The 230,686-nt window shown below is 52.6% G+C and carries 192 protein-coding genes and 5 tRNA genes; 87 read left to right on the top strand and 110 right to left on the bottom strand.

What is annotated here, in order from left to right:
• Positions 1-271: 271 nt before the first annotated feature.
• The 6 genes from B0B12_RS15735 to B0B12_RS15705 all read right to left on the bottom strand — a co-directional run bounded on the left by B0B12_RS15735 (position 272) and on the right by B0B12_RS15705 (position 12,256).
• Positions 272-3,595 carry a T9SS type A sorting domain-containing protein gene (locus tag B0B12_RS15735; protein ID WP_076670825.1) on the bottom strand — a complete coding sequence of 1,108 codons (3,324 nt, stop codon included), beginning with the start codon at positions 3,593-3,595 and terminating at the stop codon, positions 272-274.
• A gap of 834 nt (positions 3,596-4,429) precedes the next feature.
• Entirely contained in the window at positions 4,430-5,125 is a 696-nt protein-coding gene (locus B0B12_RS15725) for an outer membrane beta-barrel protein (protein WP_076670821.1), read from the bottom strand.
• Between the two features lie 47 nt (positions 5,126-5,172).
• Positions 5,173-6,408 (bottom strand): outer membrane beta-barrel protein, encoded by a 1,236-nt coding sequence (locus B0B12_RS15720; protein WP_076670819.1) that lies wholly within the window; start codon positions 6,406-6,408, stop codon positions 5,173-5,175.
• A gap of 74 nt (positions 6,409-6,482) precedes the next feature.
• Positions 6,483-7,130 (bottom strand): outer membrane beta-barrel protein, encoded by a 648-nt coding sequence (locus B0B12_RS15715; protein WP_076670817.1) that lies wholly within the window; start codon positions 7,128-7,130, stop codon positions 6,483-6,485.
• 170 nt (positions 7,131-7,300) lie between these two features.
• A complete protein-coding gene (gene dnaK / locus B0B12_RS15710; protein WP_076670815.1) occupies positions 7,301-9,232 on the bottom strand; it encodes a molecular chaperone DnaK in 1,932 nt (643 codons plus the stop codon).
• Between the two features lie 303 nt (positions 9,233-9,535).
• Positions 9,536-12,256 (bottom strand): S8 family serine peptidase, encoded by a 2,721-nt coding sequence (locus tag B0B12_RS15705; protein WP_076670813.1) that lies wholly within the window; start codon positions 12,254-12,256, stop codon positions 9,536-9,538.
• 528 nt (positions 12,257-12,784) lie between these two features.
• On the opposite strand from B0B12_RS15705, the gene B0B12_RS15700 reads away from it, so the two are divergent.
• The gene (locus B0B12_RS15700) at positions 12,785-15,970 is read left to right on the top strand and encodes a VPS10 domain-containing protein (RefSeq protein WP_076670811.1); all 3,186 of its coding nucleotides are present in this window, start codon (positions 12,785-12,787) and stop codon (positions 15,968-15,970) included.
• Between the two features lie 86 nt (positions 15,971-16,056).
• Here the strand turns inward: B0B12_RS15700 and B0B12_RS15695 are convergent, their stop codons facing one another.
• The gene (locus tag B0B12_RS15695; protein WP_076670809.1) at positions 16,057-16,527 is read right to left on the bottom strand and encodes a hypothetical protein; all 471 of its coding nucleotides are present in this window, start codon (positions 16,525-16,527) and stop codon (positions 16,057-16,059) included.
• A gap of 150 nt (positions 16,528-16,677) precedes the next feature.
• Here B0B12_RS15695 and B0B12_RS15690 point away from each other — a divergent pair, with 150 nt between their 5' ends.
• Complete coding sequence (locus tag B0B12_RS15690; RefSeq protein ID WP_076670807.1) at positions 16,678-17,244, top strand: PepSY-associated TM helix domain-containing protein; 567 nt, start codon at positions 16,678-16,680, stop codon at positions 17,242-17,244.
• Positions 17,245-17,252: 8 nt separating this feature from the next.
• The gene (locus B0B12_RS15685; RefSeq protein ID WP_076670805.1) at positions 17,253-19,664 is read left to right on the top strand and encodes a TonB-dependent receptor; all 2,412 of its coding nucleotides are present in this window, start codon (positions 17,253-17,255) and stop codon (positions 19,662-19,664) included.
• A 14-nt stretch (positions 19,665-19,678) separates the two neighbouring features.
• On the opposite strand, the gene B0B12_RS15680 is transcribed toward B0B12_RS15685, so the two are convergent.
• Together B0B12_RS15680 and B0B12_RS15675 are read right to left on the bottom strand one after the other, a co-directional pair.
• Positions 19,679-20,260 carry a hypothetical protein gene (locus B0B12_RS15680; RefSeq protein ID WP_244554736.1) on the bottom strand — a complete coding sequence of 194 codons (582 nt, stop codon included), beginning with the start codon at positions 20,258-20,260 and terminating at the stop codon, positions 19,679-19,681.
• A 183-nt stretch (positions 20,261-20,443) separates the two neighbouring features.
• On the bottom strand, positions 20,444-23,380 hold the full coding sequence (locus B0B12_RS15675; RefSeq protein ID WP_076670801.1) for a VPS10 domain-containing protein: 2,937 nt from the start codon (positions 23,378-23,380) through the stop codon (positions 20,444-20,446).
• Between the two features lie 377 nt (positions 23,381-23,757).
• On the opposite strand from B0B12_RS15675, the gene B0B12_RS15670 reads away from it, so the two are divergent.
• Together B0B12_RS15670 and B0B12_RS15665 are read left to right on the top strand one after the other, a co-directional pair.
• A complete protein-coding gene (locus B0B12_RS15670) occupies positions 23,758-24,519 on the top strand; it encodes a ThuA domain-containing protein (RefSeq protein ID WP_076670799.1) in 762 nt (253 codons plus the stop codon).
• Between the two features lie 72 nt (positions 24,520-24,591).
• Entirely contained in the window at positions 24,592-25,569 is a 978-nt protein-coding gene (locus B0B12_RS15665) for a YpdA family putative bacillithiol disulfide reductase (RefSeq protein ID WP_076670797.1), read from the top strand.
• Here the strand turns inward: B0B12_RS15665 and B0B12_RS15660 are convergent.
• From B0B12_RS15660 to fabG, 7 genes are all read right to left on the bottom strand, one after another.
• The gene (locus tag B0B12_RS15660) at positions 25,559-26,116 is read right to left on the bottom strand and encodes a hypothetical protein (protein WP_076670795.1); all 558 of its coding nucleotides are present in this window, start codon (positions 26,114-26,116) and stop codon (positions 25,559-25,561) included. The genes B0B12_RS15665 and B0B12_RS15660 overlap by 11 nt on opposite strands.
• 28 nt (positions 26,117-26,144) lie before the next feature.
• Positions 26,145-27,428, bottom strand: a complete 1,284-nt coding sequence (locus tag B0B12_RS15655) for an LVIVD repeat-containing protein (protein WP_076670793.1) — start codon at positions 27,426-27,428, stop codon at positions 26,145-26,147.
• A 113-nt stretch (positions 27,429-27,541) separates the two neighbouring features.
• Entirely contained in the window at positions 27,542-28,249 is a 708-nt protein-coding gene (locus B0B12_RS15650; RefSeq protein WP_076670791.1) for a pseudouridine synthase, read from the bottom strand.
• Positions 28,250-28,569: 320 nt separating this feature from the next.
• The gene (locus B0B12_RS15645) at positions 28,570-29,181 is read right to left on the bottom strand and encodes a GNAT family N-acetyltransferase (protein ID WP_076670789.1); all 612 of its coding nucleotides are present in this window, start codon (positions 29,179-29,181) and stop codon (positions 28,570-28,572) included.
• A 15-nt stretch (positions 29,182-29,196) separates the two neighbouring features.
• Positions 29,197-31,278, bottom strand: coding sequence for a vWA domain-containing protein (locus B0B12_RS15640; RefSeq protein ID WP_076670787.1), 2,082 nt, complete (start codon positions 31,276-31,278; stop codon positions 29,197-29,199).
• A 108-nt stretch (positions 31,279-31,386) separates the two neighbouring features.
• Complete coding sequence (locus B0B12_RS15635) at positions 31,387-31,821, bottom strand: hypothetical protein (protein WP_139337820.1); 435 nt, start codon at positions 31,819-31,821, stop codon at positions 31,387-31,389.
• Between the two features lie 282 nt (positions 31,822-32,103).
• Positions 32,104-32,850, bottom strand: coding sequence for a 3-oxoacyl-[acyl-carrier-protein] reductase (gene fabG / locus B0B12_RS15630; RefSeq protein WP_076670783.1), 747 nt, complete (start codon positions 32,848-32,850; stop codon positions 32,104-32,106).
• A 277-nt stretch (positions 32,851-33,127) separates the two neighbouring features.
• On the opposite strand from fabG, the gene B0B12_RS15625 reads away from it, so the two are divergent.
• Positions 33,128-34,465 (top strand): M23 family metallopeptidase, encoded by a 1,338-nt coding sequence (locus tag B0B12_RS15625; RefSeq protein ID WP_076670781.1) that lies wholly within the window; start codon positions 33,128-33,130, stop codon positions 34,463-34,465.
• Between the two features lie 783 nt (positions 34,466-35,248).
• Here the strand turns inward: B0B12_RS15625 and B0B12_RS15620 are convergent.
• Positions 35,249-35,914 (bottom strand): tetratricopeptide repeat protein, encoded by a 666-nt coding sequence (locus tag B0B12_RS15620; protein WP_076670779.1) that lies wholly within the window; start codon positions 35,912-35,914, stop codon positions 35,249-35,251.
• Between the two features lie 212 nt (positions 35,915-36,126).
• Between B0B12_RS15620 and lpdA the strand changes: the two genes are divergently transcribed.
• From lpdA to B0B12_RS15600, 4 genes are all read left to right on the top strand, one after another.
• Entirely contained in the window at positions 36,127-37,521 is a 1,395-nt protein-coding gene (gene lpdA, locus B0B12_RS15615; RefSeq protein ID WP_076670777.1) for a dihydrolipoyl dehydrogenase, read from the top strand.
• Between the two features lie 454 nt (positions 37,522-37,975).
• Positions 37,976-39,088 carry a fatty acid desaturase family protein gene (locus B0B12_RS15610; protein ID WP_076670775.1) on the top strand — a complete coding sequence of 371 codons (1,113 nt, stop codon included), beginning with the start codon at positions 37,976-37,978 and terminating at the stop codon, positions 39,086-39,088.
• Between the two features lie 213 nt (positions 39,089-39,301).
• The gene (locus tag B0B12_RS15605; RefSeq protein ID WP_076670774.1) at positions 39,302-40,420 is read left to right on the top strand and encodes a fatty acid desaturase family protein; all 1,119 of its coding nucleotides are present in this window, start codon (positions 39,302-39,304) and stop codon (positions 40,418-40,420) included.
• 347 nt (positions 40,421-40,767) lie between these two features.
• Complete coding sequence (locus B0B12_RS15600; RefSeq protein WP_076670773.1) at positions 40,768-41,991, top strand: DEAD/DEAH box helicase; 1,224 nt, start codon at positions 40,768-40,770, stop codon at positions 41,989-41,991.
• Between the two features lie 214 nt (positions 41,992-42,205).
• Here the strand turns inward: B0B12_RS15600 and B0B12_RS15595 are convergent, their stop codons facing one another.
• A complete protein-coding gene (locus B0B12_RS15595) occupies positions 42,206-42,484 on the bottom strand; it encodes a glycine zipper domain-containing protein (RefSeq protein WP_076670771.1) in 279 nt (92 codons plus the stop codon).
• Between the two features lie 216 nt (positions 42,485-42,700).
• On the opposite strand from B0B12_RS15595, the gene B0B12_RS15590 reads away from it, so the two are divergent.
• On the top strand, positions 42,701-43,225 hold the full coding sequence (locus B0B12_RS15590) for a GNAT family N-acetyltransferase (protein WP_076670769.1): 525 nt from the start codon (positions 42,701-42,703) through the stop codon (positions 43,223-43,225).
• A gap of 51 nt (positions 43,226-43,276) precedes the next feature.
• Positions 43,277-43,756: a hypothetical protein gene (locus tag B0B12_RS15585; RefSeq protein ID WP_076670768.1), complete on the top strand. Its 480-nt coding sequence runs from the start codon at positions 43,277-43,279 to the stop codon at positions 43,754-43,756.
• Here B0B12_RS15585 and B0B12_RS15580 read toward each other — a convergent pair.
• Positions 43,753-44,655, bottom strand: coding sequence for a DMT family transporter (locus tag B0B12_RS15580; RefSeq protein ID WP_076670766.1), 903 nt, complete (start codon positions 44,653-44,655; stop codon positions 43,753-43,755). The genes B0B12_RS15585 and B0B12_RS15580 overlap by 4 nt on opposite strands.
• A gap of 72 nt (positions 44,656-44,727) precedes the next feature.
• Between B0B12_RS15580 and B0B12_RS15575 the strand changes: the two genes are divergently transcribed.
• The 5 genes from B0B12_RS15575 (at position 44,728) to B0B12_RS15560 (ending at position 51,240) form a co-directional block, all read left to right on the top strand.
• Positions 44,728-45,894 carry an AI-2E family transporter gene (locus B0B12_RS15575; protein ID WP_076670764.1) on the top strand — a complete coding sequence of 389 codons (1,167 nt, stop codon included), beginning with the start codon at positions 44,728-44,730 and terminating at the stop codon, positions 45,892-45,894.
• A gap of 84 nt (positions 45,895-45,978) precedes the next feature.
• On the top strand, positions 45,979-47,247 hold the full coding sequence (locus B0B12_RS15570) for a replication-associated recombination protein A (protein WP_076670762.1): 1,269 nt from the start codon (positions 45,979-45,981) through the stop codon (positions 47,245-47,247).
• Positions 47,248-47,299: 52 nt separating this feature from the next.
• Positions 47,300-47,503: a hypothetical protein gene (locus B0B12_RS20140; protein ID WP_139337819.1), complete on the top strand. Its 204-nt coding sequence runs from the start codon at positions 47,300-47,302 to the stop codon at positions 47,501-47,503.
• A 254-nt stretch (positions 47,504-47,757) separates the two neighbouring features.
• Positions 47,758-49,521 (top strand): signal peptide peptidase SppA, encoded by a 1,764-nt coding sequence (gene sppA, locus B0B12_RS15565; protein ID WP_076670760.1) that lies wholly within the window; start codon positions 47,758-47,760, stop codon positions 49,519-49,521.
• 891 nt (positions 49,522-50,412) lie between these two features.
• Positions 50,413-51,240, top strand: a complete 828-nt coding sequence (locus B0B12_RS15560) for a purine-nucleoside phosphorylase (RefSeq protein ID WP_244554735.1) — start codon at positions 50,413-50,415, stop codon at positions 51,238-51,240.
• Between the two features lie 69 nt (positions 51,241-51,309).
• Here B0B12_RS15560 and B0B12_RS15555 read toward each other — a convergent pair whose 3' ends face one another.
• The 9 genes from B0B12_RS15555 to trxA form a co-directional block, all read right to left on the bottom strand.
• On the bottom strand, positions 51,310-52,077 hold the full coding sequence (locus B0B12_RS15555; RefSeq protein ID WP_076670758.1) for a CPBP family glutamic-type intramembrane protease: 768 nt from the start codon (positions 52,075-52,077) through the stop codon (positions 51,310-51,312).
• A gap of 10 nt (positions 52,078-52,087) precedes the next feature.
• Positions 52,088-52,903, bottom strand: a complete 816-nt coding sequence (locus B0B12_RS15550) for a DUF4249 domain-containing protein (protein ID WP_076670756.1) — start codon at positions 52,901-52,903, stop codon at positions 52,088-52,090.
• Positions 52,903-55,212 (bottom strand): TonB-dependent receptor, encoded by a 2,310-nt coding sequence (locus tag B0B12_RS15545; protein WP_076670754.1) that lies wholly within the window; start codon positions 55,210-55,212, stop codon positions 52,903-52,905. The genes B0B12_RS15550 and B0B12_RS15545 overlap by 1 nt, the downstream gene beginning before the upstream one ends.
• Positions 55,213-55,370: 158 nt before the next feature.
• Complete coding sequence (locus B0B12_RS15540) at positions 55,371-57,242, bottom strand: M61 family metallopeptidase (RefSeq protein ID WP_076670752.1); 1,872 nt, start codon at positions 57,240-57,242, stop codon at positions 55,371-55,373.
• 23 nt (positions 57,243-57,265) lie between these two features.
• Complete coding sequence (locus B0B12_RS15535; RefSeq protein ID WP_076670750.1) at positions 57,266-57,718, bottom strand: DoxX family protein; 453 nt, start codon at positions 57,716-57,718, stop codon at positions 57,266-57,268.
• Between the two features lie 3 nt (positions 57,719-57,721).
• On the bottom strand, positions 57,722-58,948 hold the full coding sequence (locus B0B12_RS15530; RefSeq protein WP_076671314.1) for a hypothetical protein: 1,227 nt from the start codon (positions 58,946-58,948) through the stop codon (positions 57,722-57,724).
• Between the two features lie 155 nt (positions 58,949-59,103).
• Complete coding sequence (locus tag B0B12_RS15525) at positions 59,104-59,823, bottom strand: ABC transporter ATP-binding protein (RefSeq protein WP_076670748.1); 720 nt, start codon at positions 59,821-59,823, stop codon at positions 59,104-59,106.
• A 121-nt stretch (positions 59,824-59,944) separates the two neighbouring features.
• Positions 59,945-61,198, bottom strand: a complete 1,254-nt coding sequence (locus tag B0B12_RS15520) for an efflux RND transporter periplasmic adaptor subunit (RefSeq protein ID WP_076670745.1) — start codon at positions 61,196-61,198, stop codon at positions 59,945-59,947.
• Positions 61,199-61,720: 522 nt separating this feature from the next.
• A complete protein-coding gene (gene trxA / locus B0B12_RS15515) occupies positions 61,721-62,026 on the bottom strand; it encodes a thioredoxin (protein ID WP_076670744.1) in 306 nt (101 codons plus the stop codon).
• A gap of 233 nt (positions 62,027-62,259) precedes the next feature.
• Here trxA and B0B12_RS15510 point away from each other — a divergent pair, with 233 nt between their 5' ends.
• Positions 62,260-63,495: a lipase family protein gene (locus B0B12_RS15510; protein WP_076670743.1), complete on the top strand. Its 1,236-nt coding sequence runs from the start codon at positions 62,260-62,262 to the stop codon at positions 63,493-63,495.
• An 861-nt stretch (positions 63,496-64,356) separates the two neighbouring features.
• On the opposite strand, the gene B0B12_RS15505 is transcribed toward B0B12_RS15510, so the two are convergent.
• Positions 64,357-65,154: a class I SAM-dependent methyltransferase gene (locus B0B12_RS15505; protein WP_076670741.1), complete on the bottom strand. Its 798-nt coding sequence runs from the start codon at positions 65,152-65,154 to the stop codon at positions 64,357-64,359.
• Between the two features lie 112 nt (positions 65,155-65,266).
• On the opposite strand from B0B12_RS15505, the gene B0B12_RS15500 reads away from it, so the two are divergent.
• The 4 genes from B0B12_RS15500 to B0B12_RS15485 are packed head-to-tail and all read left to right on the top strand — an operon-like array spanning position 65,267 to position 67,501.
• On the top strand, positions 65,267-65,581 hold the full coding sequence (locus tag B0B12_RS15500) for a hypothetical protein (RefSeq protein ID WP_076670739.1): 315 nt from the start codon (positions 65,267-65,269) through the stop codon (positions 65,579-65,581).
• The gene (locus B0B12_RS15495) at positions 65,581-66,240 is read left to right on the top strand and encodes a hypothetical protein (protein WP_076670738.1); all 660 of its coding nucleotides are present in this window, start codon (positions 65,581-65,583) and stop codon (positions 66,238-66,240) included. Before B0B12_RS15500 ends, B0B12_RS15495 begins: the two co-directional genes overlap by 1 nt.
• Positions 66,237-67,067 (top strand): sensor histidine kinase, encoded by an 831-nt coding sequence (locus B0B12_RS15490; RefSeq protein WP_076670736.1) that lies wholly within the window; start codon positions 66,237-66,239, stop codon positions 67,065-67,067. The genes B0B12_RS15495 and B0B12_RS15490 overlap by 4 nt, the downstream gene beginning before the upstream one ends.
• A gap of 11 nt (positions 67,068-67,078) precedes the next feature.
• Positions 67,079-67,501 carry a response regulator gene (locus B0B12_RS15485; protein WP_076670734.1) on the top strand — a complete coding sequence of 141 codons (423 nt, stop codon included), beginning with the start codon at positions 67,079-67,081 and terminating at the stop codon, positions 67,499-67,501.
• Between the two features lie 42 nt (positions 67,502-67,543).
• Here the strand turns inward: B0B12_RS15485 and B0B12_RS15480 are convergent, their stop codons facing one another.
• Complete coding sequence (locus B0B12_RS15480) at positions 67,544-68,800, bottom strand: MFS transporter (protein WP_076670732.1); 1,257 nt, start codon at positions 68,798-68,800, stop codon at positions 67,544-67,546.
• A gap of 561 nt (positions 68,801-69,361) precedes the next feature.
• Here B0B12_RS15480 and B0B12_RS15475 point away from each other — a divergent pair.
• Positions 69,362-69,652, top strand: coding sequence for a restriction endonuclease (locus B0B12_RS15475; RefSeq protein WP_076670730.1), 291 nt, complete (start codon positions 69,362-69,364; stop codon positions 69,650-69,652).
• 12 nt (positions 69,653-69,664) lie between these two features.
• On the opposite strand, the gene B0B12_RS20690 is transcribed toward B0B12_RS15475, so the two are convergent.
• Positions 69,665-69,787: a hypothetical protein gene (locus tag B0B12_RS20690; RefSeq protein WP_280173753.1), complete on the bottom strand. Its 123-nt coding sequence runs from the start codon at positions 69,785-69,787 to the stop codon at positions 69,665-69,667.
• A 270-nt stretch (positions 69,788-70,057) separates the two neighbouring features.
• Here B0B12_RS20690 and B0B12_RS15470 point away from each other — a divergent pair, with 270 nt between their 5' ends.
• The 7 genes from B0B12_RS15470 (at position 70,058) to B0B12_RS15445 (ending at position 76,934) form a co-directional block, all read left to right on the top strand.
• On the top strand, positions 70,058-70,540 hold the full coding sequence (locus tag B0B12_RS15470) for a CsgE family curli-type amyloid fiber assembly protein (RefSeq protein ID WP_170871887.1): 483 nt from the start codon (positions 70,058-70,060) through the stop codon (positions 70,538-70,540).
• Between the two features lie 36 nt (positions 70,541-70,576).
• Positions 70,577-71,005, top strand: coding sequence for a curli production assembly/transport component CsgF (locus B0B12_RS15465; RefSeq protein WP_076670726.1), 429 nt, complete (start codon positions 70,577-70,579; stop codon positions 71,003-71,005).
• Positions 71,006-71,060: 55 nt separating this feature from the next.
• Entirely contained in the window at positions 71,061-72,458 is a 1,398-nt protein-coding gene (locus B0B12_RS15460; RefSeq protein WP_083704251.1) for a CsgG/HfaB family protein, read from the top strand.
• Between the two features lie 348 nt (positions 72,459-72,806).
• On the top strand, positions 72,807-74,189 hold the full coding sequence (locus B0B12_RS15455; protein ID WP_076670724.1) for a hypothetical protein: 1,383 nt from the start codon (positions 72,807-72,809) through the stop codon (positions 74,187-74,189).
• Positions 74,190-74,267: 78 nt separating this feature from the next.
• Positions 74,268-74,852 carry a hypothetical protein gene (locus B0B12_RS15450; protein ID WP_076670722.1) on the top strand — a complete coding sequence of 195 codons (585 nt, stop codon included), beginning with the start codon at positions 74,268-74,270 and terminating at the stop codon, positions 74,850-74,852.
• Positions 74,853-74,882: 30 nt separating this feature from the next.
• On the top strand, positions 74,883-75,227 hold the full coding sequence (gene csgH, locus B0B12_RS20790) for a curli-like amyloid fiber formation chaperone CsgH (protein ID WP_425298501.1): 345 nt from the start codon (positions 74,883-74,885) through the stop codon (positions 75,225-75,227).
• A 207-nt stretch (positions 75,228-75,434) separates the two neighbouring features.
• Positions 75,435-76,934 (top strand): carboxypeptidase-like regulatory domain-containing protein, encoded by a 1,500-nt coding sequence (locus B0B12_RS15445; RefSeq protein ID WP_076670720.1) that lies wholly within the window; start codon positions 75,435-75,437, stop codon positions 76,932-76,934.
• Between the two features lie 71 nt (positions 76,935-77,005).
• On the opposite strand, the gene B0B12_RS15440 is transcribed toward B0B12_RS15445, so the two are convergent.
• Complete coding sequence (locus tag B0B12_RS15440) at positions 77,006-78,505, bottom strand: nicotinate phosphoribosyltransferase (protein WP_076670718.1); 1,500 nt, start codon at positions 78,503-78,505, stop codon at positions 77,006-77,008.
• Between the two features lie 137 nt (positions 78,506-78,642).
• Between B0B12_RS15440 and B0B12_RS15435 the strand changes: the two genes are divergently transcribed.
• Both B0B12_RS15435 and B0B12_RS15430 read left to right on the top strand, forming a co-directional pair.
• The gene (locus B0B12_RS15435; RefSeq protein ID WP_076670716.1) at positions 78,643-79,710 is read left to right on the top strand and encodes a DUF6687 family protein; all 1,068 of its coding nucleotides are present in this window, start codon (positions 78,643-78,645) and stop codon (positions 79,708-79,710) included.
• A gap of 287 nt (positions 79,711-79,997) precedes the next feature.
• Positions 79,998-80,843, top strand: coding sequence for a universal stress protein (locus B0B12_RS15430; protein WP_076670714.1), 846 nt, complete (start codon positions 79,998-80,000; stop codon positions 80,841-80,843).
• Between the two features lie 175 nt (positions 80,844-81,018).
• Here B0B12_RS15430 and B0B12_RS15425 read toward each other — a convergent pair whose 3' ends face one another.
• From B0B12_RS15425 to B0B12_RS15360, 14 genes are all read right to left on the bottom strand, one after another.
• Positions 81,019-81,393 (bottom strand): hypothetical protein, encoded by a 375-nt coding sequence (locus B0B12_RS15425; protein ID WP_076670712.1) that lies wholly within the window; start codon positions 81,391-81,393, stop codon positions 81,019-81,021.
• A 45-nt stretch (positions 81,394-81,438) separates the two neighbouring features.
• A complete protein-coding gene (locus B0B12_RS15420) occupies positions 81,439-82,272 on the bottom strand; it encodes a thermonuclease family protein (protein ID WP_076670710.1) in 834 nt (277 codons plus the stop codon).
• 124 nt (positions 82,273-82,396) lie between these two features.
• On the bottom strand, positions 82,397-84,436 hold the full coding sequence (locus B0B12_RS15415) for a sensor histidine kinase (protein WP_076670708.1): 2,040 nt from the start codon (positions 84,434-84,436) through the stop codon (positions 82,397-82,399).
• Between the two features lie 225 nt (positions 84,437-84,661).
• Positions 84,662-88,312, bottom strand: coding sequence for an AAA family ATPase (locus tag B0B12_RS15410; RefSeq protein ID WP_076670706.1), 3,651 nt, complete (start codon positions 88,310-88,312; stop codon positions 84,662-84,664).
• Positions 88,313-88,336: 24 nt separating this feature from the next.
• Complete coding sequence (locus B0B12_RS15405) at positions 88,337-88,807, bottom strand: YcxB family protein (protein ID WP_083704250.1); 471 nt, start codon at positions 88,805-88,807, stop codon at positions 88,337-88,339.
• A gap of 68 nt (positions 88,808-88,875) precedes the next feature.
• Complete coding sequence (locus B0B12_RS15400; protein WP_076670702.1) at positions 88,876-90,105, bottom strand: exonuclease SbcCD subunit D C-terminal domain-containing protein; 1,230 nt, start codon at positions 90,103-90,105, stop codon at positions 88,876-88,878.
• Between the two features lie 292 nt (positions 90,106-90,397).
• A complete protein-coding gene (locus tag B0B12_RS15395) occupies positions 90,398-90,799 on the bottom strand; it encodes a hypothetical protein (RefSeq protein ID WP_244554734.1) in 402 nt (133 codons plus the stop codon).
• 90 nt (positions 90,800-90,889) lie between these two features.
• Complete coding sequence (locus B0B12_RS15390) at positions 90,890-91,288, bottom strand: rhodanese-like domain-containing protein (RefSeq protein ID WP_244554733.1); 399 nt, start codon at positions 91,286-91,288, stop codon at positions 90,890-90,892.
• A 107-nt stretch (positions 91,289-91,395) separates the two neighbouring features.
• Positions 91,396-91,713: an ArsR/SmtB family transcription factor gene (locus tag B0B12_RS15385; protein ID WP_076670698.1), complete on the bottom strand. Its 318-nt coding sequence runs from the start codon at positions 91,711-91,713 to the stop codon at positions 91,396-91,398.
• A 146-nt stretch (positions 91,714-91,859) separates the two neighbouring features.
• On the bottom strand, positions 91,860-93,365 hold the full coding sequence (locus tag B0B12_RS15380; protein WP_076670696.1) for a catalase: 1,506 nt from the start codon (positions 93,363-93,365) through the stop codon (positions 91,860-91,862).
• Between the two features lie 119 nt (positions 93,366-93,484).
• The gene (locus B0B12_RS15375) at positions 93,485-94,435 is read right to left on the bottom strand and encodes a YeiH family protein (RefSeq protein ID WP_076670694.1); all 951 of its coding nucleotides are present in this window, start codon (positions 94,433-94,435) and stop codon (positions 93,485-93,487) included.
• A gap of 123 nt (positions 94,436-94,558) precedes the next feature.
• Complete coding sequence (locus B0B12_RS15370) at positions 94,559-95,707, bottom strand: BamA/TamA family outer membrane protein (RefSeq protein WP_244554732.1); 1,149 nt, start codon at positions 95,705-95,707, stop codon at positions 94,559-94,561.
• Positions 95,708-95,868: 161 nt separating this feature from the next.
• Positions 95,869-96,006 (bottom strand): hypothetical protein, encoded by a 138-nt coding sequence (locus tag B0B12_RS20395; protein WP_170871886.1) that lies wholly within the window; start codon positions 96,004-96,006, stop codon positions 95,869-95,871.
• 523 nt (positions 96,007-96,529) lie between these two features.
• Complete coding sequence (locus B0B12_RS15360; protein WP_076670690.1) at positions 96,530-97,663, bottom strand: BamA/TamA family outer membrane protein; 1,134 nt, start codon at positions 97,661-97,663, stop codon at positions 96,530-96,532.
• Positions 97,664-97,896: 233 nt separating this feature from the next.
• Between B0B12_RS15360 and B0B12_RS15355 the strand changes: the two genes are divergently transcribed.
• Both B0B12_RS15355 and B0B12_RS15350 read left to right on the top strand, forming a co-directional pair.
• Positions 97,897-100,923, top strand: a complete 3,027-nt coding sequence (locus B0B12_RS15355; protein WP_076670687.1) for an amidohydrolase family protein — start codon at positions 97,897-97,899, stop codon at positions 100,921-100,923.
• A gap of 98 nt (positions 100,924-101,021) precedes the next feature.
• Entirely contained in the window at positions 101,022-102,356 is a 1,335-nt protein-coding gene (locus B0B12_RS15350; RefSeq protein WP_076670685.1) for an amidohydrolase family protein, read from the top strand.
• A 103-nt stretch (positions 102,357-102,459) separates the two neighbouring features.
• Here the strand turns inward: B0B12_RS15350 and B0B12_RS20390 are convergent, their stop codons facing one another.
• The 4 genes from B0B12_RS20390 to B0B12_RS15335 all read right to left on the bottom strand — a co-directional run bounded on the left by B0B12_RS20390 (position 102,460) and on the right by B0B12_RS15335 (position 106,908).
• A complete protein-coding gene (locus B0B12_RS20390) occupies positions 102,460-102,624 on the bottom strand; it encodes a hypothetical protein (protein ID WP_170871879.1) in 165 nt (54 codons plus the stop codon).
• Between the two features lie 682 nt (positions 102,625-103,306).
• Positions 103,307-105,430 (bottom strand): ComEC/Rec2 family competence protein, encoded by a 2,124-nt coding sequence (locus tag B0B12_RS15345; RefSeq protein ID WP_170871885.1) that lies wholly within the window; start codon positions 105,428-105,430, stop codon positions 103,307-103,309.
• Complete coding sequence (locus B0B12_RS15340; RefSeq protein WP_076670681.1) at positions 105,430-105,858, bottom strand: GNAT family N-acetyltransferase; 429 nt, start codon at positions 105,856-105,858, stop codon at positions 105,430-105,432. Before B0B12_RS15340 ends, B0B12_RS15345 begins: the two co-directional genes overlap by 1 nt.
• Positions 105,859-105,879: 21 nt before the next feature.
• A complete protein-coding gene (locus tag B0B12_RS15335; protein ID WP_076670679.1) occupies positions 105,880-106,908 on the bottom strand; it encodes a PhoH family protein in 1,029 nt (342 codons plus the stop codon).
• Between the two features lie 98 nt (positions 106,909-107,006).
• On the opposite strand from B0B12_RS15335, the gene B0B12_RS15330 reads away from it, so the two are divergent.
• From B0B12_RS15330 to B0B12_RS15315, 4 genes are all read left to right on the top strand, one after another.
• The gene (locus B0B12_RS15330; protein WP_076670678.1) at positions 107,007-107,783 is read left to right on the top strand and encodes an SAM hydrolase/SAM-dependent halogenase family protein; all 777 of its coding nucleotides are present in this window, start codon (positions 107,007-107,009) and stop codon (positions 107,781-107,783) included.
• Between the two features lie 151 nt (positions 107,784-107,934).
• Positions 107,935-108,225, top strand: coding sequence for a putative quinol monooxygenase (locus tag B0B12_RS15325; RefSeq protein ID WP_076670676.1), 291 nt, complete (start codon positions 107,935-107,937; stop codon positions 108,223-108,225).
• Between the two features lie 162 nt (positions 108,226-108,387).
• On the top strand, positions 108,388-108,921 hold the full coding sequence (locus B0B12_RS15320) for an iron-sulfur cluster co-chaperone HscB C-terminal domain-containing protein (RefSeq protein WP_076670674.1): 534 nt from the start codon (positions 108,388-108,390) through the stop codon (positions 108,919-108,921).
• A 67-nt stretch (positions 108,922-108,988) separates the two neighbouring features.
• Positions 108,989-109,072 (top strand) — tRNA-Leu (locus B0B12_RS15315).
• Positions 109,073-109,125: 53 nt separating this feature from the next.
• Here the strand turns inward: B0B12_RS15315 and B0B12_RS15310 are convergent.
• Complete coding sequence (locus B0B12_RS15310; protein ID WP_076670672.1) at positions 109,126-110,223, bottom strand: type I restriction endonuclease; 1,098 nt, start codon at positions 110,221-110,223, stop codon at positions 109,126-109,128.
• Between the two features lie 595 nt (positions 110,224-110,818).
• Positions 110,819-111,232 (bottom strand): STAS/SEC14 domain-containing protein, encoded by a 414-nt coding sequence (locus tag B0B12_RS15305; RefSeq protein ID WP_076670670.1) that lies wholly within the window; start codon positions 111,230-111,232, stop codon positions 110,819-110,821.
• Positions 111,233-111,579: 347 nt separating this feature from the next.
• Here B0B12_RS15305 and B0B12_RS15300 point away from each other — a divergent pair, with 347 nt between their 5' ends.
• The 6 genes from B0B12_RS15300 to B0B12_RS15275 all read left to right on the top strand — a co-directional run bounded on the left by B0B12_RS15300 (position 111,580) and on the right by B0B12_RS15275 (position 128,600).
• A complete protein-coding gene (locus tag B0B12_RS15300) occupies positions 111,580-112,713 on the top strand; it encodes a sensor histidine kinase (protein ID WP_076670668.1) in 1,134 nt (377 codons plus the stop codon).
• A gap of 914 nt (positions 112,714-113,627) precedes the next feature.
• On the top strand, positions 113,628-121,976 hold the full coding sequence (locus B0B12_RS15295; RefSeq protein WP_170871884.1) for an Ig-like domain-containing protein: 8,349 nt from the start codon (positions 113,628-113,630) through the stop codon (positions 121,974-121,976).
• Between the two features lie 4 nt (positions 121,977-121,980).
• Positions 121,981-122,976, top strand: a complete 996-nt coding sequence (locus B0B12_RS15290) for a PorP/SprF family type IX secretion system membrane protein (protein WP_076670664.1) — start codon at positions 121,981-121,983, stop codon at positions 122,974-122,976.
• 12 nt (positions 122,977-122,988) lie between these two features.
• Positions 122,989-124,230, top strand: a complete 1,242-nt coding sequence (locus B0B12_RS15285) for an OmpA family protein (protein WP_076670662.1) — start codon at positions 122,989-122,991, stop codon at positions 124,228-124,230.
• Between the two features lie 379 nt (positions 124,231-124,609).
• Positions 124,610-127,396, top strand: a complete 2,787-nt coding sequence (locus B0B12_RS15280; protein WP_076670660.1) for an outer membrane beta-barrel protein — start codon at positions 124,610-124,612, stop codon at positions 127,394-127,396.
• Between the two features lie 271 nt (positions 127,397-127,667).
• Positions 127,668-128,600: a DUF808 domain-containing protein gene (locus B0B12_RS15275; protein WP_076670658.1), complete on the top strand. Its 933-nt coding sequence runs from the start codon at positions 127,668-127,670 to the stop codon at positions 128,598-128,600.
• 81 nt (positions 128,601-128,681) lie between these two features.
• Here B0B12_RS15275 and B0B12_RS15270 read toward each other — a convergent pair whose 3' ends face one another.
• The 4 genes from B0B12_RS15270 to B0B12_RS15255 all read right to left on the bottom strand — a co-directional run bounded on the left by B0B12_RS15270 (position 128,682) and on the right by B0B12_RS15255 (position 134,643).
• Positions 128,682-129,890, bottom strand: a complete 1,209-nt coding sequence (locus B0B12_RS15270) for a PepSY-associated TM helix domain-containing protein (RefSeq protein WP_076670656.1) — start codon at positions 129,888-129,890, stop codon at positions 128,682-128,684.
• Between the two features lie 73 nt (positions 129,891-129,963).
• On the bottom strand, positions 129,964-131,184 hold the full coding sequence (locus B0B12_RS15265; RefSeq protein WP_076670654.1) for a DUF4374 domain-containing protein: 1,221 nt from the start codon (positions 131,182-131,184) through the stop codon (positions 129,964-129,966).
• Between the two features lie 22 nt (positions 131,185-131,206).
• Positions 131,207-133,612 carry a TonB-dependent receptor gene (locus B0B12_RS15260; RefSeq protein WP_076670652.1) on the bottom strand — a complete coding sequence of 802 codons (2,406 nt, stop codon included), beginning with the start codon at positions 133,610-133,612 and terminating at the stop codon, positions 131,207-131,209.
• Positions 133,613-133,758: 146 nt separating this feature from the next.
• Positions 133,759-134,643, bottom strand: coding sequence for a LysR family transcriptional regulator (locus B0B12_RS15255; RefSeq protein ID WP_076671303.1), 885 nt, complete (start codon positions 134,641-134,643; stop codon positions 133,759-133,761).
• Positions 134,644-134,733: 90 nt separating this feature from the next.
• Between B0B12_RS15255 and B0B12_RS15250 the strand changes: the two genes are divergently transcribed.
• From B0B12_RS15250 to B0B12_RS15230, 5 genes are all read left to right on the top strand, one after another.
• Positions 134,734-134,997, top strand: a complete 264-nt coding sequence (locus B0B12_RS15250; RefSeq protein ID WP_244554731.1) for a CBU_0592 family membrane protein — start codon at positions 134,734-134,736, stop codon at positions 134,995-134,997.
• A gap of 258 nt (positions 134,998-135,255) precedes the next feature.
• Positions 135,256-135,822: an RNA polymerase sigma factor gene (locus B0B12_RS15245; RefSeq protein ID WP_076670650.1), complete on the top strand. Its 567-nt coding sequence runs from the start codon at positions 135,256-135,258 to the stop codon at positions 135,820-135,822.
• Positions 135,800-137,107 (top strand): hypothetical protein, encoded by a 1,308-nt coding sequence (locus B0B12_RS15240; RefSeq protein WP_139337818.1) that lies wholly within the window; start codon positions 135,800-135,802, stop codon positions 137,105-137,107. Before B0B12_RS15245 ends, B0B12_RS15240 begins: the two co-directional genes overlap by 23 nt.
• A 116-nt stretch (positions 137,108-137,223) precedes the next feature.
• A complete protein-coding gene (locus B0B12_RS15235; protein WP_170871883.1) occupies positions 137,224-137,727 on the top strand; it encodes a CHRD domain-containing protein in 504 nt (167 codons plus the stop codon).
• A gap of 196 nt (positions 137,728-137,923) precedes the next feature.
• Positions 137,924-139,138, top strand: coding sequence for a sensor histidine kinase (locus B0B12_RS15230; protein WP_076670644.1), 1,215 nt, complete (start codon positions 137,924-137,926; stop codon positions 139,136-139,138).
• A gap of 106 nt (positions 139,139-139,244) precedes the next feature.
• Here the strand turns inward: B0B12_RS15230 and B0B12_RS15225 are convergent, their stop codons facing one another.
• The 6 genes from B0B12_RS15225 to B0B12_RS15200 all read right to left on the bottom strand — a co-directional run bounded on the left by B0B12_RS15225 (position 139,245) and on the right by B0B12_RS15200 (position 142,632).
• Positions 139,245-140,255 carry a fasciclin domain-containing protein gene (locus B0B12_RS15225; RefSeq protein WP_076670642.1) on the bottom strand — a complete coding sequence of 337 codons (1,011 nt, stop codon included), beginning with the start codon at positions 140,253-140,255 and terminating at the stop codon, positions 139,245-139,247.
• Between the two features lie 230 nt (positions 140,256-140,485).
• Entirely contained in the window at positions 140,486-140,788 is a 303-nt protein-coding gene (locus tag B0B12_RS15220; protein ID WP_076670639.1) for a hypothetical protein, read from the bottom strand.
• Positions 140,789-140,811: 23 nt separating this feature from the next.
• Positions 140,812-141,105: a hypothetical protein gene (locus B0B12_RS15215; RefSeq protein ID WP_076670636.1), complete on the bottom strand. Its 294-nt coding sequence runs from the start codon at positions 141,103-141,105 to the stop codon at positions 140,812-140,814.
• Positions 141,098-141,337, bottom strand: coding sequence for a hypothetical protein (locus B0B12_RS15210; protein WP_076670634.1), 240 nt, complete (start codon positions 141,335-141,337; stop codon positions 141,098-141,100). The genes B0B12_RS15215 and B0B12_RS15210 overlap by 8 nt, the downstream gene beginning before the upstream one ends.
• An 81-nt stretch (positions 141,338-141,418) precedes the next feature.
• Complete coding sequence (locus B0B12_RS15205) at positions 141,419-142,177, bottom strand: class I SAM-dependent methyltransferase (RefSeq protein ID WP_076670631.1); 759 nt, start codon at positions 142,175-142,177, stop codon at positions 141,419-141,421.
• On the bottom strand, positions 142,174-142,632 hold the full coding sequence (locus B0B12_RS15200) for a hypothetical protein (protein WP_076670629.1): 459 nt from the start codon (positions 142,630-142,632) through the stop codon (positions 142,174-142,176). Before B0B12_RS15200 ends, B0B12_RS15205 begins: the two co-directional genes overlap by 4 nt.
• A gap of 189 nt (positions 142,633-142,821) precedes the next feature.
• On the opposite strand from B0B12_RS15200, the gene B0B12_RS15195 reads away from it, so the two are divergent.
• The 4 genes from B0B12_RS15195 to B0B12_RS15180 all read left to right on the top strand — a co-directional run bounded on the left by B0B12_RS15195 (position 142,822) and on the right by B0B12_RS15180 (position 148,952).
• A complete protein-coding gene (locus B0B12_RS15195; RefSeq protein WP_076670626.1) occupies positions 142,822-145,056 on the top strand; it encodes a M3 family metallopeptidase in 2,235 nt (744 codons plus the stop codon).
• A 171-nt stretch (positions 145,057-145,227) separates the two neighbouring features.
• Positions 145,228-146,394, top strand: a complete 1,167-nt coding sequence (locus B0B12_RS15190; protein ID WP_244554730.1) for a hypothetical protein — start codon at positions 145,228-145,230, stop codon at positions 146,392-146,394.
• A gap of 18 nt (positions 146,395-146,412) precedes the next feature.
• Positions 146,413-148,077, top strand: coding sequence for a BCCT family transporter (locus B0B12_RS15185; RefSeq protein WP_076670623.1), 1,665 nt, complete (start codon positions 146,413-146,415; stop codon positions 148,075-148,077).
• Entirely contained in the window at positions 148,074-148,952 is an 879-nt protein-coding gene (locus B0B12_RS15180) for a universal stress protein (protein ID WP_076670620.1), read from the top strand. The genes B0B12_RS15185 and B0B12_RS15180 overlap by 4 nt, the downstream gene beginning before the upstream one ends.
• Before the next feature lie 36 nt (positions 148,953-148,988).
• Here B0B12_RS15180 and B0B12_RS15175 read toward each other — a convergent pair whose 3' ends face one another.
• From B0B12_RS15175 to B0B12_RS20385, 3 genes are all read right to left on the bottom strand, one after another.
• Positions 148,989-149,666 carry a site-2 protease family protein gene (locus B0B12_RS15175; protein ID WP_076670617.1) on the bottom strand — a complete coding sequence of 226 codons (678 nt, stop codon included), beginning with the start codon at positions 149,664-149,666 and terminating at the stop codon, positions 148,989-148,991.
• Positions 149,667-149,852: 186 nt separating this feature from the next.
• On the bottom strand, positions 149,853-150,185 hold the full coding sequence (locus B0B12_RS15170) for a hypothetical protein (RefSeq protein ID WP_076670614.1): 333 nt from the start codon (positions 150,183-150,185) through the stop codon (positions 149,853-149,855).
• Positions 150,172-150,336 (bottom strand): hypothetical protein, encoded by a 165-nt coding sequence (locus tag B0B12_RS20385; protein ID WP_170871882.1) that lies wholly within the window; start codon positions 150,334-150,336, stop codon positions 150,172-150,174. The genes B0B12_RS15170 and B0B12_RS20385 overlap by 14 nt, the downstream gene beginning before the upstream one ends.
• A gap of 333 nt (positions 150,337-150,669) precedes the next feature.
• Here B0B12_RS20385 and B0B12_RS15165 point away from each other — a divergent pair, with 333 nt between their 5' ends.
• Positions 150,670-150,951 carry a hypothetical protein gene (locus B0B12_RS15165; RefSeq protein ID WP_076670611.1) on the top strand — a complete coding sequence of 94 codons (282 nt, stop codon included), beginning with the start codon at positions 150,670-150,672 and terminating at the stop codon, positions 150,949-150,951.
• A gap of 372 nt (positions 150,952-151,323) precedes the next feature.
• Here the strand turns inward: B0B12_RS15165 and B0B12_RS15155 are convergent, their stop codons facing one another.
• Complete coding sequence (locus B0B12_RS15155; protein WP_076670605.1) at positions 151,324-151,617, bottom strand: hypothetical protein; 294 nt, start codon at positions 151,615-151,617, stop codon at positions 151,324-151,326.
• 212 nt (positions 151,618-151,829) lie between these two features.
• Here B0B12_RS15155 and nuoL point away from each other — a divergent pair, with 212 nt between their 5' ends.
• From nuoL to B0B12_RS15130, 5 genes are all read left to right on the top strand, one after another.
• Complete coding sequence (gene nuoL, locus B0B12_RS15150) at positions 151,830-154,013, top strand: NADH-quinone oxidoreductase subunit L (RefSeq protein WP_076670602.1); 2,184 nt, start codon at positions 151,830-151,832, stop codon at positions 154,011-154,013.
• Between the two features lie 379 nt (positions 154,014-154,392).
• Positions 154,393-156,138, top strand: a complete 1,746-nt coding sequence (locus B0B12_RS15145; RefSeq protein WP_076670599.1) for a complex I subunit 4 family protein — start codon at positions 154,393-154,395, stop codon at positions 156,136-156,138.
• Between the two features lie 54 nt (positions 156,139-156,192).
• Positions 156,193-157,701 (top strand): NADH-quinone oxidoreductase subunit N, encoded by a 1,509-nt coding sequence (locus B0B12_RS15140; RefSeq protein WP_076670596.1) that lies wholly within the window; start codon positions 156,193-156,195, stop codon positions 157,699-157,701.
• Positions 157,702-157,717: 16 nt separating this feature from the next.
• On the top strand, positions 157,718-159,610 hold the full coding sequence (locus tag B0B12_RS15135; RefSeq protein ID WP_076670593.1) for an amidophosphoribosyltransferase: 1,893 nt from the start codon (positions 157,718-157,720) through the stop codon (positions 159,608-159,610).
• Positions 159,611-159,799: 189 nt separating this feature from the next.
• Complete coding sequence (locus B0B12_RS15130; protein ID WP_076670590.1) at positions 159,800-160,714, top strand: YihY/virulence factor BrkB family protein; 915 nt, start codon at positions 159,800-159,802, stop codon at positions 160,712-160,714.
• A 9-nt stretch (positions 160,715-160,723) separates the two neighbouring features.
• Here B0B12_RS15130 and B0B12_RS15125 read toward each other — a convergent pair whose 3' ends face one another.
• On the bottom strand, positions 160,724-160,924 hold the full coding sequence (locus tag B0B12_RS15125) for a hypothetical protein (RefSeq protein WP_076670587.1): 201 nt from the start codon (positions 160,922-160,924) through the stop codon (positions 160,724-160,726).
• A gap of 103 nt (positions 160,925-161,027) precedes the next feature.
• Between B0B12_RS15125 and B0B12_RS15120 the strand changes: the two genes are divergently transcribed.
• From B0B12_RS15120 to B0B12_RS15110, 3 genes are read left to right on the top strand one after another with little or no spacing between them, the layout of a single operon-like run.
• Positions 161,028-161,483, top strand: coding sequence for a GNAT family N-acetyltransferase (locus B0B12_RS15120; RefSeq protein ID WP_076670584.1), 456 nt, complete (start codon positions 161,028-161,030; stop codon positions 161,481-161,483).
• Between the two features lie 56 nt (positions 161,484-161,539).
• Positions 161,540-161,974, top strand: coding sequence for a carboxypeptidase-like regulatory domain-containing protein (locus B0B12_RS15115; protein ID WP_076670581.1), 435 nt, complete (start codon positions 161,540-161,542; stop codon positions 161,972-161,974).
• Positions 161,975-162,019: 45 nt separating this feature from the next.
• Positions 162,020-162,688 carry a hypothetical protein gene (locus tag B0B12_RS15110; RefSeq protein ID WP_076670578.1) on the top strand — a complete coding sequence of 223 codons (669 nt, stop codon included), beginning with the start codon at positions 162,020-162,022 and terminating at the stop codon, positions 162,686-162,688.
• Positions 162,689-162,756: 68 nt separating this feature from the next.
• Here B0B12_RS15110 and B0B12_RS20135 read toward each other — a convergent pair whose 3' ends face one another.
• The 7 genes from B0B12_RS20135 to B0B12_RS15080 form a co-directional block, all read right to left on the bottom strand.
• Positions 162,757-163,038: a hypothetical protein gene (locus tag B0B12_RS20135; RefSeq protein WP_170871881.1), complete on the bottom strand. Its 282-nt coding sequence runs from the start codon at positions 163,036-163,038 to the stop codon at positions 162,757-162,759.
• 10 nt (positions 163,039-163,048) lie between these two features.
• Positions 163,049-163,792: a hypothetical protein gene (locus B0B12_RS15105; RefSeq protein WP_076670575.1), complete on the bottom strand. Its 744-nt coding sequence runs from the start codon at positions 163,790-163,792 to the stop codon at positions 163,049-163,051.
• Positions 163,789-164,181: a GntR family transcriptional regulator gene (locus tag B0B12_RS15100; protein WP_076670572.1), complete on the bottom strand. Its 393-nt coding sequence runs from the start codon at positions 164,179-164,181 to the stop codon at positions 163,789-163,791. The genes B0B12_RS15105 and B0B12_RS15100 overlap by 4 nt, the downstream gene beginning before the upstream one ends.
• A 14-nt stretch (positions 164,182-164,195) precedes the next feature.
• Positions 164,196-164,972 (bottom strand): hypothetical protein, encoded by a 777-nt coding sequence (locus B0B12_RS15095; protein ID WP_076670569.1) that lies wholly within the window; start codon positions 164,970-164,972, stop codon positions 164,196-164,198.
• On the bottom strand, positions 164,956-165,810 hold the full coding sequence (locus B0B12_RS15090; RefSeq protein WP_076670566.1) for an ABC transporter ATP-binding protein: 855 nt from the start codon (positions 165,808-165,810) through the stop codon (positions 164,956-164,958). The genes B0B12_RS15095 and B0B12_RS15090 overlap by 17 nt, the downstream gene beginning before the upstream one ends.
• A gap of 415 nt (positions 165,811-166,225) precedes the next feature.
• Positions 166,226-166,453: a hypothetical protein gene (locus B0B12_RS15085; protein ID WP_076670564.1), complete on the bottom strand. Its 228-nt coding sequence runs from the start codon at positions 166,451-166,453 to the stop codon at positions 166,226-166,228.
• Between the two features lie 30 nt (positions 166,454-166,483).
• Positions 166,484-167,440, bottom strand: coding sequence for a CvpA family protein (locus tag B0B12_RS15080; protein WP_076671295.1), 957 nt, complete (start codon positions 167,438-167,440; stop codon positions 166,484-166,486).
• A gap of 179 nt (positions 167,441-167,619) precedes the next feature.
• Between B0B12_RS15080 and glgX the strand changes: the two genes are divergently transcribed.
• The gene (gene glgX / locus B0B12_RS15075) at positions 167,620-169,767 is read left to right on the top strand and encodes a glycogen debranching protein GlgX (RefSeq protein WP_076670561.1); all 2,148 of its coding nucleotides are present in this window, start codon (positions 167,620-167,622) and stop codon (positions 169,765-169,767) included.
• An 18-nt stretch (positions 169,768-169,785) separates the two neighbouring features.
• The gene (locus B0B12_RS15070; RefSeq protein ID WP_076670558.1) at positions 169,786-170,067 is read left to right on the top strand and encodes a GNAT family N-acetyltransferase; all 282 of its coding nucleotides are present in this window, start codon (positions 169,786-169,788) and stop codon (positions 170,065-170,067) included.
• A gap of 69 nt (positions 170,068-170,136) precedes the next feature.
• Here the strand turns inward: B0B12_RS15070 and B0B12_RS15065 are convergent, their stop codons facing one another.
• From B0B12_RS15065 to B0B12_RS15045, 5 genes are all read right to left on the bottom strand, one after another.
• Positions 170,137-170,418: a hypothetical protein gene (locus B0B12_RS15065; RefSeq protein ID WP_076670555.1), complete on the bottom strand. Its 282-nt coding sequence runs from the start codon at positions 170,416-170,418 to the stop codon at positions 170,137-170,139.
• Between the two features lie 215 nt (positions 170,419-170,633).
• Positions 170,634-171,167, bottom strand: coding sequence for a YceI family protein (locus B0B12_RS15060; RefSeq protein WP_076670553.1), 534 nt, complete (start codon positions 171,165-171,167; stop codon positions 170,634-170,636).
• Positions 171,168-171,265: 98 nt separating this feature from the next.
• Complete coding sequence (locus tag B0B12_RS15055; protein WP_076670550.1) at positions 171,266-171,730, bottom strand: META domain-containing protein; 465 nt, start codon at positions 171,728-171,730, stop codon at positions 171,266-171,268.
• Between the two features lie 133 nt (positions 171,731-171,863).
• Complete coding sequence (locus B0B12_RS15050; protein WP_244554729.1) at positions 171,864-172,730, bottom strand: hypothetical protein; 867 nt, start codon at positions 172,728-172,730, stop codon at positions 171,864-171,866.
• Positions 172,731-172,865: 135 nt separating this feature from the next.
• Entirely contained in the window at positions 172,866-173,552 is a 687-nt protein-coding gene (locus B0B12_RS15045) for a VOC family protein (protein ID WP_076670547.1), read from the bottom strand.
• 190 nt (positions 173,553-173,742) lie between these two features.
• Here B0B12_RS15045 and B0B12_RS15040 point away from each other — a divergent pair, with 190 nt between their 5' ends.
• The 3 genes from B0B12_RS15040 to B0B12_RS15030 all read left to right on the top strand — a co-directional run bounded on the left by B0B12_RS15040 (position 173,743) and on the right by B0B12_RS15030 (position 177,904).
• The gene (locus B0B12_RS15040) at positions 173,743-175,389 is read left to right on the top strand and encodes a catalase (RefSeq protein ID WP_076670545.1); all 1,647 of its coding nucleotides are present in this window, start codon (positions 173,743-173,745) and stop codon (positions 175,387-175,389) included.
• Between the two features lie 548 nt (positions 175,390-175,937).
• The gene (gene rlmD / locus B0B12_RS15035) at positions 175,938-177,356 is read left to right on the top strand and encodes a 23S rRNA (uracil(1939)-C(5))-methyltransferase RlmD (protein WP_076670542.1); all 1,419 of its coding nucleotides are present in this window, start codon (positions 175,938-175,940) and stop codon (positions 177,354-177,356) included.
• Positions 177,357-177,532: 176 nt separating this feature from the next.
• Positions 177,533-177,904: a hypothetical protein gene (locus B0B12_RS15030; RefSeq protein ID WP_076670539.1), complete on the top strand. Its 372-nt coding sequence runs from the start codon at positions 177,533-177,535 to the stop codon at positions 177,902-177,904.
• A gap of 125 nt (positions 177,905-178,029) precedes the next feature.
• Here the strand turns inward: B0B12_RS15030 and thiL are convergent, their stop codons facing one another.
• Complete coding sequence (thiL, locus tag B0B12_RS15025; protein WP_076670536.1) at positions 178,030-179,055, bottom strand: thiamine-phosphate kinase; 1,026 nt, start codon at positions 179,053-179,055, stop codon at positions 178,030-178,032.
• A gap of 190 nt (positions 179,056-179,245) precedes the next feature.
• Here thiL and B0B12_RS15020 point away from each other — a divergent pair, with 190 nt between their 5' ends.
• Positions 179,246-180,055 (top strand): SDR family oxidoreductase, encoded by an 810-nt coding sequence (locus tag B0B12_RS15020; RefSeq protein ID WP_076670533.1) that lies wholly within the window; start codon positions 179,246-179,248, stop codon positions 180,053-180,055.
• A 137-nt stretch (positions 180,056-180,192) separates the two neighbouring features.
• Here B0B12_RS15020 and B0B12_RS15015 read toward each other — a convergent pair whose 3' ends face one another.
• Positions 180,193-180,930 carry an SH3 domain-containing protein gene (locus tag B0B12_RS15015; protein WP_076670530.1) on the bottom strand — a complete coding sequence of 246 codons (738 nt, stop codon included), beginning with the start codon at positions 180,928-180,930 and terminating at the stop codon, positions 180,193-180,195.
• Between the two features lie 70 nt (positions 180,931-181,000).
• On the opposite strand from B0B12_RS15015, the gene B0B12_RS15010 reads away from it, so the two are divergent.
• Together B0B12_RS15010 and B0B12_RS15005 are read left to right on the top strand one after the other, a co-directional pair.
• Positions 181,001-181,073 (top strand) — tRNA-Lys (locus B0B12_RS15010).
• Between the two features lie 58 nt (positions 181,074-181,131).
• Positions 181,132-181,204, top strand: a tRNA-Lys gene (locus tag B0B12_RS15005).
• A gap of 274 nt (positions 181,205-181,478) precedes the next feature.
• Here B0B12_RS15005 and B0B12_RS15000 read toward each other — a convergent pair.
• The 4 genes from B0B12_RS15000 to B0B12_RS14985 form a co-directional block, all read right to left on the bottom strand.
• Complete coding sequence (locus B0B12_RS15000) at positions 181,479-181,823, bottom strand: hypothetical protein (protein ID WP_076670527.1); 345 nt, start codon at positions 181,821-181,823, stop codon at positions 181,479-181,481.
• Between the two features lie 12 nt (positions 181,824-181,835).
• Positions 181,836-183,431 carry an FAD-dependent oxidoreductase gene (locus B0B12_RS14995; RefSeq protein ID WP_076670524.1) on the bottom strand — a complete coding sequence of 532 codons (1,596 nt, stop codon included), beginning with the start codon at positions 183,429-183,431 and terminating at the stop codon, positions 181,836-181,838.
• A 95-nt stretch (positions 183,432-183,526) separates the two neighbouring features.
• Entirely contained in the window at positions 183,527-184,186 is a 660-nt protein-coding gene (locus tag B0B12_RS14990; RefSeq protein WP_076671290.1) for a sigma-70 family RNA polymerase sigma factor, read from the bottom strand.
• Positions 184,187-184,362: 176 nt separating this feature from the next.
• Positions 184,363-185,214, bottom strand: coding sequence for a cyanophycinase (locus tag B0B12_RS14985; RefSeq protein ID WP_076670521.1), 852 nt, complete (start codon positions 185,212-185,214; stop codon positions 184,363-184,365).
• A gap of 170 nt (positions 185,215-185,384) precedes the next feature.
• Here B0B12_RS14985 and B0B12_RS14980 point away from each other — a divergent pair, with 170 nt between their 5' ends.
• The 4 genes from B0B12_RS14980 to B0B12_RS14965 all read left to right on the top strand — a co-directional run bounded on the left by B0B12_RS14980 (position 185,385) and on the right by B0B12_RS14965 (position 187,498).
• Positions 185,385-185,933: a DUF4142 domain-containing protein gene (locus B0B12_RS14980; RefSeq protein ID WP_076670518.1), complete on the top strand. Its 549-nt coding sequence runs from the start codon at positions 185,385-185,387 to the stop codon at positions 185,931-185,933.
• Complete coding sequence (locus tag B0B12_RS14975; protein ID WP_212564617.1) at positions 185,930-186,274, top strand: plastocyanin/azurin family copper-binding protein; 345 nt, start codon at positions 185,930-185,932, stop codon at positions 186,272-186,274. The genes B0B12_RS14980 and B0B12_RS14975 overlap by 4 nt, the downstream gene beginning before the upstream one ends.
• Before the next feature lie 301 nt (positions 186,275-186,575).
• Positions 186,576-187,190 (top strand): DUF4403 family protein, encoded by a 615-nt coding sequence (locus tag B0B12_RS14970; RefSeq protein WP_076670515.1) that lies wholly within the window; start codon positions 186,576-186,578, stop codon positions 187,188-187,190.
• A gap of 235 nt (positions 187,191-187,425) precedes the next feature.
• Positions 187,426-187,498: transfer RNA gene (locus B0B12_RS14965), tRNA-Lys, on the top strand.
• 197 nt (positions 187,499-187,695) lie between these two features.
• Here the strand turns inward: B0B12_RS14965 and B0B12_RS14960 are convergent.
• Positions 187,696-189,054, bottom strand: coding sequence for a hypothetical protein (locus B0B12_RS14960; protein ID WP_076670512.1), 1,359 nt, complete (start codon positions 189,052-189,054; stop codon positions 187,696-187,698).
• An 83-nt stretch (positions 189,055-189,137) separates the two neighbouring features.
• Positions 189,138-189,899, bottom strand: a complete 762-nt coding sequence (locus B0B12_RS14955) for an ABC transporter ATP-binding protein (protein ID WP_076670510.1) — start codon at positions 189,897-189,899, stop codon at positions 189,138-189,140.
• Between the two features lie 373 nt (positions 189,900-190,272).
• Between B0B12_RS14955 and B0B12_RS14950 the strand changes: the two genes are divergently transcribed.
• Positions 190,273-192,525 (top strand): TonB-dependent receptor, encoded by a 2,253-nt coding sequence (locus B0B12_RS14950; RefSeq protein WP_076670508.1) that lies wholly within the window; start codon positions 190,273-190,275, stop codon positions 192,523-192,525.
• A 137-nt stretch (positions 192,526-192,662) separates the two neighbouring features.
• Positions 192,663-192,744: transfer RNA gene (locus B0B12_RS14945), tRNA-Leu, on the top strand.
• Between the two features lie 810 nt (positions 192,745-193,554).
• On the opposite strand, the gene B0B12_RS14940 is transcribed toward B0B12_RS14945, so the two are convergent.
• From B0B12_RS14940 to B0B12_RS14920, 5 genes are all read right to left on the bottom strand, one after another.
• Positions 193,555-195,126: an NFACT RNA binding domain-containing protein gene (locus B0B12_RS14940; protein ID WP_076670505.1), complete on the bottom strand. Its 1,572-nt coding sequence runs from the start codon at positions 195,124-195,126 to the stop codon at positions 193,555-193,557.
• Between the two features lie 193 nt (positions 195,127-195,319).
• Entirely contained in the window at positions 195,320-196,081 is a 762-nt protein-coding gene (locus B0B12_RS14935; RefSeq protein ID WP_076670502.1) for an MBL fold metallo-hydrolase, read from the bottom strand.
• Positions 196,078-196,353 carry a hypothetical protein gene (locus B0B12_RS14930; protein WP_076670499.1) on the bottom strand — a complete coding sequence of 92 codons (276 nt, stop codon included), beginning with the start codon at positions 196,351-196,353 and terminating at the stop codon, positions 196,078-196,080. The genes B0B12_RS14935 and B0B12_RS14930 overlap by 4 nt, the downstream gene beginning before the upstream one ends.
• Positions 196,354-196,737, bottom strand: coding sequence for a response regulator (locus B0B12_RS14925; RefSeq protein WP_076670495.1), 384 nt, complete (start codon positions 196,735-196,737; stop codon positions 196,354-196,356). It lies immediately after the preceding gene.
• A 12-nt stretch (positions 196,738-196,749) separates the two neighbouring features.
• On the bottom strand, positions 196,750-201,957 hold the full coding sequence (locus B0B12_RS14920) for a PAS domain S-box protein (protein WP_076670492.1): 5,208 nt from the start codon (positions 201,955-201,957) through the stop codon (positions 196,750-196,752).
• Between the two features lie 133 nt (positions 201,958-202,090).
• On the opposite strand from B0B12_RS14920, the gene miaA reads away from it, so the two are divergent.
• The gene (miaA, locus tag B0B12_RS14915; protein WP_076670489.1) at positions 202,091-203,023 is read left to right on the top strand and encodes a tRNA (adenosine(37)-N6)-dimethylallyltransferase MiaA; all 933 of its coding nucleotides are present in this window, start codon (positions 202,091-202,093) and stop codon (positions 203,021-203,023) included.
• 147 nt (positions 203,024-203,170) lie between these two features.
• Here the strand turns inward: miaA and pfkA are convergent, their stop codons facing one another.
• A complete protein-coding gene (pfkA, locus tag B0B12_RS14910) occupies positions 203,171-204,142 on the bottom strand; it encodes a 6-phosphofructokinase (protein ID WP_076670486.1) in 972 nt (323 codons plus the stop codon).
• A 315-nt stretch (positions 204,143-204,457) separates the two neighbouring features.
• Here pfkA and B0B12_RS14905 point away from each other — a divergent pair, with 315 nt between their 5' ends.
• Together B0B12_RS14905 and B0B12_RS14900 are read left to right on the top strand one after the other, a co-directional pair.
• Positions 204,458-204,886 (top strand): tellurite resistance TerB family protein, encoded by a 429-nt coding sequence (locus tag B0B12_RS14905; RefSeq protein WP_076670483.1) that lies wholly within the window; start codon positions 204,458-204,460, stop codon positions 204,884-204,886.
• Between the two features lie 9 nt (positions 204,887-204,895).
• Complete coding sequence (locus B0B12_RS14900) at positions 204,896-205,231, top strand: hypothetical protein (RefSeq protein ID WP_076670480.1); 336 nt, start codon at positions 204,896-204,898, stop codon at positions 205,229-205,231.
• Here B0B12_RS14900 and B0B12_RS14895 read toward each other — a convergent pair.
• Positions 205,228-206,997 (bottom strand): SLC13 family permease, encoded by a 1,770-nt coding sequence (locus tag B0B12_RS14895; protein ID WP_076670477.1) that lies wholly within the window; start codon positions 206,995-206,997, stop codon positions 205,228-205,230. The genes B0B12_RS14900 and B0B12_RS14895 overlap by 4 nt on opposite strands.
• A 157-nt stretch (positions 206,998-207,154) precedes the next feature.
• Complete coding sequence (locus B0B12_RS14890) at positions 207,155-208,345, bottom strand: aspartate aminotransferase family protein (RefSeq protein ID WP_076670474.1); 1,191 nt, start codon at positions 208,343-208,345, stop codon at positions 207,155-207,157.
• A gap of 141 nt (positions 208,346-208,486) precedes the next feature.
• Between B0B12_RS14890 and B0B12_RS20380 the strand changes: the two genes are divergently transcribed.
• Positions 208,487-208,663, top strand: coding sequence for a hypothetical protein (locus B0B12_RS20380; protein ID WP_170871880.1), 177 nt, complete (start codon positions 208,487-208,489; stop codon positions 208,661-208,663).
• Positions 208,664-208,730: 67 nt separating this feature from the next.
• On the opposite strand, the gene B0B12_RS14885 is transcribed toward B0B12_RS20380, so the two are convergent.
• On the bottom strand, positions 208,731-209,819 hold the full coding sequence (locus B0B12_RS14885; RefSeq protein ID WP_076670470.1) for an MBL fold metallo-hydrolase: 1,089 nt from the start codon (positions 209,817-209,819) through the stop codon (positions 208,731-208,733).
• 333 nt (positions 209,820-210,152) lie between these two features.
• Here B0B12_RS14885 and B0B12_RS14880 point away from each other — a divergent pair, with 333 nt between their 5' ends.
• The 3 genes from B0B12_RS14880 to pepE all read left to right on the top strand — a co-directional run bounded on the left by B0B12_RS14880 (position 210,153) and on the right by pepE (position 211,633).
• Positions 210,153-210,383, top strand: coding sequence for a hypothetical protein (locus tag B0B12_RS14880; protein ID WP_244554728.1), 231 nt, complete (start codon positions 210,153-210,155; stop codon positions 210,381-210,383).
• An 83-nt stretch (positions 210,384-210,466) separates the two neighbouring features.
• The gene (locus B0B12_RS14875) at positions 210,467-210,715 is read left to right on the top strand and encodes a hypothetical protein (protein ID WP_076670464.1); all 249 of its coding nucleotides are present in this window, start codon (positions 210,467-210,469) and stop codon (positions 210,713-210,715) included.
• Positions 210,716-210,898: 183 nt separating this feature from the next.
• Positions 210,899-211,633: a dipeptidase PepE gene (gene pepE / locus B0B12_RS14870; RefSeq protein ID WP_076670461.1), complete on the top strand. Its 735-nt coding sequence runs from the start codon at positions 210,899-210,901 to the stop codon at positions 211,631-211,633.
• A gap of 123 nt (positions 211,634-211,756) precedes the next feature.
• Here the strand turns inward: pepE and B0B12_RS14865 are convergent, their stop codons facing one another.
• From B0B12_RS14865 to B0B12_RS14830, 8 genes are all read right to left on the bottom strand, one after another.
• Entirely contained in the window at positions 211,757-212,203 is a 447-nt protein-coding gene (locus tag B0B12_RS14865; RefSeq protein ID WP_244554727.1) for a hypothetical protein, read from the bottom strand.
• Between the two features lie 7 nt (positions 212,204-212,210).
• Entirely contained in the window at positions 212,211-212,645 is a 435-nt protein-coding gene (locus B0B12_RS14860) for a hypothetical protein (protein ID WP_076670458.1), read from the bottom strand.
• A 36-nt stretch (positions 212,646-212,681) separates the two neighbouring features.
• Positions 212,682-213,221 carry an RNA polymerase sigma factor gene (locus tag B0B12_RS14855; RefSeq protein ID WP_076670455.1) on the bottom strand — a complete coding sequence of 180 codons (540 nt, stop codon included), beginning with the start codon at positions 213,219-213,221 and terminating at the stop codon, positions 212,682-212,684.
• Between the two features lie 133 nt (positions 213,222-213,354).
• Positions 213,355-214,308 (bottom strand): transketolase family protein, encoded by a 954-nt coding sequence (locus B0B12_RS14850; protein WP_076670452.1) that lies wholly within the window; start codon positions 214,306-214,308, stop codon positions 213,355-213,357.
• A 14-nt stretch (positions 214,309-214,322) separates the two neighbouring features.
• Complete coding sequence (locus tag B0B12_RS14845; protein ID WP_076671282.1) at positions 214,323-215,153, bottom strand: transketolase; 831 nt, start codon at positions 215,151-215,153, stop codon at positions 214,323-214,325.
• A 357-nt stretch (positions 215,154-215,510) separates the two neighbouring features.
• Positions 215,511-215,960 (bottom strand): thioredoxin-dependent thiol peroxidase, encoded by a 450-nt coding sequence (gene bcp, locus B0B12_RS14840; RefSeq protein ID WP_076670449.1) that lies wholly within the window; start codon positions 215,958-215,960, stop codon positions 215,511-215,513.
• 94 nt (positions 215,961-216,054) lie between these two features.
• Entirely contained in the window at positions 216,055-217,947 is a 1,893-nt protein-coding gene (locus tag B0B12_RS14835) for a M23 family metallopeptidase (RefSeq protein WP_076670447.1), read from the bottom strand.
• On the bottom strand, positions 217,934-218,545 hold the full coding sequence (locus tag B0B12_RS14830) for a fumarylacetoacetate hydrolase family protein (protein ID WP_076670444.1): 612 nt from the start codon (positions 218,543-218,545) through the stop codon (positions 217,934-217,936). Before B0B12_RS14830 ends, B0B12_RS14835 begins: the two co-directional genes overlap by 14 nt.
• A gap of 389 nt (positions 218,546-218,934) precedes the next feature.
• Between B0B12_RS14830 and B0B12_RS14825 the strand changes: the two genes are divergently transcribed.
• Positions 218,935-219,729, top strand: a complete 795-nt coding sequence (locus B0B12_RS14825) for a M48 family metallopeptidase (RefSeq protein ID WP_076670441.1) — start codon at positions 218,935-218,937, stop codon at positions 219,727-219,729.
• A gap of 18 nt (positions 219,730-219,747) precedes the next feature.
• Positions 219,748-220,356 (top strand): hypothetical protein, encoded by a 609-nt coding sequence (locus B0B12_RS14820; protein WP_076670438.1) that lies wholly within the window; start codon positions 219,748-219,750, stop codon positions 220,354-220,356.
• A gap of 161 nt (positions 220,357-220,517) precedes the next feature.
• Here B0B12_RS14820 and B0B12_RS14815 read toward each other — a convergent pair whose 3' ends face one another.
• Positions 220,518-221,330, bottom strand: a complete 813-nt coding sequence (locus B0B12_RS14815) for a 3'-5' exonuclease (RefSeq protein ID WP_076670435.1) — start codon at positions 221,328-221,330, stop codon at positions 220,518-220,520.
• Between the two features lie 11 nt (positions 221,331-221,341).
• Complete coding sequence (locus B0B12_RS14810; RefSeq protein ID WP_076670432.1) at positions 221,342-222,721, bottom strand: UDP-N-acetylmuramate--L-alanine ligase; 1,380 nt, start codon at positions 222,719-222,721, stop codon at positions 221,342-221,344.
• A gap of 134 nt (positions 222,722-222,855) precedes the next feature.
• Here B0B12_RS14810 and dnaB point away from each other — a divergent pair, with 134 nt between their 5' ends.
• On the top strand, positions 222,856-224,427 hold the full coding sequence (gene dnaB / locus B0B12_RS14805) for a replicative DNA helicase (protein ID WP_076670429.1): 1,572 nt from the start codon (positions 222,856-222,858) through the stop codon (positions 224,425-224,427).
• A 172-nt stretch (positions 224,428-224,599) separates the two neighbouring features.
• Here dnaB and B0B12_RS14800 read toward each other — a convergent pair whose 3' ends face one another.
• The 4 genes from B0B12_RS14800 to hppD form a co-directional block, all read right to left on the bottom strand.
• Entirely contained in the window at positions 224,600-225,184 is a 585-nt protein-coding gene (locus tag B0B12_RS14800) for a nitroreductase family protein (RefSeq protein ID WP_076670425.1), read from the bottom strand.
• A gap of 28 nt (positions 225,185-225,212) precedes the next feature.
• Positions 225,213-225,626 (bottom strand): hypothetical protein, encoded by a 414-nt coding sequence (locus B0B12_RS14795; protein WP_076670422.1) that lies wholly within the window; start codon positions 225,624-225,626, stop codon positions 225,213-225,215.
• A gap of 336 nt (positions 225,627-225,962) precedes the next feature.
• Entirely contained in the window at positions 225,963-227,696 is a 1,734-nt protein-coding gene (locus B0B12_RS14785) for a phospho-sugar mutase (protein ID WP_076670417.1), read from the bottom strand.
• A gap of 844 nt (positions 227,697-228,540) precedes the next feature.
• Positions 228,541-229,635 carry a 4-hydroxyphenylpyruvate dioxygenase gene (hppD, locus tag B0B12_RS14780; RefSeq protein ID WP_076670414.1) on the bottom strand — a complete coding sequence of 365 codons (1,095 nt, stop codon included), beginning with the start codon at positions 229,633-229,635 and terminating at the stop codon, positions 228,541-228,543.
• A gap of 149 nt (positions 229,636-229,784) precedes the next feature.
• On the opposite strand from hppD, the gene B0B12_RS14775 reads away from it, so the two are divergent.
• A complete protein-coding gene (locus B0B12_RS14775) occupies positions 229,785-230,183 on the top strand; it encodes a hypothetical protein (RefSeq protein WP_076670411.1) in 399 nt (132 codons plus the stop codon).
• The last annotated feature ends 503 nt before the right edge of the window (positions 230,184-230,686 follow it).

Genomic DNA, 230,686 nt, shown 5'->3' with positions numbered 1-230,686 from the left:
AGTATAGCTCTTGGTTATTTTATAAAATAATTTTCATAATTAATGGTACATTATACGAGTGTTTTTCGATTAGGTAAATGATAGATGTATTTTACCGTAAAAATTTTGATTAAATCGGTCTTCTGGCAAGTAAAAAATAGGAGTAGAACCCCAGCCGCTAAATGCAAAAAGCCACCAGTACTTAGTTGGTATGCTAAGTGCTGATGGCTTAAAATAGTGGGGTACTGCTCTATCCGGCCAGCGAAGATGAATGCTGCAGGTATGGCACGTGCTATTTCCGCATTAGTTTGAGGTAATGCGGCTTGTTGTTATAGTAAACCGTCAGGAAATAAACCGACGAAGCGGACAGTGTGCTCAAGTCCAGATGCATTTTTACAAACCCTTTCTCCAACCGCACTTTTCTTTCATAGAGCCTCTTGCCCTGACTGTCGGTTATTGTGAGCAGAAGATCCTGCGCTTTCAACGCCTCTAACTCTAGGGTAACAACATCGGCAAACGGATTCGGGTAGGCCGAGAGTTTTACATTGGGTTTGTTGAACGAGACGGCTTTACTATCTGAATAAGTGCTGGTACCGTCCAGGTCCAGCTGCCTCAGTCTGTAGTAGCGTGTACCTGCCTCGTTTATACCTGTATCGCGGAAGCGATAGTATTGTTTTAACTGGGTGTTTACCGCCTTGCTTTCTACAAAACCAATTTTTCTGAAATTCCTGGCGTCTTCAGACACTTCTACTTCAAAACCGTGGTTGTTATCCTCGGAGGCAGTTGCCCATTCCAGCAATACATCAAACTCGCGCTGAACCGCCGTGAATGCTACGAGCGTGACCGGCAAAGGTACAGGAGACCTGCTTGGACTAGCCACGCTGAAAGGAGAGAAAGTGCTTACCCCTGCCAACTGGATGGAGTAGGTGTTGGGTAAAGCCCCGTAGGAAATCTTCCCAATGCTGTTTTCCATCAGTTCCCATTCCCCGCCATCGTAGTGGCTCACATAACTCTCCTCCCTGTTAAAGTAAGGGAGCTCATCAGCGGAATTCCACTGCAGGTTCATGGTCACGTTCGATCCTCCTTCCACATCTTCTGAAATATGCCAGGTCTTGTTTATTGGGACCTCGTCGGCGATGTCCTCTGATACGCCTAAAGCCTTGATCCTTTCCTCTACACGTACACTGAAGTTATCCGGAACTCCTTCATTCCTGAGCCGAACAGGTGCATAGCTGACCTCGGTGCCCACCGGAAAAATCCCTGTTTTTCCGGGCCCTAATTGCTGCAGGTTCAGTGAGCCGTCGCCGTTGGTAACGATGTAGCTACTCGGACTATAATTTGAAATGCTTCCTGTGTTTTTTATCGAGAGGTCATGCTCGCCCAACAAAAGTAGCGTTTGGCCTAATTCTAACTGATTGCTCACCGTAACAGACCCAGTCAATTGCTTCTTGCCGGTTCCAGCTAAATGTAGCCTTCCAAATGATGCAGCAGCTATTTGCTGAAGTGACTCGCTGTGTAGTTTAATCTGGGAAAGTGGATCTGTGGACAGATTACCAGCCAGAAGATCATGCCTGATTTCCAGCACACCGGATTGATCGATCATCAGCATACCTTCTGCGGCCAAATCGCGCGTAATGGCATGTTCATTGGCTCTGATGACAGGCCATTGACTTCCTTCGGCGAGGGCAGATGGGATTTGCACATCGACACCCGTGCCCGGCACGCAGGTGCTCCAGTTGTCGGCAGTAAACCAATCAGACGTTCCGGTGCCTCCTGTCCATACAGACTTGGTGGTATCCAGCACGGTCACGGTATGGTGTACCACTTGTGATAGACCTGCTGCGTCCTGGTAGGTATAGCGCAAAGCGTGGTTTCCAACTCCGGCCAGTGTAGGGTCGAACAATCTTTGATTGATAACACCACGGCCAGAATATAGGCCACCGTCAGCTAATCCAAAGGCCAGCGGAACCACGCCTCCCTGTTCGCAAGCAGTGCTGTTGTCTGTTAACTGATGTGCTCCGATACAAAGGTCCTGGCGCTGTGTAATGCTGTTTCCCCAGAAGTCGGTTTCGCCGGAATCAAGAGCAAAGCTCTTTTTCAAATCCAGTCCTTTGCCAACTAGAGGGGAGTCGTGCTGGAGTTCGTAGCCTTTGAGCGTGTACAGTTTTCGCGGGTTGGAAATGGTGACATCTTTGCCTGGGTCCTTAAGCTTTGGGTCCTGGAAGTAGCCTGCTGACACCGCGTTGATCATCTCTTGTCCTGTCGCAGTTTGCCAGGAAGAGAGCGAAGCGTGGTTGACCTTATTCCAACGGAATACAGGGGCGCTGCCCGAAGTCCAATAGTTATTACCTTCAAAACGGACATTAGAAGGCACCTCTACGTTCATTAGGTGGACACCACCGGTCGTTACAAACAGGTTGTTGCGGAACATAACCTGCGAAGCGCCTCCGGCCTGCACCCAAACCGCCTTCGGGCTCCCGCTGCTAGCCGGGGTCAGGTATACGGTGTTGTTGTAGATCTGTGCATTCTGGATGGGTGTTGTGTTCCTGGCTGAGGATGACCACACATGGATAGCCCCATACCCATTCTTCCTGCCATCGTTTTCGCTTATGTTGTAGCGTACGGTGATGTTTTTCATGGGAGGGGCATAGTCGAACTGCGCCAGCAAAAAGCCTGCTCCCTCGTTATTATGGGAGTAATTGTACTGCATGATCGAGTTGGTGCTTCCCCCGTCAATATCAAAACCCCCGCCGTCTTTTGAGGTACCTGTTTTGTTGTGGTGGGATTCGTTATACTGGATGATCAGGTTGTTGCACATGTACCCCCAGATGCCAACAGGCCCTCCTGAGGCCCAGCCATTGAGCCAGCCATTGTTATAGGCTTCGCAGTACTCGATCATACCGCCATCTACGCCCCCCATTACGATGCCATTGCCGCTGTGCAGCCAATCCCTATCAAGTATACCCGCATTGTTGTAGGCTTTGGAGTGCGCGATGTATACATTCCTGTGGCCTATTTTATAATCAAAAGCATAAGTGCCAATGCCTTTGTCGCCATTATCGTGCGCAGAGCAGTAGGTAATGGAAACATCGTCGAAACCACTTGTGCCATTGTAGCTGCCGACAGTGATGCCCACCTCACCGTAGCCAAAAGCTTCCACATTATCTATGGCGATGTAGGCAAGTCTCGTATTAGGGAGATCCATGTAGAAATCCACTCCGCAGCCCTTGTTGGTTTCCCGTCCGGAACCTTTAAAAATCAGGTTCTGTACCTTAAAGCCGGCCGAGTTATAAACAAACAGCCCGGATACATCCCCACTGCTGATAGTGGCTCTGCCTGCTCCATAAGATCCAATATAGATAGGAGCATCGGGAGTGCCCTTTACATTTGAGTTAAATTCAATAGCACCTGAAAAGGTGGTACCTCCTTCAAAAAGGATAGAATCGCCTGGTTGAAAGGCGGTGGAGTTCACTTTTGCAATAGTAGCCCAGGCTGTATTTTTTTCAAGGCCAGAGTTACTGTCGGCTCCTGCAGGGCTGATGTAGTAGCTGGTAGCTTGTGCATAAAAACTGAGAAGAAGCAAAAGCAGCGTAGCAGCTTTTGTAATAGCTTTCATATACCTCTGCGTCTAAAGAAGGATGGAAGACCTATGTAGTGCAGCTGTTGTTACAGGTAGGGTAATAGACAAGGCCCAGTCCTTATGTTGGTCAGGGTTTGAGATGCCGATGGAGTGTGTTGCATGTCCTGTTATGGCGATGTGCCGGATAACAGAACGCAGTATGGCTCTAAAAAAAGCTATGCTTGAAAAGGGGGGATACAGAAATAAGTTTGGTTCAACGCCCCGGGAGGAGTAAATTTTTGACATAAGCAGGCTGGTATTGGTGAAATATAAAAAAAATGTGCTGTGCTATCTGTTTTTTGTAGGTGTGTTTTTCAATAATGGCAATGGTTTATTATTAGTGTATCTAATCTTAATGTCTTAAAAATGCAAAGATGCTCAGTTCGTTAATGAGTGATTGAAATAATTTGAATTCGGTAGCAATTATATGGTTATTAGTGATGTAAAGCAAATGGTGTAGGTTGGGTTGAATATCAAATAGAAGGTCTTATTGTATCTGAATTATTGGTATAATTATGTTTTATAAAATTTAATATCAAATAATTGTATTAACTATATGTTAATTTTATACAAATTGTAATTTCAGTTTGTATTTTTCTGTTTTTGAACAATTTTGTGTTAACTACCCAGTTTGCTAATTATTTGACCAATTTTTTTGCTGAGTAGTTCTTGTGGGTGATAGTCATACTGGGAACTTTCGGAGAAGCTATACACATGGCCTTGATAGCTGAGGTTCCGCAGGTGCAAGCTTCCCTAAACAAAGAAGGCCCACAGTTTCACAACTGCGGGCCTTCTACATTAAAAAGGTATAACTTCAGCCAGCTATACCGACTAGAAGTAATAACCTACCCCGATACTTGTCGAAGCCAGGCTGAAGTTAACATTCAGGTTCTTCTGGGTGTTCTGGTCAAACATAAACGTAAGAGGATCCTGGTTTGGTCCATTGCCGATGCCGTGGGTATAGCTAATCACGTTTGCCTTCAGCTCTATACCTAGCTTCGGTTTTGGGAAGAACACAATGCCCGGCGCAAAACCTGCGTACAGGTGTTGGGTTCTGACACTTCTCAGGTCATACGACTCGAGCGTGGGTGTTCCGTTGGCGTCGGTGGAGTGTATCGTATACTCTTGCTTGGTATCCTTTTTGGCATAGCCGGCTGTTCCTTCCGCGAAAAATGCCAGCTTCGGACCCACTTCCTGGTAGTAGCGCGCAACGGGGCCTATACCTACACTTCGCTCACGGGTAAACTTAAGCGCCATGTGGTATGTGTTTTCACCTATGGTATAGACTGTGTGGCTGTTACTGCTCCTGTAATTTGATTGATAAGAAGCGCTTATACCTATTAGCCAGTTGTCGGTCACAAACCGGCCCACTATAGGCTTTATATGGAAAGAGCTGACTTTAAGTGAATTGGGCTCGCTGTAGCTGCCGCCGAGCGTACCGCCCACGTAGCTTGTGCTGGATTGCATTTGCGCCTGAGCCAGGTTAAATGCCAGGCTGCAGATAAAGAGAAGTAGGAGTTGTTTCATAAGGGGGCCTTTTGCGGGCTGAATTTGTTTTGATCAGTTTACTGACACTAGAATCTATACCCTGCCAGGACACTTAATCCGGCAATGCTACTGGAAAGGGTTCTGACGTTCGAAACTCCTTCTGTCGTCTCATACCTGGTCTCAATGTGAAGCGTCCGTTCACCTATTGGGTATAGGAGCCCAATGCCTGCCTGCACACCGAACATGTACTGCTTGAAAGCACTGCCTGGCAAGGCTTCCGTTACCTCGGTGTAGCTGGTGTTGTGAAACGTGCTGTTTTTGGTTTCCACGCGGTCGGTGCTGAAGGCATAAGAGTAGGAGGCACCGGCGTTCACAAATGGCCTGACCCTGCCTTTGGGGAAGGTATAGCGCAGTTGAGCGGGCACTTTCAGGTAATGCAGGTCAAGCAGCAGGTCGTAGTCCGTGGTTCTGCCCAAGTTATTTACCTTGATTTCGCCTTCGTATCGATACGGAGCATAGAGCAGTTCCAGCACCAGCGACAGCTTTTCGCTGATGGCCGGATTGGCAACCTCCAGGGCCAACCCGCCGCCCAAACCCAGGCCGGTATTGCGGAACGGTACTTCTGAATAAGGATGCTCACCCGACGTTTCCAGCGTAGGCTTCGAGAAAACAATCACCGGGGACACCTTCACACTAGTTTTCTTGGATGGCTGCACATACTGGCTACCACCCATGCATTCGTTGTAATCGTTGGCTGCTTTGGCCAGGGAGTTGTGACGGAGCGCTACGTTTCTGAGTCGCTCGTCTGTCATAGCCGGACAGTCGTAGAAAGAGGACCTCAGCACGCTCAGGTATAGATCGTCCACCATCCGGAAGGTTTTGCCGGTCTTAGGGTCTTTCTTATTGTAAACTTTCTGTTTGAGTTCTATCAGCTCTCCTCCTTCCTTTGACAGGTAAAAGTGATCCTGATCCGAACCATCCCGATACGCATAAACAGAGGCCTTGCCCTTTGCCAGCACCTGCACAAATAAGCGTTGCGCGGGTTGTGCCGTATCGGCAGGTATAGCCTGCGCCTCGTATACCTTGTTCTCTTTCACAAAACCGTAAGCCGCCAGCTGCGAAGGGTCAAACTCCTGCTCCGGAGCGCCCAGGTTCGCCTTAAAGGTGGTTATTTTAGAGCTGCGGACGGCACCCCGGTAATCGACGTAGCCGCGCAGTGTGTCGGTGTTCTGAACGATGAAGCCCGACCGGAAATCTTTTTGGGCGGAGGCTGTTGTAATGACTAAAAAGGTGAGCAGGAAAGTAATGTAAAGCTGTTTCATCAAGCTGTTTTCAGAGAATTGATACTATATAGACAAACAAATATAAAGCCTATACCTGGAAGAAGTAAAAGGATTTAAAAATAAAGGCCTATACCCAGATTCGCCCTGCTGAGGCTGAAGTCTACATTGGTATGGCTGCCCCTTCCTAAATCATGCTGGTAGCGCAGTAGATTCACCTTCAGGTCTATACCTATATGGGTGCTCGGGAAGAAAACCAGGCCAGGTGAGACACCGGCGTACAGCGAAACCTGTTTCGATTCGGATTTTGAAGCATAATCCCCGCCCGGATCTCCCGGATACCTGGCCCCTGAGAAATAACTTTCTGATTTGACTTTTGCGGCCTGTACACCCGCTGCACCTTCCGCAAAAAGTGCGAACCGGTTGCCCAGGGGGAGGTGATAGCGGGCCATAGGGCCCAGGTTGTAAACCCGGGTAATTGTTTCGCTTTCAGCGCGGTAGTAGTTGTTGTCTGGTAAGGATTCTGTCTTTCTTTGCGTGTGTATGGAATAGTAGTAGCCGGTACTCAGACCAAGCATCAGGTTGTCTGTTGTGAAGATTCCGGCTGCTGGCCTCACCTCGTAAGAGAAAGTCTTGTTGCCCTCGGCGGGCTTTTTGAATCCGATACCTGCGCTGATGCCGGAGAATCGGGTACCTGTTTGAAGTTGAGCAAAGGCGCTGCCGGCTACCAGCATGGCCAGGAGGAAGAGGTAGATTGTTTTCATGGGTAGTAGATTGTCCATGAAATATAGAAATAAATAAATATTTTCAAGCAGTCCGCCAGCCAAATCTTTTTAAAGATGATTGGGGCTCCCTGTTGGTTATCAGCCTGGTACAAAAAAAATCCCCTGCCAGGAGTCCTGACAGGGGATTTCAGTATAGTTTGAGTTAAATCTTATTTCTTACCGTCTACTTCTTCGTAGTCTACGTCGGTTACACCACCGTCGTCGGTAGCTGCGCCTTGAGGGCCTGCACCCGGGCCACCGGCCTGGCCATTGGCTTCAGCACCTGGGGCACCTTGTGTAGCGGCGTACATTTCCTGGGAGGCTGCCTGCCAGGCATTGTTCAGGCTTTCGATCGCTGCGTCAATACCAGCGATGTCCTTCGCGCCGTGTGCTGTTTTCAGCTGACCCAGCGCGCTTTCGATGTTAGACTTGTTGCCTTCCGACAATTTCTCGCCATACTCTTTCAGCTGCTTCTCGGTCTGGAAGATCATGGAGTCGGCTGCGTTCAGCTTCTCGATCTCTTCCTTCGCCTTCTTGTCAGCTTCGGCATTGGCTTCCGCTTCCTGACGCATTTTCTCGATTTCCTGCTCGCTCAGACCAGAAGAAGCTTCAATGCGGATCTTTTGCTCTTTGCCAGTGGCTTTATCCTTCGCCGTTACGTGCAGGATACCGTTGGCGTCGATGTCGAAGATTACTTCGATTTGAGGAACACCGCGTGGTGCTGGTGGAATACCGTCGAGGTGGAAGCGACCGATCGTGCGGTTGTCTTTCGCCATAGGGCGCTCACCCTGCAGTACGTGAATCTCTACCGACGGCTGGTTGTCCGATGCAGTCGAGAAAGTCTCGGACTTCTTCGTAGGTATAGTCGTGTTAGACTCAATCAGCTTGGTCATCACACCACCCATGGTCTCGATACCCAGTGAAAGCGGCGTTACGTCCAGCAGAAGCACGTCTTTTACTTCACCTGTCAGTACACCACCCTGAATCGCAGCACCGATGGCCACTACCTCATCCGGGTTCACGCCTTTAGAAGGCTTCTTGCCGAAGAACTTCTCCACTTCTTCCTGCACTCTCGGGATACGGGTAGAACCACCTACCAGAATCACTTCGTCGATGTCAGAAGTAGACAGACCGGCATCCTGAAGGGCCTTGCGGCATGGCTCCATCGAGCGACGGATCAGGTCGTCTGTCAGCTGCTCGAACTTAGCTCTTGTCAGTTTGCGCACTAAGTGCTTCGGCACGCCGTCCACTGGCATGATGTAGGGTAGGTTGATCTCAGTTTCATTCGAAGAAGAGAGCTCCACTTTTGCTTTCTCAGCCGCTTCCTTCAGACGCTGCAGGGCCATAGGGTCCTTGCGCAGATCCACACCTTCGTCGTTCTTGAACTCGTCTGCCAGCCAGTTGATGATTTTAGCGTCGAAGTCGTCACCACCTAGGTGTGTGTCACCGTTGGTAGAGAGCACTTCGAACACGCCGTCACCCAGCTCCAAGATCGAGATATCGAAGGTACCGCCACCAAGGTCGAATACCGCGATTTTCTGGTCTTTGTGTTTCTTGTCTAGGCCGTAGGCAAGCGCTGCGGCTGTTGGCTCGTTGATGATACGCTTCACTTCAAGACCTGCAATCTGACCAGCCTCTTTCGTAGCCTGGCGCTGCGCGTCGTTGAAGTATGCAGGTACGGTAATAACCGCTTCTGTTACTGTAGTGCCCAGGTAATCTTCGGCAGTAGCCTTCATTTTCTGAAGCACCATCGCTGAGATTTCCTGTGGTGTGTACTGGCGATCGCCGATCTCCACGCGGATGGTGTTGTTGCCACCCTGCACCACTTTGTAGGACACCTGCTTGGCCTCTTCGCTCACCTCGTTGTAGCTGTGGCCCATGAAGCGCTTGATAGAGGCGATCGTGTTCTGAGGGTTTGTGATAGCCTGACGCTTGGCAGGGTCACCTACTTTACGCTCGCCCTTACCGCCGTCCAGGAACGCAACGATAGACGGAGTGGTTCTACGGCCTTCGCTGTTAGGAATAACCACTGGCTCGTTACCTTCCATTACGGCAACGCAAGAGTTGGTTGTACCTAAGTCAATACCAATTATCTTTCCCATTCTATAGTTTTATTATTTATGATTCGATTATAATTTCTTTTCTACTGTTGCTAGCATTCTATCAAGGTATGTGCCAAGGCGTTTTGCAGCTGTTTTGCCTGTCATTCTGTCACAAGTGGCGCTGGTAAAATTCTTTTTGTCATTTTTAGCTGAACAGCCTTTATGAAATCAGGACACATTTGCCTGCAACTGAACAGGTATAGCCGCATACGTGGTTACTGTATACCTGTTTGATTGATGCGGCGGATGCATAAAAAAAGCCCTCGCATCGGAGGGCTTTTTTTATGAACCGATTAGAGGATACTAGCGTGCGATCACCATTTTCATAGTGGCTGTTTTCCCGTTTGTGTTGATGCGGTACAGGTATGTTCCGCTCGGTAGCGTGCTGCCATCGAACTGCACTTCGTGGTTGCCGGATCGCTTCGTCTCAGAGACAAGCGTTCTGATTTTCTTACCCATGATGTCCAGTACCTCGACTGTCACAAGACCTTCATTTTCCAGACTGTACTGGATGGTCGTGGTCTCAGCGAAAGGATTTGGATAGGCAATGGCCTTTGTACTGGCTGCCTCTGCCATTTGCACGGCTGAAGTACTTGCGGCGGCCAGTTCGTTCCAGCCGTTGAAGGTGCGCGTCACGATAACGGCAAACTCGGCGCGGGTTACGTTTGCTTTTGGCTTAAAGGTAGCATGCACCACAGGCTGCAGGTCATATGGTCCCTGCGTCACGTTATAGAAGGCATTGATCAGGTTCAGTTCCAACGCCACACTCACGTAGCCCTCCAGCCCGGCAGGTATATCTTTGGCGTCTTCAATCGGGTAGGTGGTGCCGTTGAGGGTGACAGTCGGGGCGGTGCCATTGCGTTTCAGTGCCTCGGCTTCCTGGCCCAGCGCCTGCACCAGCGAGTAGGCGAGGCTTGCCCGGCTTACAGTGCCAGTCGGGCTGAACTTGCCTGCCGATGCTGGCGTCATCAGGCCATTGGCAGCATGGAATCCGTCGCGCAGGGCGGCACCTTTCGCGGTAACCGATTCCGCCAGTAGCTTCTGTCCTGCTGACACGTCTGAGAAAGAAACCGCCCCGTTTGTAGGTATATGCTGACGAACACCCTGGCCCATCATCAGGTAATCGGCCAGCTCTATGCGCTTCAGCGGAGCATCGGGCTTATAGGTGCCGTCGCTGAATCCATCCACTAAGCGCTCGCCAACTGCCAGTTCTATCGCTGTTCTGGCCGGGTGGCTGGCAATGTCGTTCAATCCCGAGGTGCCCAGGATCTGCGTTTGCGTCACTTTCACGTCAATCGCCTCCGGGAAGCCTGCCCCCTGCAAGCCATACACAACGGCTTTCCACTGGCCTGCCATGGGGTTGGCAACAGCAACGGTACGATCAGTATACAAAGTAAACAAGGCAGAAATCCCCGAACTGTAGGTCGTTCCGTCCGGGGCCACCAGGCGTAGGCCAACCGGGTTGCCTGTTTCGCCGAGAAGGCCGGACGCAAACATCTTCGCCTCTATACCTGTCACGCCGGCCGCCACGTTAAATGTGCTCTCGTTTGTGGCGGCGGTAGCCGGATTGTAGTTGATGGGCAGAACTTGCTCCGTGGCAGAAGAGTTGATGCTGCTGTTGAACTTCCGGGTAATGTTGAGCTGAGAACCGAATGTCGTGTTGCGGAAGATATGGTCGATGGCGGCGTAGGCATTCACATAGCCTGCACCCACTTCCCAGGGCTCGCGGCCTGGTATGTTGGTGGCGGTCTGCTGCAGGATCGATTTTACCTGGTCGGGTGTCAGGGCTGGGTTCGCTTCCAGCATCAGGGCAACGATGCCCGCCACATGTGGGGTAGCCATGGAAGTACCGTTCATGTGGGTATAGAAAGGCACCTCGGCAGGTTCCAGCGTCTCGATGTCCTGTTGCGCTGCAAGAGAAGCGACAGGGCCGATCACCCTCGTAGACACCACATCCACACCAGGGCCTACAACGGTCGGTCTGTTTTCCACAGTCCAGGTTTTGCCATCAAAGCTCAGCGTCTCTTTGTGGTTTCTGACACCTCTGGAAGAAAAGTCGGCGAGTCTGCCATAGCGGTCGCCCGCGCCTACTGAAATAACCCAGGGAGCAATGGCGTACGGATTGTGCGTGTCAGAGCCAGGCCCTTCGTTGCCGGCCGCGAATACGGAGATGATGTTCCTTTTATAAGCTGCCAACGAAGCAACGTTCACGGGGTGGTTCGGGTCGAAGGCCCCTGAGGTGCCCCAGGAATTACTGATAACGCGGATACCATAGCGGGCCTGGTTCAGCATCACCCAGTCGTATGCTCCGATCGCGTCCAAAATAAACAGGGCAGCGCCCGAGCCATAGCCAATCAAATCGGCTCCTGGGGCCACACCGGCGTATTTGCCATTCGACATCGTGCCCAGGCCACCTACTGTGCCCGCGCAATGTGTGCCGTGGCCTGAATTGTTGTCGGTATTCGGTACATTCTCTAACCAGATAGGCGGCAGAAAGGATAAAAGTCCATTCAGATTAAGCGTGCCCAGCACGTTCTGCTTCAGGTTTTTGCCCAGTTTCAGGTCTTCGTGTGTGCCATCCACGCCACTGTCATTGATCACTACCGTCACGCCTTTGCCAGATACAGGAAGCCCGCCGTTACGGGAGGTCATCTCCATGTCGTTGCGGAGCCGCTGCACACCTGTCAGGTGGGTGTCGTGGTGGTTAAAGTAAGTCAGTTTTTTGTTGAGGTAGATGGAGCGCACCTGTGTGTTTCGGGCCAGGGCATCAACCTGTGCGCTCGTTGCCAGCGCCCCCACAATCGGCAGCGACTGCAGCGAAATCCCGTTCGTAATACCCAGTAGCCTAAGCGATAAGATGTTAGAAGAGCTCGGCGCCTTGTCTCCATGGAAAGTGACAATCACTTGCTGTGGCAGGAGGGAGGACCGCAAGGCCTGTCGCAACTCAGGGTCGACGGTGGCCTGTGCAAACGCACTACTCGCAAGGAAAAATAGCGCGGCAACCAATGTAAAAAATCTGTTCATAGGTGAGATGTTTTTGGTTAGAAATAGTACTGAATTAGGGCAGGTATAAAGGGAGTACTTGCCTGTTGCAATTATTTTGCTCTATACTCTATTTGAACTATATTGGTTTTATTGAAAAGAGCTTGGATAGGGATTTACGTATTTCGCGCTTATCAATGGTTAAACACCTTGTTTTCAGGTATTTTTAAATTACATGCTAGTTTTAGGATTTGTACAAAAATTATATAATAGAAAGTTGTAATATTTAATTTAGGTGTGATTAAACTGGATAATTTATTTAATAAAATTGAGATTAGCTTCTAGGCGCAGGCTGTGTTATCAAAGTCATCACATTGAAGTTTACCCGGGTTTATACTGAGTAATTTTTCGATTTTACAGAGTACAAACCTGCGCTCTTAGGTCGATCCAAGGTATAAGCAGGTCCATACGACATGGATGACCAAATTATGCCATTTGCTTTTTAGGCTAAACTTTTCTAAATCATTTGTTCAAGTAAACGAATCGCTAAACCTATCGCTCACCTTATACATGAAAAGAACCTTCTACAAAGCAGGATCAGCGGCTTGTCTGTTGCTGGCGCTGGCGCTGGCCTCCCCGGAGGCAGTGGCCCAGAAGCAAAAGCCGCGCAGCAGCAAGCATAAAGAAACAACTGCGACTTTTGACCCGAAACTTTATAACGGCCTGACCTGGCGCTCCATTGGTCCGTTCCGTGGAGGCCGCTCTGCCACGGTAACGGGCGTGCCGGGTAAACCTAACCTCTATTACATGGGCACCGTGGGCGGCGGCGTATGGCGCACCACTGACGGCGGCGCTACCTGGGAGAATATCTCCGATGGCTTCTTTGGCGGCTCCATCGGGGCAGTGGCGGTGAGCGAGGCCGACCCGAACGTAATCTATGTAGGAGAAGGAGAGAAGACGGTGCGCGGCAACGTGTCCTCGGGCTTTGGCATGTGGAAATCAGTAGACGCGGGCAAGACCTGGCAGCACATCGGCCTGAAGTATTCGAAGCACATCGGCCGTATCCGCATCCATCCGACTAACCCGGACATCGTGTACGTAGCCGTAATGGGCGATCTGTACAAATCGCACGAGGAGCGCGGGGTATACAAAAGCACCGACGGCGGCAAGACCTGGAAGAAAACGCTCTTTGCCAACAAGGATGCCGGCGCTGTGGACCTAACTTTTGATCCGAATAACCCGCGTCACCTATATGCCACGACCTGGAATGTGCGCCGCACTCCGTACAGCCTGTCCTCAGGCGGGCCGGGCTCCGGCATCTGGAAGAGCACCGATGGCGGTGATACCTGGAAAGACATCTCGAAGAGCGAAGGCCTGCCAAAAGGGACGCTGGGCATCATTGGCGTAGCCGTGTCGCCGGTGAACTCTAGCAGGGTGTACGCCATGGTGGAGGCGGACGAGGGCGGGCTTTTCCGCTCCGACGACAGCGGCGTGACCTGGAAGAAGATGAACGACGACCGCAACCTGCGCCAACGGGCCTGGTACTATACCCGCGTGTATGCCGATCCGAAAGACGAGGACGTGGTCTACGTGCTGAACGTGGCCTATCACCGCAGCAAGGACGGCGGCAAGACCTTTACCTCGGCCTACGCCGGTCACAGCGACCACCACGACCTCTGGATTGCACCGGAGAATCCATCTCGCATGGTGATTGCCGACGACGGTGGCGCACAAGTGACAACCGATGGCGGCATGAACTGGAGCACCATGGACAACCAGCCCACTGGCCAATTCTACCGCGTGGTGACGGATAACCATTTCCCATACCGCATTTACGGCGCGCAGCAGGACAACTCGACCGTGCGCATCAGCCACCGCTCCACGGGGTATAGCATCACCGAAAATGACTGGGAGGAAACGGCCGGATCGGAGAGTGCGCACTTGGCCGTGAACCCGGAAAACCCGGAGATTGTGTATGGCGGCAACTACGGTGGCTTTCTTTCGCGCGTGGACCACAGCAACGGGCAGGAGCGCGTGATCAACGTATGGCCGGATAATCCGATGGGCCACGGCGCAGAAGGGATGAAGTACCGCTTCCAGTGGAATTTTCCGATCATGTTCTCACCCAACGATCCGAAGAAACTCTACACTACCTCCAACCACGTGCACGTCACCTACAACGAGGGCCAGACCTGGGAGCTGCTCAGCCCGGACCTGACCCGCAACGACTCCACGAAACTGGGACCATCGGGCGGACCGATCACCAAGGACAATACCAGTGTGGAGTACTACGGCACCATCTTCGCCATTAGTGAGTCTCCAGTGGAGCCAGGCGTGATTTGGACAGGATCAGACGATGGCCTGATCCACGTGACGCGCGACAATGGCAAGAACTGGACTAAAGTACAGCCGAAACGTATGCCGGAGTGGATCCAGATCAACAGCCTGGAGGCACACCCGACGCAAAAAGGCGCTGCTTACGTGGCAGCCACCATGTATAAGTCGGGCGACTTCAGCCCATACCTCTACAAAACGACCGACTATGGCAAGACCTGGACGAAGATCACCAAGGGTATAGAAGGCCATCACTTCACCCGCGTGGTGCGCGCCGATCCGAAGCGCCAGGGCCTTTTGTATGCCGGTACGGAGTATGGCATGTATGTGTCCTTCAACGACGGGGAGAGCTGGCAACCGTTCCAGATGAACCTACCCATCGTTTCTATTACCGATCTGACTATTAAAAACGACAACCTGATCGCTGCCACACAGGGCCGCAGCTTCTGGATCATCGACGACCTGACGCCGCTGCACCAACTGAACGCAGGTATAGCGGGCAGCAAATTCCACCTCTACAAGCCGCTCGACAGCTACAAAATGGATGGCGGCAACCGGGGGCTTTCCAAAACAGCCGGCGAGAACCACCCGGGCGGCGTGATGGTGCACTTTTACCTGCCGCAGAAACCGGACTCGGCTACCGTGGTACAGTTGGAGATCCTGGACCAGAACGGCAAGCTGATCCGCAGCTACGCCAGCAATGCCAAAGAAAACAAGGATAAGCTGACCGCGAAGGAAGGCCTGAACCGCTTCGTGTGGGACATGCGCTACCCGGAGGCCAGCAAGTTTGACGGACTGATCCTGTGGGGCGGCGGCACGCAGGGACCAAAAGCTATACCTGGCAGGTATAAGGCGAAGCTAACCGTGAACAAAGAAAGTCAGGAAACCGAATTCACCATTCTGCCGGATCCGCGTACCAAGGCGACAACGCAAGACCGCGCGGCGCAGTTTACTTTCCTAATGGAGGTGCGCGACAAACTGACCGAGACCCATGATGTGATCAAAGACATCCGCACCATGCGTGCACAGCTCAACACGCTCAAGGGCAACCTGAAGGGGCAGGAGAGCTATAAGGATGTGGTAGAGTCTGCCACCGCCATCGACAAGAAGATCACCGCCATTGAAGAGTCCCTGTACCAGACAAAGAACCGCAGTGGCCAGGACCCGCTCAACTACCCGATCCGCCTCAACAACAAACTGGCGAACCTGGTCGGGCAGGTGAGCACCGGCGACTTCCGTCCAACCGATCAGGCCTATGCCTTCAAAAAGGAAATCACCGCCCAGATCGACGAGCAGTTGAACCTGTTCCGGCAGGTGCAGTCGCAGGATGTGCCGGCGCTGAACCGATTGGTGAAGGAAAAAGGAGTAGATGCTATCACGGTGAAGAAAGCAGAGGCTGCCCCGGCCACGGGATCTTTGTAGGAATCGCTTGAGCATTCAAAAAACAAAAAGCCCTGCTATCGTTGGCAGGGCTTTCTGTTTTTTGGCTGTTAGCTAAGACACGATGATCAGATTTTTTCCACTATTAGCCGTGCCTTTTGCTCTTCGCCGTCATGCTCCAGTCCAGGGTATGGCCCAACTTGTTTCAGCGTGAAACGGTAATTGACATCGCCTACTTCGGCTGTCACGGCGTCAGTCTCCTGGGGAACACCGGTTTCACAGTCGCCGAGGCAAAGTTCGATGTTCTCGTTGCTACCCTGGCTATTAGAGGCTCTTACTACTACTGTTGCATTGCCGGCGGTGATGCAGTTGGTGTTCTCCGGGCAGCGCGAATCCTGGATGTTCTTCACGGCAACGATCAGCCTGCGGGGAACGTCGCCGCCCGCGAGCGTCACTTGTTCCAGGTATTTAACCGGCACTTCCTGCCCGAATTTCAGTTCATTTGATTCTTTTGCTACCGTTGTTGGCACTTCCGTCTCTTCCGGCTGGCACTGGGTGAAGAGGGCCAGGCCGAGTAATGGATAAATCAATTTAAGCATAATCTGTAAGCGTTAATTCAATCGTAAGAGCCTCTATAACGTGCGTTGGTTGCATCTGGTATTTAAATTTTAGCAGACCAATGGCTACACATTGTTTATCTGCCGCTTTTATAGGATATTGTGCTTTCATCCCTATACCAACCCAAATTAGTGAGTACCAGTACGACAACCCTCGTCAAACAAAAAGTCAGAACCCTTACCGACCGGCTGCGAAATTTTCGGGTGTACCACCGCTACCTGGGGCTGGTGATAGGGGCTTTTGTGCTGATCAGCAGCGTGACGGGCATACTATTGGGCTGGAAAAAAGATGTGGACCTATTGCAGCCGCCTACCCAGAAAGGAGTCTCTACGGACCTGCAGCAGTGGCTGCCGCTCGCTGATCTGGCAACGCTTTCCATTGCCGGGCTGGACTCAGCAGCTGCTGTGCAAAATAACCCGATCGACCGCATTGAGGCCCGCCTGGACAAAGGCATCGTCAAGACCATTTTCAAAGAAGGCAGCTGGGAAGTACAGCTCGACGCCAGCACCGGCCAGGTGCTCTCCGTCGCCCGGCGCCACTCCGACTGGATCGAGAAAATCCACGACGGCTCCATCATCAGCGACCTGTTCAAGCTGATTTCCATGAACGTGCTGGGTTTTGGCTTGCTGGTGCTAACCGTTACGGGCTTCTTCCTGTGGTTTTACCCCAGAAAGATCCGCCAGATCAAGAGTGAGTAGCCCCTGCGATGCATAAACTCTTAGGCTTTGTGGCGTTAATTATCCTGACCGCGCAAACAGCGGTTGGGCAGGTGTTGACCGTGCGGGACCAGGTAACGCAGCAGCCCCTGGAGATGGTGCAGCTATACTCCGGTAGGCTGGCGCAGGTTCTCACAACCAACCAAAGAGGGCAGGTTGATATTACTTCACTCCAGGGGATGGATAGCATTGTGGTGCGCCTGGTGGGATACGAGCCGGTGGTGCAGAGCTATGAGCAGCTGCAGCAGCGGAAGTTCAGGCTATACCTGCAGGAAAGCACTGTGTCGCTGCAGGCTGTGGTGGTGTCGGTTACGCGCTGGCAGCAGGACGCGAAAGAGGTGCCTCAGAAAGTGAGCACCATCCGGCCCAACGATGTGCTGCTACAACAGCCGCAGACAGCTGCTGACATGCTGGGCCAGTCGGGGGAGGTGTTTATCCAGAAGAGCCAGGGTGGCGGCGGCAGCCCCATGATCCGGGGTTTTGCCACGAACCGGGTGCTGATCGCGGTGGACGGCGTACGGATGAACACGACCATTTTCCGGAGCGGCAACCTGCAGAACGTCATTTCTCTTGATCCCTTTGCCACTGAACGGACAGAAGTGCTTTTTGGACCCGGCTCGGTGATGTATGGCAGCGACGCCATCGGGGGCGTGATGAGCTTTTATACCCTCTTGCCTAAGTTTGCCGCTGGCGATGCGCCACTCGTTCGGGGAAGCGCCGCCGCCCGCTGGTCGTCTGCCAACCAGGAGAAGACGGGTCATGTGGATGTGAGCGTGGGGCTGAAAAAGTGGGCTTTCCTGACCAGCGCCACCTTCAGCGACTACGGCGACTTGAAAATGGGCACGCGCGGACCGGACGATTACCTACGGCACGAGTATGTGCAGCACTTAAGCGGCCATGACGAGGTAGTGCCTAACTCAGACCCGGAGCGACAGGTATACACCGGCTACGACCAGCTGAACCTGATGCAGAAGATCCGGTATAGCCCCAACGAAAAATGGGACCTGAATTACGGCTTCCATTACTCCACTACCAACGACGTGCCCCGCTACGACCGCCTGATCAACTACCGCAACGACAAATTACGCTCGGCGGAGTGGTATTATGGTCCGCAGGTATGGGCGATGAACAACCTGCAGGCGACGCACCAGGCAGGCAACAGGCTTTTCGATCAGCTCAACATTGGGCTGGCGCATCAGTTGTTCGAAGAGAGCCGCCACAACCGCGACCTGGGCAAGCCGATCCGGTATAACCGCTACGAAAAGGTAAACGCCTACTCTGCCAACCTTGATTTTGAAAAGGCGCTGGACCCGCGGCACCACCTGTTCTATGGTCTGGAGGCGATTTACAATCAGGTCGGCTCAACAGGCACCGATGAGAACATTAGCACCGGCCTTACAGTGGCAGGATCGTCCCGCTACCCCGATGGCGCCGACTGGAGCTCCTATGCCGCTTTACTGACTTACCGCTTCAAACCCTCCGAAAAGTTCACTGTGCTGACTGGGGCCAGGTATAACCACATCCTGCTTAACGCCAGCTTCGATGATCGCTTTTTTGACTTCCCTTTCGCCTCAGCCGACATCAATACTGGCGCTTTGACCGGGAGTGCAGGTATAGTCTACAGCCCGGAGGCCAGCTGGCAACTGAGCACCAACTTGTCCACAGGCTTCCGCTCCCCGAATGTGGATGACATCGGTAAGATCTTCGACTCGGCACCGGGACTGGTGGTAGTACCCAATCCCGATCTCAAGCCGGAGTATGCTTACAATGCTGACTTGGGTGCCGCCAAAACTTTTGGGGAGATCATAAAACTCGACGCTACAGCTTTCTATACTCACCTGCAGGATGCGTTGGTGCGGCGTAGCTATACCTTGAACGGCCAGAGCAGCATCGAATACGAAGGGGAACTGAGCCAGGTGCAGGCGATCCAGAACGCGGCCTACGCGACTGTTTGGGGTGTGCAGGCAGGTATAGAAGTAAAACTTCCTGCTGGTTTCGGGCTAGCCTCCCGGTATAACCTGCAGCGCGGCCGGGAAGAACTGGACAATGGCTCGGAGGCTCCTTTGCGTCATGCCGCTCCGGCCTATGGTACCACCCGCCTGACGTATACCCGGAGCCGTTTTAAAGCCGATCTTTATGCCATATATAACGGGGAGGTGAAGCACGAAAACCTGGCGCCGGAAGAGCAGGACAAAGCCTATCTCTATGCGAGTGATTCAAACGGGAAACCTTACAGCCCTGCCTGGGTGACGCTTAACCTAAAGGCGCTTTACCAACTGAGCCAGCACCTGAGCCTGAGTGCAGGTATAGAGAATATCACCGATCAGCGTTACCGTCCTTACTCATCAGGTATAGCCGCACCGGGACGTAACTTTGTGCTGTCAGTGAGAGGCAATTTCTAGGTTAGGGCTATACCTTACCACCTTGCATTTTTCAGGGTGATGCCCAGGCCAGCCAGGCGCTGCCCGTCATGGAAGCTCTGCACAGATCCTCTTAACCCGAAAGTCAGGTGTTGCTTAACCTTCACGTCCAGGTTCAGCGCCAACACATAGCCGGCCTGCAAGCCATTCCGGGACCGCACTTCAGGTCTGAACTCCGTAATACCGCCCTGCCCATCATATTGAATTGAAAGTCCGTAAAGGTCGCGCTCACTGGCATACCGCAAAACCGGGCCCACAGCCGGATAGAGTTGCACAGGCCCGGCATTGACGAACAGGTTATAAGTTCCTTCAAGCGCCACGCCGTTCGATTTTTGAAATATCTCATATCCCTGTCCGTAGCGGCGGGTTTCCTCGATGTAGGTGCCGGTTGCCAGGATCTCGAATCCGGATCGTTTCGAGATCTGCGTCTGTATGCCTCCTATGAACCAGTGGCCGGGTATGTCTCCGTTGCCAGAGTAAACAGTGCCGTAGCCAACTTTTGGATTCCACTTATCCTGTGCCATGGCAGTGAAGGAAAGGCTTAAGAATAGAGCGAGCAGTAGAATTTTTGTTCTCATAAGCTTTGGTTTAGGTAAGCGTTAAAAGATGATAATAATGGGAGTATGCCTATCTAATATATGAAATATTTTATAACAATATGTGTGCCATTATCTTGTCTATTTTTAAGGTATAGGTATAAAATAAAAAAGGCAGCCCGGTTGGGACTGCCTTTTTTGTTACAGGTATGGCCGAAGCCGCGATTAGCTTCTGGTTCTTCTTTCCGGCGCCTTCAGGGTAAACTCAGAAGTAGCCTTGCCGCCATCGGCGGTTTCAACTTCTACTGTGTACTTGCCTGGCTGCAGGTAGATCACCTTGTTATCGGCGGCTGTTACTTTTACCGCTTCCTCACCATCTTTCTTGCCGCTGTTCAGTGCAGCTTCGTAGGCTTTGGTATTCGCCTCGTCCACCGAGAAGTTGTAGCGCACGAAGTTCAGGCCGCGCTCGTTCTCGTCTTTGAGCTCTTTCAGCACCTGCCCTTTGTCGGTCTTGATGCGGATGGTCGTGGTGCCGGCCTGAGCGGTATAGAACGGAATATCCAGTGTGGACTCCATCGGCTCGCCCCAGGCGCCCCACTTCTGTCCCCAACGTGGGCTGTACTGCACTGGATTGAAAGCGAACAGGTGCAGTTTCTGGTTCTGAATCTCCGGCGTGAGCTGCTGCAGCTGCTCCACATTGGCGATGTAGATGGAGCGGCCATGCGTGCCTACCACCAGGTCATTTTCGCGCGGATGTACCACCAGGTCGTGCACGGCTACGGCCGGCATGCCGTTGCGCATCTGCATGAAGGACTTGCCTTTGTCGAGCGAGATATACAGACCATGATCCGTGCCCACGTAGAGCAGGTTCGGGTTCTTCGGATCTTCTTTCACCACGTTGATGGCTTCGGCAGGCAGGTTGGTGCCCAGGCGCTCCCATTTCTTGCCGTTGTCTTCCGACACGTACAGGTATGGCGTGAAGTCATCCCAGCGGTAACCGTTCAGGGAGGTATAGATGCGGTTCTCGCTGTGGTTAGAGGCCACTACCGTTGATACCCACATGTTTTGTGGCAGCTTCTTAGAGATGTTTTCCCAGTTATACCCGCCGTCTTTCGACACGTGGATCGTGCCATCGTCGGAGCCGGTGTAGAGCAGGCCAAACTTCAGCGGCGACTCGTCAATGGAGGTCAGGGTTCCGAAGCCCACGTCGCCTCTCAGGCCGCCGTTGGTCAGGTCGCCGGAGAGGGTCTGCATCTCCTCGCCACGCTTCATGGAGCGGTGAAACTTGTTGGAGCCGAAGTACAGGATATCCTGGTTGTGGCGGCTCAGGTGAATCGGGCTTTCCCAGTTGAAACGCAGCGGACGCTCACCCAACTCGTGTGTTGGTTTGATCGAAGTACGTTCCCCGGTGCGCTTGTTCAGGCGGGTGTAGTTGCCGTATTGCGAACCCAGGTATACCGTGTTGTTGTCGCGAGTATCGATCTGCACCATCATGCCGTCGCCACCGCCAATGCGCTGGTACGGATAGCGGCCGTTCTGCGTCCAGGCGGCGCTGGCCTTGTAGTTGCTCGGGCCATACCAGGTACCGTTGTCCTGCAGACCACCATAGATGTTATAAGGCTTCTCCATGTCCACGGCAATGGCGTAGAACTGGCCCACAGAAGGCGAGTTGGCAATTGCCCAGGTCTTGCCATCGTCGTAGGTGATGTTCAGACCACCGTCGTTGCCGTTGATGACATAGCCGGGTTTGTCGGGACTCACCCACAGGGCCTGGTGGTCGGAGTGCACGTTCTCGCCCTCGATGTTGCGGAAAGTCTTGCCCCCGTCATCGGAAGTCAGGAGCGGCACGCCCAGCAGGTATACCTTGTCCGGGTTGTGCGGCGCCACGCGCACTACGCCAAAGTAGTAGCCGTAGCTCGAGTACATGTCGTCGATCGGCTGCTCGTGCGTTTTCTTCCAGGATTTGCCGCCGTCGTCGGAACGGTACAGTTCAGCGCCTTTCACCGGAGCTTCGGTGGTCACCGCCAGCGGGTCCTCAAGGTACTCGGCCAGGGCAGCAGGTTTGAGCTTGCCGCTCTTCACATCTGCCTTCACCGATTTGGCAGAGTATTTAGAAGGAAAACGATTGTTGTCGAGGAATTCATTCAGCGCCTTATCGTTGAGGGCCAGGAAAGCCTCTGTGCTCATGCCTTTGAACTGGTCTTTCTGCAGCTCGCCGGCTTTTGGTGCCTTCTTCTCTATCGGACGCAGTTCCTGGTTGTCCAGGAAAGCGTAGAGGATGTTCGGGTTGCCCGGGTGAATGTCGAGACCGATACGGCCTACGCCTTCTGAAGTTGGGAAGCCGCTGCCTTCAGTGGTCACGCGGGTCCAGGTGTTGCCGCCGTCCGTTGACTTATGGACGCCGGAGGTCTTGCCGCCCTCCACAAAGTCCCAGGCACGGCGCTCGCGGTGCCACATGGCCGCGTACACGTTGTTCGGGTTCTTCGGGTCGATCACCAGGTCAATGGCGCCGGTATTATCATCGATGAAGAGGGTTTTCTTCCAGGTCTTGCCGCCATCGGTCGTTTTGTACACGCCGCGATCTTTGTTGGGCGAGTACAGGTGCCCCACCGCCGCTACCCAAAGCGTGTTCGGGTCGGTCGGGTGGAGGACGATGCGACCGATGTGGTGCGTGTCGTCGAGGCCCATGTGCTGCCAGGTCTTGCCTCCGTCGGTGCTCTTGTACACGCCCACGCCGGAGTAAGAAGAGCGGCTGGAGTTGCTCTCGCCGGTGCCGATCCAGATGGTCTCGCCGTTGTTCCAGTCCACGGCAATGTCGCCGATCGTCATCACCGCCTCGTTATCGAAGAGTGGCTCAAAGGAAATGCCGTTGTTGGCGGTTCTCCAAAGACCGCCTGAGGCATAGGCTGCGTAGAAAACAGTCGGGTCCTTCGGGTTTACATCCAGGTCGGTGATGCGACCGCTTTGCACAGTAGGGCCTACGTTTCGGAAGGCCACGTTTCTGACAAGGGAGTTCTGGTCGAGTTGCTGGCGCTTCTCGAATGCCTGCAGCCTTTCTTTGGCGGGTGTGTAGGCCGGCTGCTTGGGTGCTTTCTTCTGTGCCTGCACAGCGCCCCCGCTCAGGGCCACCAGCAGCGCGACAGAAAGTATACGTTTTTGCATTTTGTAGATGTAGGTATAAGTAGATTAGTTTGGTTTAAGCTTCTAAAGCTAAGGAATTGTACCGGATTTTGGAAGGAGCCGAAGAGATGTAAAACATTTGTTATATTGGATCCTGGATATTATTGACCCAGGACATGTAGGATTGTAGTTGTTTCCACAGGCATAACAGGACCTCATTTTTCGACACCAATAGCAGATTCCCCTCGTTGAAAGAAGGACTGTGATTACGCCTGACAACAGTGTGTTGGTTTGGAAAGACTTAAAAAAAGAAAGGTTAACTTGAAGCAGGGCTTGGTCCTGAGAAAGTCGATCAATCAGATTTTCCTGAATTCGGGAAAGCTATACCTGAAAAAGGAGCGCTATAAATTGCATATAAAATGAAAATCAATCTGCTGGTATATGGTCTACTGCTGCTGACAGGCACTTTTCAAGCCTGCGACCAAACAATCAATCCATTGTCCCCACATGCCGATGAAGCAACACACCGCATCCTCGTCTTCTCCAAAACAGCAGGGTTCCGGCACGCGTCTATACCTCACGGCAAGGCGGCGCTCCTGAAGCTGGGGCGTGAGCATCAGGTGAAGGTGGATACGACAGAAAATGCAGCTTATTTTGTGGCTGACTCCCTGCAGCGATACCAGGCGGTTATCTTTCTGAACACTACCCTGGATGTGCTGAACCCCGAGCAGCAAATGGCATTCGAAAATTATATTCGAAACGGCGGTGGCTTTGCAGGCATACATTCCGCCTCAGATACAGAGTACGACTGGCCCTGGTATACCAAGCTCGTTGGCGCCCAGTTCGAGAGCCACCCTAAGGTGCAGCAGGCAACCGTTGCTGTGGTTGACAAAGATCATCCTGCAACGAAAGGACTCCCAGCCAGGTGGGAGCGCACCGATGAATGGTATAACTTTAAAAGCTTGAACCCGGATGTGCAGGTATTGGCCAAACTGGACGAATCAACTTATGAAGGAGGCAAGAATGGAGAGCACCATCCGATCGCTTGGTTTCATAGCTATGATGGTGGCAGGGCATTCTATACCGGTCTTGGCCACACCGTAGAAAGTTACAGCGAGCCAGCGTTTCTGGAGCACATCTGGGGAGGCATTGCCTATGCCATGGGAAAAGAGCTTGAGTAAAATCGAGCCACTTGCGTACTACACTTTCACAGGCTTGGGCAGACAGCATTCGTTTTTATAAGATACCATATAGTGAATAATACACTTGATATACTGATCGTAGGCGGAGGCCCCATCGGGCTGGCCTGTGGTCTGGAGGCTAAGAAAGCCGGCTTGACATACCTGATCGTGGAGAAGGGCACGCTGGTGAATTCTCTTTTTAACTATCCCCTTCACATGACCTTTTTCTCCACTTCCGACCGGCTGGAGATTGGCGGCTATCCGTTCCCTTCGATCCACGCCAAACCGAACCGGAACGAGGCGCTGGAGTATTACCGCCGGGTGGCAGATACAGGTGCGCTAAACATCAACTTGTTTGAAGAAGTAACGGAAATTGTACCGGAGGATGGGCTATACCTGATCAGCACCAGCAAGGGCCGCTACAGGGCAAGGCACGTGATCATCGCGACTGGTTTTTACGACATCCCAAACAGGCTCGGTATACCGGGCGAGGAGCTTGACAAGGTACGGCATTACTACTACGATCCGCATTTTTACTACAAGCAGAAGGTGGTGGTCATCGGGGCCAACAACTCGTCGGCGGACGTGGCGCTGGAGACCTGGCGCAAAGGGGCCGAGGTGACGATGGTGGTGCGCGACGGAGAACTGGGCCGCATCAAGTACTGGACCAAACCCGACCTGGAGAACCGCATTGCCGAAGGCTGCATCAAGGCCTATTTTAAGTCCCGCCTCACCGAGGTGCGGGAAACCGAAGTGGATATCCAGACGCCGGAGGGGAAAGTCACGATCGCCAATGATTACGTGATGGCCATGACCGGTTACCAACCGAATTTCGCTTTTCTGGAGAAGGTGGGCGTGAAGCTGTCGGACGACATCTACCGGCACCCCTTCCACAACCCCGAAACCATGGAAACCAACATGCCGGGGCTATACCTGGCAGGAGTGGTGTGCGGCGGCATGGAAACGCACATTTGGTTCATCGAGAACTCCCGTGAGCACGCCGTGAAGATCGTAAAGCATATAGTGGGGGAGCAGCAGGCTAAAACATAAAGCCCAATTGCAGCGAGAGCCGCTTGTAGGTTATCTTTTGATCCGTCATGCCGCGGCCCCAGAACGTGCTGGTTTCGGCTTCCTGGGTTTTGTAGCCGGCTGCAAAGGTATAGGCAGTGCTATGGCCGCTCCTGACACGGATGCCCAAGGCCGGGTTGAACATCCAGCCGCCCTTCTTTTCCTCCATGTCAGCTTCATGACTAAGAAATGAGGAGCCATACCCGGCATCGATGCTGTAGATCGGGCTGATGCGTGAGTTAAAAACCTCACCCCGAATACCCAGGGCAAAAGGCGTGATCAGGAGGTTATTGTAAAAGTCGAAGCCGGTGGTGGCGCCAATGGTCAGCAGCCTGTGCAGGCGGAAACCGTTGAAGATCTCCACAGAGGGCGCCGCTACAAAGTTGTCTATATCGTTCTGCTTGTTGTTTCCATACAGGTAGCCGAGTTCTACGGTGCCCATGTAGCGCTTCAGAGGCTGTTCCTCAGACTGTGCCATCGTTATTCCGGAAGTGAAAAGAAACAGGGTGAGCAGGTATAGCAGCTTCATGTCAGGGCGATAGGGGAGTTAGAAGGGTTTAGCGGGATACAGGGAGTTTGCTGAGCAGCCTGATGTCTTTCACGTTGCTGTAGTCATACTGGTAGAGGCCGTCCTGGCCGATCAGCAACAGGTTACTGCCCAGCGGAATCACATCAAAGGCATCGTGCCCTTTGAAATGGGAGATCAGGTTGTCACTCACTTTCAGATGATCCTTCGCATCAAAAATCTTCAGGCCATATTTGCCCTCACACAGGAAGAGGGTCGAGTGGTCTATACCCAGCCCGTGCGGATTTTGCATCGGGTAGGTTTTGAGAAGCTGTGGGCTGCGCGGGTTGCTGATGTCGATCACTTCGAGCTGGTTGGTGAAGCCGGCGCAGGCATTGCCTGAGCGCAACGTCACCCAGGCCAGGTTACCTTCCACCACCACCGGGTCGCAGCTGTTGACGTGCGCGTAGGTGGACAGGTGCACCGGCTTTGTCGGGTTGCTGTTGTCGTAGATGTGCATGCCGGTGGTGGAGCCGATGAACAGCTTGTCAGCGTAAGGGAAGATCGTTTCGATGCCCCAGCCCAGCCTGATTTTCTCGCCTTTCTTCGGATCGGCTGTGTTGCTGATGTCAAGCACCTGCAAATCGGAATTGCTGACGGTATAGAGGTGGTCGCCTGAAATAGTAAATCTGGCCATCGAGCCGCCTTTGCCAGTTGAGTTGCTGGGCTGCACTACGGAGGCTGAAGCGAAGGACCGTCCGTCCATCGTCATCCAGCCATTAAGCCAGCCCGGGCCAGCGCTGTTGCAGTCGGTGCCGGGTGGCTGCGTGATCTGTGTTTCTACAAACTCAGAGATGAACACAGAAGCCGTGTCGTTGACCAGCATGCCAAAATAAGTCGGGAATACGTTTTCTACGCGGTTGACCAGTCTCACATCAAGTGGGTTGCTGATGTCCAGGGCCACCAGGTCGATGTAGCTGTCGGCATACAGGATATTGCCCTTCACGGCCATATCCAGGTTGCCCGGTATGGTGATGAAGCTCAGGAAGCGGGGAGCGCTTGGGTTGGAGTTATCTACAATGTGAACACCTTTGTCCACTTCGTTGATGAAAAGGTAATGGCCCTTGGCGTAGATCTTTCCAGGCTCGCGCAGGGTTTGGGCAGGCGCTACCTTCACAGCCTGCTGCAGGTCTGCCCGCAGCATGTATACCGGCTCGAACACGGTATAAGTGGTGGTCGATTCACATTCGTCGGCGCAGGAGCTGAGCAGCAGGGCCGGCAGGAAAAGCAACAGGGCAATCGTCTGTCGCACAACGGGTAGAAGTCCTTTTCTCATAAGCGCTGATTCTAAAGTGAGCGTGAACTGTTATGATCATATGCTACAAAATGCCACTTACTTACAGGACCCCGAAATAATCGTAATGGTTGTAAGGCGATCTAAAAATATTTCTAAAACCGTTTCTTCCGGCTGGAATTGTTGCGACTGTCGTAATGCCTGCCGCCATTATTTTTAGGTCCAGCACCGCCTGGTTTTTTTGGAGCGCCGCCCGGTCTTTGGGGCCTGCTGCCAGTGCCGAAGCTACTGCCAGCGGTCAGGCTTTTGAGTTTAGCGACTTCCGCCTCGGTTAGTTCGCGGTACTCCCCTGGCTGCAGCTCGCCCAGGCTCAACGGGCCAATAGCCGGACGAATCAGACGCAGCGTTGGGAAGCCCACCACGGCCGTCATGCGGCGCACCTGCCGGTTCATGCCCTGCGAAATTTTGATCTCTACCCAACTTGTCGGTATTTCTTTCCGGAAACGGATCGGTTTGGAGCGCTCCCATACCTGCGGTTCGGCCTCCAAAAGCATAGCCTTGGCAGGTGCTGTTTTGACTTCCTTAATCACGACCCCGCGTCGCAGTTCTTCTAGGGCTTCTTCGGTAGGTATACCATCCACCTGCACCCAATAAGTTTTCTCAATCTTGAATTTCGGGTCAGACAAACGGTGCTGGAGCGTTTTATCATCGGTGAGCAGCACAAGCCCTTCGCTGTCGTAATCCAACCGGCCGACGGGATAAATACCAGGTATAGGCACAAAGTCTTTCAGCGTAGCGCGGCCGCTTTCGTCGGTAAACTGCGTTAGGACTTCGTAAGGCTTGTTAACGAGGATGTATTTCAAGTTGAGTTAAGAGTTAAAAGTGTTGAGTTAAGAGTTGGCGATGCGACGACGTTACATCGTAGCGTCGTGAGTTACGTAGCCCTGCAGTCTTTCTGTAAGGACAGGTCGCGACTTAATTCCTTTTTATTAAAAGACTACAGACGCTATATGTCATCTCGACAGCATGGAGAGATCTGGATTAGTTTAGAGCAATGGCATGATTTCAGATTTCTCCCGATGGTCGAAATGACAGAAAATGCTTAAGTTGACATCGTTGGGTAGCGCTTGTCCAAATCGTGCACAAACAACAATTAACAATCAGCAATCAACAATTCAGTCACCTACACCTTCTCCGGATGACGAATCTGAAACTGCAGATTCCAAGAATTTTTCAATAAATCATAATCCGGGCGGATGATGGAGTAGAGCACCGAGTCTTCGTTCACGCCGTCCACTACATAATGCTCCCGGATCACGCCTTCCAGTTGCATCCCGAACCGTTTGAGCAGTTTGATGGAGGGCGTGTTGTAGTCGGCGGCCAGCGCTTCGATGCGGCGCAGCCCCATCTCCTCGAACCCATAGGCAATGACGGGACCCAGGGCCTCCTTCATGTATCCCTTCTGTTTGTAACTGTCATCGAGCAGGGCATAGCCAACTTCGGCCCGCCGGTGACTCACAATCCAGGTATGGTAGCCGCAGCGGCCTAGTACCGTGCCGTTTTCCTTGTGCAGGATTCTGAAGTTTTTGAAGGAGTGGAAATAAGTGGTCAGGCCTTTGCTGAACTTGTCCTTTTCCTCGGCCAGCTCAGCCGCGTTCTTCAGCCCAAGGTATGCGCTTATTTCTGCATCGCTGCAGGCGGTGAACAGGTGCTGGTAGATGGCAGGCGTGAGCTCGCTCAGGTATAGGCGCTCGGTTTCGAGTACAACAGGCTGGGGATATTTGGAGTCTTTCATAGTGCTGCATCAAAACTAATAACTTCCATTGTATTTCCGCACAAACCATTCGCCACATACCAGCGCCAGGATCACGAAAAAGAGCCACTTTAGATCTACCAAATCATTGAGCGACTCAGAGCTGTAGATCAGGTCTTTGTGTTCTGCCTTCAGGATGTCTTGCTCGAGCTGTTGCAATTGGGCCGGGTAGTAGAGTCTGGAGCCGGTATTGGCGCCGAGTTGGTAGAGCAGGTTGTGGTCGGCCACGGCATGCAGGGCTTCTAGTTGTTGCTCCTCTACCACAAACTCACCTTTGTCCTGCTGCAGCGAACCGTTGATGCGGGCCGAGGCATTATAGGTATAGCGGCCGCCCGGCAAAGTGCCGATGTTCACCCCGGACTGGTTCTCGCCATTGGCAAACTCAAAAGACTTTTCGGCCCCTTCCGTATCCTGAATCTTGAGGGTGATGTTCTGCCCGTAGATCGGCTCGAGTGCCTCGTTGTAGGCCTCGGCAGCGAAGCGGATCTCGTCGGAACTGGTGTACTCGTTTAGCTGCGGGTATACGTTTAGGCGCTTTTTGTTGCGCGGCGCCGTGAGCAGTTGCACCAGGTTGGTGATCAGCTTGTCATACACGGCGGCGTTTTCGTGGGTGGCCGTTTCGGTGAGGCGCCATTGCCAGGTGCCTGATGCCAGCAAAGCCGCATTGCGCCTGTCGCCTACGGTTTGCACCGTGAGCAGCGGCTTGTTTGTACGCACACGGCCTACCTGCTGGTAGAGCACCGTTTCGGTGTTTGGCGTGAGCTGGTAATCGCCGTACGGCACGGTAGCAGGCGGGTACTGCTGCAGTCGCTCGGTGGCTTCTTCGGCTACTTTAAAGGTGCTGAAGCTGGGGTTGATAACACTGGTTACCTCGTCGGACTGCCCTGGCGTGTTGATTCTTATACCTACGTTGAGACGGTTGAAATTGCCGATGTCGCTTTGTGGGCCCACAATGTAGAGGGCGGGCAGGTTCTTCTGGCGCACCAAATTGAGCGCCGCATCACCACCGGCTGTGCGGCCCGGCAACTGGTGCAGCACGGCTACGTCGTAATCCTGTTGCTTCAGGGTGGTCAGGCCAGGTATAAACAGCTCTGTCTCGTAGTTCTCATTCGACTCAATGGCAGCACGCAGCGCCTTTATATCCGGATGCGGAGAGGCGGCGGCCACCAGCACTTTGATCTTGCCTTTCACTACATCGATGTACGCGCTCCGCGAGTTGTTCAGTTCCGTGAACTCACCCTGCTGCGGCAGCACTTCCACCTCGTAGTGACGCTTGCCCAATCCGCCTGCCATCACCTGAAAGGGCACCTGCTGCAGCGGCTGGCCTGCTCTGAGGGTAATCGTTTTACGGTCGATCACCTTCTTGTTCTCCTTCAGTTGCACCGTCACAGTCGTGCCGTCGAAGCCCTGCTGTTGCACCTCAGCCTCCAACGGGAAGCGGTTGCCGCTGTAGTTTACCTTGTTGTAGCGCAGCGAAGCCATCACAATGTCTTTCTTGGGCACAGTATCACCAACGGCTACGGGGTAGATGATATAATTGTAATTACTGTAGGTAGGAGAGGTGCCCTGGTTTACAATGCCGTCCGAGAGCAACACGACACCAGCCAGGTTCTGCTGCTCGAAGTCGAGCTGCACGTTGCGGAGCAATTCGCTCAGGTTAGTGCTTTGTGCCTCATACTGCAAGTCGCTCAAGTTTTGAGGGGCATCGGATGCACCCAGCACCCGAACCTCGGTCTGTATACCTTGTTCCTGCAGTTTGTCGCGCAAACCCTGCAAACCCTGCTGCGCCTGCCTGAGCTGCACCGAGTCCGAAAACAACTCTACCGACTCCGAGTTATCCACGGCAAACACGATGGTGGGCGCCTGCGTGCTGTTCTTGACGTAGCGCACCAGCGGGCCGAGCAGCAGGAAGCACAGAAAACTCACCACCACAAAGCGCACCGCCGCCAGGGTATAGTTTATACCTGCCGACCAGGGCGTGCGCTTGCTATACAGCAGCCAGGCGTAGAGCGCACCTGCAGCCAGACAGGCCAGGATCAGCCAGGGCGAATAGGTCGTTATGAGGCGGAAGGAATCCAAGGAAGTTAAAAGGTTAGAAAGTTTAGGAGTTAAAAAGTTGAAACAGGGGCGATGCCGCTTTTTGGTTTGGGAACATCAGTATACCTAGACGTAAACCTGCTCACGAAGTTAGGACGTCTTGGCATTCTGAAAACTGAAATCTAGTTTACCGAATTTTATCTTCGACTCGATCAGATCGATGTGACGGTAATGGCCCGTTACAGCGACATGATCAGGCGTATACCTGACATGAACGAGTTCTGCTCCCAGCCAATAGTGGAAGAGCCGGAAAAACTTGTTCGGAGATGCCAGCACTGTTTCGGCATCGCGCTCTGAAATAGTCTCACGGCCTTCTTTCTGCAGGAATCTAACAGCCCATTCTGCCACTTGCTCTGGTTCTGCTATACCTGTTATGGTCAAGGTATGTTTTTGGAAAGAAAACGCATGGATGATACCTCCGGCCACCGGAAAAAGCCAGAGACCCGCTGAAGAAGACACATCCTGCCGGAATTCGTTAAGCGTTGCGCTGGAGGCTACTAACCAGAATACCAGGTATACGAGCATCAAAACTATAGCGTAAAACAATATGCTCAGTGCGAGAACCAATGCAAAATGCTTCAGTTGCGGACGATGCTTCGTAAGGGCAAGTTCCAATTCCAGCCTCCTTTCAGTTTGTTTAGCAGGTATAAATGTTTTCCATTCTAAATATAAAACAAAAAGACCAATGCTACTAACGTAAACGCCACAGCATTGGTCTTTTTGTTAATGACTAATGAGGAATGAATAATGATTAATTTTTAGTGTCTCAATTATTCACTCATTCACTCAATCAAAAATCACTCACTATTATGTCAGCATGCCGCCGTCTACCTGCAGCACCTGGCCGGAGATGTAGGCCGACTGGTCTGATGCCAGGAAGGCTACGGCGTTGGCCACGTCCTCCGGCGTACCGCCACGCTTCAATGGGATGGCTTTTCTCCACTCGTCTACCACTTTCTGGTCGAGTTCGCCTGTCATTTCCGTTTCGATGAAGCCTGGGGCTACAGCGTTGCAGCGGATGTTGCGCGAACCCAGTTCCAGCGCTACCGACTTGGTGAAGCCGATGATGCCTGCTTTGGAAGCCGAGTAGTTGGCCTGTCCGGCGTTACCTTTTATACCTACCACGGACGTGATGTTGATGATCGAGCCGCTTTTGGCGCGCATCATGTGCTTGGTGGCACCTTTGGTCAAAGCAAATACAGATTTCAGGTTGGTGTTGATCACCGCATCCCACTGCTCTTCTGTCATGCGCATCAGCAGTCCGTCGCGCGTGATACCGGCGTTGTTCACCAGGATGTCGATCTTGCCAAACTCGGCTACCACATCCTCGATCAGTTTCTCGGCTTGCGCCATGTCAGAGGCGTCAGATCGGAAACCTTTGGCTTTGCCACCGTTTGCAGTAAGTTCCTGCTCCAGGGCCTGGCCTTTTTCAACGCTTGAGAGGTAGGTGAATGCTACCTGTGCGCCCATGACTACCAATTTCTCGGCGATGGCGCGACCTATACCTTTTGATGCCCCGGTTACGAGGGCTACTTTTCCTTCTAGTGCTTTCATAAGGGTCAAAGTTATAAAAGATTTTTTTATTCAGAAGAGCCGCCGCATCCTCCTGTTTTATTTAGCTCTAATTTTCTGATTGCGAGTTATTTGTATTGCCACCTGTATGAAAATGTACAATTGGTGCTGCCGCTTTAAAAAGTGTTTGATGCTATACCTTGGCCTTGTATATAGTTTGCAACATATTTATAATCTGAATATTGTGTTGTAAAATATTTTTATTTCTATCGGTTAAACCATATTTTCGTGCCATTCTTTCAACCAAAGGTACCCCGTAATGTTCAAACGTAGTGTCGGACTAGCCATCCTGATCGCGGTGTCGTTGTTCGTGTTTATCACGGCTGCGCAAACAATCAGCTTCAAAAACTTCAATTTCCCAACCGAGGAAGAAGCCCCTGAGCCTGAACCCGAGCCAGTGGTGAAAGTCAAAAAGCCCGCCCCGATCATCTTCGGCATCCCCACCGACACACTCGAAATTGTAGAAGGTACCGTGGAAAGAGGGGAGAACCTGTCCGAGATCCTGGCCAGCTTCAATATCTCGCCTGTCACCATCGACCAACTGGCCCGCAAGTCGAAGAAAATATTCGACGTACGCCGCATCAACGCCAAGCGCAACTACATCATCCTGCACGCGCAGGACTCAGCCCAGACAGCCCGCTACTTTATTTATGAGCCAAATGAGGTGGAGTACGTGATCTACGACCTGAACGGGGAACTGGACGTGCGCCTGGAGAAACGCGAGGTGGAAGTAGTAGAGCGTGCCATAGCCGGATTTATCGAGAGCTCCCTGTTTGAGTCTATTCTGGCGGCCGGGGGTTCGCCCCAACTGGTCAACCACTTTGCCGACATCTACGCCTGGCGCCTCAACCTGAGCCGCCTGCAGCCCGGCGATCATTTCAAGCTAATTTATGACGAAAAGCAGGTGAACGGCGACGTGATCGGTTTTGGCAAGATAAAAGCCGCCTACTTTGAGCACGAAGGCAAGCCGCTGTATGCCATCGCTTTTGAGCAGGACGGGCAGAAAAGCGGTTATTACGACCAGGACGGCAAGAGTCTCAAAAAAGCTTTTCTGAGAGAGCCCCTCGAATATAGCCGCATCAGTTCCCGCTATACCATGAACCGTTTCCACCCGGTGCAGAAGCGCTACAAGCCGCACCTGGGCACTGACTTCGCCGCCCCGCGCGGCACCCCGATCCGGACGGTAGGTGACGGCGTGGTGCTAGAGGCCGCTTTCACCAGAGGCAACGGTTACTATGTGAAAATCAAACACAACAAGACCTATACCACCCAATACCTGCACATGTCCAAGTTCGCGAAAGGCATCCGGAAAGGAACCCGCGTGAGCCAGGGCCAGACCATCGGCTACGTAGGCAGCACCGGCCTGGCGACAGGGCCGCACCTGTGTTACCGCTTCTGGAAAAACGGCAGACAGGTAGACGCCCTGAAAGTGAAGCTGCCATCTGCCCACCCGATCGAAAAGAAGTATATGGACGCTTTTGAGGAAGTGAAGTCCGAGTTGGAAGACAAGCTGATGGCGATCGAACCCAAAGGCGTGCAGCAGGAATTGCTGGCGGCTGATCAGTCAGGCAAGAAGCTGGAGGAGGATGAGGTATAACGTTTATTAAATGTGAAACGAAAAGGGACGCCGCAAAGCGTCCCTTTTTTTATCTGTAATCCCTCTACCCTCCTTTTTTTGAGAGCCTTACACCCAAAACAGGAGAGATATTATAGATAGCCAGTGGTGGTGCATAGACCTCGCAGCGTCTTTAGACCTACGAGTGTCTTGTTTGCTATGCGGGAGCAGTTGTCAGAATCAGAATTTTCAGGATTCTTGTGCACGATTAACATCCCCCTGCCCCCTTCTTTGTCGAGGGACCCTACCCCCAAGTGGGACTTTCTGCTGCTGCCAATTCAAGGTATAAGCACTGCAACAAAGACCACAAAAACCACTGGCAGGTATAGTAAGACTAACTTGCACTCGAACTATAAAACAGCTAGCGGTGCCAGGTGCACCAAATGACACTCCACTGTTCGAGCGGTCAGCGAGTGGGGGTAGGGGCCCTCGATTTGGAGGGTCTTGACTTTTTTGCTTACTTTTTGTGTCAAGACAAAAAGTGAGTGCCCGCCGCACAGGCGAAACAGCAGCCCGCCCGGCTAGGGCAAGCTATGAAACAAGACCGGTTGCTATACCTGCAACTACACCAGATACAAGTATACCGGTACTATGCACCAGCGGCCAGAGTCCGCCCGCTAGCTCACACTCGCGGGACGCGAGCGAGGGCACAGTGGTATACTAAATGCCAGCTATACCTATACCCGCCAACGGGGCCAGAGGCCCCACGATAGTAGACACGAGTGCGGACGTTTGCGCTATACCTAGCGCGAGCAAGAGTTTAGTTTACTTCGCTGTATTAGTAGCAGTAGAATTCTGATCGCAGAACTGCTTCAGGTACTGCGCGGCTTCTTTTAGACCCAACTGCTCGGCTTTCACCCAATCCTCGCAGGCGCCGCTCACGTCGCCGCTGGTATAGCGGAGGCCACCGCGGTTGTAGTAGGCATCAGCAAAGTCGGGTTGCAGGGTAATGGCGCGACCATAGTCGATGATGGCACTGCGGTAGTCTTTCAGGGCGAAGCGTACCAGGCCGCGGTTATTATAAGTGCGCGCCTGCTTCTGATCAATCGAAACAGCAGTGTTGAAGTCGATCAGCGCGCCTTTGTAATCCTGCAGGTTGTATTTCGAGAGGCCGCGGCTGTTCCAGGCTTCGATGTGTTTGGGGTCGAGCTCGAGGGCTTTGGTGAAGTCAGAGATGGCGCCTCGGTAATCGAGCAGGCGGTCGCGGGCGATGCCCCGGTTCGTGATCGTGACGATGTGCTCGGGCTCCTGCTTCAGCACTTCGCTGTATTCTTTGATGGCCTCGGAGTACTTGCCAGACTTAAACTTTTGGTTACCTGCATTAAAGTGCTGCAGCGCCGTTTTCTGCGGGGCAGCCTGTGTCGCAGCCTTTTGCGAAAAAGCCGGTAATGCGAAAAGTACAGGGATGATCAGAAGTAAAATTTTTCTCATGCAGCAGGGGTTAGCTCATGTTATGGTGCGCAAAATACAACAGTTCAGCCCAATACGGAATAGGCATGTCATTTTTTGAAGCGATTCTTTGTATAGTGGAGGTGCGGGCTTTGTAAAGTACTACTAATCGGGTGGGTGATAGTGATATAGAAGTGGTTTTGTGAAGTTGGGATTATCGCTTAATTTTGCTCAACATTTAAAAAAGAGAAACTATGGCATCAAAATACGATTTAGTAGTGCTGGGTAGTGGCCCGGGCGGTTACGTGGCGGCCATCCGCGCGTCGCAACTGGGTTTGAAAGTAGGTGTGATCGAGCGTGAGTCGCTGGGCGGCATCTGTTTGAACTGGGGCTGTATCCCAACCAAGGCACTGCTGAAAAGCGCAAACGTGTTCGAGTACATCAACCACGCAGCTGACTACGGCATTACGATCGGTGAGGCCTCTGTAGACTTCAACGCCGTGATCAAGCGTAGCCGCGGAGTGGCCGACGGCATGAGCAAGGGCATCCAGTTCCTGTTCCGCAAAAACAAGATCGACGCCATCATGGGCAACGGCAAAGTGGTGGCCAAAGGCAAAATCGAAGTGACTGATGCTGATGGAAATAAAAATACAGTAGAGGCCGACCACATCATTCTGGCAACAGGTGCCCGTTCGCGCGAGCTGCCTAACCTGCCAATCGACGGCAAGAAGATCATTGGTTACCGTCAGGCCATGGCGCTGGACAAGCAGCCGGCGAGCATGGTAGTGGTAGGTTCTGGTGCGATCGGTGTGGAGTTCGCTTACTTCTACAACGCCATGGGCACGAAAGTAACCATCGTGGAGTACATGCCGAACATCGTGCCGGTTGAGGACGAAGAGGTATCGCGTCAGCTGTCGAAGTCTTTCCGCAAGTCGGGCATCGACATCATGACGGAGGCTTCTGTAGAGGCTGTGGACACGAAAGGCGACCTGTGCAAAGTGACTGTAAAGACCGCTAAGGGCGAGCAGACACTGGAAGCAGAAGTGGTGCTTTCGGCGGTAGGTATACAGACCAACCTTGAGAACATCGGCATTGAAGAACTGGGCATTAAGGTAGACAAAGGTCGCGTGATCGTGGACGAGTACTACAAAACCAACGTGGACGGCATTTATGCTATCGGCGACATCGTGCCGGGCCCTGCGCTGGCGCACGTAGCGTCTGCCGAGGGTATCATCTGCGTGGAGGCCATCACGGGTCACGACCCAGAGCCGTTGAACTATGGCAACATCCCGGGCTGTACGTATTGCTCTCCAGAAATCGCCTCTGTAGGTCTGACGGAGAAAGCCGCTCGTGAGCAAGGTCTGGACATCAAAGTAGGCAAGTTCCCATTCTCAGCTTCTGGCAAGGCAAGTGCCGCCGGCGCTAAGGATGGCTTTGTGAAGGTGATCTTCGATGCGAAATACGGCGAGTTCCTGGGCGCGCACATGATCGGTGCCAACGTAACGGAGATGATCGCCGAAGTGGTAGTAGCCCGCAAGCTGGAGACCACTGGCCATGAGATCATCAAGGCGGTGCACCCGCACCCAACCATGAGCGAGGCTGTGATGGAAGCGGCCGCCGCTGCTTACGACGAAGTGATTCACCTGTAATTTTTTCAGGTATAGCCATAAGAAGCCTGGCCGGAGAAATTCTGGTCAGGCTTTTTTGTTTCAGATGCTGCCCGACAAAAGCTCAGATCCAAGTTGTCAACGAAACTGCTGTCTGTTTCTTTATTCATTTGAGAAATGTGTAGGTGGCTGATGCTCAATGGTTAAAGCATCGGGGCGGATTTTTTTATAAACTCAGGTTGCAGAAAGGGATTGTCATTTTTCGTGATAAATTAAGTATATTGCAAACCTGAATAACTCAATAAAGGCGGTTGTAAGCGCGTTTTCTAAGTGTTCTGTGTATTACCAACTTAGGCTTTAAGTTTCGTGTCTTCACATGGGCATCTGAACTTTAAAACACCGGATTCGCTTTTATATAGTATTCCCTTGATTCATGCTTTGTGCTTTTTTGCCGCTATGTGTGAGTTTTGATCTTTTCACACATCACCCGTAAACTATGAAGCTGCAAAGCAAAGTTAAGTTTGTCAACAAGGACAAAAGCCTCTTCTTCCCAACGCTGCGCAAGCGCGTCGACGCCTACTTTACCGAGAATAACATCCCCAGAACGGCCAACGGTACCATGATCGTGAAAAGCATTGTGCTGATTGCCGGCTACGTGCTGCCCTTCATCGCACTTCTTGCCTTCCAGCCAGCGTGGCCGCTTAGTCTGCTGCTGTGGCTTGTGATGGGTTTGGGCCTGGCTGGTATAGGTATGAGCGTGATGCACGACGCCAACCATGGGGCCTACTCGGGCAGCAAGCGGGTCAATGACCTAATGGGTTATACCTTGAACTTGGTGGGCGGCTCGGCCTTTAACTGGAAACTACAGCACAACATCCTGCACCATACCTATACCAACGTGGTGGAGATGGATGAGGACATTCAGGACCGGCTGGTGCTGCGTTTCAACCCTCATTCTAAGGTGAAGTTCTTCCATCAGCTGCAGTGGGTGTACGCCTTTGTGTTCTATGGCCTGCTCACGCTATACTGGGTGGTGGCCAAAGACTTTGTGCAGTATGCGCTCTTCAAGCGGAATGGCGTGAACAACAACACACCAGCGGAGAACAGAACATGGTTGATGAAGCTGCTTGCCATGAAAGGCCTCTACTTTTTTGCCGTGCTGGGCGTGCCTTCGCTGTTTTTCGGCATTCCTTTTCTGGAGGTATTGCTGGGCTTTTTGCTGATGCACTTCGTGGCGGGTATCGTCCTCACGGTGGTATTCCAACTGGCCCATACGGTAGAGGGAACAAGCCATCCCAGGCCGGACGAGCATGGTGTGATTGAGAACGACTGGGCCATTCACCAGATGAACACGACCGTTAACTTTTCGCGCCACAACAAGATCCTCTCGTGGTACGTGGGCGGACTGAACTTCCAGGTTGAGCATCACCTGTTTCCGCGCGTTTGCCATGTGCATTATCCGGCGATTGCTGAGATTGTGAAGGAAACAGCAGCTGAGTTTGGTATACCTTATCTCGAGAACAAAACATTTGGGCAGGCCCTGCGCTCCCACATCGAGACACTGCACCGTTTTGGCAGGTTGCCAGGACTGAATGATGCCATCGGGTAAAAAATCAAATTACGCCCAACAGCTTAAACTCCCACAATTCCCCGTTATATTTGTAGCCTCCATTTTGTGCCTGCTCACCCGGGTATAGAAGCTGGATGTACACAAGCACGACAAAGTACAAGCCCTAGCGGTAAACTATAAACACATATGCAGTCCAGACACAGGGTTCAAATCCGCCGTATGGGCTTTGAATAAAGAATACCATTAAATTACATGAAGCTTAAAGGCAAAGTAAAATTCGTTAACAAAGACAAAAGCCTGTTTTTCCCGACGCTCCGCAAACGTGTGGACGCTTATTTTTCTGAGAACAACCTGGCCAAATCGGGCGACTCCGGCCTGCTGATCAAAAGCATCATCCTGCTGTTGCTCTACATCGTGCCGTTTGCAGCGCTGCTTGCCTTTACGCCAGGTATAGGCCTTAGCCTGCTGCTCTGGCTTGTGATGGGCATAGGCGTGGCGGGCGTGGCCATGAGCGTGATGCACGATGCCAACCACGGTGCTTTTTCCAAGAATAAGACAGTGAACTACCTGATGGCCCACTCCGTGAATCTGCTGGGAGCCTCTGCCTTTAACTGGAAGCTGCAGCACAACATCCTGCATCATACCTACACCAATGTGGTGGAGATGGACGAGGACATCGACGACATTGTGTTCCTGCGCTTTTCCCCGCATACCAAGGTAAAGTTCATCCACAGGCTGCAGTGGGCTTACGCGCTGTTCTTTTATGGCCTGCTCACGCTTTACTGGGTTATTCTGAAAGATTTTGTGCAGTTCTTTAAGTATATTAAAAGCGGTGTCAACGCCAATTCCAAATCTGCCAACGCAGTCGCTTTTTCTAAAATAGTGGCCTTTAAGATTTTATACTTCTTCTCGTTGCTGGTAGCGCCTACGCTTATTTTTGGCATACCTTTCTGGGAAGTGCTGCTTGGCTTTCTGCTGATGCATTTTGTGACGGGCATCATCCTGTCGACGGTGTTTCAGCTGGCGCACACGGTGGAAGGCACCAGCCATCCGCTGCCAAGCGAGACTGGGGTGATCGAGAATGACTGGGCCATCCATCAACTGAGCACCACCGCCAATTTTTCGCGCAAAAGCAGGCTGTTGTCGTGGTATGTGGGTGGGTTGAACTTCCAGATCGAGCACCATTTGTTCCCGCGCATCAGCCACGTGCACTACCCGGCCATAGCGGAAATCGTGAAGCAGACCGCCTCAGAGTTTAACCTTACCTACATCGAGAGTAAAACCTTCCTCCAGGCCGTACGCTCGCACCTGCACACCCTCCACCGCTTCGGCCGACTGCAACTGCCGAATCTGAACGAAGTAATGGCGTAGTGCTTTTGATAAAGGACAAAAGACCTTTTGGTTATATTGAATCAAGAAACGGCGGGAAGAAATTTCCGCCGTTTTTTTGTTGGAACAATAGCCGCTTGTGCCCGTTCGATATACCTTTGCAGGAGAGAAATCTTGGGGCTGGCTTAAAATAGTTTGGATGATTTCTTTGAGTTGAAGTTGATAAAAGTGTCAACGGGAATTAGCCTGTTGCCTCTTATCAGATTGATTCGCTCCAGAAAGAAATTTGGTCAAAGTCCTATGTCTTTTGTCTACTCATCCTTTGTCTAGAAATCTTTTGTCCAACCGTCCTTTGTTAAATACCTTTTGTCAAACAAACCGCTGCCGTAATGACTTTCGAAGACTTACACCTGATTTCGCCCATTCTGCAGGCGTTGGAAGAGGAGGGCTACACCCAGCCTACGCCCATCCAGCAGCAGGCTATACCTGAAGTGCTGCAGCGCCGCGACCTGCTGGCTACCGCCCAGACAGGTACAGGCAAAACGGCCGCCTTCGCTATACCTGTGCTGCAACTGCTGCACGGCCAGGCTATAACTGCTTCGCAAAATATCCGGGCGCTTGTGCTTACGCCCACCCGCGAACTGGCCAGTCAGGTGGGCGATAGCTTTGCGGCTTACGGCAGGTATACTGGCTTGAAGCATCTGGTGGTATATGGCGGCGTGCCATACAAGGTGCAAACCGAGGCGCTGCAGGCAGGTATAGACATCCTCGTTGCCACGCCCGGCCGCCTGCTCGACCTGCTCGACCAGGGTTTTGTGAAGCTGGATCAGGTGCAGATCTTGGTGATCGACGAGGCAGACCGCATGCTCGATATGGGTTTTCTGCCGGACATCAGGCGGGTGCTCCAGGCTATACCTGAAAAACGGCAGACGCTTTTCTTCTCGGCCACTATGGCGTTTGAGGTGAGCAAGCTGGCAAAGAAGATTTTAGCAGAGCCTGTGTCGGTGGAAGTCACGCCCGTTTCGTCTACGGCAGGTACCATTAGGCAGGAGCTGTACTACGTGAAGAAGGCGAATAAAACGCCTTTGCTGCTGCACCTGCTGCAGCACTTAGGTATAGACCGCACGCTGGTGTTCATGCGCACCAAAGAGGGGGCCGACAAACTGGCCAAAGAACTCAATGCCGCAGGTATAGCCGCCGAGGCCATTCACGCCGACCGTGCCCAGCGCGACCGGGAGCGTGTACTGGAGAGCTTCAAGAACAGCGAAACCCGCGTGCTAGTGGCAACCGATGTAGCCGCCCGTGGCATTGATGTGGAGGAGCTTTCGCATGTGATCAACTACGAGCTGCCTTTTGAGGCCGAGACGTACGTGCACCGCATCGGCCGCACGGGTAGGGCAGGGGTGGCAGGTATAGCCATTACCTTCTGCGGTGCCACCGAGACGCCGCTGCTCCTAGCCATCCAGCAACTCACCGGCAAGGCGATTCCTGTAGTGGATCAGCACCCGTACCCGCTCACAGCCCAGGATTTTATGGAAGCTGCAGCCTCGTCATCATCTAAAAACGGAAACAAGAAGGGCAGGGGCGGCAAAGGAAAAAGGGGAAGGAGGTAGCAAAGGACTTCTGGATGTACGCAGCTCGCGCGAATGTTCACCAGTTAACCGTACCTATACCTATACCTATACCTGCTTAGCCACTGCAGGTTGGTTAGACGCTCGTGGGTCTGAAGAAACCACGAGGTCTGGGGCAGGTATAGCAACTATCAAACTAAAACAGGCCGTCGGTTTCCCAACGGCCTGTTTTGCTTAACTTAACGACAGGTATAGCCTAGCGTTCTTCTTGCGGTTGCTGCTGATAATCCTGATTACGCTGGCGTTCGCGCTTCTTCTTGTCTTTCTTGCGGCCAATAGCGCCACCACCTACGGCACCCGCCGCGCCACCAATCACGGCACCGGAAGTGCCACCTACGGCAGCACCAGTGGCCGCACCTGCCGCGCCGCCTATCACGGCACCTTTTTTCTTACTACTCCAATTGTCAGAGCCGGCACAACCACCTAGTAGAAATGCCGACATTAATGCAAACGTTAATATTCTTAAGTTTTTCATAGTTCATTGATTTTCAAGTGAGTGTTATACGCATTGTGCCTTATTGTGGTTCTGGGTGCGTTTTAAAACAGTGCAATTCATGACCATAAGTGAGGTCCGCTCCGGGAGGGTAAACAAAGTCGTCTGTCGGCGGAATGAAAATTTCGGCCTTCTTGCAGCAAAAAAATAGCCGCTGCGTAGTATATTGGCTAGTCCAATCTCTAGTTCTGACCTTACATGACCGACATTGCCATCTCACCTTGCTTACTTGCAGACCTGACCGACCTGCGAAACATAGCCGTGGAGGCTTACAACGACCACTATACCTACCTCTGGCACGACGGCGGTGCCTGGTACCTGGAGCGCTGCTTCTCGGAGGAGGCGCTGCGCAACGACATGGCCAATCCGAATGCCGTTTACTTTATGATTCAGTACCAGGACGAGCCGGTGGGCTTTATGAAGCTTAACAAAGACAAGGCCCTGGAGGGTTACACCGACGCCGAATGCCTAGAACTAGAGCGGCTATACCTGGTGGACCGCGCCTCCGGCATGGGCATCGGCAAGTGGGCGGTGGATTTTGCGGTGCAATACGCTCTGGAAAGTGGCAAGCGCCTCGTTTGGCTCCGGGCCATGGACAGCAGCCGCTCCGTAGACTTTTATGAGCAGAACGGTTTTGTGCGCTGGGGAACCGACGAACTCGACTACGAACAGATGAAGGACATTTACCGGGGCATGGTCATCATGAAACGAGATATTGCCTGATGCGCTGAACCGTTTCTCTTTATACCTTTGAGTCCGCCAAAACCGCACCACATGAAGCTTCGTCTGTTATTTGCCTTATACCTCTTCACGCTCGTGGCCTGCAGCCAGAAAGAAGAAGAGCAGTACGAGCGACTCGATCAGGAAACCGACCTGGCAGATGTGAACAGTTGGGTGAGAGCGGACCTGCAGTGCGAAGAGATCCAGAACGCAGACGAGGATGATCCGCTGGCAGTCGTATACCTGAGCCAGGTGGAAATGCAGTATGTGATCGACACCGTTTATACCTGCTCCGTCATTTCGTCGCAAATGTTCAACTCCTTTGGCGTGCCGCGCCATGCGCTGTCGGCCTGCGGTGGCTGGTGGGGCGGCCGGGGCAAGTTCTACTATACCCTGCACGAAGGCGACAGCATTTCCGTGATGCACGCCCAGCCTATCCAGAGTGACACCGTCGACTTTCAGTATACTTTGCTGCGTCGCATGCCGATATCGCACAACAGCACCGACCTGCCCGAAGAAAGCTACACGCCTTAGGCTGCTTTGCTAATCGCCTTTTGCCTGGTTTGACTCACCAGGTATACCCCCGCAAAGATCAGCAGCGCATAGGCCGCTTTCTGTACAGTAAACACATCTTTACCCGCCGCGATCGCGATCAGAATAGCCATCACCGGCTGTAGGTAAATGTAGGCCCCTACCAGCGAGGGGTTGGCATAGCGCAGCGCCCAGGTGTTGAGCAAATAGGCAATGATGGTGACGGCAAAGACCATGAACAGAATAGCCAGCCAGATAGACACCGGAAAGGTGCTGTAGTCAGGCGCCATGAGCTGCTGCCAGCCGAATGGAATCACGAGCACGGCGCCCACCGTGAAGATGCGGCTCACGACCGTAATGGCCTTATACTTCTGCATCAGCGGCTTCACCAACACCAGGTATAGGCCAAAGGAAGTGGCGTTGAGAATGATGAGCAAGTCGCCCCACACGTTGCCGGTCGCGTTGCCTCCTTGCGAGGTATAGATTAGCAGAAAAGCGCCCGCGCAGGCCATCGCTATACCTGACACCTTGCGCTTACCGATGCGCTCCCGCAGCAGCAGGGCCGAAAAGACCAGTACCACCACGGGCACAATCACCATCAGAAGCGCTGCATTGATCGGGGCAGTCAGGTTGAGGCCGGCAAAAAAGCACAGCTGGTTGATGGCCACGCCGGTCACCCCGCAAAGGATCACCCGGATGTTGTCGGCTCTTCCTACTATTTTCTCCTTCACCACCAGGCGGGCAAACAGGCCAAAAAACAGTGCCGCCGACACCACCCGAATCAGAATCAGTCCGAAGGGGCCCACGTATGCGGGCATCACCTCTTTGGCGATGCTGTAATTGCTTCCATAGATCAGTGCCACCAGAAAAAGAGAGGCGTGCACCTGTACCTGTTTATTCATGCCGCAAAATTACGTGCTTATTCCGTTTGCGCCGTATAAGGAGGCAATTAAAACCCGTTCCATACACGAAGCATGAATCAACTACCGCTCACGGTAAGAAGAGCCATCGAAATAACAGGACTGTTTTTTCTGGGCTGGATTATAGTATTAGGCAAAGGACTGCTGGCGCCGTTGCTCATGGCGTTCTTTATCAGCATCATGCTGCTGCCCCTCTTCCGTTTTTTCAGGAACAGGAACATGCCGGAGCCCCTGGCCATCGGTCTCAGCCTGCTGGCGATGATCGTGGTGCTCGGCGGCATCGTCTGGTTTTTCTCCTCCCAGATCAGCGTGCTGATCCGCGACTTCCCAACCATCCAGAAGAACGTGATGAACCACCTGAACGCCCTGAGCGCCTGGGTTGGAAGCAAAACGCCTTTTTCTTCGCAGGAGCAGGTCAACTTTGTGCGGGAGCAGAGCAACAACCTGCTGACCTATGCGGGCACCCTGCTGGGAGGTATAGCCGGCGGCGTGACGGGCACGCTGATATTCCTGGGGCTTTTGCCCATTTACATCTTCCTGCTGCTCTTTTACCGCAACCTCCTGCTGCGCTTCGTGTTCCTGTGGTTCCCCCGCGAAAACCACGAGAAAGTGGAGGAGATCCTGCGCGAGATGCAGGTGATCATCAAAAGCTACCTCTTCGGCCTGCTCATCCAGGTGACTTATATGACGGTGCTGCTCGGCGGCCTGCTGATGATCATCGGGATAAAACACGCGCTCCTCATCGGAATTATTTTCGCTTTCCTCAACCTTATACCTTACGTGGGCGCACTGCTGGGCAACATCATCGGGGTGCTGCTCACACTGGCCTCATCACCTGAAATCTGGCCGATCTTTGTGGTATTGGGCACCATTGCCGGCGTGCAGTTCCTGGACAACAACATCCTGATGCCCCGCATTGTGGGCTCCAAAGTCAAGATCAATGCTCTGGCCACCATTGTGGGCGTGGTCGTGGGCGGTGAGATAGCGGGTGTGGCGGGCATGTTTCTGTCGCTCCCGATCATTGCGGTGCTGAAGGTGGCCTTTGACCGCACCGACCAGTTCAAGCAGTGGGGCGTGCTTTTTGGCGACGAGCGTCCGTCGCGCAGCCCTATGGAGGTGCCGGTGCTGCGCTGGAACACAAAAGCCATTCGTCAGAAACTGGAAAAGGAAAACGAGATTGAACCGACGGATAAATCAGAAGAAGCAGGGGAGAAGAAGTAGGAGGCATGCGAATTCAGGCCCGCGGCTTTGCACTCAAATTCGTAACTTTGCTTAGAGACCGAATTCTGAAGAGAACAAGAGCAGATGAACCACCCGAACATACCCTTGGCCGAGCGCATGCGGCCGCATAACCTGGACCAGTATTACGGACAAAAACACCTGGTTGGGCCCGATGGCATCCTGCGTCGCTACATCGAGGGCGGCGTGATACCGAGCATGATTTTGTGGGGACCTCCGGGCGTGGGCAAAACCACGCTGGCCAACATCATCGCCAACCAGATGAAGGTGCCTTTCGTGGCCCTGAGCGCCATCAATGCGGGCGTGAAGGACATCCGGGAAGTGATTGAGCAGGCCAAAAAGCGACAGGGCACAGTGCTGTTCATCGACGAGATTCACCGCTTCAACAAATCACAGCAGGATGCCCTGCTCGGCGCCGTGGAGAAAGGCACCGTGACGCTGGTAGGTGCTACGACCGAGAACCCGTCTTTTGAAGTGATTTCGGCCTTGCTGTCGCGCTGCCAGGTATACATCCTCAAGCACCTCACCAAAGATGAACTCATTGAGCTGGTGGACAAAGCGCTGGAGCAGGACGAATGGATGCGCCACCGCAAGGTACGCATAGAAGAATACGAGGCGCTGCTGACCATCTCGGGCGGTGATGCCCGCAAGCTGCTTAACCTGCTCGAGATTGTGGCCGAAGGTATAAAAGCCGACGAAGTAGTGGTGACCAACGAACTGGTGAAGCAGGTGGCCCAGCAGAACATTGTGATGTACGACAAGTCGGGTGAGATGCACTACGACCTGGTGTCGGCTTTCATCAAGTCCATCCGCGGCTCCGACCCCAACGCAGCCGTTTACTGGCTGGCCCGCATGATCGAGGGCGGCGAAGATCCGAAGTTCATTGCCCGACGTTTGCTTATTGCGTCTTCCGAGGACATCGGCCTTGCGAATGCGAACGCCCTGCTTATGGCCACTAACTGTTTCCAGGCGGTGCAGATGATCGGCTACCCGGAGGCGGAAATTATTCTCTCGCAGTGCACCGTATACCTGGCCACTTCGCCCAAGAGCAACGCCAGCTACAAAGCCATCAAGCAGGCGCGGCAACTCGTGCAGCAGACCGGCAACCTGCCTGTGCCCCTGCACATCCGTAACGCGCCGACCAAGCTTATGAAAGAGATCGGCTACGGCAACAACTACAAGTACGCCCACGACTACGAGGGCAATTTTGTAGAACAGGAGTTCATGCCACAAGAGCTCTCCAATACCGCCCTATATCAGCCCGGCAACAACGCCCGCGAACGCGACCTGCTCAAACAACTGCAGGCCCAGTGGGGGAAGAAGTACAGGTATTAAAAGTTTGAGAGTTAGAAAGTTGGGGAGTTAGAAAGTTGCAAAGGTAGAAAAGGTGAACAGAACATTTTTCTTGATCATAGTGGCGCTGCAAATAGCTTTCTTTTTGGCATGGGAGCACTTAGGGTATAGTCATGGTGAAGCTTATGTGTTTTTGTCAGGTATAGTGTTACTCTACTTCCGGCGAAAATACATGGACATGAAGCCCTACTGGGGTGGCGACCTTAGTGATATCCCGAAATACTTTACCAGAAAGTAGCATACATTCCAAAGAATAAAACCTATAGGGACAGGTCCCAAACAGTCCAAATCGTTCAACCAACAATTCAACCTTCAACAATACAACCATCAACAATTTAACCATTCTATTGGTCTATGAAAAGCCCCGATTGGTCGAGTATGCTGTTTAATGGGGCTTGGTATTGAACTTTAAGCGCTATTTTTGTTTATTGTATGCAGGGACCAGTAATTTCTGATCTCTTTAAAACAGAACCTTAACCCTAATTAGAACCTATGTTGAATTTCCTCAGATATGTACTGGCAACCATCCTGGGCCTGTTCATATTTTTCTTTCTGGGCGCCCTGATCATGGTCGGTATCGTGGCGGCATCGGCCTCCAAAGGCGATGTGACCGTAGCCGAGAACTCCGTACTGGAGCTTAAGCTGGACAAAGCCATTGTGGAGCGCGAGCAGGAAAACCCCTTCGGTGATCTATCCCTCGGCTTCTTCTCTATGAGCAGCGGCGATGGCCTTGACCAGATCAAAGCTTCTATCCGCCGTGCTAAAACAGATGACAACGTGAAAGGCATTTTCCTGAACATGCGTTTCGTGGACGCCGGTATGGGCAAACTGGAGGAGATCCGCGACGAACTGATCGACTTCAAGGAGTCAGGTAAGTTCATCGTTTCTTATGGCGACATGACGAACGAAAAAGCCTACTACCTATCTTCAGTAGCTGATAAAATATACTTAAACCCAATGGGTACGCTCGAGTTCAACGGCATTAGCTCGGAGGTGTTCTTCTTCAAAGGCACCCTGGAGAAGCTGGACATCAAACCCGAGATTTTTAAAGTAGGAGATTTCAAGAGCGCGGTAGAGCCTTTCTTCCTCGACAAGATGAGCGAAGCCAACCGGGAGCAGATGACCTCTTTCCTGAACTCGATCAATGACTACCAATTGCGTAAAATCGCAGAGGCCCGCGGCAAGACCTACGAAGAGCTGAAAAAAGTGTCGGATGAGGTGTTGGTACGCGAAGCAGAAGATGCCAAGACGCATGGTCTGGCCACCGACATTGGTTACTACGACGAAGCCATCGACTACATGAAAGAGCAGATCGGCATTGAAAGCGACAAGAAGCTGCAACTGGTTAGTCTTGCCAAGTATAAGAAAGTGAAAGACGCTGAAAAGAGCGGTTCAGCCAAAAATCGCATTGCCGTGATTTACGCCGAAGGTGATATTGTGGACGGTGAAGGCGGTGACGACGAAATCGGCAGCACGCGCTATGCTGAAGCAATTCGCAACGCCCGCATGGACAAAAAAGTGAAGGCTGTGGTGCTCCGCATCAACTCACCGGGTGGCAGCGCACTGGCATCTGACGTGATGTGGCGTGAAATCCAGGAAACCCGCAAGGTGAAACCTGTTATCGCCTCTATGTCCGACGTGGCTGCCTCTGGCGGTTACTACATGGCCATGGGTTGCGATACGATTGTGGCGCATCCAAACACGATCACCGGAAGCATCGGCGTGTTTGGCATTGTTCCCAACTTCGAAGGCTTCTTCAAAAACAAGATGGGTATTACGGTGGACCGCGTTAGCACCGGCAACCACTCCGATATGCCGACTGTAACCCGCGCCATGACGCCGTTCGAAAAGGAAATTGTGCAGCGCGAGATCAACAAGATATACGAGGTGTTCACACAAAAAGCAGCTGATGGCCGTGGCATGTCGCAGGACGAGCTGAAGAAGTTCGCGTCTGGCCGCGTGTGGTCAGGTATAGAAGCCAAGGAGCGCAACCTGGTGGACGTGCACGGTGGCCTGGAAAAAGCTATTGAGATTGCTGCTGCCCGTGTAGGTATAGAGGATGACTACCGCATTAAGGAGCTCCCGCGCCGCAAAACGTTCCTGGAGGAGATGCTAGGTGAGTCTGGCTCACAAGTAAAGGAGCGTGCTGTAAAGGCCGAGTTGGGGCAACTGTACCCAATGTATCAGATGTACAAGAAGGTGGAGAACATGCAGGGCATCCAGACCCGTATGCCATATGAATTGATCATTCAATAATCTCAGGAGCAGAAAGCAATTTGCTGCTTCATAATATTAGAAAACCCGCTGGTTTACGCCAGCGGGTTTTTTGTTTTTTAGCGGTTCCGTTTTTGCAGGATTGAAGGTATAGCGGAGTGGGTTATTGGCTGTCTGCCGGATTTTATCATGGCGCGAGCGTCCTCGCTCGTGTCTGCTATGGTGGGGCCTCTGGCCCCGTTGTAGTTGCTTCTGCTTATGCCCTCGCTCGCGTCCCGCGAGTGTGAGGTATCGGGCGGACTCTGGCCGCTGGTGCATAGTACCGGTATACTTGTATCTGGTGTAGTTGCAGGTATAGCAACCGGTCTTGTTTCATAGCTTGCCTTAGCCAGGCGGGCTGCTGTTTCGCCTGTGCGGCGGGCACCTACTTTTTTTCTTGATAAAAAAAGTAGGCAAAAAAATCAAGACGCTCCAAACTCGCTGAACGCTCAGACAGTGGAGCGTCGAAAAGCGCACCGGGCACCGATGTTTTTTTCATGGTTTAGGTTCAAGTTAGTCTTGCTACACCTGCCAGTGGTTTTTGTGGTCTTTGCTGCAATGCTTATACCTCGGATTAGTAATGGCGGAAAGTCCCCCTTCGAAGGGGGCAGGGGGATGTTAATCGTGCACGAGAATCCTGTCAATCCTGGGGGTAGGGGCCCTCTTTAAAATCCTATAAATCCTGATTCAGACAAGCAATACAATTGCAGGCAATTACCACAAGTTCCAGCCGTTCCCTGCCAACACCTTCAAAAAGCCAAGGTCCTAACCAAATCAAGTCAACGGCAACCAACTAACACCCAGGCAGTAGAAAGTTTTCTGACCATCACATGATTTAAATCATTTCTTCTCTCAGAATTAATGACCTATTTCGCGAACTTTAAACAGCAAAAAATGATGAACGATATGATGCAGCAATTACGAGAGTCCGCTTCTTATATACAGGACAAGACAGGCAATTTTCAGCCGGAGTTCGGTATCATTCTGGGCACGGGCCTGGGCGCTTTGATCAAGGAAATTGAAATTGAATACAGCCTCGATTACGCCGATATCCCGCACTTCCCGGTGTCGACCGTGGAGAGCCATACCGGTCGTCTGGCTTTTGGTACGTTGGCCGGTAGACGCGTGATCGTGATGCAGGGCCGCTTCCACTACTACGAGGGCTATACCATGCAACAGGTGGTGCACCCGGTGCGCGTCATGAAGCTGCTGGGTGTAAACAAACTGTTCATCTCCAACGCCAGCGGTGGCCTGAATCCGGCTTTCAACACCTCCGACCTGATGGTGATCACCGACCACATCAACCTGCAACCATCTAACCCCCTCATCGGGCCGAACCTGGACGAACTGGGACCACGCTTCCCGGATATGAGCGAAGTGTATGACGAGCAGATGGTGCGCCAGGCGATGGTGATTGCGGAAGATGCTGGCTTTACCCTGCAAGAAGGCGTTTATGCAAGCGTGCCTGGACCGATGCTGGAGACGCTGGCAGAGTATTCTTACATCGCCCGCATCGGTGCCGATGCCGTGGGTATGTCGACTGTGCCGGAGGCGATTGCCGCCCGCCACATGGGCATGAAGATTTTTGGTATCTCTGTGATTACTGACATGGGCACGCCGGATCGTATCAAGAAAGTAAACCTGGCTGATATTCTGGAAGCCGCCGCTATTGCCGAGCCGCGTATGACCTTGCTGATCAAGGAACTGGTGCGTCAGCAGTAATAGAGCGAAGGCACAAATAAAATAAACAGGGGCAGTCATTTGGCTACCCCTGTTTATTTTAGGTATACACTATGTCGTTAGGTATGAGAGGGCAAGTAGCAAAGCGTTTGAGCTGCCATGCGCCAGTATGGCCCAGGTCAGGCTGAAGCGGAGCCGGATGTAGCTCCAGAACAATGAACCGATAAACTGCGGCACGACCAGCAGCGGGATCAGGGCCGATGGCAGGTTCAGGTTCTCATAATTGGCCAGGTGCACCAGGGCAAATACTATTGTGAAGGTATAGAAGACGGCTCCGAAATGCTCTTTCCAGAGGCGGCGAAAATGCCTGGCCCGTTCATCTGAGAGCAACACCCAAAGTCCCAGCGCAAGTGTTGTGAGCCAAATCAGAGCACTCACCAAAGTGCTGATTCCGCTGAGTTCCAGCAGCGGAGGCAAGACAAAGATGTTGATAGTCAGAAAGGAAACAAGTAGCCGTTTGCGGGTATAGCGCAAGGGGGCACGGAAAAAGAACTCCTCTATCGCCGGACCCACCACAGCTACGGCTAGCAGCACAAGCAGGGGGTGGGTTTCCCGCAGAAACTTGTCGAGGCCATGACTGCCAAAATGATCTAAGCCCAGCAGTTGAAGCAGGCCGAAGACAAGCAAGCTTATACCTAAGCTCAGGCTAAACTTGAGCACGAACAATTGTAGCAGGGGCTTCCATATCTGTTTGGGCTCTTGATGCTGGGCTTGCAACTGTTGCGGTGACTTCAGGAAATGCCAAAAATCCAACACGGTTTCGGGTAGCGAGGGATTTGGTTTGGCTTCGACTTTTTCGGCTGGTAAAGTTGTTTCCATCCAGGCAGCTTTACTTTGTGATCACTACCGTTTTGCGGTTGTAAGCGAGGTTTGTAAAAATGCCGATGCCGCCCTTTACCGATGAGACAATGCGCGAAGGCTGGGCGAAAGGATTGCCGTTGGCATTGCGGGCGTCCGAAACAGAGCCCAGGAAGTCGTAGTACTGCTGCTCAATGTGGTACAGCGAAACAACCAGCGTATCACCTTCTTCATACTCATAGGCAGAACCGTGGGACACGCGTTGTCCATTGGTGAGCCAGTCGCTGGAAATGAAGTCGCGGTCGGAGGAGTTGGTGAGGCTATCGCGGTGTACCATGTAGCGGTAGAAGTTCTCCGTATTGGGGTCGTCCTGGTAAGAAGTGAGCAGATAGGCCTTGTCCTTCTCATTGAACTTCCACTCGACAGCTTCAATCGGAACCTTACCCAGAATAGTGGTAGTGCCCGTCACGTGCCGCCCTTTGCCGTCTTTCACCTCCAAGCCGACTACATCGCCCGGCTGCAGGTCCAGTTTTTCACTCAAACGGTGGGTATAGTATTTGCCAGTTTGCTTGTTCTGAACAGGGCTGAAAGGCAGTTTGATCCTTTTGCCCCGGTAAGTGATAAACACCTCCGCATCGGGCACCAGCGGCAGTTCCGGTTCATTGAAGTAACTCACACTTTCCAGTACCACCGCCCGCAGGGGTTTACCGGGTTCCAGGTAGCACTCCACTACCAACTGCGACTCATGGGGCGGCAGTTTCACTTCCACTTCCTGCTCCATGCCGCAGGAGGCCAGCAGAACAAGCAGGGGCAAAAACAAGGTATAGATCATTCGTCTGTTCATCATCAGAACTTGAAATTATAAGTAACAGAAGGTATAACCGGGAAGAGCGATACCTGCTTGGCCCTAAAACCGAGCGTTTCGTCATCTTCTTCGTTCTTCACCTGTTCAAAATACACAAAGTAGGGGTTGCGGCGGTTGTAGGCATTGTAGGCGCTGAAAGTCAGGTCGGCCTCGCCGCGTTTTGGCTTAAGCTTGAGCACCAGTCCCAGGTCCAGGCGGTGGAAGGCGGCCAGCCGGAAGCTGTTCCGGTCGCTGTACACGGGCACCACCGTGGCGTTCTTGCCCTGCACATCCTGAAAGGCGAAACGGGCCACGGGCAGCGAATAGGCATTGCCGGTACCATACACAAAAGCACCGGTCAGGTTGATGCGCTTGCTCAGCTCGTGCAGTACCACCACGCTCAAATCGTGGCGGCGGTCGTAGCGGGTCGGGAAACGACGGCCCCCGTTGATATCATCAAACTGGCGGTAGCTCCACGACAATGTATAGCCTACCCAGCCGGTGGTGCGCCCCTTTATCTTTTCGAGGTATACCTCGTTGCCATAGCTCTCGCCTTTGCCGAACAGGAATTCTGCCTCCAGGTTATCATTCACAAACAGGTTGGCCCCGTCGCGGAAGTCGATCTGGCGGTGCATCCACTTGTAGTACAATTCGTTGGTGACCATGTAGCGGCCTTCGCCGAAAAGGTGGCTTATACCTGCGGCCACCTGCTGCGAGCGCTGCGGCTTCACGTAGTCGTTGGAAGGGTACCAGATATCGGTCGGCAGTGAGGCGCCGGAGTTGGCCACCAAATGGATGTACTGCATCATACTGGCGTAGCTGGCCTTCAGGGAGGTATTCTCGCTCAGGCTATACTTGGCAGCGACCCGCGGCTCCAGAGCGCCGTAGGTTTTCCCGCCACTGTTAAAGGCCGACAACCGCAGGCCGTAGTTGAGGGAGAGTTGGGCGTTTACCTGGAAATCGTCAGCTATATAGGCTGCCGCTTCGGTAGCCTCGTAGTCGTTACCTGCCGCAAAACTCTGCCGGTCGTCGTCGGAGTCAAAGTTGAGGCGGCCGATGGTGAAATTGTGCTTGGTGGCCATGGCGCCGAACTGCAAGGTATGGCCTTTGTCCAGGAGCAGGCTGAAGTCTGTTTTGAGGGCCAGGTCGCGGATGTCGGAGGTCAGGTTGAAGCTGAACACGTCGATTTTATTGCTGACGTTGTACTGGTAGCTGCTGCCCGAAAGTGTCGTGTTTACCTGAAAACGGGGATTGAATTTGTGCTGCCAACGCAGCGCACCCACCTTGTTGCCCCAGTCGAAGCCAAACTGAAAGTCTGCGTCGTTGAACCCGAAAAAGTCGCGCCCGAAATAACCGCTCACAAACAGCTCGTCCTTCTCACTCAGCTTGTAGTTGGCTTTGCCGTTGAGGTCGTAGAAGTAATAGTCAGGTATAGGATTGAAGTCTTTTTTGCCTTCTTGCAGGCGGTTGATCTGGCGTGTGAAAACATCGAAATAGGTGCGGCGACCGGAGAGAACGAAGGAGGACTTGTCTTTCACGATCGGCCCGTCCACGGTCAGGCGCGAGGCGATCAGGCCAATGCCGCCAGTTACGCCAATGCGCTCCTTGTTGCCTTCGCGCATCTTTACGTCCACCACAGAAGAGAGCCTGCCGCCAAACTGTGCCGGGAAGCCCCCTTTGTACAACTCCACACTTTCCACGGCATCCGGGTTGAAGACCGAGAAAAAACCAAACAGATGCGAGGCATTGTAGACTACGGCATCGTCGAGCAACACCAGGTTCTGGTCCGGGCCACCGCCGCGCACGTATAGCCCCGAGGCGCCTTCACCACCCGACTGCACACCGGGTTTGAGCTGCAGCGTCTTGATCAGGTCCACTTCCCCGAAAAGGGCAGGCAGGAGCTTGGCTTCGCGCGTGGTCAGCGTCTCGACGCTCATCTGGCTGGCATTGAGCTTCTGCTGCAGGGAGTTAGCCTCGATCACGACTTCGCGCAACTGGCTGTTGGCTGGCAGCAGCGCGAAGTTGATGGTCAGGTTCTGATCTGTAACTTCTATGGTGCGCGTGGTGCTCTCGTAGCCAATGTAGGTAGCCTGCAAGGTATGGCTGCCCTCCGGTAGCTGCAAGGTATAGAAACCGCGGGCATCCGTCACAGCGCCTATGCGCAGCTCCGGAACCGATACCGTGGCCCCGATGAGTGCATCTTCGCTACCGCGCACGTAGCCACTTATCGAGTAAGTGCGCTGCGCAAACACATCGGAGGCAAAGAGGGTGAAAAGACAGAAAAGGTAGACAGCAAAAGCTGGTAAGCGCATTAGACTAAATTTAATTCTGGGGCCTGGAAAATCAGGTACAAAGGTACACAAATAACCTGATTTGCCCCTGTAAAACAATCATTGTCAGATCATTTGGGGCAAATTTACTATACCTGAAACAGCAGGCGGGCTAAAATGTTGGGCTGAAGTATAGTTTCTTAAGGCAAGGTTTCGTTTAGCCAGGCGGCGCGCAGACGAAGCTGCTGATCAGTGGGCGACTCCACCGGCTCCAGCAGGTGCAGCACTTCCCGCTTGACAGGAGTCACTTTACCGGTCAGCTTTTTAGGTTTCACAAGGCCTTTAGCATCTTTGCGGCCTACGGTGATCTCTATCTTGCTGCCGGGTTTGGCCTCCTGCAGCTCTTCGCCAATGATGTCGCGGATGTTCATGGGGGTGACTTCCTTGCCGTTGAAAGCCAGTAACTGGTCGCCCTCCTTAAAGCCCATCTGCTTCCCGAACTCGTCCATGTCATCGGCTTCAGCCACCGTAATTTTATCTGCTTCGCGGTCGTAGCCCGGCACAAAGCCCCCGTAGGAGTTAACCAGCTGCACCGCCACCGGCTCGTATCGGACGCCCACTTTCTCGAACAGCTCGGCCAAAGGCAGCCGCTCGTTGCCCTCCACGTAGCGGGCAAAGAAGGTCCGTATCTCAGGGTAGGTGAGTTCCGCTATTTTATCGAAGAGCTCGTCGTCTTTAAAGGGCTTGCCTTTGCCATAGGTTTTGGCCAGGTCCTGCATCAGGTCCACCAAGCCGTACTTGCCATCCGAAAGGTCGCGCAGCTGTATGTCCAGCGCCATCCCGATCAGGGCGCCTTTCTGGTACACGTTGCCATACTCTTTTTCATGCTCGTCGAGCACTTTGGCGCTCATTTCCGTGAAGGGCAGCGTATCGTTAAAGGCCATGGAGCTGAAAATGTACTCCCGGATCTTGAGCATGAACTCATCGACCGAGATCAGATTTTCGTGCACCTGCACATGCGAGGCGAAGTACTCCGTCACGCCCTCATACAGCCACAGGTGCTTCGACATGCGGGGGTTGATGAAATCAAAATCGTGGATCTCCTCGGACTGGATGGAGAGCGGCGTCACGATATGAAAAAATTCGTGGGCGGCCACATCGCGCATGGTGCTGTTGAAGCGCTCTTCGGGCATCTCAGGCAGGTAATAAACCGAGGAGTTGGAGTGCTCAAGCGCCCCGTAAGAGCCCGATTTGCCTGGTCGCTCGGGCACGTAAATCAGGAAAGCATACTTATCGACGGGCAGCGTGCCGCCGAGGTAACTGCGCTGCGCCTCCAGAATGTCGCGGATGTTGTCGGCAATGGGTTTGGAGGTAACGCGGCCGGTAGGGGAGTAAACGGACACCAGCACGTTTGTCTCGCCAAGATTGACTATCGTCGTATCCGGCTTGTTATACATCAGCGGCGAGTCGGCCAGCTCCACATAATTGGGCACGTTGTAAGTGTCGGCAGTGGCGGTGCTGGAAGTGGCCTGCAGCGCCGTGGAGCCATAAAAGCCCTCGGGTTTGGTAACGGTGAGCTCGTAAGGCACCTGCTTCAGTCCGTCGAAATAACCCACGAAGCCGAATGCGTTGAGCAGGAAATTCTTGCCTTCTTCGATGTTGGTGCCACCCGGCTCAAAGACTACGTCCTGCCGGCGGGCAGCGTCAAAGGTATCGTCCACCCAATAGGTGATCTTATCCAGGTTCTGGGCCTGGGTGATGCGCCAGCGGTTGGTGTCGATGCGCTCGACGGGCAGCGGTTTGCCCTGCTTGTCCAGCGCCTGGAACTCCGATACAAATTTGCCAAAATCAGACACCGAATAAGTTCCGGGCACGATCTTGGGCATGTTGTAAATGGCCTCGCCCTGCTTGATGGCCGGCGGACGCACACTTACCGGTACTTTGTCGCCTTTCACTTGCGTGAGGTCGATGGAGACGGCGTAGCGAGGTTCTGAACTTGATTGTGTGGCAACAGAAGAACAGCCAAAATGCAGGCTGATCAGCAGGAAAAGGATCGTTTTGGTTAATTTCATGTAGAGCAGACGTGAGTTAACACCTAGTTAACGGTCATGGGCTGCTTTTGGATTTGTACTTGCCTTTTCTCCAGAGAAGAATCGACGGAAAGGGGGCCGGCACCGTTGAACAGGTAAAAGAAACCTGCGAAAATGAGCTCAGCAGCCGGGTAGTACTGCGGAAACGACTGCCCGATGTGCACGATCAGGATAGCAGCCGTGAAATTGATGATAAGCAACAGACCGGCTATCCGGACGCCCCAACCCAGCAGGAGCATCAGGCCGATCAGAAACTGGGTATAGACGGAGAGGTGTGCGGCCACCAGGGGATAGGGCAACCCGTGGGCCTGCAAAAAATCCCGGAACTCGAGCATGCGCTCCCAGCTGAACACATTGTCCTGCACGCCATAGATCAGGAAAACGCCCATGGCGAACCGCAAAAAGACTACGCCATAGGCCCTGTGGCGGCGAAAGAAATCAAAAGCGGCTATTTTCATCGGTTATCGGAGGGCGCTGAGGACTTTCTGCTTCTCGTAGTCAGAGCCCATGGTGTTGGCTGCTTTCTCCACTTCTGCCCGCAACTCTTTAGCATCGGCAGGTATGGCAGCGGCTATGTTGCGCAACACTTTCCCTTTTTCGTAATCAGAACCCATGCGGCTCACAACCGGCAGCAGCGCTTTGTACTGGGCCTGTGACAAGGTATGGCTCTTCAGAACGGCGTTGATGGTCTTTGCTTTCTCGTAGTCCGACGAAATTTTATCGATGACGGAGAAGGCTGGCTTGTAGTTGTTTTGAATAAACCCGGGCTGCTTGGCCAGTTGCTGCAGTACCTTGGCCTTTTCGTAGTCAGAGGAGATTTTGCCGGTCTGTTCCAGCGCCGTTGACATGCTCTCGTTGCTCAGGCCGGGCGTCTCGAGCAGGTATAGCAGGGCCTTGCGGCGCTCATAGTCCGAGCTGATTTTATTGCTCACCTGCAGGTAACTGCCTGCAACGTCTTTGTTCTGCAGATGCGAAGCGGACACATTGCCGAGGGCTTTGCGACGTTCGTAATCGGAGGTCACGTGCTTGTCCACAAACTGCAGCATCAGTTTCACGTCGGCGTGCTTCAGGTTGGGCTGCTGGTACAGGTGCTGCACAAAGCGCATTCGGGCATGGTCGCTGCCTGCTTTTTCGGCCTCCGCCAGCACGCCTTTCGCACCCGACTTGCCATACAGGTTGTTTACCAGCTCCGCTATACCTATACCAGTGTTGGCCATCAGGTCAGGCATTATCTGCTGCAGCCACGCTGTGCCCGCCGGTTCGTAGGCTATTTGCTTGCCGTTCTCAGAATAAGTGCGACTTACATTACCCTTGGCATCACTCGAAATCTCCAGCCGCCTGGTGTGGTCGTTGACCGAGCGCATATACCGGAGGTAGCCGTTCGGAGAGATGCTTTTGATGTCTTTCAGGTCATCGGTGAGGGTGATGGTTCCCTTGCTTTTCAGCTCTTCGCGCTTGTTGTCGTTCGAGTTGATGTATACCTGCTCTCCGTCCTTGCCATCTTTCCCCTTGCCACCTACCTGTATCCGGACGTTCTCGTTTTTTTTCTTTGTCTTGATGGTGTCCTGTGGCATGACTTCCACGCCCGTCAGGATGCGCAGGCTGGTGGAGGCGGCAGGTCGCAGGTCCAGCATACTCAATATGCCGGCAGCAACGGAAGCATAGAAGATGGTAGAGGTTTTTCGCATAATTTTTATTTTCAATGATGCACTTTTGGGCCCAAAGGCTGCTTCAGGCTGTAAATATTTTTTCAATAATTGCTGGATTTGCCAGTAAGTGAGCGTGTAAAGCGGTTTTTTGGCTTCAATCATCACTTCGCCAAAGTCCTCGGTTGCGCCTATACCTATAGCAACTCCGCCGCCTGCCTTCTGGCGTTGAGGCTTTCTGTCACGATCTGCCCGTCAAATAGGTTCACGATGCGGTGTGCGTATTCGGCGTCAGAAGGGGAGTGCGTCACCATGACCACTGTAGTGCCTGCGTCGTTGAGCTCCGATAGCAGGGCCATCACCTCGCGGCCGTGTACTGAGTCCAGGTTACCGGTTGGTTCGTCCGCCAGGATCAGGCTGGGGTTGGAAACTGTGGCGCGGGCGATGGCGACACGCTGTTGCTGACCACCGGAGAGCTGTTGCGGAAAATGGGCGTGACGGTGAGCGATACCCATGCGTTCCATAGCCTCCTGCACGCGCTTTTTTGCTTCGGCGGCCGGGACACCCAGGTAATCGAGCGGCATGCTGATGTTTTCCTCTACCGTGAGCTCGTCGATCAGATTGAAACTCTGGAACACAAAGCCCAAATTCTGCTTGCGGATCTTGGCGCGCTGTCGCTCCGATGCGCGGCTGATGTCCTGGCCCATGAAGTGGAAAGTGCCGCCCGAAGGACTGTCGAGCAGGCCCAGGATGTTGAGCAATGTGGACTTGCCACAACCGGATGGCCCCATCACCGCCACGAATTCTCCTTTGGCAATGCGCAGGTCCACCCCCGCCAGTGCAGTCGTCTCAACCGTGTCGGTCAGGTATTTCTTCTCCAACTGCTTCGTCTCGATGATGAATTCTTCCTTGCTCATGGTAGCTTAATTGTTAAATTGTTGATGGTTAACTTGTTGTCTGTTGATTGGTAATTGTTGATTGATAAATTTCAAGCGGTATACACTAGTGTTTTACACTCCCATCTTCAAATCTCTACATCTACTTTAATTCAAGCCTGTCTATGTCGCCGTAGCTTTCGTAGGAGGACAGCACCACTTTCTCGCCCGGCTGCAGTCCCTCCAGCACCTCGTAATGCCTGGGGTTCTGGCGTCCTAGCTTGATGCTGCGCTTGGTCGCATAATTGCCCGATTCGCTCACCACGAATATCCAACTGCCGCCTGTGCTTTGGTAAAAGCCACCGCGTGGCAGGAGCATCGCCTGGCCTCCATCGTTCAGGTTCAGCCTGATCTGCAGGGTCTGGCCACGGCGTATACCTTGCGGAGCGCCTGCTTCGGCAAATTCCAGATCTACCTGAAAAGTGCCGCTCTGTACTTCCGGAAACACTTTGGCTACCTTTAGCTTATAATTCTGGCCGTTGAAATCGAAGTTGCCCTCCAGACCGGGGTATATTCGGGAGATATAATGCTCGTCGATCGAGGCTCTCACCTTGTAACCGCTCATATCGTCTACCTGGCCAATGTTCTCGCCAGCGCCTTTGGACTCGCCCACCTGCGCCTTCAGCGTGGACAGCTGACCGGAAATGGGAGCGGTGACGTACAGGTTGTTCAGTGTGTTGCGGGCCATGTTGATGTTGGCCTGCATTCTCCTGATCGACTCATCCAACTGGCGCAGGCGGTCTTCCAGCAGCTTGGCGTCCTGCTTTACGGAGCGGTCGCCGAGTGCCTTGCGCTTTTTGAGAAATTCATATTGATCTTTTGAAGCTTCGAATTCCTCCTGCGAGATTGCTTTTTCAGCGATCAGCATCTTGTTGCGGTTATAGGCCCGCTCTGCCAGCGCCAGGTTGTATTCGGTCTCGGCCAGTTGGTTCAGCTGTCTGATCTGGTCCTGCTTCATCGTGATCTCGGAGTTCTGCCGCTCATTCATCAGGTCGTAGAGCTGTGTCTCGCGGGTCATAAAGTCGATCTGCAGGGTCGTGTTGGAGAGCTTCAGAATGGTGTCTCCCTTTTCCACCATGCGGCCATCATCGGTATAGATCTTCTCCACGCGGCCGCCTTCTGTTATATCCAGGTAAAATGTTTTGAGGGGCTCCACCGTACCATCAATGGCGATAAATTCCTGGAACACGCCGTTCTCTACCGTGCCCACCGTAATGCGCTTGCTGTCGACATTAAGTTTAGAGGAGTGCTCGGCAAAAAGTAAGTTGTAAATAATCACTACCAATACCAAGGCAGCACCGCCGATGACGGCGATTTTCTTCGGCGTATATTTTTTCTTTTCTATGACGCGATCCATAGCAGGAGAAGGGTTTCTGTACTGTGCTAGGAGGGGAACGCCAACAAGTATGCCATTATGTTTAAATGGTTGATATTTAGAAATTTAAACACAAGTTTGTGCTGGAGACAAAGCGAAAATGTGCGGTATCGTACACCTGGTTGTCTGTATGCGCACACCCGGTCGGGTTGCCGGTGGATAGCGAATTGATCGGGAAGGATTGCCTTTTGGAAACGGGAGAGAGGTAGGAAAGCGACCAGGGTGCCCTGTAGTGGAGCACTCATTTTCCAGGATACGCAGGTAACAGCTAACTTCCTGCCTTTCTTCGTCACCCAAAATGCAAGGCTCAGGTATAGCACCGCGTATCAACATGGTGGGGGGAAGGAGCCAACAGCTTTTCTCTCATTCCACCACCTGCAGCCTAAGCTTAGAATTTGGAACAAACGGTTGGACTGAGACAGCGCCTCAAAAGAGGTTGCTTCCGGAACAACTTTCAGGGCAGATTGCCGCTACAGACGCTGACTGATGAGGCCTTCTGAAAATCTAAATATTTTGCTGAATGATCTGGCTAAGTTGGTGACCCGGAACAGCACCGGCCTGCTTCCAGATGATCTGCCCGTTTTTGAAAAGCATGAAAGTCGGAACGCCCTGCACGCGGTACTGCTGTGCGGCCGCCTGGTTTTTGTCCACGTTAATTTTGATGACTTTCAGCTTGCCTGAGAAGTCTTTTGCCAGCTGCTCCACCACGGGGTTCATCGTTTTGCAGGGACCGCACCAGTCGGCATAAAAGTCCACCAGTACCGGCATACCCGGGCTCTTGATCAGTTCAGCGAATGATTTTTTTGCCATAGCTCCATTGTTTAATCTGTTTCTACGAAGCACAAAGCTAAAAGATAAACCGCTTAAGTCCGCTCCTATACCTGCCGAACTGTAATAGAGAAAACCACCTGGTCCTTCCTGTTATGCACGATCCTGCGCCTCGCTCAGCTGCGGCTTACATTTCGGCTATACCTTCGCCTGGCAATAGGGAACTATCGCGGCGGCCGCTTGCTTAATGTATTGACAAAATTCTCTTGAGAAACATGATCTACCTGAAATATAAGCTGAGACGCTGGATCAGCACCCTGGCAATTACCCTTCTGATTGTAGTGGCCACTTTGCCGCTCAGTTCCTGCAGCAAAAGCGATGCGGCTATACCTGAAGATGTCGCGGAACGCGAACTGCTTGTGTCGGCCGAACAAGTAGGCACTTTGCATGCTGCCACGCTCAAGCAATTGGCCGGTGCCTACGCCGGTAGTTTTCAAAGCCAGATCAAGTATGATGTCGCCATCTACAAATTAACCTACCGCACCACATTTCAGGGCCGTGAAACTGAGGCGTCTGGCTTAGTTGCCCTCCCGATGAACCTGGCTGCGCCTGCGCCAGTGCTGAGTGTGCAACACGGCACCATTTTCGAGCACGACGAGGCGCCTTCTGCCATAAGCGGCGGCCTGACGGGTTTCGAAGTCTTCGCCTCCGGCGGCTACATCACGCTGATACCCGACTACCTGGGTTTCGGAGCCTCCAAAAACCTACTGCACCCTTACTATCATCAACAGTCATCAGGTATAGCGGTGGTCGATCTGATTAAAGCGGCCAAGTCGCTCTACGCCCGTGAAGGTATAGCCGACAACGGACAGCTGTTTTTGGCAGGTTACTCCGAAGGCGGCTACGTGACACTGGCAGCGCAAAAGGAAATTGAAACCAACCCACAACATGGCCTGAAAATAACGGCCTCCGGCGCCGGCGCTGGTGGCTACGACCTAACCGAAATGCTGGCGGATGTGGTGGCGGGCAAGCCCTATACCTATCCGTCCTACCTGGCTTATGTGCTGATGAGCTACAACAAAACCTACGAGTGGAACCGTCCGCTCACCGATTTTTACCAGGAGCCTTACGCCACCCGACTGGCTACCATGTTCAACGGGCAGCACAGCGGCAGCGCCATCAACCAACAACTGACCACCCAAACGGAGCGTTTGTTCTCAGCTTCTTTTCTGGAAGGGCTCCGTGGCAATGGCGAGCAGGAACTTAAAAAGGCGCTACAGGAAAATAGCTTTAACAATTGGGTACCGCAAAGCCCGACACGTCTATACCATGGCACTGCCGATGTGATTGTGCCCTATACCAATTCGAAGCAAACGTATGAACGCATGAAGGCGGCCGGTGCCCCGAACCTGGAGCTTATCCCTATTCAAAACGGCACGCACGGCAGCAGCCTGATTCCGATGCTCACTGATTTGATTCCCTGGATGCAGTCGTTTGAGGTGAAGCCGTAAAGGTAAGTATAGTTTAATGGCGTGGGCGTCCACGCTAGTATCTGGTTTAGTGGGGCCTCTGGCCTAGGTATAGGTATAGCTAAGCAAGCAGAATAGCTGCCCCATACCTAGCGTAACAGCGGCGGTTGTGGCTATAGCGGTTTTGCTATTGCATAGCTGGCTTTTGCCCTGGCCGGGCGGGCCCTACTTTTTGTCTTGACACAAAAATCGAGGGCCCCTACCCCCAGTAGGCAAAAAAGTCAAGATTCCCCAAACTCGCTGACCGCTCGAACAGTGGGTAATCATTTGGTGCACCTGGCAACGCTACTTGTTTCATAGCCAGCGTGCAAGTTAGTCTTTCTATACCTGCCACGTGTCGTTTGCAATGACTGAAACTACAAAGCCAATCCCTTAAAAGTGGTAACGGCTAACTCTCCCCTCGAGGGGAGCGCAGAGGGGTGTATACATGTGTGAGGAAAAAGCAATTTGCCCAGCTATTCACATCTGGGTAGTGAATCAACACCCCTATAATCCCCTGAAGGGGATAGTTACCTGCAACTATTCCTCTGTGTTTGGAGGAGGATGACACTCTTCTACGGCTATACCATAGCCACGGTGCGTATACCCTAGAAATAGCAGTGCCCGAAATTCCCCTCTGGGGGTAGGGGCCCTCTTTAAAGAGAGGGGCAGGGGTGTGTTAATCATGCACCGGAATCCTGAAAATCCCCTAATCCTGAAAATCCTGATTCAGACTAAAAAAGCGGGGCTGACAGGTGTGCACAGCTCCCCCTCCTGTTTTTAGGAGGGGATCAGGGGGAGGTAATCCTAGGCAGCAGGATGAGAAGCCTTCCCTCAGGTTAAACCAGCCTGTATCAGTTATCCCTACATTTTCCTACACTTCACAGAATACACCATCGGAATCAGGTTTTGTAGGTGTTTGATGCGCCAGTAGCCGTCGGGGCCTTGCACGGTATGGCTGAAGCAATTGTAGGGCGAGTAGGGGAATTCGTGGAAGAGCTCTAGTTTCAAGCCTTGGTTCAGCAGCGCCGTGATCACTTCGCTCAGGCTGTGGTTCCAGGAGTATTCCTTGTACCTGATCGGTGCGTCACGGTCAGCGTAGGTGCCGGTTTGCTCTTCAACGATCGGCTCAGAGGTGTTGTGGTATGGGTACTGTACTTGTGCGAACTCATTGTCGAACATCCACACCACTGGATGAAACTCGGCCATGTAGAACGTGCCGCCCGGCTTCAGGAAATGCGCGATCACCTCTGCCCATCGGTTCAGGTCGGGCAGCCAGCCGATCACCCCGTAGGAGGTGAACACGATATCGAACTGCCCCTGCAGGTTTTCCTTCAGATCATATACATTAGAGCATACAAAGCGGGCATCCAGGCCAAGCTCGCGATTCAGTTTTTCCGCCTCTTTTATCGCCTCATCCGACAGGTCTATTCCGGTGGCTTCGGCGCCCAACCTGGCCCAGGAAAGGGTGTCTTGCCCGAAGTGGCATTGCAGGTGCAGCAGACGCTTGCCCACTACATCTCCCACCTCCTCCAGCTCAATGGCATTCAGGCTGGACTTTCCCGCCTTAAACCCGGCGACATCATAAAATGCCGAATTCTTGTGCACGGCTGTCCGCAGGTTCCAGGCCTGCCGGTTTGCTTCAAAATATTCCTGTTCCATATGCTCTATTCCTTAAATGACAGATTGTTGGATAGATAAAAATACTATAAATTGCTTTATCTAAAATTTTATATATTTACATTTAATCTTCTCTACGAACAAGTAACAACCCATGGAAATCACAGGAAAAGAAGGTGGGCCGATAACACGTGACCAGGCAAAAAGATGGACAGCCCGGTACAGATCAAGCGGCAGAGGCAAAACCAACTCGCATCTGTTCGGGGCCGACACCGTCAAGGAGCTTCTCGCACAGGAAAACTGCGTGGCGATGCGCATCTACTATGCCTTGGATGACAACGGAGAACAGCAATTGCTGCTGGTCGGAACAGACGCTGAAGGCAACGACATGACCGAAGGCCTGATCCTGGACCTAGCCTCGCCCTGTCCTCCTGACTGTTCTGTTAACAAAAGCGAGTTAGCTGGCTAATGGAGTTCTTCCTGGCACATATCTATCCTTCTCTGAAATGGGTCGCCGTATTGAGTCCCCTTTTGCCTTTTGTAATAGGCCTGGGGCTTATCAAAAGGCGGAAGGATACAAGATTCGTGCTGCTGTTTCTTTTCATAACCATTGGCGTGTTGACAGAAGCTGCGTCCCGGATAACAGTGATGATCGGCACCACTAACAATCTTTGGCTGGCTCCTCTTTATACCTTATTCGGCTTCAGTGTTTTGGCAGGTATATTTTATTATAGTTTTGACACCACCCCACTCAAACGATCCATCATTGTCGGGGTAGTGGGGCTGTGTATACTCATTTACTACGATGCCTTTATCATAGACGGATTGACGAGGATGAACTCTGTGTCGAGGATAGCGGCCAATGCCATGCTGATTATAATGGCCATCACTTACTTTTACAAGGTCGCCAACAATGCTAAAATCATTTACCTGGATCGTGACCCGATGTTCTTGCTGAGTTGCGCCATCCTGATTTATTATGCCGGAACAAGTATGTCCTATGCAATTTTTAATGAGGCGCTGGCTATTTCAAACGATGCGGCACGCATTTGTGTAGCCATCAATATGGTGTTGGTTATCCTGTTTTACGCTAGCCATGTTTTTATATTAAGGAGGATGGCCGCATGATAGAAACCTTAACGCCTTTACTCATCATCACGCCTGTTCTGCTGGTGCTCGCCATTGGCATTATTGTGTTCGTGTTTGCCTACCAGCGGCGTATGCTGCAGCACCAGGAGCACCTGCGTGAGTTGCAGGAGTTGCGGCAGCGGCAGATGCTGGAGGCAGCCCTTGACGCGCAGGAGGAAGAACGCCGCCGCGTAGCCCGTGACCTGCACGACGAAGTGGGCGGCATGCTGGCCCTCATTCGGCTCAACATTGGGCAGGTAGAGCGCAAGTGCGCCGAAAACGAAGCAGCCGCCGAAACAGCCCACCGCTCCAAAGAACTGCTCGACGAGGCCATCCAGAGCGTGCGCCGCATCTCGCATGACCTGTTGCCCGTAGTGCTTGATAAAATGGGGTTGGTGCAGGCCATCAACAGTCTGGCCCACTCAGTACCGCCCGACAGTGGACTAGAGGTGAAGTTTACCCACAACCTGGAGAAGCTACGGCTCGAAGCCCGGCAGGAACTGCTGCTCTTCCGCATTCTGCAGGAGCTCCTGAACAACACCCTGAAGTATGCCGAGGCGACCCTGATCACGATCAACCTGCATCGCGAGGATGACAAACTGACCCTGCGCTATACCGACAATGGCAAAGGATTTAACTACGATGCCACCCTGGATGCGGGTGGAGTAAGCGGCGGTTTGGGACTCAGGAATATGCAGAGCCGCGTAGACCTGCTGAATGGGGCCATTAACTTCTTTTCGAGGGTGGGCGCCGGCATAAAAGCTGAAATAGTGGTCCCCGTTGCTTTTATTCTCGTTATTATTTATAACTTTGGTATGCTTAACTAGGGTTTGCTATTATGGAGCTGCAGCCACTTACACTCGCCATCGCCGACGATCATACCCTTTTCCGAAAGGGCGTCATCGAGATTCTGAAGGGTTTCCATGAGATCACTGTGATAAGTGACGCATCCAATGGTGTAGAGCTGCTCGAGAAAATAGAAAGCAATCTGCCGGATATCATCATGCTGGACCTCGAAATGCCGGATATGGATGGTATAGCCGTGGCCCGCTATGTGCTCAGCAAGTACAAAAAAGTGAGGATTCTGGTGGTGTCGATGTACGGGGAAGAGGAGCTGGTGAAGAAGCTGCTCGACGAAGGCGTGCACGGCTACCTGCTCAAAAGCGCCGATCCCGAGGAACTGCGGGAGGTACTGCAACTGCTCCGAAACGGCAAAACTTATTACCCCGTTTTCACTCCGAATTACTTCTCGCTACGATAAGAATAGAAAAGCCGCCCTTACGAGCGGCTTTTTTTATACCTGTCAGCCTACCGACCGGACGCGGCTCACCGTCCACACGGCCACCAGCGTGACCACACTCGCCATAATGCCCACCCAGTTGTAATGCGTGAGCGTTCCACTGGCCGTTTCCTGCACAATAAGACCACTTACGAAGGCCGCTATACCTGCGCCCAGCTGCTGCACCGAAGAGTTGATGCTCATGAAGCTACCGCGTAGCTCCGGCTCCACGCTGGACGTGACCAGCGACATGGCCGGCACAAAGCGGGCTCCGAACAGAATAAAGAAGAACGTAGAAACCGTGAGTGCCAGCACCATACCCACCGGCGGCAGGTTGGTGATAAGCACGATCGGGATGATGGAGAGAATGGCGGCCCACCGGAAGATGAAGTGCTTGCCATACCTGTCGGCCAGGCGCCCCGCCCACTGGGAGGTGAACACCGTGGCCAGGCCACCAAACAGGTAGATGTAGCTGAGGTCGCGCTCCGTAAAGCCCACATTGGCCACCATGTAAGGACTGATGAACGGCACCACCAGAAAGCCAGCCATAGTAAGGGTAACAGTGAGCGCCATGGCCCACTGCAGGTTGGGCTGTACCACCATCGCCTGAAGCGCTCGGAACGGATTGCCGCGTCTGGCATTGGTCAGGTGCCCGTGCATGGGCGGCAGAAAGCGGGCGCCTACCAGCAGGATTACCACGCTGAGTCCAACGAGCAGATAGAAAGGAGCATGCCAGCTCATCTCACTGGCCAGGTATAGGCCAACGGGTATACCGGCAATAGATGCCACCGAGAATGCCGCCATCACCCGACCCGTGGCCGCGCCCCGCCGCTGCTCCGGAATGGCATCGCCAATAACGGCTAACACCAGCGCGCCCAGTACGCCGCCAAATCCACCAGCCACCACCCGGGCCAGCAGCAGCAGCTCATAGTTAGGCGCCAGCGCACAGCCCAGGGTACCTACAATGAAACCGACGTATAGCGCCAGCAAGGCATGCTTGCGGTCGAAACGGTCGATGAAGAGGGCACTGACAAAACCGGCAATGGCCGCACTGAAGGTATAGGCCGACACAAGCAAGCCGAACTTGCTGGGAGAGATGCTGAACACCCGCATCAGCTGCGGACCCAGCGGCATCATGATCACGAAGTCCATCATGTGCGTGAACTGGATCGCCGCCAGCAAAAAGATCAGCAGGCCCTCCCGGATCTGCACTTTCGGCACCAGGGACTCATGGGCAGGAGCCGTTATTGAAGCAGGATTATGATCCTGAAATTTATTCATAGTTTAAACATTGAAATCAAAACAGGGCGCCAATGTACAAATAATTTACGTCTGCCTGGCGGTATATTTTATTTCTGCACTCACCCTGTAGCAGTTGACATACCTGCTGACAATAGCGATAGTCCGCCACACACCTGATCAGCTAATTGAACAGTGGTTTATTTCCCTTAACCAGGTATGACAGAGCGAATCAGCCATCCAGAAAACCCTGTGTATACGCAATTGGGCTCGAGGCTGCTATGCCTGTACAACAAATACTTTCTTGTGCGCCAGGCAAGCGATAAAGAGCAGCCGGTTTTGGGCGAGATAAGCCAAATGCGGCACATATAAACCTTGCGAGCAGGTCAAATGTTTTAGTCAGGAAGGAGGAGCACTATACATTACAGGAGAGGCTTGCTTGGCTGAAGGCTTCCATAAGCTGATTGGCAGCGGTCAATCTGAGATAATCATTACCAAAGATGCCTGTACAAACGAGCCTCGGGCATGAAGCCCGAGGGGTTGTTGTAAAGTATCAGGCAACGTACATTGCAACAGAGCGCTTGCACACAGTGTAGAAACGGTATGGCAAAGAAAGAGGTGGAACAGATCTGCGAACTTTGTGGCCGGGAGGTGCAGACCCTCTCGCGCCACCACTTAGTACCCCGGGAGGAAGGCGGCCGCTACGGGGCCACTGCCGAGCTGTGTCAGCCCTGCCACAGCACCCTGCACCTGACTTTCAGCAACCGCGAACTGGCCACCTTATACAATTCCATACCCGCCCTGCAGCAGGCCGAAGACCTGCAGAAATACCTCAAATGGGTGCGCGGCAAGCGCATCGAGCGCATTGCCAACAGGCGCGGCCGCAAACGCTAAGGTATAACCTCGCTACTGTGCCTGCCGCTCCTTCAAAGCAGCCTCGCCTTTCTCGCGCAGGGCCAGCACCAGCTCGGTCTTGAACTGGTGGAAGCCTGCCTCCAGACCAGCAGGGTAGGCGTGCGGGTTCAGCAAGCGGCGGATTTACATTCAGTTCAAAAACTGTGACTCAGATTGAAATTATTCAAATCCCGAGGCAGGCCTTTTATTATAGAATCTATCTAAGTTACTATGCAATATGTTAACTTATATAATTATTTATAATTTAAATAGTAACTTATTTAAATATCAAGTAGTATAAGAGTATATAATGTTGTTTATATACAATATATGTCAGTGTCTATCCCTGTATGGCATATTAAACCCAGGCTATTTACCTTGCTATTCATGGGCTTATTGTATTTCATGACATTTACAGCATTTTCACAAACTCGAGATATACTTCATAATAAGTTGTCACCAAAAGACACAATTCAACAGGATACCATTTCTTATGAAGATAAGGAGCAAAGAATAGAGCAGAAAAATCAGACACTTGAACGGTTTATTAAATCAGCCGATTTAGAGATCGATGGATTGATAGTAGATGAAACAATTACGAAAATAGGAAGGGATTTCTACGATATTTTTAACAGGCAGTGGGAAGCACCCCCAGACGTGAAGAACTACACTATCCTAATTCAAGAAAAGCCAACGCGGGGTAACGGTGCATATGTAATTTTAGTTGTTAATGATGAGCCGGTTTTCGAATACATTTTGCAACCCAGATATGACATGATAGAAGAGGTGTCTACTTACGCAGTGACTTTTATAACAGAGTATGTTGTAAATAATCAGCTAAACCAGCAATTAGAAGCTGAGGGTAGAAAAGCTTATGAAGTGTACTAAATAATAATCACCCTATATATTACACGCTCTAATCCGATGAAAAAAAATGTTTACGCCCTCTCACTCGCCTTAATGCTCTGCTTGCTCTTCAGCGAAGACGTATCAGCACAAGATATGGTATATCAAGCTAAGAACCCTGCTTTTGGGGGAGAAACCTTTAACTACCAGTGGCTGCAGAGCTCTGCTCAGGCTCAGGATAAACTTAAAGATCCGAACGAATCTAATGCCAGTCTTTTCAATAGAGATCCGTTGAAGGATTTTCAGGAAAGCCTAAATCGGCAGATACTCAATCAACTGTCCAGACAACTGGTGACGTCTCAGTTCGGAGAGGAAGGGCTGGCTCCAGGAGAGTATACTATAGGCAATTATGATATTGAGGTCTCAGAGGGAATGTCAGGCATAAGTATCAATATTTTAGATAAGGGTACTGGAAACCGAACAACTGTTACTATACCCTACTATTAATAGTTAGCAGAAGATAGTATTTGTACTCCATAACCCTACCCTTATACCCTTATTTATGCTGCGATTAAATTGGAGAGGCTTTTTAGTCTTCGTTTCTCTGTGCGCTATACATGGCTGTGCCCCGTATTTTAACCAACCAATGCAAACAAGCCGGGCCATGTTGGGCGTTCCTGCTCCAGGTAACGAAGATTTGGTAAACTTACCACCTCCTCAGCAGAAAGTTGTGGCAGCGGTTTATAAGTTTAGAGATCAGACCGGGCAGTACAAACCATCCGCAAATGGCGCCAACTGGTCAACAGCCATTACCCAGGGCACAACCACCATACTACTGAAGTCGCTTGAGGAATCGGGTTGGTTTTCTCCTATTGAGCGGGAGAATCTTGGCAATTTGCTAAACGAACGCAAGATAATTCGCTCTACAAGAGCAGAGGCAGAGGCCATTACCGGGAAGCGGGAACCTATATTACCCGGCTTGCTATTTGCCGGCATTATCTTGGAGGGGGGGATTATCTCTTACGATGCCAATGTAGTGACAGGTGGTGCCGGCCTAAGATATTTTGGAGCGGGTGGCTCAGGGCAGTACCGTGAAGATAAGGTGACAGTATACCTGCGGGCTATCTCTACGAGTACCGGTGAGATACTGAAAACAGTCTATACCTCGAAGACAATACTGTCGCAGGCAATTGATTTTGGGCTATTTAGATATGTGAAATTTAAACGTCTCCTAGAAGCCGAAACAGGCTTTACTTACAATGAGCCCTCAGAAATAGCTGTGAAAGAGGCCATTGATAAAGCGGTGCAGAGCCTTGTTATTGAGGGAATACAAGCGGGCTATTGGAAGCTTAAGAATAAGGACGACCTTGAGCACCCAATTATTCAGGCTTACTTCCATGAGCGAGAAGATATTCAGCACACTGACATTCACGGCCAAAAAATGGAGAATCGCCGAGGCTTGATCGGCTTTAGCGCAGCAGCAGGTCTGATGCAGTATAATGGGGATTATAGTAAGCAAGCTATTAAGCCAATAGCAGAACTAGGATTCAGGGCTAGCACAAACAAAAATATTGTCTTCGATACTAGAGTTGGGCGGGGCACACTGGCCGCACAACAGAATTTCTCACAAACGATTAATTACGGAGAGGTAAATATTAATTATAATCTATTTCCAAAGCTCAGGTATACGCCTTATTTGCAGCTTGGTGCTGGTGTGTTGGTAAGAGGAAATGGTCTAGGAGATTTCTTGAATGACATAAAGTCAAACGGCTGGCACCCCTATGTAAAAGCAGGGGTAGGCATGGAGTATCTGTTAACCAACCGCTTGGGTATAGACTTCGGTTTTTCCAGTTCTTATATGTTTAATGACAGAATTGACGGGCTAGAGCAAGGCAGATTCAATGACTATTTCTATTCTGGTAAAGCAGGAATAAATTTCTATTTCGGCCTGTATAAATAGCCTTTTCCATCCAGTTTTTCTATACAGGAGTTTATGGTTTACACTGAACGATAAAATTCGCATTTAATAGACAGGATGTTTAAAGAGTCCCTAGCAAGTGATTTTGATAAAAGTAAGCGGCTTAAAGCAAAATTGATTTACCACAAGTTTTAATTATTTACCAATGCATAGCATCCCTCAAAATAATTAAAAAAAATTCATATATTTAGATACAATTATACTTATAAAAATATAGTATAAATTATTAATTAATAAATATAATTTTTTAATATAAATATGAAACTATTAAAATTGTTTGATGGTATAGTTATAGTATAATAATTTATAAACCATCTACAATTTAAAATTATGAAAAAAACATTTATCTGCGCAAGTGCGATCGCACTTCTCATGTCAGGTTCAGCTTTTGCTCAAGTAGCTAACAGCGCTGTGGCCACTCAAACCGGTAACACAAATACGTCTACCGTTACCCAAACACTCGGTACCATGAACGCAGCAGTTGTTGCGCAGGAGGGTGATCTAAACTCATCAACTGTATTACAGACTGGAGGTGCGGTAAATGTAGCTGGAGTGCGACAGTCAGGCGTTAGCAATGTGGCCAATGCAGCTCAAAATGGCGGCGCTACAAATCTAGTAGATATTAGACAGGCTGGCCTGGCAAATGATGCTGCAACCTTACAGGAGGGTGGCGAGGGAAACCTTATTGACATCGACCAGGATGGTGACAACAATGCTACGAACGTGACACAAATTGTCGGTGCCGCCAACTATACTGACGTAGATCAGGATGGTTTGATGAATGCGGCTGTTACAGTTCAGGATGGCGGTGTGAGAAACCAAATAGAGATTGATCAGACAGGTGATGCCAATGAGGCGTGGGTAACCCAGGTAGGTGGTGAAAGAAATCAAGCCAGAGTTGACCAGGACGGAGAAGTTAACATTTCTTATGTTGACCAGCTAGGTGGCTTACGAAATGCTGTAGGCATCGATCAAATGGGCGAAAATAACCTTGTCGAGGCATATCAGGAAGAAGGTTTCCGTAATAGTGCAGATATCGATCAGGAGGGCGACTTAAACTACGCTGGCACCGATCAGATAGGCGGTGAGTACAACACTATTGAAGTGAGCCAGGTGGGATCCGAGAACGCTGCTGCAGTACTTCAGGAAGGCGGTGCCAGAAACAGTGCCATCATTAACCAGGCTGGAACCGCAAATTTTGGCGCAGCTTTCCAAGCCGGTCTGGATAACAGTTCATCAATCAATCAAATTGGAGATCTGAACGAGGCAGAAACAAGCCAAACTGGTGATGCTAACACTGCAGTTATCGACCAGGGTGGAAGTTCGCACATCGCTACAGTAGATCAAGTGGGCAACTCTAACGGTGCTGATGTTACTCAGACAGGTACTGGTAATGTTGCAGGTACATTACAGGTTGGTGATTTGAACACTATAGTAGTCAATCAGTCAGGCACAGGTAACTACTCTGGAACTTATCAGGAAGGTACATCAAACAATGCTGTTATTACCCAGTCGGGAGCAGGTAACGGAGCTTTGACTTACCAAATTGGTACAGGTAACAACGCTAGTGTGACTCAATCTGGAGTTTTAGGAACAAGCACTACTATGCAAATGGGTGGCGCTAATATCTCTACTGTTACGCAGGGTGGTATGATGAACAATGCCACTGTAATTCAAAACGGAACGGGCAACGTGTCTACCATCAACCAATAATTTAAACAGCATGATCTCTTGGGGATGCGGTTCTGCATGCCCAAGAGATTTTTTTAAATTTTCAAATGCGTATCTGTTATGAAAAATAAATTACTAGCACTTATTGTCTCTATTTTAGTTCTACAGGAGACTGCGTTTGGGCAGGCGGTTAAAAACGAGGATGAACTATTAAAACAGTTAAAAACGGAGCATAAAATTAACCCTGTGTCCAGCGATACGAATAAAGGAGGAGCCCAAATACATCAGTTAGGGGCTGCAAACAATGCGGCCATTATACAGAAAAACTCATTACCTCAATCCAATAGTGCATTTATCATGCAGGTGGGAGACTACAACCGAGCCAGTTTGCAGCAGCAGGGCATGGGGAATCGCATGGAGACTAAGCAGATTGGAGAAAATAATACCTACACTGGCCAGGTGCAAGGTATACACAATACAACCCAGGTACATCAGCAAGGACAAAGCAATAGTATTAATCAAGTCATCAAAGGTGCGAATTTAGAGCACACTCTTCTACAGTTCGGGAATAATAATACCATTAACCAGGTAGAGACAGGTCTGAACTCAAAATCTTATAGGGTAGTGCAGGAAGGCAACAATATGAACATCACAATTGAACAGGGAAATTGGATTCCCTCACAGGCAGCACCTATCAAAAAATGATCGTTTAGATTTTTCATCTTTAACTCCCTTATGATTATGTATAATGCAAGCAACATTACCCAAAAAGAGTCGCAATATGTAGCAAATATGCATACACAGCGCAACAACGACTTACTTCTAGTATCTAACAACTTTAAAAACAAGAGCTCACAGACTGTATGCTTTACTTATAAATTCAAATGCATTCGCGTTTCAGCAAGTGGCAAATCAGCAAACAGTCAGTCTGGAAGTTTTGTAGCTGCATCCGGCCAAGCAATAGCCCTTTCAAAAACTTCATTGTCTATCAGACCCTCCGATAGTTACAGCTTATTATTGGAGATTTATAGCGAAAATCAACTAATGGCAAGTCATTCATTAACAGTTCCACAACTATAGGATAACTGCTGCATTGATAATTATAATATTAATATTGTAAGCAGTCTGTTTCTTTTCCATGGAAAAAGTGTAACTGTATAATTTCATCTAAGCATAGCAACAAGTAGATAGTTTATTCGTATATAAATATATATGAATTTTTTTAAACTTTTAGATTTTTGTTAAGTAATCGGATCCATTGTACTGATTCACTAACTATCAGCATTTATGCTCCAAGTAACTACCCTTAGGTTTTTTTGTGCCTTTTTATTACTTATAGGATTTTCTGCCTGCAACGAGGACACTATTGAACCAGTTGGAGAGGGTTCTATTGCAGGAGAAGTTCGAGACGCCGACACTGGTGGAGTCTTAGCTGGAGTAGCCGTAACCAGCAACCCTGCTACCTCAGCTATTGCTTCTGATGAGGATGGTAGTTTCCTGCTAGATCCAGTTGCAGGTGGAAATTATACACTTTTAGCTCGTAAAAGTGGTTATAAATCAGAGAGTGTGGCTGTTGCTGTCAAAAACGACAACCGGACAACTGTTACTATCCTGATGGTTCCTGAGAACCCGGCCACTTTTGCTCCAGGGCCGCCAACACTGGTATCGCCTGCAGATAATTTACAAGATCAGAATATTTCATTAACTCTGAAGTGGAGTAGCCCTGAGGCACGACCTTCTGATAGCCTGACCTATAACGTATATCTTTACGAATCTGGTGTCGCTGAAAAAAGGCTGCTAGTGCAGAACATCCGAGACACAACAGTGGTCGCCTCTAACCTGAAATTTAATACTACTTATTTCTGGCAAGTGACCGTGAAGAACAGACGTGGTGCAGTAACGAACGGCCCGGTATGGAGTTTTACTACTTACGCTATGCCAGTGACCCGTTATGTTTTTGCCCGTGCAGTAGATGGGAATTATGATATATACAGTTCTGATGGTACATCAGCAAATGTATTTAGACTGACATCCTCGTTTGGCAGAGAGTGGTGGCCCGTTATAAGTCCAATACGAGACCTGATAGCCTACTCTTCTAACATTGGTACCGACATACATATCTATACTATGAATCGGGATGGCTCCAATAAGCGGCAATTAACTACCATACCTGTCGCGGGTTATCATAATCAAGGTATAGGATTTACCTGGTCTCCTGATGGCGGACAACTACTCTATACCCATTACGAAAACTTATACCTGATCAACCGCAATGGGACAGGACTTAGATTAATTGCAAAGGCACCCGCTAACAGACATTTCCGTTTGATCGACTGGACGGCTAGCGGAGATAAGATTGTTGTTCAGACCATCGGTTCAAATATCAATGACTCTGAGATTTACATTATGAATTCGGACGGCAGCAATATGACACTCCTAGTAGAAAATCTTCCTGGCCGAATAGAAAGTCCTACGTTTTCTGTTAATGGCAAGAATGTGCTATACACCCAAGATGTGGAAGGCTTCGAAAATACCGCTGGACGCCAATTGAACGCTCAAATTTTTATAAAAAATATTGAAACCTCCCGTGTCACCAATCTCTCGACCAGTAAACCTAACGGTACGAATGACCTCTTCCCTCGATTCTCTTCTGACGGATCAAAAATAATCTTTACTAACGCACCAAACGATGGAGTAGGCCCAAGCTCAGTATGGATGATGGATGTGTCTGGGGGCAGAAGTCGGGTGAGGTTATTCGAAAATGCCACTATGCCTGACTATAAGTAAGGGAGACAAATTCATGGTGCCTTATGCAGAGACCTTTTTCGAGCGGCCGCAAACGCTAAGGTATAGCCTCGCTACTGTGCCTGCCGCTCCTTCAAAGCAGCCTCGCCTTTCTCGCGCAGGGCCAGCACCAGCTCGGTCTTGAACTGGTGGAAGCCTGCCTCCAGGCCAGCCGGGTAGGCGTGCGGGTTCAACAGGCGGCGGATGCTCTCGTGCAGCTTCCTGATCTCCTCTTCGCGATGCTTCCGGATAGCCTTCAAATCGGGTAGTTCCTGCACAAGCTTTCCTGTTGAGAGAATAGGAATCAAGAGGTCCTTGTAAGCCGTGCCCGCTGGAACGGACTTGCGACGAGTGTTGTCGGTTGGGCTCACAATGAGCACCTTGTCAGGCAGTGGCTCCGCTTCGTTGTAGATCATGTCGGCCACATAGCCCTGGCCATCGTAGAAACGGCGCACTTGCTGTATACCTGGGTTGGAGGTTTTCTCGAGCTGCTCCGACAGTTTCAGGGTATAGTTCCACTCGCCATCTTCCTGCTTCAGCGCCGCCAACTTGTATACACCGCCCAGAGCCGGCTGGTCGTAGGCGGTTACCAGTTGCGTGCCGATTCCCCAGACGTTGATTTTGGCGCCCTGCTGTTTCAGGCTGGTCACAATGTTCTCATCCAGGTCGTTGCTGGCCACAATGTTGGTGTCGGCCATACCTGCCTCGTCGAGCAGCTTGCGGGCCTCGATGCTCAGGTATGTCAAATCGCCGGAGTCCAGGCGTATGCCTTTGAGCTTAAAGCCGGTGGGCTTCAGTTTTTTGGCTACTTCAATGGCGTGGCGCACCCCTTCCAACGTGTTGTAAGTATCCACCAGAAACACCGAGTCCTGGGGGAAGGCTTTGCCGTAGGCCTCAAAGGCATCTGCTTCGCTCTCAAATGCCTGCACCCAGCTGTGGGCGTGGGTACCTGTTACAGGTATGTCGAACAGTTTGCCGGCCAGCAGGTTGGAGGTGGCGTCCACGCCGCCCACGTAGGCGGCCCTGGCCGCAGCCAGCGACCCATCTATACCCTGGGCACGGCGCATGCCAAACTCACTTACCAAATCTCCCTTTGCCGCCTCCTTCACACGGGCTGCCTTGGTCGCGATCAAGGTCTGGAAGTTCATGATCGTAAGCAGGGGCGTCTCCACAAGTTGCGCCTGCAGCAGCGGTCCGCGCACCCTGATCAGTGGCTCGCTGGGGAACACCACGCTCCCTTCCGGTATGGCATCCACGTCGCAGGTAAAGCGCAGGTCGCGCAGGTAGTCCAGGAAAGCCTGCTCAAACAGCGGCTTGTCGTTGCCTCCGCGCAGGCTGCCCAGATAGGCCAGATCGTCCTCCGTGAATTGCAGTTGCTGCAGGTACTCCACCGCATGGGCCAGTCCCGCGGCTATCGTGTAACCCCCCTTAAAAGGCGGCTTGCGGAAATAGAGGTGAAAAACAGCCTCGCGCTCCGCCATCCCTTCCTTCCAGTAGCCGTAGGCCATCGTGAGCTGGTAGAGGTCTGTCAGGAGGGAGAGGGAATTTCGGTAAAGCTGCTGAAGAGTGGACATGGGGATATGTGTTGATGATTTTATAGAGAAAAACGGATGCCAGGTCAATTGGATGTGCCGGGTGCCCGGTATACCTGCTTTGCCCTGATGAACGCCCGAATTTAAGGGTTGATGCCAGATTTAACTATCTTTAAGGCATGATAAAGCGACAGTTTATACCTTTTGGCGAGGTAAAAGAGAAAAAAGCCATCATCGTGGACAGTATGCACCCCAACGGGCTGGTGCTTTCGCACTGGCGTGGCGCGCCCGCTCCAACCGAAGTGCGCGACGACACAAGCGCCGCCATGGTACTACACGCCATGCGCCTCAACCTGCCCGGTCTGGAACTGCCTTACGTCACGGCCAACCATTTCGACATCGACGGGTTTGTGGGGGTATGGAGTTTGCTGAATCCGGAGCTGGCGTTGGAGAACGAGGAGCTGCTGCGCCTGATGGCCCACATCGGCGACTTCCGGGAGTTGGACCTCAACCATCCGCTGGCAGGGGAGGCCCTCAAACTGGTCTGCTGGCTCAACACCCGCGAGCGCGACATGTTCTACGCGCCTTTCGGGGCGGAGGAGTCTGAAGAAAAAGAAGCCAAACGCTGCGTCGACAAGTTCCGGTATTTTCTGCGGGAGTTTGGTCGTGTGCTCCAGGACCCTGACTGGGAAAAGCCGGTTTGGGAAGAAGAAGTGGCCGACGTGCTGCTTGGCTATCGCGACATGTACAAGCCCGACACAAAATTGGAGCGCTTTCCTGATATAGGCCTGATCGTGATCAACACACAGAAACCGGTGCATTACTACTCCCTGTTCAGCCGCACCATCGGCTTCGACATGGTCCTGAGCTGCTACGAAGGCAACCGCTACGAGCTGGAGTATAAGTACACCACCTGGATCGATTTCGTATCCAGACCCACGCTGCCGCGTATCAGCCTGAAACCGCTGGCCGAACAACTCAATGCCCTGGAAACCTCTGGCTATACCTGGACGGCGGACAATTTTACGGAAACAGGCCCGCTGCTGCGCCTCGAAGGAAAGGACCTCTCGCGCATGGAGCGCTACGACCACCCGACCACCCGCGAGATCTATGCCTCGTCTATACCTGCCGATCAAATGAAGCAACTGGTCGTGGACTACTTCCGGGAAAGGTATGCAGGTATAGCGCCGAAGCGCTACTGGACATGGGAAGAAGTGAAGGCACTGAACAAGGAGATAGGCAAATAGTCTGGCCCGCGGTATTTACGGGACAACAGCTATTTCAGGATAGTACCCTCAGGCAGCAGGGGAACTACGGATTGGGCAGTTGGATAACCGATTATCTCTCAGGTAGTGCAGGTGCTTTATGACAGCATGGTTGAACAAAGTGCCTTTGGGGCAGGTATAATTAGGCGCACAGAAATTACCTGAGGTGATGCAAGTCATTTTAATTGGCAAGATTAAAGCGCATTTTTGCTTCGATACGTATACATAGTAAATACCTGATATAGACGCCTACCCAACCACCAGACAACATGAAAAAAATCCTTTGCCCGACCGACTTTTCTAAAACAGCCAATAACGCGCTAGAATACGCCGTGATGATCGCCCGTCAGTCCGGAGGTCACCTCACGCTGCTGCACGTGGTGCACCTGCCTATTGTCGATACCTCTGAAACGGCCCTGGTCGCCAGCGAACTATTGGGCGAGCAGATGCAGGATGCCGAGAAAAGGCTGGTAACCCTCTGCCGTGAAATGGAGGAGCGCCATGGTGCCAACCGCGATGGTGGGTTCACCTGCGACTACATTGTGAGGGAGGCCCTGCTGACCGATCTGGCCGAGCATCTGACCAAAACTGCTGGCTATGACCTGATCGTGATGGGAACTACGGGCGGCGGCAATGCCCTCGAAGAAATGCTGATCGGAAGTAATGCCGAGGCCGTGATGGAGCAAGTGAAGTGTCCGGTACTTTCGGTGCCTTCCACCGCCGCGCAGCCGCGCATCAACAAAATTATTTATGCATCGGACTACGCGGCCGAGGACATAGCCACCCTTCGCGAAGTGCTGGACTTTGCGGCCATGTTCGGGGCCAGTGTGGATGTGGTGCACGTGAACAAGGCGGGTCGCACAAGCGATAAGAAAGATCGTTTCCTGCAGGAGATGGAGCAGGCTTTCCCGGGTGCGCCCATTCGTTTTGAGGAGGTAGAAAGCAAACGCCGCACCGACGGAATCAAGGAGTATTACGACGCATCGGGCGCGGATATGGTCGCGATCCTGCGGCGTGAAAAAGGCTTCCTGCGTGAGCTCTTTTCGCAGAGCCTGGCCGAAAAAATGACTTACCAGGCCGTAGTGCCATTGCTTGTGATTAAGGGAAAGAAGTAAGTACCAGATAGCAATACAAAAACAAAAGCGGCTGCTCTGTTTCCGGAGCAGCCGCTTTTGTTTTTGTATACCTGTAAGTTACTGCAGCGCCATTTTAAAAAGACTAGTGCTACAAGGTGTGCAGCATAATCTGGAAAAGTGGCCACGCATTACCATACTCTAAAGCCTGACGCTACTACGGTACGTATGTTTCATCAAAAATGTAGGCCAGGTTGGCACTGCAGGTCTCGCAGTTGTAGCGGTCAAAGTCTTCGATAGCGCGGGCCAGAATCAGATTGCGGAACTGACCTTTGCAGGTGATGAGTTCAGGACAGTCGTGTTTTTGATGGAATGTGTCTTCTGTAGCGTCCATGCAAATGTACACCCGCTTTCGCTCCACCCCTCTAAAATTATAGTAATCAGGCTTTGGGCGGGGCTCACGCTTCGTTGTGTCGGCTGCTGCGGTTATTTCTTGAGCGGCAGGCTGTTCTGTTTGTGCGTTGTCGGGTGACTGGCAGGAAGCCAGCGAAAGGAGCAGGCCAAACATACCTGCCAGGGTCTTTTTAAACATATCGGTGTTGGGTTGGATAGAATGCTATAACTAAAGTAAGCGGAATTATTTAGGGCTGCAAGTTTTGTCGGCACGCCTGTTGTGTTCCCGTATCGCTGCAGCTTCTGTAACGGTAACTACCTGCTCTTTGCATCGCTTCAAAACGGAGCAGTTGGTATTGTAATGGTACACGCCCGAGCCGGAGCTGTCGCAAAGGTATACCTGGCGTTTGGTGGCGCCGGCAGGTATAGGAGCCTTGCTGTTGTCAACGGGAGCAGGTTTTTGCTTGCGGAAATCCCAGGGGGCGATTGGGTTCGGATCCTGCCAGAGCCCCCGTTTAAAGCGGCGTGCATCCGCTTCGAGGTTAGCCAGAGTTTTGTCTTTGGAGTAGGCGGTGTAGTGCCAGGCAAAGCCTTCGCGCACCAGTTCCTCGTTCAGGTTGCGGCCGTCGGGCAGTATGATCGTGCCCACGGTGCGCCCGTAGCGGTCTTTGTTGTGCTCGATCAGGCGCACGTTTTTTCCAAAGGCCAGATCGGAGGCAAACTGCTTGGCCCGCTGGCCATACGCCTGGTTCTTCTCGGGTGTGTCGATACCCAGCAGGCGCACCGTGATCGTTTGCCCATTGCGTAGCAGCTCAAAGGTGTCGCCGTCCTTTACACCCACTACCCGGTCGCCGGGCACGGTCGGGGCTTCCGTTTCAGGTATGGCTGTTGTGTTATCTTCCGGTACTACGTCTGGCCTCGCAGGGTCTTCTGCAGGGGCAGTTGGCTGGGTGGTGGTTTGCTCTACAGCACCGCGACGCCGACGGAATTCCTCCCGTGCTTTTTCATTGTCTTGCTTGCAGGCAGGAGTGGCCAGCAGGCTGGTGAAAACGAGTAGGTATAAGATGGACTTATTCATGGGGCAAAGGTGCTGCTATTCTCCTTTTACCACAAACAGAAGTATTTGTTTTTCTTGCGCGCCGCATTAAAGAGGGCTGCCTCTTTTCAGAAGCAGCCCTCTTTAAATACTGATCGAGGAGATACTAAGCTAATTGTAATTGTTCGGCAGCCTTTTCTTCCTTCTCCGGCGTCGGAGGGGTGTCGTCTTCTTTTTCTTCGTTCTTAACAGAGCAGGGGAGTGTGAACATGAATGTGCTGCCCATACCTGGGGCGCTCTCGACCCAAATCGCACCGCCGTTGTGCTCCACGAAGTCTTTGCAGAGTGCCAGGCCCAGGCCGCTGCCTTTTTCGTTGGCGGTACCGCGGCTGGAGAAGCTGCCACCACCAAACAGCTTTTGCTGTACTTCCTGCGTCATGCCTATACCTGTGTCTTTCACCAATACCAGCACGTGGTCGCCCTGCAGCCTGGCCGAAAGTGTCACGGTGTCGCCTGCCTTGCAGAACTTAATACCATTCGAGATCAGGTTGCGCAGCACCAGACGAATCATTTCCTTGTCGGCACAGCCTGTCAGGCTAGGGTCTATCCGGTTATCCAGCACCACTTCTTTGCTGCTGGCCACCGGCTGAAGCAGGCGGATGTTTTCGTCCACCAGCTCCCGCAGTGGTAGTGGTTTCGGGTCGGCCTCAAAGCCCTCCATTTGCGCCCTGGCCCAGTCGAACAAGTTGTCGAGCATCCAGAGCACGTTCTGCTGCCCTTTCACCAAGCTGTTGAAAAGTCCTTCCTGCTTGTCGGCCGGCACTTTGCCCATGGCCATCACATGCAGTAGTCCTTTGAGCGCCACCAGCGGACCGCGCAGGTCGTGTGCGATCACAGAGAAGAGCTTGTCTTTGATGGTGTTAAGTTGCGTCAGTTTTTCTTTCTGTATGTTGAGCTGCTGCGCCTGTTCAGTCAGGGCTTTCTGGTGCTGGTTCAGGGCCTGGTTCTTGTGCATGATCAGCTCATTCTTCTGGGTGAGCAGCTTGTTGATGCGGCTTTGGTGCTGTCTTCCTCTGAAGAAAACATAGGCCACGGCACATACCAACAACAGGAGCGCAACGGTGAAATACTGCACAATGCTCCGCTGCTCCAGTTTGCGCAGGTTTAGCTCCTGCTCGGCGCGAAGCAGCAGGTTCTCCTTGTCTTTCTGGGCTGTTTCGTACTTCACGCGCTCCTGTGCAATGCGGTCGGCGGCCCGCTCGTTCTGCAGGCTGTCGTTGTAAGTGTTGTGGAGCGTGAGGTAGTAGTGGGCCATTTCATAGTTGCCCATTGCGGCATAGATCCGGTCCAGGATGGCGGCATTCTCCCGGATGACATACTTGCCCTCATAGGACTTGGCCAGTTCCAGGCTGGCCAGAGCGTTGTCGAGCGCTTTCTCAAATTTGCCGGCTTTCAGGTACGACTCGGCCTTGCCGCGCAGCACGTATACCTCGTCATGCTGACTGCCCAGGTCATTGGCAATCTGATGGGCTCTGTTGAAATAGGAAAGCGCTGTTTGATAATCGTTTTTGCCGTTAAAGGCGTCCCCGATGTTAATGAGCGAGATCAGGATGCCTTGTTTGTCATTCAGTTTCTCCTGGATCGGGAGCGCCTCCCGGTAATAAACCAGAGCCAGGTCGTATTTGCCCTGGTCCAGGTATACGCCACCAATATTGCTCAGGGCGCTGCTCATACGCAAGGTGTCTTGTGCTGTGGTGGCCAGCGAGAGCGACTTTTTGTAAAGCGGAAGGGCCTCCTTGTGATTTTTCTGGTCGGCGTACACATTGCCGATGTTGTTGTAGCTGGCGCTCAGGTCCGAGGGGTCGCCCAGTTTCTCGCGGATCCGGAGTGCCTTGTAATAGAACTGAACAGCCTTGTCGATGTCGCCGAGCAGGTAGTGCCCGGAACCGGTTTCGTTGTAAGCCTGGGCCAGCAGTTTGTCGTCGCCTGCCTTTTGGGCCAGATCAACTGCCTTGTTGCCGTATGCAATGGTGGTTTTCGGATTGATGCTTTTGTGCGCCTTGCTTAGCTCGCAGTATAACTCCACCTTACGGGCTGTATCCTCCGTCTGCTCCAATTCAGTTTTCAGTTCCTGTATCAGGATCTTCTGCTGGGGCTGCGAAAGCGTTATAAGTAAAAAAAAACGAGTCAGGAATAGTAGAAGCATAAGTACCTCTCTATGGTTGGATTACCGTAATGTGTTCATTAGTAGCGAGCAATATAAGAATTTAATGTTAAATAATGCTAATCCGAATTCGGGTATATAAAGGCCTGTGTGAAAAGTGCAATTTTTAATGTAAATGAATTGCTTTAATCCCGCATAGAAAGACTACAATTGCCTAGATAGAGCAATTGTAGTCCTATGTTATGAAAGGGAGTGAAGAGGGCAATCTCAGGCCACGACCCGGATGGAGCTTACCCCGCCCGGTTTTTTGGTTACCACGATCTGAGTGCTGATCCGCTCTTTCAGTGCCTCCACATGCGAGATGATACCAATGGTTTTGCCGGCTGCATGCAGGTTGTCCAGCGTCGAGATGGCGGCCTCCAGTGTGTCAGCATCCAGGGTGCCAAAGCCCTCGTCGATGAAGAGGGAGTTGATTTGGGTACGGCGGCCGGCCAGGTCCGAAAGGCCCAATGCGAGCGCCAGGCTGACTAGGAAGCTTTCGCCGCCGGACAGGGTATTCATGGGGCGCACTGTCTCTGCCTGGTACGTGTCAACAATGTGCAGGGCCAGGTCCTCGTCCGGGGACTTGAGGATGCGGTAGCGGTCGTTGAGCTTGAGCAGGTGGCGATTGGCCAGCTCCACGAGGCGGGCCAGGGTGAGCCCCTGCGCAAAACGGCTGAACTTGGAGCCGTCCGACGACCCGATCAGGTCGGCGAGCTGAGTCCAGCGGTGGCACACTTGCTGCTGCGATTTCAGCTGTTCTGCCAGTTCCTGGTTCTTTTCGCGCTGTTTGGTATCCTGGTCTAACAAGAGCTGCTGGCGTGCCCGCTGTGAGATCAAATCCCGCTGTAGTGCTATTTTCTCCTGTTGCTGCTCTTGTAGTGCTGCCATGCCTTCGTCGGTCAACTGTTGCTGCTGCAGCTGCGCCAGTTCCTGCTGCACGTCGCTCAGACTCTTACGGAGCTCGGTCAGGTGCTTTTCACTTTGCGCTTTCAGGTTGGCCAGGCGGTCAGCCTCGTCGCGGTGCAGCAGCATCTGGCTCAGCACTTCGATGGTTTCGATGCCCTTTTGCTGCAACACGTGCAGCAAACCCTGGCGCAGCTCTTCCAGCACCGAGGTGTTCTGCTGGTGCTTTTGCTGGCACTCTGTCTGGCGGGAGCGGGCTTCGTGCAGTTCCTGCTGTTTCTGCAACTGGCTGCGGCGTGCCTCTTCGGCTTGCCTAGCTCGCGCGCTCAGCTCCTCCTGGGCTGCTCTGCGCTCTCTGTCAGGGTCTTTGTCGCCAAACAAGGTATAGCGCTCGGTCTTGAGCTGCGTCAATTGTTCATGCTCGGCTTTCAGTGACTGCTGACGTTCTTCCTGCTCCTTTAGTTTCTGGGCAAGGTTGGCCTGCTGGTTCTTAACCGATTGCTGCAATTTGATGTACTCCTCCCGCATTCCTTCCAGCGCCTGCTGTTTTTGGGTATAGGCAATGGCTTGCTGGTCCAGGGTCTGCACCAGGCTGAGGCGCTCATCAGGTGTGTGGCGCAGCCCATACGCAGCGGCAAAGGATTCGGCCGTTTCGGTGTGTGCCTGCTGTTGCTCTTGCTCGTCGGCCAGGCTAGCCTGCAGCTTCTGCAGCTGAGTTTGTAGCATTTTGTCAGAGGCCTGCAGCTGGTTGAGGGTAGACTGGGCCTGCACCTGTGCCTCGTGCAGCTGCTGCAGTTGCTGGTTGATGCCTTCCAGGTCGCGGCTCAGTGCCCGGGCTTGGGCGAGCTGCTGTTGCAGGACCGTGGCAGTTTGTTGCTGGGTAAGCAGTAGCTGTGCCAGCCGGTCTACCTGTTCTATATCTACCGTGTGTGGCAATCCGGATGCGGCCTGCTCAAAGGTATGGGAGAGCCGTTGTAACACAGTCTCTGCCTCAGTTTGGGCGTTTTGCTCCAATTGCTGTTTTTGCTCCAGGGAGTTAAGTTGTAACTGTAGCTTTTGTATAGCTTGCTCCAGTTCCTTCACCAGTGTCTGCTGGTTGTCGCGTTTCTGCACCTCTTCGGGCAGGTCGAAGGTATAGCCGTTTTCCGCAAACGGGTGGTGGGTGGAGCCGCACAGCGGACAGGGCTCGTCCTGCGCCAGGGTGTGGCGGGCCTCCTCGTACTGCTGAATCTGCTGTTGTAGTTGCACGACTTTCTGAAGTGCCTGCAGGTGCTCGCTGGCTTGGCTATACCTGTTTTGGTTGTTCTGGAGTGCGGTATCGGTTTCTGTAATTTGTTGTTTTAGCTGTGCCAGCTGGCTGTTGGTTTGCAGGAGCTTTTGTCGCTGCGCGGTATGCTGCTGGGCTACTTCATGCAGCCGCTCATAGCGGGCCAGCAGCGCAGGCTGTGCTTGTGCTGCCTGCTCCAGTTCCTCCATGCTTTTGTCAGCAAGTATACCTTGCAGGGCGTTCAGCTTTTCGCCTTTCTGTTGCTGCAGTTGTCCGTGTAGCGACTGCTGTTTCGTCTGTTGCTCCTGCAGCGCAGCGAGTTCAGCAGCTTCCCGAGCTCGCTGTTGCGTCAGTTCATGCTGTTCCTGTTGGTTGCGACGGATGCGCAGCTCTACTTCGTTCAGGTCGCGCAAGGTTGCCTTGAACTCAGGCAGATGCTCTTTCAGGTCTTGTAGCCGTCCGTTTTGCTCCAGCCAGTTTTTTATACCTGTGGCCTGCAGCGTTAGTTGTTCCAGCTCGGCCTGGCTGGTCTGGAGTTGTGCTTGTTCCTGCTGCAGTTTCTGTTCAAAATCTTTGTAGGCGTCTTTGTTTCTCGTGTAAGATGCGCGAACGCTGTTGAGCTGGTGGTCGAGTCGGGTGACCTGGGCGAGGATCGGTTCTAGCTTTTGCACGGCCTCTTCCTGATGCTGAAATGCTTTGGTCGCATCCAGGGCTATTTTTCCGGCGGCTTCCAGTTCGGTCTCGAGTACGGGTACCCTTTTTTGCAAGGTATGCAGCTGCTCCAGCGCCTCGACCACTTTGGAGTTGGCGCTCCGGATCTCGGCCAGTTCGCCTACAAACTGATTGGCCTGCTGGTGCTGGGCGAGTTTCATGAAATCGGGTTGGAGCTGCTGCAGTTTCTGCTCCTGTACCACAAGGGCCTGCTGGTGCTGTTGCTGCCGTGTTTGCAACTGCGCCACCTGCTGCAGCCACTGCACCTTGGCCTGAAGCATGGCCAGGTCCTGCTGTAGGGCCGTTTCCTGGGTCGTCAGCTCCTGTATGCTGGCTTCATAGGCCAGGCGCTGCTCCTCGGGCAACAGCTGCGTGTTCTGAAGCAGTTGCTCCAGACTTTCGTATTTCAGGCGCTCCTGCTTGGCCTTCTCAAACGCAAATTTGGAGATGTCGGAGTAAATGCCCGTGTCGGTTATTTTCTCAAGCAGACTGCTGCGCTCGCTCGGGCTTGCCTTCAGGAAGCGGGCAAAGTCACCCTGCGACAGCATCACCGAGCGCAGAAACTGACTGTAGTCGAGTCCGCAGATCTCGGCCACCATGGCAGGCACTTCGCTTGGTTTCAGGTCAAACAGCTCTTCCTTTTCGAGGTCGTAGAGTTCCATGTGCACGGGCTGTATCTTGCCGTCTGCTTTGCCTCGGCTGCGGCGCAAGTGCCACTTCGAACGGTATACCTGGCCGTTGGCCTCAAACTCCACCTCCGAAAAGCACTCAGCCGTGTGGCGCGTCATCAGCTCCAGCGGACGGTCGTTGTTATGCCGGTGCGCCTGTCCATATAGCCCCACCGTGATCGCATCCAGAATGGTGGTCTTGCCCGCCCCGGTCGGACCAGTAATGGCAAACAACCCCGCATCAGCCAGCGGACTCTGGTCGAAGCGGATCTCGTGCTCACCCTTGAGCGAGTTGAGGTTGAGGAAGCGGACGGCGAGGATTTTCATGGAGGTTAGAAGAGAGAGTAATAACTATTTGTTTTTTGTGCCGGACATTAGCCTTTTAAAAGTCGCTAGATCTTCCTGAGTCGGGAACACGGCCTTCGGGATGTATATAAACTGCGACTTCGCGATATACAGCAGCCAATAGCTTTTTCTTTCGACAGTTTTTATTATAAGCTGCAGCGGTATTTCGCTTTGAAAGTTACCCGCACTTGTAGAAGTCATCATCTTTTCATCAACTGTAAAAGAATGGGGTAAAAATAAGTTCTGGTTTTTCCGTGATGTTGCCCAGAAATACAAATAGATAAAGAGACAGGGCAAATAGACTGCTGATACAATAATGTAAGTTGTTATAAAGTTGTCATCTCCAAACCTATCAAGTGATGATAAACTGAAAATAATCATCAAAAGGTATAGCCACCAGAATCGACGAAGTCTGTTTTCAGCAATGATCCTGAAATAGGTTTTGGGAGATAAGGCATAGGTATAAGTTTGGATCATGTTGAAGTGATTTACTACTGATTCGCCAAGTTAGTGAATCAGTAAAATATGGTTGAATCTTAAATTTATTAGCTGTTCTCCTCCTGCCGCATCAGCTCCAGCAGCTCGGCGAAGGTATGGCGCAGCTCCGTGTGGTCGCTTTCCGGGAAGGCGCTTTCGCAACGCTTCAGGAACACGTCGCGCTCGCTCAGGGTATGGAGGTCCACTTCTTGGCGCACTTCCTGCTCCAGCGTTCTTCGAGCTGTTTTGATGATGGGCGGACGGTGGATCAGGAGTTGCAGCTCGTCACTTTTCAGTTTCAGAATTTCGTCCAGTTGCTGGCTCAGGTCAGGTATAGGCGCATCGAGTTCTACCTGCAGCTCGGCCCAGGCCGGTAAGGTATAGCTGCTGTTATCATACACGGCAATTTTCTGTTTCACCTCTTCCAAACTGCCCTTAAAGCGCACCAGTTTGCGGCAGACAGGTATAGCGATCTCTTTCAGATCGGTGAGTTTTCCGTTTTCGAAATCCAGCACATAAACTACTTTTTTATCCGTCACTTCACTAAAACTGAGCGGAATGGGGGAGCCGGAGTAGCGGATGTGGTGTGTTTTGTTGACCTGCTGCGGACGGTGCAGGTGACCGAGGGCCACGTAGTCGAACTCACGCGGGAACTGGTCAGCGCCGATCTGGCCGAGGTTGCCGACGTGAATTTCCTTTTCGCTGTCGGAAGCCGAGCCACCGGCGGCAAACAAATGGCCCATGGCCACCACCGGTATACCTTGAGTTTTGTAAGGCTGCACATGCGGCACAAAGGAGGCGTAGTGCGCGGCTATACCTTGCTTGATGCGCTGCTCGCGCTCTTCGTAGCTTTCGCCAGGTATAGACAGCCGGATGTCGCGGTCGCGGAGGAAAGGCACGGCACAAACCACCATTTCCAGCTCGCCCTTCTCGTTCCGCAGTTCGATCAGCTCGTTCAGCAGATTGCCGGTGGCGCCACCTATCACTTTTATGTTAAAACAATCGAGCAGTTCTTTGGGGGCGTTGAGCGTGGCAACAGAGTCGTGGTTGCCGCCCGTGATGATGATGTGGCGGCAGCAGGTGGCGCATACCTTCGTCAGAAAGTTGTAATATTGCTTGAGGGCCGTGTTGGAGGGAGCGCCCGTGTCGAACACATCGCCGGCCATCAGGAGCACCTCTACCTGTTCGGTTTCAATGGTTTGCAGGAGCCAGTCCAGGAAATGCTGGTGTTCTTCGGTTCGTTCGAGGTTGACGAGTCGCTGGCCGAGGTGCCAGTCTGAAGTGTGAAGTATGCGCATGTCCCTGTTCCTTTCTCCTTTGCACCACAAGTTACATTAAGGCATAGCTATACTGCAAGTTTGTGATATAAATTTTTCCGGATCAGGTATAGCGGATTTGCTATATAAAATGGATTAGACTAAGGTGAGACTACTCAAAAGGAAGGCAGGTATAAGAGCAGCTGAAATAAGAAATGTTCTGAGAAACCGGTTCAGGAGAGTCTGGGAATGGCTTTTCAGCAGTTTATTCGTCTACCTGAAATCGTGTTGATTTTCCGGAAAACATCCTTTTGCAAACAACCACCAACTGGTTCTACTGGTTGATCCAGATCAGGGCGTCTTGCTGATTGGAGAAATTCTTGAACTGGAACCGGTTGGTGTTTTGCGCCTCGGCGCGGGTAGCGACTGCCTCAAGGGCCAACTTGGCAAACAGGCTGGCCGGCAGTACGCGGGCCAGTTTCTGAAGTGAGGTTTGGGAGAGCAGCACGTAGAAATTCGAAGACATCCATTCCTTGGTGGCTGCGTCCAGTAGGATGAGCCGCTCCGCATTGGCCACGGCCCTGGTGATGCCCGTGTCACGGAGCGCTTCAAAGAGTTTGGTGCCGCCCGTCACCATTTCGTCGTAACTCACGCCCCGATGCCACTCAGCCAGCAGTAAATTATTTTCCCGGTCAACTTCTATCGTATAGAAATCAGAGGAAAACAGGGTTTGCAAGGTGGGTTGTTTTAGCAGCATGAAGTCAATTAAATTATGTAAAGGTACGTATAAATACCAATTGGCGAACACATGCTGTAGCAATTTAATTTATCTTTCTTTTACAGGCAGTCCGGCTGCTTTAAGATCCTGATATCCACCAATGTTATATACCTTCTTAAAGCCTGCTTCCTCCATCAGTTTGGCCGCTTTGCCGCTACGGTTCCCACTGGCACAGTATAAGTAGTAAACCTTATCCTTGTCCCAGGTCGGCATTTCCTTTTCAAACTCCCCGCTCAGGAAGTCGGCGTGTTGCGTTTTGTCGAGGTGTCCCGCTTCAAACTCAGCAGGAGTGCGCACATCAACCAAGATAACTTCTTTATTGTCGATCTTTTCATGGTGGGCTTTGTATTCGGTAGCAGATAGGGTTTGGACTTTAGCGGTGCCCTGCTGTGGGCTGCTGCAGTTCATTAGGCCGGCGGCCAGTACGGTCATCAGGTATAGTTTCATGGGTGTGGCGGTTTAAGCTCTGCTAATTTAACGCTTTTAAACGGGATTGGGGTGCGTCTGCGCTGTCAGGGTTCAGAAGGTAATTATATGAAAATAATTTCATTTCACTATACCTGCTTTTGCACCGGTTTGCAGCCCTTGATGCAATCGATGATGTTGGATATGCCGGAGTCGGTGAGGAAATAGAAGACGTTTTTGCCCTGCCGCCGGGTTTCCACCAGCCCTTTGTCGCGCATGTTGGTGAGGTGGTGCGAAAGCAGCGACTGCTCAATATCGAGCACTTCCTGCAACTGGCTCACCGTGAGTTGCTCTTGCTGTTCCAGCAAATCGATGATGCTGATGCGCACCGGGTGCGCCACGCATTTGAGCACGTAGGCCGTCCGTTCCAGCTTTTTCTTGTCTACCCTTACTCTTAGGTCGGTCATGGAGGTATAAATAATAGGTAATCGCAATACATGATCATTTATTCATGTATTAATTTAGATACAATCCTGAGCTGCTTTAGGTTCCGGGCGCAAAACAGAAAAGCCGGCACAGGGCCGGCTTTTCATAGCACAAAATATGTGTCAGGTTAGTGAGCCTGCACGCCGCCCGTGTGCGCGCTTACGTCTACACCCAGGCCTTGTGCAACACCCAGTCCAAGTCCGATGTCGGCTCGGAAGAAGTGACACAGCTGACGGTTTATGATCTCAGCCCGCTTCGGTCCGTCTATACCTTGCATGGCTCCAACGATGTTGCTAATGGTGTTTTTCTTGTCCTCCGGCGACATCAGGCGGAACAGATCGCCCGGCTGGGTATAGTGGTCGTTCTCGCCCTCAGCGTTGCGGTCGTACCAGTCGGCCACCACGTTGTTGCCCAGGTTTTGGGCCGGCTCCTTGTAGGATTCGTCTGCCCGGATGTTGTCGAAAGAGTTCGGGAAATAGTTCGGGGCGCTGCCGCCGTTGCCGTCCACCCGCATGGCGCCGTCGCGCTGGTAATTGTTCACGGCAAACGGACAACGGTTCACCGGAATCTGCTCGTAGTTGGCGCCAATGCGGTAGCGGTGCGCATCCGGGTAGGAGAGGATGCGGCCCTGCAGCATGCGGTCCGGCGAAAAGCCGATGCCGTCCACGAGGTGCGCCGGGGCAAAGGCAGCCTGCTCCACGTGCGCAAAATAGTTGTCCGGGTTCTCGTTTAGTTCCAGCACGCCCACGTCGATCAGCGGGTAGTCTTTCTGCGACCATACCTTGGTCAGGTCGAACGGATTCCACTTATAGTTAGCTGCCTCAGCTTCGGGCATGATCTGCACTTTTAGCGCCCAACGCGGGAAGTCGCCTCGGTCAATGGATGCTACCAGGTCTCGCTGCGCGTGGTCGGGGTCCATGCCTTTCATCAGAGTGGCCTCCGAATCTGTTAGGTTCTGGATGCCCTGCAGCGTCTTGAAGTGGAACTTGACGAAGAAGCGCTCGTTGTCTTTGTTGATGAACGAGAAGGTATGGCTGCCGAAGCCGTGCATGTGGCGGTACGAAAAAGGCGTGCCGCGGTCGCTCATCAGGATCACCACCTGGTGCAGACTCTCGGGGTTGAGCGACCAGAAATCCCACATCATGGTTGCACTTTTGGTGTTGGTGCGCGGGTCGCGCTTCTGGGTATGGATAAAGTCCGGGAATTTCTTCGGGTCTTTGATAAAGAACACCGGCGTGTTGTTGCCCACCAGGTCCCAGTTGCCGTCCTCGGTGTAGAATTTAACGGCAAAGCCACGTGGGTCGCGCTCGGAGTCGGCGCTGCCTTTCTCGCCGCCCACCGTGGAGAAGCGCAGGAACACACGCGTCTCCTTGCCGATCTGGTTGAAGAGTTTGGCTTTGGTAAACTTGGTGATGTCGTGGGTAACCGTGAAGGTACCGTAGGCGCCGGAGCCTTTGGCATGCACCACGCGCTCCGGGGTGCGCTCACGGTTGAAGTGCGCCAGTTTCTCGTGCAAAATAAAGTCTTCGAGCAGGATCGGTCCGCGCGGACCGGCGGTCAGGCTGTTTTCGTGCTCAACATATGGTTTGCCAGAGGTAGTAGTCAGTTTTACAGGTTGGTTTTCGCTGTTCATATAGCCAGGGTTTTTGAAGTATCACTCAGTTTGAATGCCTCAAAAGTATAGCCCTGAACTATATAGTTCAAATCGATTAAAATGATGAAGTGATAGGTTTAGTTTATAATGTGGCCAGGTTAGCCCAATCCGTAGATAAAAGCCAGTGAAACCACCGAAATAAAAAGCCAGAGGATGACGCCCTGCCAGAACGGTTTCGGGCTAATGGCCTTCAGGGCGCTCAGGCTAATGTTGGCACCAATCAGAAAAAGACTCAGCAGCAGCCCTTTTTTCGCCAGCGCTACAATAGTAGGCGACACCGTCTCGATAATCGGAACGAAAGTGCTGATGACCGAGGCCAGCACGAAAAGCAAGATAAAGGCCGGAATGCTCAGCTTCTTTTCCCCTTCTTTAAACATGAGGCTGGAAACCAGCACCAAGGGCACGATCCAGAGCGCACGGGTCAGTTTGAGGGTAGTGGCAATCTGAAGCGCTTCTTCTCCATATTGGGTAGCGGCACCTACCACCGAACTGGTGTCGTGGATGGCGATGGCGGCCCAAACTCCGAACTGTTCCTGCGAAAGGTTAAGTGCTTGTCCGATGGGCGGGAAGATGAAGAGCGCCACCGCGTTGAGGACGAACACGATGCCGAGCGCCACCGAAATTTCCTGGTCATTTGCCTTAATGGCCGGTGCCACTGCCGCAATAGCGCTGCCCCCGCAGATGGCAGTGCCCGACGAAACCAGGTGCGTGAGGCGGGGAGGCGTATAGAACAGCTTGCCTAGCAGCAAACCAACCAACATGGTGCCGGCCAGCGACACAAAGGTATAGACTGCGCCCATCAATCCGGTTTCTGCCACCTGGTACAGGTCAATGCCAAAGCCCAAACCTACTACTGCGGCCTGCAGCAGGTATTTCGAAATTTTGCCGGTATGTGCCTGAAACGGATTGCCTAGCAACAACCCAACCACCAAACCAGCTCCCAATGCCATCGCCGAGTTAAGGTAGGGCGTGAACAGGATCAGTAGCACAAGCGCGATAAAGATCGTTTTCTGGAGCAGGGGAGAAGGGAGCGGAAAAAGTTTAGACATGCTGGATGGGCAAATTGGCGTATCGCCGACAAATCTACAGTTCTTTAGGCGTTTTGGTGAGTAACTTTTGTCACAATTTGGCGGCTAATAAAGTTGAGGGGAGCAGCAGCAGGTATAGGCGCGTTAAAACGCCTCGCCAATCATTACATAAAAATTCATGCCTTCCCGCCCATACCCGATGTCTGCCCGGATATTCAGTTTCTGCTCCGGGTTCAGGGCGTAGCGTAGACCTGTGCCGACCGAGTATTTGAGCGTGGAAAAGCTGACGTCCTTCGGCTTGTCGAACACATCGCCCACACCGGCAAAGGCCACCATGCCGAAGCGCCAGAACAGCGGAAAGCGATATTCCATTTGCGTGCCAGCAAAGTTGTCTTCCAGGAAGCGGTTTTTGGCGTAGCCGCGCAGAATTCGGTCGCCCCCGGCCATGGCCATGCGCATCACAGGAATTTCGCCGTTGTTGAGGTTGAAGCTGGTATTGTGGGCCAGCACATGGTTGGGTTTCAGCTGGAAATACTTGCGGAAGTCGAGGTTGAAGTTGGTATAGCCAAAGTTTCCGCCAAAGGTGCTTCCAAAGCGGTAGCCGGACATCTCAAGATAGGCGCCGCTGCTGGCAAAGGCCACGTTATCCCGACTATCGAGCAGAAAAACAAGCCCCAGGCCGCTGTTCACGCCTCCCTCATAGCCAGGAATCTGCTGTGAGCGTAGCTGACTCTCCCGATCCTCGTTGATGGGGTTGAGCTGCAGGTCGTAGTAGTTCGCGATCTGAAAGTCCGGTCCCAGAAAGGTGCGAGCGCCTATTTTTTTCAAGGCTGCCAGGCGTGCACTCACATAGTCGTATTCATAGATTTCCTCGTCCGAAAGGGGTGTGTCGTTGCCGATGCCATAGAAGCGGTCGGTATAAATGCGATGGCGGAGTTCGCCACGGAACAGGTATTTCTCGTCACGGGTAAAAATGGTCCAGTCCAGGAGCTGATCGGTTTGCTTGCGCAGGGTATAGTCCACGATCAGACGCGCTTGCGAGAGACGGGTATAGCCCTCGCCTTCGCTGTTCTTCAGTTTAAAAAATCCCAACAGCGCCGCCCCAAACCCGAGCTTTGTGTCGGGGGTGTAGTAGAGAACCGGAATGGGTATAAGCCCCCGTGTTTTCTCTGCTTTAACCAGGCTTGTGTCAGGTATAGCATCAGCCTGTTGGTCCTGCGCCAGCGCAGAATTGGTCGTGCCCAGCAGCAAACAGAAGCCCAGCAAGCAGCTGGCAAGTGCATGTCGTTTCATAAAACTGGAAAGGTATAGGGTGAGGGGCAGGTTCTGTGTTGCAACAGGTATAAAGCAGGACTTTGCCTGTAGAAATGTAGGGAAGTTTATGGGAATTTTGCTATAGAGGAAGTGGATTTTTTCACCTTGCCGGCGATGGCTCGGCATTATGGCGCGAGCGTCTACGGTCGTGTCTGGTATAGTGGGGCCTCTGGCCAAGGTATAGGTATAGCTGCCTCTATGCCCTCGCTCGCGTCCCGCGAGTGTGAGCTATTGAGCGGACTCTGGCCGCTGGTGTGTAGTGTCGGTAGATCTAGCATAGCTGCTTCGCTGTTGAAGATATAGCAACTTGTTTCATAGCTTGCCTTGGCCAGGCGGGCTGCTGTTTCGCCTGTGCGGCGGGCACTCACTTTTTTCCTTGATGAAAAAAGTAAGCAAAAAAATCAAGACCCTCCAAACTCGCTGACCGCTCGAACAGTGGAGTGTCGAAAAGTGCACCCGGCACAGTTATTTACTTTATAGCCTACTGATAGTAAATCTTGCTATACCTGCCAGGGGTATTTGTGGCATTGGTTACAAGGCTTATACCTTAGGTATGGCTGCTACAAAAAGTCCCCCTTGGGGGTAGGGGCCCTCGACAAAGAAGGGGGTAGGGGGATGACAATCGTGCACAAGACAAAAACCACGAAGCTATACCTGTCAATCGGTAACAACCAGATTCCCCTCTCGAGAGGGGCAGGGGTGTGTCAATCGTGCATGAAAATCCTGAAAATCCGTGACAGTAGCAGCCCTCAACAAAAATGGCAAGATTGAGCTTACACAGCACCTGCGAAACCATTATATCTAAAACGCCTCGCCAATCATCAAATAAATGTTAAACCCTTCCTTGCCATAGCCAACATCCAGCCTGGAGTTGAGCTTCTGGTCAGGGCGGATGGCGTAGCGGAGGCCGGTGCCGACAGAATATTTGATGGTGGAGAAGTTCACGTCTTTGGGTTTGTCGAACACGTCGCCTATACCTGCGAAGGCCACTCCTCCCAGACGCCAGAACAGCGGGAAACGGTACTCCGCCTGCGTGCCGGCGAAGTGGTCGTCGTGGAAGCGGTTGCGGGCGTAGCCGCGCAGGATCTTGTCACCGCCGGCGGTGGCCAGGCGCTGCACCGGCACCTCGCCTTCGTTGAGTCGGAGCATGGTGTTGGTGGCCAGCACACGGTCATTGCCCAGGCCGTAATAGCGGTTGAATTCGAAATTGAAGTTGTTGTAGCGGAAGTCACTGCCGAAGGTCTTGCCGAAGTGGTAGCCTGATAACTCCAGGTAAAAACCTTTGCTCGAGTAGGAAGTGCTGTTGCGGTGGTCGATCAGGAATATAGCGCCCAGACCCACGTTGCGCCCTTTTCTATAGCCGGGAATTTGCTGTGTCCCCAATTGACTTCCCTCCTCCAACTGCACATCGTAGTACTCCGTGAACTGGAAGTCCGGACCCAGAAAGCTGCGGAATCCTACGTTTTTCAGTACTGCCATCTTGGCCGAGACCATGTTGTAGTCGTAGAGCTCGCGGTCCTCTTTGCGGCTGTCGTTGCCGAGGCCGTAGAAGCGGTCGGTGTAGATGCGGTGGCGCAGCTCGCCGCGCAGCATCAGGCGCTCCTCCCGGGTGAAGATGTTCCAGTACAGCCACTGGTCGGTCTGCTTGTTCAGGGTATAGTCCACCACCAGGCGGGCCAGCGAGAGACGGGTATAGGTGGTGTCGGTGTAGCTGCGCAGACGGAAGTAGCCCAGCAGCGAGGCGCCAAAACCGAGTTTGGTGTCGGGCGTGTAGTAGAGCACCGGGGCAGGTATAAGGCCTTTCACGCTGCGCATTTGCGGCTTGGGCGGATCGATGGTTTTGTTTTCTACGGTTTGCTCCTGCGCCATCGCAGGAGAGGTTTTTATGGTCAGAAGCGCCAGGAACAAGAAGGTGAAGTATAGGTATAAGCGCATGCAAATGTTGTTTCTACAAGAGTTATCAAAATGTCAAAAGTACATACGTAAGAGCCGCATTTCTGGTCTATACCTCGCTACATTGCCACAACTGATTGATGTTTCCACATCCGTAAAAATTCAATGGCAGCAGAAGTAGATTATTTTATGATGTTTTGCATGGAAATTTAAAGTGAAGATGGCTATATTGTGTTCTAAACCTAAACTAACGTCTACATCACCTTCACAGAACAATGAGAAAAATCTTAACCATTGCAGCCTGTCTCGCTTTGGGAGCAGCAGGCAGTGCGATGGCGCAGGAGACCTTTCCGCGCAATGGCGTCTACGATGAGCGCACCGGACTGGTGGCCCTCACCAACGCCACCATCCACACCGACTACAAAACCAAAATCGAAAACGCCACGCTCCTGATCCGAAACGGGAAGGTAGAGGCTGTGGGCACCAAAGTGCAGGTTCCGGCCGGCGCCGTGGTGGTCGATGCCAAGGGCAAGCACATTTACCCGGGCTTGGTAGATATGTATACCAGTTATGGCCTGCCAGAGGTAAAGGTAGAGCGCCGCAGCTGGACTGCCCCTCCCCAGGAGGAATCTACGAAGCAGGGAGCCTATAACTGGAACCAGGCGATTCGTCCGGAGACCAATGCCGTGGAGCTCTTTAAAGTAGATAAAAAGCAGGCGGAAGAGCTTCGCAAGCTGGGCTTCGGCACGGTATTGTCTGTGCACCGCGACGGTATAGCCCGCGGTACGGCCACGCTGGTAACACTGGCCGACAAGCGCGAAAACGAAGTAGTGCTGCTCGACAGAGCCGCAAGTGGCCTTTCATTCGACAAAGGTTCTTCTCCACAGGATTATCCGAACTCCCTCATGGGCTCCATCGCCCTGCTGCGTCAGACTTACCTGGATGCGCAGTGGAACAATATGAACCCGGGTCGTGAGCAGAACATCTCATTGGCCGCTTTCACCAACGCGAATAATTATCCACAGATATTCGAAGCGAACGGTAAGCTGAACGTGCTGCGCGCCGACAAGGTAGGCGACGAGTTCAAAAAGCAGTACATCATCAAAGGCGGTGGTGACGAGTACCAGATGATCAAGGAGATCAAGGCGACCAACGCGCCGATCATCCTGCCGCTCAACTTCCCAGAGGCCTACAATGTGGAAGACCCGTTTGACGCCCGCCGTGTGCCGCTCGACGCGATGAAGCACTGGGAAATGGCCCCGTCCAACCCGGCCGCACTGCAGAAGGCAGGTATACCTTTCGCCTTCACCACAGCAGACCTCAAAGACAAAAAAGATTTCCTGCCTAACCTGCGCAAAGCCATTGAGTATGGCCTGTCCGAAGAGGAGGCTTTGAAAGCCTTGACTGCTACTCCGGCGCAGCTCCTGAAAGCCGACAAGCACATCGGCAGCCTCGACAAAGGCAAGCTGGCCAACTTCATCATCACCAGCGGTAACCTGTTTGCCGAGGACAATGTGATTTTGGAGAACTGGGTGCAGGGCAACCAATACAAGATCACCGACGTGCCAGCGGATTACCGCGGTGTCTATACCTTGAAGATAGGGCAGCAGCCGGAGCGCAAACTGCAGATCGCGGGTACGCCAGACAAGCCGGAGCTGAAAGTGATCGGTCAGGACACTGTGACGGGCAAGATCACCTTCAACGGTAACCTCGTAACCCTTTCCTTCAACAAAGACAAAAAGAGCAAAGAAGCCATCCGATTGAGCGGTTGGTATGCTAATAAGAACCTGCAGGGCGAAGGCCAACTGCCCGATGCTTCGTCCGTGAAATGGTCTGCTAAGTTCTCCGAAGCGATGACGCAGCAGGCGAAGAAAGATGCCGCCAAAGAAAAGCAGGCAATCGAACTGGGTAACATGATCTATCCGTTCCAGGCTTTCGGTCAGGTAGAGCTGCCGAAGCAGGAGACCGTGCTGATCAAGAACGCGACGGTTTGGACGAACGAGAAAGACGGCATCCTGCAGAACACCGACGTGGTATTGAAGAACGGCAAGATAGCCAAAGTGGGTAAGAACCTGAGCGAATCAGGCGCCCGCGTGATCGACGGCACTGGCAAGCACCTGACGGCCGGCATTATCGACGAGCACTCGCACATTGCCTTGCAAGGCGTGAACGAAGGCACGCAGGCCGTGACCGCTGAGGTGCGCATGAAGGATGTGGTGAACCACGAAGACCCGAACATCTACCGTCAGCTGGCCGGTGGCGTGACCACTTCGCAGTTGCTGCACGGCTCTGCCAACCCGATTGGTGGTCAGTCGGCTATTATTAAACTGCGTTGGGGCAAGAGCCCGGAGGAGCTGTTTGTGGAGAACGCTGACGGTTTTATCAAATTCGCCTTGGGTGAGAACGTGAAGCACTCCAACCGTGCGCCTGCGCACAACGTGCGTTTCCCGCAGACCCGTATGGGCGTGGAGCAGGTATACGTAGACGCCTTCCAGCGTGCCAAAGAGTATAAGCAGGCCTGGGCCGACTACAATAAACTATCCAAAAAGCAGAAAGCTGCTGCTGGCGAACCGCGCCGCGACATCGAGCTGGAGACACTGGTAGAGATTCTGGATGGCAAGCGCCATATTACGTGTCACTCTTACGTGCAGTCCGAGATCAACATGATGATCAAAGTAGCTGACCAGATGGGCTTCAAGGTGAATACCTTTACCCATATTCTGGAAGGTTATAAAGTAGCTGACAAGATGCGTGACCACGGTGCCGGCGGTTCTACCTTTGCTGACTGGTGGGCTTACAAAATGGAGGTGAAAGACGCGATTCCGCAGAACGCTGGTATCATGCACAAACTGGGCGTGACGACGGCCATCAATTCCGACGACGCAGAGATGGCGCGTCGCCTGAACCAGGAGGCTGCCAAGAGTGTGAAGTACGCCGGTGTGAGCGAAGAGGAAGCCCTGAAAATGGTGACCCTGAACCCAGCCAAACTCCTGCACCTGGACAACCGCATGGGTAGCATCAAAGTAGGCAAAGATGCCGACATAGTGTTGTGGAACAACCATCCGCTATCGATCTACGCCCGCGCCGAGAAGACCTTCGTGGACGGCATCGCCTACTACGACCTGGAGCGCGATACACAGATGCGCACCGAGCTGGAGAAAGAGCGTATGCGCCTCGTGCAGAAAATGCTGCAGGCCAAAACCTCCGGCGCCAGAACGCAAGGCCCGCCGATGCGCCGCGCTTCTGTGCTGCACTGCGAGGACGTGGAGCACCACGAGGAAGCAGATTACCTGGCTTACTAGGAAATTGTTAATTGCTGATTGTTTATTGTTGTTCTCATCATGAAAAAAACAATCAACAATTAACAATCAGCAATCAAATCATTCAACAATGTAAAAAGATGAAAATCCATAAAAGATATATTTCCGCTTTCGTGGCACTCATGCTGAGTGTGCCGGCCTTTGCGCAGGTACCGGTGCCGGCTCCGAAGCAAAGCAAACCTGTGCTCCTGACAGGCGCTACCCTACACGTGGGCAATGGCAAAGTGATCGAAAACGCCGCCGTTGGTTTCGATAATGGCAAGATTACTTATGCCGGCCCGATGAACGGTGCGAACCGCAATGGCCATGAAGTGATCGACGTGGCGGGTCAGCACATCTACCCAGGTTTGATCCAGCCCAATGCACAGCTTGGTCTGAACGAGATTGAGAGTGTGCGCGCCACGTTGGACATGCGCGAGGTGGGGCAGTTCAACCCGAACGTGCGGGCTGTGGTCGCTTATAACACAGACTCTGATATTGTGCCGACCATACGTGCCAATGGCGTTTTGATGACCCAGGTAACGCCAGTGGGCGGTACTATTTCAGGCTCGTCGTCGGTAGTGCAACTCGATGCCTGGAACTGGGAAGACGCCATCGTGAAAGCCGATGTGGGGATACACCTGAGCTGGCCGAACATGATCATCAACACGGGTATGGCTCCTAACCCGCGCATGGCCAGCATGGGCCAGGATCGTGAGCAGGCGATCAGCGAGCTTGGGCAGCTGCTGCGCGATGCTTCTGTGTACAAGCAAGCCAAGAACGAAAAAGAGAACCTGAAACTGACTTCACTGACTGGTCTGTTCGACGGTTCCAAAAAGCTATACCTGCACGCCAATTATGGCAAGGAGATTATCGAAGGGGTGAACTTCGCGAAGCAGCATGGTGTGAAAGACATCGTGGTAGTGGGCGCTCGTGACGCAGTAGCCGTGGCTGATTTCCTGAAGGCGAACAACATTGCCGTGATTTACTCCGGTGTGCACGCTTTACCGAATCATTCCGATGAAGATGTGGACATGCCCTACAAAACACCATACCTGCTGCAGCAGGCCGGCATTCCTTTCGCCCTGGACTATGACCTGAGCACACACGGTATCCGCAACCTGCCTTTCATTGCTGGTACGGCCGTAGCCCACGGTCTGGACAAAGAGCAGGCCCTGTCCGCGATCACGCTCAACACCGCCAAGATCCTGGGTGTTGACAAAGAGGTAGGTTCTGTGGAAGTGGGCAAAGACGCCACCATCGTGGTATCTGCCGGCGACATCCTGGACATGCGCACCAACAACGTAACGCACGCCTTCATCCAAGGCCGCAAGATTGACCTGAACGACAAGCAGAAGTACCTCTACGAGAAGTTCAACGGCAAATACCAGGCGGAGCAGCCGAAGAAAGCGGAGGGTCCGAAAGCACAAAATTAGAATACTTCATACTCACCTTAAACGAAAGAGCGCTGCCCGGTTGAGGCGGTGCTCTTTGTTTTTGAGGTATAGCTAGCTATGGCGCGAGCGTCTGCGCTCGTGACTAGTATAGTGGGGCCTCTGGCCCAGGTGTACCTATACCTATACCTATACCTATACCTATACCTATACCTATACCTATACCTATACCTATACCTGGCGTAGCTAAAGACTTCTTATACCTTAAGCTAATTTGCTTTGTAGCTTCGCCTGTGCGGCGGGCACTCACTTTTTTCCTTGATGAAAGAAGTAAGCAAAAAAATCAAGACCCTCCAAACTCGCTGACCGCTCGAACAGTGGAGTGTCGTAAAGTGCACTTGGCCATTGTAATCTGTTCCATCGCTTCCGGGGCAAGTCACTCTTGCTATACCTGCCAGGGGTCATTTGCTACAAAGCTTATATCTGTGAATTGCCAGCTACAGAAAGTAGGGGCCCTCGACAAAGAAGGGGGTAGGGGGATGACACATTTCCACAGCTATACCTTTGCTATTATCCTTATACCTGCAAATTGGCAGAGGTTAATTCCCCTCTCGAGAGGGGCAGGGGTGTGTTAATCGTGCACAGGAGAAAGCTGCCACAAAGCATCTACCTACAAGTTAACTGCTCCAAGTTCCCCGCTTGGGGGTAGGAACCCTCTTGAAAGGACAAGGAGGGGTCAGGGGTGGTTGGACCCGGTATAGCAGAACAATTACAACGAAGCTTTTACCTGTAAAGTGGCAGCTACAGAAAGATTCCCCTCTCGGGAGGGGCAGGGGTAGGTATAATCTATAGGAACCCAAACTGCAAAATCTACAACGCTATACCTAAGCACCGATAGAAGCCGGGAAGTCCCTCTTCGAAGGGGGCAGGTGGATGACGATCGTGAACAGAAAATCGAAGCGATGACTTCTATACCTATAAGTTGCCAGCAGCTAATTACTGTCTTGCGCGGGGAGGTCCACCACCAATGCTCCCTGCTCCGTCACATCATAAAACGCTATACCTGCTTCGGCGAGTTGAGGCTTGAGACGCTGCAGGTACCAGGAAGCGTTAGAGGCGTCGAGTACCAGTTGTTTGAACCGGAAGGGCTGAAGCTCTTCGGGCTTTACGCGCACGTTCTGTGTGAGTAGTAGGTAATCGATTTCAAAATCGGGCAGCGGTTGCACTTTGATTGGTTTTGAAACCACCAGTACCCGTTTGCCTTGCCACACGACCAAGCTGTTGCTGTCGGGTAGCAGCGTATGGCTTATACCTGGGACCGTTGCATCGGTAAAGGTATGCTGTGCCGCCTCCGGTACGCCTTTGTGCCACAGGTAGGGCTGAATGTTGAAGGTATAGTTTTGAGGGGCCAATGGCTGATCGCTTAACACCGCGCCTTGTTGTCCCTGCACAAAGCTGAGGGCAGTAGCGTTGCGCATGTTGTAGACGACCAAAGTGCGCTGATTTCGCTGCGAAATTATTTCCTGTACTTCCTGTACGGCCAGCATGGCAACCACAAGCGTAGCCAGCGCAAAATAGCGGAGCTGTTTATAAGCGAGAAAAAGAATGAGGAAGAGCATCAGCCCATAAAGCAGCCAGGCCTGTGACTGGCTGATGTCGATGCCGTTGATAACAGCCTGCGGCAACTGGTGAACCAACAGGTTAAACTCGTTCATGCCCCAGGTGATGCCAAAATGGATGTAGAACAGCACCGTGCTGAGCAGCGGCACCCAGGAGAAGAACAGGGCGGCTACGCCAGAGTACAGCACAAACGTCGCAGCTGGCACCACCAGCAGATTGGCCAGCCAGAAGTATACCGGGAACTGATGGAAGTAATACAGCCCCAGCGGAAAAGTGGCCAGCTGTGCCGCCAGGGAAGCATTGAAAAGCGCCCAGCCTTTGTCCAGTATCCTGTTGTCGAACTCTAGCAGTCTGTAGAATCTTGGCTGCAGGTATACGATGCCGAGTAGGGCCAGGAAAGAGAGCTGAAAACCTACCTCCAGCAGGAAATAGGGATTGTACCAAAGCAGTGCGAAAGCAGCAATGGCGAGCGTGTTGTAGATGTTGTGCTGCCTCCCGGACACCATCGCCACTGTGATCAGGCTGAACATGAAAGCAGCCCGCAGCACAGAAGGGGAGAGGCCGGTAACGAATGCGTAGAGCCAAAGCACACTTAAGATCACCGCTGCATACACCGCCCGCTGTTTAGCGGTCCGTTTGAAGCCAGCCAGTAGAAAGGCCAGTATTCCATAGATCAACCCGACATGCAGACCCGAAACGGCCAGCACGTGCATGGTGCCGGTCTGGGCATAGGCATCGCGGATGGAGTTGTCCAGCTCGTCTTTTACGCCCAGGATCAAAGCCGAGGAGATACCGTATTCCCGACGTTCAGCTATGGACTCCTTCAGCAGCCCGTCCAATTGGCGGCGCAGGTAGATGCTGAAGTGAAGCACCGGGTTTGGGGGATCAGAGCCAATGCTTTGGAACTGGTGCGGCTGCAGAAAGTGGCGGTGGTGGATCTGTTTGTTCGCCAGAAAAGCGCGGTAGTCGAACTGATTCGGATTGGCGGGAGGGGATACAGGCAGCGGCGCGCCTCTGATTAGCAGGCGGTCGCCATAGCTCACCTCGTATTCGCGGTTGGAATCGTGGGGCACGGAGAGCTGCACTTTGCCTTCGGCGGGCTGCCATTGACCGTTTATCTGCACCTGCTCTACCTGCAGCACCGTGTTCTGGTAGCCGGGTTTCTGCACCACATAATCATCCACCACACCCACATAATAGGCCGGTATACCTGCGAGGTTGCCCAAGTGCAGCGGGCGGTGCGATTCGGTTTGCAGGTGCGTCACCCACATGCCGCCGGCCACAAAGCATAGCAAGCCTGCTATACCTGTGATGGTGTTGGCCTCCAGCGATTTCACCCTGCGCGAAACAAGGTATAGCACCAGGTATAGGGCAATAAAAAAGGCAAAGAGCTCAAGGCTATACCTGAACTCTTTGCCTGTGTACAGGTACACGAGTATACCTGCTATAAAGCTAAGACTAATGCGGACGAAAGGGTAGGGAGCCCACCGTTTCATCAGGCCTTATAGACCATCATGTAGTGCTGTATGTCGCACTCCGTGAACATGTCGCCCTCGGCCACAAAGCCGTGACGCTTGTAGAAGTTAACGGCCGGTAGCTGGGCATTCAGATATACCTTCGTGTCCGCATGGGCTGCCTGCACGTCTTGTAGCACGGCCTGCAGCAGCGCGGCTCCCACCTGCCGGTTACGGTAATCAGCCAGCACGGCAAAGCGCTCCAGCTTTATACCCAGCTCCGTCTGGCGCCAGCGGGCGGCTCCGCAAGGGACACCCTCGCAGGTAGCCAGGTAGTGGCGGGCCGTTGACTCAAACTCATCGTGTTCCGCCTCGCGGGGCACCTGCTGCTCTTCTACAAAAACCTGTTCACGTATGTTGAACGCGGCAGATCGATCCTGCTCACGTTCAGCACGTATCACTTCAATCATCTCCTGTTATCCGGTCAGCTGCTATACCTTTTTTTTGCGGCCGTTTACGGCCACAGGCTTGCCTTCTTCGGCGGCCTCAGCTTCCAGACGGGCGGCCAGGCGCTCATCGTCGGCTTTGGAATAGGCATCCACGATGTCGCGTACCAAACGGTGGCGCATCACGTCCTCTGGCTGCATTTCAATGAAACCAATGCCTTTCACGTCGCGCAAGGTATGGAGGGCATCCATGAGACCGGAGCGCTGGTGGCGGGGCAGGTCAATCTGCGAGCGGTCGCCGTTGATCATCACCTTGGAAGTAGGGCCCATACGGGTCAAAAACATCTTGATCTGCGCCGGCGTCGTGTTCTGCGCCTCGTCGAGCAGCACGAAGGCGTTGCTCAGGGTACGGCCACGCATATAGGCCAGCGGAGCGATCTCGATGATCTTATTTTCCTGGTAATACTTCAGCTTTTCCATCGGGATCATGTCCTCGAGGGCGTCGTAAATCGGGCGCAGATACGGGTCCACCTTCTCCTTCATGTCACCGGGCAAAAAGCCCAGGTTCTCGCCGGCTTCTACCACCGGGCGGGAGATGATGATCTTGCGCACCTCTTTGTTTTTGAGCGCACGCACGGCCATGGCCACCGAAATATAGGTCTTACCGGTACCGGCAGGCCCCAGCGCAAACACCAGATCGTGGTTCTCCACCAGGTCCACCAGTTTCTTCTGGTTCACCGTCTTGGCTTTGATGATACCACCCTTGCTGCCGTACACAATCACGTCCGGCGACGTCACGATCACATCCTCCTCCGTAAAAGGATCAGGAGAAAGGTATCTATTTACGCTGTTATGCGTAATCTTTCCGAACTTATGATAGTGGTCGATCAGCGAAGAAAGGATCTCGTGAATTTTGGTTATCTCGGGCGTCTGCCCCTGAATTTTGATTTCGTTGCCTCTGGAAATGATCTTGCTGCTCGGAAATGCGGCTGCAAGCTGTTTGATATTCTGATTCTCTGTCCCCAGAAAATCGATAAGAGAGATGTTCTCTAACGTTATTGTTTTCTCTACCAAATGTTTAAGCTTAATATAGTACGTTGGTAATATATTCTGTAAATTAGCTAAAATTGTTACACAATGATGACAAATCTACACAAATTATAGTTCGCTCTATGGCTGTAATTACATTCACCTCCGACTTTGGTTACACCGACCATTATGCGGCGGCCGTGAAGGCTGCCATGCTGTCGCTGCAGCCTCAGGCCCAGATTGTGGACATTTCGCATGGCATCGAGCCGTTTAACATCCCGCAGGCGGAGTACGTGATCGGGTCTGTTTTCCGGGAATTTCCGGAAGGCACCGTCCACCTGATCGCAGTGGACACGCACGGTTGTAAACAGGGCAAATATCATGCTGCAAAATACAAAGGGCACTACTTTTTGCTGGCCGACAACGGTTTGCTCTCCCTCCTGACCGAGGGGCAGGCCGAAATTGTGGTGGAGCTGCAGACCGACGAAGATGTACTGCCCTTCCCGGCCAAGGAACTGCTGGCGCCTGCTGCGCTCTTCCTGGCAAAGGGCGGCGACATTGATGTGCTGGGCGAGCGCACCACCAGCTTCAAACAGCTGCTGAACCGCCAGTTGCGCCTCAACGACCACTCCATAACAGGACACGTCATCCACGTGGACCGCTACGGCAACCTGATCACCAACATCACCAAGGACAGTGTGGATACCATTGCCCACGGCCGCACCTATACCGTGCACTTTGGCCGCGAAACGGTCGGGCGCATCCACCAAAACTATACCCAGGTGGAGGACGGCGACTGCTGCTGCCTCTACAACCACCTCGGCCAGCTCTGCATCGGCATCAACAAGGGCCACGCCTCCGAGCTCCTCGGCCTCGGCTTCGACTCGCAGGTAGACGTGCGGTTTTATCCAGGAGGTTAATTTGGAGATTTGAAAATTTGAAGATTTGAAAATGATGTTTTAATGAATTTAATCGGTGGATATGATCATCTCAAATTGAGTTCTACTTATATCCTTCACATTATTTAGCATCTTTACATTTCCAAATCTTCAAATTTCCAAATCAAAAAATATGCTCATCCGCATCGTACGCATGACTTTTCAGTCGGACAAGACAGAAGACTTCCTGGAGATTTTCCGCAACTCGAAAGATAAGATTAGGGCCTTTGAAGGCTGCAATCATGTAGAGTTGTTGCAGGACCTGAATCACCCGAACATCTACAGCACCTACAGCCTATGGGACTCCGAGGAGCACCTCAACAACTACCGCGACTCCGAACTGTTTGGGCAGGTATGGAAGGCCACCAAGGCGCTTTTTGCCGACAAACCGCAGGCCTGGTCGCACCGTTCAGTTGCTATTTGATCAGTAAACAGGCATCTCAGTCAACAATTAGCAATAGTCAGTTACAAGGTATAGCGCAACAATTAACAATCAGCAATCAACAATTACTGTACTTTTGCAACGTATACCGTTTATCTGGATGATACCTGTTTATTGTTTACTGAAAACTGTTAACTGTCAAAAATGAATTACTTCGAGTTTTACCATATACCTGAAAGTTTTTTGCCGGACGAGAAAGCGATCAAAGCCCGTTACTACGAGCTGAGCCGCGAGTACCACCCCGATTTTTACGCCAACGAGGACCTGGGCACGCAGCAGAAGATTCTGGAGCTCTCTACGCTGAACACCAACGCTTACCGTACCCTGAGCGATACGGACCTGCGCATGCAGTACATCCTGCAGCAGCATGGCCTGTTAGAAGAGGGTGGCAAAAACGAGATTCCCGGCGATTTCCTGATGGAGATGATGGAGATCAACGAGGAACTGATGGAGCTGGAGTTTGACTTCGACGCGGCCAAACTGCACGAGATAGGGGAGAAGAGCACGGGCGCGATGGCTCAGCTGGAAAATGATATTCTGCCTGTGTTGCAGCGATACCCTGAGCTTCATGGAGTTACCAAAGAAGAGGCCCTGCAGGAGGTGAAAACCTACTATTTGAAGAAAAAATATTTGTTGCGTATTCAGGAAACTTTATCTAAGTTTGCAACCCGTTCCTGATGGCAGATCAGGAACAAAGTTCGGCTCCGGCCCAGGGTGCTATACCTGAAACCAGAGAGAACAAAATGCCTTGGTGGCGGAATTGGTAGACGCGTTGGTCTCAAACACCAATGAGGTTACACTCGTGCCGGTTCGACTCCGGCCCAAGGTACAAAAGCCCTGCAGATGTAAGTCTGCAGGGCTTTTTTGTTTACAACTGATATATTATATCGCTTGCGGCTCGACCACTTTCTCAAACCTCAGCATAGAGTTAATCAGCTGTTCTGAATAATCATAGATATTATCGAGAGACCAAATTTCTACTTTTGCTTCTTTCCCAGCCTCATCAGTCCAGGTTAAATACTTTTTGGAGGCATTTAGGTGCAGCCGGCAAATTGTTTTACGAATGTTATCGTCAAGTAAAATATTGAGGTAACGTTGGGTGTCGCGATAGTAAATTCTATTAACATCAACTTTAGTTCTAAGAATGGATTTGATTATAAAGAACCCTTCTCGCTCCAGATCTGTAAATTCAACCCCGTTATCTTTAACGGGAGGTGTGTTGACCTGTTGACTTGGCTCCTCTTTGGATTCTACTTTAGTTGAGTTAGCTTCATTGGATAGAGCTGATTTTAATCTATCGCTGATAAGTTCGCTTACATATTGTTGAAGGGATTTCTTAACCATAGGTGTGAACTGTTCCATCACTTTTGAAGTCACCATTCCTGTGTGAATCTGCTTGGCGAAGTACCTAACAAACCCCTCCGTAGGATTGCTGAATTCTGCCCCAACTATTTTCTTGATCTCGCGGGTATATTTGAGCTCCGTCGCTGCGTTTACAATTTGATCTACATCAAAAGCATTCTTCTGGTATTTCTTTAATTCATGAACGGCAGCTTCATTCATGTCGGTAATATTGAACTCCCAGAATGGTCTGTTATCCATTTTGTTTGCTTCCTCTAAGTCAGTGTAGAAGCGGTAAATTATGCCATTTGTGAGGATACCAAAACGTGTACTGCACACATGGAAATATCGATGGAGTTGGGAGTTGTGTACATTAAGCTCTTCCTTCCAATGCTTGCACTCAACGATAATAATAGGCTGTCCGTCTTTTTGGATACAATAATCTACTTTCTCGCCTTTCTTTATACCAAGGTCAGCAACAAATTCAGGTATAACTTCCAGTGGGTTAAACACATCGTAACCAAGTGCTGCAATAAACGGCATTACAAAAGCATTTTTTGTTGCTTCCTCAGTTTGAATAGTGTCTTTCATACGGCTCACTTTCTCACCGAGAGCCTTGATTACGTCAATAAAGTCCATGATCAGTTTGTTTAAAAGCCCAAAAAAATTTAATTTATTATTAAATATATTAATTTATAATAATATAAAATAATTTATATTCAATTTTATTTAAATATTTTTATAAAATGCTTTTCTTTAAGATGTGTATATCTTAATTAATTGACGGCTGGCTTTCCGGTATCTATACCTTTCGTATGAGATTCTCTGAATCAAGGACTAAAGAGTGTTTTCATGCTTTCTTGTTCGGGATGAGGAAAGTTGGCACTTAGAGAATATTACGTTAGGACCTGATCAAATTAGAACTGATTAAACTCACGTCTCTTAACGCCATCTGCTCCATTTTACCACAACAATATGGTAGTAACAGCCTAACCCACTACTACCACTTCACCTCAAAGTAATATTCACTGTCAAAAGTGGCGTAATGGCTGGCTATGTCCTGCTCATCAGGAAGCAGCAGGAAACTACGCATGGTTGCATACCCTTGCGAGTGCAGGATGGAGCCTTTGTTCAGCCTCGAGGCCGTGAAAAAAAACGTCCCCGAATACTTTCCTAAGCTATACCTGCTGTTTCATGCTATCCATTGTTTAGTATACTCCCTTCAGTGTGCATTTTACTTACCCGAGGAGCAGCGGTGTAACCAGGTTCTGGCATCGTCCTCATTGTTAAACATTTTTACCTCGAACGCACTGATCTTGGAGTAGAAGCTGGAGGCAGTTGACTCAGCAAAGGATTCAGGCGTGGCGATAAGGGCAAAAAACCGAATGCCTGCTGCTGCTGCCTGAGGCGCCCATTCATTCAGTACCCAATCAAGTGAATGGTCCCAGCTCCCCACTACCTGCCTTGTGTCGTTCAGCACACAGTTAAATCCAGCCTCCTTTACTGTTTTGGCGTAGGCCAGGGCGCCGGTCTTGATATTGTCCTGCGTCAGATAGCCGGCCCAATCTGTGTGTACCCACCTGTTGTCGAGGTCTGGGCTAATGGTGAGGAACACTTTCCCGAACGCATTTTTAAGTTCTTGCTTCATGGATGGAAGTGGTTCATGCTTTAATGATAACAAATATAAGATTAACCTGAAAAATCAGCACAGCTTGCCGGATAATTACTACATCTTCTTTTAGAGAATGGCTATCTGTTCCTTGATTTCAGCCAGGTATTTTGCGCTGCCAGCCTGCGCGCAATTCCGTCAGCCCTCCGGCTGTAAATGCTCGAAGTATCTGCATTTGCTTGAAACTGACATAAATTACGAATTTAAGTTCACAGCGTTTGTCTGCGCCGGAGCTATACCTGCCGGCAAATTTCCTTTCCTGATTTCCAGAATCAGCCTAACCTAGTGCTGCTTCATAAAGTACAAGGAGATTCAAAAGCTAAACAATGAACGAGAAAGAGTTAAGGGAGAGCCTGAGTACCAACTTCATAAACCAGGTAAAGGACTACGCCATCTTCGCCATGGACCCAAAAGGCATGATCGTGACCTGGAACATGGGAGCAGAGCGGCTGAAGGGCTATTGTGAAGAAGAAGTGGTTGGCCATTACTACGGCATGCTCTTTCCGGAAACATACCGGCAGGCAGGCAAACCGGAAGAGGAGATAGAGCTGGCGCTGAAGAACGGCGTTTACGAGGCCCACGACTGGCGCAGACGCAAAGACGGCTCGCATTTTTGGGCTGATGTGGTTTTAACCCCGATCTACGCTGGCGATGGCGAGCACATCGGCTTCACGAAAGTGACCGGAGACATTACCAGGCAAAAGGAAATGCAGGACGAACTGGCGAAACGCCACGATGCTTTGAAGGATAAGAACCAGGAGCTTCAAAGAATAAACCTGGACCTGGACAACTTTGTCTACACGGCTTCCCACGACCTGCGCTCTCCGATCACCAACATCGAGGGCCTTGTTAAGTATGTAAAGGACGATTTGTCGGATGCAGGCTGCCTCAGTTCTGAGACAGAGTTCATGCTGGAGCGGGTGATGCTTTCCGTAGACAGGTTCAAGCGCACCATTGAAGACCTGACGGAGGTGAGCAAACTGCAGAAGAATGCGGTTGAACTGCTTTCGGAGGAAATTATAAACATCGAAACCGTTTACCAGGATATCATAGAGGATTTGGGTGACCCCTCCGATCAGCCAGGGATCTTTATCAAAACTGAATTCCAGGTGCATCAGTTGAAGTTCTCCCGCAAGAACTTCCGGAGCATTCTGTACAACCTACTCAGCAACGCGATCAAATACAGGTCACCTCACCGCGATTGCATCATACAGGTTGATACCTGTTTGGAGGACAACGCGGTGGTGCTGAAAGTGAAAGATAATGGCTTGGGCATGAGCAAAAAGCAGCTGCGCAAGTTGTTTACTATGTTTCAGCGTTTCCACGACCATGTAGACGGTACAGGTATAGGACTCTTCATGGTGAAGCGCATCATAGACAATGCCGGAGGCAGTATTGAGGTGCGAAGCGAGGAAGGTGTAGGCTCTGAGTTCAGGGTATACTTCGCGGCGGAACTTTAGACGTTGCCGCACCTTCTCCACACAGAATAGGAGCAGCAGTTCCCGTTGTCACCTTTTGAATTAATTAAGCCTCAGTAAGCCGTTTTTCGGGCCAGCCCATTGTGGTACTGCATGATTGCCAACTTACTATGTTATGGGGTGTTTTTTGTTTCTATATTTTTCAAAGAAGAAAAGCGAAGCGATTGATTCTCAATTTTTAGGAAAATGGCGGGAGCGTGTGAAGAGGCAGATAGAGCCGTTTTCGTGTTAAAACATCATTATGGTATGTTTTTTAGTTTGAGAGGGTAATGTTTAAGTATTAATACTTATGGATTAATGCTTTATGATGGGGAAGAAGCGCTGGATTTGTTATATTATAATTTTCTAATGTTCAAAGTATATAGCTAACAATCTATATATCAAGTTCATAAATTTGCTGGTATAACACAGGAATTTTATCCGAAAAGTTCTACCAACCTAGTTCATTTATGAAACCCAGCACTGCTTTTTCCAGCTCGCAAAGGAGCGGTACAGGCTATGACGTTTTCAAATCTTATTTGAAAAGACTGTCATGGCTTTTGTTCTTTTTAGGGGGGCTCTCTCTGGCACAAGTTGCCCATGCCCAAACCCAGTACACCCACGATTTTTCCACTCCTGCAGCCCTAAGTGGTAAAACACAAGATTGGCCATGGAATATCACTGCCACCATTAGCATTGGAGGAGTAGACTATGAGCTAAGCCAAGGTGGAAACAGTAGCTGGGAAAACAGGGGCAGTGGTGGGGCAAATGGCAGTGCCAGCCTGTATTACAATACGGCGGCAGATAGCTATGTCACCATCGAACGCAAAGACAACCAGAATTTCAAATTTTATGGACTTTGGCTGAGTTACGATTGCTTCAGCGATGGGGTATCTTATAAACCACCTCACCTGACAGTGACATACTCAGGAAGCAACCTGCCGCAGGAGATTTTTAATGATCGAAACCGACAGGGGCTGGTGCTTTCAAAAGATGTGGAGGTTAGCTCAGTAACATTCTACTTTTCAGGGCTCCATACCTTAAACCTCGACAACCTGGTAGTAGGTCCTGTCGGAACTGCCTTATCCAGTAATGCCAATCTCTCCAACCTGACTCTCTCAGGCACTACCTTGTCACCGGCATTCAATGCCAATACGCTTAGCTATACGGCAAGTGTAGCCAATGCTGTAACATCGGTTACAGTTACCCCCACCAAGTCAGATGCCAATGCGACTGTGAGTGTCAACGGAGCAGTGCTGAATGGTGGCGCTACCTCCAGAACAATAAATCTGAATGTAGGGGCAAACACCATTACTACTGTTGTCACTGCCCAAAACGGAAGCACTAAAACCTATACAGTTGCCATAACACGGGCTGCTGCACCATCGGCTCCCCCTGTGGCTGGGTATGTCAATGCGCTTCAGTTCGATGGTGTAAACGATTATGTAGAGATTCCGTCCCAACCTTCCAACCAGTTCAGTTCTGAAACAGAGTTTACTGTTTCGCTTTGGTTCAAGGCAAACAGTATGAACAGAGCCGGTCTTTTTAACAGACCCTCAGGTGGTGGCGATATGCAGTTCTGGCTGACGGCAGAAAACGGTATTTTCATCTACGGAATCGATAAACATGGCACTGGCTGGACCTGGCTCGGTACTGGAACGGCTTATAAACTGGGAGAGTGGGTACAGGTAACTACTGTAAGGCGCAACGTTAATGGTGAGCGCCGCATGGAAATCTATGCCAACGGCGTATTAGTTGGCTCAGATAGAGTAAACTTTACATCATCAGCATCCAGTGCACCCATACGCATTGGTACTGTGATAAATGCAGACGGTGGCTTTGCCAACGGTCAGATAGACAACGTATCGTTCTGGCAAAAGGCGCTGACTGCACAAGAAATCAAAACACTTGGCGCCACTACCCTGAACGGCAACGAAGCGGGGCTGGCAGGTTACTGGCGCTTCGACGAGACATCAGGCACTATCGCGTACGATGCAACTGCAAACGCAAACCATGGCACACTCAAAAACATGGATTTGGCAACTGCCCGAGTGGCATCAACTGCCGGTGATTTTATCACCAAAAAGAACGTAGCCTACGCTGGTAAACTGACAGGTAGCGACCCCGAGGGTAAGCCATTGAGTTATAGCCTGGTTACTGGGCCATCCAAAGGCACGCTCGTACTCAATGCCAACGGAACCTTCACCTATACACCCAATACCAATGCGGTTGGCGCTGACAATTTCTCTTACAGGGTCAGCAACGGAACAACCGTCTCCAATACAGCTATTGTCAATGTAACGATCGTTGAGCTGGCCGCCCCTTCAGTGCCGGACCTGCTAAGCTCCAGCGATACCGGTATCAGCAACAACGATAACATCACGAGCGATAACACGCCAACTTTTTCCGGAACGGCGACGGCTGGTTATACCGTCACCCTGTATTCCGGTGGTAGTGTGGTTGGTACTACCACTGCTGATGGCGCTGGTAATTGGTCAATTACAACTACTACCCTGGCAGATGGGGCCCATATCATGACAGCAAAAGCGGTGGATGGGACAGGAAGTCAAAGCCCTGCTTCAGCCGCCTTAACTGTAACGATTGATACAACGGCCCCTAACACGACCATAACCGGTAGCCCGGCTGCTGTTACAAACGCCACGAGCGCCACCTTTACCTTCACAAGCAACGAAACTAGCATTACCTTCCAGGCAAGCGTGAATGGCAGTTCGTTTATCACCGCCAGTGCATCGCTTACGTTGACAGGATTAAGCGGAGGCACGCACAACGTGCTGATCCGGGCCATGGATGCAGCCGGAAATGTGGATCCTACTCCCGCCTCCTATACCTGGACGGTAGACGCGACGGCTCCAGCCGTAACGGGTATCACCCGCCACAACCCGACAACCGAAACTACCAGCGCCAACACTGTTACCTTCCTGGTTTCCTTCAGCGAGTCTGTCACGGGCTTAGGGGCAGGTGATTTCACCCTGACAGGTACAGGAACGGCAACAGGAATCTTAACAAGTGTAAGCGGCTCGGGAGAGCGATACCAGGTAACTGTCTCCGACATAAGCGGGAGCGGCACCCTGCGTCTGGATATGAATGCAAGCGGGACCGGCATTACGGATATGGTTGGGAACGGGCTCAGCGGAGGCTATACTGCTGGCCAGACTTATACAATAGATACTACCAGCCCGGTTATCACCTCCGTTTCTGTACCTGCCAATGCCACCTACAGCGCAGGTCAGCACCTGGATTTTACGATCAACTTCAGTGAAGCCGTGGTAGTAAATACACAGAACGGAACTCCAGCACTTGGCCTTACCGTAGGCGCTACCTCTCGCCAGGCGGTTTATGTGAGCGGCTCCGGTTCGACAGCGCTGAGTTTCCGCTATACCGTGCAGCCAGGCGAGCAAGATACAGATGGCATCACACTGTCGGCTGCCATTGCACTGAACAGCGGAACAATAACTGACGCGCTCGGCAATGCAGCTGTCTTGTCGCTGAACGGGGTGGCCTCAACAGCCGGTGTTTTAGTAGATGCCGTTGCGCCGACCATTACGTCTATCACCCTTCCAAACGACGGTGTTTATAACCTGGAGCGGGAGCGCTACTTGCTGTTTAGTGTAGCGTTTAGCGAAAACATGCAGCGCACGCAGGGCTCATACCTTGAACTTCGGGTGGGAACGCAAATCCGAAAGGCTACTCTGGACTGGGCTTATGAAAACGCTGCTTATTATGCCTATGCGGTGCAGGAAGGTGAGCAGGGGACTGGCCTGGAAGTGCTGGCCCTGAAATCGGACATTTCGACGCCGACCGATGTGCAAGGCAATGCACTGAGCACTGGCTCAACGTTCCCTATATCACGCAGCAATGTGCGTGTGGACGGTATTCGTCCTCTTATCACGGGACTGACGGTGCCAGCGAATAAAATCTACAAGCAGGGCGAGCACCTGGACTTCACAGTGCGCTTCAGTGAGAAAGTAGAACTCCGCGAGGCAGGTCCCATATTCGGCCCGCTGAGCGCCAGGGCTACGAGCGAGCCGGAACTGGAGCTGCCAGAACCACCTGCGGACGGAAATCCTTTTATTCCGCTTAAGATAGGTGAAAAAATAGTGCTGGCCCTGTACAACCAGGGAAGCGGCACTGAGCAGATTTCTTTCCGCTATACCGTGCAGGAGGGAGAACTGGACATGGATGGAATTGAGGTAGCGCCATTGATTATGACGGCGGAAAACCTCATCCCCGGCCCAAGACCGATGGCAGGTAGCACACCGCCTGCTGGAAATTTCACCATCACCGACCTGGCAGGTAACTACGCCGATGATCTGATGTTTGATGAGATGCCTGCTACCACGGGCGTGCTCGTGGATGCCGTTGTTCCAACCCTGCAGTCTGTCAGCATAGCCTCCAACAATAGCAATCCGGCAGTAGCAAAAGTAGGGGGCGTGATCACGTTGCAATTTGTAGCCAGCGAAGCCATTCAGCCAACGGTGCTCATTGCCGGCAATGCGGCAACAGTAGTGAATGTTTCCGGCCTGGAGTACCGCGCGACCTATACCTTAACTGCTGCCAACAGCGAGGGCGTTGTGCCGTTCATCATCAACTACCGGGACCTGGCTGGCAACGCGGGTACTGCTGTCAGCGCTACCACCAACAGCAGCAGCGTTACCTTCGACAAAACAGCGCCGACCGGAACGCTCGCCATCAACGGTGGGGCCACCCATACTGCCTCACCTGAAGTTACATTGAGCATTTCGGCAACCGATGTCCTGACCGGCGTGGCCAGCATGCGTTTCTCCAACGATAACACCACCTGGAGCGCCTGGCAGTCCTTTGCAGCGAGCCAATCCTGGACGCTGCCTGCCGGAAACGGCAACCGCCAGGTATACGCCCAGCTGCGCGACGGTGCCGGCAACATCGGTACGGTGGAGGCGCAGATCATCCTGGACAACGTGCCGCTCACGCTCACGCTCTCCAGCGATGTGCAGGCTGCCACCAACAAGTCATTCGAGGTAACCTTCACATTCAGCAAAGCCGCAACCGGTTTCACGATAGCAGACCTGACAGTGGTGAACGGCACGGCCTCCAACCTGGTGACCGCGGATAACAAGGTATACAAGGCGACCATAACTCCAGCTTTGGAGGGAGAAGTAAGAATAAGCGTGGCAGCCGGTGTGGCAGTTGATGTAGCGGGCAACCTGAATGCTGCCTCCAACACCATCACGACACTGTATGACCATACGCGCCCGGCGCTTACTCTAGCCACCACAGCAGCCAATCCGACCAACGCTCCTTTTGACGTAACCTTTACCTTCTCGGAGGAAGTGAGTGGCTTTGACCTGACGGATATTACTGTTACAAACGGCACAGCCTCCAATCTGGTAGCAACCGACGGCCTGCGCTACAGTGCACGCATTACACCGGCGGCAAATGGCGAAGTAACCGTAAGCGTGGCGACAGATAAAGCGCAGGACGCAGCAGGTAATCAGAACCTGGCCTCCAACGTGCTCAGAATAACCTTCGACACAGACAAGCCTACGCTGTTGCTGACCTCTACAGCACCTGCTGCGGTGAACGCGCCATTCAGCATGCGCTTCGCCTTCAGCAAGGATGTGACCGGTTTCGCTATCGGTGACATTGCCCTTGCCAATGGCGCAGCCGCTGATTTCGTAGTAGTCGATGCCAGAACCTATACCGTGCGGGTTATACCTGCTGCGGAGGGTGAAGTGCGCGTAGCTGTGGCGGCCGATGCAGCCCAGGACGGTGCCGGCAACGGCAGTACCGCCTCCAATATCCTGACCCGACAGTATGATATCACGCGACCAGCTGTGGTTGTCAGCACAAGTGCTTCCGATCCTGTTAACAGCGCCTTCTCTGTTACTTTCGAGTTCAGCGAAGAGGTTTCAGGCTTTGCTGCGAGAGGTATAGCAGTGACCAACGGTACGCTTTCTCAGTTCAGCCAGGTGGACGGCCGACGCTACAGCGCGCTGGTAACGCCTGTGGCAGCCGGTGAAGTGACAGTTCAGGTGCCTGCCAATGCAGCGGCCGACGCGGCTTCGAATGGTACCCTGGCTTCCAACACACTCACACGGGTATACGATGCCGACCGCCCAGCTGTGGTGTTGGCAAGCACTGCCCCGAACCCGATCAACAGGGCCTTCCAGGTGAGCGTTACGTTCACCGAGCCTGTGACAGGGCTTACAGTACAGGATCTAACAGTGGCAAATGCCACACTCTCCGGTCTGACCACAACGGATAACATGCAGTACACCGTAGAGGTAAGCCCGCTGGCAGATGGACTAGTGACGGTTTCGGTGCCGGCTAATGTAGCCCAGGACGCGGCTGGCAATGGCAACACGGCTTCAGCAGCGTTGACCAGAACCTTCAATGCGACCAGACCGACACTGGCCCTTTCAACTAAAGCGACCAGCCCGACTAATGCTGCTTTTGAGGTAACCTTCACCTTTAGCAAGGAAGTGAGCGGTTTTGAAGTAGCAGACATTGCAGTAAGCAACGGTGCGGCGGCTGCCTTCACGCAGGTTTCTGCGCAGGTATACACCGCACGCATCACACCAACTGCTGAAGGAGAAGTGATCGTCAGCGTGATGGAGAATGTGGCCCGCGATGCGGCCGGTAACGGCAATACAGCAGCCACAGCCTTGAAACTGAACATTGACAAAACACAACCAACCGTGGTACTGGCTTCCAGCGCACCTGAGAAGCTGAACACTGCCTTCGAGGTAACTGTCACCTTCAGCGAAACGGTAATAGGCTTCACAGCTGCTGATGTAACGGTTGTAAACGGTACGGTGACAAACTTTGAAGTGAAAGGTGACAAGGAATATGCCTTGCAGATCACACCGCAAGCGAACGGGGAAGTGCGCGTATCTATTGCTGCCGGTGTGGCGCAGGATGCAGCCGGTAACCTGAACCTGGCCTCCGAACAGATCACCCGGCTCTACGACACTACCAGGCCAGCCGTGACGGTGGCAACAGCGGTGACGAGCCCTGTCAATACCGCCTTTACCGTGCGCTTCACCTTCTCGGAGTCTGTGGAAAGCTTTGAGCTGAACAACATCACGGTAGCGAACGGAAGCGTTTCTAATCTGATTAAAGAAAGCGCTACGGTATACACGGCTCTTGTTACTCCAGGTGCAAATGGTGTGGTGACAGTTTCCGTGGCTGAGAACGTGACGCAGGATGCGTTTGGTAACGGCAATCTGGCATCTAACCAACTGCAGATAGGCTACGATGTGAGCCAGCCAGTGCTGGTACTGTCCACGACGGCGGCTGAAGTGGTGAAGGCCCCATTTGTGATGACCTTTACCTTCAGCAAAGCCGTGACAGGATTTGAGTTGCAGGATATCGCCGTTACGAATGGCGCTGCTTCTGCCTTCACGCAAGTGTCTGCGCAGGTATACACTGCCCTGGTAACACCACAGGCGGACGGCGAAGTAGGTATAGCCGTGGCGGCTGACGTAGCCCGTGACGCTGCCGGAAACGGTAACCTGAAGGCTGATGCACTAACCAGAATATACGACGCTACGAAGCCAACCCTGGTACTGAGCACTGAAGCTAATAGCCCGATTAATGCTGCCTTCGAAGTCGTGTTTACCTTTAGCGAGACGGTGTCCGGTTTCGCCCTGGCAGACATCGCGGTAGCTGGAGGAACTGTGTCGAACTTGACAGCTACTGCAGCTGGCAAGGTATACACTGCCACCATCACGCCATCTGCTGAAGGAGAAGTAACTATAAGCGTTGCTGCGGATGTGGCAGAAGACAACGCCGGCAACGGCAATACGGCTTCCAACACGCTGCGCCTGCAGTATGACAAAACCCGACCGGCAGTCACGCTGGCCACCACGGCTCCGGCCCTGACCAATGCCGCTATACCTGTGACGATCACATTCAGCGAGCCGGTAACAGGTTTTGCTTTGGCAGATTTCACCATCACCAACGGCACAGCTGCTGACCTGACCAAAGTAAGTGAGACCAAGTATAGCGTTCTGGTAACGCCAACCCTTGACGGAGAAGTAAGCATCGCGATCGCCGAGAACAAGGTTGCGGACGCGGCTACGAACGGCAACACAGCTTCCAACGTGCTCTCCCTGACTTATGACGGCACGGCTCCTGCCGGCTACGCCGTAGCCTGGAGCGCTGCCCGCGTGGATGTGTCGAACCTTGAGGCGATCACGCTGCTGCTCACCGGAGCCGAACCGGGCACCGCCTATACCTACCGCATCACAAGCGGCGAAGAAAGCACCGAAGTGACCGGCACGGGAGAGGTGACAGGGGAGCGTGTCAGCATCGCAAACCTTGACCTGGAGAAACTGAAGGATGGCACGCTGACGGTGCAGCTATATCTGACGGACAAGGCCGGAAATAAAGGAGCGGAAGTAACGGCGCAGGTAGTGAAGATTACCCGCAACATCGCTTCCGTAACAGAGCCAGCCATGATCCAGGTTCCGATCCGCACAAAGTTTGAGCAGATTCAACTGCCAGCCACTGTCGCGGTAACCTACTCGACCGGCGAGACAGCACAAGTGAAAGTACGCTGGGAAGCCGGCAACTACGACGGCACCAAGGCCGGACCTTATGTGCTGACCGGTATACTGGAGCTGGCTGAGATGACGACCAACCTGGACAATCTGACGGCCAAAGTAACTGTGGAAGTGCAGCCGAACAAAGTGCCGACCGCACTTGCCTTCAGCGCCACCACTTTCAAACCAGATGCTACGGCAGCAGAGGTGATCGGTACGCTGACTACCACTGACCCGGACGACACCGAGTTTGTCTATACCTTGGTAAGCGGCGAGGGTGATGCCCACAACGCACTTTTCGAGATTCGGGACGACCAGGTATACCTGAAGTCGAACAACGGCCTCTCAGGTATGACTTCCTTCACCATCCGCGTGCGCAGCACCGACCCATACCTGAACACGATCGAGCGTGCCTTCACCCTGACCAAGCAGGCATACGACCGCACCGTGGACCAGCTCAAGATCGTCAACGCCTTCTCTCCGAACGGCGACGGCATCAACGATAACTGGACCATCCCGGAGCTCCGCTTCTACAACGAGGTCTACATTCAGGTGTTCGACCGCTCCGGTGTGCGCGTGTTTGAGACGAATGATCCGGAGAAGGGCTGGGACGGACGAGGCCCGAACGGACAGATCCTGAAAGGTGCCTTCCTCTTCACGGTGGAGGTGAAGGACATCAACTGGGTGAAAAGAGGTGTGGTGACAATCCTTAGCAAGTAATCAAATGAAAAAGTTAATCTTATCTATACTATTAGTTGCTTCTGTTCTGGGTGCCAATGCCCAGAACAGAAAGCACATTGCCAACTTTCAGCTGTTTCAGCAATACTACAACCCCTCACTGACCGGTTACGAGGGCTCCATGCTCAAGGGCTTCCACCGCAACCAGTGGACGGGCTTTGAGGGAGCTCCGCGCACCTACTTTGCCTCCGCCGAGCTGGACCTGGCCGACGTGTCTGCCTGGAAGAAGAGCGATCTGCTCCGCACCCGGCAGGATGATTTCTACAGCCGCCAGGCGGGTGCCAAGCATGCCTTTGGAGTAGCGGTGTTGCAGGATGAGTTCGGGCCTTTTTCCGAAAGCCAGGTGCAGTTGAGCTATGCCTCGCGTGTGCGTCTTTCTGAGAGGCTGAGCCTGCGTTGGGGCGGTGCTGTCGTGTACAATGCCCAGCGCCTCGATGGTAACAAGCTCACGGTGGATAACGAAAGCGATCCGGAGTTTCAGGGGGTACTGGGCCAACGCTTGCGCCAGGGCAAACTCGACCTGAACCTGGGCTGGACACTCACTGCCGATAACTTCTACATTGGGTATGCGATGCAGGACGTGACCAAAGGAGGCATTGTGTCGGGTGGAGACGAGTTTTTACAGGACCTCTATACCCGCAAGCACCTCGTGCAGGCCGGCTACCGCACGGCGATCTCTGATGAATTTGGTCTGGTAGCCAATGCCATGCTACAGTACGACAACAAGCTGAAGGAAAGCACTGAGCTACAACTCAAGGCCATTTACCAGAATATGTTTTGGCTGGGAGGCAGCTACCGGCAGGACCTGGCCTGGAGCGCCACGGCAGGCATTCGCCTGGATCAGTTCCGCATCGGCTATGCCTATGAGATTCCGATTCAGAACGCCCGGCACGTGAGCAGGAGCACGAATGAGATCTCCCTCACCTATAACCTGATCCCGGTGAAATACCCGAAGTACGGCAGACAAGTAACCATCTGGTAAAGCGAAGCGAACATGAAGAAGATTGTATACACCATCGGATTGATTTTAGGGACCCTGACCGTAGGACAGGCCCAGACAAAACTTCAGGAGACGAACGCTGAAATGGCCGGCGTGGCGCTGGTAGGAGAGGACTTGCTGCTCGTCACCAAAAAAGAGGACGGCGGTCAGTACCTCTATACCGCCCAACTTGGCGAGACGGAGACCACAGAGCGGGCCACTGCCCTGAACGCTGGCCACATCAACGCTGTAGTGGGTGGCAACCTGTCGGCGGGCGAAGTGTTCGTCTACCACAAGTCGGGCAGGAGAGATGAGCGGATCACGAAGTATACCTGGACAAACGGCGAGTTTGTAAAAGGTGAGGAAATTCCTGTACCCCACATGCGCAACCACTCCTACAACCTGGGCCTATACCTGACAGAAGACCAACGCCGACTTTTTATTGCCGCCGAACTGGCAGGATCGCAGGGCTATGACGACTTATACCTGAGCGAGTGGAATGGCAAGTCCTGGTCGCGCCCGCGCAATCTGGGCAAGCAGGTGAACTCCAACCAGGCGGAGTTCGCTCCTTTCGTGCGCCAAGACTCCCTGTATTTCTCCCGCCAGGAGGGGGAGACAGCCTACATCTACGGGGCCGCTTTGCGTGATGGACAGCCGGGGGCAGCCGTGCGGTTGACTGGTGTGGTGAACGAAAAAGAGAACTACAATGCCTACTTCAGGAAAAGCGGTGACCATACCTTATGGGTCACCGGCACTGCCAAGGAGCAGCCGCGCTATGTTGCCTACCTGCTGGGCGATTTGCCTGCTGTAGCAGTCGCAGCGCCTGTTGATGAACCTGTTTCAGCACCAGAGGTAGAAGAGGTGCCGCAGCAGATCGCGCTGGAAGAGGCTACTTCAGGTGAGTCCAAAGTTGTTGCTGAAGAGCCTGTCAAAGCCAAAGCCACGCGGGCCGCGAGCCCATCATTGGTACTATATAACGAATTCAACCGCGTGCACCTGAGTCTGAGTGAACTGGCCGGTTTGTCGCGCTTCCTGCGTCAGCAGCCGGACGGGACTAGTTTTGTCATCAAAGGCTATTCGGACGGCTACGGGGAGCCTGCGGCAAAGCAGCGGGTGAGTGAGCAGCGTGCCCAGAGTGTGAAAGAGTACATTCAGCGTTACTTTGGAGCCAAGAATTTCCAGGTAGAGATAGAGGGGGAAGTACTGCCGGGCAAGGGCAAAGCGCACCGCAAGACGGAGCTATACCTGCTGCAATAGCACTTCATTATTTTCTCTAGCAGGTTATGAAAGCAGGAGGTTACGCTTCAGAGAAGTAGCCTCCTGCTTTTTTTATGTGACACGGCTTGCCTCAAAAAGATTGTTCTTTCGCAGAATCCTTGCAGCGTACACAAGCAGGAAGAGTAAATTCTTTCCGGATCAGATTTATACTTGAAAAAACCTCTATACCTGTAATGGACAAACTTTGTGCGTTGAAAACTTCAATTTACCCGCTCCCAAAAGGCAAAGCTTCAATATCTAATTTTTAGTATATATAAAATTTATGTATTTTGTAGTACTTTCTAGGTTGCCAATAGATCTGCGGTAAAGTTTGTATGCAGATTTCTGTCTGCCCGCAAAGCAAAATAACCCATTCGCTATGAAATACATGCTGCTCTCCGGTCTGTTCCTGTTCCTGTTTTTTATTCCGGAACTGAAGGCGCAAAGCCAGAAAGGGGAATTGAAAGGCCTACTCCTTGATGAAACATCCAAAGGTGTTCTCCCTTACGCCACAGTTGCCGTTTATACAGCCGCAGACACCGTGATGGTAACATACAGGATGAGTGACGAGAAAGGCAGCTTCCGTGTACCCGGTCTTCCTGTGGACCAGCAGTTCCGGGTAGTGATTACCATGATGGGCTTTAAGGTATACAGAAAAGAATTCAAGCTTACACCGGACCAGGCATCCCTCGACCTTGGTGTCATCAACATGGAGCAGTCGGCTAACCTGCTCAATGAGGTGCTGATTGTGGCTGAAACTCCCCCGGTTCTGGTTAGGAACGACACACTTGAATTTAATGCCTCCTCCTTCAAAACCCTGCCCACCGCACTAGTGGAAGACCTGTTACGCAAACTGCCAGGTGTTTCGGTCGATCAGCAGGGCAACATCATGGTGTATGGCAAGTCAGTACAGAAGATACTTGTGGATGGGAAAGAGTTCTTTGGCAGCGATCCTAAAATAGCGACACGCAACCTGCCGGCAAATGTGATCGACAAGGTACAGGTCATGAACGACACGGAAGCACTACGCCGCGACCCCGATATGCCCTATATGGAAATTCCGCAGGTAATTAACCTGACCTTTAAAAAAGGAATTAAGAAAGGGCTCTTCGGCAAAGTTTATGGCGGTGCAGGCACAAAAGAAAGATATGAAGTGGGGGGTATTGTCAATATGTTCCGCGACACCTCGCAGGTAAGTATAATTGGGTTCTCCAATAACCTTAACAGGGCCGGGTTTGACTTTGCAGACATCAGGAGAATTGGAGGTTTTGCCCGTAGCGGCTTTAACAGTATTGGGATGACAAGTGAGGGAGGAGTCAGGGTTAACGGAATTTCTTTTGGAGGGATGGGCCAGGGTATACAACAGTCTTCGGGTGGAGGCGCCAACTTTAACACGGTGACAAAAGGCGGCACTAAAGTGAACCTGCAGTACTTTTTTGGCGACAGCAGAGAAGACCTGAACCAGGTGGTCAATTCAGAGCAGTTTCTGAAAAGTGACACGCTCAACAGCCGTAGAAACAGAAGGCAAATCAGCAGAAGCGAAAGCCACCGCATTGGCGGAAAGATTGAGTGGAAACTCGGCCCCCTTACTACCTTAAGTATAAATCCAAGTGTTCAGTTCTCTTACCAGAACGCGAACCAAAACGTTTATACGAACACCTTCCGGCACAGCGGAAACCGACTGAATGAAAGTACCAATGAAGAAAATATAAACGGAGAGGGCATGGGCTTTGGCAACATCCTTAGTTTTGAACGCAGCTTCGAAAAGAAAGGAAGGCGACTGACACTATTCAGCAGAATGAACCAGTATGCTTTGTTACAGGACCAAATTAACGAAGCGGAAAACATTTTTTACCAGCCCGACCCAACCGCAACGCTACTTGATCAGTTGCGAAATACTGATCAGAACGACTTCGAGGTATACAATACGCTCTCGTACACGGAGCCGCTCAGCCAGGCCGTAAGCGCTACCTTCACGCTCAATTCAGAGTATTTTAACAATGACAATGTGTTAGCCACGTACCTGGCAGATCCCGAAACCGGAGAATATGACACGATTGTGCAGGGGCAGTCGAACGGACTAGATAGAAGCGGATGGCGGAACTATCTTACCTCAGGCCTTCGATGGAAGATTAAGGATGTAACGCTTCAGCCTGGTCTGCGCTTCACTGCCTTAAACATCAACAACAGGTTTCAGATTATCCCCGACATTAAGCAGAACTACTATTATGTATTTCCTAACCTCAATTTAAACTGGAAGCAATTCTATTTAAGCTATAATGTCAATCTGCAGGAGCCCTCGGCAGCCCACCTGCAACCTGTAGTGGATAATACAAACCCGCTGTTTATTTCTTATGGCAATCCATCCCTGAAGCCCACGGTAGCAAATACGCTTAGCATGAACTACAGGAAATTCGACAATAAGAAATCCATTACCTATAATGCTAACGTGTACGGTACTGTCCGTAACAATTTCATAACCAGAGCCCGAACAATTGATGAAAACGGTGTGCAGACTAGCAGACCTGTTAACACAGACGGCAACTGGATGCTGAATGGAAGCGGAGGGTTGATGAAAGACTTTAAGTACGACAAGAATAAGTTTTCGATCGGAGGCAACATGCTGGTTAGCTATGATAGATCACTTCTATTGTTAAACGGTTCCCGAAGCTTCAGCCAGAGCTGGAATTTCAGACCTAGAATGGAGGCCAGGATGAACCTGGATGATAAGCTGGAATTGAGCCAATCCTTTGATGTGAGCCACAGACGTAGTACGTACGAAAATAATGCCTTTAACAACTTAAGCGTCAGCACCCGAACCTCCAAATCGGAGATTGTGGTGCGGATGCCGAAAAGAATTGTCTGGGAAGCTACTTTCGACTACTGGTATAATTCCAACGTGGCGCCTGGCCTGCAGAACAGCTATGGCAGGCTGAACGCAGGGGTGACGTTCCTGTTCATGAAAGACGACCGCGCCCAACTGAAACTATCGGTTTACGATCTGCTAGACCAGAATATTTCAGCCAACAGGTTTATAAGAGAAAACCTGATTGAGGATTATCAGACCGAAATGCTAACCCGGCACGGCATGCTTACTTTTACCTACAACATCCGCAACTTTGGTGGCAAAGTAGGTGGCAGGCAAAACTCCCTTTTCCGGTTTTAAGGTAAATAGCCAGCTTCGGCCAGAGCTCATAATTAGAAATCCTGCAGAATTATTTTTTGCGGGATTTTTAATTATGTGTCATAAAGGAATGAACGTGCTGCAGCTTAAACTTCCAAAGGCCTCCTTTTCTACATCCAAACCATCCCATTTAAAATTTCGAACGTACTAAGTAGCTTTGATTGCAATCCGATTTCTTTATATTTAAACCCTGTTTTCACTTTGTCTGAAAAAGAAAAGTGGGACAAACAAAATCTAAACAAAAACAAAAAGAATGGCGACAGGACTACTCGCACTATTGGATGATGTGGCGGCACTGGTGAAAGTCAGTGCGGCAACCCTGGATGACGTACCGACGCAGGTGGCAAAAACAACCGGCAAGGTGTCCGGTATTGTGATCGACGATACGGCCGTGACACCGAAGTATGTGGTGGGGCTCGATCCCAAACGTGAACTCTCCATCATCTACCAGATCGCCAAAAAATCACTTATCAACAAGGCTATTTTCCTGGGGCCAGCCGCACTCGTGCTCGGCTACTTCGCGCCAGCGGTTATACCTTACCTGCTGATGGTGGGTGGCGCCTTCCTATGCTTCGAGGGCTATGAAAAGGTACACTCCATGTTCACCAAAACCCACGAGCCAACCGACGAACCCACCGAGGAAATGGCGGTGATCACGCCGGAGGAACTGGAGAAAGAACGCGTAGGCAGTGCCGTGCGAACAGACTTTATTTTGTCGGCCGAGATCATGGCCATCGCTTACGCCACCGTGGCGACGAGCCCGCTGCTAAATCAGGTCGTAGTGCTGATTGTCGTGGCGGTCTTCATTACCGTTGCCGTGTATGGCTTTGTGGCCCTGATCGTGAAAGCCGATGACATTGGCGTGCACATGGCGCAGGATAAATTTCACCCGACCACCCAAAAGATCGGGCGCAGCATCGTCAAGTCCATGCCGAAATTCCTTGTCATATTGGGTTATGTGGGCACAGCGGCTATGCTGTGGGTGGGTGCCGAAATCATCGCACACGGCTTGCACCTTCCGCTGGAAGTGATCGAAGCGCCGCTTGCTGATATACCTGCGCTGGCCTGGTTTGTGAAAGTGTTGGTACTGGCACTGGGCGGCTTGCTGCTAGGTGGTGTTATTGCCATGGTGATCAACCTGGGCAAGAAACTATTCAAGAAACCAGCCGAGAAAGTAGCGCATTGAGCAGCTTTGTTAGGGAAAACAGAAAAGGTCGCCTTGCTGAAAGGCGACCTTTTCTGTTTTTAAATGGACACGATTCGGAGCTTATGCCCGGGCAGTTTTGGCAGATCGCTGCCTGTCCAGACTATCCTGTTTCTTGGGTTTCTTCTTTTTGTTCCACCATACCAGGAAGCCGGTGATGGGCAGGCTGGCGCAGATCAGGCTGATGAAGAAGGCCAGGATCTTGCCCGGCATCCCCCAAACGATGCCCACGTGCATGTCGTAGTTGAGCATCACGAGTTGGTCTGCCAGGCTAGCCTCCGAGAAACGGTCGCCTTGCACCCGGTATGGCTCCAGGGTATGCTGGTCGTAATAGTATTCGTTGCGGTTATACCAGCTCCCGAAATTTTGATAAGCCGTCAGCTCTATGGCATCTTCCTCGTCTTCCAGGATCGGGGTCATGTACCAGCCCTGTGCATCGGGCTCCAGTGCCAGCGTTTTGTACCAGGCTTTGTCCAGCATCGACACGGTGTCGCTGGCAAACATACCTGCCTTGGTGGTGTCGGAGTGCGGATGGTGGTGGCCGGGCTTTTCTTTTCCGCCGGAAGTGAGGTAGTACAGCCCATTGCCGAACCACTCAAAACTCCAGACCAGGCCTGTCACAGCCAGCACGAAAGCCAGGATCAGGCTGTAGAAGCCCACTACATTGTGGAGGTCGTAGTTTACGCGCTTAAACTTGCCGTTCCATTTTATTTTGAAGCTTTTGTTGAGCTCAGACTTGCTCAGTTTTTTGGGCCACCACATCACCAGGCCGGTAAAGAGCAGGAGCACAAAAACGAGCGTGGCTATACCTACCACCGGGCGACCGATCTCGTAGGGCAGCCACAGGGCACGGTGGCCGTCTATAATAAATTGAAAGAAGTCGAACCCACTATCACCGTGCGATTGCTTCCTGAGAAACTCCCCCGTGTAGGGATTGATGAAGATGGCGGTAAAGTCTCCTTCTCCGTTACCCATGTACCCGACTGCGGCGGCTCCCTCTTTGTTGCTGTACGTAAGGCCTGTTGGCTTTTGGCCTGGCATGTAGGCTTCCGCCGTGTCTAGTAGCTGGCTGGGCGGTACGAAGGGTTTGTCCTGCGCCTTCACAAAGCGCCAGGGCTCCAGCGCGTCTTTTATATCCGGCTCAAAAACATAGATACAGCCCGTGATGCTGACGATGAACACCACAATACCCGAGGTAAGTCCAAGCCAGAGGTGCAGCCAGTCGTTCACCTGCCTCAGCACACTTTTGCTGCCTTTCTTCTTGCTTTTCATCTTGGTCAGTAAAGGAGGTTTAAAAAGAAAATACCTGCTCCGTCAGGTGCTGACAGAGCAGGTATGGGAGTTGTTAAAGCTTTGAAATGCCGGCCACAAAGTTAGCCTCCACCTCAGCACCTTTGGTGGCGGTGTTGGTTTCGGTGTCGATGCGGTACACAAAAATACTGCTTTCCTCAGGTATAGCCATATACACAAATTTGCCCTCCTGCAGTGCCGCCAGTCGGCGTCCATTGCCGGCGTGCTCCGGCAAGCCGTTGATGTAATTGATCGTCTTGTTGTTCAGGTCAATGATGGCTGATTTCAATGGTCCGTCGGTCCAGGCGGCCTGCTGATTTCTGGCGGCTGTGTTGATCTCGGCAAAGGCCTTTCCGTTGCCCAGGTATTTCAGGTGTGAAATGGTTTTGCCTCCGGTGATCTGGTCAACATCGAAAAAGTACGTTTGGTCGAAGGAAGTTTCGCCACTTTTGATGCGCAGAATACCGGGCTTGTTGGTCACCTGGCTGTAGCCGTTTGCCGGGTTGGTGTGCGACAATGCATACACATTTCCCTGCTCATCCTCTATCAGGCCTGACTTGGTGTTAAAGCCACCGATGGGGCCGGTACGGGTATCCTCAATTACGCGCTGAAACTCCAGACCCGGATAGGTAAACACTGCGATCTGTGCCTTGTCCGTATGCGGTGTTGCGTAAGTAGTCGGGTCGCTGATGTAGTAGCTCAGGTATAGGTAGTTTCCGCTGATGGCCATACCTGAGTAGGAAGGCGCTTTGAGGTTGGTGATGGCAGAAACCAGGTGCTGCTTGGTGTTGGTAACCGTTACAGTATTGGGGCTGATGGTATGGAACTTGATCACGTCGGAGGTGGAGGCCATTTCCACGCCGATCAGGGTGTTGTCATCGGCCTTCACAATGTCTGACAAGCTGTTGGGGAAAGAGACGTTGCCGATCTGCTTCAGCTCACCGGATTCATTTTTAGAGATACCCACCACATTCACGTCATCCAGGCCGCCGATGCTGTAGATGGTTTTGCCGATTTGCGTGAAGTCGAAGTAGCCCGACTGCTCTATACCTTGTCCTTTGGCTGAAAGGCTTCCCGTCATGAGGTCGCTAAAGGGAACGGTATAGTAGCTGAAAATACCATCGCTGCCCTGCACGGCAAGCGACATCACATAAGCACTTTCCGTAGCATCGGGGCTAGGGCTATCGTCGTTGCTGTCGCAGGAGGAGAACAGGAGAGCGGAGCAAAGGCTCAGCACTGGCAAGACCAGTTTTCTGGTGTATTTAATGGAGAACATAAGGTTTGTATTTAGGTGAATATTAAAGGAGATATCTGAATTTCAGGTAAAAGGCGCGGCCGGGCTTCTGCAGATAATACTTGTCGTAAAGCAGGGCATCGGTCAGGTTCCGGCACTCGATCGCGACGTTGTACCGGCCCTCCCGGAAGCTGCCGGAGAGTTCGAGGTTGTGCGATGACTGCGTAGGGATCACTTTCTTGGAGTCGCGGGAGCCCAGCTCGGCCCAGCTCAGGAAGTACTGCTCCACATAGTTGTAAAAATAGTTGACGTTCCAGACAGCCCCCGGAACCAGCCCATTCCGGAAAGTGAGGCCCGCATTGGCATTGCCGAACATATAAGGCGTGTTAGGCAACCGGTAGCCGCGCTGGAAGTTGCGTTGGTAACCCGTGCCGGTATAAGACTCGTTGTACACGAATTCAGCCTGGTCGGTGATGTTTTGGAACGTGAAGTTGCCTCCTAAGCGAAGCATTTCGCGCCAGCCGTAGCGCAGACTGCCTTCCACGCCCAGCGTGCGGGTTTCGCTCAGGTTTTCGTAATTGGTTAGCGGGCTACCAACCTTTACCACTTGGTAGATGAGGTCTTTTGCGTCCCGGTAGATGAAGCTGCTTTCGAGGTTCAACTGGTGGTCATTGCCCAGCTTGAAACCGTAGGTTGCACCGGCATTCAGGTTGTCGCTCTGTTCCGGTCCGAGATCTGGGTTTGGCAGTACAAAGAGTCCGTCTCCGAATAGCTCAGTGGCCCAGGGCATGCGGTAGGTATGCTCGTAAGACGCCTTTAGCTGAAGTTGCGGCAGCACGAAATAGGTAGTCGCCAGGCCGTAGCCGAAGTTCTGCTTGCTCGACTCCAGCGCTTCGGTTCGTTGCGTCTCGAGGGCAAAGTCATACAGCTTGCTTGTTCTGGCATGCAGGAAATAAGCCTTGCTGAAAAGCGTGGTGCTCCATTTTTCGTTCGGGTCGAACTTGTAAGCCAGGCCCAGCACCTGTTTGGTCAACGACTTCGGAAACTGATTCTCTATCCGGTCCGGATTCTCAGAATCGAAAGTCTCGCGGCGGAAATCTGACAGGGCATAGTTGAAGGCCAGCGAGTGCTTCGGACTGAGGGTATAGCCCGCATTGAGTTGGCTGTTGAATTCGTTGTCGTCGAACTTGGTAAAGGTGCGCGACAGCTCGCCGTTGTTGGAGCCTGGCGTATAGGTAGCCTCTCCGAGCCAGTTGTAGGTAACCCCGCGTAACGTATCGATCACCTCACTTTTGGTGATGTTGTAAGCTGTGTAGAGGCTCAGGTTCAATCCGTCGACCAATAGGTCTTCTTTGCTATACCTGAAGGTAGGCACCACCGATTGGGAGTTGCTCAGAATACCGCCGTACACGCTGTTCATGGTAGCGCCGGTCTGCACCTGCTTGTCGTTGCCCGTGGCGATCACCCCAAACAACAGGTTGTCGGCAAATTTCTGGTTCACCCAGCCGGTTTCGAGCTTCACAGTGCCGGAACGGTAACGATCGTGGAAGCGCTCCACCTCCGTTGTGTCGACGATGTTGCTGCCTTGCCTGATCGGGACCAGTACCCGGTAGTTGTTGTCGGAGTAGTTGTAGTTGACATTGCCCCGGAAGGTATAGCCGGTGGTCGGGTTGGTATAGGCGCCGTTAAGCGACAGGCGGTGCGTGTTAAAAGAGCCAATGGAATAGGAGGCGTCCAGAAAATTGGCTTTGCGGTTGGTGATGATGTTGACGGCACCACCCAATGCATCCGTGCCCAGCCAGACCGGCACCACGCCCTTGTATACCTCAATCCGGTCGATGGTGTTGACCGGAATATCGCTCATCTGCAGCGAAGTGCCGAAGTTGTCCATCGGAATGCCGTCCAGGAAGAACTTGACCTGATCACCGGAAAAACCATTCAGGGAAAAGGTCAGGTTCGAGCCCAGGCCGCCTTCCTCCAGCACCCGAACACCGGCCACCCGGTTCAGCACTTCTTTCGCATCGGAGGTACTGTTCTGCAATTCTTTTGTGGAGATGGCCGTAACCGCATAAGGCTGCTCATTCACTTCCCGGGTGGCGGACTTGCCGATAATCTCCACGCCTTTCATTTCAAACGACTTTTCACGAAGCTGCCTGTTTACCTCCAGCCGCTGCGAGGGCCGGAGACTGATACTCTGTTCCGCCGTCTCGAATCCGATAAAACTGAATTGCAGGGTATAGTCGCCCGGGGCAAGGCCCGTTAACTCAAAATTACCGGAGGCATCGGTCACTGCCACCCGTTTTGCCTCCTGCAGCACCACGCTCACGCCCGTCAGGGGCTCTCCCGAAACCGTGCGCACTTTCCCTGCTACACCTGCCATACCTGACTCCTGAGCCCAGACTATGCTGTTGAAGCTGGCCAGGACCAATAGACTTAGCGCAAACCCGATGATTTTATGAAGCTGCCGCAATACCTCTTATTATTTAGAATCATTATAAACTGAGGCAAAGCTATGACAGAAAATTTAACGGTCAAAATTATTTAGAATAATTCTAAACAGATAAATAAAGTGTATTAAAAGGTTATAGGTCAAGCTTGTTGTAACAATTAATTTTATCAGTTCATGTAGTTTTTAGCGGACTCCGACACCAGTTTCAGGATGTTTTTGAGCACCGGGCTGTTGTCGTTTCTGCGCCAGGTCACATACAGGTTCGTTTTGTAGGGCAACCTGATGAAGCGAACAGCGGGGAGGTCGCTGAACGAGTAGGAGTAAGGCAGAATGGTCACGCCCAGCCCCTTGGATACCAGCCCCAGCACCATGCCCCCGAAGTCGGTTTCGATGCGCACGTCCGGCGTGATGCGGTAGTCTTCGAAGATCTGACGAAGCCCTGCGGTATAGTAGGTCGTTTGCGCCAGGTTGGAGAGGATGAACTTTTCATGCTGCAGGTCCTGCATACCGGTGAAGTTTTGCTCGGTGAGGCGGTGGCTTTGGGGCACAACCAGCGCATAAGGCTCCGAGTAAAGGAACTCCGACTGCAGCGCGGGGTTTTGGGCGGGGTCACGCCTAAAGGCCATATCCATCTGGTAGCCGAGCAACAACTGCTCAAAGCTAATGTCGGTTGGCTCCACTAAATCCACCTTCAGCTCGGGCAGGGCCTTGGAAATACCGGTGATCAGGTCCGGCATGAAGCCATAGGCGATCGAGCCAGGGTAACCGATCCGAACCGTGCCGAATGCGCCTTCGTGTATTTTGCGCGCCTGCAGGTGCACCCGGTTTATTTCGTCGAGCAGCGGCGCCCACTGGTCGCGCAGAAAGGCACCGGCCGCGGTCAGCTTCACGCTCCGCTTGTTCCGCTCGAACAACTGCACCCCCAGTTCGTTTTCCAGGGCCTTTATCTGCCGGCTGAGGGCAGACTGCGTGATGAACATGCGCTCGGCCGTGTTCCAGAAGTGCAGCTCCTGTGCCAGTGCCAAAAAATACCTGATCTGCTGTAGCTCCATCTGCTGTGATTTGTTTTTTGCATTAGTCAAGCGAATAAAAGCATTTCTAAGCCCATTTCCACCTGTTTATTTTGCATGTATCAATTTACTATGGAACAAACGATGACTATACTACGCAAATACATGGGCGAGGCAATTGGTTGGGTAGGGGCTTTTTTTTCGCTGGCGGCCTTCAGCCTGAACAGCATGGGGTTCACCCACGGGCAGTCGGTCGAGTACCTGGGCATGAACATCCTGGGCTGCCTGTTCATGATCTTTTACGCCGTGTCCAAGAAAGCGCATGCCAGCTCGGTGCTCAACACCATCTTTTTGCTTGTCGCCGTCATTGCCCTGGTGCGGGCTACTTTCCTATAGGTATAGCCCCGCGGCATTAGCTGCTAAAGCCATCCAGCTGCCCCAAACACACGATCCCTGCAGTCGAAAAGCTGCAGGGATTTTTTTTGCCAAGGTATAAGCCTGCCTGCTCCTGCTGATGTTCTTTGGTTATCTGCCTTATGCCTTGATACATAAATGGTTGAAGACGTAAAATAGAGCAATGATGTGCAGATTTTTTCCATCGCAAGGCAACCCTTTTAAGAATTGGTCCGTGATGGGGGCGCAAATTCTGGAACAGTGAGCAAAACAGAAGGCGAAGTATTGGACGTGTTGCTACCCAAGTGTCTGAAACAGGACCGCGGGGCGCAGAGAGAGCTTTACCGGCTCTTCTACGGCTACGCCATGAGTGTATGTGTCCGCTACTCACAGGATGCCGAAGAAGCGAAAGATGTGCTGAACGACGGGTTTCTGAAGGTGTTCACCAGGCTGGATCAGTACCATCCGCCCAAGCCGTTCAAAGGCTGGCTGCGGCGCATCATGATCAACACGGCCCTGGACAACTACCGGCACAACCTGAAGAACTATCACCTGCAGGACATCGACCAGGCAGCGCCGGCCACCGATCCGTTTGATGTGGAGCAGCAGCTCAACTACGAGTACCTGATCGCCCTGGTGCAGCAGCTATCGCCGGCCTACCGGACTGTCTTTAACCTGTACGCCATCGACGGCTATACCCACGAGGAGATAGCCGAGACGCTGGGTATAGCTGTGGGCACGTCGAAGTCGAACCTGGCCAAGGCGCGGGCAAATTTGCGGGAGGCATTACAAAGGAGCAAAATCGATGAGCACAAACAATATGTCTGACGAGGAGCTGGACCGCCTGTTCAGGAAATCAGCCGACCACTACGACCCTCCCTTCGACGAAGAGGCGTGGGCGGCGATGGAGCGGAAACTGGACGGGGCGCAGGGTGGCGGGGCAGGTATAAAGCGCTATCTGCCCGGTGCGCTGCTGGCCTTGCTGGTAGCGGTAGGACTTGTCTGGATGTTCCTGGAAAGAGAAGCTTCTCCTCCCGAAACCGCTGCTATACCTGCAGCACAACTAGGAAAAGAGAATCCAGGATTTGCTGCTGAATCAGAAGTGGCTGCTGAATCACATCACGCCAAAGGGGCAGCGTCTACTACCTTGCCGGAGCCACCTTCACCCACTGCGCCATACCCTGCCGTGCAGCCAGGTTCCGGCGACCGCATTGCAGAAAAGTCTGTACAGAAACGCAACGCTATACCTGATCGCAATGCTATACCTGTAACTCCTATACCTGAGGACCACGCTATACCTGAGCGCGCGGCTTTGACTGCCCTTGCTATACCTGCGAACCGATTTGCCGGAGAAGAGGAGCCATTGCAAACAGTAGAGGCCGTGATCCCCATGACGCGACAGCTTGAGCCGAAGCCAGTTGCAGGTATAGCCCGGCAGGAAGCGACACTCCCTATACCTGAACAAGCGCCTATACCTGCCGATAGCAACCAGGCAATGAAGCAGCGGGAGCGGGTGCTTCTGCGCAGTGTCGGTGTTACGCTGGTAGTGGCACCGGATATTACCACCGTGCGCTTCAAGCACCGGGATGCGGTGAGCGCCAACGCGGGGGTGTTGCTGAGTGTGCCGATCACCCGTCGGCTGAGCCTCGTGACGGGCGCGGTGTGGGCGAACAAACGCTACCAGGCCACGTCCGCAGAATACAAACCCTCCCCCGACTACTGGGACGGCAAGCGGCTGCCGGATGTAATCGCAGCCCAATGCCGGGTGCTGGATATACCTGTCAACCTGCAGTACCAGGTGCTGGGCTGGGGCAAAAACACACTTTCGGTGCAGGCCGGGCTATCCAGCTACCTGATGCTGAACGAAGCATACACCTATACCTATTACTACCCTGGAAGGGACTCTTACGAGCACACCCGGGAGTTCTCCAACAAAAACAGACACTGGTTCGGGATACAGAATCTGTCTGTAGGCTATACGCGTCAACTGTCTCCTGCCATCACGATCGGAGCGCAGCCCTTCGTTAAGATACCGCTGGCAAGTATTGGCGAAGGGCGAGTGAAGCTCACCAGTGCAGGAGTGTTTTTTACGGCCGGCTATACCTTAAAATAACATCACCAAATTCTACGGGAGTTTACTACACCACGCGATGACGAGCCTCAGGCTGCGTCAGGAAGAATCTCTATGCTTTTACATTTTGAATCAAGTTCCTTAATTTTTTAATGAAGATGAAAACGTTTCGAATCAATCCCGGACTACTGCTTGGCGCGCTGCTGAGCCTGACCTGCATCATGACTGCCTGTGACGACGACGACGATGATGATACCACCGTGATACCCGGCAACGAGATTGTGGCCCTGAAAGAAGTGGCGCTGACCGGTGCCGAAGAGGTGCCGGCTGTCACGACCCAGGCGACGGGCACTTTCAAGGGCACTTATAACATGGATACCAAGGTGATGAACTACACGATCACTTTTCAGGGAATCACGCCAACCGCCATGCACTTTCACAAAGGCGGCGTAGGTGTGCCGGGTCCGGTTACCATACCGATTAACCCTGGCACCAGCAACGACCCTTACTCCAGTACCAACCCTTTCAACAGCCCGATCATCAGATCCACCCCGCCGCTCACCGCAGCGCAGGAGGCCGAGCTGCTCGGTGGGGAATGGTATGTGAACATTCACAGCGCTCAGTTTCCTGACGGCGAGATCCGGGGACAGATTACCCGCTAAGGGCATGACATGTTGCCTGGCTGTTCTGCTCACTGGCAGCCGGGCAATTATGTCTTGCTAAGCCGGGAAAGGTATGGCGGGCATCTTTAACAAGAGGAATTTTATCTTTGTACCTTTTTTTATTAAATTTAAACATACAATGATCAACAGCTTACAGATAGCATGACGATGCGACCCTGAAACACCACCCTCCCACATGATTCAAACCCAAGACGAGCTATTAAAAGATCTGGAAGCCATCAGGCAGATTCAGATTATACCCACCATGCTCGAAGTAATATGCCAGACCACCGGAATGGGGTTTGCAGCGGTAGCCCGCGTAACAGAAGACAGATGGCTGGCCTGCAGCGTGCGCGACGAAGTGAACTTTGGCCTGGAAGCGGGCGGTGAACTAGAGATAAAAACAACCCTTTGCGACGAAATAAGGGCGCACCATCAACCGATTGTGATTGACAACGTGGCAGAGGATCCAGTGTACAGGCACCACCATACCCCACGGATTTACGGACTCCAGAGCTACATCTCTATACCTGTCTTTCTTAGAAACGGCGACTTTTTCGGAACGCTCTGTGCCATCGACTCCAGGCCGGCGCTGGTGAATAACCCGAAGGTGATCAACATGTTTAAGCTGTTTGCCGAGCTGATCGCCTTCCATCTGGAGAGCATGGACTTGCTGGAGCGCAGCAACACGTTCACGGCAGAGCTGCAGAAAGAAAACAGGGGCCTCGCTAGCGCAAATTTCGACCTCGACAATTTCGTGTATACGGCCTCTCACGACCTAAAATCGCCTGTTGCCAATATTGCAGGGCTTATCGAGTTACTCTCTATTTCCGTTTCGAACGAGCACCTGGATCGGGAGGAGCTCCAGCAGATTACCGCCATGATGAAGACCTCGCTCAAGCGTTTCTCCACCACCATCCGGGACCTGACAGCCATTGTAGAAATCGATAAAACCGGACCCGATGCAGAGTCTGCCGTGCTTGACCTGAACCAAGTGGTGGAGTCTGTGAGGCAGGACTTGCAGAGTCTTGTGCTGGAGAACGGGGCACAGATAGAGGTGATCGCTGCGGATTGTCATTTGACGGGCTTTACGCTAAAGAATTTCAAAAGCATTCTCAGCAACCTGATCAGCAACGCCATCAAATACCGCTCTCCCGAACGAATACCGTATATCACCGTCCGGTTAGAGAAACGTGATGGGAATGACTGGCTTTCGGTGCAGGACAACGGACTAGGTATACCACCCGACAAGCAGGACAGTGTGTTTACGATGTTCAAGCGGGCCCACGACCATGTGGAGGGCAGCGGTGTCGGGCTTTACATCGTGAAAAGAATGGTGGACAATGTGCAAGGGAAAATTGAGGTAAGCAGCGTGGTGGGCGAGGGCACTACCTTCACGATCATTTTTTAGAAAAGCGCTTGCAGCGTATTCTCTGCGCCATAAGTATACCAAACAAAAGAGCAGGGGCACCAACGAAAATTAGTGTCCCTGCTCTTTTGTTTGGCGGTCTGTGTGCTTAGCTGCCCAGGTTAGGCAGTATCACTTTGTCGATGACGTGAACGACACCGTTTGTGGCCTGCACATTCAGCAGGGAAGGTATAAGGTTGGCAACCCGGCCCTGTGTGTCGGTCAGGGTCAGGTTCCCCGTGTTGACATAGAACGTATCCCCGTTTACGGTCTCAACTGCGCCGGAGCTCAGGTCACTTGAGTACACACGGCCTTCCACCACATGGTATAGCAGAATCTGTCTGAGGACGCTCTCAGGCACATCATCCAGGCTGGCAAATCCAAGTTCTCCTAAAGCAGCCATAAATGCTTCGTTGGTTGGGGCAAACACGGTATATGGGCCGCCGGTAGCCAGTGTGGCAGCCAGGTCCGCTTTAACAACTGCCTGCACCAGAATCGAGAACTCCGGATCGAAGCTCAGGGCCAGGTCTACCAGGTTAAGGGTTGGCGGCATCAGCACTTCGTCAATCACATGAATCACGCCATTCAAGGCGCGGGCATCGGCAAGCAGCACATCAGCACCGTTTACCTGCACACCTCCGTTCAGGGTGATGTTAACGGCCGCACCGTTGAGCGTAGGCAGATAGCCTGCCGTCAGGTCAGCAGCATACACTTTCCCTTCTACGGCATGGTAGAGCAGAATCTCCCGCAGGTTCGGCACACTGCCGATGTTGTTGGGGTATAGACCCAGCTTGGCAAACGCCTCATCAGACGGGGCAAACAGCGTCAGGTCATTTTTAGCCACTGTAGACGTAAGTGCGGTTTTGGCCAAGGCAACCAGCAAGGTGCTGAAGGTGGGCTTGCGTTCGTTTTGCTTTCGGGCGGCTGGCTGTGCTTTGCCCTTCATTAGGTCGGTTTTCTGCAGCACGGTCAGCATGTCTTCCGAAGCGGAGAGCAGGTCGGTCTCCGGTTGCACGTCGTCCTGTCTGTCGCAGGCCGAAAAGGAGAAGACGATAGCCAGCAGAATAGCCAGCGCACCCAACTTGTTCCTGAAAATGGAGGTAGTTACTGTTTTCTTCATGTTTTTGTTTTTTTAAGTGAGCGTTATATTATTCTACTAAGCTCAACCGGCTGTTATTTCAAATGTTTATACCTGAGGGCAAAATATTCAGTGTTATACCGCTGGTATAGAGATAGATAGGGTGATATGTGGCGAGTTGCCAGAATAGGATAGGACGCCACACGGCGAGCTGCTCAACCTGCCAGCAACTCGTCCGACACAGGATAATCTTAACACAACTGAAGTAGGCTTTAGCTGCGCTCTACCACGATATACCTGGCCGAGAAGCCGTTTTGCTTGTAGAGTAACTGAAGGGCCGTGATAAGCGAAGCTATACCTGTCGTTTTGGTTTGCCGGCCACCGAGTGGCTGGAGGTAATTCTGGAATCCACTGCCTGGCACACGCATGACCACGCGCCGGGCATCAGCCTCCTCCACTTCGGTCAGGGCTTTGGCGAGCACCACCTGGCGCATGTAGGGCAGGGCCGTTTTCATGCTGCGGTAATCCGAGAAGGCGTAAAGGCGGGAATAGGCGCTGAGCTTGACAGAGTTCACGCCCCAAATTAAGGTATAAATCCTTACCAGAACATCATGTCCAGCAAGTTGATCTTGTTTGTGTAGGGCTCCAGGGCACGCTTGGATCCCAGTCCCCTGATCAACCCGATAATGTGGGATTCGGGGTTACTCCACACTTCGGCAAAGAAATCGCCCATGTCGTAGAGCTGGATGCGGTAGCCACGGCGGCCCCGTTCAGCCAGAAAGGTGCCATGCGCCCATATCATCTCCAGTCTTCCAGCCAGGGTGTGGGTGTTGAAGAAGCTGAGACTTGGGTTCTGGTAAGGGTATTCGGGTGTAGATGCTTTATTAATCACTGCAGGGTTCGTCAGGGTTATCGTAATCCCAGTACACTTCAATCGTGGCGGGCTTGTCCAAATAGGCAGGTATAGGTGTGTAGATGATCAGCTCCCAGCCGGCTTTTTGCATGTCCTCCCGGTGCAAACGCCTGACTTGCCACATCAACCGTTCATGGATTTCCAGCCCGATGGGGCGGTGGCTCCCCACATACGGACTCCCCTCTTCAAATTTGAATGTGGTGGTATGCATAAACTACAATTTTAGCAGGTATACATACTACTACGTGAGTTGTTACGGGTAGGATGGTGTAACAGCTTGAAAATATGTATTTTATTCTCTTTCCATACCGGATTTCCTGAAAACCATGACGTGTTGCAAAGGCAGATCGGTCTCACTGCGCTCTAATGTAAAGCCGCTTGCCTGCAGCTCTTTTTTTATTTGCGCTGCACTCATCTTATGCAAAGCCCGAATTTTCACGTTCGGGTCTTCTGCTTTGTACTCAAGCAAAATCAAGCGGCCGTCCGGCTTCAGGGTCTGGTGAATATCCTGCAGCACTTCCTTTGGAAACTCGAGTTCATGGTACACATCCACCATCAGTGCAACGTCCGCGGACTGCGCAGGCAGGTGGATGCTTTTAGAACTGCCCTTTACTATTTCTACATGCGGAGTCTCTTCTTTCTTTTTTCGGTCTTGCAACTGCTCCACAAACCGATCCTGCACCTCCACGGCGTATACCTTGCCCTGCGGCACCAGAGGGGCTATCTGAAAGGTATAGAACCCTGTGCCTGCGCCAATGTCTGCTACCACATCGGTTGGCTTTAGTTGCAGGTATTGCAGAATTTTGGTCGAGTTCTCTTCTTCCTGCCGGGTGTCGCGGTCCAGCCAGTTGCCCCCGGTCGCCGACATGATGGCGGCAATCTCACGGCCCATGTATACCTTGCCTGTGCCTCCCGACGAAGGCTTTTTGTAGGTATAGCCTTTCTGCTGTGTTGCAACGGTGGCTTGCTGTGCCTGGCAGGCGTGGCAACTGCTTAGGCAAAGGGCCAGAAGCAGGGCAAGCAGGAGGGGAGAGCCGGTAAGTTTTGTCATAGCGTGTATTTTTCCAGTCGCTGGGTCAGGTCGTCAATCAGCTGTTCGGTCCATTTCTCGGCTACTAGTTCGTAGTCGGTGTCCTCCCAGTTTTGCAGGTAATCCTTCTCCAGCCATACGTTGTCCTGGTTCGGACCGATGGTATAGAAAGTGCGCTCTAGTTTGAAGAGCAGGTCCTTGGTCAGGTCAAAGTTGTCGGCGCCCACCCGCTGGAAGCCCTCCAGCCGCAGCCTTAAACCCATCTGGTTCACATTCCCCTTGTCGAGGCTAATTTCATTGGCGGCATCGGAGCCCGGTTCGCGCGTCCAGGTGTCGACCAGTTTCTCCAGCTTGAAGTCATGGAAAAGCGCGATGACATCGGCCAGGTGCTGGTGAATGTGTTGTGCCAACTTAGGCAGAATAGTTTCGTAGAGCTTGCGCAAAGCCAGCTTGTCTTTAATAGGGGAATCTTGCATGGTAAAAGGAAGTATGCCGTTCTCTCTATACGAGCGGACGCATGTTTTTGCCACCACCAGGGGAGGATACTTACCTAACGTTTGCAGATGCCACTTCAGGTATAGCAGGTGGCCTTAAAATTGCCCCGTAAAGCATTTGGTCTATTTTTTGTATCTTGTGCTGAAATTTATCATTCACTTTAATATTCTATGAAAGAACAGATCATATCGGCTGGAAAGATATCCGGCGTGGCGGTGATGCTGGCGCTGGCGAGCTGTACCTCGGTGAAGACGCAGGAGCAGACGCAGCAGACCCAGGCCACCACAGAGCAGCAAAAGGCTGAGACCAACCCGCTCATGCAGGAGTGGACGGGCCCTTACGGCGGCGTGCCGGCCTTTGATAAAATGAACCTGGCCGACCTGAAGCCGGCGATGGAGAAAGCCATGGCCATGAACCTGGCCGAGATCGAAGCCATTGCCAACAACCCGCAGCCTGCCACCTTCGCCAACACCATCGAGGAGATGGAAAGAGCCGGAGAGGAACTGGGCCGTGTGTTCACCTACTACGGCATCTGGGGCAGCAACATGTCTACGCCGGAGTTCAGAAAGGTGCAGGCAGAACTGGCGCCGAAGATCTCTGAGTTCAGCTCCAAGATCTCTCAGAACGAGAAGCTGTTCCAGCGCATCAAGACTGTTTACGAAAACGCTCAGAAAACCCCGCTTCCAGCTGACCAGCAGCGTGTGGTGCAGCTCGTGTACGAAAACTTCGCCATGGAAGGCGCTGACCTGAGCCCTGAGAAAAAGAAGCGTTACGCTGACATCAACAAAGAGCTTTCGTCGCTCTATACCGCCTTCGGTAACAACGTGCTGGCGGATGAAGAGAAATACGTGGTGTTCTTCACCAAAGACCAGCTGGGCGGATTGCCGGAGTCTTTTGTGAAAGCCGCTGCCAAGGCTGCCGCTGACCGTGGCAAGCCAGGCCAGTACGCCGTAACCAACACCCGCTCGAGCATGGACCAGTTCCTGACCTACTCTGACGAGCGCGGACTGCGCGAGCAGGTATGGAAGAACTACTACTCCCGAGGCGACAACAACGACGCCAACGACAACAAGAAGAACATCGTCGACATCCTGAAACTGCGCCGCGAGCGCGTGCAGCTGATGGGCTACGACAACTACCCGCAGTGGAGGCTGCAGAACCGCATGGCCAAAAACCCGGAGGCCGCCATGGACCTGATGATGGCCGTGTGGCCGGCAGCAGTGGCCCGTGCCAAAGAAGAAGTGGCCGACATGCAGAAAGTGGCTGACAAGACGAGCAAGACCAAAATCAAGATCGAGCCGTGGGACTACCGCTACTACGCTGAGAAAGTGCGCCAGGACAAGTATGACCTGAACTCCGACGAAGTGAAGCAGTACCTGGAGCTTGGTAACCTGACCCAAGCCATGTTCTTCACAGCAGGCGAGCTGTTCAACTTCAAATTCACGCCGGTGCCGGAAGGTTCTGTGCCTGTGTTCCAGGAAGACGTGAAGGTATGGGAAGTGACGGATAAGACCACTGGCGAGCACATCGGTCTGTGGTACCTCGATCCGTTCGCGCGTCAGGGCAAGCGCTCTGGTGCCTGGGCGACGACTTACCGCGCCCACACGACCTTTGATGGCAAAAAGACTGTACTTTCTTCGAACAACTCCAACTTTGTGAAGCCTGCGCCAGGCGAGCCTGTGCTGGTTTCGTGGGACGATGCGACTACTTTCTTCCACGAGTTTGGCCACGCGCTGCACTTCCTGGCTTCGAACGTGAAGTACCCGACGCTCAACAGCGGCGTGCGTGACTACACCGAGTTCCAGTCGCAGCTGCTGGAGCGCTGGCTGTCTACCGACAAGGTGATCAACCAGTTCCTGAAGCACTACAAGACAGGTGAGCCGATGCCAAAAGAGTTGGTAGCCAAAATTGAGAAAGCCGCTACTTTCAACCAGGGCTTCGAGACAACCGAGTTCCTGGCTTCTGCCCTGATGGACATGCACCTGCACCTGGCTGATCCAAACACTCTCGACCCAGACAAATTTGAGAAGGAGACACTGGCCAAGCTAGGTATGCCGAAAGAGATCGTGATGCGTCACCGTACGCCGCACTTCACACACGTGTTCTCTGGTGAAGGCTACGCCACCGGTTACTACGGTTACCTGTGGGCCGACGTGCTGACCTCTGACGCAGCTGAGGCATTTGCCGAAGCGCCAGGCGGCTTCTACGACAAGCAAGTGGCTGACAAGCTGGTGAAATACCTGTTCGCGCCGCGCAACGCCATGGACCCTGCAGACGCTTACCGTCAGTTCCGTGGCCGCGATGCCAAGATCGATGCGCTGATGCGTGACCGCGGCTTCCCGGTGCCGGGTGAGCAGACTAAGAAGACCAACGGTCAGACTAAAAAGTCAGGCGGTCAGAAATAGTAATCATCAGGCTATACCTGGCTGCAAAACAGTCGCAAGGTATACAGCGCTGAAAACTGCTAAAAGCGGTGTGGGAAAATTCCCGCACCGCTTTTTTTATGGGTTTGGATAACCTTCGACACCTTGCCTCGTCTTTAAGAGCAGGCCTGTTCGAAAACAAGGCAAAAGCCATTGAGAAAAGCTTTACTCTACCGGATACTGTGGATTCTATTGCTTCTCTTTCAGATTGGTCAGGTAAGCCTGGCGCAATCCCCGGAAGAGAAGCCCAAGGAGAAGCCCTATCTGAAACTGGGCGGTGCCGTGCGCTTCAACTACAACCTCTCGACCTGGAAGCAGGACCAGCTGGAGCGCGGCGGAGATTTTGGCTTTGACATGTTCCGCATCAACGCCGAAGCCGAGTACAGGGGCATCAAACTAAATGCTGAGTTCCGCCACTACTCCCAGGCCTTCGGAGGCTCCTTTCTCAAGCAAGCCTGGTTCCAGTACGACTTCGACGAGGGATCCCAGCTGCAGGTCGGCCTAAACCAGGTGCCCTTCGGCATCCAGCAATACAACTCCAACAACTGGTTCTTTAACATTACTTACTATGTGGGCTTTGAGGACGACCACGACATGGGCGTGAAGTACATCCGTGACTCGGGGCGCTGGCAATGGCAGGCGGCCTATTACAAGAGCGCCGAGGAGTTCGTCTTTGCGTTGACCGACCCCAGCCCCAACCGCTATTCCTACGACGTGACCGGACGGAACAAGGAAAACAACCAGCTGGACCTGAAAATACTGCGGCGCCTGGGCGATAGCCTGGCCCATGAACTGGGCGTTTCGCTGCAGGGCGGGCTGCTCTACAACCTCGACACCGAGCGCAACGGCACCCGCTACGCCGGGGCAGTGCATTACGAATACAAAACGGACCACAGCCCCTGGAACATCAAGCTGCAGGCCATGCTTTACCGCTTTAACCCCAAGTATGTCTCCGGTGCCGAGATAGACTTTGTGGAAATGGGTGCTTATGGGGCCAACTACAACGTGGCCAACAGCGGGGAAATCTATACGGCAGGCGTCGCCTACCACATTCCTTTGCAAACCCGCCTCGTACAAAGCGTAGACATTTACAACAACTACGGCTTTTACCGCAAGAGTGTGAGCGGCTACGAGAATGCGCAGATGAACGTGCTTGGCGCACTTACAACGGCCGGCCCCATGTACATCTACACCGACGCGGCCTTCGGCTACAACCACCCCTGGCTGGGGCCGGAGTGGACGAACGCCTTTGCCAATGGTACCCCGGGCGACGCCAAATGGCACATGCGCTTCAACATCAACATGGGGTATTATTTCTAACCTTTGAAGACAGAATGTATGAGTAAAACAGGAAGTGATACAAAGAAATCGTTTGGCCTGGATGTAAACGCCCCCGTGTTCTGGTCCTCTATCGTGTTCCTGGTGGTCAGCATCACCCTGGTGCTTATTTTCAGGGAGGGTGCGGAGGAGTTCTTCAGCGCCACCCAGGCGGCTGTCACGGCAAACATGGGCTGGCTGTTTATTCTGAGTGTGAACCTGTTTGTAGCTTTCTGTTTCTACATGGCCTTCAGTCGGTTTGGCAAGATAAGGCTGGGAGGCAAGGACGCTAAGCCGGAGTTTACCACCTCCGCCTGGTTTGCCATGCTGTTCAGTGCCGGCATGGGCATCGGCCTGCTGTTCTGGAGCATCGCCGAGCCCCTCAACCACTTTCAGACGCCCCCACTTGGCGAGCCCGGCACACCCGCCGCTGCCCGCCAGGCCATGAACTTCACGTTTCTGCACTGGGGGCTGCATGCCTGGGCGATCTACGCACTCGTGGCGCTGGCGCTGGCCTTCTTTACCTACAACCGCAAGTTGCCGCTAACGGTACGTTCCGCCTTCTATCCATTCCTGGGCGAGCGCATCCACGGAATAGCTGGCCACGTGATCGATATCCTGGCCGTGATCGCGACGCTGTTCGGACTGGCTACCTCGCTGGGCTTTGGGGTACAACAGGTGGCAGCCGGGCTGAACCACGTGTTTCCTGCCATCGCCAATACCATCACGACCCAGATCATCCTCATCGCAGTGATCACGGGCATCGCCACCATTTCCGTCGTAACGGGGGTAGACAAAGGGGTACGCATCCTGAGCGAGTGGAACATCCGGGTTGCGCTGTTTATACTGGTGGCGGTCCTGGCGCTGGGGCCCACCGTGTTCATACTTGGCTCCTATGTACAGAACACCGGCTCCTACATCGGCAATTTCATGCAGCTCTCGTTCTGGAACGAAGCCTACTCCACCCGCAACTGGCAAGGTAGCTGGACGGTTTTTTACTGGGCCTGGTGGATCTCCTGGGCGCCTTTTGTGGGCATCTTCATTGCGCGGGTTTCCAAAGGACGCACCATCAAAGAGTTCGTCCTGGGTGTGCTCATTGCTCCTTCGCTGCTTTGCTTTTTGTGGATGACGGCCTTTGGCAGTACCGCCCTGCGCGAAACCCTGGCCGGCGACCCTACCATCGCCAATGCCGTGGCGGCCGACATGTCCACCGCCCTGTTCGTGTTCTTCGAGCAACTGCCGTTTTCCACTGTGCTGTCGGTGATAGGCGTCATCCTGGTGGCCGGCTTCTTCGTCACTTCTTCCGACTCCGGTTCGCTGGTGGTGGTGAGCCTGACCTCTGGCGGCAAGCTAAACCCATCGGTTGGCATCCGTGTGTTCTGGGCATTGGTAGGAGGGGCCATTGCGGCGGTGCTTTTGCTCGGCGGCGGCTTGCAGGCACTTCAGACGGCCGTTATCATTACCGGCTTGCCCTTCGCCATCATCCTGTTGCTCATGTGCTACAGTCTCTACCTGGGCCTGACAGAGGAAGCAGAAGAGGAGGCAAAAATTGGCAAGGTGCAGCAGCGCAAGGCGTATCAGCAACTGGTAACCGAGATGCTGGCCAGGCGTGCCCAGAAGCAGGAAGCTAAAGCAGCCGAGACCAAACAAGACAATCCAGTATCACCTAACCCCGATGCGCTATGATCACGATAGATGCCATGATGGTCTGCCTCGACCTGAGCGAACTCGACGATAAACTTATTGCCTTCTCCCGCTCCGTATGCGAACGCCTGCAGGTCCGGAAAGTGTACTTCGTCCACAACATAAAGCTCTATGAGCTGGCCGATGAATTCCGGGAGATGCTCGGCGATCTGGATCTCAGCCAGGAGGTGGAGGGCAACATCGCTGACTTGGTAGCCGAACAGTTTGGCAACATCACCGATCACGAAATACTGGTCAGTCAGGAGCCCAACACAGAGGTGATACTGGCCAACCTGGTGAGGCGCTACAACATTAAGCTTACGCTGCTGGGCAAGACCATGAGCGACAAAAGAACCGGCGCTCAGGGCACCAAATTGCTGCGCATTCTGCCCTGCAGTGTGCTCGTCTGCCCCGAAACGGCCAGCTTCAACCTGCGGAAAGTACTCGTGCCGATCGACTTCTCCGATACCTCGCTGCATGCGCTCCGGCTGAGCAAAGCCCTGACGGACCAGTTGGGGCTAGAGCTAGAGATACTGCACGTATACCGGCTGCCAACCCAGTTTTTCCCGCTCATATCAGAAGAAGAGGCCATCCGGAAGGCAGTGGAAGTGGTGAAAGGAAAATTCGCTGACTTGCAGCGGCGGCACCCGGAGATAGCCGGTGTGCCCTATACCCTGGTGCGCGCAGCCAACAAAACCATTGCCGAGCGCATTGCCCTGCACCAGGAGAAGGGCCACCACGACCTGCTGGTGCTGGGCCTGAGAAGCATGAACGCACTGCCAGCACTGAGCCTGGGTAGCGTCGCTGCTGATGTGTATAACTCAGACGTCGGTGTGCCGCTGTGGCTGGTGTACCCCGAGGAGCCGGCCAGGAAATAGCAGGTATACCTTGCCTGCCGTGTGAACGGCTGGGGCTTATAAGGGCACCCTAGGATAGTTGAAAACTTCCACCTCCTGGCCATTGCGTGTATGAAGCAGCCGGCTTGGGCGATTGGCCTGCGCCAGTTCGTGTGCCCGGGCTAATGCCTTATCTTCCTCCTGGAATACCTCCACCACAGTCTTGTCGTGGTCGAGCACCTGCCACTGCGCCTTTTCCTGATCCCACTGTATGCGGTAAATGTGCTCCGCTATCGGCCGGTTGCGGAGCAGGTCCAGGATGTACTTGCCGTCGCTGTAGCTACCGTCCGGGTAAGGCATGGGCAGCAGCGCAAAGAAGATGTAATACAAGGAGAAGTACGTGAACTGGTAGGTGAGCAGCCCGGGCCTGATCATTTCCTGCTCCACCAGGTAGACGACAGCCATTGCCGACAGTGCGTTGAACAACACGCCACCGGAAAAGATGAGGATGTTGGGAAAGCGCTGGTTGCGCTTCAGGTTATCATAGGAGCAGAGGCCATACCAGAAATAGTACTGCCGGACTTCCAGCATGCCCAGGCGAAAAAGCACATCGCCGGTGCCGACCGTGACCCGGATGTTCTTGCCGCCCATCAGCCAGGCAAAAAACACATGGCCCGCCTCATGCAGAAAGGAAATGACCGGCAGCACAAGGAAGAAGGCCAGAAAGAACTTCGGGATGTCGTTGATGCCAAACATGTTTCTTGTTACGGCGTCCCGAAAAATTGTATGTTTAAATGGAGCGGTGAGACCTTCCTTCACAAACAAGACTTGTGAAGTTGCTATACCTACGACCGCCGTTCAGGTATAGCCTGATAGGGTGGTCAGCAGCCGGAGGAGAAAATCAAATTAGTCTCCAGGCTCCGTGCCGTTTACTGCTGACAGTTACCTGTACGCCCCGCCCCAGTACTTGGACTGCAGCGTACGGTAGGTTTCGCCCTCCCTGGCCAGGGCATCCAGAAACAGTTTATAGTACTCCTCAGCTTGCTTGGTGGGATACATTTTCTTCAAGAGGCCGTCAATCCAGTACTCTTCGCCACTGATGAGCGGGTCCATCAGAAAAACATAGGTATAGGTACCATCCTCCTCCGGTGCTACGGGGTTGAGCACCCGAGTGTGTTTAAAGGCACGCTGCGCTTTCTCGTCCAGTTTAGAGGAGGCGGGCCAGAATATCTCATAAACAAAGCGCTCGAACTGTTCGCGCTTATCCGGCTTCACATGATTGATAACCACCCATACCGTATCGCCCCTGCATCGCTTGCAGCGGTCGGCTGTTGGAGGTCTGGGCCATTGAAAAATAAAGAGGCGCAACCAACAGTGCGGCAATGCACAGAAGGCGCTTTCCGAAAATCAGTAATGCTGTTTTCATAACCGTATACCTAGACTTAATGATGGATATAAATAAGGGTATACGTTGATATGAATTAATTAATTTTTAATAGGATATTCAATTTTATTTTAATTTAGTAAAGACAGCCTTGTTGCAGGTATAGTACTTGAAAAAAATAGGCTATGGAGCTTAATAGGGCATATTTTGTGTCTGAGAAGGGATAAAATTAGCGTGTGCGGGTCTGATTAGCGGACACTACACTAGCGAACATTTTTATTTGGGTGCCGTAACAGCTTATTTAATGAGTAGAAGAAACCGATAAGAGACACTACTCTATTTGCTTCGATGCATTCAGAATACCGATTACCAATTATGGATGAATTTTCTCTATTTACCAGCAAGCTTCAGTCTTGCGATCTAATAGTTTTGACAGAAGCGGACGAGATCCGTACCTACTGTCGTTTTTATGCCAATGGCCTTTACCAGGACAGAATGTTTATTTCAGATTCTGCTGTGAAGGAAAGTCTGACGCTTCTCAGCAGTGAGGAAGACGTCATCGACTGGAATGGCGTGCAAAATCTTCGAAAAAAGTACTGTGAAGCGTTCAGCTCCAGTGCAGGTGTAAACTCCGAACCCTCTGCAGAGGTTGTCTAGCTTTACCGCAGCCTTACTTTAATGGATTATCTTTTTGGGAGCGTGCTGGAAGGCGCGTTTTCAGGGCAGATATGGCGTATAAAAAGCAAAGGCTCCTTCGTGGGGAGCCCTGCCTCTTCAAAGGATCGCCTGAAAGGCAACCTTCAACTTTTAGCCGCTGCAAATATAGAGATAATTATACCTATAATTGGTGCAGTTGGTAGAAAAAAGTAATCTTTTTGAACTTTCTTGTATCATTATCATTAAATGAGGCTTTAATGATAGTTTACAGGTGTTCTTGTAAGTAGCTAAATCATCCTGCATATAAAACAGAAAGAGGGAGCACAGGCTCCCTCTTTCTGTTTCTCGTCACGAGAATATAATGAATGTATCTTACTTGTCGCTCTGGTAACCAATCAGTTTGATCATCTTGTTGTAGTTACCGAGCAGTAAGAAAGAAGGAGCCCACTGTCCAACGAACAAAGCTTCTTCGTCTTTTTTCATAATCTTCAGGGTAGCCGACACGGCCATAGAGCCCAGCGCTGCCCAAAGGAATACGTCTGAAGGTACGCGAGAAGTATAGTCCTCAATGGCTGCAGCTACAGGTCCTTCCTTATGCTGAGGATTTATTCTGTCTGCTTTGTTTTTCAAATCCTGAGCGTCTCTTTTAAGATCTTGTGTGTCCATAGTTCTTATTTTGTTTAGATGGTACAATACCATACAAAACGAAATAGAGGGATGATTGTTTGCAAAAATTGAAAAATATGGGGCATGAACGCCGGGGAGCGGCCATGAGAGGCTATATAATTGCAACAATATATGTAAATTGGCACCCTGAAACTGAGGAGGGCATCAGGATGTCCTGTTTCTGAGATTGAATCCCATAGATAGTCTATATTTTGGAGCTTTCCGCACTTCTTGAACCACTGGCCGGCACGCCCCAAACCTACCTGGCCCTGGTCGTGCTGCTGCTACCGCTGCTCGCCTTTGTGGTGCTATACCTGGCAGGCAAGAAGCTGCCACGGCAGGGCGACTGGCTGGGCATCTGTGCCACCGGACTTTCCTTCGCGCTTTCGATCTATCTTTTTGCTCTAATCTGGAACACGGAGGTATACCATAGCCGGGCCGTTTGGTTCAGCCTGCCATCGGGCTTTATCGCCGATTTCACAGCAGGTATACTGCTCGACAACCTGACGGTGCTGATGCTGGTCATCGTCACGTTCATCTCCACACTAGTGCAGCTCTTTTCGGTAGGCTACATGCACGGCGACAAAGGCTATAGCCGCTACTTCGCCTATTTGGGCCTCTTTACGTTTAGCATGCTGGGCATTGTGCTGGTCGACAACCTGCTGCTGCTCTTTATGTTCTGGGAACTGGTGGGCCTGTCATCTTACCTGCTCATCGGATTTTGGTACGAGCGACCCGCTGCCGCTGCGGCCAGCAAGAAAGCCTTTTTGGTCAACCGCGTCGGCGACATTGGCCTGCTGCTCGGTTTGTTTGCCTTCTATACCTATTTCCGGACCTTTGACCTGGAGGCGCTGCGTACCTTGATGGGGGCAGGAGAGTGGCTGAACGGCAGTTTTGTGACAGGCTATACCTTTGAGGGGCAGTCGTGGTCGGTAGAACTGAGCCCGCTGTTTCTGACGCTGGCCGGACTTGGCCTGTTTATGGGCTGCGTGGGCAAGTCGGCGCAGTTCCCGCTGCAGGTATGGCTGCCCGATGCCATGCAGGGTCCAACGCCCGTGTCCTCGTTGATACACGCCGCGACCATGGTGGCGGCCGGTGTATACCTGGTGGCGCGCTGCTACGCTTTCTTCACCGTGGATGCTCTCACCGTCATTGCCATCATTGGTGCCATCACGGCGCTGCTCGGTGCGCTGGCTGCCCTCACGCAATATGATATCAAAGCCGTACTGGCCTTCTCTACGATTTCACAACTCGGTTATATGGTCATGGGCATGGGCACCGGCTCGCACGATGCCTCGCTCTTTCACCTCACGACACACGCTTTCTTCAAAGCAGCCCTTTTCCTCAATGCCGGTATCATCATCCATGCCATGCACCGCGGCCTACACCATGTGCACCTGCCTGCCGAGGTTGATCCGCAGGACATCCGTAACATGGGCGGTCTGCGCAAGGCCATGCCGCTCACTTTCTATACCTATCTGCTGGCTACTGCGGCGCTGGTTGGCTTGCCGCTATTTTCGGGTTTTCTTTCCAAAGATGCCATCCTTTCGGGTAGCTGGGCTTGGGCGCAGACGATGAGTCAGGCTACTGGAAACAGCCTGTACTTTGCAGTGCCTGTAATCGGGTTTATGGTCGTGCTGTTGACGGCTTACTACATGGGGCGGCACCTGTGGTTTATGTTCTTCGGTTCGTTCCGGTTGTCTTTCGATGTGCGGACGCTTCGGTTTTCGGTGAGTCAGGAATTGGAGCGGGTGATGCTTATACCTGTTGCTTTGTTGGCGGTGTTGTCGCTGGGCATCTTCTTTTCGCTCAACCCATTGTCATTTGCCGGAAGCTGGGTGATGCAGGGAGTTGGTTTGCAGCAGCTTCCGCAGGAAGGTGCTTTGCTGGCTGGAAGTCTGGTCGAGGCTGTAACGCTGCAAGACGCCGCTAACGCAACTGCGCACCTGGTAATCGGGCTGCTCTCTGCTTTGCTAGGTCTAGCAGGTATAGCGCTGGCCATTGGCAGGTATAAAAGTAAAAGCAGCGAAGCACTATTGCAGGAGCAGCCACGCACAGCCCTGGCGCGCCTAAGCTACCAACATTACTACCTGGATGCGGTGTATGACAAACTGTTGGTACGCCCCGTGCTGTGGATGGCCCGCATGCTGTACCGCCTCGACAAACGCGTGATCGACTATACCCTGGACTACGCGAGCAAGTGGCTGGTGGTATTCTCCAAGATCGTGAAGTGGTTTGACAACTGGGTAGTGGACGGTAGCGTGTGGCTGATCGGCGCGTTGGCCAAAGTGCTTGGCCGCTTCGGGCGTGGATTGCAAAACGGTAAGGTGCAGTCTTACTACGCCTATTCCCTTTTCGGATTTATTCTGATAATGCTATACATCATGCTGAATTGATGTTAATTTCGCGTTCCAAAAGATTTGAAAATTTGGAGATGGGAAGATTTGGAGATAAGGGAATGTGCTAATTTCCTGATGTGCTAATGGAGAGAATAAGGGGGCTTCTCTTGTCATCTCGACGGTAAGAGAGATCTGAATTCTCGATATGCTGTGGGAATACTTCAGATTTCTCATTTCATTCGAAATGACTTAAAGCGACTCAGCAGTGAAGCATTTCATTCGATAAGATGCATGAACTGCCAAGGTATAGCCAGAAAACTGAAAGTAGGCATAACGAGTGTGCAAGCGACTTTGAGCCAAACAACTTTTAATCTCTCAACTTTTAACTCTTAACTAAAGAGTTTGCTTTTAACTAAAATAGAAGGCGTTTAGCTTGATGAATTATACTCTTTCCAGCCTTATTTTCTTACCACTGCTAGCGGCCTTTGTGGTGTTGCTGCTACCGACGCGCATGCAGCGAGGCATCAAAGCAGTCACGCTGGGCGGCACGCTCCTGCAACTAGCCGTAGCAATATGGGTATACCTGGGCTTCGACGGTACCAAGGCGGCGAGTGGGCAGGCAGGCTACCAGTTTGTGGAGAAGCTCGACTGGATCGGTTTTTCGCTGGGCAGTCTGGGTCGTTTCCAGATCGAGTACTTTGTGGGCGTGGATGGCCTGAGCATCGGTATGGTGCTGCTAACAGGTATCGTAGGGGTGATTGGGGTGATCTCGTCCTGGAACATCACTAAAAATGTGAAGGGCTACTGTGCGCTCTACCTCCTGCTCATGACGAGCGTGATGGGCTGTTTCCTGGCTCTGGACTTCTTCCTTTTTTACCTCTTTTTCGAGTTCATGCTCCTGCCGATGTACTTCCTGATCGGCATGTGGGGCGGTCCCAAACGCGAGTATGCCGCACTTAAGTTCTTCATCTATACCTTGGTCGGCTCGCTCTTTATCCTCATCGTGATGATCGGGCTCTATACCTCTGTGATCGATCCGGAGGCGACGGCGCAGCAAATGGGGCTGATCGGGCAGAACGTGCCGGCCAGTCTGGACATGGTACGCCAGGTACAGCAGATGCTACAGCAGGGCACAATCGCGGAGGCGGATCTGGTGCGCACCTTCAGCATACCGGCCATGATGGAGCCAGCCAACTTTATACCGGGTAGTCTGCTGCATGTGTTCTCGGGCATTACGCTCTTCGATCTTCCGCTTCGTTTCGTGGCTTTCCTGCTGGTGTTGGCGGGCTTCCTGATCAAAGTGCCCTCGGTGCCGGTGCATACCTGGCTGCCGGATGCCCACGTGGAGGCGCCTACGCCCATCTCGGTACTGCTGGCGGCCATCCTCTTAAAGGTGGGCGGCTATGGCTTGATCCGCATTGTGTATCCCGTCTTCCCGGATGCGGGGGCTTACTTCTCGACCTTAGTTGGCGGACTGGGTGTGCTCTCCATTATCTATGGGGCGCTCTGTGCGCTGGCCATGAACGACCTCAAAAAGCTGATTGCCTACTCGTCGGTGTCGCACATGGGTTTTGTGCTGCTAGGGGTGGCCTCGCTGACGAACGAAGGGGTGAACGGCGCCATTTACATGATGTTCAGTCACGGCCTGATCTCGGCCATGCTCTTCCTGGTGGTGGGCGTGATCTACGACCGGGCGCACGACCGCATGATCCTCAATTTCCGGGGACTCGCCAAGCGCATGCCGGCCTATACGGCCTTCGTGGTCGTAGCCTTTTTTGCCTCGCTTGGCCTGCCAGGCTTCTCGGGTTTTATTGCTGAGTTGCTGGTGTTGCTGGGTAGCTTCAGTGCACCAGAGGCAACGGGTATGCTGCCGCGCTGGATGGCGATTGTGGCCGTGATCGGTTTGTTGCTGTCGGCGGCTTATTACCTGTGGGCGTTGCAGCGCATGTTCTTTGGCAAGTACTGGATCTTCCCGGAACTCCGCGAGAAAGCCATTATCTCGGACCTGACCAAGCGCGAGTACCTGATGCTGCTGCCGTTGGCCGTGCTGGCCTTTATTTTCGGCATTTTCCCCCACCTGCTCCTTGACAAAACAGGGATGACAGTAACGGGTTTTACAGACCTTGTGCTGCGCAACGGGCAAGAGCAGCTCAACATCCTGCAAGCGATTTTAAACAGATAAAGCGTCCTGATGAATTAACTTTCTCAGGCGCACGATTACACCTTATACCTAGACGTGGAAGAACAGGCAGCATACCTCACCCAGGCCATCGACAGCATTTTAGCTGGAGCAGGCTCGCTGCTGCCCGAATTGCTGCTGGCCCTCTTCTTCCTGCTGCTGGTCACGCTCGACCTGTTCAAGTCTAAAACAGTAAAGCGCCTGCTGCCCTGGGTGGCACTCACCGGACTTTTCTCGGTGTTGGTACTGTCGGTGCTGGACCGGCATGTGGCCGAGGTACAGTTTCTGAACCTGTTGCGCTCCGACGGCATTGCCCGCTACGCCGGTATACTCTTCAGTTTGACGGGCATCTTTACGATCCTGCTCTCCCTGCAAAACCCGAAAATAGATAAGCGCAAACAGGGCGAAGGCCGGGGTGAATACTACGGCCTGATCTTAGTGCTAGTGCTGGGTCTCAACCTGATGGCCAAATCCGTGAACCTGCTGATGGTTTTCCTGGCAATTGAGCTGGTGTCCATTGCCTCCTACATTCTCACACTCACCCTCAAGGAAGAGAAAAGAGCAGTAGAAGCAGGTCTGAAGTATGTGCTTTACGGCACGCTGTCGGCGGGTGTGATGCTCTACGGTATGTCCTTTTTCTATGGCCTAACCGGCTCGCTCGACTATACCCTGGTGTCGTTCTGGCGCAGTCTGTTAGAGGCAAGTCCGCTGATGGTAACCGTGGCGGCTATATTGGTATTTGCAGGTTTTCTGTTTAAAATATCAGCTGCACCATTTCATTTCTGGACCCCGGATGTGTACCAGGGAGCACCGATGCCGATTGTCGCACTTTTCTCTACGGGCCCAAAAATGGCGGGTATCATCATCATCCTGCGCTTTGTGGCTGCTTTCGCCGACCCGACCATTGCTAACGCTTTCTCGGATGTCCTGCTTTTCCTAGGCATAGCCGCACTCGCTACCTTGGCGGTCGGCAACTTCACGGCACTTTGGCAGCGCACGCCGCGTCGCCTGATGGCTTTTTCCTCGGTGTCGCATGCCGGTTTTCTGATGCTGGCGCTGCTGGCTTTTGGCAGCGACTATACCGTGAGCGTGCTGTTTTACATGACGGTGCTGGTGTTCATGAACTTTGGCATGTTCCTGTTTTTGCAGATGGCCGAGGAAAACTGGCAGGTACGCACGCTCGAAGATTTTAGGGGAATGGGGCATCGTATACCTTTTGCCTGCATCATGGCGTTGCTTTTTCTGCTCTCTCTGACAGGGCTCCCACCGCTGGCTGGCTTCATGGGCAAGCTGCTTGTTTTCAGCAATGTTTGGGAGGCCTATACTGCCAACGGGCAGGCGATGCTGCTGGTCTTGCTCGTGGTCGGCATCCTGCTCACGGGGGTGGCTTTGTTCTACTATATCAAAATACCATATTACCTTTTCCTGAAAAGGAATCAAACTGCCGAAAATTTAGTTATTTCACTGTCAAATAAGCTGCTGCTGGTTTTTTTCGCCGGGCCGCTGCTGGTCTTCTTCTTTAAACCCGACCTGCTGCTGCACTGGATAGAGAAACTGCTGGCCTAGATACTTTACAACCCCTATGAGCGATTCCATTAAGCACGAGTGCGGTATAGCCCTGATCAGGCTCCGAAAACCAATCGAATATTACGTTGAAAAGTATGGCACTCCGATGTACGGTGTCAACAAACTATACCTGCTGATGCAAAAGCAGCACAACCGCGGCCAGGACGGGGCAGGAGTGGCGAGCATCAAGATAGACGCAGGTCCTGGCATGGAGTATATCAACCGCTTCCGTTCCGTTAAAACACGCGCCATCGACAGCATTTTCGGGAAGATCGGCAAGGAGTTTAAGAAGCTGAAAGAAGAGGAACCAGAGAAAGCCCGCGATACGAACTGGGTATGGGAAAACCTCCCTTTTCTGGGTGATGTATACCTGGGCCACCTGCGTTACGGCACGCACGGCGTCAACTCTGTGGACAACTGCCACCCGATGGTGCGCGAAAACAACTGGCGCAGCCGCAGCCTGGCCGTGGCCGGTAACTTCAACATGACCAACGTGGATGAGCAGTTCCAGAAACTGATTGAACTGGGCCAGCATCCAAAGCAAAAGTCCGACACCATCACGGTGCTCGAAAAGATCGGACACTTCCTGGACGAGGAAAACCAGATGCTGTTCGAATCTTACAAGGACGAGTATTCCAATAAAGAGATCACAGGCCTGATTGAAGATAACTTGAGCCTGCAGCGTGTGCTTAAGCGTGCCTGCAAAGACTTCGACGGAGGCTATGCCATGGCGGGCCTCACCGGTTACGGCGCTTCCTTCGTGGTGCGCGACCCGAACGGCATCCGCCCGGCCTACTACTACATGGACGACGAGGTGGTGGTGATCGCTTCTGAGAAGCCAGCTATCAAAACCGCTTTCGATATTGATTATAGTGAAATCCGCGAGATCACCCCGGGCCATGCCCTGATCGTAGACAAGGCAGGGAATGCCGATCTGAAGGAGATCATGCCGCAGCTTGAGAAAAAGTCCTGCAGTTTCGAGCGCATTTACTTCTCCCGTGGCAACGACCCGGAGATCTACGAAGAGCGCAAGAACATGGGTCGCCGCCTGTGCCCGCAGATTCTGGAAGCCATTGATTACGACCTGAAAAACACGGTGTTCTCATACATCCCGAACACAGCGGAGTCATCCTGGCTGGGTATGATGAAGGGAATTGAGGACTACCTGCGCGCCTACCGCAAACAGGCCATCCTGAACCAGGAGCTGAACGAAGAGCAACTTGACGAGATTCTGCAGTTCAAGCCACGTGCCGAGAAACTGGTAATCAAAGACGTGAAGCTGCGCACCTTCATCACTGATAACGACAGCCGCGACGACCTGGTAACGCACGTGTACGACACGACTTACGAAGTGGTGAAAAAAGGCGTTGACACCCTGGTGGTACTCGACGACTCGATTGTGCGCGGCACGACGCTGGAGAAGAGTATCATCCGCATGCTCGACAAGCTGGAACCGAAGAAGATCATCATCGTTTCCTGCGCTCCGCAGATCCGCTACCCAGACTGTTACGGCATCGACATGTCACGCTTGAAGGAGTTCGTGGCCTTCCGTGCGATGCTGGAGCTGCTCAAAGACAGAGGCCTCTATTACAAAGTAGAAGAGGTATACGATAGGATTCAGGCGGTGCAGGGTACGCCGGCCATCATGGAGACGAACTACGTGAAAGAGCTCTTTGACCTGTTCACACACGACGAAATCTCTGCTAAGGTATCGGAGATCGTGAAAGCGCCGGACGTGCATGCTGAAGTGCAGGTGATTTACCAGCGCATCGAAGACCTGCACCTGGCCTGCCCGAACCACAGCGGCGACTGGTACTTTACTGGCAACTACCCAACCCCGGGCGGTACCCGTGTTGTAAATCGTGCCTTCATGAATTTCGTGGAAAACAAGGCCGTTCGCGCTTATTAAGAAAGATTGAATTTTCTATCAAAGGCCTGTTCTGTAGAGGGACAGGCCTTTTTTGTTGCTTTGCTTCCGCCACAGGTATAGCACTGTTTAAAAGCATTGATCTGAACAAATCTGCTGTTATCCGCTTTTAACCAAACAGCGTCCCGGTCGTTAACCTATTGCGCATTGGGCAGAAGGAACTATCTATACATGGAGTACAAGCAAGGTTTTTGGAGAAAGATCAAGGATATACTAAGGGATTCGTACAGGAACTTTCAGCGGGGAGAGCCCATCGTATACAGTGGGGCCATTGCCTTTTTTACCATCTTTTCTTTGCCAGCTATCCTGATCGTGTTGACCCTGGCTGGTTCCGTGTTTTTTGCCGAAGAAACGGTACAGGCGGAGATCGTGAAGCAGATGGAGGACTTGATGAGCGAAGATGTGGGCAAGCAGGTAAATGACTTACTCAACAACGCGACGCAGATACCCATCGGATTCTGGAGCGTGCTGATCGGGGTGGCCGTGGTCGTGAAAAGCGCCACCATCATCTTCTTCATCATGCAGAAAGCCCTGAACTCCGTTTGGCATATCCGGGTGAAGCATGACGTGAATTACCTCAAACTGCTTCGTCACCGCCTCGTGACTCTGGGCATCGTCGCCGGCTTGGGATTTCTGCTGTTGCTGAGTCTGGTCTTTGATGCGACCCTGCTGGTATTCCGCGACCAACTCCACGAGCTGCTGGAGGAACACTTGTCCGTTACCGTCAAACTGATCAAAACAGTTTTATCGATACTTGTGGTGCTGGCCTTTTTCACGGCGATCCATAAAATACTACCCGATGCCAAGGTGCAGTGGCAGGACGCACTGGCTGGCGGCATCATCACCTCCATCCTGTTCCTGATCGGCAAAGAAGTGATCGACTACATCCTGGGCAGCGTGAAAGTGGTTGGTTTCTATGCCGCTGCGGGTTCTTTCGTCGTCGTGTTGCTGTGGGTGTTTTATTCTTCCGTTATCCTCATGCTCGGAGCCGAAGTGACCAAGGCCTACGCCGACAACCAGGGCCGCAAAGTGGAGCCCTCCGAAATTGCAGAGAAATTTGAGAAGGTGAATGGAGAGAAAGGCTGAGCAGTAATCTTATTTGCTCAGATCCACAAAAGCCATAATAGCAAAGGCAACAGTGCCACCGTACACGGCAAATTTGGTGATGGGGGAAGCGTTGGCGAGGAAGGCGGTGTGCTGGTTGTATCTGATGATGCCCATGAGCGTGAGGGACAGGTATAGGAAGAGCGCCAGCGGGATGATGTTAAAAAGGATTTCAAAGATGTCGCTTGCCATGGTGCTCCTGTGTTTTGGTAGGTGTGTTGCAAATATAGGTATAAAAGACCGGCTGCCGTATCTTTGCGTGAAACACTAGACCAGCTTTAGCTTCTTATATCCCATGACCTTCACTAAAATCTGCAAAGCATTCCAAGAGCTTACCCCAAACGAACTTTACGACATGCTGCGGCTACGGAGCGAGGTATTTGTTGTAGAGCAAAACTGCGTGTTCCCTGACATGGACGACAAGGACCAGTTGTGCCACCATGTGCTTTTTTACAACGACGATAAGGTGTTGGTCGCCACATCCCGGCTGGTACCGGTTGGCGTTTCCTACCCGGACATGATGTCGATCGGGCGCATTGTGACGAGTCAGTTGGCGCGGGGCGCGGGGGTAGGGCAGGAGTTGGTTGAGTTATCAATTCAAGAGTGCTACCGGCTTTTCGGAAAGGGACCAATCCGGATCGGGGCGCAGTTGTATGCGAAGAAATTTTATGAGCGCTTTGGTTTTGAGCAGAGCAGTGAGGTATACGACGAGGATGGCATCGACCATATCAAGATGGTGAAGCAGGTATAGCAGCTTGTTGGAGTATAGCAATTTTTTATTATCTTGTTTCATAATCCTATCACGCTATGATAACAAGGTTTGTTTACCGGTGTGCTTTGCTGCTGGCACTTTTTTTTGGGCTGAGCGCCTGCAACGAGGAAGAGGACGACTACATCAGCAAATACTGTCCCGGCTCCTGCACAGAGGTGACAGGTAAGGTGCTCCACTCCAATGGCCAGCCCCTGGCCAATGTACAGCTGCTGGCAACCTGGAAAACAGGGGATGGCACCTTCAAAGGGGGAGGCGGCATGACCCGGAAAAAAGCGGTGGCCTACACCGATGCCCAAGGGAGCTATACCTTGCGCTTCCTCATCCGGGACAGTGAAATGAACGCTGGCAGGTTTGTCGTGGCAGTGCAGGGAACGAACTGTAGTGTGGCCGTTTGCCCGACGCATACCTTGTACTGGAACAAAGAAGTCAAACGCGATACCACCTTCACGCACGATTTTGTGATTCGCTAGGCCGCCTGTTCCGGTGGCTATACCTATCTAAAAAGCCTTCATCTTATGTCCTATCCATCGCTACGTTTTCTGATAGTACTTGCTTTGCTGGTGAGTTTTTCCGCTGCAGCACAGGCGCAGCGCGTGCAGCGTGTCGGCCTGCTGGTTGGGTCTGCTTCGCCGATTGGTGATTTCAAGGAAGACCGCTTTGAAGACGACTACCCGCCGATGGCCAGAAGGGGCGTGAATGTGCAGGGTACATACCGTGTGGATGTGAAGCCTTTTCTGGCGGTGGGTGCCTCGGCAGGCTTCCGCTTCCACCGCTTCGACCTGGATGCCTTTGCAGCACCCGATGACCAGCTGGCCCTGCGCCGTGAGGCAACAGGCTGGAAGAGTACCCACGCGTTGGCCGACCTATACCTGCAAAGTCCTCCCAATACCTTGTTTGGTTTCGTAAAGGGCTCGCTGGGAGCTGCCTATAGCAGATCGCCCGAGGTACAGGTCGACACGCCCTACGGCCCTATCCGCCGAAGCTCCGACAAGGCGCTGGCACCGGCCTATGGTATAGCCGGCGGATTTGGGATACAAGATAAGCGCTTCCTGCTTTCAGTGGAGATAGGCTTGCTGGCCACCCAACCCTCCTTTAAAGTAACAAATGCGCAGGGTGTCAGAAGCACTCTGAAACAACCCATGCATACAGTCAACTCCATGTTGGGCCTGAGCTATATTTTGTAAAGGGACTACCAAAACAAAAGGCCCGGACAACGAAGCCCGGGCCTTTTGTTTTGCGCAACGGAAATTGCCTAGATCACCATCACCAGCCTTGCGAACGTATCCAGCAGCTGCAGCAGCCTGTCCGGGAGTGCCGTTTCCTGTTCCTCTGCTGGTCCTTCCATTGCCACCGTCGCCACAGTAGCATCAAGGGCAGTAGACTTGTTGATTTCACCCATCACAGCACAGGCAGTGGTATGGTAAACGGAAGCAGCAGCGCACGTATTTTGCTCCGTAGCCTTGCTGCTTCCCCCATGCGAAAGGCTTATAAAGAGCAGTCCTCCTAACAAGATCAGTCCCGTTTTCTTCATCACTGTCAGGAATTTACTTTCGCAACACGTCCAATGCCTCCCCAGAAAGCTCCACTTGTGCCTTTTCCGATAGGGTATACTGCAGTGCAGGTATAGCCACATTGATTAAAGCCAGATGGCTACGATTTCGGATGTCGAGGTTAGCCTGCTGAATCTTGTTGTCTGGATTGATCAGCAGCTTGGACTCACTTTCCGGGCTGGTGCCTGTTACGGCGTGCAGGCGCTGCAACTCGTTGCTATCCAGCCTCACCATAACGCCATTGTCAAGCTCCAGCCGGATGCTGTCCTGCTTAAATCCTTTCAGCGTGGTGTTCAGCCAGTTGGCCGTGTTCTGCCGCTGCACGTGTATAACCGGTTCGCCTTGAAAAGTGTGCATCGCGTTGGCGCGCAGGGTGTGCAGCTTCGGCGTTTTGATGATGAGGTGCGGAGATCCCCAGCCACGCAAGCCCTTTTGCTTCTCGTTGGTAGTCACGTCAATTTGCAGTGCCTTGCCTTCTTGGTTGATCTGTACCACTTCTTCGTTGCCTTTGTACAGGTATACCGCATGCTCGTCGCTCGGCTCGATCAGCACATTGAGCATGTCGCCTGCGTTTAAGTCGATCGCTTCAAAGTCGCTGTAGTCCAGGACGACGTAGTTGCGGTAAGGATCTTGGTAAGACTTAGTATTGTATTCAGCTTTCAGCGCGATGTTGTAGGTAGCCAGTGCGCTCAGCAGCACAACGAGGGCGAAGAGTAAGAGTTTATTGCTGGTTTTCATGGTTTCTGCTCGATTTCTGATTCGTAATTTTCTGTTTTAAAAGCTTCGTAGCGCTGCTGAATCTCGTCCAGGTCTATTTCCAGCAAAAAGATATTGCGGAAAAAGGCCGGTAGGTCCTGCTGCAGAAAGCGCTCTTTGCGCTGTGCCTTTACCTTCTTGACGGCATCCGGCGCCACAAAAAAACCAATGCCGCGCTTGTTGTAGATCACTTCCTGGTTTTGCAGCTGCTCGTAGGTGCGCATCACTGTATTGGGGTTCACCTGAAAGCTCACCGCCAGGTCGCGCACCGAGGGGATTTTGTCTTCTGCTGCCCACTTGCCCAGCAAAATCTGGTCGCAAACGTGCGCCGCGATCTGCAGGTAAATGGGTTCGTTCTCTTTAAATTCCATACATTTCCTCCCTTCTATACTTGCTTCTCTTTGATTTTAAAATACGCCACCGCCCAGATGATCAGCGCCATAGCAACCAGTAGCAGCAGAATAAGCGATTCATTTCCTTCGTAGGCACCTACATCGAAGCGCTTGTCGTTCTCCATAAAATAGGCTGCTGAAAAAGGGCCTGCCGAAACCAGATCGCGACCGAGCATGGCCTGTACCCACAACTTGTTCAGGTTGTAGAACAGGAGGAGGCCCAAAAAGCCAGCAAAAGCCGTTTTGATGAAATGATGCTTGTTGAAATAAGCCGAGCCGACCAGCATCAGGGCATTGAACAGCGCATAGAAAGTCAACAGTATGTGCAGGCGAGGCTCCGAGGTCAGGATGTTGATCATCTCCGCATCCTCACTTACCCGTGGATCGATGCTAAGCAGAATGGAGAGCACCAGGTAAAACGAAGGCACAAACAGCAGCAGGTAGATGGGGAAAGAGTACAGCCAACCCACCAGGTATTTCTCGAGTTGCGAAGCAGGCAGTGTCAAAAACGCGATCGCCTTTTTCTTATCGCCCAGCTGCGCAAACACGGTGCTCGAAAACACCATGCCGGCCCCGATCATGAAAAACATGAAAAAGATGGACTGCTCGGTAGTTGCCATGGGTCTGGACGAGAGGTAACTGGCCCCGCCCATGATCAGGAACATGGCACCCAGCAACACACCCAGCGACAGCAGGTAGGTCTTGTAGTTCTCCACGGTGTGCTTGCGGAACAGCAGCGCGAAGCGGCTCAGGTTAAAGAGATTGTTCATAGTGCGGTCTTTTTAGGATTTCAGTTACAGAGGTGTTGCCACTGGTAATGGCGTTGAAAAGCAGCTCCATGTCCACTTTGCTGTAGTTGCCCATCAGGTTCGGCAGTATGGCCTGCTTGCCACGGAGCCCGTCTTCCGCGTAGAGCGCGTTCTCCACTTCAGACTCAGGTATAGTCGTGAAGGTGAGCCGCTCACTGATCGCATCCAGCGACTCGTTCAGCACAATCTCCCGGTCGTGTACTACCACCAGCGTATCGATCAGGCTGTCGAGGTCGCGCACCTGGTGGGTGGAGATGATGATGCAGCGGTGCTCGGTGAGGGCGGAGGCGATGATGCGGCGGAACTGTACCTTGGAAGGTATGTCGAGGCCGTTGGTCGGTTCGTCCATGATGAGCACGCTGGTGTTGGTGGCCAGGCCGAAGGCGATGATGGCCTTCTTTTGCTGCCCAAACGACAACTTGCTGAACACAGCATGGGCTGGCACTTCAAACTCGGAAAGGTAACGGTAAAAAGCCTCCTCGTCGAAGAGCGGGTAAAAAGGGGCGGTGCTCGCCACAAACTGCCGGGCCGTGAGCGAAGGCATGTAGATCTCCTCCGGAATAAAATAGAGATCTGCAAGCATGGACGGCAGTCGCTTATACGAGTCGAGGCCATTTACCTGGCAGCTGCCTGCTGTGGGCGCCACCAGCCCGACCATGTTCTTAAGCAGCGTAGACTTGCCCGCCCCGTTCTTGCCGAGCAACCCATAGATATGGCCCTCCTGCAGCTGTAGGTTCAAATTCCGGAACAGCAGCGACTTGCGGCTATACCCGAAACTGAGGTTGTTGATCTCTATCATATCCGTTTGTTTTAGTGTATTAGTTACATAGTACACTACAAATGTAAATATAGTTTTATCATGACCAAATTATTTTTAAAAAATATTTCGATAAAGGTATATGAGCTGTGACTCAGGCTTCTGAGAGACTGATGGCATTAAGTAGTAAAGGCATAGGCTATACCTGACAGGTATAAGAAAGTAGGGCAGGTCTGTTTTATTCTGAAAACGGTCCTAATAAAACCTACTGTCATTCTGTTAAGAATCTTGTTATATACTACTGGCGGGGATAGGGGCCCACTTTACCTAAATCTTTACAGGATGACAATACGAGCAGAATGAAAAGGCCCTAAGGAACAGCAGGGGAGGTGTATTAATAGCAAAGAATAATAAGCAGGTATAGCAGGAACTGCGACCATGCTATACCTGCTTATTATTATTCAAAAAAGTGATGCTGCGACAGGGCCCGGTATACCTGCTCCGCGTCCTGCTTCTCGAATATCTTTTGTGAGGCTCCGAAGTCGAGTACCAGTTTGGCGGTTTGCTCTTCCGTTTCCGGTTTGAAATAGGCATAACACAGTTTGCTGATGTCCAGCAGGAAGACAGCACGAGTTTCGCCCTCGCCAAGCGCTATGCTGATAAAATTGCTGTTATTGAGCTGCATGGCTATACCTTAAAACTGCTCAGGTATACGTCAGTTCCGAAACTTTTGTGTGATCATCAGACCGTGACTCTTGCTCTCCAGCACGCCTATACCTACCCGCCCGAAGCGCAGGTGCAGGATGTTGGCCCGGTGTCCCGGCGACTCCATCAGCCCTTCGTGGGCGATGAGGAGGGTGGGGGCGAGCGCCAAATTTTCGCCAACGGCCCGGAACGGAATATGGGCTGCCCGAATCCGGTCTGCGGCGCTGGCCCCTTCCGGCGAGACATGCGAAAAATAGCCCCGTGAGAACATATCGGCCGCATGGCGTCGGGCCACGGTGGTGAGGGCAGTGTCCGGCTGCAGGGGCTTCAGGCCCTTGGCGATGCGCTCCTGGTTTAGCAGTTCGAGCATGCGCGCCTCCAGTTCAGGCTGCGGCTCAAAGTCATCGGTAGTAAAAGGCAGCTCCACAAATTCCTCTGACTGCGTCGCAATGGTCAGTTCGTTGAGGGTGCGCTCCGCCACCCGGTCAAAGACCGAATTGAGCTCGTCTTCTGCCAGATGGGTATAGTTGCCAAACCTGCCCGCCACGCTGCTGGTCTGCACATAGTCCTGAAAACGGTCCGGTAACGGAAGCAACAAAAGCAATACCGAGACGATGGCGATGGTGATGACGCCGCTCAATATTCCGGGCAGGGTGCCGAGCGCTTTGTTCACAGGGTGGGCATGCATCTCGTCCGAAAAATGATCCAGAAAAAGTGAGCCGATGAACTGGATCAGCATGCTGGAGAGCACCGTGATGACGAAGAAAGAGATGGGCGGGATCCAGTACATGTTCCAGTCCGTGGCGCGGCTCAGCCAGTCGGCCAGCGCAGGGTATAGCCGGAAGCCCAATACCAGGCTGCCCACCCAGCGCACCAGGTCCAGCAGGCTAAAGGCGAAGCCACGACGCCAGCCCAGGTAGGCACTGAACAGCACAAACAGGATGAGGAGCAGATCAAGGGCGTTCATGGCGGGTGTTTTTAGGAATAGTACGAACAGCAACCTCATAAGGCTAGAAGCGACTACCGCTCTGGCTATACCTGGCACTGAAGATAAAACAAGGTGCGGTACGACTCTTTCGGGGCTTTCTGCGTAGACGTGAAAGTCCCGAAAAGGACAGCATCAGCTACCTAAGTTACAAAATCTGTATGAATATAACCGTATACCCTGGGAGTCCCTATCCGCTGGGCGCCACCTGGGATGGCGAAGGTGTGAACTTCGCCCTGTACGCCGACAACGCCACGGGCGTGGAACTGTGCCTCTTCAACACGACCGAAGATGAGAGCGAATCGGTGAAAATAAAAATGACCGAGCGCACCCACCAGGTATGGCACGCCTACCTGCCCGAGATCAAGCCCGGGCAACTGTACGGCTACCGCGTGCACGGTCCGTACGAGCCGGAAAACGGCCACCGGTTTAACCCAAACAAGCTGCTGATCGACCCTTATGCCAAGGCCATTTCCGGCACCATTAACTGGCACGATTCCATGTTTGCCTACGAAGTGGGGCACAAAGACGAAGACCTGAGCTACAGCGAACTGGACAGCGCCCCGTTTATACCCTGCTCTGTTGTGATAGACCCCAACTACAATTGGGAAGGCGACAAACCGCCCAAGATCCCCTACCACAAGTCGATCATCTACGAAACCCATGTCAAAGGCTTCACCAAACTGCACCCCGACATTCCGGAGGAAATACGAGGCACCTATGCCGCCATCGGCCATCCGGTTACGATTAAGTACCTGCAGGAACTGGGTATCACGGCCATCGAGCTGATGCCGGTGCACCATTTCATCACCGACCGCCATTTGGCCGACAAAGGGCTGACCAACTACTGGGGCTATAACTCCATCGGGTTCTTTGCGCCGGACGTACGCTACTCCAGCAGCGGTACGCTGGGACAGCAGGTAGTCGAGTTTAAGGATATGGTGAAGGCGCTGCACAAGGCAGGTATAGAGGTGATCCTGGATGTGGTGTATAACCACACCGGTGAGGGCAACCACATGGGGCCCACTCTGTCGTTCCGGGGAGTGGACAATACCTCGTATTACCGACTGGTGGAGGAGGACAAGCGCTTTTACATGGACTATACCGGTACGGGCAACACGCTTAACGCCATGATGCCGCCCGTGCTGCGCCTGATCATGGACAGCCTGCGCTACTGGATCCTGGAGATGCACGTCGACGGTTTCCGTTTTGACCTGGCCGCCACGCTGGCCCGCGAACTGCACGAAGTAGACCGCCTGGGCTCCTTCTTCGACATCATTCACCAGGACCCTGTGATCTCGCAGGTGAAACTGATCGCCGAGCCCTGGGACATTGGCGAAGGCGGCTACCTGGTGGGCAAGTTCCCGCCGGGCTGGGCCGAGTGGAACGGCAAGTACCGCGACTGCATCCGCGACTACTGGCGTGGCGAGGAGAGCACTTTGGGCGAGTTTGCCGAGCGCTTCACGGGAAGTTCCGACCTGTACCGCGACGACTTCCGCCGCCCCACGGCCAGCATCAACTTCATCACGGCCCACGACGGCTTCACGCTCAACGACCTGGTGTCGTACAATGAGAAGCACAACGAGGCCAACGGCGAGGACAACAACGACGGCGAAAGTCACAACCGCTCCTGGAACTGCGGCGCTGAAGGCCCAACCAAGGACAAAAAAATCATAGAGCTGCGGAACAGGCAAAAACGCAACTTCATGACCACGCTGTTTCTGTCGCAGGGTGTGCCCATGCTGGTGGCTGGCGACGAGATCAGCCGAACGCAGCAAGGCAACAACAACGCCTACTGCCAGGACAACGAAATATCCTGGGTCGACTGGAGCACGGCCGACAAAGAACTGCTGGCCTTTACACAACAGCTTATCGAGCTGCGCCGCAACCACCCGGTGTTCTGCCGCCGTCGCTGGTTTCAGGGGCAGCCGATCAAAGGGGTCGGGGTGGAGGACATCGCCTGGTTTCAGCCGGACGGCTCGGAGATGACCGAGGAGCACTGGAACCAGGATTTTGCCAAGTCACTGGCAGTGTTTCTGAACGGGCATGGGCTGCACTCCGTCGGTCCGAAAGGCGAGCAGATCATCGACGACAGCTTCTACGTGATCTTCAACGCTCACCACGAAGACCTGGACTATACCTTGCCTGAGGCCAAGTACGGGGCACAATGGACCAAAATACTGGACACCCATCACGATGAAGTGAAAGACGACGGGCCCATTATAGAAGCCGGGGGAAAGATAAAGATCGGAAGTCGCTCCGTCGTACTCCTCCATCACCCGTCAGGCCAATCGACGAACGGAAAATAGCAATAAGATAAAACGACCATGGAACTGAACATCAAACACGATAAAGAATACCAGCAGTTTACCGCCAACATTGGCGACGAAGAGGCGGAACTGGCTTACGCTACCCCTTCAGATGAAGTAATGGATTTCACGCATACCTTTGTGCCAGAATCGGCGAGGGGAAAAGGAGTGGCCAATAAGCTGATAGAGGAAGGCCTGTGCTACGCAGAGGAAAATGGGAAAAAAGTAGTCGCTACCTGCCCGGTGGTGAAGAAATTTATCGACCGAAACGAAAACTATCAGAAGTTGCTGCGGGACTAGCCTGCGCACCGACATAAATAAAAGGTATAGCCTTGCCCATGTTGGGGTTGGGTTATACCTTTTTTTGTGTCAGGATTTGTGCTGTGCGATGTAGGCAATGGCCGAAAGCACAAGCGGGTGCTTGGCCTGCATCTTCTCGAGGAGCTGCTCCATCACCAGGTAATCACTCACGGCAGTGCTGATCTCCCCGCAGAGCAACAGGTACTTATACTTGATGACACTGATGTAGCACTTGTCATCGTTGTGGAGCATAAAGTTGCAGATATTGTGGTATAGCTCCATCGCTGACTTTTCGTTCAGCTCGATGTTCATGGTATCTTTTATGGCTTTTCTGGCGCTTTTGCTTTGCATAACAGTAGGAGGTTCTTCATGCAAACGGGCATGCTGAGGTGTAAGGCGGCCGTACGGCCGCTTGCGGCACAAGCAAAGTTTACCGGAAAGAAAATACCGGTAGAAGCGCTTGCCGTGGGTTGGCGGAGCAAGCGAACGGGAGTATTCTGATAAAGGTGTAGGGTGGTTTGGTAACTGCGTCAGTCGGGGCGCCAGTGGCCGGCGCAGTTACCCTGTTACTGTCTTACAAGCTGTATCTCACAGTGAAGGCGAATTTCATCGCTCACCACGACACTGCCTGCTTCGGTTACGGCATCCCAGTTGAGGCCGAATTCTTTTCTTCTGATCTTGCCTTCCACACTGAAACCTGCTTTGGTCTGGCCATAAGGGTCTACTACGGTGCCGTGGTATTCTACGTCCAGCGTAATGGGGCGGGTGGTGCCGCGTATGGTCAGGTCGCCTTGCAGCTTCTCGAAGCCTGGTTTCAGCTCTTCGTAGTTCTTGCCCTCAAACCGCACCTCGCCGTGGCTCTCGGCATCAAAGAAGTCGGCCGACTTCAGGTGGGTGTCGCGCTGCTCGTTGTTGGTGCTGATGGAGTTTACGTCGGCAGTAAACAAAATGCGCTTGGTGCTGTGAAAATCCTCGCCTTCCGTTTCCACTTCCACGTTGAATTTCTCGAAATAGCCGGTCACCGTCGTGATCATGAGGTGACGTACTTTGAACTGCACTTCGCTGTGGGTGGGGTCCACGATCCATTTAGTTGTTGCCATAAGTTCAAATGTTTTAGCTGATCATTTTATACGTTACAGTCTGTGCCTTTAGCATACTGCTTACATGCTAATATGGTTATAATCTGATAGTTATTATCTTAGCGCACATCTGGCATATTGGGTTCGGAACTCGTTCTGAAAGTGGCCACGGCGGTTTTCTGGCGGAAGAGCGTGAGCACATCTCCCGCAATCTCGTAGGAGTCGGCCTTTTCGAGCACGGCCATCATCAGGTTTTCCTGCTCAATGATGGGGCACATGGCGCGGGTGGTGGCGAGATTGGAAAGTTGCAGGGAGCCGTTGCGGAGGCTATACCTGCCCGTCAGCCGGTTGCAGCCGGTAAAGCCTGTCAGTTCGTTCCCATCTACCTCAAAGCGGATGTAAGCCGTTTGGTTTTCGGGATTATCGTCGAACTCCTGGCCTTGCAGGGAAAGGAGCACCCAGTAAGAACTTTGCAGTTCCGTATCTCCCACAACGCCATATTGTTTGTTCTTCTGGCTGAGGTTACAGGCGCCGAGGCAAACGAAGAGCAATAGAAGCCAACTGGAGCGTAGCATTTTTTTCATAGTGTCTTATTTAAAGGGCATGCGCTATACCTGTGCTTTGTCCGGGTATGGAATAGCATACGCAGGCACGCGTAATAAGGTAGTTGGATAAGGTAAAGCAGGAAGTCCACCGTGGTGGACTTCGCTTTAGGTTTTATTTCTGATGACCGCGCACGTTTTGGCCGTAGCCGGAAATCGGGGAGTTGGCCGAATAGTCGGGGCCTGAAGGGTAGCCGTAGCCGCGCGGACTTCGACTTGGGGACTCGTCGTGGCCTGAGCTACTATTTCTGGCCATTCGGGTTGACTCGTGGTGTTCATCGCGCATGCCGCGGTTGCTGTTGCGGTGCTCATAGTTGCTGCCGTAATGGCGACCATAGTCGTTGTCGCTGCTGCTGCGGCTGTGTTCGCCACGGTCGTAGTAGCGGTCGTCGAGGTTTTCGGAGTCTTCAATGCTGCGGCGACCGTCCTGTGGGCCGTGTGCGTAGTTGTAGCGCTCATCCTGTCCGTATTGATCGAAGCGGCGGCCGTGGCCGGTTTGGCGGTAGCTGTTCTCCTGGCGCGCGTAGCGACGGTTGGCATGGTCTACATCGCTCTCTCTACGCCAGTCGGTGTCACGATTGCGCTCGTAGCCGCCCTGGCGCTGGTAATTCATGTAGGGGTTCGGGTCGCCATAGCGGTAGTGGTCGCTTTGCGAGCGGGAAGAACCGTAGTTGTAATTGTCGCGTTCCCGGTTACCGTAGGAACTGCCCCGCTCGTTCCGCTGCATGCCTTGGCTCTGGCGGTCATCCTGATCGCGGCTGCTGCGCCAGCTGCTGGCCCCGTAACCTCCTCCTGGTCCGGAAGAAGAGCCGCCGTAGTTGCGCCCTTGCGAACTCACGCCACGGTACTCCGAATCCTGATCCGGCATGCCGTAATAATTGCCTCTGCTTTGGTAGCGGCTCTGGTAGTTAGACAGGTTCTCGTTGTCGCCGGAGCGGTAGTCACGGTCGCGGCTGTCGTAATTTCTTTCGTTGTGTCTCATAGTTTTGTCTGTTTTGGGTTGATGTACCTTTTGCCTTTTAAACGGGCTTTGGGCTGCAGTGTTTGCTAAGCTTGTGCACACAGCTCTATACCGTATACCTGGGCGCGCGTGGATAGGCTGCAAGCGGGCACGCTGCTATACCTGCATGAGCTCGCGCTCCGCCTCGATCACAAAAGCACCTTGAGTAATTTGTCCCGGCGCCGGGGCCTGCACCACCACACGCAGGGGCATGGCCTGTGCCGGATTCTGGGTAGGGAACCAGGGGCGCTGCTCCTGCACCACAATGAACAGGCCTTCAGCATCGCCCACGGCTTCGAAAAGGGCAGTGGCCGATTTCCAGCGGGGCAATCCGAATTTTGTCCGCAGTTCCTGCGCAAATCCTGCTACATCCTTCACCGGTAGGCCCACTTCGGCTATACCTATGAGCTGCTCCGGCCCGAATGGCAAGCGACTGGCAGGGCTGCTGCGATGTGCGATGACTTCAAGCAGGTTGAAGGCAGGGTCGTAGAAATACAGGGCCTTCGCCTGCCAGCTTTCGTGCTTGACCACAGGGGAAGTCGCCCCGGGAGCGTGAAGAAAAGCCACCCGGTTCTGCAACCAGGTGGCTGCATCCGAAACGCCGTCTCCAGGTATATGAAAGGCCAGGTGATAACCACCACGGGGCGGCGCTTCAACTGCCCGAAAGGTGAGTGTGCTATACCCTGCCTGCATGCTGAATGACGCGCCATCTTCTGACAGCAGGGGAAGCCCGAGCACTTGCGTGTAAAATGTTTTTAACGCTTCTGGCTGATCTGTTTGCAGTTCAAGTGCGGTTATTTTCATCAGGCTGCTCTATAAGGTGATCGTAGTAACAGGTATACGAGGCTCGAAATGACTTAGGCAACGCTTATTATGAATTCGGGTCATGTGATTGGTATTCAGAGAATAAACGTGGTTTTAACGGGAATCCATCAACTCTTCGGTATTGGTTTCGTTAAATACTATCTGAAAATCCATCAAAAATCAGCAGGTCATGAAAAAAAACGGAAGCAAAGGCAACGGCCAGGATAAGTCCAGGTATAGCAAAGCCGAAAAATCCCGCAATGCCAGCAAAGGCAACACCCTCACCACCCGCCAGGGCCACCCTGTCACCGACAACCAGAATATCAGAACCATCGGTAGCAGAGGTCCTGCTGCCATGGAGAACTACCACTTCATCGAAAAGATGTCGCACTTTGACCGGGAGCGCGTGCCGGAGCGTGTCGTGCATGCCCGTGGGGCCGGTGCCCACGGTGTGTTTGTGTCTTACGGCACGGTAGGCAAGGACCCGATCGAGAAGTTCACCCGCGCCAAGGTATTTCAGAAAGGCAAGGAAACCCCCACGTTCGTGCGCTTCTCTACAGTGGGCCATCCGTCGGGCTCTCCGGAAACGCTGCGCGACCCACGCGGCTTCGCCGTGAAGTTTTATACTGAAGATGGCAACTGGGACCTGGTGGGCAACAACCTGAAGATCTTCTTCATCCGCGATGCCATGAAGTTTCCGGACCTGATCCACTCACAGAAACCTGATCCGGTAACCAATATCCAGAGCGCTGAGCGGATTTTCGACTTCTTTTCCGGTACGCCGGAAGCAACTCACATGGTAACCTTCCTGTACTCGCCCTGGGGCATTCCGGCCAACTACCGGCAGATGCAGGGCTCGGGCGTGAACACCTACAAGTGGGTGAATGCCGATGGCGAGGCTGTGCTGGTGAAGTACCATTGGGAGCCACTGCAGGGCATCCGCAACCTGACCCAGAAAGAAGCGCAGGAAGTGCAGGGCAAGAACTTTAACCACGCCACGCAGGACCTGTACGAGGCCATCGAGCAGGGCGACTTTCCGGAGTGGGAGCTGAACGTGCAGATCATGAGCGACGACGACCATCCCGAACTCGACTTCGACCCGCTGGATGATACCAAGTTGTGGCCGAAAGAGCAGTTTCCGTGGTATCCGGTGGGTAAGATGACGCTGAACCGAAATCCGGTGGATTATTTCAATGAAGTAGAACTGGCCGCATTCGGTACCGGTGTGCTGGTTGACGGACTAGACTTTTCAGATGACAAGATGCTGCAGGGCCGCACCTTCTCCTACTCCGACACGCAACGCTACCGCATCGGCGCCAACTACCTGCAGTTGCCGATCAACGCGCCCAAAACCCACGTGGCCACGAACCAGCGCGGCGGCCAGATGGCTTTCGACACCGACTTTGCCGAAGGACAGAACATCCACGTGAACTACGAGCCGTCTATACTGGGCGGTCTGAGCGAAGCGCCGATGGCGGGCAAAGAGTATACGCCCCGCTACGAGGCGAAACTGGTGCGCCAGCCGATTGAGCGGGCCAATCCGTTCCAGCAGGCCGGCGAGACATTCCGCAACTTCGAGGAATGGGAGCGAGAGGAACTGATCAACAACCTGGGCAACGACCTGGCCAAATGCGACCCCCGCATTCAGGAGAGAATGCTGGACTACTTCACGCAAGCCGACGAGAACTATGGCCGTCTGGTACGCGAGCGCATCGAGCAGGTGAAGCAGCAGATGAAGAAAATGGATAAAGGTATGGATGGGCCGATGGGAAATGTGACGGGAGAGGAAGGCGTGGAGGACGCGAAGCAGAAGTCTCACAAGGCCAAGCCTTATTAAAACGATTTTTGTTTAGGTTTAAAAGGCTGTTTCCAGAAAGGGGACGGCCTTTTTTATGTCTTACTTAATAGAGTTTGTTTCATAGGTTACGTGCAAGTTACCTGGCAATGCGTGCCAGAGCTATGTATGGGCTATGTGGTTTGTAGCTTAGACAACGAAGCTTATACCTGTCAAAAGGAAGGAACAGGCTCCCCGCCTTGGACAAGTAGGGGTAGGGTGGTTCGACCCGGCATAGCGATAGAACTGCTGTAACTACAAAGCTAAACCTACAAACTGGCAGTAGCAGGAATTTCCCTCTTGAGAGGGGCAGGGGTGTGTTAATCGTGCACTAGCATCCTGCAAATCCTTGGGGTAGGTGCCCTATATAAAGATTCCGCCATTTCACTCGCTGTTCTGGGCAGTGCAAAAGTGCTATACCTGATTTTTGATTATCCTGGCTTTACTTCTTAGATAAAAAGAGATGGGAAATGCTTTATAAAGTTGCATCATTTGAGTTAAACAGCTCCCACTTCCTACATCTCCCGATTTTTAGTTAATTTTGCAGGACTGTGAGAAAGCAAAAGAAGAAGACAAGTTTCGAGATACTCGAGCACATCCTGATCGAGGAGATGGTGGCGGAAGGCAAGTGCCTGGCGCGCCATGACAATATGGTGGTTTTTGTGGGCGGCGTGGCCCCCGGCGACGTGGTAGACCTACGTGTGACTCGCAAGAAGAAGAGTTTCATGGAGGCCGAGGCAGTGCGATTCCACAGCTACTCCGATGTGCGTGTGCAGCCTTTCTGCGAGCACTTCGGCACCTGCGGCGGTTGCAAGTGGCAGCACATTGGCTATGACACGCAGCTGTTCTACAAGCAGAAGCAGGTGCAGGACAACCTGGAGCGCATCGGGAAGGTGGCGCTTCCGCCCTTCGACCCGATTCTGGGCTCTGCCAAAGACAAGTTCTACCGCAATAAACTGGAGTTCACGTTCTCCAACTACGGCTGGCTGACAAACGAGCAGATCAAGTCAGGGGAGGAGCACGAGCGCCGGGCGCTGGGTTTCCACATGCCGGGCCGCTTCGACAAGATCCTCGACATCCAGAACTGCTACCTGCAGCCGGAGCCGTCCAACAGCATCCGACTGGCCGTGCGCGACTATGCCCGGGCCAACAACCTGGTGTTTTTTGACAAACTCCGCATGACGGGCTGGTTGCGTAATCTGATCATCCGGACTGCCAACACAGGCGAACTGATGGTGATCCTGCAGGTATACCACGACGACCAGGAAGCCCTGACAGGTATACTGAACCATCTGGCGGCAGAATTTCCGCAGATTACTTCGCTGCATTATGTAGTGAACGGCAAAGGCAACGAGACTTTCCACGACCTGCCAGTGATTTGCTACAAAGGTTTGCCCTACATTCATGAAGAAATGGAAGGTATACGCTTCCGGGTAGGGCCTAAATCCTTCTACCAAACCAATGGCGATCAGGCATACGAGCTTTATAAACTCACCCGCGAGTTTGCCGGACTGACCGGAAATGAGTTGGTGTACGATCTCTATACCGGGGCCGGTACGATTGCCAACTTTGTGGCCCGTCAGTGCCGCGAGGTGATTGGAATTGAGTATGTGCCGAGTGCCATCGAAGACGCCAAGATCAATTCACAGATCAACAATATCACCAACACTACTTTCTATGCCGGTGATATGAAAGACATCCTTTCTGATGAACTGATCGAGCGCCATGGTAGACCGGATGTGGTGATCACTGACCCCCCAAGAGCAGGTATGGATGAGAAGGTAGTGGCCAAGCTATTGCAGGTGCACCCTGACCGCATCGTGTACGTGAGCTGCAATCCGGCTACACAGGCCCGCGACCTGGAGCTCCTTTCTGAGAAGTATGACGTAGCGCGCGTGCAGCCGGTAGACATGTTCCCGCAGACGCACCACGTTGAGAATATTGTATTGTTAAATAAACGTATCACGTAGCAGGTATCAAGTATCACGACTTCTGGAAAGATAAACAAAAGTTAATTTGACAAAGGACAAAAGGTTTTTGTCGGCTATACCTGTAGGCGAAAGTCTTTTGTCACAATGTCTATTTTCCTTTGTCCGGGAGAAGTCGTGCTACGTGATACGTGTGTCGTGCTACGCAAAATAGAAATATGCAAAACGATCCAGAACTGAACGGTAAATACCTGGGCACCATCTCCAAGGACTTTGTGGTGGTGGCCGAGACCTTGCGTGAGGCATCGTACCAGGTGCGCAAGCGCGATATTTCCAAATACCCGATTTTCATTTTCGCCCGAACAGAGGTGCCGATCGGAGGTTTGTTGCTGGCAAAAGAAGAGCTGGCCCTGGAGTGGCACGTGTACGCCTCATACCTGGAAGACTTCATCAAACACCGCCTGGTAGATGCAGAGAAAATAGAAGATTTTCAGGCCGCCTACAAAGACCCGGACGAGTTCTGCTGCCTCTTTGTAGTGGACGGCGAAAACTTCACCAACTTCGTGTTTATACCTTATCCGGAGGATTAAACTTGCGCATCAAGTTTTGGTATCAAGTATCACGACTTCATATTAAATGAAAAAGGAAAGCTAAGCAGCTTTCCTTTTTCATTTGTGATCTTGCTGAAGAAAATCTTGATACGTGCTACGTAATTTTAAAAATGCTGCCAACCCTGGGCCTGCAACGGGAAGGACTGTCCGTGTTTGTTGGCCAGGTTGATGCCTTCGCTCTTGTCGGTGATTTTGCCGATGATGCTGATGTCGGGGTGGTTCTTTACTTTATCGTAGTCTGAGAGCGGCACTGTGAAGAGGAGCTCGTAATCTTCGCCGCCATTGAGGATGCAGGTGATCGGGTCAAGCTTGAACTCCATGGCCGCCTCCAGTGTCTGCTCATCCACGGGCAGGTTGTCTTTGTAGATCGTCGCGCCTACACCGGACTGCGCGCAGATATGGAACAGCTCTGATGCCAGTCCATCCGACACGTCGATCATGGCAGTTGGCTTGATGTCACGCTCCTTCATGTCGTGGATCACATCCATACGGGCCTCAGGGCGCAGCTGACGACCCACGATGTACTGCTTGTCTTCCAGTTGCGGCTGCATTTCCGGATCTGCCATAAAGGCCTGCTTTTCGCGTTCCAATATTTGCAGGCCGAGGTAGGCGGCACCCAGGTCGCCGGTCACGCAGATCAGGTCGTTTTCTTTGGCACCACTGCGCAGCACCGCTTCGCCTTTAGCCACCTCGCCGATTGCCGTAATGCTGATCACCAGGCCAGTGCGGGAAGAAGTGGTGTCGCCACCCACCAGGTCTACGTTGTAGTTCTCACAGGCCAGGCGCATCCCTTCATAAAGTTCCTCTACAGCTTCCACGGTATACTTGGCACCCAACGCGATGTTCACCGTGATCTGGGTCGGCTTGGCATACATCGCGGCAATATCCGACACGTTCACGGCCACCGCTTTGTAGCCCAGGTGCTTCAACGGGCAGAACGTAAGGTCGAAGTGAACGCCCTCCAGCAGCATGTCGCTCGTCACTACGATCTGTTTCTCGCCCGGCTCCAGAATGGCAGCGTCGTCGCCGATGCCTTTGATGGTGGAAGGCTGCGTAAGCTCGATCTTTTCCTTAAGGCGCCTGATCAGGCCAAATTCTCCTAACTCGCTAAGTGAGGTATAGTTAGTCATCTTGTTTCAATTTTATACCTACAAAGGTACGCAAAATCTAAGGTATAGGCGTAGCATGCCCGTCGCGGAATTCCTGAACGATATTTAACGCAGAAATAGTAGTTTTGCATTTGGCTCCTGCAACGTTCGGGGAGCCTTCATAAGTTGTCCGCCAATAGAGGTGGGCAAGGTATAAGATGATTTAATAAAGATGAAAAATAAAGTGGTGCTCGTAACGGGCGGTACATCAGGTATAGGCAAGGCGCTGGTGTTTGCCTTCGGAAGGGCAGGAGCGAAGGTGGCCTATTCCGGCCGCAACCAACAGAACCTTGACCAGACGGCGCAGGAACTGGCGGCGGCAGGTATAGACAACCTGGCCATCAACGCCGACGTGAGTGTGGAAGCTGATTGTGAGCGCATGGTGGCTGAAACAGTAAACAGGTATGGCAAACTGGATGTGCTGATCAACAATGCCGGCATCTCAATGCGCGCCCTTTTCCAAGACCTCGACCTGGATGTGCTGCGCAAAGTAATGGACATCAATTTCTGGGGCACGGTGTACAGCACCAAGTTTGCCTTGCCTTACATACAGGCCGCGAAAGGCTCTATCATCGGTATTTCCTCTATTGCCGGTTACCGCGGTTTGCCCGCCCGCACTGGTTACTCCGCTTCGAAGTTTGCCATGCACGGCTTCCTGGAAACGCTGCGCACGGAGCTGCTGCATTCCGGCGTGCACGTGCTCATCGCCTGCCCGGGCTTCACGGCCTCCAACATCCGCAATACTGCCCTTGCCGCCGATGGGCAGCAGCAGGGGGAAACCCCGCGCGACGAACAGAAAATGATGAGTGCCGAAGAAGTAGCCGACCGCATCCTGCAGGCCACTATCAAACGCAAGCGTGACCTCGTGATGACCACCCAAGGCAAAATGGCGGTATGGGTGAACAAACTCTTCCCTAGCCTGGCCGATAAGCTGGTGTACAACGTGATGGCGAAGGAGAAGGACTCACCGTTGAAAAAATAGACAAAGGACTGTTTGACAAAGGACAAAGGACTTTACACAGGTATAGCTGAGGGAGGCCTTTTGTCAAACAGTCCTTTTTCAAGTATACCCTGAAGGCATCGTGCTACTTGCTACGTGATACGTGTGTCGCAAAAACACTAGGGCAGCTCTAGCAGGTTGTGTTTGCGCACAAAGGCTTTCTCGCCCTTCCACCGGATCTCGTACCAGATGTCCTGCTCGCCAGTGATGCGCACTTTGTGACCCTGCGATACGGTGGCCAGCCAGGTTGCACCTGCCGAAGGGGCAGACATAATCGCTACCTGATCATTACGGATGATGCCCTCGTCGCCCAGGTTGAGGAAGTTGATGTAGTAAAGGATGAAGAGCAGGTATAGCGTAAACCCCACCTTAAATGATTTTCTGAACCGATGCCCTTTGCGCCAGCTCACAAACATAACCGTGACCGTGATAACAGCAATAAGTAACATGAGCTCCAGGATGCGCATGTAGTGTTTGCTGAACTGGGTCTTGAAGAACTGCAGGTCGTTGTATTCATAACCACTCAGGCGGTGTGTCTGCCCGAGTTCCTCCATTTTCTTCAGCACCGAACGACTGGGTTGTTTTTTGTAGAAAAGGTGCAGGTGATACATGGCCCCGGTGTAGTCGCGCGCGCTTTCCTTGATGTAGGCCATCTTGAGGAGCATCTGTGGCGTGTATACCTGCTCGCGCTGCAGCAACGAATCGTAGAGCGTGAAAGCCTCGGTATACTGCAGGTTGTTGAAGAGCGAATCGGCCTTCGAAAGAGCTTTATTATCTGTCTGACTATAAACTGGTTCGGTGTTCAGCGCCAAAAAAAGGAGCAAAAAACCAGAGAATTTGAACCAAAGATTTTGCATTTAAACAGATAGCTATTACTTTTGCAACGCAATTAAGGGGAACGCCCTTAGGAATGCAAGTTAGTAAAAAGATTCTGTAGCTCAGCTGGTAGAGCAATACACTTTTAATGTATGGGTCCTGGGTTCGAATCCCAGCGGGATCACAAAATTCATCCTCGCTACTTTGGTAGTGGGGATTTTTTACCGACTTAAAATAGTACCGATTCTGTAGCTCAGCTGGTAGAGCAATACACTTTTAATGTATGGGTCCTGGGTTCGAATCCCAGCGGGATCACAAATGAAAAGCTTCATCTTAACAGGTGGAGCTTTTTTTATGCCCAGTGGAATCACAGAGAAGATCAAAGCCTCCTGAATCCCTGTGGTTGAAATTAAAACGGATCATTAACATGGCCATCGGAAAACATAAAGGGCCTGCAGGAGAATAACCTGCAGGCCCTTATTTATTCATTTTGTGAGTCTTTTATTCAAAAGGCAGGTATAGCTGGAGCAGAGAAAAACTTTCTCCGGTAGAAAGCCCCGACTAATGTACGACTATAACCGCTTCCTACCTAGTTCCCAAACGCGAATACCAACAGCAGCACAAAGCCACCCACTGCCAGTAGCCCGTGCCCGACGGCCAGTGCTTTGGGTATGGGCCGTCCGGTCAAGTCCCGGGAAACCATGTAGAGGCCTCCCAGCGCAGCCAGCACAAACAACACCAGGCTCTCCCAAGGGTTGGGGCCTCCTCTAGCAATGTAAATGATCAGCAAAACCACGCCTAGAACCGCCAGCGGTCCATGGGAAAAGACAATGGCCTTGGGCGTCTCCTTGCCCCGTAGCACGAAGGTGAGAAGGTACATGCCCAGCAAGGCGGCCAGCGCGAAAAAACCAATAGCAGTATAGATCAGATTCATAGCTGACAGGATTTAAGTGATCGGGTTGTTGATTTCGCGTTCGCCTGAAGTCTTGCCTCCTGTGTGGAGCAAGTGACCGGTTGTGGGGTCGATCGACTTTCGTTCCAGGTTGAGAATGGCAGGGCCTTCGATCACGCTGCCGTCGATCATAAAGCGGCTTCCATGGCAGGGACAGTCCCAGGTCTTTTCGGCGTTGTTCCAGTTCACAATGCACTTCATGTGCGTGCAGACCGCAGAGCAGATATGCAGCTGGCTCTGCGCGTCACGGTACACGGCCAGTTTCTCTGAATCTACTTCTATGGTTTTTCCCTCGCCCAGCCCGATGTCATCGAAATGGCTGACCTGACCGGCTGGTATGTCTTTGAGGTATTGCGCTGCCACGTTGGTGTTTTCTTTGATAAACTCTCCGACAGTGGACAGATTGGTGCCTCGGGTCGCGTCAAAAGCCTCCAGCCAGGCGCTTCCTTCCCCAGCTATGGTATCTGCTAACTGAATACCAGCCACGGTGCCGTAGACGAGCCCATCGGCGTAGAAACCGGTGGCAATGTAAGTGCGCTTGGCCCCCTTGTGTGTAAGGCCAATATAAGGCACGCCGTCACCAGAGCGGTAGTGCTGGGCCGACCACCTGAATTCTACCGAGGCGACATCAAAATGCTGCCGGGCGTAGGATTCCAACTCGTCAAAATAATGCTGGTACTCCTGGTGCGAGGCCTGTCCGGTTTTGTGGTGATTGCCGGCGATCATGAGCATGTCCAGCTCCATGGAGTCGGTGCTATGGGTGGTGATGGCGTGGTGCGTCTTGTCGTTGTGCCAGTAGTAGGCATCCGGGTAAGCACCCGATTTGAGGCGCATGGCCACCACATAGCTTCGGTAGGGGGCGGCCACAGTCTGCACGGTATGGATGCCGATGGGAATGTGCGTAGCAATGATCATCTGCTGACAGGTTACCGTGCCCTGTGTGGTTCTCAGCAGGCAGTGGTCTTCCTCCTCCTTGAGGTCCAGTACGGTGGTGTGCTCATAGATCTGGCCACCCAGCTGCGTGACCCCACCTGCCAGCCCCAACACGTACCGCAGCGGGTGGATGCGCGCCTGGCCATCCATGTGGACGGCCCGCTTTACGCTCTCATACCTGAGTCCGGGAACCTGCGTCACAAATTCAGCGGGCATCCCGGCCTGTTGCAGTGCCTCTGCTTCTTTCTCAACGAGAGAGGTCATGTCTTCCTCCTGCGTGAAGAAGTACCAGGGGCGCCGCGCGAAATGGCAGTCGATGCTATACTTCCGGGTATGCTCCTCAATAAAGTTCAGAGCTGAAAACCTCGCCTGCGCCACGGTGTTAGCCACCTCCTGGCTTCGGGTGCTGGCAATATTATGGAAATAAGGGCCCACGGGCACATACAGATTACCGGTAGACCAGCCGGTAGTGCCGCCTCCCACTCTGCGGGCCTCCAGCACGGCGACACGTTTGCCTGCCCTGGCAAGTTGGTGCGCCGCCGTAATGCCAGTTATACCGCCGCCAATAATGGCTACATCTACTTGCAGGTTACCTTCCAGAGTGGGGTAATCAGGACGCTGGGGAGTAGTGGCCTCCCAAAAAGATTGTGTCTTCATGGATGCGTGGTAAAAATATGTGTATCAATACCGAAATGACTTATCACGTTTGCCTGCCATTGGCCGCGCGTTCAAAACTTGCCGGGGCATTACGTTCAAATCCGCTCGAAAACCCGCTTCACGATCTGGTCGCAGTAAATGAGGTTGAACTCATACACGGCCGCCTTCGGATACCAGCTCTCCAGCTTCTTGCGCAGCATGCTTTTGGCTCTGTTCAGGCGCACTTTCACATTGGCCTCCGTGATGCTCATAACTTCTGCCGTTTCATGCACATTCAGTCCCTCCAGCTCGCGCAGCACGAACACTGTGCGGTACTCGGGAGCGAGCTGCTCAATGCATTCCTCCAGCACGCGACCCAGTTCACGGTTCAGCACCTCCCGGTGTCCGTCTGAGGACGGGCTCTTCTCGGTGAAATTCACTTCTCCCGTATGGCTGACCTCCGAGAAGGCCGGTTTGGATTTGTGCGCATTTCCCATGGTCCAGTGATAGCACTTGTTGAGCATGATTCTGATCAGCCAGGTTTTGTAGGCGGAGCGGGACTCAAACTTTTCCAGGTTCAGGTAGGCCGCAATGTGGGCCTCCTGCATTAGGTCCTGCACGTCGTCATGTGTAAAGCCAAAAGAACGTCCTACTTTGTACAGCGCTCCGTTGTGCCGCCTGATCAGAATTTCGAACAGGTTTTTCTCACCTGCCTTTATCTTTGAGACAATCTCACTGTCCGGTGCATAGCCGACCACGACTTCTGTTTTATGCATGATTTTCAGGAAGCTAAGTGAATGCAAGGAGTACTATACCAGGTATATGCTTACATACCATCCGCACTTCTAAATAGTTGTCAGTCAGAGTTATTCGCTTTTTTTGTTTAGAGTATGAAAGAGGAACATTGGTTACAAACTCACCGCGAAAATTGCAAAACGGAGACAGTAGGCTTCTAAATGATTTGGCCGGATTCTGTGTGGTACCTTTTCCCTTTGGGCAGTACGTGCATGACCATGTTTTCGAGGCAGAGGGGTTCATCGGGTGCCAGTTGTGCATAGTTATTCTCCTTTAGGTGTCTGCCGTCAAACAGAACCACCAACCCGGAGCCTATGGTCTCCAGGCAGTTCCCATCCTTTATGAGCACGGCCGTGTCTTCTCCAAGCCCTACGCCGATCAGGTTGGGGTGGGCGGCCAGGCTCTCGATCATCCTCGGGATGCGGCGGCGGTTCACAAAGTGGGTGTCGATTAATACATTGGTCAGGAAGCCCAATCCGTATCCCAGCTCAACAGCCCCTTTCACGAGCACGTTCTGTTCTGCCGCGCCCAAGATCATCACTTCGGCCAAGGCCATCGCGCCGGCGCTGGTCCCGGAGATCAGGAATTTCTCCTCTTGCCAGTACCTTTCCTGTAAAATTTTTAAGGCTTGCGTACCAGCAAAGACCTTTGTGATTCTGCTCTGGTCGCCCCCGGTGAACATAACGGCATCTGTGTTCTGCAGGCGCTCTAGGTTCTCGGGTCTGGCAATGTCTTCTTTTGTCTGCAGGTGCAGGGCGCCTACGTTGTCGCAGCCAAGCAGCAGGAAGCCATCGTAGTAGGCCCGGGCCATCTCCTCCGGTATGTGGGAGGCTGTCGTGATCACCTCGATGCGGGTGCCTAGTCCGTGAAGCTCATCGTGAATGCGCTTCAGGATGCCGCTCTCAAAAAAACGGATACGATCACGCAGGTGCCCTTCATCTGGTAAGGGTTGGGTGCCTTTGTCTTCGTTGCCGCCTATCGCCACTATTTTGCCTTTCGGAAATCGCATAGGTTCTCTTCTAATGTCATTGGTGTTTAGAGTGCTCGTCGCAGGTATCGGTTACAGCACGGATATTTTCCTGCGCCGCCAGAAACATGATGCGCTCATTTGTAACTTATTACGAGTCAGGGACTCCAATAGAATATCGAACAGTTTATCCATCACTAAAAACATACATCATGAAAAGTTTAGAGAAAATCAAAACCGCCGTACTGGCCTGCCTGCTTAGTGTTTTCGCCTTCGGGTCCACAGTGCTGGCGCAGGGCAACCCAACGCTATCGGATGCGGAGGTAGCCTCGGCTGCCGTGACGGCCAACCAGATTGACATTGATTTTGCGGCCATCGCAAAGGAGAAGTCCAAAGATACTCAGGTGTTGAAGTTTGCCGAGACCATGGCGAATGACCACCGCGCGGTGATAGAGCAGGCGGTGGCGCTGGCGAAGAAGCTCTCCGTGACGCCCAAGGACAATGCCGTAACCCAACAGTTGAAAGCCGATGCCGAGAAAACCAAAGCACAATTGCGCGCCAAGTCAGGAAAGGCATTTGACAAAGCCTACATTGACAACGAGGTGGCTTACCATACTTCCGTTATCTCGGCGGTGAAGGACCTGCTGATTCCGGAAACTGAAAACGAGGAACTGAAGGAACTGCTGATGTCGGTGGTGCCGGCCTTGGAAGCCCACCTAGAGCACGCGAAAATGATCCAGCACAATATGTCCAAAAAATGATGTTTTCTGTATTGATGGCGGTGTACAAAGTGCTGCTCCCTTGCGCGCTGCTCCTGCTGGCAGGTTCTCCAATGGCAGCGGAAAAACAGGCCAGCAAAACACACCGCGTGGAGATTGCGCAGATGAAGTTCAACCCGTCGAGTCTGAGCGTGCGGCCTGGCGATACGGTGGTGTTCGTAAACCTGGACGTGGTGACGCACGATGTGACGGAGGCATCTGGGAAGTTGTGGAAATCACCGCCTTTGGCTGCCAAAAGCACCTGGAAGAAAGTTATGAAAACCAGCGCCAATTACTACTGCAGTTTACACCCCGTTATGAAAGGCACGATCACTGTCAAGTGATGTCTAAGCAGGAGGGTGGATGCCTGCTCAAGGAGGAGGGAGGCAGGTATGGTGTTTAGTTTTCGGGAATTAATCTTAACTTTAAGTCTCGCGTGTGAGGTGCCCTATTCGAGAACGCGTTTGTTATTTTTAATTAAATCATTGATTTATAAAGCTTAGCGGGTTGTGTAAACATGGCCTTAGCGTCACTTCTGAAGAGCCTCAAACCTGGGTTTGGGGCTCTTTTTGTTTCTAATGGTTTTAATCCCAAACCCTTTGGGCAATTTCCAGTTAAAACATTTTTGTTCACTAACGTCTCTACATGGAAAACTTTGTCAAAATTCAGGTGCCGGTTACGATCTCTTACCCTGCTCTGGAGCATGTGCTCAAACAGCAGCTGGTAGGCGAATACATCCCCAAGCCCTCCGAAGATTCGAACGAAAGTCCATACGCGCAGATTCTGGATGTTGGGCTGGCAGGCAGCAGCTCAGGTTCAGGCGACATCATCCTTCGGGTCAGGATCCGGATTCTGAGAACCATCCTTAAACGCGACAACGTGGACCTGTACGTGCAGGCAACACCCGGCTACGACAATGACACGCAACAGGTATACATCCGCCGGTTCAACATGGAAGCCCAGACGTCCAGCCGCTTTTATAATTCCTCGCTCGAGGTGCTGGTCAACAGGGTGGCCTATAACCAGATCATCCAGAAGGCGAGGGTGAACGTGCAGCAGATTATTGCAGGCGAGCTGACCAAGGCGAACGGGATGCTGGAAACAGGTATGGAACTGAAAGGACTTAAGCTCAATGGCGTGGTGGAGGAGGTGCGGGTGCAGGACATCACACCGAAAGCGAACCGGATGTTCCTGAGCCTGGAGCTACAGGCAAAGGTAGAAGTAGACGTGTTCGACCTGAGTGAACTGCTGCCCGCTTAGCCAAGGTTTCACACATCCGGAAATGCCATCGGTTAGTTTATTCATAAGTTTTCTTCTCTGGAATCGTAAAATCATGCCGCTCGGTAAAAGGTTGATAACTAGGTAGATTAAACCAAAAAATGCCTGAAGCGTTGTATACAGATACCGTGTGTAGCGTGAATAAGAACATTAGACTTTGCGAATTAAAGAAAAAGGTCTACTTTTGCACTCCCAACACGGGGAAACAAATAGTACTGATTCTGTAGCTCAGCTGGTAGAGCAATACACTTTTAATGTATGGGTCCTGGGTTCGAATCCCAGCGGGATCACTGAAAACGAGAGGCTGTTTACGCAAGTAGGCAGCCTCTCATGTTTTTAACCTACTTCCTATACCTACAATATTCACTTTTCAGGTATAGGAAGCTGCCTACGCAGCGATATACAGCAGCTCGATCTATACCTAAAAACAGAAATCCCCGGCTACTGTGCGGCAACCGGGGATTTTCAGGTATTGTTTCAAAAAATATTACTCGGTCTTGTAGAGCGTCTCAAACAGCTTGTATTTGTACTGCTTGTATTCCTGTAGCACTGCCACCATCGCAAAAACGGTCAGGGCGATCACGACCGGGTATACCATGTACAGCATCGGGTGCAGCAGTGGCAAGAACAGCAGGCCCAGCAGCAGAATGGAGATAAAGCTGTACAGGTATGAGGTTTTGGCACTAAAGCTCAGGATACCACCTTTCACCATCTTAGGGCTTGTAAACGAGGCGATGATGCCAATCGGCGTCAGCACCAGCACAGCGGCAGCGTACATCAGCAGAATAAACGTTGCCTGTCCATGGTTAAAGAATGCCACGTAAAGCACCACTATGGCCGCGTCGATCAGGATCGGCATGCGCAGCGGCAGCAGACTGGCCCGCAGAAACTCCTTGTAGCTTCCGGTAGCGCGCTCTGTCGTCAACCACAGGTTTTTGTAAAAGCCCCACACATTGTTGAACACATAGGTATAGATCACAAGCGGCCCCACAAACAACCAGAGCGTCGCGTTCTTGTCGAGCATGTGAATGCCCTTGGCCGTGTATACCGTAGCGTCGATGCCGAGCATGAGCACCTTGAAGCCCAGACCGAACAACAGAAGCTGCTTGGCCATTTTATGGTTCTTGAAAAGGCGCCAGCCCAAGCTGCGGCGGGCATCGTTGCTGTAGTTTACGGTGCGTCGCTTGGGCTCGTAGGCCGCCTGCTCCAACAGGAAATTAGCCAATATAAAGGAGGCCAGCGAAGCCAGGTGTACTACCAGCATCATCACGGAACTGACAGGCTCAAACATCGGTGCGCGTACTTCCAGGGCGATGAAGGCGCCCACCATAATCACAGCTCCCCAAAAGGCACTACCGCGCCAGTTGATGCGCCGCTCAATGAATACCTGCAGCGAGCGCCTCGTAATGTGCGCCGTCAGAAACACCAGAAAACTCTGCGCCAGGTGCAACACCGTATAGTCAGGCGACATCATGCAAAGCAGCAGCAGGAAGTTAAGCAACACAAAGTAGAAGGGCGACACCAACTCCACCACAAGCTCCGTCCAGAAGCGCTTAAGCGGTTTAATAGGGTAGATGCGGTTAATAAAATCAGCTTTCGGAATATAGGCCGGGAAAAAACCGCGCAGGATCGTGAAGGACAGCAGCAACAGGTTGGTATAGCCCAGCATCTGGCTGACGTCCATATTCAGACCGCCCTCACGCGACTGCTGCAGCAAGTAGGTGAACAGCCAGGCGTAAAAAGCCGACAGCACAATACCCAGCGCCAGCAGGAGCACCCGCTGCATTTTTTTGTGCCGGAAATAGCTGTTGAGTCTTGCCTTGCAGGAATATAAAATCAGATCCATTTACTTGAGTTTAGGAGTTGGGGAGCTGTGGAATTTAGGAGTGTTCTGTCATTCTCAGACTCCTAAACTCTAAAACTCTCAAACTAATTCAACATCCAGTCGATGTCGGCGTCGGCGGCCGTGTGGTGCGGGAGCAGGAGCTGGAACAGGGCCTGGTCGATGAGCGCCTCACCGTTCATCGTGAATTCCTGCACCGATCCGTTGTACATCAGCTGGCCGTCGTTGAGCACCCCGATGTGGGTGGCGACGCGCTCTACGTAGTTGAGGTCGTGCGATGAGATAAGTACCACCCGGTTTGGCGTGCTGTAGTTGCGGATCAGTTTCACCAGCAACTGCGCGGCAATCGGGTCGAGGCCCGTGAAAGGCTCGTCCAGGATAAGCACACGTGGTTTGTGTAGAATGGCGGCCACAATGCCGACTTTCTTTTTCATGCCGGTGGAGTAACCTGCAATGTTTTTGTGCAACGACTCACGCTCCGTGAAAAAGTAATTGGTCAGGCTGTTGATGCGCTGCTGCGCCTCGTCTTCGGGCAGTTTATACAGTTTTGCTACAAAGTTGAGGTATTCCAGACCGGTAAATTCCTCTATTAAAGGATTGTCTTCACAGAGGGCGCCCAGGTCCTGTTTTACTTCCAGGGAATTGGACAGGTAGTCTTTGCCATAGAGCGAAATGGTGCCGCTATCAGGCTTTATGAGATCGAGAATGCTGTTGAGAAAGGTACTTTTGCCAACGCCATTTTTGCCGAGCAGGCAGTAGCACTGGCCTTGCTCTATTGTAATGTCAAGCGATTGCAATACGTGTTTGTTGCCATACGCTTTGGATAATCCTTTTATCTCGATGCTCATACACTTCCCTGGCTAAATATTGTAATATAACTATTCTTAAAGGTGGTATAAATTTAGGTATACACACGAAATAGTCCAAACATTAAATGCGAAACTTAAGCAGGAGGCCACCGACGTCCTCAAAACTTTATGCGCCTTTGTGCTAAACCAACATTGTTAGCTATGCATAAGGTTTCGGTATTTCTCATTTGTTTCCCGTTTTTTCGCATTCACTTACTCAAGCCTTTCAGTACCAAAAACTTGCAACTGCGCCAGAGGTTGAACAGAGGAAGTTAATTTATGTTTTTAGAGTAATCTAAAAAATAAATAAATATAAATCTAAACTTTTGTTTAAGTTTGCCTCGTATTAGCGAAGATAAGCTCAATGAGAAAAATGAAGCATCTATACCTGATTTGTATCTTGTTTGTGATCCCCTCACTAGTGAATGCACAGCCTGGCAGAATAGAGGGGCACGTTATGGCGGGTGAGGCGTCAGCAGCTTTTGCCAGCATTGGTCTAGTTGGAAGCAACTTAGGGGCTACGGCGGATGAGAACGGCCGTTTTGAGCTGGAACAGGTGCCGGCAGGAGCACATAAAGTCAGCGTGTCAGCGATCGGGTACAGGGCACAGGAATTGTCTGTGACCGTAATGTCAGGTGAAGCAGTGACGATTAAAGTGCGCCTGCAGCCGCAGGACGCCCGCCTGCGTGAGGTGGTGGTATCGGGCACCATGCGCGAAACCTACCTGCTGGAATCACCCGTGCCGGTGGAAATCTATACCCCAAAATATTTTCAGAAGAACCCGACTTCGGCTATTTTCGAAGCGCTCGAGATTGTGAACGGCGTGCAGCCCCAGATCAACTGCAGCGTATGCGGCACCGGCGACATCCACATCAATGGCATGGAAGGCGCCTATACCATGGTGCTGATCGACGGCATGCCGATTGTGAGCGCCCTGTCTACCGTGTACGGGCTGAGCGGTATACCCAGCAGCCTGATCGAGCGGGTGGAAGTGGTGAAGGGCCCAGCCTCTACGTTGTACGGCTCCGAAGCGGTGGCGGGGCTTATCAACATCATCACCAAAAGTCCTGCCACGGCCCCGCGTCTTTCTTCCGACCTCTTCTATACCTCGCACCACGAGCTGAACGCAGACATCGGGTATAGCAAGCGCTGGAACCGTGCCTCGACCATGCTCAGCACCAACTATTTCCGGTTTGATGACCGGCGCGATGGAAACGAGGATAATTTTACGGATATTCCGCTGCAACACCGCTTCTCGATCTTCAACAAATGGAGCCTGCACCGGCCGGAAAATCGAGTGGCCAGCCTGGCGGCCCGCTATTATTATGAAGACCGTTTTGGTGGGGAGATGCAGTGGCAACCTATACACAGAGGCGGCGATCAGGTATACGGTGAGTCAGTTTATACCAGTCGTTACGAAGTGCTGGGAAGCTACCAGTTGCCTGTACCTGAAAACCTGCTGTTCAGCTTTTCCTACAACGATCACCAGCAGAATGCTGCTTACGGCGAAACAGTTTACAAAGGGCATCAGCGGGTAGGTTTTGGGCAGTTGGTTTTGGACCGCGACCTGGGAGCGAGGCAGAAGCTGCTGCTGGGCGCTGCGTTACGCTATACCTGGTACGATGACAACACGCCCGCCACGCAGGAAACTGCAAACGATGAAAACCGTCCGGATCGCACCTTACTACCAGGAGCCTTTGCCCAGCACGAGTACAAGGCCTCTGACAAGCTCACCCTGCTCTCCGGTCTGCGCTACGACTACCACTCGGCGCACGGCGGCATCCTTTCCCCGCGCCTGAGCATGCGCTGGGCCCCGAACGAAGACAATGTCTTCCGTCTGAGCATGGGCAACGGCTATCGGGTGGTCAACCTGTTCACCGAAGACCATGCCGCCCTGACGGGTGCCCGCGAAGTGGTCGTCCGGAATGAATTGAAGCCGGAGCAATCCTACAACGTCAACCTGAACTACCAGCGCTACATTCCGCTCGGCAGCGGTTTTCTAAACCTGGAAGGGGCGGCTTTCTATACCTATTTCACGAACAAGATCATCGCCGATTTCCTGACCAACAACACACAGATCATTTACGACAACCTGAGCGGACATGCCATTTCCAAAGGTATAGCCCTGAACACCGAACTGGCTTTTACCTTCCCGCTTCGTCTGCATGCCGGTGCTACCCTGATGGACGTGTACCAGGTGCAGCACACGCCCGAGCAGGGGAAGGAGCGGATTCCACAGCTACATGCCCCTCGATTTTCAGGTACTTTCACGGCCTCGTACCAGTTCAGGCAGCTTGGTCTCACCCTGGATTATACCGGCAGTGTAAAGGGACCGATGCACCTACCGGTGCAGGAAAACGATTTCAGGCCTGAAAAGTCGCCTTGGTTTAGTCTGCAGAACCTGCAAGCTACCAAAACGATGGGAGAGGGGCTGGAACTGTACGGCGGCGTAAAAAACCTGCTGAACTTTATGCCCAAGCACCCACTGATGCGTCCCTTCGATCCGTTTGACCGGCAGGTGCAGGTAGATAACCCATATAGCTACAGCTTCGACACGGAATACAATTATGCGCCCATGCAAGGACGGCGATTTTTCCTGGGCATCCGCTATACCTTGCCGCAGTAGCTATCGACCTGAGTGATTGGTGGATAAGGTATAGGCGAGAGTGCCATACCTCGTCCTCTGTCAAAAAAATGCGTTTGATGCTGCCAGGCTGTTGCAATTCTCAATTCTGCAGTATACTTTTGCAAACCTATTCAGCTGCGCACGTGGTGAAACTGGTAGACACGCCATCTTGAGGGGGTGGTGCCTTCGGGTGTGGGAGTTCGAATCTCCCCGCGCGCACTCTAAAAGCTCTGTTCTTAACTGAATGGGGCTTTTTTTATGTCTATACCTGTCAGGATTCTTGACGCAACGATTAGAGTACCTATTATTTCAGGTGTAGCAATCTCCTATGGCGCGAGCGTCCTCGCGCGTGTCTAGTATGCTGGGGCCTCCGGCCCTGTACCAGGTATAGCTGGCGTGGGATGTTTATACCTGGCGTAGCTTCAGCCATTCTATGCTTTAAGCGAACTTGTTCTATAGCTTGCCCTGGCCGGGCGGGCCCTACTTTTTTCTTGATAAAAAAAGTAGGCAAAAAAATCAAGACGCTCCAAACTCGCTGAACGCTCCAAACTCGCTGAACGCTCAAACAGTGGAGCACCGAAAAATGCACCTGGCTAAGGCTATTTGTTTCATTGCTTCGGGGGCAAGTTAGTCTTGCTATACCTGCCGGTAACTGTCATTTCGACCAGCGGGAGAAATCTGGTACAGACCACATGCAAACTCCAGATTTCTCCCGCTGGTCGAAATGACAGAATCAAACCAGCGAATGACACTATGCTACAGGGCTATATCTGTGAATTGGTAACTTCAAGTTCCCCGCCTTAAACTTTAAGAAGGCCTCTTCCCCAGGAGGGGTTAGGGGTGGTTGAACCCAGTAGATCAGAAAATAATTACAGGGCTTATACCTGCGAACTGGCAACTACAGAAAATCCCCCTTGTGGGTAGAGGGACTTTAATCGTTCCCAGTTTTCCGGCTTGTGAAGTGCAGGACTTTGTCAATCGTGCACGAGCATCAGTATAATTTCTTAACCCTAAAAACCCCAACTTGCCCTACATCTTCCGCTCAAACGGATTTTCGGGCTTCACGAGCATCACCTGCTCACGTTCCACTACCACAGCTCCAGCCGGAGCGCCCTTCGGTTTACGGACCCATTTCTTAGGGGTATAGAGAACAGGGCAGAGCGAGTCGCTTTTGCGTTTGCTGTAGTAGGCGGCCAGTTGGGCGGCTTTCTCGAGAACGGTATTGGGAATAGCTTTGCCGGCTTGGTACTTGATCACTACATGCGAGCCTGACACGTCTTTGGCATGGAGCCAGATGTCTTCTTTGTAGGTATGGCGCTGCGTGAGCAGATCGTTGTTCTGGGCGCTTTTGCCTACCAGAATTTTGAATCCCTCTGTCTCAAACAAACGGAAAGGGGCTTCCTGCTGGGCTTGCTGCTTGGTGGTGAGTAAGTGGGCGTATTCTTTCAGGTATAGTTTCAGGGCCTTGTAGGTCTTGACTTGCTCCAGTGCCTGCAGGGCATCCTCCAGCACAATGGCCTCTTCCAGTTTCCGCTCCTGGCGTTCTTCCAGCTGACTCACTTCCACATGCTGTTTCTTGGCTTTGCGGTACAGGCGCTCGGCTTGTTTCTGAGGGGTTTCGGTGGCCTTGAGTTTAAACTTCCGCATACGGTCGGTATAGAAGTCGTAGAGCTCTACCTCGGTGGCGCGGGGCGGAATGTTGGTGAGGTTGGCCATGATGATGTCGGCAATCTGGGAGTAGGAGCGGCCGTGGCGCAGTTCGTGTAGTCGGGCTTCTGTTTGCTCGAGTATGGCCTGCGTGGCGCGCTGCTTCTTAAGGAGTTGCTGCTGCGTCTGCTCAAACAAACGTTCGAAGCCGGTCTCGCTCAGGTAACTGCGCGTAAAGCCGTTCAGCGCCTCCATCGGTGTATGGTATACCTGGAGCACCTCGCCAAGCTCCAGCAGCGAGAGACGCAGCTTGCCTTGCAGACGAATGATGTAGTAAGCTTGTGGCGCATCCAATATTTCAAGCAAAGCCTGCACCATTTCCCACTTTTCATCAAGCGGGGCAGTGGTATACCCTTGCTGCTCCAGGTATAGGGCAGGCAGGTCGCCGAAGGTCGGGTATACCTGCCGGAGGTTGCCCTCGGCTGTGGCAAAGGCTTCGAAATTCTGCCGGATGGAGCGGTCCATGCTGAAGGGATCCAGCTCTAGGTCAGCGCCAAATTTTTTGTGAAAAGGCTTGAGTGGCTCGCCTTTCTGATACAGCACAATGTTGGCGCGGTTGCCGAAGAGCTTAAACAGCAAGGTATAGCCCTGGCTCAGCTTCAGGTAAAAGCTGCGCTCGTTCAGGTGTTGCACCACATCTTTCACCACACGTCCCTGCAGTTCAGTAAACAGGTTGATCGTATTGGCTCTGGCCCGCTTAAACTCAGTAGGAAAAGAGAGCGACGAAAAATGTGAAGTCAGCATCGCCCGTATGTACAACTCCCGCTCGCCATCGACAAAACCGATCACCAGCTCATCCTTGTTCTGGCTAAAGCAGGAAGCCACCTCCATACCTACCAACTGGGTGCGGAGCTGCTCTGTCAGGTGCTTTAAAAAGTGGTAGTTCTGGTGCATTTATAAAGGTATCAAGTATCACGTATCAAGTAGCACGATGCCTTCAGCGATAGCTTGACAAAGGACTACTAGACAAAGGACTTTTTTTAAACAGATAAAACTGATAAAGTCTTTTGTCAAATTGTCTTCTGTCTCCTTTGTCAATCTTCAAAAAGTCTTGCTACTTGATACGTGTGTCGTGATACGTAAAAGGTTATACCTCCAGCTGCAGGCCGTCGTAGCCGAGTCGGATAAAGTCAGGGAGGGTTTGCTCTACTTCGCGGTGCAGGCCCAAGAGGTGGCTGATGTGTGTCAGGTAGGCGCGTTCGGGTTGCAGGTCTTCGAGCAGTTCCACAGCCTCCTGCAGCGAGAAGTGCGAAATATGCGGTTCCTGCCGCAGGGCGTTGAGCACGATTACTTTAGAACCGCGCACCTTTTCCTTTTCCGCTTCCGAAATGTAGTTGGCGTCGGTAATGTAGGTGAAGTCGCCTACACGGTAGCCGAGCACCGGCAACTTGTAGTGCTTCACCCGGATTGGTGTAAAGCGAACACCTTCCACGTCGAAAGGTTCTTCCTTAATCGGGCGAAGCTCCACGCGCGGAATGCCGGGGTACTGTATACCTGAAAAGATGTAGGCGAACTCCCGCTTGAGTTGCTCCAGCACGCGCTCCTCTCCATAGAGCGGCATGTCCTTGTGCTGCGAGAAGTTGTAGGCGCGGATGTCGTCGAGGCCGGCGGTGTGGTCTTTGTGCTCGTGGGTGAACACCAGGGCATCGAGCGTGCGGATGCGCTCGCGCAGCACCTGCTGGCGGAAATCGGGGCCGGAGTCGATGATGATGCTCTTGCCGGCCACCTGCAGATGCACCGAAACGCGCAGGCGCTTGTCCCGGTAATCGACGGAACGGCACACTTCGCAGGAGCAGCCGATAACTGGTACGCCCTGCGAAGTGCCTGTGCCTAAAAGCGTTACTTTCAATTGGCTCTTTCCTGGTTGCGAATGTCCTGGTAAAGCTGTCGGTTCTTTTCGCTCAGCAGGCTTTCATCCACGGTAATGGTTCTCAGAATGTCGTAAAGGCAGTTGATCTTCCCTTCCAGACTGAAGTACTTGTTCACGACAGCTACTTTCATGTCTTTGAGCACACAGTAGCCTGCTTTAAAATTCCCCTTCTCGTAGCGCAGCACAAAATCCGACTCCGCAAAAATATCCTCCAGCTTGTTTAAAAATGGCCGCGTGTACTTCAGCTCCATCTATAGCTCTCCGGTATGCTTCTTTACAGTCTGCACCAGCATGTCGAAATCAAGCGGCTTCGGCAAGTATTCGTTGATGCCCACTTCCTTGAAGTCTTCCATGGTATAGTTGTTGGCGTTGCCTGTTACGGCAATGATCGGAATGTTGGCGATCTGCTCGTCTTTGTGCGCACGGATCTCTTTGGAGCACTCCATGCCGTTTTTGATGGGAATGTTCAGGTCCATCAAAATGGCGTCGATCCGGTTATTTTCTACCTGCTTGATCACTTCGCTGCCGTTCTTCGCGGTCAGGATTTTGTAGTTCTGAAGTTCCAGTATCTTCTTTGTCAGGTTCAGGATCACAGAGCTGTCCTCTGCAATCAGGATGGTCTTGTTTTCTGCCATGTGATTAATAAACTATAAAATGATCTCTTTATAAGTTTTGCGGTAGTTTTCGTATTGGGCCAGTAGCTTGGCGAAGTTCTCTTCTACGTTGTCGTACTGGTCATGTTTAATATCATGCTCCAGGATTTTGGCAAGCTCGGCCACCTGGTTGATGCCAAGCGTAAAGCCGGTTCCCTTAAGTTGATGCAATGTACTTAAAATACTTTTGTATTGTTGTACCTCCAGCTCTTTTTTGGCCTCTTCGAGCAATTCGCCGGCTTCCTGTTCAAATTCCACATACAGTTGATGCGCAAATTCGGGGCCACCAATCTCCTTGAGCTGTTCTGTTATGGCCAGGTCGATGACAGGTATAGCGTCGGCTTCCGACGTGTCGTCTACCGCTTCGGTCAGCCCGTCGGCGCCTTCGCGCTTCCAGTTCTGCTCGTGCCAGCGCACGATCACCTTGTACAAATCCGAGCTTTTCACCGGCTTGGAAATGTAGTCGTCCATACCCTGGCTCATGAACTTCTCGGCGTCCTCGCGCATGGAGTAGGCGGTCATGGCCACCACAGGCGGACAGGCATGGCCTAGTTTCTCCTTGAGGATGGTGGTAGCCGTCACGCCGTCCATTTCCGGCATCTGGATGTCCATGAATACCATGTTATAGTCGTTGTTGAGCACCCTGTCGATGGCTTCGTAGCCGTTGGAGGCCACATCGGTGCGGCAACCCAGTCGCTCCAGCAGCTTATAGGCTACCTTCTGGTTGATCTGGTTATCATCCACGAGCAGCACGTAGGGCGAGAATTCCAGCACTTCGGCTTCGGCGTTCTGCAGTTGCATGCGCTGCAATTGGGCCTCCACTTCGGCGTTGTTGGCTTTTTTCACTTTTATCGTGAACCAGAAGGTACTGCCATCGTTCGGCTGCGACTCCACCCCGATATCACCACCAAGCAGATGCGTGAGCTGCTTCGAAATAGCCAGTCCGAGACCAGTGCCGCCAAAGGTTTTGGTAGACGAGTTATCGAGCTGCGTGAAGTCAGTGAAGAGCAGTTTCTGGTCTTCCTCGCTTATACCTATACCGGAGTCTTTCACCCGCACCTGCAGCCTGTATTCCTGGCCGTTTAATGGCTCGGCGTCTACGTGTATGCTCACTTCGCCCTCGTTCGTGAACTTGATGGCGTTGGAGGTGAGGTTCGAAAGCACCTGCAGGAAACGCGTCTCGTCGGTGAGCACGTAGCGCGGCGTTCTCGGGGTGATGGTATAGGTGAAGTTCAGGTCCTTTTGCTGGGCGCGGTTCGCGAAGAGCGAGTGAATTTTGTTGAGCGTGTCATGCACGTCCACACCACTTTCATGCAGCACCAACTTACCCGCCTGCATCTTCGATAGGTCGAGAATATCATTCAAAATGGCCAGCAGAGCGTCGGAGGATTTGCGGAGCGTGTCGATATACTCTTTCTGCTCCTCGTCGTTCACGATCTGGCTCAGCAGGTCGATCATGCCGATGATGCCGTTCATCGGTGTGCGCAGCTCGTGGCTCATGTTGGCCAGGAACTGGGTCTTTACCTTGAGTGAATTTTCAGCCTCTTCCTTGGCTTTGAGCAGTGCCACCTGCGTGCGCTTCAGTTCCGAAACATCGCGCAGCACACCCTCCATACCGGCCGGGTTTCCTTCCTGGTCGTAAGTCAGGCGGGCATCGAGCAACACGGTTTTGGTAGAGCCATCCTTGCAGATCATTTCGATCTCGTAGTCACGGATGCTTTCTTGCTCCAGCACCCGCTCTTTTACCTGCGCCCTGTCAGCGGCATTGGCGTACAATCGCTCCGACGACATGCGCTGCACCTCTTTTTCGTTGTAGCCCAACAGGCTGTAGACGGACGGGCTGACCAGCTCGAAGGCGCCGCTCATGGTGGTGCGGTAGTATACGTCCTGGAAGGACTCGAATATGCTTCGGAACTTCACCTCGCTCTGGGCCAGTGCCAGCTGCGAGCGCTTCTTGTCCGTAATGTCGAGGGCTATACCTGAAATCTCCTCAAAGCTTCCGTCCTCGAGGTAAATCGGGTTCAGGTATACCTCGCGCCAACTTTCCGGGTTGTGCAGGTGCACCTCAAAGTGCTGCGGCTGTCCCTGGAAGGCCTGCAGGTACTTGTCTCGCCAAAACTCGAAGGAGCTTTCGTGGAAATTCAGCACCTCGTCGTCATTAAGCTTGCTATAAAGCTCCAACTCATGGCCGCTTCGGTTGAAGAAGGCGGTCGCGAAGTTTTTGTTAAACGATGTCAGCTCAAAATCACGGTTCAGCGACCACATGTGGTGCGTTCCGGATTCGAAGATGGCGTTGAGGCGCGCGTTTTGGTTGTTGATCTGCTCTTCGTTGCGCTTGCGCTCGATGGCCAGGGCCACCTGGTTCGAGATAAAGTGCAGAATCTCGATATCGGTGTGCACATAGGCGTTCGGATCCTGGTAGTCCTGCAGCGTGATCACCCCGATGATGCGGTCACCGATGGCCAGCGGAGAGCACAGGATCACCTCCGGTATAGCGCCCTGTATGGTGATGTCCTGCTCTCTGGCCAGTTCCAGCAGCTCCGACTTCTGCATGTAAAGCGGCTTGCCCGTCTCGATGATGTATTCTGAGAGGCCATGCGAAAACAGCCGGCGCGTCTGCGTTTTAGAGGATTTGTCCACAAACTGGTCCACCAGGTAGACAAAGTGCAGGTGGCGGTGACTGTCGTCGCACAGGGCAATGTAAATGTTACGCGTCTCGATGATCTTGCTCAGCTCGCGGTGTATGGCCGAGTAGAGCGAGTTGAGGTCCTTGCTGCTGATGGCCAGGTTGGCGATGCTGTAGTATACCTTCTGCAGGCGCTCGGCCTTAATGCGGTCAGTGATGTCGTGCAGAATGGCGCGTGTGGCCACCGGGCGGCCGTCCTGCCAGCTGCAAGTAATGGAGCCGATCAGGTGCACCGGCTTGCCGGCCTTGGTCAGGAACACGGTTTCCATTTTGTTCACGTTCTCGCCCTTGTACAGGTTGCGCAGCTGGTAGATCAGCTTGGCTTTGTAGTAGGGGTGCACAATGTCGTTGAGCGTGAGCGACTCGATGTCGTGGTCGGTATAGCCCAGGCGGTCTTTCCAGGCCTTGTTCACAAAGATGAACTTGTTGTCAACCGAGATGTTCTGAATCAGGTCATGGGCATTGTCGAAGAGGTCCTGCAGACGGATCTTGTTGTCTTTCAGAGCCTCCATGGCAATGCGCTTGTCGGTCATGTCCTTGCCCACGCTGGTCAGGCCAACCAGCTCGCCCTCCGGACCATACTCAAACATGCAGTTCCAGCGCACAGTCTTCACCTGCCCGGACTTGGTGATCAGGTCGCGCTCGTAGTATGAGTTCAGCTGGCGGGTCTCCATCGAACGGACGAAGTCGGCAAAGCGCGCTTCGCGGTCGGAGTCCGGCACCAGCAGGTCGTAGAAGTTCTGCCCGATCAGTTCCTCGCGGCTATACTCCACATAGGTCAGGAAGTAGTCGTTGGCGTAGGCGATGTTGCCGTTTACGTCGAGGCTGTAGTAGATCAGGTTTACCTTTTCGAGGAAGCTGCGGAAGTGGGCCATGGACTCGCGGGCGATCTCCTCGCGGCGTTTCGAGTTCTGCACCATTTTGCGCTCGGTGATATCGCGCTTGAAAACCAGAATATGGTACACGCCGTCGATCATGACCCGGTTCAGGTTGAGCTCGGTGTCCATGGTGGTGCCGTCTTTGCGGACGTTTTTCCAGTCCACCGTGATCGGCTTCCCGGTCACCATCAACTGATCGATCAGCATGGCGGTTTTCTCGGTCGAGCGCATCCCGTCCGGCTGAAACTCCGGCGAGTAGTCCGTAGGGGACTTGCCCACCAGTTCTTCGCGCTTGCAGCGGAAATACTCCAGCGCCTTCTCGTTGCAGTCCACCACAATGCCATCCCGGAACAGCAGGATCGCATCGTACGTCGACTCGAACATGATCTTATACTTGTCCTCGGTATAGGTGAGTTTAAGCTGCAGGTCGTGCTTGGCAATGTAGTTGCCGATGGCGCCCCCGATAAAGTCGAGGAGCGACATAAACGACTGCGTGATCTTGGCATCGTGGCCCGGCCACACCAGCATCAGCGCAATCAGGCCTGCTTCTGAACTAACCGGAAGTACTGTCAGGTGCTGGCCCAGCAGCTCTTCCAACTGCTGAATGGTGTCGTGCAGGGCTTTGCTGCGGTCAGCCTGTATAAGCTGCTCTGCCTGTGCTCGGGGCAGCGCAATGGAGGTCGGGAGGTTGCCGGAAAGTATCTCGCCGGTACTGAAGGAAAGCAACACCCTGCCTGCTTCCACGTCATAGGTATAGACCGCGCCTCCGATGATGTCGGTTTTGTCCAGCAGCTCTTTCAGGGTGGAGCGCAGCACATCTTCGCGACTCTCCGCACCCGATAGGTTAGTGATCAGGTGGTTGACGAACTCCAACTGGTGGTTGCGGAAACGCACGTTACGCTCGGCGCCAACGGCCTCGTACAGGTTTTTGGCGGATCCGAATATCACTGTCTGGCCATTGAAGCTGCCTTTTTTGAGGGAAATCTCCACGGGCATCAGCTCCTGGTCTGTTTCGCGAAGCCACCACTCAAAGCGCTGCGGCTCGCCCTTCAGGGTAGTCTGCAACTGATTGCGCAGGGCAACACGCTCAAACAGGTTGAGCTCAAATTGCTTAAAGAGTGAATTGCCGATGATTTCCTCTTTCCTCACCCCCACCAGATTCGAGGCGCTCTGGTTGATGTCGATGAACAAACCGTTGCGGTCGAGGATAAAGAGTGGCTCGGCGCTGTCGTCGAACAGGTTGTGGTAGCTGGAGTCGGTGGCGTCTGCCGCGGCGCTCTCCGGAATATCAAAGTATAGGAAGGACTGCCCCTTAAACTGCAGTTGCTGACACTGGAAAGAGCTTGGATTGCCCTGGCGGTCCATGATTTCGCCTGTCACTTTCTCCTGCTGAACCAGCGATACCTTAAAGGCTGCAAAGTCGTCTTCATCAGCCAGTCCAATGAACGGACGAATGGTGGCTCCCTGCTGAAGGGGCAGTATCGTCTCAGCTTTGGGGTTGGCAGCCAGCATTTCCCCTGTGGCGGAGGCCACCAGCAGGGCATGGTCTGCCGGGGATAGCTGACCGAGCACCTGCAGCAGGTTTTCGGCCAATGTGGTCAGGTTTTCAGTAGTTTGTTGACTAGGTATCAGTGACATTTGGTGAAGTTCAGTTCTCGTTTAAACCCATAAATTAGTAAAAAAACAAAAGCAAAGGCATTTTTGCTTCCTGAATAAAAAGAAAGGGAGTTAATTTGTGACATATTCACAAAGTAAAATCCCCGCCCCGTCCATGTCTGCAACGCAAGCCCCCCGTTTTCTGATCGTGGTAGTTGGCCCTACAGCCGTAGGCAAAACCGATCTGTGCGTGCGTCTGGCGCAGCATTTTGGCACCGAGATCATTTCGGCCGACTCCCGTCAGTTTTACCAGGAAATGTCAATCGGTACAGCCAAGCCGACTTTGGAGGAGCAGCAAGGTATACGGCACCATTTTGTGGACTCGCACCCGATCGCGGAGGTATACAATGCCGGCGCCTACGAGCAGGATGTGCTGGCATTGCTCGGGAAGCTGTTCCAACAGCATGAGGCCGTGATTTTGACGGGCGGCTCGGGGCTGTACGTGCGGGCCGTGACCGATGGGATGGACGAGATGCCCGAAACAGACACGGCCGTGCGTGAAAGCCTGACCACTCTTTACCAGCAGGAGGGACTACAGCCTTTGTTAGTGCAGCTGCAACAACTCGACCCAGCCTATTACGAACGGGTGGACAAGGCCAATCCGCAGCGTGTGATACGCGCCCTGGAGGTATGCCTTTCGAGCGGGCAGCCTTATTCTGACTTCCGGAAATCAGAAGCCCGGGAGCGCCCTTTTCACATCATCAAAATCGGTCTGAACCGCGACCGACAGGAGCTTTATGAGCGCATTGACCGCCGCATGGACCTGATGCTGGAGCAGGGATTGTTAGAGGAGGCCAAAGCCCTATACCCATACCGTGCGCACAACGCCTTGCAAACGGTGGGCTACAAAGAGATATTCGATTTTCTGGAGGGGCAGTATGACTGGGCGGAAGCGGTGCGCCTGCTCAAGCGCAACAGCCGGCGCTATGCCAAACGGCAACTCACCTGGTTTCACAAACACGGCGACTATACCTGGTTTCATCCGGAGCAATGGGATGAGATGCTGACGTTCATCGGGGAGCAGATGGGACAAGCCAGACAGGTATAGGTATAGGTATAGGTATAGGTATAGGTATAGGTATAGGTATAGGTATAGGTATAGGTATAGGTATAGCCGTTTGAAGTAGTAAGTATAAAAAAAAAGCGAAGCCGGCACTGAGTAGTGTCGGCTTCGCTGTTGTCAGGTATAGCGCAACTAAACTGACAGAATATCCACCATTTTAGTAAAGCTCGGGTTAATGAGTTTCTGCTTGGTAATGGTCTCGATGAAAGGGGTATAGACAAGTTCCCGGTTGATGATACCGGCCATTTCGTTCGTGCGGCCCTCCAAAAGCCCTTCTACGCAGGCAATGCCCAGCTGGCTGGCCAGCATACGATCGGCAGCGGAAGGGGCTCCGCCACGCTGCACGTGGCCCAGTATGGTTACGCGCGCATCCATGTCCGGAATCTGCTGCGACACTTTAGCCGCGATCTCTGTTGCGCTGCCCTCTTCGTCACCTTCCGCCACAATCACGATGAACGATGTTTTGGACCGGCTCCAGCCTGCGCGCAGTTGTTCGATCACATAGTCGATGGAAGTGTCTGTTTCCGGGATCATCACGATCTCGGCGCCGCCGCCAATGGCGCAGGGGATGGCAATGTAGCCGGAGTCGCGGCCCATCACCTCCACAAAAAACACACGCTCGTGGCTGTCAGCCGTGTCGCGGATCTTGTCGATGGCGTCGAGGGCGGTGTTCACGGCTGTGTCGTAGCCAATGGTATAGTCCGTGCCGTACAGGTCGTTGTCAATGGTGCCTGGCGCGCCGATGGTCGGGATGCCGTACTCCTCGTAAAAGATGTTGGCCCCGGTGAAGGTACCGTCTCCGCCAATGGCCACGAGGCCCTCTATACCGTGCGCCTTCAGTTGCTCGTAAGCCGCTCGTCGCCCTTCTTTGGTGGCGAACTCCTTGCTGCGGGCCGATTTCAGGATCGTGCCGCCTTTTTGTATGATGTTGCTCACTGTCAATGACTCCATCTTAAAGATGTCGCCTTTGATCATGCCGTTGTATCCTCTTCTGATACCGTAAACTTCCAATCCGTTATACACGGCTGTGCGAACGATCGCCCGGATGCAGGCATTCATGCCCGGGGCGTCGCCGCCTGATGTAAATACTCCAATCCTCTTCATAAAGAGTTGCTGTTTAATGTGTTCCCTGTTGGGGCCGGATTCTGACCCTGTTCGATTGATCTCCGCGGTATGCGTTGCGGCTTTATTGAATCCGCAAGGTATACATTTGTTAATTTAAGTGGAAATAAAAAAAGAATACAAAATATTGACTCTTAAGATAGCAAAAACCGTATGTAAATGCACTATTGGCTGCAGACTTTAAGCCGGAAAAATTCGTTTCTTATGTGCTGCAAAGTTAGCCGCCCGGGTATAGCGGTACCCAGCGCGTTCGTTATTAATTTGTTATGAATTGTAGACCAGTCAAAAGGGAGCTGTATGTTTAGTTTTTTTGAAAGCGAGGCAGAGAAAAAATTAAAGAGCCATATCACCAACCTTGGTGCCCTCGCCAAGGCAGATGGGCACGTGGACCCCACCGAAATGGACTTTATCATCTCCATTGGCAAGCGGCACGGCATGAAATCCAGCGAGGTGCGCAATCTGCTCTCGAATGTGCAATCCATAAAACCACAGATGCCCTCCAACGACGCCGAGCGCTTTGACCAAATTTACGACCTGGTGGAAATGATGCTGGCCGATGGCATCGTGGACGAGAGCGAGATGGAGTTCTGCGTGAACATGGCGGTGCGGCTCGGTTTCAGGAAGTCGATTGTGGGAGTGCTGGTACGCCGAATCTCCATTGGGGTAAAAGACGGGCTGTCCCGCGAACAGATACGGGAGGACGCACAGTCTTTCCTGAACTACTAAAAAAAATTCATGAAAAACCTGCGTGTGTGGAACGCGGCCATTCTGGGATCTTATGCCCTGGCCCTGTTACTGCTGGCCTATTTCTTCTTTGCGCACGAGTTGCACCGCATCTCCTACGAGGCCAACTTACTCTCCGAGGACTTCATGCTTCGCTTCTGTGCCTTTTGGTTCATCAGCTTTCTGCTGACGGTGATGGTATACCTCTTTAACCTGAACCTGAACTATCTCTGGCTGCCTCGAGCCGAGAAAATAGTGGCCGTACAGGCGGGCAAACTGATTTTGGCGGTGGGACTTGCTGCAGCTTTCTTTGCCGTCGCACTCGTCATGCTCAGCCGCCTTCCCTAATTCACATAAAGCGGCCAGAACATCGGCACCAGCACCATGATCACGGCAATGAGCAAGATAGTGAGCGGCGTGCCGATCCGTATGAAATCAGAAAAACGGTACTTGCCCGGGCTATAAACCAGAATACAGGCCGGCTCAAAGGGTGTCACCAGCGACACCGAGGCCCCCAGCATAATGGCGATAGCAAAGGCCCGTGGATCTGCCCCTAGCTCGGTGGCAGCGCTCAGGGCCACCGGTAAGATGACGAGTGCCGCCGCCGCGTTCGACATGGGCTGGGTCAGGAGTACGGTCAGGATCACAAAACCCGCCAGAATACCGACAGTGCCGCCAATAGGCTCCATAATCTGCACGATGCCATGGGCCAGAAACTCGGCCGCGCCGGAATTTTCCATGGCCGCACCAAAGGCCGTCATACCTCCAATAAGTATCAGCAGGCGCCAGTCGATGGCGTTGTAGGCCTTCTCGGCGCTGATGGCCCGCAGCAGGATGCTCGCGACGGCCGCCGCCAGAAAAGCGATGGAAAGCGGAAGCAGTTTCATGGTCCCCGCCAGAATGGCGAGTGCAAAGCAGGCAATCACAATCAGGCCCTTCTTCTTTTTGTAGAACACCGGCTCAAACTCGTCGAGCACTGCAATGTGGTTTGAGTTTCGGACTTGCTCAAAGCGCTCAGGGGCACCCTGCACCAGCAATACATCGCCCATATGCAGCTTTATGCCGCCTATTTTGCTGCGCACCGTTTCGCCGTGCCGCGACATAGCCAGCACCACCAGGCCAAAGCGCCGCAAAAACTCCGACTCCTTGATCGTGCGGTTGATCAGGTTCGACTGCCGCGGGATCATGATCTCGGCCAGCCGTATATTTTCTGTCTCCAGGTCCTCGGAAATAAGCGCGTCGGCCATGATCTGAATTCCCTTGGTTTCCTTCACTTTCATCAGGGTGTCGATGTCGCCTTCTACCAGCAAAATGTCGTGGGCGTGGATGCGGGTGCGGAAGTCAGGCAGAAAGTTTTCTTTGGCTCGTATCACGTTGAGCATGCGCAGGTTCAGTGTCGTCAGTTCGGAGGTGAAGACCAACTGTCCGACGAGTGGCGAATCGGGGAGTACTACTACCTCGGTTACGTATTTCTGCAGCTTGTATTCTTCGGCCAGTTCCTGGTCGGCGTGGTCGGGCAGCATGCGCTGTCCAAAGGTCATCATATAAATCATGCCCACCACGAAAACAACAATGCCTATACCTGTGAACTCGAACAGCCCGATCGGCTCCATTCCCGCTTTGGCGATATACCCGCTGACCGCCACGTTGGTGGAGGTACCGATGAGCGTACAGGTGCCTCCCAGTATGGCAGCATAAGCCAGTGGCATCAGTAGTTTAGATGCGCTCATGTTGATTCGCTTGGAGAGGCCCACCAGCGGGGTGATGAACATGGCCGTTACGGTGGTGTTGTTCATGAAAGCCGAGACTGTGCCCGTCACCAGCATAATGGTGAGTAGCATGAGGTTGTTACTCTTGTTTGCCAGCCGGGCGAGCCGTACCACGGCAAAATCAAGTATGCCGGTTTCCTGGAGGGCGGCGCTGAGGATGAAGATAGAGGCGATGATGATGATAAAATCGCTGCTGAACCCGGCGAAGGCCTCTTCCGCGCTAATGATGCGCAAACCTGCCAGTATGATCAGCATGGTCAGGGTGACCAGTTCGATGGACACCTTTTCGGTTGCGAACAGCACCACCGCTATCACCAGCAAGGTCAGTACAATGGCTATTTCCATAGAGGTCGATCGGAAAGTACAACGGTTAGAAGATGTAGCAACGGCTTTTACGTGACAAAGCCGCTCCTGATAGCATCTCCCGGGAAAATATTTACAACTCCCGCTGTCTTCCCTAGGTTAGCATCGCCTGCAGGTATACCGGACAGGTATAGCTACCCTAAGCTACCGCTTCCTCGATGGAGGTCAGGATGATCTGGCAGGCTTCGCGTATCTGCTCTTCCGTGATGGTGAGTGGCGGCGCAATGCGCATGGAGTTATCACAGAACAGAAACCAGTCCGTCAACACACCGTTCAGGATGGCCTGGTCGATCACCGCCTTCAGCACCTCAAACGACTCAAACTCTGCCGCCATCATCAGTCCCTGGTTGCGGATCTGCTTGATGCGCGGGTGCACCAGCAATTCTTTAATCAACGCGGCTTTCTGCGCAACGCCTTCCAGCAGATGCTCTTCCTGGATGACCTGCAACGTGGCCAGCGAGGCGGCACAACTTACTGGATGCCCCCCGAACGTGGAGCAATGGCCCAGGATCGGGTCGGTCTTGAAGGCGGCCATGATCTCCTGCGGAGCGATGAAGGCACCGATCGGCATGCCACCGCCCATGCCCTTGGCGCATACCAGAATGTCTGGCTCGATGCCGAACTGCTCAAAGGCCCAGAAAGTACCCGTTCTGCCGAAGCCGCACTGAATCTCGTCCAGAATCAGTAGCGTTCCTGTCTGGTGGCAGCGCTCGCGCAGTCGTCTCAGGTAGTCGTTTTCCGGTGTGCGCACCCCAGCCTCTCCCTGCACAGTTTCGATCAGCACCGCTGCGGTCCGCTCCGTGATCTGCTCCAGGTCCTCAATGCTGTTGTAGCGGATATGGCGCACGTCGGGCAGCAGTGGGCGGAAGGCATTTTTGAAGCTCTCGCTGCCGTTCATGGAGAGTGCCCCTTGCGTGGAGCCATGGTAGGCGTTGTAACAGGAAATCAGCTCGGTACGACCGGTATAGCGTTTGGCCAGTTTCAGGGCGCCTTCCACGGCTTCCGCCCCGGAGTTGAGCAGGTATGTATTGTTGAGTCTCTTGGGGAGGGTTTCGCTCAAGGCATGGGCCAGCTGTACCTGCGGTGCCTGCACGAACTCGCCGTACACCATCAGGTGCATATACTTGTCCAACTGATCGTGTATGGCCCGGATGACTTTCGGGTGGCGGTGCCCCACGTTGCTCACGCCTATACCTGAAATCAGGTCGATGTAGCGCTGGCCTTCGCTGCCGTACATATAAATGCCCTCTGCCTTCTCCACTTCGATCATCAGCGGAAAGTCACTTGTCTGTGCCTGATGCTGCAAAAACAGCTGTCTCAATGATACCATACTGCAAAGTTAGGCAATTTGAAGCTTCTCCGGCTCCATTTCTGCTTCTAGCCTATTCAAAATCGCTCGCCTTGCGTACAATAGGAGGGGCTGGTGAAAGAGACCGGCCTACGATGTTAAACTTTAAAAAAGGAGGATCAGATGCCACAAGGAGATAAATCGTCTTATACAGATAAGCAGAAACGCCAGGCCGGGCACATCGAAGACAGCTATGAAAAGAAAGGCGTAAGCCACGAAGAAGCTGAGAAACGTGCCTGGGCCACCGTGAACAAACAGGACGGCGGCGGCAAAAAAAGCGGCTCGGGCCGTGGTAAATAAGGTATAGAAAATAATTAAAGGTCTATCAAAAAGAAGGGCCGGAAGCGTTAGCTTCCGGCCCTTCTGCTTATGGGTAATTGTTGGTGTGCGCAACCGGATCGTCTTCGTCCAGCGTCGGAGCCACCGTAGGCGGTATACCCTGCAGCGGCCTGTTGTGGGAGAACGGGCGCTCCCGCATGGCCCGCTCGTGCTGCTTCCGGTTGTTGTCACGGTTGCGGCGGCTATAGGCGACCAGCGCCACCCCGGCCAATGCCACTATACCTGTCGCAGCAATTACTTTGGGTATGGTGTTGTCAGGAGCGGGAGGTATAGAGAGCACACCCTGCTCGTCGGTAATGGCGGGCTCGTGCACATAGCGTCCGTGTTCCGGTACTGCCACCGACCAGAAATCCTTTACAAGATCCTCTAACTGACGGGACAGTTGCCCGCCTTCCATCGGTAGTCCGTGACCCGTTGCCGCCACACTTGGGTTCAGCTCCATGAGTCGCTCTACCGAGTGGTGGGCGGCTCCCCAGTCGGGGGTATAGTATTTGGGCGGGCCATGCACGGCGCGCTTCTGCGTCATCACGGCCAGCATCGATTCCCCGTCGCGCGTGATGAAGGCGTCTCCGGCCAGCAGTACGCGGTCGCTTACACGGAAGAAGGAGACGTGTCCGGCTGTGTGGCCCGGCGTATGAACCCATCGCCAGTCTGGCAGACCGGGAACCGTGCCATCGGCCGGCAGCAGCTCCAGGTACTCGCGTATATCGATCGGCTTTTTAGGGTATAGGAACGACATGTAGGCCATGCCACCGCCGCCCACGCTCGGGTCTGGTGGCGGATAGGACGACATCCCGTTCAGATAAGGCATCTCCAGCAGATGGGCGTACACGGGCACATCCCATTCGCGGGCCAGTTCCTTTACAGCACCGATGTGGTCAAAATGGCCGTGTGTGAGCAGGATTGCTTTTGGGCGCCTGCCACCGAAGAGCTCGTCCACCACTTTCCTGATTTTCGGGGCGGCACCGTACACGCCGGCGTCTACGAGCACCCATGAGCCGTCAGGCGAGGCGACAAAATAGAGGTTAACAAATACGGTCTTGAGTCCCCATACTCCCGGCGCAACCGCAAAAGCGTCCTTGCTACCATGGCTTGAGGTACGATAAGTAGTTTCCATAGGCATTTACCTTGTTTTATTTTACATGACAACGGGCGGAATATATACTACGGCTGCCGTGGCAATTGGCTGCAGAGAGCGGGCACATTCAGAGCTGACTTGGCTGACGGTCAGATAATAGCCATGAAAGAGCTGGTCTTGGCGTCCTAAAGCATCGCTAAATGAGTTTGGGAAATAGGGCAGTGCCGCTGAACAAAGGCATACTTTTTGTGTTACCATCTGTGCAGGCATCCACTAAAATAATGTGGACAATGTTTCCTGATTGGCAGGAATTATTTATCTTTCTGAAAACGTTACATACACATGGTAAATTTATTTGTTCCCCCAAGCTATATGGCCGTCTACGCGAAGTGTGTGGATGCGTCGATGCCGGCTTTCGAACCGGAAGAGTGGATAGAGGAAGGGAGAGTGTATCCTGTGAAGCACTTTACCGAGCCCCTCAACCAGGGTGACGGCTTTGCCGTGACTATTGTGGATGAGGACGGCGTGGAGATCCATCCGTCATCTTCGCACTGGAGTTTCGCCTCTACCAGATTTGAATTGTACACCCTTCATTTGAATTAATATCAAAACCACCGATATTTTCGTTAACTCAAAGGCTGCCCCGGCAGCCTTTTTTCATGAGACAAGGTATGGAGTAGATTTTTATGTTGAGTATTACTGAGTTTAATTCGCTTTCGCCCCGGGAGCAGGCCGCCATGGTGTTGGAACAGGGGCGCTACCTGCATCACATTATCCGAGGGTGGTGCAAAATCGATTTGTACTGGTTTCACAGCTATTATGTGGAGGTCTGGTTCCTGTACGATCTCAAAACCATCGGGCTGGTTCGCGCCCTCACCAACAAAGCCTCCCTGGATCCCTATCTGGAAACGATCAAGCTCAGAGTCAAGACCTAAAGGTATAGACAGGCTACTCCTAAGACGGTGAAGGTATAGCCACATGAGTAGAGGCTGCATAGGGATATTATTCTTTTTCAGTACCTGCCAGTGCTGGCTGTAATTGGAGTAGTAGGCGAGTGTTTGCCGAAATTTGATACTTTTGCAGGTATACGCCAGTCGTATCACTCAAAACAAAGACACATGAAGAAAGCCCTACCAAAGAAAGATATCCTTTTAGTAAGTACCTCCACCACGCACGGCACAGGTTACCTAGAGCATTGCCAGAACGAGATAAAACAACTGCTGGGTGAGCGCAAGAGCATCCTGTTTATACCTTATGCTCGCCCGGGCGGCATCTCCCACACTGACTACACGGCCAAGGCGCGCGAGGCTTTCGAGGCAATGGGCATCCAACTAACTGGCGTGCACGAGGCAGCGAGTCCGGTGACGGCTGTGGAGCAGGCCGAGGCGGTGTTCATTGGCGGAGGCAACACCTTCCTGCTGCTGCGCCAGCTCTATGCCAACAAACTGATTGAACTGCTCCAGAAAAGGGTAGAGCAGGGCATGCCGTACATGGGCACCAGCGCCGGTACCAACGTGGCAGGCAAAACCATCGGCACCACCAACGACATGCCCATCGTGTTCCCGAAGTCATTCGACGCGCTGCAACTCGTTCCTTTCAATATTAACCCGCACTACCTCGATCCATTGCCAGATTCCACGCACATGGGCGAAACGCGCGAGACCCGCATCCAGGAGTTTCATGTACACAATCGCCAGCCAGTGGTGGGCTTGCGTGAGGGGAGCATGCTGCGCATCAGCGGGGAGCAGATTGAGCTGCTGGGGCCGCATTCGGCGCGCATCTTTTTGCAAGGGAAACCCGCCATGGAGTTTAAGCCCGCGGACGATATCAGCTTTTTGCTGCAGGCTTACTAGACAGCAATCTACTAAAAGTGAAAAGCCCCTGCTAAGGTATAGCAGGGGCTTTTTTTTGAAAAAAACAAGGCAAAATGCCAGGTCCTTTTACTGTTCTCACTATAATTATCTATTCAAAAAAAACTACTGTGCTTTGTTATTGGCCTCCAGCTTTTTGAGGAGGAGCTTTGTAAACTCGCGCTCGCTGCGGTAGAGTTTGATGATCTGGTTTGAGGAGATCACGCGCTGATAACGGGCTACGTACTCTTTCTCCAGTTCCAGTTCTTTTTCGCGGGTGTTAAACATCCCATCCAGACGGGCTTTCGCCTCCTGGTCGCTCAACGCATCCACATCCTGACGGTAGCCGCTGCGGTAGGAGCGAACCAGCTCGCGGCGCTTGGCTTCATACTCGTTGTAGAGTGGCCAAAACTTCTGCGACTGCTCTGCTGTCAGCCCCATCTCGTCGGTCAGGAATGCCACTTTGGCGGCCTCCACGTTTTTGTCCTGCGAGCGGCCAGACTGTGCCAAAGCTGCAGTGCTGCCGAACGTCAGTGTGCAGAGAAAAAGTAAAATAAAGGGCAATCTTTTCATGTGTGTATTAGTAATCGGTCATTTCCAGTTGGTAGTACTCGAGTTCTTCTTCGGCTGCTTTCGGGCTCACATTCAGAAACTCCGCCGTCATGTCGGGGCTGGAGAGCGAAGGCAGCTCGGCAAAATCAGAACTCTCGAGCACGGCAAAGGTGCTCAGGTAATTGACGATCGCCTCATCGCCTACCGTGGCCAGAATAACGGCCGATTTTTCCTGCTCCTGACGCATTTGCGAGAAGTACACGATGCCAGCCACCAGTAACAGTACCAGGGGAGCCAGTGCTAAACGCAGCGGCTTCCAGGCGGGTGCATACCAGGGGGCAGGGCTATACCCGGCACCGGCAGTGCGCTCCATGATTTGCGCAGGCAGCCTGTCGAAGTACTTGTCCGGTACCTCGTAGATGTTGTGCTTGGGCAGGTCGCTTAGTTTAAAATCGTTTTTCATGTTGTTATGGGTTAGATGGCCTTCGTGCACTAAAGTTTAATCCCGTTTGATAAATTCTTCAATTTTTTTCACGGCGTGGTGGTAAGACGCCTTCAAAGCGCCTACCGAAGTGCCCAGGATCTCGGACATTTCCTCGTACTTGAGTTCGTCGTAGTACTTCATGTTGAACACCAGCCGTTGCTTGTCTGGCAGCTTCAGAAGAGCTTTTTGCAACTTCAACTGTATCTCATCGCCGTCAATATCCGGTGAGGAATCGATCTTTTCGGTGAGTTCTGCAGCCACATCGTTTATGGGTAGAAAGAATTTTTTGCGCTTACTCGAAAGGAAGGTAAGGCACTCGTTCGTGGCAATACGGTAGAGCCAGGTATAAAGCTGCGAATCTTGTCGGAAATTCTCCAGGTTCTTCCATACCTTGATGAAAACCTCCTGGGTCAGGTCGTCGGCATCGTCGTGGTCGATCACCATTTTCCGGATGTGCCAGTAGATCTTTTGCTGGTACTTCCGGATAAGCTGGTTGAAGGCCAGGTTGCGGCTTTCGGGGTTAGCGAATTTATCTAAAATCTCTTTGTCTTCCACGCGTCAGGTAGCAGGGGCAGGGCAGTTATAGCTTTCTGAATATGCAATATAGCCCATAAAAACAAAAGGGACTGCACTTTACCAGTACAGTCCCTTCTGTTTTTGTAAAAAAACTAAGGTATAGCTTTCTAACTTATTTGCGGCTGATGGCGCGCTCGGCAGCTGCCACAATGTTGTCGGTGCTCAAACCGTATTTCTCCATCAGCTGATCTGGCGTACCGGACTCGCCAAACGAGTCGTTCACGGCCACCATCTCCAGCGGCGTAGGCAGTTGACGGCCCAATAGCTGCGCTACCGAGTCCCCCAAACCTCCATGCATCTGGTGCTCTTCGGCGGTTACCACGCACTTGGTCTTGCCAACAGACTTCAGGATAGCCTCGTCGTCGAGTGGCTTGATGGTGTGGATGTTGATGATTTCGGCGTTGATGCCTTTCTCAGCCAGTTTGTGACCAGCCTCAATCGCCTTCCATACCAGGTGACCTGTGGCGATGATGGTTACATCCGTACCTTCATTCAGCATAACGGCTTTGCCGATTTCGAACTTCTGGTCGGCAGGGGTGAAGTTAGGAACTGCAGGACGGCCAAAACGCAGGTATACCGGACCTTCGTAGTCGGCGATGGCGATGGTAGCGGCCTTGGTCTGGTTGAAATCGCATGGGTTGATTACCACCATGTGCGGCAGCATTTTCATCATGCCCACATCTTCTAGAATCTGGTGCGTAGCACCGTCTTCGCCCAGCGTTAAACCGGCGTGCGAAGCGCATATTTTCACGTTCTTGCCGGAGTAGGCGATCGACTGGCGGATCTGGTCGTACACGCGGCCCGTCGAGAAGTTAGCAAATGTACCTGTGAAAGGGATTTTGCCACCAATGGTCATACCGGCTGCCAGACCCATCATGTTGGCCTCGGCTATACCTACCTGGTAAAAACGCTCGGGAAACTCTTTTTTGAAGGCGTCCATTTTAAGCGAACCGATGAGGTCAGCGCAAAGGGCTACTACGTTCTCGTTGGTGCGACCCAGTTCCAGCAAGCCAGCGCCAAAACCAGAACGGGTGTCTTTTTTCTCTGAATATGTATATTCTTTCATCTCTGTGTTAATGCTTAGTAATCAGAAGCTTGCTCTACTGCCAATTGCTGCAGCGCGATTTCAAGCTGCTCGTCGTTCGGTGCTACACCGTGCCACTTGTGCGAACCCATCATAAAGTCCACGCCAAAGCCCATCTCGGTGTTCATCAGAATCATGACAGGCTTACCGTTTCCAGTGGCTTTTTTAGCGTCTTCCAAAGCAGGAAGCAGAGTCTCGAAGTTGTTACCGTCAGCCTCCAGAACATGCCAGCCGAATGCTTCGAACTTGGCACGCAGGTCGCCCAGGGCCAACACTTCTTCGGTGCCGCCGTCAATCTGCTGGTAGTTGCGGTCTACGGTGGCAATCAGGTTGTCCACTTTGTTGTGGGCCGCATACATGGCCGCTTCCCATACCTGACCCTCGCCCAGTTCGCCGTCGCCCATCAGCACGTACACCAGGTTATTGTCTTTGTTCAGTTTCTTGGTTTGCGCAGCACCAACGGCTACCGACAAGCCCTGGCCCAGCGAGCCGGAGGCTACGCGTATACCTGGCAGACCTTCCTCAGTGGCCGGGTGACCCTGCAGCCTCGAGTTGATCTTGCGGAACGTGGCCAGTTCAGATACCTCGAAGAAACCGGCGCGAGCCAACACACTGTACCATACCGGCGAGATGTGGCCGTTGGACAGGAAGAAAAGGTCTTCGCCTTCGCCGTCCATGTTGAAAGGTTGAGGCTTGTAGTTCATCACGCGGAAGTACAGCGACACGAAATAGTCCGTGCAACCAAGCGAGCCGCCTGGGTGACCGGAGTTAACTGCATGCACCATGCGCACGATGTCGCGGCGAACCTGTGCCGCGATCTGCTTCATCTCGTCGATGCTTTTGTTGTGTGGGTTCACGATTATTGAATTGTTTAATTGTTGATTTTTCAAATTGCTAAATTGTTGAATCCTTAATTGCTAATTGTTGATTGTTAAATTGTTTGTCTGATTAGCAATTAACAACTCCTCTAAACAAGGCACTGAACGCTTATGCCTGACTGTTATGAAGGTAACAAGGCTGCCCTTTGTCCTCCCAAATCTATCTTTCAGTAGCTAACTTCTTATGCCTTTCCGGCTGATAAAGAAGTTCTGTGTCCTATACCTTGTGCCCAGTGTCTCTGTTAAAACACAAAGATACAAAGTAAAAAGCGCAGCCGCCTAGAAGGACAGCTGCGCTTTTGCTCGCTATTTCAATATCTGTTTGGCGTGGTCGGAGGTTTTCACTTTCGTGATGATGTCCTCGATGGTGCCGTTTTCGTCGATGACGAAGGTATAGCGCATGGTGCCCATGTACTTCCTCCCATACATCGATTTTTCCTGCCACACGCCGTACTGCTCCACAATCTTCTTATCGGTATCGGCTAGCAGCGTGAAGGGCAGTTCGTACTTGCTGATGAAATTCTGGTGCGACTTCTCGCCGTCGATGCTCACGCCGATTATTTCGTAGCCCTGGGCCTGCAGCGCGCTGTAGTTGTCGCGCAGGTTGCAGCTCTGAGCCGTGCAGCCGGGTGTGTTGTCTTTTGGGTAGAAGTAGAGCACCACTTTCTTGCCGCGGTAATCGCTTAGCTTTACAGTGTTGCTGTTCTGGTCCTTGGCCTCAAACGCAGGCGCCTTGTCTCCGATCTTCAGTTCCATGTCTTTCTTTGCGTATCAAGTATCAAGTAGCACGACTTTTCTTCACTTATTTGAGAGAGTCTTGCTACTTGGTACGTGTGTCGTGATACGAATTTTAAATAGTGGTCACAAACTCCGCTTCGTTTCCGGCGTTGTCTTTTACCTTCAAAACTACTTTCCCTGACAAAGGTATGCTTTTATCTAATTTTTCGGAGTATATGGTGGCAGTTTTATGCTCGTATTTCATAAGCAACCACTTGCCGTTCACTTCACAGCGGAAGGAGTTAACGCCTGACAAATCGTCGCCAATCCGGAATTTGATCTGTGTCGGGCTTTTGCTGAGCAGCCTGATGGTGGGGGCTTTCACGTCCTCGAGCACCTTGAACTTGCCCATCGCCCGGGCCGAGAAGGTGATGCTGTTGCCATCCCAGACGCCGCCCAGCATGCCACGGCCTTTGCCCAGCCCCAGATAATACACGGCAGCCTTGCTCTTGTCGGTAAGCGGTGTGCTCGGCGTGATGGTCACTTTAACAGGCTTGTGCAACGGTATGAAGTAGTCGCCAATGGTATACACGTCGCCCTCGCGTTTGGCCTGCAGGTATAGCGTGTCATACAGACTCTCTTTTTCGAAACGGATAGTCATGTCGCGGTTCGTGAAGCTGTATTCCTGCCCCGAAGGGATGGTGGCCTGCAGGTCGAGTAGGGTAGTGGTGCCGCAAAACTCCAGAGACTCCGGCAGACCACCGCGCAGGTCATAAAGACTGACTGAGGCGGCGCCCTTGGTATAGCTCGGTACCAGCATCAGGCGCTGGTTGTTCACCACCATCTCCACATTGCGCGGTGTAGACGAAGTGTCGGAGGCGTTCACCTTCAGGATGTTGCCGATGATCTCGTAGCTGAGCTGCGGCTTGGTCACTTTGCCGTTTGCCCCCTGCGTAAAGACAGGCTTTTGTCCCTTCACCACAAAATTCAAGGTAGAGGTATTGTTGTAAGTGTCTTTGGCCACCAGCTTGATGTGGTATACCGAATCGGCCTGCACGTTCAGCCTGCCCCGGTTCTGGGGTGCGGTATAGAGCGGCAGGTCGTTGCCATAGTCCACGTAAGCCTTCTGGAAAGTGCGGCCCGTGCGGCGGAAAACCCCATAGTTTACGTGCTGCGACACTTGCTTCGACAGCTCGAAGGGCACGCGGTCGATATGGTGGTTGTATACCTGCCGGTCGTTCACAAACACGGTCACGTCCTGCGTGCCGTTGCGGTTCTGGGTGTCGTCGTAGCGGTCAATGGTCTGCAGTTCAAAACCGATCAAGCCGTGTGCAAACACCGTGTCAGGCAAGGTATGGATGCCGTTCGTTTTCTTTGGCGTGAACTCCCGTCGCGCAAACTCTCCGTTTATGCGGGCGTGGATGTTGAGCGGCTGTATGCCTAGCCCCAGCAGATCAGGCGGCGTGGTGTCGATGATCTCCTTGAAGCCCCAGCGCAGCGGGTTGTACAGACGGTCCTCCGCATCGCGGATCTCGAAATGCAGGTGTGGTCCGCCAGAGCCTCCGGTGTTTCCGGACAAGGCAATGATCTGGCCCTTCTTTACCGGGAAGAGGTTCTTCTCCGGGAAAAGCTCGAGCTCAAAGGTTTCTTTCTCGTACTGTTTTCGCAGCACGTAGTCGGCTAGCGGGTCATAAAAGGCCAGCAGGTGCGAGTAGGTGGTGGTCAGCCCGTTCGGGTGCGTTACGTAAATGATGTTGCCATACCCGTAGGTCGACATTTTCACCCGCGAGATATAGCCATCGGCCGCCGCGTATACCGACAAACCCTCGCGCTGGTCTGTCTTAATGTCGAGGCCACCGTGGAAGTGGGTGGCACGTATCTCGCCCATGGAACCTGACAGGTAATTGCGCACGCCTGGTTTGATGGGGAACATGAAATAACCCTGTTCCGGCGCCGGTTGGGCAGCCGCTGCGAGGGTCGTGAAAAGGTAAGCGAAAAGGAGCGCCAGGCGCTTATTTAATTTCAAAGTCAAGTAGCTTTTTATCTTCAACATAGCCTTCCAATCTGTCGCCGATCTGTACCGGTCCCACTCCCTCAGGCGTACCTGTAAAGATGATGTCTCCTTTCTTCAGGGTAATGAAGCGGGAGATATAGGCGATGATATCGTCAAAATTGTTGAGCATCATTTTAGAGTTGCCCTGCTGGCGTGTGGCGCCGTTCACATCCAGTTTAAAATTGATGTCCTGCAGGTTCTCAAACTGGTCGAGTGGCAGAAACTCCGACACCGGGGCCGATCCATTGAAGCCTTTGGCCAGCGTCCAGGGCAGTCCTTTGGCCTTGGCTTTGGCCTGCAGATCGCGGGCCGTGAAGTCAATGCCTAAGCCGATGGCGTCGTAGTATTTGTGTGCAAATTTTCGGTCGATGTTCTTGCCCTCACGGCCGATGCGCAGAATCAACTCCACCTCGTGGTGAATGTCCTGGCTGTACTCGGGGTAGTAAAAAGGCTCGTTGTTGCGGAGAATGGCCGTGTCAGGCTTAAAAAATATCACCGGTTCGTCCGGCACTTCGTTTTTCAGTTCGGCAATATGATCGGCGTAATTGCGGCCGATGGCGAGTATTTTCATAAAGGGTTAAGGGTGTTTTCTTTATCGATCTTCAAAAATAGGCTTTATCCGGTTTCGGTGCAGCATGTTTGAGCAAAAAGAATCGCTTTGAAGACAATTTTTTGCCGCATCATCCGGCTTTCAACAGGTGCCGCCTTTTTTATACTTTAACAAGAGAAGGTCCGCATTATTGTGTGGCTGGGGGCTACAACATTTTATATTAGAGCGTTCGTATACCTATGCGACTGACATTTCAGCCTGTAGCCTGTCATTTCTGCGCAGGTTGTACTTTGTTTTATCAGTTAAAGTATAGTAATTTTAACATATTAAACGATCCACGTATACCTGTCTCTAAAAATTGGTTCAAAATTTGAAAAGCCTTTTTCTGGAGTCATTTAAATTTTAAAACTATGTACAAGAAGTTAATTGCCTTTTCGATAGCGGCAGTAATGATGGTTGCCTGTACGACAGTGCCCATTACAGGTCGCAGACAGCTGAGTCTCGTGTCAGACGCGCAGATGATGCAAATGAGTTACGACGCCTACGACCAGTTCCTGAAGGAGAACAAGCTGTCGCGCGACGCACAGGCTACGGCCATGGTGAAGCGCACCGGACAGCGCATCCAGCGTGCGGTAGAGCAGTACATGGCTGCTAATGGTATGTCAGACCAACTGCAGGGCTTCCAGTGGGAGCACAATCTGATCGAGGATGACCAGGTGAACGCCTGGGCGATGGCCGGTGGCAAGACGGTAACCTACACAGGTATACTGCCAGTGGCTCAAAACGAAACCGGCCTTGCCGTGGTGATGGGACACGAGATTGCCCACGCCATAGCCAAACACAGCAACGAGCGCATGAGCCAGCAACTGGCCCAGCAGTTCGGAGGCCAGACGCTTTCTGCCCTGGCCGGTTCGCAGCCGGGTGTTGCCCAGCAATTGATCATGACGGCTTATAGTGCCGGTTCAACTTTAGGTATACTGAAGTATGGTCGGAACCAGGAAAGCGAAGCTGACCGTTTGGGTCTGATCTTTATGGCCATGGCCGGGTACAACCCACAGGAAGCGATTCCTTTCTGGGAGCGTATGGAAGCCAAGTCGGGCGGTCAGGCACCACCGGAGTTCCTGAGCACGCACCCAAGCGCCGGTACTCGTCGCGCCAACCTGCAGAGCTACATGCCGGAGGCGATGAAATACTACAAGAAATAATCAAAACCAGATAACCACATGACTCCATCACCCTTAGCCAATGGCCGGCACTTGCTGCAGGCCTGCCTGCGCTGGTCGCTGGCCCTGACTCTGATTCTACTGGTAGCGGTTGGCTGTACACGCCGCGAAGCTTTCCCGGAGGAGAGTGAAGAGGAGCCACTCGACCAGGAAGCCGGACCTAAATATGACGGGCAGCTGTTGGCGCAGGTGGTGTTGGACGAGATCAATTTTGTAGTGCCACAGCAGGAACTAGTGCAGCCTTTTATAAAGGAATTCGGCAACGGCACCGTGGTGAACAAAGTAACGATCCATAAGGTGCAGGATAACAAAAATTTGCCTGCTACTTATTACCTGGTGGGGCTAGGCATCTACAACGGCTCTTTCCGTTCAATGGCATTGGAGTTGGATGTGGCTTCTGACAACAGCCTATACCTGAGCAGCAAGTCGGTAAAGCACATTTGCGAAGCCACAGCCGGCTGCGACTTTTGTTACTTCAACTTCGTGGATAACAGGATTACAGGCTGCCAGTGCTCTATACGCGCCGCCGGCTACGACTGCCGCCACAAAGCGCAGGAAGGAAACACTCTGCTGCAAGGCGTGAGACTGAAAAACTCGGGACAGAAATAATCCGGGACATGAACAGAAAGAGAGCGGGCTGTCAGTTATCTGGCAGCCCGCTCTCTTTTTATTATTGGGATTATTTAGCCCAACTAGAATCCTGAAAATCTTTTAATCCTGTAAATCCTTGGGGTAGGGGCCCTATACAAAGATCTAGGATACACTACAATCTAGGATACACTACTCTGCATGTTTCTTAACCTAATGCGGGTAAGGATCTTTTTGGTATACAGCGGGAAATCTCCCTTCATCATCCAGTCGTAGTAGCTGGGCTCCTTGCTGAGCACTTCCTCCACGGGCACGTTGCGGTGCTTGCCAAAGTTAAAAACCTCCTGCCCAGCGTTGTTGTACACGATGCGACCGGCCAGGTCAGCAGACTTCTCGAACGTGAACTTGTGGAGCTGGGCCATATCGTTCTGGATCGGGGTATCTTCTATGCCTTCGGCTACTTCCACCAGCGTGTTTTCGTAGCGCTCCAGCTGTGCTTTCAGGATGTGGTACGTGGCCACAGTATCCGCCTCGGCGCTGTGCGCGTTTTCCAGCGTTTTGTCGCAGTAGAATTTATAGGCAGCAGAAAGCGTGCGCTTCTCCATCATGTGGAAAATCCGGCAGGCATCCACCACATTTCGGTTGTCGATGTCGAAGTCTATACCTACGCGCAGAAATTCCTCGGCCAGCAGCGGAATATCGAAGCGCACCAGGTTATAACCACCCAGGTCGCAACCTTCCATAAACTGATACAGGTTGCGGGCCACCTGTTGGAAAGTGGGGCAGTCCTTCACGTCCTCGTCGTAAATCTTGTGGATCAGGCTTGACTCCAGCGGGATCGGCACAGTCGGGTTGATGCGGCGTGTTTTGAGAATTTCCTCTCCGTTGGGCATCACTTTCAACACACTGATCTCAACAATACGGTCCTTGCAGATGTCGGTGCCGGTGGTTTCGAGGTCAAAAAATACGATAGGGCGCTTCAGGTTCAGTTTCATATAGGGGTGGTTTACAGAACCGCTTTTTTGAGCGCCTCCAGGTCAAGGTTTTGATAAGTGCCGGAGCTCATGAGCAGGAGGTTAGCGTTTTTCCAGTCCATCCCTTTCAGGTGCTCGAGCAGGGCGTTTGAGTCGGTGAATATCTGCAGGTTCGGGTTACCGAAAGCGCTGCGCAAGTCGTCCTCCGAAAGCATTTCCATGCGCTTGTGCTCCACCGTTTTCGGGCTGAAGAATACGATAGGAGTGTCAGCTTTGTCGAGGGCACCGGCATACTGCGGCAGGAAGTTTTTGTTCAGGCTGCTGAAGGTATGAAGCTCCACACAAGCCACCAGCTTGCGCTGCGGGTACTGTGTTTTTACGGCTTCAGTGGTGGCTTTTACTTTGGAAGGGGCATGGGCAAAGTCGCGGAAGATGACGGTGTTGCTGTTCTCGCCGAGTTTCTCCAGTCGCTTGGCCGCTCCCTTGAAGGTTTTGAGTGCTTCGTAGAAATCGTGTGCCTTGATGCCAATCTTCTTGCAGACCTCCCGGGCCGCGCTGATGTTACGCAGGTTGTGCTCCCCGAAAAGCGGGATCTCCACATCGCCCTCTTTTTTAGTGTGCAGGATCGTTTTGCCGTTCTTGATGCTGTGGGGGTGCACGGTATAGCCAATGTAGGCGATGTCTGCCGGGTTGCGCGGCACGGCCACCAGCTGCACCTGCTCGTCGTCCTGGTCGTAGATCAGGGTGCCGGCTTTCGGGGTCATCTCCGCGAAAATGCGGAACTGGTCACGGTATACTTCCGGTGTCGGGAACACATTGATATGGTCCCAGCTGATGCCGCTAATCACGCCAATGTGGTGGTGGTACAAGTGAAACTTCGGCACACGTTTGATCGGGTCAGAGAGGTACTCGTCGCCTTCGATGATGATGATGGGAGCGTCATCGGTGAGCTTCACCATGCGATCGAAGCCCTCGAGTTGCGCACCCACAGCGTAGTCAAACAAACGACCGCAATGACGGAGCACGTGCATGATGATGGAGGTAATGGACGTTTTGCCATGACTGCCGCCGATCACAATGCGCTGCTTGTTTTTGCTCAGTTCGTAGATGAAGTCCGGGAAAGAGTAGACCGGTATACCCAGCTCCTGCGCACGCAGCAACTCCGGGTTATCGGCGCGGGCGTGCATACCCAAAATCACCGCATCGGGCTTGTCGTTCAATTTCTCCGGAAACCAGCCTTCCTGGGCGGGCAGAATACCTGCGGCGGCCAGTCGGCTTTTGGCCGGCTCGTAGATTTCGTCGTCTGAGCCCGTCACTCTTATACCTTGGTCGTGCAGCGCCAGGGCGAGGTTGTGCATGATGCTGCCGCCCGTGGCAATCAGGTGAATGTGTTTAAATTCCGTTCTCTCCATAATCCGTGCTATCCGTTTAGCGAACCGACAAAATTAGAATTCCTGAGTTAAATGTAAATAGCTATACGCTAATATGTGGATATCTTCCGTATTTTGTGGATTACTTGGGCGGCTTACTTTTTAAATTTGTGGGTATGGAGGAGATGAAAATGAACGTGCGGCCAACCGGCAACCGCGGCAACTGGGCAAAAAAAGCCCCTGCCGTGGCAGAGTTGGGTAAAAAACCGCCGCAGGCACTAGATTTGGAGGAGGCCGTGCTAGGCGCTCTGATGTTGGAAAAGGATGCGCTTACCACGGTAATCGACATTTTGCGACCTACTTCTTTTTACAAAGAGGCGCACCAACGCATATTTAAAGCGATCCTGGCCCTGTTCGATAAGTCAGAGCCGATCGACATTCTGACCGTGACGCACGAACTGCGCGAGAACGGCGAGTTGGAGCTGGCAGGCGGCGCCTACTACGTCACGCAGCTGACCACCCGCGTAAACTCGGCGGCCAACATCGAGTACCACGCCCGTATCATCACGGAGAACTCAATCAAGCGCGACCTGATTTCGATTTCCTCTGAAGTGCTTTCGAGCGCTTTTGAAGACACCACCGACGTATTCGAACTACTCGACAAGACGGAGGCGAAGCTCTACGAGGTGTCTGAATCGAACATCCGCAAGAACTTCGACGATATGCGCTCCTTGATGCACCAGGCCATTAAGGAACTCGAGGAGAAGCGCAAGCAAACCGACGGTCTGACCGGCGTACCAAGCGGCATGACCGCCCTGGATCGCGTAACGTCCGGCTGGCAGAAATCGGATTTGATCATCCTGGCCGCCCGTCCCGCGATGGGCAAGACCGCCTTCGTGCTTTCCTGCCTGCGCAACGCAGCCGTGGATTTCAAAAAAGGCGTGGCGATCTTCTCGCTCGAAATGTCCTCGCTGCAGCTGGTGAATCGTCTGATCTCCTCGGAGGCTGAACTCGATTCGGAGAAGATCAAAAAGGGAAGTCTGGAAGATTACGAATGGGCGCAGCTGAACCATAAAATTTCGAAGCTGACCGAGGCACCGATCTTTATTGACGATACGCCAGGTCTGTCTATTCGTGAGCTTCGTACCAAGTGCCGCCGCCTCAAGGCGCAGTACGACATCCAGATGATCATCATCGACTACCTGCAGCTGATGAGCGGCAACGCCGAGGGCAAGGGTGGTGGTAACCGTGAACAGGAGATTGCTTCCATCTCACGGGCCATGAAAATGCTGGCCAAGGAACTGAACGTGCCGGTGATTGCACTTTCGCAGTTGAGCCGTGCCGTGGAAACCCGCGGTGGCGACAAACGTCCGCAGCTGTCTGACTTGCGTGAATCCGGTTCCATCGAGCAGGATGCTGACATGGTGCTCTTCCTCTACCGACCGGAATATTACGGCATCACCGAAGACGAAATGGGTAACCCAACCGCGGGTGTTGGGGAGGTAATCATTGCCAAGCACCGTAACGGTTCCCTGGAAAACGTGCAGCTGAAGTTCATTGGCAAGTACACCAAATTCACCAACCTCGACTCCGACTTCGGGGGCGACGGTGGCTTCAATGCGCTGCCAAACAGCAGCTTCGATGCCGAGACACCAGGCGCTATACGCTTGGGTAGCCGCATGAACGACGGTAGTCAGGGTGGAGGAGGTTTCCCGGCCTCAGGCTTTGACGACGAGCCACCGTTTTAAGGTATAGACTAAGGTCTTGACAAATGATTTTTTGACAAAGGACAAAAGACTAGGAGAGTAAGTAGACAGACAAATGGGGAATTAGCCCTGCTGTAGCGTTATTGCCTGATGGAGTCCTGAGTTGATAAGATAAGAAAAGCCGCTGTGCCATATCGCCAGCGGCTTTCCTATTTTACATCCACTCTACTTTTTCCTCAAGCGGTACGATGCGTTTGCCTTCCCCGGCAGGTTCATCGGCATAGCCCAGGTATAGGATGCCGAGCACCACGTCTTCTTCCCGGAGGTGGAGCATCTCCTTCATGGCGGGTTTATACGCCATGCCGCCGGAGCCCCAATAGCTGGCTATACCTAAGGCCGTAGCGCCCAGCAGCAAATTTTGGATCGCGCAGGAGGTAGCAGCTATTTCTTCAAGGGCCGGAATCTTGGGCAAGTCGCCACGGCGCATGTAGGCTACGAGCACATGCGATGCTTTGTCGCCCATGTGCAACAGTTTATCATAGCGCTCCTGTAGGTATTTCTCAGGCTCGATCTTCTGTTTATACAACTCGGCATGCGCCAGGCAGAAGTCTTGTATTTTGTCGCCGGCATATACCTTGAAGCGCCAGGGCTCCGTGTGTCCGTGTGTAGGCGCCCAGTCGGCCAGTTCCAGCAGTTGTTTGATCTGCTCGTCAGGTATGCGCTGCCCGTTCATTTTGCCCGGCTTGGTGGTTCTACGGTTTTGAATGATGTGGCTTATTTCAGAGAAGGAAGTAGTCATGGGTGATAAATTTTATAGAAGCGCCGGCCTACGGAAGGGAGTGCAGCCATTCGCGGGCTTCGGCTTCGGTCTCAAACATTTTTATTTCCAGCATGTCGCCGATGCGCTGGTGCAGTTGGTGGAACGACATCTGGCCGTACACCCCTTTGGCAAGTACCTGCGGCATGTAGCGCAAGCCCAGCGAAATGGCGAGGGGCATCCATTCGTTCGATATCCAGTCGGTGGCGATGTCCCAGGGGCCAACCAGCTCTTCGTGGCTGTTGAGCAGCTTGGGGCAGGGCTTTTCACGCATCAAGTCCAGGTAGGCGGCTCCTCCTTTTTGCACCGTATCCAGGTATTGGCGACCAATCCAGTGGGCGTAAATGTAGGCGTTGTCCGGCATACGGGTGTATTCCAGAAATATGTCTCCATTCGCTTTGGTCAGCTTTTGTGTTTTAGTCATACTTAGAGGTCATAGTTAGGTGCTCCGAAAAGGTAGAACACGCAGAAACGACACTTGTTCTGTAAAAATAAGGTATAACGGGTTCTTAACCTGATAAAAAGCGCCTTTGCCCATAAAACGTGTCAAGAATAGGAAATAGAGGCTTTTAAACTGGAGAAATAAAAGGCTTGGTCTTCGTATGCTATACCTCTGTACAGCACCAGCAGAATTCACAGCGGACTGGACATGCAGTTTAACCAGGTATAGCATAGTGTCATGGCAAGTAGCAAAAAATGGCTAAACCGCCAGTAGGTATACCCACCAACAATTTAGCCATTCAACAATTTAAAAATTTACCTATTTCAGTTTCAGATCAACCAGAATCTGCTCAATCTTCTCGCTTAGCTGTCGATCCACTGCGTCAAAGTTCTCTTTAGAATCTAGCGGCTCGTTCACGCTGATGTAGAATTTGATTTTGGGCTCGGTGCCGGACGGACGGGCAGACACTTTGGTGCCATCTTCAGTCAGGTACTGCAGCACATTCGAGCTTTCCAGGTCCAGTTTCGACTCCTCGCCGGTCACCAGGTTTTTGCGGGTGCTGTGCTTGTAGTCGCTTACTTCCAGTACTTTAGAGCCCGCAATGGTCTGCGGCGGATTGGCGCGCATGTCGGCCATCATCTGCTGAATTTCCTCGGCGCCGCGCTGGCCTTTTTTGGTGAAGGATACGAGTTCTTCTTTGTAGAAACCGTGCTGCGTGTAAATCTCTACGAGCATCTCCATCAGGGTCTGGCCTCTGTCTTTGGCTACTGCCGCCATTTCAGCGATCAGGGCGCAGGCCGAAATGGCGTCTTTGTCGCGCACGAAGTCGCCGATCATGTAGCCGTAGCTTTCCTCGCCACCGCCGATGTAGAGTTCTTTGCCTTCCAGCGCACGGATTTTCTCGGCAATGTACTTGAAGCCGGTCAGCGTCTCGTACATGGTCACGTTGTAGCTGTCGGCAATGTCTTTGATCAGGTCTGTGGTCACGATGGTCTTCACGATGAACTCTTTGCCTGTCAGCTTGCCAGCATTTTTCCAGGCCAGTAGCAGGTAGTTCATCAGTAGGGCGCCGGTCTGGTTGCCGTTGAGCAGCTCAAATTCACCCTTTAGATTACGCACGGCTATACCTACGCGGTCGGAGTCCGGGTCGGTGGCCATCACGAGGTCAGCGTCTATTTCGCGGGCCTTGTTCAGCGCCAGCGTCATCGCCTCTTTCTCCTCGGGGTTCGGGTATACCACGGTCGGGAAGTTGCCGTCTGGTGTGGCCTGCTCCTCCACAATGTGCACATTGGTGAAGCCAAAACGCTTGAGAACTTCCGGCACGAGCGTGATGCCTGTGCCGTGAATGGACGAGAACACGATCTTCAGATCATGCTGGTTGCGTATGGCCTCCTGAGAAACGGACAGGCTCTGTACTTTTGCCATATAAGCCTCGTCCATCTCTTGACCGAGCATGTGGATGTTGGCTGGCTTGGCTTCCCATTTCACTTCATCGATGGAGGTGATCTTGTTCACTTCGCCGATGATGTTCTTGTCGTGCGGGGCAGTTACCTGTGCACCATCGTTCCAGTATACCTTGTAGCCGTTGTATTCTTTCGGATTGTGTGACGCCGTAACCACTACGCCGCTGTGGCAGCCCAGGTGACGTATGGCGAAGGACAATTGTGGGGTAGGGCGGAGGGCCTCAAACAGGTATACCTCAATGTCGTTGGCCGAGAAGATGTCGGCGGCAATGCGGGCAAACACGTCGGAGTTGTTGCGGCAGTCGTGGGCAATGGCCACTTTCACGCGCTCTCCCGGGAAGTTCTGCTTCAGGTAGTTGCAGAGGCCCTGCGTCGCCATCCCTAAGGTATAGCGGTTCATGCGGTTGCTGCCCGCACCCATGATGCCGCGCAGTCCGCCTGTTCCGAATTCCAGGTCTTTGTAGAAAGCGTCGGCCAGTGATTCGTGCTCGTTGCGTTCCAGTAAGCCGTTTATCTCTGATTTGGTTGCCTCGTCGTAGTTGCCGCTCAGCCAGGCGTCTATTTTATGCTGTATAGCTGGTTCAATCATAGTTTTTGTAATGTATGTATTGCTGTTAATGTCGTATAAATTATGGCGCGAGCGTCCTCGCTCGTGTCTGGTATAGTGGGGCCTTTGGCCCCGTGTCAGGTATAGCTGGTGTAGCTCAGGTTTATCTATACCTCTAGCTAATTTTTTTCATTGCCTGGCCTGTCCGGCCGGGACCTACTTTTTTTCTTGATAAAAAGAAAGAGGGCCCCTACCCCCAGTAGGCAAAAAAATCAAGACGCTCCAAATCGAGGGCCCCTACCCCCACTCGCTGAACGCTCTTGACAGGGGGACCCCTTCACCCCCAACAGTGGAGCGTCGAAAAACGCACCTGGCGCCGCTATCTGTTTCATTGCCAGCGTGCAAGTTAGTCTTTCAATGCGTGCCAGTGTTTGTTTGTTACACGGCTATACCTTAGTATAGCAGCTCCAAATTCCCCATCTTAAACTTTTTAGAGGGGCCCTTCCCTCAGGAAGGGTTAAGAGTGGTTGGACCCGGCAAATCAGAAAATCAACTATAGCGCTTATACCTGTAACTTGGCAGTGGCTGAAAAGTCCCCCTTCGAAGGGGGTAGGGGGATGTCAATCATGCACGAGGATCCTGTCAATCCCTAAATCCTGCAAATCCTTGGGGTAGGGGCCCTATATAAAGATTCATGCAATTACTCAATCAACCACTCACTCATTCACTCCCTCGCTAAATCACTCACTCGCCCTGCCTCCACGCCACAAAAAATCACACCAGTCCCCGGGTTGCCGCTTGGCGATTGTGAGAACTGGTGTGATGGGATTATATCAAAATTATGGTCGCTAACACGGGTTACACCGTGCTATACTTTGCTTGCGGACTAAAGGTTACCACGCAGCGCCTGCTCACGCTCGATGGCTTCGAACAAGGCCTTGAAGTTGCCTTTGCCGAACGATTTGGCGCCTTTGCGTTGGATGATCTCGTAGAACACGGTCGGTCTGTCTTCCACAGGCTTAGTGAAAATCTGCAGCAGGTAGCCTTCGTCGTCGCGGTCTACGAGGATATTTAGTTTGCGCAGATCCGCCATGTCTTCGTCGATGTGGCCGATGCGGTCGATCAGGTCTTCGTAGTAGGTTTCCGGCACGCGCAGAAACTCCACGCCACGGCGGCGCAACTCTGCTACCGTATGCAGAATGTCGTTGGTGGCCACGGCAATGTGCTGCACACCGGCACCGCGGTAAAACTCCAGGTACTCGTCAATCTGCGACTTCTTCTTGCCCTCAGCCGGCTCATTGATTGGGAATTTGATGTAACCGTTGCCGTTCGATACCACTTTGGACATAAGCGCCGTGTACTCGGTGCTGATGTCGTTATCGTCAAAGGTAAGGAGCAGTTTGAAGCCCATCACGTCTTCATAGAATTTCACCCACTCGTTCATGCGGCCCAACTCCACGTTGCCTACACAGTGGTCCACGTACTTCAGGCCAACCGGCTCAATCTCCAGTTCGCTCTGGCGCGGCACATAACCCGGCATGAACACGCCGCTGTAGTTTTTGCGCTCCACAAAGGTATGGATGGTATCGCCGTAGGTATGGATAGAGGCTACTTTTACTTCGCCGAACTCGTCGGTGAGCGTCTTAGGCTCCAGAGCTGGCTTGGCACCACGCTCCACCGTGCCACGGAAAGAGGCTTCGGCATCGTCCACCCACAGGGCCAGCACTTTTACACCGTCGCCGTGCAGGTGCACGTGCTGGGCTATGTCGGAGTTCGGGTCGAGGGAAGTAGTGAGCACCAAACGGATTTTCTCCTGTTGCAGCACATAAGAGGCACGGTCGCGCACACCGGTTTCGGGGCCGGCATAGGCCACCAGCTTAAAGCCGAAGGCCGTCTGATAAAAGTGAGCGGCCTGTTTGGCGTTGCCCACATAAAACTCAATATGGTCGGTGCCGTTCAGGGGCAGAATATCTGTTGCCATAGGTATAAGTATGGTTTAAATATGTTTTGTGTAAAAATACAGCTTTTATACGTTTATCAAAACCCGGTGAGTGTTGCGGCAAATTATCATGTTTTATTCTTGCAATTCCTACGGCATGTTTCCAACTTTGTAAAAAACAGAAAGACGCTATGAACGCAAATGCACTGAACAGTTCACTGGTGGCCATCATCCAGAAGAAGCAGGAACTGAATGCGCTTGACTACAACGACGAGCGCTATGACGATATGGAAGAAGAACTCCACGACCTGGAAGACGACTTCAACGAGGAGTATGGCGACTACCTGGAGGATGTACTGGAGGAAGTACACGGTAAGCTGCGCTCCGACGCCGACATACTTTTGCCAACTGCCTACCTGCCCAGCTCGCTTAACGGTGAGCACGTAGATGCCGACGGCGAAAAAGAGGGTGTTTGGATAGAGTCCGATGAGTTTCCGGGTGTAGAGATGCGCCTGGTGCTGACTGCTAACCCCGCCCGTTTCGTGGTGCTGATCGGCGACCAGGAGCGCGAGCTTTGGAAGGCTGAGTAAGGTATAGCTTGAGAAGAAAGTAGCAGGATCAAATCTACTTGAAGATAGAACCACACCTGTCCTAAGGTATAAAGGACGGGTGTGGTTTTTTCGTTTCATGCTGTGATGGGCAGCTTTTTTAATAGGTTTAGATACTTTTGACGAGTAACCAGGAGAAGATCGTGTAGGCAGTAGATCATCATCATAGTCCTATCAAAAGCTATAACGTGCATTATAGTAGGATTAACTAATCTGCGTGAAGAAACCTTATCGCCGCGATTGAAGTGCTGAGAACATTTTTTATATTGGTATTTCGCTATAGAAGTATGGAAAAAAAGCGAACCTCAAAACGAAAACATGTTTGGAAGGTGTCAGCAGTACTCCACACATAGTGCAGATAGTGGGAGTAGGTACTCCTGCTATACACTAGTTGGTTTTAACATGAATTATGAAAAAAGGAGCTTTACTTGTTGTACTGGTGCAGTTAGCTATACTTACTACAGGATTAGCTCAAACATCTCCTT

Origin of the sequence: Pontibacter indicus, from assembly GCF_900156345.1 — a bacterium.
GTDB classification, from domain to species: Bacteria; Bacteroidota; Bacteroidia; order Cytophagales; family Hymenobacteraceae; genus Pontibacter; species Pontibacter indicus.
This window is presented reverse-complemented; position numbering and strand designations above follow the sequence as displayed.

Bases quoted from the DNA above. Each gene is read 5' to 3' on its own strand.
- B0B12_RS15735 (WP_076670825.1), bottom strand. From the start codon at position 3,595: ATGAAAGCTATTACAAAAGCTGCTACGCTGCTTTTGCTTCTTCTCAGT.
- B0B12_RS15725 (WP_076670821.1), bottom strand. From the start codon at position 5,125: ATGAAACAACTCCTACTTCTCTTTATCTGCAGCCTGGCATTTAACCTG.
- B0B12_RS15720 (WP_076670819.1), bottom strand. From the start codon at position 6,408: ATGAAACAGCTTTACATTACTTTCCTGCTCACCTTTTTAGTCATTACA.
- B0B12_RS15715 (WP_076670817.1), bottom strand. From the start codon at position 7,130: ATGAAAACAATCTACCTCTTCCTCCTGGCCATGCTGGTAGCCGGCAGC.
- dnaK (WP_076670815.1), bottom strand. From the start codon at position 9,232: ATGGGAAAGATAATTGGTATTGACTTAGGTACAACCAACTCTTGCGTT.
- B0B12_RS15705 (WP_076670813.1), bottom strand. From the start codon at position 12,256: ATGAACAGATTTTTTACATTGGTTGCCGCGCTATTTTTCCTTGCGAGT.
- B0B12_RS15700 (WP_076670811.1), top strand. From the start codon at position 12,785: ATGAAAAGAACCTTCTACAAAGCAGGATCAGCGGCTTGTCTGTTGCTG.
- B0B12_RS15695 (WP_076670809.1), bottom strand. From the start codon at position 16,527: ATGCTTAAATTGATTTATCCATTACTCGGCCTGGCCCTCTTCACCCAG.
- B0B12_RS15685 (WP_076670805.1), top strand. From the start codon at position 17,253: ATGCATAAACTCTTAGGCTTTGTGGCGTTAATTATCCTGACCGCGCAA.
- B0B12_RS15680 (WP_244554736.1), bottom strand. From the start codon at position 20,260: ATGAGAACAAAAATTCTACTGCTCGCTCTATTCTTAAGCCTTTCCTTC.
- B0B12_RS15675 (WP_076670801.1), bottom strand. From the start codon at position 23,380: ATGCAAAAACGTATACTTTCTGTCGCGCTGCTGGTGGCCCTGAGCGGG.
- B0B12_RS15670 (WP_076670799.1), top strand. From the start codon at position 23,758: ATGAAAATCAATCTGCTGGTATATGGTCTACTGCTGCTGACAGGCACT.
- B0B12_RS15660 (WP_076670795.1), bottom strand. From the start codon at position 26,116: ATGAAGCTGCTATACCTGCTCACCCTGTTTCTTTTCACTTCCGGAATA.
- B0B12_RS15655 (WP_076670793.1), bottom strand. From the start codon at position 27,428: ATGAGAAAAGGACTTCTACCCGTTGTGCGACAGACGATTGCCCTGTTG.
- B0B12_RS15645 (WP_076670789.1), bottom strand. From the start codon at position 29,181: ATGAAAGACTCCAAATATCCCCAGCCTGTTGTACTCGAAACCGAGCGC.
- B0B12_RS15635 (WP_139337820.1), bottom strand. From the start codon at position 31,821: ATGCTCGTATACCTGGTATTCTGGTTAGTAGCCTCCAGCGCAACGCTT.
- fabG (WP_076670783.1), bottom strand. From the start codon at position 32,850: ATGAAAGCACTAGAAGGAAAAGTAGCCCTCGTAACCGGGGCATCAAAA.
- B0B12_RS15625 (WP_076670781.1), top strand. From the start codon at position 33,128: ATGTTCAAACGTAGTGTCGGACTAGCCATCCTGATCGCGGTGTCGTTG.
- B0B12_RS15620 (WP_076670779.1), bottom strand. From the start codon at position 35,914: ATGAGAAAAATTTTACTTCTGATCATCCCTGTACTTTTCGCATTACCG.
- lpdA (WP_076670777.1), top strand. From the start codon at position 36,127: ATGGCATCAAAATACGATTTAGTAGTGCTGGGTAGTGGCCCGGGCGGT.
- B0B12_RS15610 (WP_076670775.1), top strand. From the start codon at position 37,976: ATGAAGCTGCAAAGCAAAGTTAAGTTTGTCAACAAGGACAAAAGCCTC.
- B0B12_RS15605 (WP_076670774.1), top strand. From the start codon at position 39,302: ATGAAGCTTAAAGGCAAAGTAAAATTCGTTAACAAAGACAAAAGCCTG.
- B0B12_RS15600 (WP_076670773.1), top strand. From the start codon at position 40,768: ATGACTTTCGAAGACTTACACCTGATTTCGCCCATTCTGCAGGCGTTG.
- B0B12_RS15595 (WP_076670771.1), bottom strand. From the start codon at position 42,484: ATGAAAAACTTAAGAATATTAACGTTTGCATTAATGTCGGCATTTCTA.
- B0B12_RS15590 (WP_076670769.1), top strand. From the start codon at position 42,701: ATGACCGACATTGCCATCTCACCTTGCTTACTTGCAGACCTGACCGAC.
- B0B12_RS15585 (WP_076670768.1), top strand. From the start codon at position 43,277: ATGAAGCTTCGTCTGTTATTTGCCTTATACCTCTTCACGCTCGTGGCC.
- B0B12_RS15580 (WP_076670766.1), bottom strand. From the start codon at position 44,655: ATGAATAAACAGGTACAGGTGCACGCCTCTCTTTTTCTGGTGGCACTG.
- B0B12_RS15575 (WP_076670764.1), top strand. From the start codon at position 44,728: ATGAATCAACTACCGCTCACGGTAAGAAGAGCCATCGAAATAACAGGA.
- B0B12_RS15570 (WP_076670762.1), top strand. From the start codon at position 45,979: ATGAACCACCCGAACATACCCTTGGCCGAGCGCATGCGGCCGCATAAC.
- sppA (WP_076670760.1), top strand. From the start codon at position 47,758: ATGTTGAATTTCCTCAGATATGTACTGGCAACCATCCTGGGCCTGTTC.
- B0B12_RS15560 (WP_244554735.1), top strand. From the start codon at position 50,413: ATGATGAACGATATGATGCAGCAATTACGAGAGTCCGCTTCTTATATA.
- B0B12_RS15555 (WP_076670758.1), bottom strand. From the start codon at position 52,077: ATGGAAACAACTTTACCAGCCGAAAAAGTCGAAGCCAAACCAAATCCC.
- B0B12_RS15550 (WP_076670756.1), bottom strand. From the start codon at position 52,903: ATGATGAACAGACGAATGATCTATACCTTGTTTTTGCCCCTGCTTGTT.
- B0B12_RS15545 (WP_076670754.1), bottom strand. From the start codon at position 55,212: ATGCGCTTACCAGCTTTTGCTGTCTACCTTTTCTGTCTTTTCACCCTC.
- B0B12_RS15540 (WP_076670752.1), bottom strand. From the start codon at position 57,242: ATGAAATTAACCAAAACGATCCTTTTCCTGCTGATCAGCCTGCATTTT.
- B0B12_RS15535 (WP_076670750.1), bottom strand. From the start codon at position 57,718: ATGAAAATAGCCGCTTTTGATTTCTTTCGCCGCCACAGGGCCTATGGC.
- B0B12_RS15530 (WP_076671314.1), bottom strand. From the start codon at position 58,948: ATGCGAAAAACCTCTACCATCTTCTATGCTTCCGTTGCTGCCGGCATA.
- B0B12_RS15525 (WP_076670748.1), bottom strand. From the start codon at position 59,823: ATGAGCAAGGAAGAATTCATCATCGAGACGAAGCAGTTGGAGAAGAAA.
- B0B12_RS15520 (WP_076670745.1), bottom strand. From the start codon at position 61,198: ATGGATCGCGTCATAGAAAAGAAAAAATATACGCCGAAGAAAATCGCC.
- trxA (WP_076670744.1), bottom strand. From the start codon at position 62,026: ATGGCAAAAAAATCATTCGCTGAACTGATCAAGAGCCCGGGTATGCCG.
- B0B12_RS15510 (WP_076670743.1), top strand. From the start codon at position 62,260: ATGATCTACCTGAAATATAAGCTGAGACGCTGGATCAGCACCCTGGCA.
- B0B12_RS15505 (WP_076670741.1), bottom strand. From the start codon at position 65,154: ATGGAACAGGAATATTTTGAAGCAAACCGGCAGGCCTGGAACCTGCGG.
- B0B12_RS15500 (WP_076670739.1), top strand. From the start codon at position 65,267: ATGGAAATCACAGGAAAAGAAGGTGGGCCGATAACACGTGACCAGGCA.
- B0B12_RS15495 (WP_076670738.1), top strand. From the start codon at position 65,581: ATGGAGTTCTTCCTGGCACATATCTATCCTTCTCTGAAATGGGTCGCC.
- B0B12_RS15490 (WP_076670736.1), top strand. From the start codon at position 66,237: ATGATAGAAACCTTAACGCCTTTACTCATCATCACGCCTGTTCTGCTG.
- B0B12_RS15485 (WP_076670734.1), top strand. From the start codon at position 67,079: ATGGAGCTGCAGCCACTTACACTCGCCATCGCCGACGATCATACCCTT.
- B0B12_RS15480 (WP_076670732.1), bottom strand. From the start codon at position 68,800: ATGAATAAATTTCAGGATCATAATCCTGCTTCAATAACGGCTCCTGCC.
- B0B12_RS15475 (WP_076670730.1), top strand. From the start codon at position 69,362: ATGGCAAAGAAAGAGGTGGAACAGATCTGCGAACTTTGTGGCCGGGAG.
- B0B12_RS15470 (WP_170871887.1), top strand. From the start codon at position 70,058: ATGACATTTACAGCATTTTCACAAACTCGAGATATACTTCATAATAAG.
- B0B12_RS15465 (WP_076670726.1), top strand. From the start codon at position 70,577: ATGAAAAAAAATGTTTACGCCCTCTCACTCGCCTTAATGCTCTGCTTG.
- B0B12_RS15460 (WP_083704251.1), top strand. From the start codon at position 71,061: ATGCTGCGATTAAATTGGAGAGGCTTTTTAGTCTTCGTTTCTCTGTGC.
- B0B12_RS15455 (WP_076670724.1), top strand. From the start codon at position 72,807: ATGAAAAAAACATTTATCTGCGCAAGTGCGATCGCACTTCTCATGTCA.
- B0B12_RS15450 (WP_076670722.1), top strand. From the start codon at position 74,268: ATGAAAAATAAATTACTAGCACTTATTGTCTCTATTTTAGTTCTACAG.
- csgH (WP_425298501.1), top strand. From the start codon at position 74,883: ATGATTATGTATAATGCAAGCAACATTACCCAAAAAGAGTCGCAATAT.
- B0B12_RS15445 (WP_076670720.1), top strand. From the start codon at position 75,435: ATGCTCCAAGTAACTACCCTTAGGTTTTTTTGTGCCTTTTTATTACTT.
- B0B12_RS15440 (WP_076670718.1), bottom strand. From the start codon at position 78,505: ATGTCCACTCTTCAGCAGCTTTACCGAAATTCCCTCTCCCTCCTGACA.
- B0B12_RS15435 (WP_076670716.1), top strand. From the start codon at position 78,643: ATGATAAAGCGACAGTTTATACCTTTTGGCGAGGTAAAAGAGAAAAAA.
- B0B12_RS15430 (WP_076670714.1), top strand. From the start codon at position 79,998: ATGAAAAAAATCCTTTGCCCGACCGACTTTTCTAAAACAGCCAATAAC.
- B0B12_RS15425 (WP_076670712.1), bottom strand. From the start codon at position 81,393: ATGTTTAAAAAGACCCTGGCAGGTATGTTTGGCCTGCTCCTTTCGCTG.
- B0B12_RS15420 (WP_076670710.1), bottom strand. From the start codon at position 82,272: ATGAATAAGTCCATCTTATACCTACTCGTTTTCACCAGCCTGCTGGCC.
- B0B12_RS15415 (WP_076670708.1), bottom strand. From the start codon at position 84,436: ATGCTTCTACTATTCCTGACTCGTTTTTTTTTACTTATAACGCTTTCG.
- B0B12_RS15410 (WP_076670706.1), bottom strand. From the start codon at position 88,312: ATGAAAATCCTCGCCGTCCGCTTCCTCAACCTCAACTCGCTCAAGGGT.
- B0B12_RS15405 (WP_083704250.1), bottom strand. From the start codon at position 88,807: ATGATCCAAACTTATACCTATGCCTTATCTCCCAAAACCTATTTCAGG.
- B0B12_RS15400 (WP_076670702.1), bottom strand. From the start codon at position 90,105: ATGCGCATACTTCACACTTCAGACTGGCACCTCGGCCAGCGACTCGTC.
- B0B12_RS15390 (WP_244554733.1), bottom strand. From the start codon at position 91,288: ATGAAACTATACCTGATGACCGTACTGGCCGCCGGCCTAATGAACTGC.
- B0B12_RS15385 (WP_076670698.1), bottom strand. From the start codon at position 91,713: ATGACCGACCTAAGAGTAAGGGTAGACAAGAAAAAGCTGGAACGGACG.
- B0B12_RS15380 (WP_076670696.1), bottom strand. From the start codon at position 93,365: ATGAACAGCGAAAACCAACCTGTAAAACTGACTACTACCTCTGGCAAA.
- B0B12_RS15375 (WP_076670694.1), bottom strand. From the start codon at position 94,435: ATGTCTAAACTTTTTCCGCTCCCTTCTCCCCTGCTCCAGAAAACGATC.
- B0B12_RS15370 (WP_244554732.1), bottom strand. From the start codon at position 95,707: ATGAAACGACATGCACTTGCCAGCTGCTTGCTGGGCTTCTGTTTGCTG.
- B0B12_RS20395 (WP_170871886.1), bottom strand. From the start codon at position 96,006: ATGCTAGATCTACCGACACTACACACCAGCGGCCAGAGTCCGCTCAAT.
- B0B12_RS15360 (WP_076670690.1), bottom strand. From the start codon at position 97,663: ATGCGCTTATACCTATACTTCACCTTCTTGTTCCTGGCGCTTCTGACC.
- B0B12_RS15355 (WP_076670687.1), top strand. From the start codon at position 97,897: ATGAGAAAAATCTTAACCATTGCAGCCTGTCTCGCTTTGGGAGCAGCA.
- B0B12_RS15350 (WP_076670685.1), top strand. From the start codon at position 101,022: ATGAAAATCCATAAAAGATATATTTCCGCTTTCGTGGCACTCATGCTG.
- B0B12_RS15345 (WP_170871885.1), bottom strand. From the start codon at position 105,430: ATGAAACGGTGGGCTCCCTACCCTTTCGTCCGCATTAGTCTTAGCTTT.
- B0B12_RS15340 (WP_076670681.1), bottom strand. From the start codon at position 105,858: ATGATTGAAGTGATACGTGCTGAACGTGAGCAGGATCGATCTGCCGCG.
- B0B12_RS15330 (WP_076670678.1), top strand. From the start codon at position 107,007: ATGGCTGTAATTACATTCACCTCCGACTTTGGTTACACCGACCATTAT.
- B0B12_RS15325 (WP_076670676.1), top strand. From the start codon at position 107,935: ATGCTCATCCGCATCGTACGCATGACTTTTCAGTCGGACAAGACAGAA.
- B0B12_RS15320 (WP_076670674.1), top strand. From the start codon at position 108,388: ATGAATTACTTCGAGTTTTACCATATACCTGAAAGTTTTTTGCCGGAC.
- B0B12_RS15310 (WP_076670672.1), bottom strand. From the start codon at position 110,223: ATGGACTTTATTGACGTAATCAAGGCTCTCGGTGAGAAAGTGAGCCGT.
- B0B12_RS15305 (WP_076670670.1), bottom strand. From the start codon at position 111,232: ATGAAGCAAGAACTTAAAAATGCGTTCGGGAAAGTGTTCCTCACCATT.
- B0B12_RS15300 (WP_076670668.1), top strand. From the start codon at position 111,580: ATGAACGAGAAAGAGTTAAGGGAGAGCCTGAGTACCAACTTCATAAAC.
- B0B12_RS15290 (WP_076670664.1), top strand. From the start codon at position 121,981: ATGAAAAAGTTAATCTTATCTATACTATTAGTTGCTTCTGTTCTGGGT.
- B0B12_RS15285 (WP_076670662.1), top strand. From the start codon at position 122,989: ATGAAGAAGATTGTATACACCATCGGATTGATTTTAGGGACCCTGACC.
- B0B12_RS15280 (WP_076670660.1), top strand. From the start codon at position 124,610: ATGAAATACATGCTGCTCTCCGGTCTGTTCCTGTTCCTGTTTTTTATT.
- B0B12_RS15275 (WP_076670658.1), top strand. From the start codon at position 127,668: ATGGCGACAGGACTACTCGCACTATTGGATGATGTGGCGGCACTGGTG.
- B0B12_RS15270 (WP_076670656.1), bottom strand. From the start codon at position 129,890: ATGAAAAGCAAGAAGAAAGGCAGCAAAAGTGTGCTGAGGCAGGTGAAC.
- B0B12_RS15265 (WP_076670654.1), bottom strand. From the start codon at position 131,184: ATGTTCTCCATTAAATACACCAGAAAACTGGTCTTGCCAGTGCTGAGC.
- B0B12_RS15255 (WP_076671303.1), bottom strand. From the start codon at position 134,643: ATGGAGCTACAGCAGATCAGGTATTTTTTGGCACTGGCACAGGAGCTG.
- B0B12_RS15250 (WP_244554731.1), top strand. From the start codon at position 134,734: ATGGAACAAACGATGACTATACTACGCAAATACATGGGCGAGGCAATT.
- B0B12_RS15240 (WP_139337818.1), top strand. From the start codon at position 135,800: ATGAGCACAAACAATATGTCTGACGAGGAGCTGGACCGCCTGTTCAGG.
- B0B12_RS15235 (WP_170871883.1), top strand. From the start codon at position 137,224: ATGAAAACGTTTCGAATCAATCCCGGACTACTGCTTGGCGCGCTGCTG.
- B0B12_RS15230 (WP_076670644.1), top strand. From the start codon at position 137,924: ATGATTCAAACCCAAGACGAGCTATTAAAAGATCTGGAAGCCATCAGG.
- B0B12_RS15225 (WP_076670642.1), bottom strand. From the start codon at position 140,255: ATGAAGAAAACAGTAACTACCTCCATTTTCAGGAACAAGTTGGGTGCG.
- B0B12_RS15210 (WP_076670634.1), bottom strand. From the start codon at position 141,337: ATGCATACCACCACATTCAAATTTGAAGAGGGGAGTCCGTATGTGGGG.
- B0B12_RS15205 (WP_076670631.1), bottom strand. From the start codon at position 142,177: ATGACAAAACTTACCGGCTCTCCCCTCCTGCTTGCCCTGCTTCTGGCC.
- B0B12_RS15200 (WP_076670629.1), bottom strand. From the start codon at position 142,632: ATGCAAGATTCCCCTATTAAAGACAAGCTGGCTTTGCGCAAGCTCTAC.
- B0B12_RS15195 (WP_076670626.1), top strand. From the start codon at position 142,822: ATGAAAGAACAGATCATATCGGCTGGAAAGATATCCGGCGTGGCGGTG.
- B0B12_RS15185 (WP_076670623.1), top strand. From the start codon at position 146,413: ATGAGTAAAACAGGAAGTGATACAAAGAAATCGTTTGGCCTGGATGTA.
- B0B12_RS15180 (WP_076670620.1), top strand. From the start codon at position 148,074: ATGATCACGATAGATGCCATGATGGTCTGCCTCGACCTGAGCGAACTC.
- B0B12_RS15175 (WP_076670617.1), bottom strand. From the start codon at position 149,666: ATGTTTGGCATCAACGACATCCCGAAGTTCTTTCTGGCCTTCTTCCTT.
- B0B12_RS20385 (WP_170871882.1), bottom strand. From the start codon at position 150,336: ATGAAAACAGCATTACTGATTTTCGGAAAGCGCCTTCTGTGCATTGCC.
- B0B12_RS15165 (WP_076670611.1), top strand. From the start codon at position 150,670: ATGGATGAATTTTCTCTATTTACCAGCAAGCTTCAGTCTTGCGATCTA.
- B0B12_RS15155 (WP_076670605.1), bottom strand. From the start codon at position 151,617: ATGGACACACAAGATCTTAAAAGAGACGCTCAGGATTTGAAAAACAAA.
- B0B12_RS15145 (WP_076670599.1), top strand. From the start codon at position 154,393: ATGAATTATACTCTTTCCAGCCTTATTTTCTTACCACTGCTAGCGGCC.
- B0B12_RS15135 (WP_076670593.1), top strand. From the start codon at position 157,718: ATGAGCGATTCCATTAAGCACGAGTGCGGTATAGCCCTGATCAGGCTC.
- B0B12_RS15130 (WP_076670590.1), top strand. From the start codon at position 159,800: ATGGAGTACAAGCAAGGTTTTTGGAGAAAGATCAAGGATATACTAAGG.
- B0B12_RS15125 (WP_076670587.1), bottom strand. From the start codon at position 160,924: ATGGCAAGCGACATCTTTGAAATCCTTTTTAACATCATCCCGCTGGCG.
- B0B12_RS15120 (WP_076670584.1), top strand. From the start codon at position 161,028: ATGACCTTCACTAAAATCTGCAAAGCATTCCAAGAGCTTACCCCAAAC.
- B0B12_RS15115 (WP_076670581.1), top strand. From the start codon at position 161,540: ATGATAACAAGGTTTGTTTACCGGTGTGCTTTGCTGCTGGCACTTTTT.
- B0B12_RS15110 (WP_076670578.1), top strand. From the start codon at position 162,020: ATGTCCTATCCATCGCTACGTTTTCTGATAGTACTTGCTTTGCTGGTG.
- B0B12_RS15105 (WP_076670575.1), bottom strand. From the start codon at position 163,792: ATGAAAACCAGCAATAAACTCTTACTCTTCGCCCTCGTTGTGCTGCTG.
- B0B12_RS15100 (WP_076670572.1), bottom strand. From the start codon at position 164,181: ATGGAATTTAAAGAGAACGAACCCATTTACCTGCAGATCGCGGCGCAC.
- B0B12_RS15095 (WP_076670569.1), bottom strand. From the start codon at position 164,972: ATGAACAATCTCTTTAACCTGAGCCGCTTCGCGCTGCTGTTCCGCAAG.
- B0B12_RS15090 (WP_076670566.1), bottom strand. From the start codon at position 165,810: ATGATAGAGATCAACAACCTCAGTTTCGGGTATAGCCGCAAGTCGCTG.
- B0B12_RS15085 (WP_076670564.1), bottom strand. From the start codon at position 166,453: ATGCAGCTCAATAACAGCAATTTTATCAGCATAGCGCTTGGCGAGGGC.
- B0B12_RS15080 (WP_076671295.1), bottom strand. From the start codon at position 167,440: ATGAACGCCCTTGATCTGCTCCTCATCCTGTTTGTGCTGTTCAGTGCC.
- glgX (WP_076670561.1), top strand. From the start codon at position 167,620: ATGAATATAACCGTATACCCTGGGAGTCCCTATCCGCTGGGCGCCACC.
- B0B12_RS15070 (WP_076670558.1), top strand. From the start codon at position 169,786: ATGGAACTGAACATCAAACACGATAAAGAATACCAGCAGTTTACCGCC.
- B0B12_RS15065 (WP_076670555.1), bottom strand. From the start codon at position 170,418: ATGCAAAGCAAAAGCGCCAGAAAAGCCATAAAAGATACCATGAACATC.
- B0B12_RS15060 (WP_076670553.1), bottom strand. From the start codon at position 171,167: ATGGCAACAACTAAATGGATCGTGGACCCCACCCACAGCGAAGTGCAG.
- B0B12_RS15055 (WP_076670550.1), bottom strand. From the start codon at position 171,730: ATGAAAAAAATGCTACGCTCCAGTTGGCTTCTATTGCTCTTCGTTTGC.
- B0B12_RS15050 (WP_244554729.1), bottom strand. From the start codon at position 172,730: ATGAGACACAACGAAAGAAATTACGACAGCCGCGACCGTGACTACCGC.
- B0B12_RS15045 (WP_076670547.1), bottom strand. From the start codon at position 173,552: ATGAAAATAACCGCACTTGAACTGCAAACAGATCAGCCAGAAGCGTTA.
- B0B12_RS15040 (WP_076670545.1), top strand. From the start codon at position 173,743: ATGAAAAAAAACGGAAGCAAAGGCAACGGCCAGGATAAGTCCAGGTAT.
- B0B12_RS15030 (WP_076670539.1), top strand. From the start codon at position 177,533: ATGCAAAACGATCCAGAACTGAACGGTAAATACCTGGGCACCATCTCC.
- thiL (WP_076670536.1), bottom strand. From the start codon at position 179,055: ATGACTAACTATACCTCACTTAGCGAGTTAGGAGAATTTGGCCTGATC.
- B0B12_RS15020 (WP_076670533.1), top strand. From the start codon at position 179,246: ATGAAAAATAAAGTGGTGCTCGTAACGGGCGGTACATCAGGTATAGGC.
- B0B12_RS15015 (WP_076670530.1), bottom strand. From the start codon at position 180,930: ATGCAAAATCTTTGGTTCAAATTCTCTGGTTTTTTGCTCCTTTTTTTG.
- B0B12_RS15000 (WP_076670527.1), bottom strand. From the start codon at position 181,823: ATGAATCTGATCTATACTGCTATTGGTTTTTTCGCGCTGGCCGCCTTG.
- B0B12_RS14995 (WP_076670524.1), bottom strand. From the start codon at position 183,431: ATGAAGACACAATCTTTTTGGGAGGCCACTACTCCCCAGCGTCCTGAT.
- B0B12_RS14990 (WP_076671290.1), bottom strand. From the start codon at position 184,186: ATGCATAAAACAGAAGTCGTGGTCGGCTATGCACCGGACAGTGAGATT.
- B0B12_RS14985 (WP_076670521.1), bottom strand. From the start codon at position 185,214: ATGCGATTTCCGAAAGGCAAAATAGTGGCGATAGGCGGCAACGAAGAC.
- B0B12_RS14980 (WP_076670518.1), top strand. From the start codon at position 185,385: ATGAAAAGTTTAGAGAAAATCAAAACCGCCGTACTGGCCTGCCTGCTT.
- B0B12_RS14975 (WP_212564617.1), top strand. From the start codon at position 185,930: ATGATGTTTTCTGTATTGATGGCGGTGTACAAAGTGCTGCTCCCTTGC.
- B0B12_RS14970 (WP_076670515.1), top strand. From the start codon at position 186,576: ATGGAAAACTTTGTCAAAATTCAGGTGCCGGTTACGATCTCTTACCCT.
- B0B12_RS14960 (WP_076670512.1), bottom strand. From the start codon at position 189,054: ATGGATCTGATTTTATATTCCTGCAAGGCAAGACTCAACAGCTATTTC.
- B0B12_RS14955 (WP_076670510.1), bottom strand. From the start codon at position 189,899: ATGAGCATCGAGATAAAAGGATTATCCAAAGCGTATGGCAACAAACAC.
- B0B12_RS14950 (WP_076670508.1), top strand. From the start codon at position 190,273: ATGAAGCATCTATACCTGATTTGTATCTTGTTTGTGATCCCCTCACTA.
- B0B12_RS14940 (WP_076670505.1), bottom strand. From the start codon at position 195,126: ATGCACCAGAACTACCACTTTTTAAAGCACCTGACAGAGCAGCTCCGC.
- B0B12_RS14930 (WP_076670499.1), bottom strand. From the start codon at position 196,353: ATGGAGCTGAAGTACACGCGGCCATTTTTAAACAAGCTGGAGGATATT.
- B0B12_RS14925 (WP_076670495.1), bottom strand. From the start codon at position 196,737: ATGGCAGAAAACAAGACCATCCTGATTGCAGAGGACAGCTCTGTGATC.
- B0B12_RS14920 (WP_076670492.1), bottom strand. From the start codon at position 201,957: ATGTCACTGATACCTAGTCAACAAACTACTGAAAACCTGACCACATTG.
- miaA (WP_076670489.1), top strand. From the start codon at position 202,091: ATGTCTGCAACGCAAGCCCCCCGTTTTCTGATCGTGGTAGTTGGCCCT.
- pfkA (WP_076670486.1), bottom strand. From the start codon at position 204,142: ATGAAGAGGATTGGAGTATTTACATCAGGCGGCGACGCCCCGGGCATG.
- B0B12_RS14905 (WP_076670483.1), top strand. From the start codon at position 204,458: ATGTTTAGTTTTTTTGAAAGCGAGGCAGAGAAAAAATTAAAGAGCCAT.
- B0B12_RS14900 (WP_076670480.1), top strand. From the start codon at position 204,896: ATGAAAAACCTGCGTGTGTGGAACGCGGCCATTCTGGGATCTTATGCC.
- B0B12_RS14895 (WP_076670477.1), bottom strand. From the start codon at position 206,997: ATGGAAATAGCCATTGTACTGACCTTGCTGGTGATAGCGGTGGTGCTG.
- B0B12_RS14890 (WP_076670474.1), bottom strand. From the start codon at position 208,345: ATGGTATCATTGAGACAGCTGTTTTTGCAGCATCAGGCACAGACAAGT.
- B0B12_RS20380 (WP_170871880.1), top strand. From the start codon at position 208,487: ATGCCACAAGGAGATAAATCGTCTTATACAGATAAGCAGAAACGCCAG.
- B0B12_RS14885 (WP_076670470.1), bottom strand. From the start codon at position 209,819: ATGGAAACTACTTATCGTACCTCAAGCCATGGTAGCAAGGACGCTTTT.
- B0B12_RS14880 (WP_244554728.1), top strand. From the start codon at position 210,153: ATGGCCGTCTACGCGAAGTGTGTGGATGCGTCGATGCCGGCTTTCGAA.
- B0B12_RS14875 (WP_076670464.1), top strand. From the start codon at position 210,467: ATGTTGAGTATTACTGAGTTTAATTCGCTTTCGCCCCGGGAGCAGGCC.
- pepE (WP_076670461.1), top strand. From the start codon at position 210,899: ATGAAGAAAGCCCTACCAAAGAAAGATATCCTTTTAGTAAGTACCTCC.
- B0B12_RS14865 (WP_244554727.1), bottom strand. From the start codon at position 212,203: ATGAAAAGATTGCCCTTTATTTTACTTTTTCTCTGCACACTGACGTTC.
- B0B12_RS14860 (WP_076670458.1), bottom strand. From the start codon at position 212,645: ATGAAAAACGATTTTAAACTAAGCGACCTGCCCAAGCACAACATCTAC.
- B0B12_RS14850 (WP_076670452.1), bottom strand. From the start codon at position 214,308: ATGAAAGAATATACATATTCAGAGAAAAAAGACACCCGTTCTGGTTTT.
- B0B12_RS14845 (WP_076671282.1), bottom strand. From the start codon at position 215,153: ATGAAGCAGATCGCGGCACAGGTTCGCCGCGACATCGTGCGCATGGTG.
- bcp (WP_076670449.1), bottom strand. From the start codon at position 215,960: ATGGAACTGAAGATCGGAGACAAGGCGCCTGCGTTTGAGGCCAAGGAC.
- B0B12_RS14830 (WP_076670444.1), bottom strand. From the start codon at position 218,545: ATGAAAATACTCGCCATCGGCCGCAATTACGCCGATCATATTGCCGAA.
- B0B12_RS14825 (WP_076670441.1), top strand. From the start codon at position 218,935: ATGTACAAGAAGTTAATTGCCTTTTCGATAGCGGCAGTAATGATGGTT.
- B0B12_RS14820 (WP_076670438.1), top strand. From the start codon at position 219,748: ATGACTCCATCACCCTTAGCCAATGGCCGGCACTTGCTGCAGGCCTGC.
- B0B12_RS14815 (WP_076670435.1), bottom strand. From the start codon at position 221,330: ATGAAACTGAACCTGAAGCGCCCTATCGTATTTTTTGACCTCGAAACC.
- B0B12_RS14810 (WP_076670432.1), bottom strand. From the start codon at position 222,721: ATGGAGAGAACGGAATTTAAACACATTCACCTGATTGCCACGGGCGGC.
- dnaB (WP_076670429.1), top strand. From the start codon at position 222,856: ATGGAGGAGATGAAAATGAACGTGCGGCCAACCGGCAACCGCGGCAAC.
- B0B12_RS14800 (WP_076670425.1), bottom strand. From the start codon at position 225,184: ATGACTACTTCCTTCTCTGAAATAAGCCACATCATTCAAAACCGTAGA.
- B0B12_RS14795 (WP_076670422.1), bottom strand. From the start codon at position 225,626: ATGACTAAAACACAAAAGCTGACCAAAGCGAATGGAGACATATTTCTG.
- B0B12_RS14785 (WP_076670417.1), bottom strand. From the start codon at position 227,696: ATGATTGAACCAGCTATACAGCATAAAATAGACGCCTGGCTGAGCGGC.
- hppD (WP_076670414.1), bottom strand. From the start codon at position 229,635: ATGGCAACAGATATTCTGCCCCTGAACGGCACCGACCATATTGAGTTT.
- B0B12_RS14775 (WP_076670411.1), top strand. From the start codon at position 229,785: ATGAACGCAAATGCACTGAACAGTTCACTGGTGGCCATCATCCAGAAG.